Source organism: Halomonas sp. BN3-1, assembly GCF_003056325.1.
Lineage (GTDB): Bacteria > Pseudomonadota > Gammaproteobacteria > Pseudomonadales > Halomonadaceae > Halomonas > Halomonas litopenaei.
Genome location: NZ_PYVV01000010.1, coordinates 1 through 200710, shown reverse-complemented (window position 1 = coordinate 200710; position 200710 = coordinate 1). Strand labels below are relative to the sequence as shown.

Sequence of the window (200710 nt, the reverse complement as noted above, 5' to 3'; positions counted from 1 at the left end):
CATGGCAACGGCGGTGTCCGTAGGCTGACGTTTTGGCGAATATCAGCTTACTCGGATTTACCGCCGTTTCTCTATCCTGCCTGTCCTCACGCGCCTTGCCCGTTTCACGCTAATCTGCGATGAACCCGAAAAAAGCCGCCCCCTGCTCGAGAAGGCGCAGAAGGAGATGGGCATGATCCCGGCCCTGTATAGCGTGATGGCCGAAGCGCCGGGCGTGCTGGAGGCCTACCAGCGACTGCATGAGCTGTTTCTCGCCTCGAGTTTCGATGCCGCCGAGAAGACGGTGGTTTGGCAGGCGATCAACGTCGAGCATGATTGCGAGTACTGTGTGGCCGTGCACACGGCGGTGGCCGGCATGATGAAGGTGGACCCCGCCATCACCCAGGCGCTGCGCGATCAGCAGCCGCTGGAAGATGATCGTCTGGAGCTGCTGCGCCAGACCACGCTGGCCATCGTGCGTGATCGCGGACGTCCGGATCCGGCCGTGGTGGAGCACTTCCTCGAGGCGGGCTTCACCCGCCAGCAGCTGCTGGATATCGTGCTGGGGGTGAGCCAGAAGATTCTGTCGAACTACGTGAATCACCTGGCGGACACGCCCATCGACGACGCCTTCAAGCGCCACGCCTGGACGAAGGGGGTTGCAGGTACCGACGCGGCGGCCTGATCGAGGGGGCCTTCACCGGCGACGTGGTGGCGGGCAGCCAAGTGGCAGACTGCTGTTTGCATAGGCCGTAGGTAACAACGACCGCCGCTGGAAAAGGCCAGGGGTAACAACGGGTATTGGCAAGAGCCGCTAATGGTAAAAACGAATAGTGGCAAGAGCCGATACGCCCAAGAGCCGATAGCAGAAGCACCAAGGGCGCCCGCTGGGCGCCCTTGGCATATCTGGCCGGTGTCAGAGACCGCCGGGCTATTTACCGCCTGGCTGTTGATGGCTGGCGACACCCAGACAGCAGCGTCGGTCGCTCGCTTTAGACCTCAGGCGCTGGCGTGAAGGTCGGCGGCGCCGACACCATAGAGATCAAAGGCCAGTTCACGTCCGGTGGTGGTGAGCACCAGCCGCCCCTGGCTATTGTGGGCCACCAGCGCCTGGCGCAATAGGCGGCGCAGACGCGAGGCCTGGGACCGTGAGCGGGTCAGAGAATCGAGCCGCTCGGCGCTGAGCCCGCGACTGGGCTGGGTGATCGCCTCCAGCACCTCGCCATCGCGGTAGAGATCCTCGATGAAGGCGGTGAGGTCGATGCGCTGGGCGGTGTCGTTGTGATCAGCGGTGAGGGCCATGGTCCCATCCCGAATAAGAAGATGGGACCAGTATACGACAATCGTCGAATTAGACCAAAGTCTATAAGTGCGTCGGCCAGGATCTCAGCCGTTGACCTGACCCAGCATCAAGAACTCCAGCAGCGCCTTCTGGGCGTGCAGGCGGTTGCCGGCTTCCTGCCAGACGACCGCGCGGGGATCGTCGAGCAGGGTCTCGCTGATCTCCTCACCGCGGTGGGCCGGCAGGCAATGCAGGAACAGCACGTCCTTGGCGGCGGCGTCGAGCATCGCTTCGGTGACCTGGAAACCGGCAAAGTCCGCCTCGCGACGAGCCTGCTCTTCCTCCTGGCCCATGGAGGCCCAGACGTCGGTGGTGACGAGGTCGGCGCCGGCCACGGCGGTCATCGGGTCGCGCTCGATCACCACCCGATCACCGGCGGCGGCCAGGATATCCTCGCGGGGGTCGTAGCCCTCGGGGCAGCAGATACGCAGCTTGAAGTCGAACTGGCGAGCGGCGTTGATCCAGGAGTGGCACATGTTGTTGCCGTCGCCGATCCACACCGCGGTGCGGCCCTTGACGCTGCCGCGCAGCTCGGTCCAGGTCATGACATCGGCCAGCAGCTGGCACGGATGGTAGTCGTCGGTCAGGGCGTTGATCACCGGCACGTCACTGGCGGCGGCGAATTCCTCGAGACCCCGGTGGGAAAAGGTGCGGATCATCACCGCATCGACCATCTCCGAGAGCACCCGCGCGGTGTCACCGATGGGCTCGCCGCGCCCAAGCTGGGTGTCGCGCGGTGACAGAAACAGGGCGTGCCCGCCAAACTGGGCCATGGCGGTCTCGAAGGACACCCGGGTACGGGTCGAGGATTTCTCGAAGATCATCGCCAGGGTGCGGTTGGTGAACGGCGTGTAGGTGGGGCCGTGGGCCTTGAGGCCGTTCTTGATGGTGATGGCGCGCTGGATGAGGTAGCGCAGTTCATCCTGGCTCAGGTCCAGTAGGGTCAGGAAGTGGCGGGTGGCCATGGCATCTCTCCAACGAGGTAAAAAACGACCATCCTAGCCAGCCCCGAGGGGATGCGCAACGCGCCGCCGGGCCGTACAATGCGGCCATGCAAAGGCCGAGTGTGGCCATCGGGTATTGCCTCCTGCGAGGTAGTCCGCCGGGGCCGCATTGAAAATGGGGCGGGATGCCCCCATTGTCCCGGTCTGCGTCACTTAGCAAGGGCGAGCAAGCCAAGCCCGTTTCAACGAGGAGCCGTGATGAGTACCACCGTCGAGAATATTCAGCGCCAGATCAGCGAAAATCCCATCCTGATCTACATGAAGGGGTCTCCGCAGCTGCCGCAGTGCGGCTTCTCCGCCCAGACCGTGCAGGCGCTGATGGCCTGTGGCGAGCGCTTTGCCTTCGTCAACGTGCTGGACAACCCCGACATCCGCGCGGAGCTGCCCAAGGTGGCCAACTGGCCGACCTTCCCGCAGCTGTGGGTGGAAGGCGAGCTGGTCGGCGGCTGCGACATCGTCGTCGAGATGCACAACAACGGCGAACTCGAGCCGCTGGTCAAGCAGGCCGCCGAGCGTGCCCGTCAGAACGAGGAAGGCGCTGCAGACTAAAGAGCGCTGTTGGTGGCCGTGCGCCCGCCAGGCCAACGCCTTTCCATAAGGCGTTGTCCGGTGGGACCGCGTCGACCGGCTGCCGCGAAAGCTTCGCACCTGCGATAAAGGCCCCGATGGTCATCGACCATCGGGGCCTTTATCGTCTTGAGACTTTGGCGGCCGAAGGGGATCAATCCTCCTCCATGCCTTGCTCCTGCTGGGCCAGCCGCCATCCTCCCAGGTCCTTGTAGCGATTGACCATGGCGCAGAACAGCTCGGCGGTGCGCTCGGTGTCGTAGCGGGCCGAGTGCGCGGCGTTGTTGTCGAACTCGATACCGGCGGCGCGACAGGCTCGGGCGAGCACGGTCTGGCCGTAGACCAGGCCGGCAAGTGAGGCGGTGTCGAAGCTCGAGAAGGGGTGGAAGGGATTGCGCTTGATCTCGCAGCGATTGACCGCGGCGTTGAGAAAGCCGTGGTCGAAGGCGGCGTTATGACCCACCAGGATGGCTCTGGTACAGCCGTGGGCCTTGATCGCCTTGCGCACCGGTCGAAATATCTCGCCAAGCGCCTCGGACTCGCTGACCGCCACCTGCTTGCGCAGCGGGTCATCGAGGCGGATGCCGGTGAAATCCAGCGCTGCCTGCTCCACATTGGCACCGGCAAAGGGTTCGATGTGGTAGGCGAAGGTGGCGTCGGGCAACAGGTTGCCCTCCGGGTCCATGGTCAGGGTGACGGCGGCGATCTCCAGCAGGGCGTCGGATTCCGGGTTGAAGCCGCCGGTCTCGATATCCACCACCACCGGCAGAAAACTGCGAAAACGTTGCGCCATGAGTTCGCGGGCGATCAGCTCGCTCATGCACCTCTCCTTAGTCGGGCCGTGTGGGGTCAGGGGGCCTGCTATTGGCAGGCCGAAACGGCGAAAGTCTAGCAGTTTGGGGCAGCGGCGTCCCGTGGCCGGTATTCGGCACCCCAGATGCACGCTATAATCGGCGCTCTTCGGGCGTTATTCGCGCCGCGAATGCGTTGGTCACACCATGGTTGGTTACAAGAAGGAGCCCCTAGCATGTCCGATGTAAAGAAGGTCGTGCTCGCCTATTCCGGCGGACTGGACACATCCGTCATCGTCAAGTGGTTGCAGGAAACGTACGACTGCGAGGTGGTGACCTTCACCGCTGACATCGGTCAGGGCGAGGAAGTCGAGCCTGCCCGTGCCAAGGCCGAGGCCCTGGGCGTCAAGGAAATCTACATCGAGGACCTGCGCGAAGAATTCGTGCGCGACTACGTCTATCCGATGTTCCGCGCCAACACCATCTACGAGGGCGAGTACCTGCTGGGCACCTCCATCGCCCGTCCGCTGATCGCCCGCCGCCTGATCGAGATCGCCAACCAGACCGGTGCCGACGCGATTTCTCACGGCGCCACCGGCAAGGGCAACGATCAGGTGCGTTTCGAGCTTGGCGGCTATGCGCTCAAGCCCGGCGTCAAGGTGATCGCCCCGTGGCGCGAGTGGGACCTCAACTCCCGCGAGAAGCTGATGGCCTACTGCCAGCAGCACGATATTCCGGTGGACTTCAGCAAGAAGAAGAAGTCGCCGTACTCCATGGACGCCAACCTGCTGCATATCTCCTACGAGGGCGGCATCCTCGAGGATCCCTGGGCCGAGGCCGAGGAAGACATGTGGCGCTGGAGCGTGTCGCCGGAGGCCGCTCCCGATACCCCGACCTACGTCGAGCTGACCTTCGACAAGGGTGACATCGTGGCCATCGACGGCGAGCCGATGAAGCCCCACGAGGTGCTCGAGAAGCTCAACAAGCTGGGTGGCGACAATGGTATCGGCCGTCTCGACATCGTCGAGAACCGCTACGTCGGCATGAAGTCCCGCGGCTGCTACGAAACGCCCGGGGGCACCATCATGCTGCGTGCTCACCGCGCCATCGAGTCGCTGACACTCGACCGCGAAGAGGCCCACCTGAAAGACGAGCTGATGCCGAAGTACGCCGAGGTGATCTACAACGGCTACTGGTGGAGCCCCGAGCGCCGCATGCTGCAGGCGGCCATCGACGAGACCCAGAAGAACGTCTCCGGTGTGGTGCGCATGAAGCTCTACAAGGGCAACGCCATCGTCGCCGGTCGCCGCTCCGACGAGTCGCTGTTCGACGAGTCCATCGCCACCTTCGAGGATGACCAGGGCGCCTACGATCAGAAGGACGCCGAAGGCTTCATCAAGCTCAACGCCCTGCGTCTGCGCATCGCTGCCGGCAAGGGTCGTCGTCAGGACTGAGTGGTAACGTCGCGCGACAGGCCAAAGGAGTTCCCATGCTGAAGCAACTGTTCGGAGCGCTGTTCAAGGGGGACGGCAAGTCGTCGTCCCGGGCCGCGCCCGAGGCCGAAGCGGTCGAGTACCGTGGTTACCTGATCATCTCGCAACCCGAGGAACAGGGCGGTCAGTTCCGCGTCAGCGGTGTCATCCGCAAGCCCATCGAGGGCGGCGAGACGCTGGAGCATCGGTTCGAGCGATCCGACCTGGTGCCGGGGCGGGAAGCCTGTGACGCCCTGATGCGGCAGAAGGCCGAACGCTACATCGATGAAGTCGGCGACGAGATGTTCGAACCGCGCTGATTGCTCACCACGACAACGGCGCCCTCCGGGGCGCCGTTTGTGTCTGTGGGGCGGTTGTTTCAGGCAGGTCGCCGCCGCACCCGTCAGCCCAATCAATACGCCCCGGCCCATGCCGGGGAGAGCCGCACCTCAGGCCATTGCCTGTCTCAGGGAAAGACCCGGCTCAAGGCATGACTCGTTCCAAGGAGAGTCCCATGATCGTCGTGCACCATCTGGAAAATTCGCGTTCACTGCGTATCGTCTGGCTGCTGGAAGAGCTGGGCGTGGACTACGAGATCCGCCAGTACGCCAGAGATCCGAAGACCATGCTGGCACCCGCCGCACTCAAGCAGGTGCACCCGCTGGGCAAGTCCCCGGTAATCACCGATGAAGACGCAGGTAGCCGCGTGGTGGCTGAGAGCGGCGCCATCATCGACTACCTGCTCAGGCGCTTCGATACCGAGCATCGACTGTGGCCGGAGCCGTCAAGCGCCGACACCACCGACTTCGTGTTCTGGATGCACCACGCCGAGGCCTCGGCCATGCCGCCACTGGTCATGAATCTGGTGTTCAGCCGACTCGGCAAACCGCCGGTGCCGGCACTGATGCGGCCCCTGGGCCGGCTCTTTGCCGAGGGCGTGCGCAAGCAGTATCTGGGGCCGGAGATCCTCCGTCTGATGGACTTCTGGGAGCACAGCCTGGAAGGGCGAGAATGGTTCGCGGGCGAGCGCTTCAGTGCCGCCGACATACAGATGAGCTTCCCGCTGCTGGCGCTGGAAGGTCGTGGCCAGCTCGGCGACCACCCGCAGCTTGGCGCCTTTGTCGAGCGCTGTCGCCAACGGCCCGGCTATGTCCGCGCCGTCGAACGGGGAGGCGAACTGTCGCTGTAACCTGGTGCGGAAGGCCGCTCGCGCATCGCCTGGCAGAAAGGATCCTGTGGGAATGGCCGAAGGACCGTCTGGGAAGGGCCTTGCACGAGGAGCGTGACAGTAGGCGCGTGCACGAGGGGTGTGCTACCAAGCGCCTTGCCTGACAAGGCATTGCGCCTGCTCCGTTGCTCGGCATTCGCTGGATCGAATATTCATGTCGGCAAGTTATGAGCATGAAAATTATTATTCATTGCAAGCATATTGAGTTTGCTGCTCCGAGCGGGATAATGGGCGTCAACACCCACCTAGGAGGTCAAGATCATGCTGAGGTCCCTGACATTTGCCGGTGCCTTGCTGGTGGCAGGCTCCGCCCAGGCGCTTGAGGTCGATCCGCTGGTCAGCCCCGCCTGGCTGAGCGAGCATCTGGACAACGACAATCTGGTGGTGCTGGACATTCGCTCCAGCATCGACAATGGCGGCGATCGCTCGAGCTTCGAAGACGCCCATATCCCGGGCAGCCTGTACTCGAGCTATACCGAAGACGGCTGGCGCGAGAGTCGTGACGGCGTCACCGGGGTGATGCCGCCGGTGTCGAGTCTACAGCGGTTGATCGGTGGGCTCGGTATCGACAACGACGATACCGTGGTGCTGGTGCCGGCGGGCACGGGTGCCACCGACTTCGGCAGTGCGGCACGGGTCTACTGGACCTTCAAGGTACTCAGCCATGACCAGGTGGCGATCCTTGACGGTGGCTTTGCGGGCTGGAAAGAACAGGGGCTGGAGGTCGCCAGTGGCCCCGTCGAATATCCCGACCCGGTGCGCTTCGAGGGCGAACTGGACGAGTCACTGCTGGCCACCACCGAAGAGGTCGAGGCCGCACGGGAGTCCCAGGGGCAGCTGGTCGACGCTCGCCCCGAGGATTACTTCAAGGGGGACAATCAGTCGCCGGCGGCGGCGGCTCCTGGCACCATCCCGGGTGCCTTGAACCTGCCTCACCAGAGCCTGCTGGCCAACGATGGCGGCGCCTGGCGTCTGGACACCGCCCAGGTGACCTCGCGGATACAGGCGGCCGAGCTGGACGCCAGCGCCAAGACCGTAGCCTTCTGCAACACCGGCCACTGGGCCGCCACCGACTGGTTCGTGCTCAGCGAAATCGCCGGCTTCGACAATGTGGCCCTGTATGACGGCTCCATGGCCGAGTGGACCCAGGACGAGTCACGCCCGTTGGCGGTGGCCAAGCAGGGACTGGGCAAGGTGCTCGACGCCCTGGGCCTTGGCGACGACTGATCGCCCTGAGGCTCCGGTTGCCCTGAGGCTCCGGTTGGCTCCTTGTTAAAGCGTCGATTTCGCGCAATTGCTGCGCCTTTGCTACGTTGTCGTTGCCTCGCTTCTGCGTCCGTGCCGGACCTGTTGCTGGATGGCAGGGTTTGACGCTATCGCCACGCCGCCGACCCCGGGTCGCCGGCGTGGCCCTCTCATCACGAGTAGATCACTACCATGACACAGACTTCCGCTGCGGCCCCCGTCCAGGGCCGCCTTCCTGTCGATCGTTTCGTCGTCGGCGTGGCCCTGGCCGGGATGCTGATCCTGGGCGGGCTGGTGTGGCTCGAGACCGCTCCTTTCCTGGTGGCGCTGTTCGGCGTCGGTATCGCGCTGGGGATGGCGCTCTACCATGGGGCCTTTGGCTTTACCGCCGGCTGGCGCAATCTGGTCACCAAGCGTCGCGGCGCCGGCATGCGTGCCCAGTTGATCCTGTTTGCACTGACCTCTGCGCTGATGATTCCGCTGCTCGGCAGCGGTGAGCCCGGCATGGTGGGGGCGGTGGCGCCCATCGGCACCTCGCTGGTGGTGGGCTCCTTCGTGTTCGGCCTGGGCATGCAGTTGGGTGGAGGCTGTGGCTCGGGCACGCTGTTTACCGTCGGCGCCGGCAACCTGCGCATGCTGGTGACACTTGCGTTCTTCATCATCGGTGCGGTGGTCGGTTCGATCCACCTGCCGTGGTGGCTCGACCTGCCGAGCCTGGACCCGATCAGCCTGATCGACAGTGTCGGGGTCATCGGAGCCATCGCGGTACAGTGGGCGGGGCTGGCGCTGGTGATGCTGTGGGTCAATCGCGCAGAACGCCGCGCCCATGGTTCGCTGGAACGTTCCGAGCTGCGCCTGGCACCTGCCGAAGGCGGGGTGCTGCGCACCCTGGTGCAGGGACGCTGGCCCTTCGTCTGGGCAATCCTGGTGCTGGCGATCGGCAACACCCTGACCCTGGCCATCGGCGGGGCGCCCTGGGGCATCACCTTCGCCTTCAATCTTTGGGGCGCCAAGGCGTTGCAGGCCATCGGCGTGGACATGAGTCAGTTCGAGTTCTGGACCTGGGACTACCCGGCCATGGCGCTGGCCGATTCGGTGCTGGTGAACATCACCTCGGTGATGAACTTCGGTCTGCTGCTGGGTGCCATGCTGGCGGCGGGTCTGGCCAATCGCTTCAATGAAGCCAGTCGCAAGCCCATCGAGGGACGTCAGTTCCTGGCGGCGGTCATCGGCGGCCTGCTGCTGGGCTACGGTGCCCGCCTGGGCTTCGGCTGCAATATCGGCGCGCTGTTTTCGGGACTGGCCTCGGGCAGCCTGCACGCCTGGGTGTGGTTCGCCTGCGCCTTCGTCGGTTCGCTGGTGGGGATTCGCCTGCGCCCCTGGTTCCGGCTGCCCAACTGATCGACCGACCCACTGATCCATTGTTCAAGGTGATTCCCATGAAAGCCGCCTATCATCGAAGCCGCGTCATCGGTCTGTTGCTGGCGATTCTGGTATTGATCATGGCCGACCACCTGGCCAGTCCCACCTTCGCCTTCAACATGGGCGACGGCCACGCTCGGACCTCGCTGAACCAGCGTGACGCCAGCGCCTGTGCGCCCTGTGGGGCGCCGTGCCCGTCCACTCGCCAATAGGGCTTGCATGAAAAGCGCCTGCGCTCGGTAATACAGCGTTAAAAATCGGATTAAAATGCTCATTTACGGCTTGTAAACTGCGCTTTCTCACCGATTTTTGCCTTGTCTAACCATCGCTCGCCGACTTTTCGTAGAAATCCTGGAATTATGCCTGCGCTCGGTGACGGTTCTCGGTCCAGGCCCTGTGGGCTCACCCTAGTGTGAAGGCATTGGCGATAAAAGAGGCGCCCCTGCCATGGCAGGGGCGCCTCTTGTGGTCGTCAGTCTGACGGGGAGACGATCATTCTCGTGGGTCCTGTTCGCGGCGGGGGATCTTCGGACCCAGCGGCCCGAGCCACAGCCAGACCTGAAGCACTACCAGGATCGGTAACAGCCAGGTCGGCGCGCCCACCGTCCACACCAGCACCTGGTGGATCATGAAGGCGGTCAGGCCGCCGAGCAGGCCAAGCACCGGGAACATCAGAGGCCGCTCGGAGCCCGGGCGGCCACTAAGCCGGAACAGCGAGCCGGTGAAGGCGCCGAAGCTCACGGCCATGGCCAGCGGAATCCAGAGTTGCTGTAGCACTTCCTGCATCGTTAACCGCTCATGTTGAGACTTGGGCCCTCAGGCTAACGCGTCTGGCCGCCGGCTGCGCTTGAACTTTGGCGTAATTCGCCTGGCTTTCGGCTTTCGGCTTCCGGCGCTGCATCCTTTGTGATGGGCGCTTTCGCCTGTGGTGCTGGGGGCCAGGACGGGCGAAAACCGTCGCTGGGTGCAGTCGCGGCCCATGCAAGGTCTAGATGTCGGTCTTGTCCTTGAACTCGCACAGATCCTCGATGACACAGCTGCCGCAGCGTGGCTTGCGCGCCACGCAGGTATAGCGGCCATGGAGGATCAACCAGTGGTGGGCGTCCTGGCGAAATTCGCGGGGCACGTGGCGCACCAGCCTTTCCTCGACCTCCACCACGTTCTTGCCCTTGGCGATGCCGGTGCGGTTGGAGACCCGGAAGATGTGAGTGTCCACGGCGATGGTGGGCTGGCCGAAGGCGGTGTTGAGTATCACGTTGGCGGTCTTGCGTCCGACCCCGGGCAGGGCCTCCAGCGCCGGACGGGTGGCCGGTACCTCGCCACCATGGCGCTCGATCAGCAGATGGCAGGTCTTCATCAGGTTTTCGGCCTTGGTGTTGAAAAGGCCGATGGTCTTGATGTGTTCCTTGAGCGCGTCGATCCCGATATCGATGATCGCCTGGGGTGTGTTGGCCACCGGGAACAGGCGAGCGGTGGCCTTGTTGACGCCGACGTCGGTGGCCTGCGCCGACAACAGTACCGCGGCCAGCAGTTCAAACGGTGTGCTCCAGTTGAGCTCGGTGGTCGGCTCGGGATTGTGGGCCCGCAGGCGGGTAAAGATCTCGTGGCGTTTGGCAGCGTTCATGCTCGTCTCTTTGGTTGGCAAGCCAGGGGCTGAATCGACAGCGGGCCAGTCCGGGCGGATCTTCAGCGCACGACCCCGGTAACCCGCACTCGGCGTTCGTCCCTGGGCGTCCGGGTCGGCGCCGGGCGGCGGCGCTTCACGGCGTCGTCGATGGCGTTCTTGGCGGCGATCAGCAGCCCGGTGACCAGAAAGGCCCCCGGCGGCAGCACCAGAAACAGCATGCCGCCATCACCCGGCAGGTGCAGTGTCCAGTCACCGGCTGCGTCGCCCAGCAGCAGGTCCATGCCGGCGAACAGGGTGCCTTGCCCCAGCAGTTCGCGGATACCCCCGATCAACACCAGCACCAGAGAGAAGCCGAGGCCGTTCGTCAGGGCGTCGAACAGCGCCGGCTTGAGCGGTTGGCGGGAGGCAAAGGCCTCGACCCGAGCCAGGATGGCGCAATTGGTGACGATCAGCGGCAGGAAGATGCCGAGCACCTGGTAGAGCTCGTAGGCCAGCGCCGCCATGGCCAGTTCGACGCAGGTCACGAAGGCAGCGATGATCAACACAAAGGCCGGCAGGCGTACCTCCGGGCGTACCTGGTGGCGCAGCGCCGAGGCCGAGGCGCTGGCACCGAGCATCACCCCCAGGGTGGCGATCCCGAGCCCCAGGCCATTGACCACACTGCCGGTGACGGCCAGTAGCGGACACAGGCCGAGCAACTGGACCAGGGCGGGATTGTTGCTCCACAGCCCCTTGATGGCGATGTCGCGAGCGTCGCTGCGGGTCATGGGATGGGCTCCTGGTTACTGGCGTCTGGCGTATCACGCGGCGACCCGGCAGCCAGCACCGCTTCGTTCACCGCCCGGATGACGGCGCGAGAGGTGATGGTGGCACCGGTCAGGGCTTCGATGGCGCCCTGCGGGGCCAGGTCCAGCTGGCGGCGCGCGAGGCCTTCGAACTGATCGATCCAGGGGCCCTTGCGGCGCTCGATGGCGTCGCCGAGCCCCGGCGTCTCGTGGTGATCGACGACGCGCACTGCCGTGACACGCCGCTGCGGTGTCAGTGCCACCAGCACCTCGACGGGGCCTGCGTAGCCGAGCGCTGACGAGGGTTGCAGGGTGGCGAGCAGCGTGTCGCTTTGGTCCAGCGCCTGCCAGCCTTGGTCACCGGCCGGCGCCGGCACCAGCCTGGCGGTGCCCTGAGGCGCCAGGCTTTGCAGCAGGGCGTCCTGATGGGCCTGGCGATTGGCCTCGATACGCCCCTCGCTGAGCGCCTGGGTCAGGCTGACCGCACCCAGGGTCACCAGGGCGAACAGGGCAAGTTTCACGGCCAGTGTTCGCGGAGCCGAAGTGTTGCTATCAGGGGTATTCATCAGCGCAGTTTATCAGTGCTTTCCAAGTGAGGCGGTCGTCCATCAGCGCTCTTGACCAAGGCGGGTCGCTGGCTAGCCGCCATCGTTGTGCCTCCGGCTGGCTCGAGCATTCGATGGCCGGTCGGGCACCAGCTGGTCGAGCAGGGGGGCGGCGAGGTTCATCAGCAGCACGGCGAAGGCCACGGCGTCGGGGTAGCCGCCGTAGGCACGGATGATCATCGTCAGGGCGCCGATGCCGGCACCATAAGCCAGGCGTGCACGACGACCGCTGGCGGCGCTGACAGGGTCGGTGACGATAAAGAAGGCGCCGAACATGGCCGCGCCCCCGAGCAGGTGGAAGCCGACTCCGCCGCTGGCCGACAGTTGATCGAACAGCCAGGCGAGCAAGGTCATGGAGGCGAGCATGGACAGCGGCAGGCGCCAGTCGATCAGCCGGCGATAGAGCAGGTAAAGACCTCCGGCCAGCCAGGCCACGGCGACGTTGCGCCAGGCCTCCAGCGCCGCTGGTGCCACTAGCTCGGCGAGGCTGGCGTCTGCGGCGCGATAGCGGTAGGCGTCCAGCGGTGTGGCACCGCTCAGCGCATCCAGTGCGGCTGCTGGGTGCTGGCCCAGCCAGCGTGCCAGCCAGGTCGAGGGCTCGACGGCGTCGGGGCCGAATAGCCCCGAGGGTGCGGGCCACAGGCTCATCTGGGTGGGGAAGGACACCAGCAGCAGGGCGTAGCCCACCATGGCGGGGTTGAACAGATTCTGGCCGAGCCCACCGTAAAGGTGCTTGGCCACCGCCACGGCGGCAAGCGAGCCGATCAGGATCAGCCACAGGCTGGTGCCCGCCGGCAGCGCCGCACCCAGCAGTACCCCGGTCAACAGGGCGCTGCCATCAGCGATGGTCGGCGAGACGGGCCGCCGACGCGCCACCAGCATCATCGCCTCGATCAGCACACAGCAGGCCGCTGCGGTGATGACGTTGGTGACGACGCCAAGGCCGAAGAACCAGCTCTGGGTGATGAGTCCGGGCAGGCAGGCCAGCGTCACCCGACGCATCAAGGTAGCGCTGTCGTGTCCGCGGCGAGCGCTGTCTGCGCTGGTGTGGCGGTGAAGGTGGCTCATGGCCGGGTTTCCTCCTGACGGGCGGCCTTGAGCCGAGCATCGGCGGCGGCGAGATGCTGTCTGGCGGTATCCAGCTGAGTCTCGAGGTCGGCGAGGACATCCGCCGATTGCTGCTGCTGGGCGGCGCGCTCCAGCGCCTTCTCAGCCTTGCGTGCCGCGGCCTTGGCGGCTGCCTGGGCGATGCGCAGGCCACGCACGTCCGCGACGTTGGCGGTTGCTTTGGTGTCGGCTGAACTATCCTTGGCGCTGCTTGCGTCGCGCTGCTGGCCGCGCCGGGCGGCGGCCTGACGACGGGCCTGGCGACGGGCTTCGCGCTCGGCCGCCTCGCGCTGCTCGCGGGCCTGGCGTGCCTCGAAGCGGTGGCGGGCCTGGTCGGCCCGGGCGCTCTCGGCGCGCGCGGTGCGCAGGCGCTGCTTGGCCTCGCCGAAGCCGTTGGCCAGCGGCAGATGGCTGGGGCAGACGTAGTCGCAGGCGCCGCACTCGATGCAGTCGAACAGGCCGTTGGCCTCGGCCTTGTGGTCTTCGCCTGCCTGGGCGTGCCACCACAGCTGTTGAGGGGCAAGGCCCGCCGGGCAGGCCGGCTGGCAGTCGCCGCAACGGATGCAGGGGCGTGCGGGGGGCGGCGTCGGCAGTTCAGCCGCGTCAGCGGCGATCAGGCCGTTGGTGGTCTGGGTGATGGGTTGGTCAAGCGATTCGATCGCCTGGCCCATCATCGGACCACCTTCGATCACCCGCGACAATCTGGCGCGATCGAGGCCGGCGTCCTGCAGCAGGTGTTCGATGGCGGTGCCCAGGCGCGCGGTGGCATTGCCGGGGCGTGCCAGTGCTCGGCCCGCCAGGGTCAGGGTGCGCTCGATCATCGGCTTGCCGAGCGCCACCGCGTCGTGGATGGCCGCCAGGGTCCCGGGATTGTGACACAGCACGCCGGCGTCCACCGGCAGCTGGTCCGAGGCGAGACGGCGGCCAAGTAGGCGCTCGATCAGCTGGCGCTCGCCGCCGCTGGGGTAGCGGGTGGGGATCACCTCGAGTCGTGCCGGGCAGGGCAGCTCGCCTAGCCGGGCCTGCACGGCGCTGGCCGCCTCGGGCTTGTCGTCTTCGATGCCGATGACAATAGAGCCGGCCCCGGTGGCATGGGCCACCATCGCTGCACCGAGCAGCACCCGGTCGGTGTGCTGGCGCAGTGTCTGGTCATCGGCGCTCAGGTAGGGTTCGCACTCGGCGGCGTTGACCACCAGGGTATCGATGCCCGCCTGGCGTGCCGCGCGGACCTTGAGATGGGCCGGAAATCCGCCGCCGCCCATGCCGGCGATGCCGGCGTCGGCAATCCGTTGGATGATCTCGCCGGGGGCCGCGCCTTGCCAGTCGAGCGGCGGCAGCCAGTGGTGCTGTGAAGCGCCGTCTGACTCGATCACCACGGCAGGTCGGTGTTGTCCGTCGGGGGCCGACTCGTCGTGCATGAACAGCGCGCTGACGTGGCCCGAGATGGTGGCGTGCACCGGCAGTGCCAGGTGGCCGACGGCGCGTGCCACTGGCTCGCCGGCACGCACGTACTGGCCTGGCTTGACGATAGGCTGGACCTCTCGCCACGGCTGGTCGCGGCCATCTTCTAGCCACAATGTCACCCTGGCCGGTAGCGGCGGCGTGCGTATGCCCAGGTCACGGGTCTGCGATTTGCGGGTAGGGGGCAGCACGCCGCCGGCGGGCCGGGTGCCCGCCGACAGTGATCGCCAGAGTCGCTCAAGTACTGCCATGAAGCGTCTCCGTGGTGCGGTCGCTGGCGATGATGCCGGCGGTCCAGCGGGGTTGTGGCTCTCTTGGCAGCATGTCGATGCAGTCCACCGGACAGGGGGCGATACACAGATCGCAGCCGGTGCATTCGTGTGCGATGACCGTGTGCATCATCTTCGAGGCGCCGAGGATGGCGTCTACCGGGCAGGCCTGGATGCACTTGGTGCAGCCGATGCATTCATCTTCCCGAATAAAGGCCACCCGGGGGGTATCGTCGGCGTCGCCGTCGAGCGCCAGGGGTTCCCGACCAAGCAGTTCGGCCAACTCAAGGATGGTTGCCTCGCCGCCCGGTGGACAGCGATTGATGGCCTCTCCCTGCTCGACGGCTTCGGCGTAGGGCCGACAGCCGGGATAGCCACACTGGCCACATTGGGTCTGGGGCAAAAGGGCGTCGATCTGCTCCACCAGGCCATCCTCGCCGTCCTTGAAGCGACGGTTCAGCCAGCCCAGCAGACCGCCGCAGACACCGATCAGTGCGACCATCAGGACCACGCCGACAAGACTCGTCAGGCTCATGGAGAGCCCCCGGTGGCAAGTCCGGTGAAGCCCATGAAGGCCAGCGACATCAGGCTGGCGGTGATCATGGCGATGGCTGCACCGCGAAACGGGCGCGGTACATCGGCGCCCGCCAGGCGTTCGCGCATGGCCGCCAGCAGGATCAATACCAGCGAGAAGCCAAGGGCGGCGCTGAATCCGTACAGCAGCGCATCGAAGAAGCCGCCGTCGCGACCCAGGCTCAACAGTGCCACGCCCAGCACCGCGCAGTTGGTGGTAATCAACGGCAGGAAGATGCCAAGCACCCGATGCAGCAGGGGGCTCAGATGGCGGACCATGACCTCGGTGGCCTGGACTACCACGGCGATCACCACGATAAAGGCGATGGTGCGCAGGTACTCAAGATCCAGCGGCACCAGCAGATAGCGGTGCAGCAGGTGACTGGCCGCCGATGACAGGGTCAGCACGAAGGTGGTGGCAAGGGACATGCCCAGCGCCGATTCCAGCTTCGAGGACACTCCCAGGAAAGGGCATAACCCGAGAAACTGCACCAGCACGAAGTTGTTGACCAGGGCGGTACTGACGAGGACGAGAAGAACGTCGGTCATGGAATGCACGAGATAACGGCCGGCGGGCAGGGCCCGCCGGCGCATGGGCGTGATGGAACCCCTTAGCTGACCCGCTGGCCGGGTTCTGCGCCACTGTGGGGTTCGAGCAGATAGATGCCGTCGTCGTTGCCAGCCGCCAGCACCATGCCTTCGGAAACACCAAAGCGCATCTTGCGCGGTGCCAGGTTGGCCACCATGACGGTCAGCTTGCCTTCGAGAGCCTCTGGTGAATAGGCGCGACGGATGCCGGCGAAGACCTGACGGCTTTCGCCGCCGAGATCCAGCGACAGCTTGAGCAGCTTGTCGGCCCCTTCGACGTATTCCGCCTTGGCGATGCGGGCGATACGCAGGTCCACCTTGGCGAAGTCGTCGAAGCTGATCTCGTCGGCGATCGGCGTCTCGGCCAGTGGTCCCTTGGGCGTTTCCTTGAGCTTCTGTTCTTCCACCAGATCCTCCTTCGATGCTTCGATCATGGCATCGATACGATCGTTCTCGACCCGGGTCATCAGCGGCTTGAACTTGTTGACGGGGTGATCGCCCAGCCAGGTCTCGCGGCTGTTCCAGTCGAGGGTGTCGAGATTCATGAACAGTCTGGCCTGTTCGGCCATGGCCGGTACCACCGGGGCCAGGTAGACCATCAGCTGACGGAACAGGTTGATTCCCATGGAGCAGATGTCGAGCACTTCCTGCTCGCGGCCTGCCTCCTTGGCCAGCACCCAGGGCGCCTGGTCGGCGATGTAGCTGTTGGCCTCGTCGGCCAGCTCCATCACCTTGCGCATGGCGCGGCCGAACTCCCGCTGTTCATAGTAGTCGGCGATCTCGTCACCGGCGGCGATGAAGCGCGCCAGCATGTCCGGCTCGGCGCAGTGAGCCGACAGCTGGCCACCTCCGAGCTTCTTGACGAATCCGGCGCAGCGGCTGGCGATGTTGACCACCTTGCCCACCAGGTCGGCATTGACCCTGAGCGCGAAGTCCTCGAGGTTCAGGTCGAGGTCATCGACCCGGGAGGTGAGCTTGGCGGCGAAGTAGTAGCGCAGGTACTCGGGATTGAGATGCTCGGCGTAGGTCGCGGCCTTGATGAAGGTGCCGCGTGACTTGGACATCTTGGCGCCGTTGACCGTGACGAAGCCGTGGCAGTTGACTGCGGTGGGGGTGCGCATCTCGGCCCCGTGCAGCATCGCCGGCCAGAACAGGGCGTGGAAGTAGACGATGTCCTTGCCGATGAAATGGTAGACCTCGGCCTTTGAATCGCGCTCCCAGTAGCTGTCGAAGTCCAGCCCCTCACGCTCGCACAGGTTCTTGAAGCTCGCCAGGTAGCCGATCGGAGCGTCCAGCCAGACATAGAAGTACTTGCCTGGCGCGTCAGGAATCTCGAAGCCGAAGTAGGGCGCGTCGCGGCTGATGTCCCACTCGTTGAAGCCGGACTCGAACCATTCCATCAGCTTGTTGCGGATCTGTGGCTGGACATGGTCGTCCTTGATCCAGGCACTGAGGAAGTCGGCGAAGTCAGGCAGCTTGAAGAAGTAGTGGGTTGAGCTGCGGACTTCCGGGGTGGCGCCGGAGATCGCCGATACCGGATCGATCAACTCGGCAGGGGTATAGGTGGCACCGCAGGCCTCGCAGTTGTCGCCGTACTGATCCGCGGTGTGGCACTTGGGACAGGTGCCCTTGATGAAACGATCGGCCAGGAACAGACCCTTGACCGGATCGTACATCTGCTCGATGTCACGGCTGGCGATGTGCCCCTTGTCGCGCAGGCGCTTATAGATAAGCTCGCTGAAGTGGCGGTTTTCCTCGGAGTGGGTCGAGTGGTAGTTGTCGAAGGCCACGCCGAAACGGGCGAAGTCCTGCTGGTGTTCGCGGGATACGCGGTCGATCAGCGCCTCGGAGGTGATGCCCTCCTGCTCGGCACGCAGCATGATCGCGGTGCCGTGGGCGTCATCGGCGCAGACGTAGTGGCACTGGTGGCCGCGACTCTTCTGGAACCGCACCCAGATATCCGTCTGGATGTACTCCAGCAGGTGGCCCAGGTGAATGGCGCCGTTGGCGTAGGGCAAGGCGCTGGTGACCAGAATCTGGCGCTTGTCGGGTGCGGTGATGGACATGATGTGACGTGATATCCCGTTGAAAATCAGGCGACGATTGTAGCTAGGATCGAGGTCGTGTGCATCCGCTATCGTGCTTGGACGCAGCCATGAAAAAGCCGTTGCGCAGACGGTGCATTGTCAGGAGGACGCCACCAGCAGGCCGACATGCTCAAGGCCTCGGTCCTTGAGGTGCAGCGCCTGGAGGCGGCTCATGACACCCTGGTCACAATAGAGGAGATAGCGGGTGTCGGGATCAAGCGCATCGCTGCGGGTCGCCAGTTCATAGAAGGGAATATGATCGACGGGGCAGGCGAGTGGCCCAAGCGGACGGCGCTCGACGTCGTCCGGGGGCCGCACATCGATGACCCGGGTCGCCGTTCGGGCGAACTCGTGGAGCCCTCCAAAGGAGACTTCTGCCAGGGGCTCCTCGGAGGGTGCGCTGACGCCTTTGGATACTGGCGCATCGACAGGCTGGCGAGTGGCGCTGGCCAGGGCGCGATCCAGCAGGTCGGCCGGTAGCCTGGCCTCTGCCACCTGAAGTTCCTTCAGCGACGCCTTGACCCTGGGGCGGCTGGACATCCCGCCGCAATACTCGGGCATTCGGCTCGACGCCTCCGCGGTAGCGATCCGGTGGGCCTCATCGATGATGGTCTGCTTGTCATCGGTCAGCAGCGGTCGCAGCACCGGCAGGTGGCTGGCGCGGTCGATCAGGCCGAGATTGGTCAATGTCTGGCTCGATACCTGGGCGATCGCCTCTCCTGTCACCAGGGCGGGGATGCGCGCGCGTTGCGCGACTCTTGCGGCGGCCTCGATCATCAAGCGCTTCAGCACCAGCGACACCAGGCCATCAGGTACCTCGCGACGCAGTGTCTCCACCACTTCCTCGAAGGGAACGATGATGAAGTTGGCCTTATGGGAGGCGCTGTATCGTTGCCACAGGTCTCGGGTCAGCGCCTTGACCGCGCTTTCCTGTTCCTGACCGCCAAGACGAAAGAGGACAAACTGACACTTGATGCCGCGCCTGAGCATCCGATAGGCCGCCACCGGAGAGTCATAACCCCCGGACATCAGTACCAGTGCCTCTCCCTGGGTGCCCAGTGGAAAGCCACCGAGGCCCGGCCCAAGGTCGACTTCCTCGATCAAGGTGTCGCCATCGATGCGCAGTGGCACCACTACCTCCGGGGTGCTCAGGTCGACCCTGGCATCAGCAGCATGGGCGAGCAGCGCTGCGCCCAAGGCGCGTTCCACCTCCACCGAGCCGAAGTCGTGTTGCCCCTTGCGCTTGACCTTGACCTTGAAGCGCTTGCCTTCGAGCTCCACCGCTCGTTCGCGTGCCAGTTGTTCGATGCTGCTACGCCAGTCCCCAAGCGGCCTGTTGCGGGTCCTGGCCACGCGCTGAACGCCCGGTATCCGGGTCATGCTCGCTTCAAGTGCCTGACGATCCTTGCCAGGCAGGTCTCGCGGAAGTCTTACGACCAGATGGTCCCATTGGGCAACGACCTTGGTCTTGGGCTCCTGGCGCCTGAGTGCATTGCGCAGATTGGTGGCCAGGCAGCGACCCATGTGACGTCTCACCGAGGCGGACTTGGTGGCGATGTCGGCAGAAAGGGAAAGACGATATTCCATGGTGTGAAAGCCGGGACTACGATGTAAGAATAGTAACGTTGATCTAGATCAAGTTTGATTGAGATCTTCAAGATTCCGCCGACGGCAGGTTGGGCGATCGGCGGGGGAAGGAGGAAGGAGAAAAAAGTCCGTCAGTACAGCGCTTTTTCTTCCTGAACGACCTCTTTGAGCAGCTCCAGGAAGAGCCGATCGGCTTCGGAGTGCTCCTCGGCGCTGTCAGGGATGTGAATGCTGGTGGTGTCCGAGATTTCGTTGGCAATGTCGGCCATGACGCCACTATCGCTTCCACTTTCCAGATGACGGCGGGCGATCTCGAGAGAGGTCTCCAGGACCTTGGGGTCCTGTAGCAACTTCTTGATAAAGCCGGTCAATTCGTTGATGACACGGGTTTTTTGAATTTCGGATGAGGCCATCGGTGACTCCTTGGCTAGGCGCTTGATCCAAGGGGTTACGATAGCATGTTTGTGGACTGCTACGGGACAGCTTTGCCGTAGAACGATGTTGATGGCTCTGTCAAGTGGTGCCTTGCCAGATCAGGATGGCACTGAATGACGAGATGTTACCGAATGTGTTCAAGTGTGAGAGTATTGTAGTTGTAGTTGGATGGGATATTAGCAGCGTTGGGGAAGCGCTCGACAATCGGCGCTACAGGGAAACTGCTCGCCCATCCTGGGGATGATGAGAATGGTAGCGCCGAAGCAGCACGGCTGGTCCTGCAGAATCCGGGGTTGTTGGGCTAGTTCGTTGGTACTAGATTCAACTGTACTGGCTGCGGCCATTGATAATTAAGGGAACACGAATGAAAACGATCTGCCGAGAAGCTCGCTCTTCCATGGTGCGGCCGCTGGTAAGTGCCATCGCATTGGCCTCTACGTCAATGCTGATGGGGTCAGGAGTCATGGCCCAGGACGCGCAGGCATTGCCGCCTGGCACGACATCGCCGGGGGCGGCGACCCTGCGTGACGTCGTGGAGCAGACCATCAATACCAATCCTGAGGTGCTGGCGGCCTGGAACGGCTTCCAGGCGGCGGGCCACGATGAGCGGGTGGCCTTTGGAGGCTATCTGCCTCAGATTGACGTCAATGCAGGCGTTGGTCTCGAGGATCGTCAGAACGATCAACAGGGCAGCTACGACACCGACTATGTCGAGGTGACGCTGAACCAGATGATCTATGACGGCTTCGCTACCGCCAGCGAGGTCGAGCGTCTGAGCCGGGCAGAACTGGTACGCTACTACGAGCTGCTGGGGGCGAGTCAGGACGCGGCGTTGGACGCAACTAATGCCTATCTTGATGTTCAGCGCTACCGTCGCCTGGTGGGCCTGGCCCAGGACAACTATCAGAAGCATCTGGAGGTCTATCAGCAGATCGAGGCCCGCGCGCTGGCGGGTGCCGGTCGTCGCGTGGACCTGGAGCAGATCAGCGGTCGTCTGGCGCTGGCTGAGTCGAATCTGATCACCGAAGCGTCCAATCTGCACGATGTCTCTGCGCGCTTCCAGCGCCTGGTGGGTGAACTGCCGCCGGAAGCTCTGGCGCCAGCGCCGACCTTCGCCGAGCAACTGCCCACCGACGTGGCCCAGGCATTGCAGTTTGCCTACGAGGGTAACCCGGACTTCCATGCCGCCATCGAGAACATCGAGGCCGCCCGCGCCGAGCGTGAAGGCACCAAGTCGCCCTTCCATCCCAGGCTTGACCTGGTGGGCCGCAGTGGTACCTACAAGGGCAGTGATACCGACGGTGACTTCATCTCCGACAATGATCATGAAGACCGTCACAGCATCGAGCTGGTAGGTAGCCTCAATCTGTATCGCGGCGGCAGCGACCTGGCGTCGTTCCGCGCCGCCAGTGATCGCGTCGAGCAGGCGGTCAATCTGCGTGACAAGGCATGCGTCGACATCCGTCAGACCACCACCATCGCCTACAACGACACCCGTCGTCTGCGCGACCAGCTGGAATACCTGAACGAGCACCGTCAGACGACCGATCGCGTGCGCGGAGCCTACAAGCAGCAGTTCGATATCGGTCAGCGTTCGCTGCTCGACCTGTTGGATATCGAGAATGAGTACTTCGAGGCGAGTCGTGCCTATGTGAACGCGCAGTATGACGTCGCTCTGGCCGACGCGCGCACCCTGCGTGCCACCGGTAGCCTGCTGGAGGTGCTGGAGGTGCGCAAGGATGGGCTGCCGACCCTCGCCGAGCTGGACAGCAACGGTGTGTCGATTACGCCGGATATCGTCTGTCCGGCGGTAGGCCCGCGGTCCTACAGCATCGAGGAGCTCACCGGCTCCACACGGGCTCCGGACGTCGTCATGCCTGCGGACGCTCTGTTCGAGATCAACAGCTACGTGCTGAGCGCGAGCGCCAAGCAGGAGCTGAGTGCGTTGGCCGACCGTATCCGTGGTCGCAACGACCTGGTCCGGGTGTTCATCGCTGGCCATGCGGATATCTCGGGTACCGATGCCATCAACGATCCACTGTCGCGTAATCGAGCGGCAGCGGTGGGGCAGTACCTGGTCAGCCAGGGCGTCAATGCTTCACTGATTGAAACCCGGGGCTATGGCTCGCATCGGCCTGTTCAGTCCAATGACACCGTCGAAGGTCGTCGCCAGAACCGTCGAGTGGAGATCACACTTGAACGCAGCGGCGAGAATCTGGACATGGGGGCATTGCCGGGTTCCGCCGGTGATGACAGTGTGTCGCTTGCCTGGGCGCGAGGGCAGGATCGCCGCAGCCTGGAGGGCTAGAAGCTCAGTGGAGGATAGCGCCCTCCTCTAGTGGGGGCGCCATTTCCCGGGATGTGAATGCAACTGCCACGTTCTGGTCCTTGCATTGCAGCAAAGGGAGCCGTGACGACAGCAGGGATGACAGGCCGGGTCGCACGGAAAGGACGTTCTGGTACAGCCATCGGCCGACAGAGAGGTTTACGTGGACGATTCACGAGTTGCGGACGAAGCAGAATTTACAACACCTGAAACGCAGGAGCAGGATGAAGACAGAGGCCCGGTCAAGGATGAATTGCTGGAAGTGCTGCTGTCGATTGCTCACTATCACGAGCATGATGTCAGTGCGGATTCCCTGACTGCGGGCCTGCCGCTGGAAGATGGCGCACTGACGCCAGGGATATTTCCCCGGGCGTCGGAACGTGCCGGGCTGACGGCGCGACTCGTCAAGAGTCGCCTCGTTCAGTTGAACCCTGCGCTATTTCCTGTCGTGCTGTTGCTGGAGCCGGGGCGCGCCTGCGCCTTGCTGGATATCGACGTCAAGGCGCGTACCGCGCAGGTGATTTACCCGGAATTGGGGCAAGCGTCGGTAGAAATCTCCCTGGACGAGCTTCATGAACGTTACAGCGGGACAGCGATCTATACGCGTCCGCGGTTCCGTTTCGACGCCCGGTCAAAGGATGTCAACGAGAAGCGCTCTGGGCATTGGTTCTGGAGCGTGATCAAGGAAAACAGACGCCTTTATCGTGACGTTATACTGGGCTCCGTCGCCATCAATATCTTCGCTCTGGCGATGCCCCTGTTCGTTCTCAATGTCTATGACCGCGTGGTGCCGAATCACGCCACCGAGACGCTGTGGGTGTTGTCCATCGGTGCCCTGATCGTCCTGGCATTCGACTTGACGCTCAGGTTGATGCGTTCAAGCTTTGTCGATCTTGCGGCCAGTCGTGCTGACGTCAAGCTCTCGTCGCGTATCATGTCTCGCGTCATGGGGATGCGGATGGAGGCCAAGCCTGCCTCGACCGGTTCCTTTGTCTCGATGCTGCAATCCTTCGAGTCGGTTCGGAGCTTTATCGGCTCCGCCACCGTGATCGCCATGGTGGACCTGCCGTTCGTTCTGATGTTCATCGCCATCATTGGCCTGATAGGTCCCGCGCTGGTGATTCCTATCGTGGTTGGCGTGCTGTTTATCTTGCTCTACGCCCTCGGTGCCCAGGGGAAACTGCACGACTTGTCGGAAACCACCCTGAAGGTAGGGGCGCAGCGTAACGCCACCCTGGTGGAATCGGTCTCCCAGCTCGAGACGGTCAAGACGCTGCGGGGCGAGAGCCGAGTTCAGGGGCAATGGGAGCAGGCCAGCGCCTTTCTCTCGCGCACCGGGGCCCAGTTGAAGTTCCTCGGAACCTCGGTCACCAGTATCGCCCAGTGGACCCAGAATACCGTCGGTATCTGCGTCATCCTTATCGGCGTCTATCTGATCATCGACGGCAATCTTTCCCAGGGCGGGCTGATCGCTGCCTACATGCTGTCGTCTCGTGCGCTGGCACCGGTCAGCCAGGCAGCCGCACTGCTGGCTCAGTACCATCAATCGGCCACGGCCCTTGAGTCTCTTGATCGAGTGATGGACATGCCGGTGGAGCGAGAGGAAAAGAGCTACATCGATCGTCCCGCCGTCAAGGGACTGGTGAAGTTTGACAAGGTCACCTTCCGCTACCCCCAGGCCGAGAATGACAGTCTCCGCGACGTCTCTCTGTCGATAGCACCAGGCCAGAAGGTGGCACTGCTGGGACGAGTTGGCTGTGGCAAGACCACGTTGCAGAAGTTGTTGCTCGGTCTGTACCAGCCAACGTCGGGAGCGGTGCTGATCGACGATGTGGACATTCGTCAGTTCGACCCCCTGCAGTTGAGGCGACATATCGGCTATGTACCTCAGGACGTTCGCCTGTTTTACGGCTCATTGAAGGACAACATCATCGCCGGTGCCGGCAGCGAAGGGGGGGATGACGATCTGCTGCTCAAGGCCATCCGAATCAGTGGACTCGATGGACTCGTCAGCACACACCCCCAGGGCGTCGAACTGCAGGTAGGCGAAGGCGGACAGATGCTCTCGGGCGGTCAGAAGCAGGCGGTAGCGATCGCGCGTGCCATCGTGCACGATCCGGCGATCTTGTTGCTGGATGAGCCGACCAGCGCCATGGACCATGCCAGCGAGGAGGCCTTCAAGCGCAACCTCAAGGACTACGCTGGCGGCAAGACGATGGTGGTGGTGACTCACCGCACGTCCCTGCTGTCGCTGGTAGATCGTATCGTGGTCATCGACTCCGGCAAGGTGGTCGCAGATGGTGAGCGTGACAGCGTCATGGATGCGCTGCGCAAAGGCCAGATCGGGAGGGCCAGCTGATGTCCAGCAAGAGTGCTGAACAGAAGGGATTCGAAGGCGTCGGTCGCGTATCACGTAAAGGTGGCAAAGTCTTCCGTCCCTTTATCGACCGGTTGTTTGCGCGCCGTGTCAGCGCATCCCATCTCAACAGAGACTGGGCGAGTGATGCTGACTGGGCGCGAATGCAGCAGGATCCGCTGCGCGCCAGGCTGATGCTGTACATGGTCGTGGTAGCGATCATCTGCGTGATCGTCTGGGCCTGCTTTGCGCCGATCGATGAGGTGACACGAGGCAGCGGCAGGGTCATACCCTCCAGCCAGCTTCAGCGGGTGCAAAGCTTCGATGGAGGCGTGGTTCAGGAGATTCGCGTCAGCGAAGGTGACTTCGTTTCCACCGGTGATCTGCTGATGCGCATCGACCCGACGCGTTTTCTGTCGAATTTCAACGAGAACCGGGCGAAGGCGGAAACCCTTCAGGCCAAGGCCGAGCGGTTGAGGGCGTTGGCGACCGGATCGGACTTCTCTCCATCGGAGGCATTGATCGAGCAGGCGCCGAATATCGTCTCCCGCGAGCGCGAGCTGTATCACAGCAGTCTGGAAACGCTGGAAGAGCAGAAGCAGATATTGCAGGAACGACTGGAGCAGCGTCGGGCAGAGCTCAACGAGGCAACTGCGCGTCGCAACGCAGCCAGTCGTGAGCTGAATCTGGCTAGCCAGGAACTCAACATGACGCGCCCGCTGTTGTCCAGTGGCGCGGTCTCCGAGGTCGAAGTGCTGCGCTTGCAGCGTGAGGTCTCCAGGGCGAGTGGTGAGCGCAATCAAGCGACGGCTCAGGTGTCGCGGCTGGAGTCAGCGATTCAGGAGGCGCTGGGCGAGCTTCGCGAGGTCGATGCAAAGGCACGCAATGAGTGGCGTCAGGAGCTGTCGGCGACCCTGGGTGAACTGTCGGCCCTGGACGAGTCCAGCGAGGGGCTCCAGGACAGAGTGCGTCTCTCCGAGATCCGCTCGCCGGTCGATGGTGTCGTTCAGCGTCTGGCGATCAATACGATCGGCGGGGTGGCGCAACCCGGTCAGGAGGTGGTCGATATCGTACCGACCGACGACGCCTTGGTGGTCGAGGCCAAGATCGCGCCGCAGGACATCGCGTTTCTACGCCCGGGCCTGCCTGCGACCATCAAGTTGACGGCTTATGACTTCTCCATCTATGGCGGGCTGGATGCCCAGTTGGAGCACATTAGTGCAGACACCACCACCGATGAAGAGGGCAACACCTACTATCGGGTTCGTGTGCGAACCGAAGACAGCGCGGAAGCCGAAGCGGTGGATGTCATTCCGGGCATGACCGCTCAGGTTGATATCCTGACCGGCAAGCGAACAGTGATGCAGTTCCTGCTGAAACCGGTGCTGCGTGCCTGGGGTAACGCGATGGGAGAGCGGTGATGACCCGATACCTGGTCTATCAAGGAAGTAGCGAGGTGCCGCGGTGGGACGACGCTTTCAGTGATCTGGAGGTGGTTGCTCCGCACAGCGTCATCGACCACGCCGTCAAGGGGGATCTCGCCTGGGTGGTGGTAGAAGCCGGCGACTGGACGGGATTGTGCACGCGTTTGACCAGCAAGGGAGTGCTGGTGTCGGTGCTGTCCTTCAATCCGCATTCAGCAGAGGCCTACCAAGCCTTCACCGCTGGCGCCAGGGGCTATGTCCACGCACTTTCGACCCCCGAAGTGCTACGTCAGGTCGATGTCGTGGTGAGGCACCGGGGTATCTGGCTCTGGCCCGAGTTGATGGATAGCCTGGTGGGCGGCGTCTTCAAGGCCATGGGAGGGGCGCCTGCCGTGCACCACGACATGCTGGAAGGTTTGACCGAGCGCGAGAAGGATGTTGCGCTGGCTGTCGCGGAGGGCCAAAGCAACAAGCTGGTGGCACGAGAGCTCGGTATTACCGAGCGAACCGTCAAGGCCCATCTCGGGGCAGTCTTCCGCAAGTTGGGGGTCAAGGATCGGATGCAGTTGATCCTGCGCCTCTCCAGGGATCGTTGACGGCGAAAGAAGTGGTCAATACCGCGCGACAGTTTGAAGGGGGCTTTCTGCCCCCTTTTTCTGTGGTAGAACGGTTGATCTGATGTCGTCCAGTGCAGGCGTCTCGGTCTCTGCACCTTCTCCGAAAATAGAGCCCTGGAATAGTGTCGTTACTTTTCGGTCTTGGAAAGTCGTTGGTTGAAGTAAGAGATTATCTTTATATTTTGCAATAAACACTTCTTAACTGTGCTTTTGTGGGTTGTTCCGATGGGGAACTCTCCCACTTGACCTACTAGACAGTATCGCCCGCACGGGGCCGTCCCTATTTTCTGTGGAAACCCAATAAGCAGAAAACACGGGGCTAAACCCATGAATATCATTGCTACCGCAGGAAGTGTGTGGATTGTCGACCAGGCAGGCGAACATCGGGTGGCCAGGCCCGGCGACGTGCTGCAGCCAGGGCAGCGTCTTGTCGCCGGAGATGATGGGCGGGTGGTTGTCTCGTCAAGTTCCGGACAGGTACCCCTGGTGCTCGAATCAGGCGAGATAATGGATATGCCGATGGGTCAAGGCGACGCCCAATCGCTTCCGTCCGATGAGTTGCTTCTTGCGCAGAATGCACCGGCCGAGTTGATTCAGGCTTCACTGCTGGAAGACGAGCAGTTGGATGAGGTGCTCGAAGTGCTGGAATCGGGCCGGGACCTCTTCGATGTGTTCGAGGACCCTGACGCGGGTCCCGGTGCTGGCCCCGGCAACGACAATGGGCATTCTTTCGTCCGTCTTTTGCGTATTCTCGAGCAGGTTTCTCCACTCGCTTTCGAGTACGGCCTGGACTCGGCCGATGGTCAGGAACCCCGGCTATTCCTGGGGGATATCGTCGATGGTGACAACCCCGGCGAGGAGGAAGGCGAAGAGGGAGAGGACAACGATGTCAGCCTTGGTGGGCTGGAAGGTGGTCCAGATGGCTCCGGTATCGCCCCTGAAGGCGGTGATCTTCCGGGGGGGCTGGAAGGCGCTGAGCTGGTGGTGCGTGAGTCGGGACTGGCCCAGGGAAGTCAGCCGTCAACAGACGCCTTGCAGCAGTCCAGCAGCTTCAACTTCGACACTCCCGACGGCCTAGGCACGCTGACGTTGGGAGGGACGCTCTCCTTGACGCTGGCGGACCTTCAGGCCCTGGAGGGGACTCCCAGGTCCCTCGATACGCCCCATGGCATCCTCTGGCTGGATGGTTTTCAGGGTGATGCCACAGGCGGGGCCGTGCTTTACCACTTTGAGCTGACCAATACCGTCGACAATGACGAGACGCAGGGGGCGACCGATGGCGGCTTCCTGGAGCAGATCGAAGTGACGGTGACGGATGTCGATGGTGACGGCCGCACTGCCAGCCTGGATGTGCTGATTCTCGACGACGTTCCCGGCATCGAGCTGGGCGGTCCCGCCGAGGTGGGGGAAGGCAATACCATCGAGGGGAGCTGGAGCGCCGTCGATGGTGCCGATGGTGTCGCTAGCCTCGTTGTGTCGGTCGCTGGCATCGATGAGTCCTTTGCGCTGGGACAGGAGATCGTGCTCGAGGAAGGACGGTTGATCGTGGAGGCAGATGGAAGTTGGTCGTTCACCGCTGCCGTCGGACTCGATCAGGGCACATTTCCGTCGGTGGAGTTCAGTCTGGTACAGACCGACGGGGACGGTGATCAAACCGATGCTCTCCAGCGTATCGAGATCTTCGACGCAACAGTCCCGACCACGCCCACCGACGGAGGCGATCCGGATGCGGCGCCTGCCGAGGTGGTGCTCGACGAGGACGGCCTGGATGGCGGCAACCCCGGCGGTGATGGCGATGTCGCTGGTGAGGCCACGGTGATCACGGGTGTGCTCGGCTACGACTTCGGCGATGACGGGCCGGCAGCCAGCGGTGCCTTCGCCTGGTCACTGGCGGGCCTGCCGGCGTTGAGCTCCAGCGGTGAGGTGCTGAATTTCGCCCTGTCGGGGGATGGCCTGAGCCTGGTGGCGGCCACGGCAGCGGGCGACGAGGCGCTGCGCATCACCCTGACAGACCTTGCCAGCGGTGCCTTCGAGGTGAGCCTGCTGCGTCCGCTCGACCATCCGGAAAATTCCACCGAGGACGAACTGGCCATGTCGGTCGGCTATACCGTCGCCGATATTGACGGTAGCGAGGCATCCGGCCAGCTCGACATTCGCATCGACGATGATACCCCGGTGGCGTCGGTGACCATGGGGAACACCCTGATCGACGCCAACGCCAGCTCAGGTGTTATCCAGGTGGCCGAGGGCGCCACCGTCGAAGGCAACTGGTCTCTGAGCCCCGGCGCGGATGGACTCTCCGTCATCGACGTGCTGATCAATGGGGCGCCCCTGAGCTTTTCCAGTCTGCCTGGCAGTGACGAGCAGACCACGTTGACCCTGGCGCAGGGCGACCTGACCCTGAGAGGCGACGGTAGCTGGTCCTTTACGGCAGCCAGCGGGCTCGACAACGGTACGCCGCAGAGCGTCGATGTCGTGCTTCGCGTGACAGATGGTGACGGTGACGTCGTCGAACTGGATATCAGTGGCGAGATCCTGGACGCATCGGGTCCCACCACGCCCACCGACGGAGGCGATCCGGATGCGGCGCCTGCCGAGGTAGTGCTCGATGAGGACGGCCTGGATGGCGGCAACCTCGGCGGTGATGGCGATGTCGCTGGTGAGGCCACGGTGATCACCGGTGTGCTCGGCTACGACTTCGGCGACGACGGGCCGGCAGCCAGCGGCGCCTTCGCCTGGTCCCTGGCGGGCCTGCCGGCGTTGAGCTCCAACGGTGAGGCGCTGAGTTACGCCCTGTCGGGTGATGGCCTGAGCCTGGTGGCGGCCACGGCAGCGGGCGAAGAGGCGCTGCGTATCACACTGACAGACCTTGCCAGCGGCGCCTTCGAGGTGAGCCTGCTGCGTCCGCTCGACCATCCGGAAAATTCGACCGAGGATGATCTGGCCATGTCGGTCGGCTATACCGTTGCCGATATTGACGGTAGCGAGGCATCCGGCCAGCTCGACATTCGCATCGATGATGATACCCCGGTGGCGTCTGTGACCACGGGGGACACCCTGATCGACGCCAACGCCAGCTCAGGCGTTATCCAGGTGGTCGAGGGCGCCACCGTCGAAGGCACCTGGTCTCTGAGCCCCGGCGCGGATGGACTCTCCGTCATCGACGTACTGATCAATGGGGCGCCCCTGAGCTTCACCAGTCTGCCTGGCAGTGACGAGCAGACCACGTTGACCCTGGCGCAGGGCGACCTGACCCTGAGAGGCGACGGCAGCTGGTCCTTTACGGCAGCCAGCGGGCTCGACAACGGTACGCCGCAGAACGTCGATGTCGTGCTTCGCGTGACCGATGATGATGGTGACGTCGTCGAACTGGATATCAGTGGCGAGATCCTGGACGCCTCGGGTCCCACCACGCCCACCGACGGAGGCGATCCGGATGCGGCGCCTGCCGAGGTGGTGCTCGACGAGGACGGCCTGGATGGCGGCAACCCCGGCGGTGATGGCGATGTCGCTGGTGAGGCCACGGTGATCACCGGTGTGCTCGGCTACGACTTCGGCGATGACGGGCCGGCAGCCAGCGGTGCCTTCGCCTGGTCACTGGCGGGCCTGCCTGCGTTGAGCTCCAACGGTGAGACGCTGAGTTACGCCGTGTCGGATGATGGCCTGAGCCTGGTGGCGGCCACGGCAGCGGGCGACGAGGCGCTGCGCATCACGCTGACAGACCTTGCCAGCGGCGCCTTCGAGGTTAGCCTGCTGCGTCCGCTCGACCATCCGGAAAATTCCACCGAGGACGATCTGGCCATGTCGGTCGGCTATACCGTTTCCGATGTTGACGGTAGCGAGGCAGCTGGCCAGCTCGACATTCGCATCGATGATGATGCGCCGGAGGGCATCGTCTCGGAAGCTTTACTGCTTGAAAATGGCAGCACTGGTGATCTGGTGCTGCCGGGCGGGTACGGCGCGGATGGGCAAGGGGCGCCTATCCGCTTCGACGGTGCGCTGGATGGGGCGCCGGTGGAAGACGTCAATGGCAACGTCATCATGTTGGATGGCGGACCACTGTCCTGGAGGCTGGCCGACAATGGGGTCGAGCTGGATGCGGTAACGGCGACCGGGCAGGCAGGCTTCAGCGTGGTGCTGGATGAATCGGGCAATCAGGCCCGTCTGGTCGTCGAGGAAGGTGAGCTGTCTGTCTTCACTCGGCTTGATGGTGACATCGTGGCGACCGCCATTTCGGAGAGCGCGACCCAGGGTGTGCTGGATGTCTCCGAGAGCGATCTAGATGTGCAGCTGGTGTTCTCTGCGGTGGCCGGCGTTGCGACTGCCGGAGGGACGCTCACTGTCGGTCCGGGTCTGATTGAGGATGGAGACCAGCTGCGTGTCGATATGGTCGCGGGGGCCGAGGAAACCGGCGGTGTGGTGTCGTGGGACTCTCACGTGCGCGTCGGCGAGTTTCTCCAGAGTGTCGAGATCGCTGGCGCTGATAATGCGCGAGCCACCCTTGTGCTCAGCGCCCGGGCCTACTCGTCGCAGCAGGGGGAAGACGCGCCTCTGCCGCTGTCGGCCGGGGACCTGCGCATTCTCGATCAACGGGGCGTAGATGTGACCTCGGAAGTGCAGATCGATGTCATCGATGGGGATCTCAGGGTCGAAGGCTTGCAGGATGGCTGGTCCTTTGTCATCAACAGCGCCGAGGGCATCCAGGCCATCATCATCGAAGGCGGGAACGGTGAACCCTTTGGCCTTGGCAGCGTCGGCATCGTCAGTGGTGCTGCTCCAGGAGACGCAGAGGTGCTGCTGCCACTCGAGGCTGCTGATGGCGATGGTGACAAGGCGCCGGGTGACCTTTCCCTGGTTCTGGCAGGCCCGGGCGAATTCGTGGTCAGCAACAATGCCAACAATGCTATCACCACGGGTGGGGGCGACGACGTTGTCATTGCGGACAAGGGCGGAGCAACGATTATCATCGACCCTGCGGGCAACTATAACCTCTCTTTCATCCTCGACTCGTCGGTCAGCATGAATGCGGAGGTCGATACCGCCAGGCCGGATGGAACGGGTAACTATACCCGCCTTGAACTGCTCAAGGCGGCGATGTTGCGACAGCTCGAGACCCTGGCAGACTTCGAAGGTACCTTGAACCTCCAGCTGATCGATTTCGATGGCGTAGCGCGAAATCCTGTCGTGTTCGAAGACTTCAGTAGTGCTGACCTGGCTGCGGCCAGGGCCTATATCCTCGGTATGGAAGCCAAAGGGTCCACCAACTTCGATGCAGGCTTCGTTGCCAGCAGTGAATTCCTTACCCGCATGGCGGACATCAACAGCTTCGAGTCGACGGCGGTCTTTGTCACCGACGGGCTACCGACAATCTGGCTGGATGAGGATGGCAAGCTGGTGATCCCGGATCCGCTGGAGCCCGGTTCTCTTGCGGCGGTGGAGGAGTCGGTGGCGTCCTTCGAAGCGCTGTTGGAAGTGGCCGATTCGGTCCACGGGATCGGCATAGGGGAAGATAGTCTGGTCGACTACATTCGCCATTTTGACAATACCGACATCCTGGCGAGTGACGTCGAGACGGTGTTGGAAGACGGCAATACCTACACAGGTAGTGCCGGTGAGATCAACGTGGTCAACACCGAGGAAGATCTGAATCTTGCTCTTGATACGGGGTCAAGTACCTCGGATCTAGAACCCTTGGGCAGTGACCAGGTATTTGCAGGGGCGGGGGATGATCTTGTATTCGGAGACACGGTCAACTCCGATGATCTCGAGTGGGTTAATGGCGATTCCGGGGAGGAGTTTTCATCGGGAGAGCACAATGGTCTAGGCTATGAAGGCCTCTATGAGTTTCTGAAGTGGTCTCCCGATTTTGGCAATGGCACAGCGCCAACGGCTGATGAAGTCAAGGCGTATGTTCTGGCCAACGTAGATTCACTGATGAATCTGGAGCGCCAGGACGGTGGTATCGATGAGCTATATGGTGAAGAGGGCGATGATGTCCTGATAGGCGGGGCAGGGCAGGATGTGCTCGTGGGTGGTGAAGGGGATGATGTGCTGTGGGGAGGCCTAGATAGTGATCAATTTGTATGGGATGCAGCAGACGCCGAGGCGCCTTCTGTTGATCGTATAGAGGACTTCACTCTCGGAACCACCGATCAAGCTGACAAGCTCGATCTGAGCGGTCTGTTGATCGATGGCGCTGCGTCGGACCTGTCCAGCTATCTGGTGGCTGTCGACGAAGGCGAGGATATCCTTCTGAAGATCAAGACCGATGGCGGAATCGACGCGTCCGGGAACAACGCTGACCTGACCATCGAGCTGGGTGGTCTCAGGGCTGCTGGAAGTGGTGAGCAGGTACTGCAGCAGATGATTGATGATGGGCAATTGATTGTCGACTGAAGTCACATTCTTGCAAATGGGCCTGGCGATGCCGGGCCTTTTTTATGTGCGCTATTTGAAAGGTAAACACTCTTGCCAAGCTCGGTTTCCGATGGCTACCGGTAATGGATGCGACGAGTGCCGATAGCGAAGGTCGTAGGCAGTATCACCCAATGGTGGGTTTTTTTGGAATGATGGTTGTATTTTGTTTTGCTGATTCGATGGTTTTTTCTCTTTTTATGTAAAGATTGTCCTTGAGTACAGTGTGTGTGACCCCTTGCCTTACATATTTTGTGTTGTATGGATGCAAACATGTCAGGTAAAGGGAAAGTATCATGGAAGATGCCGTAATTGTCGCCGTTTCCGGGGACGTTTGGATTAAAGACGCCGATGGAAACCTGACGGTAGCCGAGGTAGGGGATCGCCTTGAGGAAGGGTGTGTTCTGGTAACAGGGCCGACGGGAATGGCTCGAATAGATTGGGGAAAAGAGGGGGAGTTGCTCCTCGTCGATGCAAATCAGAAGTTGAGCATACCCTTTGGTCAGGGGGATGGGAGTGATTTTCAGTCGGGCGAGCCACTCGAAGGGGAAAGGCTCGATCATCTTCTGCAGGCGCTTGATGGAGGTGGTTCGAACGATGCAGATATTTTTCCCCAGTCCGGTTCTCCGGGAGGCGTGGGTGATGGTAACGAAGGGCATGAATTCGTTCGACTTCTGAGGATTGTGGAAGAAATTACGCCACTCAAGTATCAGTTCGGCCCGCTGCCCCCCGATGAGGTGCTACCCCGGGCGGGGGGAGCCAATAGTCATGATGGAGATCTGCAAGACGACCGTCTGGCGGGCGCCCCCGATGACATCCCGACCACGCCGGACAGTGACGGCGATCCGGCGACGCTGACGCCCCAGGGCCTGCTCGACGAGGACGGCCTGCCCAAGGGGATCGCCGGCGGACCCGGCGACGCCCCGGGCACCGAGGTGGTGATCACCGGCTGTCTCGACTACGACTTCGGCGATGATGGCCCTGCGGCCAGCGGCGCCTTCAGCTGGACCACCGAGGGTCTGCCGATCCTGACCAGCCAGGGTGAGATGATCAGCTGGACGGTATCCGACGACGGCCTGACCCTGAGCGGGGTGGACGAATCCGGTGAGCCGGTGCTGACGGTCACGGTGACCGACCCGGCCAGCGGCGAGTACGAAGCCGAGCTGCACCAGGGATTGGATCACTCGGACCCGACCACCGAAGACGACATCGTGCTGACGCTGGGCTACGAGGTCACCGACGGTGACGGCGACACGGCCAAGGGCAGCCTGGTGCTGACCGTGGACGATGATATGCCGACGGTGACCATCGAGGGCCCCGAGGCACGCAACGAGGACGGCAGTCTGAGCGGCACCTGGGTCCAGGATGGCGGTGGTGACGAGCAGGCCGAGATTGTGGTGACCCTGCCCGGCGATGACACCAAATACCCGCTGGACACGCCGATTGACACCGATGGCGGCACCCTGGTGGTCAAGCCGGACAATACCTGGACCTTTACCCCTGATGAGCCGGGCGACGGCTCGCCCGCCAAGGTGCCTGGTTTCGAGATCACCATCACCGACGGTGATGGCGACAGCACCACCGCGAGCTATCCGCCAGCCACCGATGACACCCCGACCACGCCGGACAGTGACGGCGATCCGGCGACGCTGACGCCCCAGGGTCTGCTCGACGAGGACGGCCTGCCCAAGGGGATCGCCGGCGGACCCGGCGACGCCCCGGGCACCGAGGTGGTGATCACCGGCTGTCTCGATTACGACTTCGGCGATGATGGCCCTGCGGCCAGCGGCGCCTTCAGCTGGACCACCGAGGGTCTGCCGGTGCTGACCAGCCAGGGTGAGACGGTCAGCTGGACGGTATCCGACGACGGCCTGACCCTGAGCGGGGTGGACGAATCCGGTGAGCCGGTGCTGACGGTCTCGGTGACCGACCCGGCCAACGGCGAGTACGAAGCCGAGCTGCATCAGGGACTGGATCACTCGGACCCGACCACCGAGGACGACATCGTGCTGACGCTGGGCTACGAGGTCACCGACGGCGACGGCGACACGGCCAAGGGCAGCCTGGTGCTGACCGTGGACGATGATATGCCCACGGTGACCATCGAGGGCCCCGAGGCACCCAACGAGGACGGCAGTCTGAGCGGTACCTGGGTCCAGGACGGCGGTGGTGACGAGCAGGCCGAGATTGTGGTGACCCTGCCCGGTGATGACACCGAATACCCGCTGGACACGCCGATCGACACCGATGGCGGCACCCTGGTGGTCAAGCCGGACAATACCTGGACCTTTACCCCTGATGAACCGGGCGACGGCTCGCCCGCCAAGGTGCCGGGTTTCGAGATCACCATCACCGACGGCGATGGCGACAGCACCACCGCGAGCTATCCGCCAGCCCCCGATGACATCCCGACCACGCCGGACAGTGACGGCGATCCGGCGACGCTGGCGCCCCAGGGCCTGCTCGACGAGGACGGCCTGCCCAAGGGGATCGCCGGCGGACCCGGCGACGCCCCGGGTACCGAGGTGGTGATCACCGGCTGTCTCGACTACGACTTCGGCGATGATGGCCCTGCGGCCAGCGGCGCCTTCAGCTGGACCACCGAGGGTCTGCCGATCCTGACCAGCCAGGGTGAGATGATCAGCTGGACGGTATCCGACGACGGCCTGACCCTGAGCGGGGTGGACGAATCCGGTGAGCCGGTGCTGACGGTCACGGTGACCGACCCGGCCAGCGGCGAGTACGAAGCCGAGCTGCATCAGGGACTGGATCACTCGGACCCGATCACCGAGGACGACATCGTGCTGACGCTGGGCTACGAGGTCACCGACGGCGACGGCGACACGGCCAAGGGCAGCCTGGTGCTGACCGTGGACGATGATATGCCCACGGTGACCATCGAGGGCCCCGAGGCACCCAACGAGGACGGCAGTCTGAGCGGCACCTGGGTCCAGGACGGCGGTGGTGACGAGCAGGCCGAGATTGTGGTGACCCTGCCCGGCGATGACACCGAATACCCGCTGGACACGCCGATTGACACCGATGGCGGCACCCTGGTGGTCAAGCCGGACAATACCTGGACCTTTACCCCTGATGAGCCGGGCGACGGCTCGCCCGCCAAGCCGCCGGGTTTCGAGATCACCATCACCGATGGTGATGGCGACAGCACCACCGCGAGCTATCCGCCAGCCACCGATGACACCCCGACCACGCCGGACAGTGACGGCGATCCGGCGACGCTGACGCCCCAGGGCCTGCTCGACGAGGATGGCCTGCCCAAGGGGATCGCCGGCGGACCCGGCGACGCCCCGGGTACCGAGGTGGTGATCACCGGCTGTCTCGACTACGACTTCGGCGATGATGGCCCTGCGGCCAGTGGCGCCTTCAGCTGGACCACCGACGGTCTGCCGATCCTGACCAGCCAGGGTGAGATGATCAGCTGGACGGTATCCGACGACGGCCTGACCCTGAGCGGGGTGGACGAATCCGGTGAGCCGGTGCTGACGGTCACGGTGACCGACCCGGCCAACGGCGAGTACGAAGCCGAGCTGCATCAGGGACTGGATCACTCGGACCCGACCACCGAAGACGACATCGTGCTGACGCTGGGCTACGAGGTCACCGACGGCGACGGCGACACGGCCAAGGGCAGCCTGGTGCTGACCGTCGACGATGATCGTCCTGTCATCGAAGCCACTGTCGATGATGATGCGGCAAGCATGGTCGAGGGCGGTACTCAAGGAGGAAGCTGGAGCGGCGGAGTCGGCGCAGACGAGGGCAACGTCGTGATAAGAATACCCGGCGTCACCGATGCCTTTGCGCTGGGAGAGGAGATAGCCACCGGCACTGGTACCCTGGTGGTTGCACCGGACGGTACCTGGAGTTTCACGGCAAAGGAGGGACTTGACCAGTCGCAGGATCCCTGTCTGGAGTTCACGATCGAAGGTATCGATAGTGAGGGCGATTCAGCCAGGAGCAGCATAAAGGTTGTGATCACGGACGGCGCTGGACCCGCAACGCCAGACTCGGACGGGGATCCCTCCACTGAGTCGGTATCCGTCGCCGTCAACGAAGATGGGTTGCCCACGGGCAATGCGGGTGGGGAAGGGGATCTGGAGAGCTCCAGTGACAGCGCGAGCGCCAACCTCGGGTTTGATTATGGGGCTGATGGAGCTGCCGAGCAGGGTGCTTTCCGCTGGGAGCTCGACGGGCTGCCTGAGTTGACCAGCCGAGACTCTCCAGTCGAGTTTGTGGTGAGTTCAGACGGCTATACCGTGATGGGCAATGATGCTGATGGCGAGCGCGTCTTGACCATTAATCTGGCGGATGCCGAAACCGGTGATGTGGTGGTCTACCTGAGCAAGGATGTGGACCACCCGGAGGGCGGCCAGGAAAATGATCTGGCGCTCGAGTTGGGCTACACCATTACCGACAAGGACGGCTCGACGGCGAGCGGGACGCTTGAGGTGGTGATCAATGACGATACGCCAACCATCACCGGCATCGATCCGGAGAGCTTCATGGCTGCGATGGGAGGGGCAACTCGAGCAGCCGCGCTACCGCTGTTGGCGGAAGAGGATGAGCTGGCCTGGAACCTGGGAGAGCCCGCTTCCAGCGCTGACATCTCCCACGCCACTGCGGTCGATGCCTCGGGCAACATGCTGGATCTAAGAGAGTTGCTCGAAGACATCGATGATCTGGAAGGTGGTGAAAAGGTCCTGGCCATCGCAGATGGCGACGACACCGTGGTCCACGTAAAGCTCGATGGAGGGCTCTTGCAGGACGGCAGCAATGCGGATGTTCAGGTGACTCTGACGGGGGTGTCCATGGACGGAAGCAGTGACGACTTTCTGGTCAAGTTGCTGGAGAGCTCACAGTCGGATATCGAGTGAGCGAGTGCCAGCGCGCCCGGCTATAGCCGGGCGTGCTGGCAGGATGACGGCAGTGCTTTCTGGCGAGACAGGAATGTCAGGCCGGCTGCTGTCGGTCAACCGCAGGTTGCGGTGACGCCAGTCGTTGCACCATAGCCGTCACCATGCGGCTGGAGTGATCCGCCGCCTGCTCGAGGAATTCTTCGAAGGACAGGTGGTTGTCACCTTGCCCGGCGATATCGGACAAGGCGCGAATCACCACGAAGGGGCAACCGTAGAGATGGCAGGTCTGGGCAATCGCGGCCGCCTCCATTTCTGCCGCCAGCATGGTGGGAAAGCGGGTGCGGGTGCGAGAGACAAGATCGGGGCACGCCATGAAGACGTCGCCGGTTGCGATCAGGCCCTCGACCACCTTGACCTCAGCCATGCCTTCGACGCAGTCCCGTGCCACCCGAACCAGGCGTTCATCCGGGAGATAGGCCGCCGGCATATTGGGCACCTGGCCATGTTCGTAGCCGAATACCACCGCGTCGACATCGTGGTGGCGCACCTCGCTGGACACTACCATGTCGCCGATCGACAGTCCTTCGCCGAACCCGCCTGCGGAACCCGTGTTGATGATCGCCTCGGGCTGGTAGTTGTCCAGCAGCAGCGTCGCCCCGATGGCGGCGTTGACCTTGCCGATCCCGGATTGCAGCAGTACGACCTCGACCCCATGCAGGCGGCCGATGTAGAAGGTGGAGCCGACGTGGGTGCGGGTCCTGACGTCTTCCAGCTGGGCCGCCAGTTGGGCGACTTCCTGCGCCATGGCTCCGATGATGCCAATGCGTTTCATGCGATTCCTCTTGAGGTGGAGCCTCGGCTCAGGCGAAGACCTGGTGCCACTCGTCACGCTTGGCCAGCAGGCCTTTTGCCAGCTCCTGGGCGCCTTCCAGGCTGTGGGATGCGGCCCAGCCACACTGCATCTCGTTGCAGGCAGGGACTTCGGTCGCTGACAGCACGTCGTTGAGCGTACCCTCGATCAGTGCCAGCACGTCGTCGTAGTCGTCGTGGTTGATCATGGCGATATAGAAGCCGGTCTGGCAGCCCATGGGGCTGATATCGACAACCTTGTCCGAGTGGTTGCGCGACAGCTCGGCCATCAGGTGCTCCAGGGAGTGCAGGGCAGGCATCTCCATGTGCTCCTTGTTGGGCTGGCAAATCCGCAAGTCATACTTGTGGATGCGATCGCCGTTGGCGCCGGTCTTGATATCCGCGAGACGCACATAGGGGGCGCGAACCTTGGTGTGGTCGAGGTTGAAGCTCTCGACATTCATCTTCTTGTCGCTCATGGAGTGTCTCCGTGATCCGGTGTTGGATGGGCGCGATGCTACGTCAATTGAGTCCATCACGCATGGATGTCGCAAGTGCAGGTTCAGGCGTCTGGAGTTTCGCGATGCTGGCCGTCATGAATGTCGGCGGCCATCAAGGTGTTTTCCAGCAGGCTGGCTACCGTCATCGGGCCAACGCCACCCGGTACCGGTGTGATGTGACCTGCACGTCGGGCAGCCTCGTCGAAGTCGACGTCGCCCACCAGGCGTCCATCTTCCTGTCGATTGATGCCCACATCGATGACGATCGCGCCGTCACGTACCCATTCGCCTTTCACCAGTCCTGGTTTTCCGACCGCGACCACCAGCAGTTCCGCCTTGCGGACCTGGGCCTCGAGGTCGCGGGTAAAGCGGTGGCAGACGGTGGTCGTGCAGCCCGCCAGCATCAATTCCAGTGCCATCGGCCGTCCTACGATATTGGAGGCACCGACCACCGTGGCGTCGAGGCCTCGCACCGCCAGACCTGAGTGATGCAGCAGCGTCATCACGCCCTTGGGGGTGCAGGGGCGCAGCAGCGGCAGACGTTGGGCCAGCCGTCCCAGGTTGTAGGGATGGAAGCCGTCCACGTCCTTGCTTGGCAGAATGCGCTCGAGGATAGGGCGAGCGTCCAGGTGGTCGGGCAGCGGAAGTTGAACCAGAATGCCATCGATGGATGAGTCGGCGTTGAGCTGGTCGACCAGGGCTTCAAGCTCTGCCTGTGAAGTGGAAGCGGGCAGGGCGTGTTGAACAGATGAAATACCCGCCTGCTCGCAGGCGCGATGCTTGTTGCGTACATAGACGTGGGAGGCGGGGTCTTCACCGACCAGCACCACAGCAAGCCCCGGGATGCGTTCTCCGGCATCGATCCGCGCCTGTACCTGACGGGCGACCTGCTGGCGTACTGTGGCGGCAATGGACTTGCCATCGATGAGCTGGGCGGTCATGGGGTTCCCTCGGTCAGAAGTGGGTGTGCTGGATGAAATTGGCGGCCACGGATTTTCGCACGCTCCGCCATCCAGGCAAAGCTTGAGCCCGAATGACAACAGGAATGTCTCGGTAGCCTGTTGACTTGGCGGGAAAGTTCCGTAGAATACGCAGCGCTTGCAGAGACTGCTTCGGCGGTTTGCATGGCCGAGCGGCTGGCCGGCGGGGTGTAGCGCAGTCTGGTAGCGCGCCTGCTTTGGGAGCAGGATGTCGGGGGTTCGAATCCCTCCACCCCGACCACAACAGCTTGTTGGAGAAGAAGTTTTTCTCGAAAAGCGGGTTGTGGTGAAGAGTTCGGTTCTGTAGAATGCGCCTATAGCTCAACCGGATAGAGCAACGGCCTTCTAAGCCGTAGGTTGCAGGTTCGAGTCCTGCTGGGCGCGCCAGTGAAGTATGCTGGTGGCTGCTTTTGACAGGCTCGGGCAAAGGTTGTAGCGGTATTGTCCTGATATGGTGGATGTAGCTCAGTGGTAGAGCCCCGGATTGTGGCTCCGGTGGTCGTGGGTTCGATCCCCATCATCCACCCCATTCAGGCGATGCAAGTGTGGTCAAGCCCGAACGTGGGTTCGGTAGCTGACAGGTTGTGGTGGATGTAGCTCAGTGGTAGAGCCCCGGATTGTGGCTCCGGTGGTCGTGGGTTCGATCCCCATCATCCACCCCATCAACCTGATTCCTTCCCCGAGTTTCTTTCTTGAACAAGTCGTTGTCGAATCTGAAGCTGGCAGGCCAAGTTGCTTGTCCGGCGTTTTGTCGTGCCTGTGTTTCGCCCTCGGCGGCGGTCGTGTCGTCATTCGGTGGCCACGAATTTTCCAATAGCCCCTTGTAAAAGACATGCCAGGCCCCATGTTGTGGGCGTTGGCGCTTGCCAGTGCCCGGCGGGATTCTTAGAATCTCCCCTTTGACGTTTTCAATTTTTCAGTACGCCCCCAGTCGGTAGAGGATTATTCATGCAAGTTTCCGTCGATACGACCTCCCAGATCGAACGCCGCATCAACGTCCAGGTGCCGGCCGCCGAGATCGACGAGGCCGTCGCCGCCCGTCTCAAGGATGCCGCCAAGAACGTTCGTCTCGACGGTTTCCGCAAGGGCAAGGTGCCGATGTCGGTCATCCGCCAGCGCTATGGTGCTGATGTGCGCAACGAGGTGGTGGGCGAGGTCATGCGTGAGCGCTATGTTCGCGCCATTACCGATGAGAAGCTCAATCCGGCCGGCTACCCGCAGATCGAAGCCACCGTCAACGAGACCGGCAAGGACCTGGAGTTCACGGCCACCCTCGAGGTCTATCCTGAGTTCGAGCTGGCGACCATCGAAGGCGCCGAGGTCGAGCGTCCGGTGGTTGAAGTGACCGATGCCGACGTCGACGAGATGATCGAGACGCTGCGCAAGCAGAACGCTGCCTGGGAAGAGGTCGAGCGTGCTGCAGAGCAGGGCGATCAGGTCAATATCGACTTCCAGGGCTTCCTGGGTGACGAGCCGTTCGAAGGCGGCAGCGCAGAGAGCCACGATCTGGTGCTGGGTTCCGGCAGCTTCATCCCGGGCTTCGAGGATCAGCTCGAAGGTGCCAAGGCGGGTGAGGACAAAGTCATCAGCGTGACCTTCCCCGAGGACTACCAGGCAGAGCAGCTGGCCGGCCAGGAAGCGACCTTCAAGGTCAAGGTCAACGCGGTCAAGGGCCAGGCGCTGCCGGAAGTCGATGCGGAATTCATCGAGAAATTCGGTGTCGAAGGTGGTGACGTCGAGGCATTCCGCGCCGAGGTCAAGAAGAACATGAGCCGCGAGGCTGACCAGGCGGTCGAGAATCGCGTCAAGCAGCAGGTGCTCGAGGCCCTCAAGCAGGCCAACGAGATCCCCGTTCCCGAGTCGCTGGTCCAGCAGGAGGTCGATGGCCTCAAGCGTCAGGCGGCGCAGCAGTTTGGTCTGGGCGAGGACTTCGACGTCAGCCAGTTGCCCAACGAGCTGTTTACCGAACAGGCCAAGAGCCGCGTTCAGGTCGGTCTGCTGCTGGCTGAGGTGATCAAGGTCAACGAGCTGGATGCTTCCGACGACGAGATCAAGGCAAAGGTCGAGGAGCTTGCACAGCAGTATCAGGAGCCCGAGCAGGTCGTCGAGTACTATATGGGCAACGAGCAGATGAAGACCCAGGTCAAGTCTGCACTGCTGGAAGAAAAGGCCGTCGACGCTTTGCTCGATCAGGCCAATGTGAAGGACGTGGAAATGTCCTACCAGCAGGCCCTGGCTGCCGCGCAGCAGCAGCCGGGCGACGAGGCGGAGGAAGGCGAGGACGCTTGAGGCGCCTCTCCTGGCCGGCCCCGTCGGGCCGGCTTCGTCGTTTTGTCACGCAAGGAAACAAGGACATCTCCTCATGAACACCGAGTTCGATATCAACGCTGCCGGCGGCCTTGTGCCCATGGTGGTCGAGCAGAGCGCCCGCGGCGAGCGTGCCTACGACATCTACTCCCGGCTGTTGAAGGAGCGGGTGATCTTCCTGGTGGGGCCGGTCGAAGACTATATGGCCAACCTGCTGGTCGCCCAGCTGTTGTTCCTGGAGTCCGAGAACCCGGACAAGGACATCCACCTTTACATCAATTCGCCCGGCGGTTCGGTGACGGCGGGGATGTCCATCTACGACACCATGCAGTTCATCAAGCCTGACGTCTCGACCGTCTGTATCGGTCAGGCGGCGAGCATGGGAGCCCTGCTGCTGGCCGGTGGTGCCGCTGGCAAGCGCTATTGCCTGCCCAACTCGCGGATGATGATCCACCAGCCGCTGGGTGGCTATCAGGGGCAGGCCTCGGACATCGAGATTCACACCCGTGAAATTTTGGGCATCCGCGAGCGACTGAACCAGATCCTGGCGCACCACACCGGCCAGGATATCGAGACCATCGCCAAGGATACCGATCGCGACAACTTCATGAACGGCGCCCAGGCCGCGGAGTATGGCCTGATCGACGCAGTGCTGGATAAGCGCCCGGCATCCTGATAGCGTGATAGCTCGCGCGATGACTACGTGATTACCGGTGGCCCCTGGGGCCACCGCTGCCAGAGAGGTACGCGAATGGCCGACGGCAAAGGCAAGGACGACAACGGCAAGCTTCTGTATTGTTCGTTCTGTGGCAAGAACCAGAACGAAGTACGCAAGCTGATCGCCGGTCCGTCCGTTTATATCTGCGATGAGTGTGTCGATCTCTGCAACGACATCATTCGCGAAGAAGTTCTCGATGCCGATGCCGAGAGCGACGAGGAGCGTCTGCCCGTTCCGCGCGAAATTCGACACACTCTCGACGACTACGTGATCGGTCAGGACCGCGCCAAGACGGTGCTGTCGGTGGCCGTGTACAACCACTACAAGCGTCTGCGTCACAGTGGCAAGGATGAGGTCGAGCTCGGCAAGTCGAACATCCTGCTGATCGGGCCCACCGGTAGCGGCAAGACTCTGCTGGCGGAGACCCTGGCGCGGTTGCTCAATGTTCCCTTCACCATCGCCGATGCCACCACGCTGACCGAAGCGGGCTACGTCGGCGAGGATGTCGAGAACATCATCCAGAAGCTGCTGCAGAAGTGCGACTACGACGTGGACAAGGCCGAGCGTGGCATTGTCTACATCGACGAGATCGACAAGATCTCGCGCAAGTCGGACAATCCGTCGATCACCCGGGACGTTTCCGGCGAGGGCGTGCAGCAGGCGCTGTTGAAGCTGATCGAGGGCACCACGGCCTCGGTGCCTCCGCAAGGTGGTCGCAAGCATCCGCAGCAGGAGTTTCTGCAGGTCGATACCGGCAATATCCTGTTTATCGTCGGCGGTGCCTTCGCCGGCCTCGACAAGGTTATCCGGGATCGTGCCGAGACCGGTGGCATTGGCTTCAATGCCGAGGTCAAGAGCAAGGATGAGACCAAGGGTGTCGGCGATCTGCTGCTGGACGTGGAACCCGAGGATCTGGTCAAGTTCGGCCTGATTCCCGAGTTCGTCGGACGTCTGCCGGTCATCGCAACCTTGACCGAGCTGACCGAAGACGCGCTGATTCAGATCCTGACCGAGCCGAAGAACTCGCTGGTCAAGCAGTACGCTCGGTTGTTCGACATGGAAGGCGTCGAGCTGGACTTCCGCGAGGATGCCCTGCGCGCGGTGGCTCACAAGGCAATGGCACGCAAGACCGGCGCCCGTGGCCTGCGTTCGATCCTCGAGTCGGTGCTGCTCGACACCATGTACGAGATTCCCTCTCTCGAGGGCGTCAGCAAGGTGGTTATCGACGCCTCTGTCATCGGTGGGGAGAGTGATCCCCTGCTGATCTACAGTCAGGCCAGCGACGCTGAGGAAGACACTCGCGTGGACGGCACCGACGGCTAGTCCGTCAGCGCTTCCCGCGACGCCGTCAAAAGGGGCCGCAGACGCGGCCCCTTTGTCTGCCGGAGCCTTCGATGGCGATTCGGCTAGGCGTTTCCCCTTGCAATGCCTCGGGGCTGCCCCCATCCCCTTAGGTTTCACCCGCTAAGTTTGAGGAACGTCTGCGATGCAGCAGAACGCCGAACAGACTATGAGTCTGCCCCTTTTGCCACTGCGTGACGTGGTGGTATACCCGCAGATGGTCATCCCCTTGTTTGTCGGCAGAGAGAAGTCGATTCAAGCGCTGGAAGCCGCCATGGCGGATGACAAGCGGGTCTTGCTGGTCGCCCAGCGTGAGGCGAGCAAGGATGATCCCGATGACGAGGATCTGTTCGCCATCGGCACGGTAGCCGAGATCATGCAGCTGCTGAAACTCCCGGACGGTACCGTCAAGGTACTGATCGAGGGGGAGTCTCGCGCCGATATCGGTGAGATCTCGGTAGCCGAAGAGGGTTACTCCACGGCCCAGGTGATACTGCGTTCCAGCGAGCCGCTGAGCGAGCGTGAGCAGGAGTCGTTGGTGCGGGTGCTGCTCAACCAGTTCGAGCAGTACGTCAAGATGTCGAAGAAGGTGCCCAACGAGGTACTGAATTCGCTGTCCGGGATCGAGGATCCCAGCCGCCTGGTGGATACGATCTGTGCCCATCTGTCGCTGAAGATCGGCGACAAGCAGGAATTGCTCGAGATGGATCGGGTCCGCGATCGTATCGAGCACCTGATGGCGCTGATCGAAGCCGAGATCGACCTGCTGCAGGTAGAGAAGCGCATTCGCTCCAGGGTCAAGGACCAGATGGAGAAGTCCCAGCGCGAGTACTACCTCAACGAGCAGATGAAGGCCATCCAGAAGGAGATGGGCGAGCTCGAGAACGCGCCAAACGAGGCAGACAAGTACGAGCAGGCCATCAAGGACTCCGGGATGCCCAAGGAGGCCGCCGACAAGGCCAACCAGGAGCTCGGCAAGTTGCGCATGATGTCACCTTCCTCGGCGGAGGCGACGGTGGTGCGCTCTTACCTCGACTGGCTGGTGTCGGTACCGTGGAAAAAACGTACCCGGGTCAAGCACGATCTGATCAATGCCCAGAAGGTGCTCGACGAGGACCACTATGGACTGGATGAGGTCAAGGAGCGCATCCTCGAGTATCTGGCCGTGCACAAGCGGGTCAAGAAGCTCAAGGGGCCGGTGCTGTGTCTGGTGGGGCCTCCCGGCGTCGGCAAGACCTCGCTGGGCAAGTCCATCGCCCGGGCGACCAATCGCAAGTATGTGCGTCTGGCCCTCGGCGGCGTGCGTGATGAATCGGAAATCCGTGGGCATCGCCGGACCTATATCGGCTCTCTGCCCGGAAAGCCGATCCAGCGCATGGCCAAGGCGGGGGTGAAGAACCCGTTGTTCCTGCTTGACGAGGTCGACAAGGTCGGCATGGATCATCGTGGAGATCCTGCGTCTGCGCTGCTTGAGGTGCTGGACCCCGAACAGAACAACACCTTCAGTGACCACTACCTGGAGCTGGACTACGATCTGTCGGAAACCCTGTTCATCTGTACCGCCAACTCGATGAATATTCCGGGGCCGCTGCTGGACCGCATGGAGGTGATACGCCTCCCGGGGTACACCGAGGATGAGAAGCTGGCCATCGCCACGCGCTATCTGGTGCCCAAGCAGCTGGCCGCCAACGGCTTCAAGGAAGATGAGCTGAGCTTTGGTGAGGATGCGCTGCTGGAGCTGATTCGCTACTACACCCGCGAAGCCGGCGTTCGCGAGCTCGAGCGGCAGATTGCCAAGGTCAGTCGCAAGGTGTTGCGTGAGCGGCTCGAGAAGGAGGGCAAGGAAGGCGCCCTTGGCTCACAGACGCTGGCGGCCGAGGATATCGAAGCCTACGCTGGCGTGCGGCGTTACAGCTACGGTCTGGCCGACCAGCAGGACCAGGTCGGTCGTGTGACCGGACTCGCCTGGACCTCGGTGGGAGGTGAGTTGCTCAATATCGAGTCGGTGGTGACGCCTGGCAAGGGGCGTCTCAACAAGACCGGTTCACTGGGTGACGTCATGAAGGAGTCGGTGAGTGCCGCCCAGACGGTGGTGCGGGCCCGCGCCGAGGCCCTGGGGATCGATCCCGAGCGGTTCGAGAAGGAAGACCTGCATATCCACGTGCCGGAGGGAGCCACCCCCAAGGACGGCCCCAGCGCGGGTATCGCCATGGTGACCGCCATGGTCTCGGCATTCTGCAACCGTCCTGTGCGTTGCGACGTCGCGATGACCGGTGAAGTCAACCTGAGAGGCGAAGTCATGCCGATCGGTGGGCTCAAGGAGAAATTGCTGGCGGCCAGGCGCGGTGGTATAAAGACGGTGCTAATACCCGAGGAGAACCGTCGCGATCTCAAGGAGGTCCCTGAAAATATCAAGGATGCTCTGACGATCCATCCGGTTCGCTGGATTGATGAAGTGCTCGAGCTCGCTCTGTCACAAAAGGTGGATCAAAAAACCGACGATTCACTGTCGACAGAGTCGTCTGCGACACACTCAATGGTCAGCACACACTAGTGACGTTTTTTCCATGATCTTGGGTGTAGAATGCCGAGTTCATGCGGATTGGCAAGGAAGGTTGCTTGACAGGTCTTTTGCAGCATTGCTATAAATTATCGCCATGCTGCGATCGAGCCTGTCGGCAAGAAGTATCGCCGTTTCGAATTTTTTTCTGTAATAGTCAAGGGGTGAAGTGTGAACAAGTCCGAGCTGATTGATGCCATTGCCGCGTCTGCCGATATTCCGAAGGCCGCCGCTTCTCGCGCGCTGGATGCTATGGTGGAATCCGTGACCGAGAGCCTGAAGCAGGGCGACAGCGTTTCACTGGTTGGCTTTGGTACCTTCTCCGTCAAGGAGCGCGCTGCACGTACCGGCCGCAACCCGCAGACCGGTCAGCCGATCGAAATCAGTGCCGCCAAGGTGCCGAGCTTCAAGGCCGGCAAGGCTCTGAAGGATTCCGTCAACTAAGACGCGTGGTCTCGGCGGCACGTCGAGCATCGTCACGTTGACACGAGTCTGGCGGCCACCGCCTACGCCGGACTCGCCAAGGGCGCATCGCTATCGCGGTGCGCCTTTTTCATGAGTTTGGGGGAGGTCGCGCCAGGCCCTCGGGTGCGTATACTGGTGCGCGACGAATCCCCATCCTTTCGCAGAGGCATGCATGCTGCAGAGTATTCGCGACCGATCCCAGAGCTGGATCGCAAAGATCATCATTGGTGCCGTGATCGTCACCATGGCACTGTTTGGCGTGGAGTCGTTGATTGGTCTATTCGGACAATCCGGCGATGAGGTCGCCACGGTCAATGGTGAGCCCATCAATCGCCAGCAGGTCGAACTGAATGTCCAGCGCGCCATGCGCTCCAACCAGGTGCCAGCCGACCAGGAGCGCGCGCTTCGCGGCGAAGTGCTTGAAGGCTTGATCAGTGACCGCTTGATGATCGATTACGCCAAGAACGGCGGACTAGCGGTTTCGGACAATCAACTCGACCAGTTGATCGTCAGTCGCCCGGAGTTTCAGAATGCCGATGGCCAGTTCGACCAGGAGCTCTTCCGCAGCCGTCTTTCCAGTGTCGGCTATACGCCATTGTCCTTCCGCGAGCAGCTTAGTCGTGACGTCATGCGCGGCCACATCCAGCAAGGCCTGATCGCCAGCGACTTCACCTTGCCAGGCGAACGCGAGCGGCTTGCCGAGTTGCAGCGCCAGACGCGTAGTTTCCGCTACCACCGACTGACCGAGGCGGACCTTGAGGCGCCTGTCGAGGTGTCTCAGGCGGAAATGACAGCCTACTACAACGAGCATCAGCAGGAATTCCTGCGGCCGGAGCAGGTCAAACTCGGTTACATCGTGCTCGATCAGGAGGCCATGGCCGCCGATATCGAGGTGAGCGAGGAGGACCTGCGCGAAGCCTGGGAAGCCCAGGCGGAGAACGCCGATCGTCAGATATCACATATCATGGTGACCTTCGGCGACGAGCGCAGCAGAGACGAGGCCGAGGCCCGTATCGACGCCATCAAGGCGCGACTGGCCGATGGCGACGCGTTCGACGATCTGGCGGCCGAGTTCTCCGATGACACATCCACCAGCGACGATGGTGGCGATCTTGGGGTGATCACCCGGGGTATCTTCGGCGAGGCCTTTGAAGAGGCCGCCTTTGCCCTCGACGAGGGCCAGGTCTCCGAGGCGGTCGAGACCGACAACGGACTGCACCTGATCAAGGTGACCGAGATCGATCGTGCGGACTTTGCCTCCGAGCGTGACCGTCTGCGTGATCAGCTTGCTCAGGCACAGGTGCGTGACGCCTTCAATGACAAGGCCCAGCAGTTGATCGACGAGAGCTTCGCTGCCGACGATCTTCAGAGTGTGGCTGACGACCTTGGACTCGAGCGTCAGACCAGTGATTGGGTCGGTCGTGAAGGCGCTGAAGGCGTACTGGCCGAACCTGGCGTGATGGATCAGGCCTTCAGCGATGAGGTGCTTGGAGAGGGCTTCAACAGCGAGGTCATCGAGCTGGATGGTTCACGGCGTCTGGTGCTGCGGGTACTCGATCACCGCGACGCGGCGACGCTCCCACTGGAGCAGGTGAAGGACCAGGTCGAAGCGGCGGTGCGTCAAGCCAAGACCCGCGACGCCTTGATCGAGCTTGCTGAAGAGCGAGTGTCGCAGCTGCAGGGGGGCCAGTCTCTGGACATCGATTGGCAGCGTGCTGACAACATCAGCCGTCAGGACGCGCCCAGCGTACCCGATGCAGTGCTGACCACCGCGTTCAAGCTGCCGCATCCTGAAGAGGGCCAGGTGGTTTACGGCCGGGCGGTCGATGGCGCCGATGTCAGTCTAATTGCCCTGGAGAGCATTGGCCAGGGTGAGGGTAACCAGCAGATGGAGCAGTTTGTCGCCAGCATGGCCGAGCGGCTGCGTGCCCAGGCGGTGCTGGATGGCCTGTTGACCCATCTACGCGATACCGGCGAGATCGAGCGTTACTAGCCAACTCGTCTAGCCAGCGCGGAGAGGGGCCGCACGCGTGTCGCGGTCCCCCTGCTGTCGAAAAGGAGCGCCATCTGGCGCTCCTTTTCGTTGGCGCCGGCCTGTGAAGTCCTGTTGGAACGATTGTTGGAGCGATGTTTCGGGTATTGCGTGCCTGCTCGATGGTTCTTTTTATACCGTTATCTTTGCGTTCTAGTGAAGCACATACGGCGTTCAGGGTATAGCGTCGCACAAGGCCTCTGCATAGGCTGTTTATATTTATACCGTTATCTTGTTGGTCGTCATCTGCTGCCAATCTTCTAGCCCGGAGCCAAGAACCGTCATGCAACCACTGGCCAGCATCCCCACCCATGTCATCACCGGATTTCTCGGCAGCGGCAAGAGCCAGTTGATCCGCCATTGGATCGATCGCAAACCCGTTGGTGAGCGGTGGGCAATCCTGATCAATGAATTTGGTCAGGTGGGCATCGACCAAGCGATAGTCGGGGAGCGCGACGACGTAACCGTGCAGGGGGTGCCAGGAGGGTGTCTCTGTTGTCAGGTGGCGACGGTCTTCCGCTCGGTGCTGGTGCAGTTGCTGCGCCGCGAACGGCCAGATCGATTGCTGATCGAGCCCTCCGGGCTCGGCCACCCGGCCGGCCTGCTGGAGGTGCTGGGGGGCGGCGATCTTGCCCAGGTGCTGGATCTCCGCCAGGTCATCACTGTGCTCGATGCACGCCGTCTCGATGATCCCAGAGTCACGAACCACTCTACCTTTGTCGATCAGTTGGCAGTGGCCGAGGGATGGGTGCTGTCCATGCAGGACCTGCTCGAGGACGAGCATCGCCAAGGGGTCGAGCGATGGCGCCAGGAGAGTGGCTTGGCACCATCCTGGATGGTCGAAAGCGGCGCGAAAGGGTTGCCGATCAGGCATCTGCTCGACTCCCCGGCGCGAGGCCGTCAGAACGCTCGTCGCGATGCTCAGAGTCTGCTGCTGCGTCGGCCTTCGCTGCATGCCGAAGCATTCGACTCTCCGCCTAGTACGTCGGAGGCCCCGGCGCCCATCGCCGGTGGAGCAGCAAGACAGAACGGTCACGGCCTGGGCTATCGCTCCGCCAGCTGGCATTGGCACCGCGAGGAGTGTTTCGATCTCGCAGCGCTGGAGCAGTGGTGGAAGCAACTGCCATCTGGCGTGCGGGTGAAAGGGGTCATGCGAACCGGCCGGGGCTGGCGTACCTTCCCGCTTCCGTCCGTTCCCGGCAACGAGGCTCAGGCGTCCTGGCGCAAGGATTCGCGGCTCGAGATGATCTGGCCAGAGGATATGGAACTCGATATCGATGGCCTGGAGCAGGCGCTGGAGCGGTGTCGACGTCGGCCGTCGGGAGAGGAGGGGCCGGACGCCTGAGCGTCCGGCGTGTCATCGGCGCCCGAAGGCCCGGGGCGGGCAGGGCGTCGATAAAGGCTGCGTCAGAAGGAAAAGCGGTTGAGTGATGGGGCCTCGCCGTCTTCGATGCGCACCTCCCAGCCCTGATCGTGGGCCCAGTCGCCGACCACGATACGTTGCGCCGACACGGGCTCGCCCTGAGGGCTGGTAAGGCTCAAGTCATGCACGGCGGGACGATGGGTATGACCGTGAATCAGCCTGCTAACCCCGTGGGTCTGCATCACGTCGACGACTTCCTCGGGGGTGACGTCCATGATGTCAGCGGCTTTGGTGCTGTTGGCCTCGCCGGACTGCTGACGCAGCTGGCTGGCCAAGGCCAGACGCTCCGGGATCGGCATGGCAAGGACTCCTGCCTGCCACTGCGGGTCACGGGCCTTGGCGCGAAACGCCATGTAGGCTTCATCGCTGGTGCACAGGCTGTCTCCGTGCATCACCAGGGTAGGCTCACCGCCAAGGTCAAGTCGTTGTGGTTCGTCGAGCAGGGTGGCGCCGGCCCGCTGGGCGAAGCTTTCGCCCAGCAGGAAGTCCCGGTTGCCGTGCATCAGGAAAAGTCGCATGCCGGCGTCGCTGGCAGCCTTGAGGCGTTCGGCCACCTGGCAGGCCAGTGCCGCGTGGCCAGACGGATCCGCGGCGCCGAGGTCCATCAGGTCATCGCCGATCCAGGCGTCGAAGATGTCACCGATCAGGTAAAGATCGGTGCCTTCGGCGGTGTTGCGCTCGAGGTAGTCGAAGAATCCCTGGGTGATCTGCGGCGCCTCGGGATGCAGGTGCAGGTCAGCGATCAACAGAGTGGTCATGGTGTTCATGGTCTCCTGAACGCAGCACGCCCGCAGCGCGGGCGTGCTCGGTGGAAAGACAGGAGGATCAGGCGTCGTCCTTGACGTAGGCGCGCTGGATGATCACGTCCTCGGCAGGCACGTCGGCGTGCATGCCGCGTCGGGTGGTGGCCACGTCCTTGATCCGGTTGACCACGTCCATGCCGTCGACCACACGACCGAAGACACAGTAGCCCCAGCCCTGCATGTTCTTGCCGGTATGATTGAGGAAGTCGTTGTCGGCCACATTGATGAAGAACTGGGCGGTGGCGGAGTGAGGGTCCTGGGTCCGCGCCATGGCCAGGGTGCCGGTGGCGTTCTTGAGGCCGTTGTCCGCTTCGTTCTCGATAGGGTCACGAGTGGGCTTCTGCTCGAAGTTGCTGTCGAACCCGCCGCCCTGGACCATGAAGCCGTCGATCACGCGATGGAAAAGGGTGCCATCGTAGAAGCCATCGCGGACGTACTGCTCGAAGTTGGCCGCGGTCTTTGGCGCCTCTTCATGGTTGAGTTCGATCGAGATGTCGCCAAAATTGGTCTGCAGAATGATCATGGAGTGGTCCTGTAGCGTTTACAGCGCCTCTTGGCGCCTTTCTCGTTCTCGGCCCGGCTTGGCGCCGGGCCCTGGCGTGACGCTATAATAGCCGTTTTGCTTCGCAGCGCGAAGCCGGGGGCGGATCTGTGCCCTTCAAAGCCCTTACTTCACCAGAGGTTGATTCATCAACATGACCACCGAGACCAGCAACGCGCCGAATTTCATTCGCAATCAGATTCGCGAGGAAATCGAGGCCGGACGGTCACAGAAGATCGTGACGCGATTCCCCCCCGAGCCGAATGGCTTTTTGCACATCGGGCACGCCAAGTCGATCTGTCTCAACTTCGGACTCGCGGAGCAGTTCGGTGGTGACTGCCATCTTCGCTTCGATGACACCAATCCCGCCAAGGAAGAGCAGGCCTACATCGACGCCATCAAGGAAGACGTGCACTGGCTGGGCTTCCAGTGGGCGGGCGACATTCGTTTCGCCTCCGACTACTTCGACCAGCTCTACGCCTGGGCGCAGCATCTGGTGAAGGAAGGCAAGGCCTATGTCGATGATCTGTCTCCGGACGAGATTCGCGAATACCGCGGTACCCTGACCGAAGCCGGTCGCCCCAGTCCCTACCGCGACCGCAGCGCAGAGGAGAACCTCGATCTGCTCGAGCGCATGCGCCAGGGGGAATTTGCCGAAGGCGAAAAGGTGCTGCGCGCGAAGATCGACATGGCCTCGCCCAACATCAACCTGCGCGACCCGATCCTGTATCGCATTCGGCATGCCAGCCACCACCAGACCGGCGACAAGTGGAAGATCTATCCGTCCTACGACTTCACCCACGGGCAGTCTGACGCCATCGAAGGGATTACCCACTCGGTCTGCACCCTGGAGTTCGAGGACCACAGGCCGCTCTACGAATGGTTTCTCGAGCAGCTGCCGGTGCCGGCCAAGCCCCGGCAGATCGAGTTTGCGCGCCTGAATCTGAACTATACCCTGACCTCCAAGCGCAAGCTCAAGCTGCTGGTCGACAACGGCATCGTCGATGGCTGGGATGATCCGCGCATGCCTACCATCTCCGGGATGCGTCGGCGCGGTTATACACCGGCGTCGATTCGCAAGTTCTGCGAGATGATCGGTGTGACCCGGGCCGACGGCGGTCTGGTGGACATTGCCATGTTGACCCATGCCATCCGCTCCGACCTCGAGGACAATGCACCTCGTGCCATGTGCGTGCTGAAGCCGCTCAAGGTGGTATTGACCAATGTCGACGCCGACCACGAAGAGGTCTACGAGGTGGCGGGACACCCGGCCCGTGACGACATGCCGGTGCGCCGTATCCCCTTTACCCGAGAGCTGTGGATCGACCGCGACGATTTCATGGAAGAGCCGCCGAAGAAGTTCTTCCGTCTGGCCCCGGGCAAGGAAGTTCGCCTGCGCAACAGCTACGTGATCCGTTGCGACGAGGTGATCAAGGACGAGGCGGGCGAGATCCAGGAGCTGCGCTGCAGTGTGGACTTCGACACCCTGGGCAAGAACCCGGAAGGGCGCAAGGTGAAAGGGGTCATCCACTGGGTCAGTGCCAGCCACGGGGTGCCGATCGAGGTGCGGCTCTACGACAATCTGTTCCTGGTCGAGCAGCCGGACAAGGACAAGGACGCCGATTTCCTCGAGCACCTGAACCCCGAGTCGCTGGTGACCGTCCAGGGTGTCGGCGAGCCGAGCCTGGCCGATGCCGGTAGCGAGGATCGCTACCAGTTCGAGCGTGTCGGCTACTTCTGTGCCGACCGCTACGCCAGCCGCCCCGATCACCTGGTGTTCAATCGCACGGTCGGTCTCAAGGACACCTGGGCCAAGATGCAGAAGAAGGGCTGACATGCAGATCTACAACACGCTGAGCCGCACCAAGGAAGAGTTCACGCCCATCGAGCCGGGCAAGGTACGCATGTACGTCTGTGGCATGACGGTGTATGACTTCTGCCACCTGGGACATGCCCGGGTCATGGTCGCCTTCGATGTCATCAGCCGCTATCTGCGCCATCGTGGCTATGACGTCACCTACGTGCGCAACATCACCGATATCGACGACAAGATCCTGCGTCGCGCCGAAGAGAACGGCGAGAGCATCGGTGAACTGACCGAGCGCATGATCGACGCCATGCACGAGGATGAAGGTCGGCTGTTTGTCCAGCGTCCGGACCAGGAGCCCAGGGCCACCGGCCACGTGGCCGAGATCATCGCCATGATCGAGGTGCTGATCGCCAAGGGCTTTGCCTACGCGCCGGGTAACGGCGATGTCTACTATCGCGTGCGCAAGTTCGAAGGCTACGGCAAGCTCAATAATCGTAACCTCGACGATATGCGCTCCGGCGCCCGCGTCGAGGTCGACGAGCACAAGGAAGATCCGCTGGACTTCGTGCTGTGGAAGGGCGCCAAGCCGGGTGAGGCCAGCTGGGCCTCTCCCTGGGGCGAGGGGCGTCCGGGTTGGCATATCGAATGTTCGGCAATGTCCACCTGCTGCCTGGGCAACACCTTCGACATCCACGGTGGAGGTCCGGACCTGACCTTCCCGCACCACGAGAACGAGATCGCCCAGAGCGAGGCGGCCACAGGCGAGCGCTACGTCAATACCTGGATGCACGCCGGAGCGGTGCGGGTCGACAGCGAAAAGATGTCGAAGTCCCTGGGCAACTTCTTCACCATTCGCGAGGTGCTGGAGCACCACGATCCAGAGGTGGTGCGGTATCTGCTGGTGGCAAGCCACTATCGCAGTGCCATCAACTACGCCCCGGAGGCGCTTGGCGAGGCACGCAAGTCACTCGAGCGCTTCTACACCGCGCTTGATGGCGTCGCGCTGCCGGCGGAAATCGAAGTGGGGCCGGGCGACTACGCCGCCCGCTTCAGCGCCGCCATGGACGATGACTTCAACACGCCGGAGGCCCTGTCGGTGCTGTTCGAACTGGTACGCGAGCTCAATCGTGCGCGCAAGGAAGGCAGCGATGACGTTCCTGCCCTGGCGCTCGAGCTCAAGCGTCTGGGCAGTATCCTGGGCTTGTTGACCCAGGAGCCGGCCGCCTTCCTCAAGGGTGGTTCGGTAGCGCTGTCCGAAGACGAGATCAATGCGCGTATCGCGGCGCGGGCGGAGGCCAAGAAGGCCAGGCAGTTCGCCGAAGCGGACCGCATCCGCGACGAGCTCGCCGCCCTGGGGATCGTGCTCAAGGACTCCCGCGAAGGTACCACCTGGGTGGTCGACAAGGGCTGAGTTCAGCCCGTAGTCGCCTGTCGCTTGTGCACCGCACGGGGCGGCAGGGGGACCTGTCGGGGCCAGTCGTCGCCGACCACGAAGATGCGCCGTCCGCATGCCGCGGGCGGCGCATTTTTCATGTCCTGGGTGGCAGGCTCATCGGCATCCTGGCCAAGGACCCATGAGCCATCCAGCGGCGGGTCCAGTGCCTCTCGCTCGAAGCGCAGGGGGTCCTCGGTCAGCATCACCTGTACCGGTGTCGCATAGGTGGCGAAATGTGCCGCCAGCGCCCGTGTCAGGTCGTCACGGCTGCTCCAGTGTCGCGGTTGTGGCGGGGCCAGCCAATGGGGTTTCGCCAGGCAGGTACCGAAGCGCATGTTCTCGAACTGTCGGCACAGGGCCGACCAGTCGCGCCAGTGACACCAGAGCCCCTGTAGCGCCGAATCCGGCACGCCGCGGGGTAGCGCCATGGGACAGTGCCAGGGTTGAAACAACACCCCGGGCATCGCCAGGTGGGCCTCGATTCCGTGTTGCAGTGACGCCAGGGGAGCCTCTTTGATCGTGTTGGCGGGGCTGTCATTCAGGCCCAGAAGCAAAAGCTCTCGGGCGCGCTGGCTCTGCAGCAGGGGCAGTTGATGATGCAACAGATGGCTGACCTTCAGCGCCAGGCTGTCCAGCCCCCCGGGGCCTATCCAGCGACAGGTATCGCCCGAGTCCCCCGGACCGCAGGGGAGGCCGAGAAAGAACTTGATCGCCACTTCCAGGTGTTGAAGGCGCCCATCGGCGTTGCGGTAGAGCAGGTCCAGTTCGCCCAGGGTCCGCTTTTCTTCTCGAATAGGCACATTGTGAGCCAGCAACTCGGTAGCCGGTGCCGTAGAGAGCAAAAATTGCCAAAGAAACTCGTGATATTGTCCAAGCCGGGTGGTGGCGGTGCGCCCCACCATCGCCTCAAGTGCGCTCGGGTCGGCGTCGATGGCCGCCAGATAGGCGTGTCGGTGCTCCGGCTCGCCCAGCCCGAGCTGGGTCAGACTCGGACGCCCGGGCCAGTCGGTGTCGATCAGGTCGGGAGCCGTCATCAGCCATGCCAGATCACGCACCATGGGATGGTTGGGTACTGCGCCGAGCTGGACGGCGGTGGTTGCGCCTTGGCATGAGGTCATGATGGACTCACGTTGGTGAAACGTTCAGCAGGCTTGGCCTTGCCTCCTTATACTCAGCATACACACACAAGGAATTGGGTGAGATATATGAAACGTCCCCTGGTGTTAGCCGTGATGGTCGCCTCTGCCCTGGCGGGGCAGGTTCAAGCACAGGACCCGCTGGTGGTGTCCTCCAAGATCGATACCGAGGGCTCCGTGCTGGGTCAGATGATCCTGCAGCGCCTGGAAGCGGCAGGGCTCGAGGTCGAGGATCGGCTTCAGCTTGGCGGCACCAGCATCGTGCGCGAGGCCTTGATCAACGGCGAGATCGATATCTATCCGGAATACACCGGCAACGGTGCCTTCTTCCACGACATGACCGACAGCCCGGTGTGGCATGACGCGGACAAGGCCTATGAAACGGTGAAGAGCAAGGACGCCGAGCAGGGGCTGGTATGGCTCGAGCCGGCCTCGGCCAACAATACCTACGCCATCAGCGTGCGCGGAGATGTCGCCCGTGACAACGGGCTCGAGACCCTCGAGGACATGGCTGACTTCATCAACCAGGGGGGCGAATACAAGCTCGCGGCCAGTACCGATTTCGTCGAGTCCGCCTTTGCCTTGCCGGCGTTCGAGGAGGCTTACGGCTTCTCTCTGGACGATGACGACCTGCTGGTACTCTCCGGGGGCAACACCGCCGCGACCATGCGCGCCGCGGCCCAGCAGACCAGCGGCGTGAATTCTGCGATGACCTACGGCACCGATGGTGGCCTGCAGGCGCTGGACCTCACCGTGATGACCGACACCAAGGGTGTTCAGCCGGTCTATCAGCCGGCTCCCGTCGTGCGCAAGGAGGTGCTCGAGGCTCACCCCGAGATCGAAGAGGCTCTGGCGCCGGTGTTCCAGTCGCTGGATCTGGAGACCCTGCAGCGTCTCAACGGTGACGTGGCGGTGAACGGTCTGGACCCGGCGAAGGTGGCCGCCGACTACCTGTCGACTCTCGAGGACTGAGCCATCGGTCTCTTGAGTGCAGTGAACGGTGAGCGCGGCAATACGGTATTGCTGACTCTGATGCTGGTGGGGCTCGGTGCCTGGTGGGCCTTGCCTGTGGTCAGCGTCGCACCGAATCGTATTGTGCCCGGCGAGGCTCTCTACGCCTGGGAGGTGGCCGGGCCCGCCATGGCGCTGCTGGCCAGCCTGCCCATGGGCCTTGCGGCATTGTCGGCGCGTAGCGCTGACCCCGGCTGGCGCTCGCTTGGGCTGGTGCTGCTGGCTCTGGCAGGCTTGCCGCTGTGGCTGGTGTTGGCGGTGCACCAGCTTATCGATCCTGAGCTGCCCCAGGCGCGGCTCGGGATCGGTTCAGGCATCTGGTGTGCGCTGTTTGTGCTGATGTTGGCGCTTTTGGACCTGCGGACTCGACAGCGGCTGTCGACCGGGGTGTCCTGGCTCTTGATGCTGACTCCGCTGGCGCTGCTCGCCGTCTGCCTGCCGCTGGGGCTGAATCGTCTGGCGTTGTGGCAGGAGTACCAGGGCCGTGCCGATGACTTCTGGCTGGCCATCGGCGAGCACCTGCTGCTGGTCACTACCACCGTCGGCGTCAGTCTGGTCCTCGGCGCCGGCATCGCGCTGCTGATGCGGCGCTATCCCGGAGCGCAACGGGGCGCCTTCGCGGTACTCAATTTCCTGCAGACGATCCCCAGTCTGGCCTTGTTCGGCTTGTTGCTCGGACCGCTGGCCTGGCTTGCCAATCGCTACCCCTGGCTCGATTCGCTTGGCATCAGCGGCATCGGTTGGGCGCCGGCGCTATTGGCCCTGGTGGCCTACAGCCTGTTGCCGATGGTCAGAAACACCTTTGTTGCCCTGGAGGGCGTTTCCCCCGGTGTGATCGAGGCGGCGCGCGGCATGGGCATGAGTCGGTTGCAGATCTTCTTTCAGGTGCGCCTGCCACTGGCGGTGCCGGTACTGCTGGAAGGGGTTCGCATCACCACGGTGCAGGCCATCGGCCTGACCGCGGTGGCGGCCCTGATCGGCGCCGGTGGGCTCGGGCGTTTCATCTTTCAAGGGCTGGGTCAGGCCGCCATGGATCTGGTGCTGTTGGGGGCCTTGCCCATTCTGGTGATGGCAATACTCGCCGATGCGGTACTCGGCAACCTGTCGAGGCGACTGGGGAGAGGAGAGGCCGCATGATCGAATTGATCAATATCAGCAAGCGTTTCGGGTCGACCACTGCGGTGGACAGCATTTCGCTGAAGGTGGAGAGCGGGGAGTTCTGCTGCCTGGTGGGGACCTCCGGCTGCGGCAAGTCCACCACCCTGAGGATGATCAACCGGCTGATCGAACACAGCGATGGCGAGATCCATATCGACCAGCAGCCCATTCGCAGCTTCAGGGAAGAGACGCTGAGGCGCCGGATCGGCTACGCCATCCAGAGCACCGGTCTGTTCCCCCACTGGACCGTGGCGCGCAACATCGGCCTGGTGCCGCGACTGCTCAAGTGGCCAAAGGCCAGGATCGACGCACGGGTCGAGGAGCTGATGGCCTTGCTGGGGCTGTCGATGGACGAATTTGCCGGCAAGTACCCCGACCAGTTGTCCGGGGGGCAGGCGCAGCGGGTCGGGGTCGCCCGCGCCCTGGCGGCGGACCCGGATATCCTCCTGATGGACGAGCCGTTTGGCGCCCTGGACCCGATCACCCGCGAGAGCCTGCAACTGGAGCTGCGTGATCTTCAGGCGCGGCTGGGCAAGACCATCGTATTCGTGACCCACGACATGGACGAGGCCCTGACCCTGGCTGACCGGCTGGTGGTGATGCACGAAGGGCAGATCATGCAGCAGGGGCATCCATTGAGCGTGCTGAGAGACCCCGCCAACGATTTCGTCGCCTCGTTGCTGGGGGGCGAGGATCGCGGCCTCAAGGAGGCAGCGCTACTGCCGGTCAGCGAGCGCATGATGCCTCTGGGCACCGGTGGCGTGGCGCGCGAGCGGATCGACCAGGGCGCCTCGCTCAGGGAGGCGCTGTCGGTGATGCTATGGCGCCGGGTCGAGCGCCTGGCGGTGGTCGATGACGATGATATTCCGATCGGCGAACTGAGCTTTCGTCGGCTGGTGGGAGCCCGGGGCCATGACTGAGCACTGGGCCAGCCGCTGGCGGGTTCCTGTCATCTGGGGGCTGTTGCTGCTGGCGGGTTGTCTGTTGATGGGGCAGCTGGAAGCGCTGTTTCGCTGGGTCGAGCCCGATAGCCGTGACGTGATCTTCTCGCGGGTGGACTTTCTGGTGTTGTTGGGACGCCATCTGCTGGTGGTCAGCGTTGCCGCCGTGCTGGCTACCTTGATCGGGGTGGGCGGCGCCATCGCCGTCACCCGTCCGGGAGGACGCGATTTTCTGCCGCTGGTCGCCCAGGTGGCATCGCTGGGACAGACGTTTCCTCCGGTGGCGGTACTGGCGCTGGCGGTGCCGGTGCTGGGTTTCGGCACCCTGCCCATCGTGGTGGCATTGCTGCTCTATGGTCTGCTGCCCATCGTGCGTAACACTCTCGCCGGGATCGAGGGTATCGATCCCTCGGTGCGGGAGGCCGCCCGTGGCATGGGCATGACCAGTGGCCAGATCCTGCGCCAGGTGGAATTGCCGCTGGCGGCACCGGTGATCCTGGCCGGTATTCGCACCTCGGTGACGATCAACATCGCCACCGCCGCCCTGGGTGCTACCGTTGGTTCAAGCAACCTGGGCGACCCGATCATCTCCGGTATCGTCAATGGCAACACCGCCTACATCGTCCAGGGCGCGGTGCTGATTGCACTGCTGGCGCTGACGGTGGACAGCGTGTTCGCGCGCCTGGCTCCTGCTCGCCGGGCCTGATGGCGTCGACCGGGTCTGAACACCGAGACCTGGTCCGCTTTCCCTTTCCTGATCCCCGTATCCGCGAAGCCCCCGTGCAGAGAGGGGGGGCTTCGTGGTGGCCTGCGTCTCTCCCACCAGCCAGTCTCCCCGTCACGGTGGCCCGGTTCGGGCGTCTCATGGTGCTCGCCGCAAAGCGGTCCATCGAGGCAATTCGAGACGAATTTTCGACCAAAGTCGCGGCTAGGCAGGCGTCTCAGTTTACGTTAACGTCAAGCCAGTGCGTTGGTCCCGCCACGGGCAATCCCCTGGCAAGGGGCGGGAATAAAGACAACACTGCCCTCAAAAGGGGCAAAGGAACAGCACGATGACGATGACCGCACAGACCCACCGCCCGGACTTTCTGTCCGGCGACGAATACAGCATTCCTACCTATGCGGTGCTATCCCAGGACGGCACCCTCCATGACGGCGCCGAAGGGCCGGATCTCGAGCGCGACAAGGCGCTGAGAATCTACCACGCCATGGTGGCCACCCGGGTGCTGGACGAGCGCATGATGGCGGCGCAGCGTCAGGGACGCCTGAGCTTCTACATGCAGTGCACCGGCGAGGAAGCGGCGGTCATCGGCAGCGCCGCCGCCCTGGACGACGCCGACATGATCATGGCTCAGTACCGAGAGCAGGGCGCCTTGGCCTATCGCGGCTTCAGCTTCGACGAGTTCATGAACCAGCTGTTCGGCAATGAACTTGACTACGGCAAGGGCCGGCAGATGCCGATCCACTACGGGTCGCGCAAGCTGCACTACATGACCATTTCATCGCCGCTGGCGACACAGATTCCCCAGGCCACGGGCTATGCCTATGGCCAGAAGCTGGCGGGAGAGGGCCTCTGCACCATCGTCTACTTTGGCGAGGGCGCTGCCTCCGAGGGTGACTTCCATGCGGCGCTCAACATGGCGGCGGTACACGAAGCGCCGGTGATCTTCTTCTGTCGCAACAATGGCTATGCCATTTCCACGCCGTCGGTGGAGCAGTTTGCCGCGGATGGCGTGGCGCCCAGGGCGCTGGGATATCGCATGCACGTGATCCGCGTCGACGGCAACGACGTGCTGGCGGTCTACCGGGCCACCGAAAAGGCGCGGCGTCTGGCGGTGGAGGAGAACAAGCCCGTACTGATCGAGGCCATGACCTACCGTCTGGCGGCCCACAGCTCTTCCGATGACCCCTCGGGCTATCGTTCGCGCAAGGAAGAGGACGCCTGGCGGGCCAAGGACCCGATCCGGCGCATGCAGCTGTGGCTCGAGGCCCAGGGCTGGTGGAGCGAAGACGAGGAAAAGGCGTTGCAGGACGAACTGCGTCGCGAGGTGCTGGGAACCATGAAACGGGCCGAGAAGCGCCCACCTCCGGCGATCGATACCATGGTCACCGACGTCTATGCCGACGTGACGCCTGCGCTGCAGCATCAGCTCGATGCTCTCAAGCAGCATGTTCGTCGATACCCGGAGGCCTATCCGCGTGGTGCCAGGTCGCTGGACCCGGCGTTGAGCCATCGCGATGCCGACCAGGGAGGGGACTGAGATGCCGACCATCAATATGCTGCAGGCCATCAACCAGGCGCTGGACATCGCCATGGCCGAAGACGACAAGGTGCTGTGCTTCGGTGAGGACGTCGGGGGCTTCGGTGGCGTCTTCCGTGCGACCAGTCACCTTCAGGAAAAGTACGGCAAGGCGCGCTGCTTCAACACGCCATTGGTGGAGCAGGGCATCATCGGCTTCGCCAATGGGCTGGCGGCCCAGGGATCGGTGCCGGTGGCGGAGATCCAGTTCGCCGACTACATCTTTCCGGCCTTCGACCAGATCGTGAACGAGACCGCCAAGTTTCGCTACCGCTCCGGCGATCTGTTCAACGTCGGCGGGTTGACCATCCGCGCGCCCTACGGCGGTGGTATCTCCGGTGGCCTCTATCACTCCCAGTCGCCCGAGGCCTATTTCGCCCACACCCCGGGTCTCAAGATCGTGGTGCCGCGCAACCCCTACGAGGCCAAGGGCCTGTTGCTGGCCGCCATTCGTGACCCTGATCCCGTGCTGTTCTTCGAGCCGAAGCGCCTCTATCGCGCCTCCACTGGCGAGGTCCCGGAAGAGGATTACCAGCTCCCACTGGGAGAAGCCGAGGTGACCAAGGAAGGGGCCGATATCACGCTGCTGGGCTGGGGAGCTCAGATGGAGGTGATCGATCGGGCGGTGGAGATGGCAGAAAAGGACGGGGTGTCCTGCGAAGTGATCGATCTGCGCAGCATCCTGCCCTGGGACGAGGATACCGTCGTCGAGTCGGTGCTGAAGACAGGCCGCCTGGTCATCACCCACGAGGCGCCCCGTACAGGGGGCTTCGCCGGAGAAATCGCCGCTGCCATTCAGGAGCGCTGCTTTCTTTACCTGGAGTCGCCGATCCAACGGGTGACCGGCATCGATACACCTTTTCCGCTGACGCTGGAGAAGGAGTATCTGCCCGACCATCTGAAGATCTACGAGGCCATCAAGACCTCACTCCACTACTGAGACGGCGCCGGGAGCCAAGACATGACAGAGTTCAAGCTGCCTGACATCGGCGAGGGCATCGTCGAGTGTGAGGTGATGGAATGGAAGATTGCCGAGGGTGATACCATCGCCGAAGACCAGCCTGTGGTCGAGGTGATGACGGACAAGGCGCTGGTGGAAATCACCGCCCCGGAAGCCGGCGTCGTTACCAGGCTGCACGTGGCCAAGGGTGAAATGGCGCGAGTCCATGCGCCCTTGTTTGCCTATCGTGGCGAGCATCAGGGCGGCGATGGGCAGGGCGGAGAGGCCCAGGCAGAAAGCGAAGACAACACGCCGGTGCAGGCGGAGAGCGCCGCAGAGGCGCCTGTCCAGGAGCCGGCAGAGCCAGTAGAACCGCCGTCGAGCTCCAGCGAAAAGGGCGGTGCGGGGCGACGGGTAGACTTTATTCTGCCCGATATCGGTGAGGGCATCGTCGAGTGCGAGATCGTCGAATGGCACGTGGCCCAGGGTGACGAGATCAGCGAAGACCAGCGACTGGTCGATGTCATGACCGACAAGGCCATGGTCGAGATCACTGCGCCGGAGGACGGGGTCGTCGCCGAGCTGTATGTGGCCAAGGGCGAGATGGCCAAGGTCCATGCGCCGCTGTTTGCCTATCAGGTGGCGGGTGCCGCCGCTGGTGAAGCGCCGGCGGTCGAGGAGGCGTCGCCCCCGACCCCGACCCCAAAGAGTGACTCTCCCGTGCACAAGGCTGCGTCCGAGGGGGGCAAGGGCCCCTACGGCCGCATCCCGGCGAGCCCGGCGGTACGTCGACTGATCCGAGAACACCAGCTGCGACTCGAGGACATTCCCGGCAGCGGTCGCCAGGGCCGCGTGTTGAAGGAAGACGTGCTGAACTTTCTCGATGGCGCTCGACACAGCGGTGCCGCTTCCGCGGCCGATTCCGGGTCCGATTCCGGGTCCGATTCCGGGGCCGAGTCAGCAGGGGCGGGCTCTCCCGCCGGCACCGATGCAACAGCCCGCGACGAAGGAGAGGTGCGAGTGGAACCGCTGCGCGGGGTCCGGGCGGCCATGGCGCGCCAGATGGTGGCGGCAGCCAGCAGCGTGCCGCACTTCCAGTACGGTGAAGAGATCGACGTCACCGACCTGCTGGCCTTGCGCGGCCGGCTCAAGCCCCAGGCCGAAGCCAGGGACGTCAAGCTCACCCTGATGCCGTTTTTCATCAAGGCGCTGGCGCTGGCGATCGATGAACATCCCCTGGTCAATGCGCGTCTCAATGACGAGGCCACCGAAATCCACTATCCGCCCCACTGCAACGTGGGCATGGCGGTGGACGGCAAGGCCGGCTTGATGGTGCCCAATATCAAGGGCTGTGAGCGCCTGAGCCTGCTTGAGATCGCCGCCGAGGTGCAGCGCCTGACCGAGGCCGCGCGCGAAGGGCGGGTGGCTGCCAGCGACCTCAAGGGAGGCACGATCAGTATTTCCAACATCGGTGCCCTCGGCGGGACCTATGCCGCCCCCATCATCAATATCCCCGAGTCGGCGATCGTGGCCATCGGCAAGACCCAGTGGCTGCCACGCTTCGATGAGGCAGGGCAGGTCGTGCGGCGGGGCATCATGACGGTGACCTGGGCCGGTGATCATCGCTTGCTGGATGGCGGCACCATCGCGCGTTTCTGCAATGCCTGGAAAGGCTACCTCGAGGACCCTGAAAGCATGCTGCTTCACCTGTCCTGAACGATTGTGACGGCGTGCGCCCGAGGCGCCGCCGTGGCATCGTGTATCGGTGGAGGATACCGCCATGCCCCAGGCCCCGTTGCAGCAGTTCTACATCCCGGAAGATCAGTCGATCTACCTGCTCAGCCAGGACGACGCGCGCAAGCTCAAGGAGTGGGTCGCGCTGTGTCGTACCCAGCTCGAGCAGCTGGGCTATCGGCGCATCGAGCTGGTCGGCAAGGGCGCCTACGGTTTCGTGTTTGCCGGGGTCAGTCCCGACCAGCGCCATCACGTCTTCAAGTTCAGCCGGGTCACGTTGCCGCAGCACCTGCAGGATCGCCTCGAGGAAGAGGCCTTCATGCTCGAGCAGGTGGTGCATCCCCGTGTGCCGGCGCTGGTCGCCTATCAACGCGTGCGCCACCAGGCGATTCTGGTGATGGAGCGGGCCCCGGGGCTCAATCTGGAAGAGGTATCGCTGCGTCAGGGTCGGCTGTCACCACGGCTGGTGGTGCGTATCGCCACCCAACTGGCCGATATCCTGCGTGAGCTGAGGCGTGAAACCACCCCCGCCGGCGCCCCGAGAAAGCCGGTGGTCCATGGCGACATCAAACCGTCGAATCTGGTGTTTGACGCCCGCGACGAAACGGTGGCGCTGATCGACTGGGGGTCGTCGGTATTTGCACAGCTCGACGCACGGCTGCAGTTCGTCACCGCCAACGTGATGGAGCTGATGTCCGACAATCTGCAGCAGACCAATGCCAGGCTCGGGGACGTCTATTTCATCGGCGAGGACCAGCTTGGGGGCGCGCTGTCATCACCGCGCTTCGACGAGCAGGGTGTCGCCGGGACCCTCTACGCGCTGGCCTCGGCGCAGTCCTGCCGTTTTGGACATCGCGCCATCCCCGCCACCTCGCTGGGTCTGCCGATGGAGTTTGCCAGGACCCTGGACGGGATGCTCGATCCCGACCCCGAGGTGCGGTTGAGGGCCGGCGACCACTTCATTACCGAAATGCCGCGCCTGGGACGGTTGGTGATGCTCGATCTGCCGCGGCCCCAGGAAGTGGCACAGGTGCCGGTGTGGAGCCGCGCGCTGAGTCGCGAGATCGATACCGTGGTGTACAGCTCGCGCAAGGCATTTCTGAGGGAAGAGGGCGTGGAGGAGACGCTCAATGACGTCAACGATGTTCAGCTGGATCGCTACTATCGCAACTTCATGCAGGGCATGGGGGAGACCGAAAAGGCCTTTCTGGCCGCCGTCAGCCGGCTGGGCAAGTACCCGGTGGTCGGGGGGCTGGCGGTGCGCTGGGAGGCCGATGGCGTCTATATCGACTCGTCATTGAATCTGCACGATGCAGGGCTCAAGCGAGCCTTCGTGGCGGCGGTCAACAACATGGTGACCCTGGCGCGGGCGATCCATCGGCGGGGCATCTTCAAGAGCTGCCTGTTCAATGCCCGCGATACCCTGCACCTGGAGCGTACCAGTCCGGATCACCCCTTCGTGGTCGATCCGTCGCTGAAACTGTCCTATGAGGTCAGCGCGGTGCCGGAACTGGAGGATCGCTCCCGTCTGCACAGCTATTTTGAGGACGGTCCCGACCCTGAGGAATTGCTGGTCCTGCCGGAGGCGATCATCACCTCGTTGCAGGCGCTCAATGATATCCACCACACCGGCATGATCATCTTCGAGGTGCTGCCGTCGCATCTCAAGATTCACCACCACTATCGGCTGCTCGACCCTTCAAGGGAGCAGGAATTCCATGACTGTCTCGAGGACATCGTCGATGCGGTGAAGCTGATCGAGGGACTAGGTATCTCAGGCTTCATGAAGATGCCTTACAAGGACACGCGGTTCTTTCCCCACGTGGCACGCCAGCCGGAACGCTACTATCCTCGCGATCCCAGAGCGGCGCTGGCAAGAGCGATGTCCGAGCAGCCGGTCGGGGGGGAGTCAGAAGCGCTGCGAGAAGGTCTGCACCAGGCGCAGCGCTAGACAGCCGTTCGACGCGCTCTCGCTGTTGACCCTCCCCGCGCGCTGTTCCCCTTTCGATGATGGCGGGAGGGGGCGGCGAGTCGTCAGGCGCCGAGCCCGCTTTCGCGCAGCAGTTGATCGATGGAGCGCTCCGCACGCTGGCTGCCGGCGCCCTCGTGGGCCAGCTCGGCTTCGAGGATTTCGGCGCCTTCGCTGACCAGACGTTCGATCAGTGCAGCCTTCGACAGGCCGGTCTTTTCGGCCAGGAAATCCAGGCGTGCCTCCAGGTCCCGCGAGAATCTGAGTAGATGGGGCATGGTATTCCTCCGGTGGCAACGCGTACGGCTATCAGATTTATGAAAAGTCTAGGTGTTACGGGTGACAGTCCGGTGACAATCCCGGGCCCTGTCTAGACGGTGCCCGCGCCCATCGAGGTTCAGGACCAGGCACGGTGCACTTTCAAGTGTGCAGCTATCCGTCTGGCGCTGTCGCTCTCCCTTGGGGAGTAGCTCACTGCGCGCCGAGGCGGGAGTGTGGCCCTTCTTTGAGCGCAGGTGAGCGCAGGCCAACTGCCTTGCTCAAGCGTAAGCGCCGTCATGGTGACTCAATCCAGGCCGCGCCGGGCCATCACTTCGGTGATGATCGGTACCGGCGTCATCAGATGGTCACGCATCATGCGCCGGGCCTTGCCGGCGTCCCGACTCAATACCGCCTCGGTCAGTGCCGCATGTTCGTCACGCTTGACCGCCAGGGCCTCGCTGGAAAACACCGTCTCGCGAAGCCACAGGTGACGGTAGCGCTCGACCTGGTCGAACAGGGTGTCGCGCACCTGCATCAGATGAGGCGAGTTGCAACCGGCCACGATGGCACTGTGGTAGGCCTTGTGGCGACTGTCCCAGATATCGAGCAGCTCCTCGGAGGAGCTGACGCTTTCGACCTTGGCCAGGGTGTGCGCGGTAGCGATGATATCGGCTTCCCAGCGATCGTCACCGCGTTGGATGGCCAACTCCAGCATCAGCCCCTCGAGCTGGGCGCGGGCATCGTACAGATCCTCGAGCTCCGCCAGCGACATGGGGGCCACCCGATAACCGCGTTGACTGATGGCTACCACCAGGCGGTCGGCAACCAGCTGGGACAGGGCTTCGCGCAGCGGCCCCACGCCCAGGTCGTAGCGTTCTTTCAGCCTTGCCATCAACAGCTTTTCGCCCGGGGCGAAGACACCACGAATGATGTCCTGCTTGAGCCAGCGGTAAGCGCTGATGGCGAGGTTCTGCTTGGGTGAGTCTTCCATCTCGTGGCCCGTCCATGAATCACCGGGCCATCTTACCGCAATGCCGACAATGTCGATATTCTCCTAAGGCATCGGTCGGCACCCAGATGTGTCGATGGCAGCAGGTCCGGCTTTCCTATCTGCGGCAACGATGGCACGAGGCGGGCCCTTCGACCCGCAAGAGCGACGCGGCTCCGGCCTCGCCTGGTGGTTGTCGGGCAGCTACCGAGCAGATACCGGGCATCGTCCGGCGAGGCGAGTCGGGTGGATCAGTCCCGGGTGCGTCGAAGCTCCGTCCAGGCGGCATAGGTACTCAGGAACACGCGGCCGGTCAATTCATCGAGAAAGTCGGAATGCTTCAGCCGGTCCATCACCGGCCCCTTGACCTCGGCCAGGTGTAGGGTGACGCGAGAGTCCTTCAGACGGGCATTGATCGCGTCCAGGCTTTCCAGCGCCGAGGCGTCGATCAGATTCACTGCAGAGCAGATAAGTACCACGTCGCTCAGCTCGGGGCGCTGGGCCACCAGTGTATAGAGGGTGTCTTCGAGATAGCGGGCGTTGGCGAAATAGAGGCTTTCGTCGACCCGGAACAGGGCGAGATGGCTGACGGTCTCGACTTGATGCCGGGTGATCGAGCGGAAGTGCTCACTGCCAGGGATGCGACCGACGATGGCGCTGTGGGGGCGACTGGTACGGTACAGGAAAAGCGCAATCGAGAGACCTACCCCGGCGATGATGCCGGCTTCGACGCCCTCCACCAGCGTCAGCAGCATGGTCACCGCCAGGGCCGAGAAGTCGCTGCGGGAGTAGCGCCAGGTCTGGCGAATCAGCGGGATATCCACCAGCGTCAGTATGGCCACGGTGATGGTGGCGGCGAGGGTGGCGATCGGAAGATGTTCCAGCAGGGGAGTGAGCGCCAGGGTCACCACACCGATACCGATGGCGGCAAACAGACCGGCCATGGGGGTGCGTGCACCAGACTGCTGATTGATCACGGTGCGCGACAGTCCGCCGGTGACTGGCATGCCGGCGGTGACAGCAGCGGCCAGGTTGGCGCCGCCGAGTCCGATCAACTCCTGATTGGGGGAGACGCGCTCGCGGCGCTTTGCGGCCAGCATCTGGGCCATCGAGATGGACTCGACAAAGCCCACCACACTGATCAATAGCGCCGGCACCAGCAGCGCGTGCCACAGGCCCAGCTCGAATGTCGGCAGACCGAAGGCTGGCAGGCCGGCGGGGATCTGCCCCACGGTCGCAACCCCCCTGGAGGCAAGATCCCATCGCCAGCTTATCAGCGTGGTGATGACCACCGCCGCCACGGGACCTGCGCGTACCAGCATGCTGGCAGGCCCCCTGGGCAGGCCCAGTGCCGTCAGAGCGTGTTGCCCATAGCGGCGGGTCGCCCACAGGAAAAGCAGGGTCGAGGCGCCCATCGCCAGGGTCGTCAGGTTAGTCTGGTCGAGGTGGGATAGCTGGCTGTAGATCAGTGCCAGGGCGGTATAGCCACCGGCCTCGATGCCCAGCAGGTGAGATAGCTGACTGATGGCGATCAGCAGTCCCGAGGCCGAGAGAAAGCCACCGATGACCGGGTGGCTGAGAAAGTTGGCGAAAAAGCCCAGGCGCAGCATGCCCATGGCGGTCAGCATCAGTCCCGACAGCAGTGCCAGCACCAGCGCCGCCTCGACGTACGCGGCGCTACCGGGAGTGGCCACCTTGGTCAGAGCGGCGCCAGTCATCAGAGCGATGATCGCCACCGGGCCCACCGCCAGCGACCGGCTGGTGCCCAGCATGGCGTAGACCACCGCCGGTAGCAGACTGGCATAGAGTCCGACCACGGCAGGCAGACCCGCCAGAATGGCGTAGGCCAGCGACTGGGGGATCACCATGACGGTGACGATGATACCCGCCAGCAGATCGCCCCCCAGCAGACGCGGCGTATAGTGTGGCAACCAGGCAAGAATCGGGAGGTAACGCTTGATCATGGAAATACCGACGTCCTAGTCAGGGTATTGGGGGGCCTGGCGCAGGCGCTTGCCGAGAAACCTCTAGCCTAGCCGAAAGCGGTGAGCGAGTAGAGTCTTGTCAGCGCAGGCTCCTGGTGCGCTGCATGAAATTCAGGTCCAGATGACGTTTCAGACGGCTGGCCAGTCGTCCGCCCCACCAGGCGTTTCCGTAGAGCGCCAGGGCTTCGCCGTGGCCGAGATTGACGATGGACAAGGCCCGCGCAGGCGGGCGGTAAGAGGCCAGTGGCGCCTGCGGGTCCAGCGATGCGACCAGGTTCCGGGCCAGTACGGGGCCCTGACGAACCCCGTGGACGCCCAGCCGTGGCAAGGGATGGTCGATCAGTGCAGCACAGTCTCCGCTGGCAAAGACGCCGTCGGTCCCCTGGACCTTCAGCGACGGGTCGATGGCGATGCCGCGACCATCGATCGTCGGCAGGCCGAACCTCTCGAGTCCTCGCGGAGGACCCAGCCCAGTGGCGTCGACGATGTCAGACGCCGGCAGCTGTCGGTCATGGTGGCTGTCGACGACAAGGATTCCGCGACGCTCCAGGGCTGCCAACAGGTAGCGTCGGGCTCGCACGGGCGCTTCTGGCAAGGGGCCCGAGCCGCGATGTCGCAGGCGAATGGTCAGAGCACCAGCGGCGACCTGGTGGCGGCGGCCGAGCGCTTCGATGGCGCAGGCGATCTCGACCCCGCTGGCGCCGGCACCGAGAATCTCGACACTCACCGACTCTCGGCACTGAAACCGACGCTCGAGGCTGCGCCGCAGGCGCACCAGATGGGGGATGGGCTTGATCTGCCAGTGTGTCTGCTTGTCGCCTGGTAGCGAGGCTGCGCTATCGCCGCTGGCGGCATCATCGCTCGATCGCAACACAGGAGCAGAGCCCAGATTCAGCCCCAGTCGATCAAACGCCAGAGAAGTCCCGTTGGACAGCAGCGCCTGGCGCACGTCGGTGCTCAGCGCACAAAGACGCGCCCTGACCAGTGCAACCCCTCGCCCATGACAGAGCGTCGCAGGATCGATCCTGTCGGTCGCAGGTGAATGGTCGCCGGCCAGCACGCCGCTGGCCAGGCCCGAGTACCAGAAGGCGCCGGGGTCGACCAGGGTGACATCGAAGCGCGACAGCAAGGAGCTCTGGTGCAGTAGATGCAGGTGGGCGTGGCCTGCCCCGATCAGCAGCAGCCGTGGCTTGCTGCCGATAGCGGTAGGGCGGGATCGCGCGGTGGTCGAGGACATGGGCGGCCGTCATCCTGAAAGCGAGTAGCGATCATCCCGGCTGACATGCGCGAGGTCAAAGACGGTGCGCGCTGGACCTAACCCTATCTTCATTCCATCGCTACCTCCAAAGGGAGCGCGAGGGGAACATCGGTGGCTTCTAGGCTTCATCTACGGGGCGAGACAGCACTTGATCGAACGTCGCCAGCAGACGCTCCCGTGGGAGCCTTACTCATGCACATCCTGCTCGGGCCGTGCCCTCTCCCGTGGTTGAGGTCACTGCTACTGGTGAGACTCAGGAGACTTGTGCCGACCACCCTTGGCCTGGTGGCCATGGTCGCTTCTGCGATGCTATCGGGTGATGAACTGGACGAGTCGCAGGGTGCTTCACTGACACTGTTGACCTCTTACCACCAGGGGTACCGGTGGAATGACGATGTGGTCAGCAGTGTCGAGGCGCGTTTTCGTCACGAAGCCAGCGCAGACCGACAACTGCTGGTGGAGTATGTCGATGCGCTGCGACTGGCGCGGCCGCTGGCCCATGAGGCCCTGCTCCAGCGATTGACCGCCAGCACCTTGAATGAAAGCGGCAGTCTGATCATTGCCGATGACCCCGCCATGGCCTTCTATCTGGAGTATCGTGACGAGCTCCCCTGGCCGCGCAAGGTGGTGGCACTGGGACTCAATGATGACCGCTTCAGGGAACAGGCCCAGGCGCTTGGAGTGAAACTGCTCAAGTCCTACCCGGTCATGGCGCAGTCGCTCAATATGCTGGTGGAAACCTTTGGCTCACCGGTGCCTTTGATGCTGCTGGCCGAAGACTCCGAACACGCCTTCAATGTCGTCGATGACATGGTGGAGGTGATCGGCAGTGTCGCCGATGTGACCCTGGTCGATGTGGTCACTGGCTGGACCCCGGAAGAGGTGATCGAGCGATTGTCCCGAAGCCCGCCGGGTACTCGACTGTACATGCAAGGGGGGCAGGACTCCGGTTGGTCCGAAGGGGCGGGAAGTACCGCCCATCGACTGGAAGCGCTGGCCGCCCAGGGCTATCCGGTGTTCTGCCATTTCGAATTCCAGATGGCGATAGGCTGTGCCGGCGGGGCGATTCTCGATGTCGACTTCCTTGCCCACGCCGCCGTGGAACTGGCGCTGACGCCAGCCTTTGACCTGGTACCGGCCAGTTCCTCGGTGATGGCCCAGCGTCACCTGATCGATGCCCGCTGGTACCGTCTGTTCGAAGGCCATGACAACCTCCCGTTCCAGTGGATCGGCGTTCGCGGACGGCTGGAGCAGGTCGCGCGGGAGTATCGTCAGGCGTTGTACGGGGTGTCGGTGGTGGCGGTTGGCTCGCTGCTGGGCGTGGGGGCCTTGCTGGTGGCGCGCAACAGGTCACGACGTCTTCGTCGCAAGTTGATGGTCGATCAGCGCTTTGGTCTGCCTACCAGGCTGGCGTTGGTAAGCGACTATCGAGGCAGTCGATGCGAGGAGGTGGAGTGGCTGTTTGTGCTGGTCTCACCCGAACTCAGGAGCTATCGCAGGCGCTTTGGCAGCGGCAGTCTCGAGGGTCTTCTACGGATCAGTATCGATGTCTTCAAGGCACATCTGCCCAAGGGCTGGCGGCTGTATCTGGGGGGCGAAGAGCAGCTGATCGGCATGGTCCCTGCCCAGGCCCACGGGCCCGACGTGGAATCCCAGCTCGATAGCTACCTGGCCCTGGTGGGGCAGTTTCAGCAACGCGACAGCGCACGGGTCCTGCGCTGGCATGCCAGTGTGGTGGTGGTGCCCGGACACTCCACGGACCTGAACAACTGTCTGGCTTCGCTGGAAGAGGGGGTGCAGCGGCTGGAAAGCGAAGGTTGGGTACGTCCGGTGCTCAGGGTGACCGCGGCGGGTCCCTATCACGAGACTCAGCTGCGTTGGCTGTGTCGGCAGGTCAGTCTGCTGATCGAGAATCCCGGCAATCAATGGCGTCTGGTGGCCCAACCCAAGATGGCGCCCTCGAGCAGAACCCTGGTCGGCGCCGAGGTGTTGATCCGCTGGTGTCATCCCGACGCGGGCAATATTCCGCCACCGGAGTTTCTTCCGGTCATTCTGATGCTCGGCCTGGCGGAGCGTTTCGATCGTTGGGTGATCGGCCGCACCCTCGACTGGCTGATGGAACTGCGAGGCGCGGCCTGGCTCGGTACCGTCTCGGTCAATGTCCACCTTTCGACGCTCGTGGCCGATGACTTCCCCGATTTCATGGTGACCGAACTGGCGCGACGTCGGCTGCCTCCACGCTGCCTGGCACTCGAACTGGTGGAGCACGAGCATGTCGATGACGTCGAGCGGGTTCAGCGACAGATGAGGCGGCTCCACGAACGCGGTATTGGCGTCGCCCTGGACGACTTCGGTAGCGGCTACACGGCCTTCAACCTGCTTCAGCGCCTGCCCTTGGCGGCGATCAAGCTGGATTATTCATTACTTCACGCCGCGCGGCGTTTCGATCAGGCGCGTCAGGCTTATGCGGCGCTGGTGGGACTCTGCCATCGCATGGAACTGACGGTGGTGGCGGAAGGCGTCGAGACCGTCGAGGACGCAAGTTGGCTGATCACCCTGGGGGTCCAGGAAGGGCAGGGCTACTTCTTTGCGCCACCGATGGAGCTGGAGGATCTGGTCGCGGTCTATGGCGAGAAGCCAGCGGGCCCGATGCCGACGACGGTACTGCGTCAGGTGGGCACTCGGCGCTGCTGACGCAGGCTCGACCAGGAGTAGAGCGCCAGCGCGATCCAGATCAGCACGAAGGTAGTAAGCTGCTCGACCGCCAGGGGCTCATTGAACACCCACAACGCAATCAGAAACTGCAGTGTCGGATTGATGTACATCAGAAATCCCAGAGTACCGAGGGTCAGCCGGCGCGCAGCGCCGGCAAAGGCCAGCAGCGGCAGGGCCGTCAGCACCCCGGACGCCATCAGCAGCGCGGCGCTGTAGGGGGCGGTGAAGAATAGCGCCCCGTCGAAGTGGCTGGCCGGAAGCTGTTGTATCAGCAGCAGCGCCAGTGGAAGGAGCAGCAGCGTTTCGATGAACAGGCCCGACAGCCCGTCTAGCGCAAGCTGCTTGCGCAGCAGTCCGTAAGTGCCGAAGGACACCGCCAGGCACAAGCTCAGCCAGGGCAAGGTGCCCAACTGGAATAGCTGCAGCACGATGGCACCGAGGGCAAGGCCAATGGCCAGGCGCTGCGTCGGCGCGACGCGTTCCTTGAGCACCACCACGCCCAGCGCCACGTTGACCAGCGGTGTCATGAAATAGCCCAGGCTCGCCTGCAGCACCCGGTGAGTCTCTACCGAGTAGATATAAAGGCCCCAGTTGGCACCGATGAGCAGAGCGCAGGCGAGCGCCGGCAGCAGTTGTCGAGGTGCCTGGCGAATATTGGCGATGACCGACCAGCGCTTGAGCAGACTGATGACCAGTGCCAGAAACAGGCACGACCAGATGACACGATGGGCGAGTATCTCGAGTGCACCTACGCCGTCGAACAATGCGAAGAAAAGGGGGAATCCACCCCAGGTGCCATAAGCCAGCAGCGCAAAGGCGACGCCCTGGGCCGAGGGTGTGGAGAGTCCTTTCATGCCGCGAATTCCCGTTCAGAGTTGGTGCCGAAGTTGGTGTCGACGTTGGTATCGATGTTGATAGCGAAGGTTGAGCTGATCGCCGCGTCGCGTCAGGCCGGATGACGGTGGAGTTTTCCGGGGCCTGGGGCATTCGACCGTTGCCACCTGCTGCGACAAGGCGCTGTGTCGTTTAGGCTAGGGGGACGACGTCAATTGATGAGACTACCATGACACAGCTGCGTACGACGCTTGTCCAGTGCAACCTTCACTGGGAAGATCCCGAGTCCAACTGCCGGATGCTGGAGGACAGCCTGGCGGACCTGGGCGCCAACGATACCGACCTGATCGTGCTGCCGGAAATGTTCGCCACCGGGTTCACCATGAACTCACGCGAGATGGCCCAGCCCATGGCGGACAGCAGCGTGGTGGCATGGCTTGTGGATCAGGCTCGCCAACGAGGCTGCGTGGTTACCGGCAGCGTTGCCATCGAGGAGCAGGGCGAGTACTTCAACCGCCTGGTCTGGGCGCGACCGGACGGCGACATCAGCTGGTATGACAAGCGCCATCTCTTCCGCATGGCAGGCGAGCATGAACGCTACGACATGGGTCGTGAGCGCGTGATCGTCGAGCTCAATGGCTTCCGCATCCTGCTGAGCGTCTGCTACGACCTGCGCTTTCCGGTATGGCTGCGTCAACGCCAGAACCCATCGACCCACTTTGAATATGACGCCCTTCTATGTGTTGCCAACTGGCCGTCGCCGAGGCGCCATCCCTGGCGCACGCTGCTGCAGGCGCGTGCCATCGAGAACCTGGCCCCGGTGATCGGTGTCAACCGCGTCGGTGAGGACGCCAAGGGCCTCGCCTACTCGGGTGACTCCATGTTGATCGATGCCAAGGGTGAGGCGCTGATCGACGAGGCGCGTGATGAGCCCTTTATCAAGACCGGTGTGCTCGACCGCGACGAATTGGCGGCATTCCGGGAGAAGTTCCCGGCATGGCAGGATGCCGACGCCTTTCAACTCGCCGATGACGAGGCCAACTGATGCGTCTGGACCGCTTTCTCAGCGAGACCACCGACCTGACGCGCAGCCTGGCCAAGCGGGCCCTGGTGCGCGGGGAGGTAACGGTCAACGGCGAGCTTGAAAAGAAGGCTGCGCGACATGTGGCGAGTGATGACGAGGTGCGCTGGGAGGGACGACTTCTTGAGCTGGTTGGACTTCGTTACATCATGCTGCACAAGCCCGTCGGGGTGGAGTGTACGGCCAGACGGGGACTCTACCCGCGGGCGGTTGACCTGATCGATCTGCCCAAGGCCGAGCGTCTGCAGCCGGTAGGGCGACTGGACGTCGACACCACTGGCTTGCTGTTGTTGAGCGACGATGGCCAGTGGTCCCACCGCATCACCTCGCCTCGCCATCGCAGCGCCAAGATATACCAGGCACTGCTGGCACGGGACCTGGACGACCCTGACGAGGCCGTCGCACGTTTTGCCGAGGGCATCATGCTGGAGGGCGAGGAGACCCCGACGCGTCCCGCTACCCTGACCTGTCACGGGCCGAGGGAGGTCGAACTCGCCATCGTCGAAGGGCGTTATCATCAGGTCCGTCGCATGTTCGCCGCCATCGGCAACCATGTCGAAACGCTGCATCGCCACACGATCGGCCCCTTGACCCTGGATGCGTCACTCGAACCCGGCCAATGGCGCGAATTGACAGCCGAGGAACGCGAGCTGTTTTAAAAGCGCGGGGCCGGGTGCTGGTGTGAGAGCGCTGGTTTGGATCGCAGCAGCGGGCGCTGGATTGACTGCGTGGGGCCGGGCGCTGTAGCGAGAGCGCTTCAGGCCCCTCCAGGCGGCTTCCCCGGCCTTCTAGTCGTTCTCGTGAGGCGTGGCGAGTGCGATGCGAGCCCGCCCTGCGTGCTTGGCCCGATATAGGGCGCTGTCTGCCATCGCCAGCAGGCAGCTCGGATCGTCGCTGGTGGCCGGGAAGCTGGCGATGCCGCAGGATACCGATACCGTACCCAGGCTCTGGCCCTCGTGGCGGAAGCTCGCGCTGGCCAGGGCGTGGCACATGCGCTGCATGCGATGGTGAGCGTCGTCGGCCTCGGCGCCGGGCAGCAGCACGACGAACTCCTCTCCACCAAAGCGACAGACCACGTCGATGTCACGAAAGCTGTTGGCCAGCATTCTGCCAACCCCTTCAAGCACCGTGTCACCCGCCGCATGACCATAGCGGTCATTGAATTTCTTGAAGTGGTCGATGTCCAGGATGACCACCGCCAAGGGGCTCTTCTTGCGCAACGAAATAGCCGTCTCGTGGGCAAAAAGCTCATCGAAGTAGCGACGATTGTGCAGTCCGGTCAGATCATCGCGATAGGATAGCGCCGATAGTTCTTCCTGCAGGGCGATGCTCGACAATACCAGGGCCAGGCGGCTGACGCCGAGTTCGATGAAGCTGCGGGTGCGATCCCAGTACTGCGGGCGCTTGACCAGTGGCCCGTCGGGCACGACGCAGATCACGCCCAGTCGGCGGTGCTGGCGATCCGGGCCGGTCAAGTCCAACGGAAAGATCCAGTGAGGCAGGTTGTCGGCAGGGGAAGGTGCCGAAGGGTCCGAGGGCGGCCTCCTGGTGGAGATCGTGAGCAGGTCGTCCAGGGCGGGCAGGCTTTCTTCCGTGCGCGTTCGAAGCGGCGGAATCGCGGTGGTGTCCAGCCAAGCCGGGGGGCGATAGGTGGTGGGCCAGAACAGTTCCAGCGTCATGTTGTCCGGCTGATCCTGAGGCCGGTAGAAGGCGCCCTGCATCGGTTCCAGTATCTCCGGCATGGCCCGCTGGGTCAGGCATAGCGCTTCCTCGAGGCTGGTGCATGCCTGCAGCGTGTCGATCAGACTGGCCAGTCGCTGGGTCTTGTGGTGTTCGGTGGCCAGCACCAGGGCACGTTGTCTCTCCTGTTCTGCGAGGCTTTCCAGTTGTCGGGTGCGCTCGGCCACCTCTTGCTCCAGGTGATCGTTGAGTCGCTGCAACTGGCGTTGGGAGCGAGCATAGTGGCGTGTCGAGATGACGATCATGGCGACGATGAAGGCCAGGGCACCAAGGTGAACCGGTACACTGATCCAGCCCACCAGGCCGTGGGCCACCAGCATGTCGGTGATGGCGATGGCAGCAAAGATGGCGTAGCTCGCGACGATCAGGCGTTGGTCGCTGTCGAACTCTCGTCGATAGCGAAACAGCCAGCGTGCCATATAGGCCAGCGCCCCGAGCAGTATCAGGTCGAACAAAGGAAAGGTCGGAGGAAGCGATACCACGTCCAGCATCGCCAGCGCCGGGGCGATGATGGCGTAGGCCAGCAAGCCTAGCCACAGACGTCGCATGCCCTGTCGCGGGATCTGCGGAAACCAGTGCTCGAGGATCAGCGCCATGGCCACCGGCAACGAAAAATAGGCAATGGCGGCGACATAGTCCCACGCCAAGGGCGCGAACACGATCAATTGGCTGGCGTCGCTCTCGGCCAGCACCATCAAACCGACGGCCAGCGAGAAGAGCCCGAGGCTACCCAGCCGCCAGCGTTCGGGCTGGGTCAGGATCAACACGAGCGCCAGGGCTGCGACGATCAGGCAGGCAAGCGCGATCACTAGTTCGCCCTTGGTGGCCTCGAGAATCGAGGGCAGTATCCGTGACTGTTCCATGATCACGACCTTGCCCCAAAGCCCGATGTCCTTGTAGGACGACTTCAAGCGCAGGTACAGGGTCTTGCCCTGGGTGGGCGAGGGCAGCTCGATGGCGTGCCAGGTCCAGCCGGCGAAGGCCCCGGCGTCCGGTCCTTCGAGCTGACCGTGGCGATAGACGTGTTGCCCATCGACGTAGGCTTCGGCGACCAGGTTGAGGCTTGAGACGAACAGCGCCGGCTGAAGCCAGTCACCGGCGGGCAACTCCCGACGCAGCCAGAGGCTGTCGCGACCGTCACGACCCGGGGGATTGCCGATGCCCTCCAGGGACTTCCATTCCCCTTCAGCGGCGGTGAGCCACTCAAGCTCTCCGTCAGGAGTGCGGGGCGAGTCCCCCCAACGATATTGCCAGTCATCATTCAACGCGAGCTCGCCAGCCAGTACCTGACTGCCGGGCAGCCAGAGCAGGGCGAGTACAAGAAGCGTGATGCAGCGGAACATGGCGAGACCTATGGACGGTAACCCGGCCAGTATAGAACGAGGTGGCAATAACAACATTCGACGGCATAGTCGAAAGAATAAACGTTTGAGGCCTGGACGGCCCCAGTCCCGGCATGAACCGCCATGGAGCGCATTTGGCTGCAACCGCGCTCAGATGCCATGCCTTCTACCGCCCCCCTGTCGGGACACCTCTTGTCAGCCTTGCTTCATCTCTGGGGCTCAAGCCCCGCCGCCTTGACCAGAGCCCTGGTGTAGGGATCGGCCGGCCGGGAAAGTACGTCCATGCAGGCCCCCTGTTCGATCAGACGGCCTTCCTTCAGCACCATCACCCTGTGGGCCATGGCGCGCACCACCGCCAGGTCGTGGCTGATGAACAGATAGCTCAGTCCGCGCCGTGCCTGGAGGTCCCTGAGCAGGGCGATCAGTTGTTTCTGCACTGTCCTGTCCAGTGCCGAGGTCGGTTCATCGAGTACGATCAGGCGCGGCTCGAGGATGATCGCTCGGGCCACCGCGATGCGTTGGCGCTGACCGCCGGAGAACTCGTGGGGATAGCGTTGGGCGACGTGTTCCGGGAGCTCCACCTCACGCAAGGTCGCACGGACCCGAGCGCTGACTTCCTGCTCGGAAAGCTCAGGCTGATGATAGCGAAGTCCCTCGCTGATGATATCCGCCACCGGCATTCGCGGAGAGAGAGAGCCGTAGGGATCCTGGAACACGATCTGCAGATTTCTGCGCTGCTGGCGCAGTGCCTTGCCCGATAGCTGATCCAGCCTGGCGCCGGCGAAGTCGATGACCCCCTTGGCCTGGTTCAGGCGCAGCAGAGCGGAGGCCAGGGTGGTCTTGCCGGAACCCGATTCGCCGACCACGCCCAGGGTCTCGCTGGCGGCGATGTGCAAGTCCAGCGGGGCCAGCGCTTCGAAGCCGGGCTGGGGACGCTGGAACAGGCGTCGGCGCCGTTCGAAGGTGACGCTTAGCTGGCGGGCCTCGATCAGGGTCGGGGCATCGCCACAGGGGGTCGGGACACCTTCCGGCTCGGCGTCCAGCAACTCCCGCGCGTGGGCGCTCTGGGGGGATTGGAAGACCCGCTCGACGGTCCCGGTTTCCTGGTGCTCGCCATGACGCATGACACACACGCGATCGGCGTGTCGACGCACCAGATTCAGGTCGTGGGTGATGAACAGCATGCCCATGCCGTGCTGATCACGCAGCTCGGCCAGCAGGGCGAGTACCTCCTGCTGTACGGTCACGTCCAGGGCGGTGGTGGGTTCATCGGCCACCAGCAGCTCAGGCTGGTTGGCGATGGCCATGGCGATCATTACCCGCTGACGCTGCCCGCCGGAAAGCTGGTGGGGCCAGGCATCGAGCAGTTCCTCGGCTCGCGGCAGTTTTACCTGTTCCAGCAGTTCGCGGCAGCGGTGGCGAGCCCCGCGGCCTCGCAGGCCCTGATGCAGGCGCAGGGTCTCCGCCAGCTGTCGTCCGATGGTGTGCAGCGGATTGAGCGAGGTCATCGGCTCCTGAAACACGAAACCGACGCGGTTGCCGAGCAGCCCCTGCCATTTGCGCGGCGTCAGCCGCGACAGGTCGGTGTCGCCGAGCCATCTACCGCCTTTGATCGTGGCGTTGGGCGGCAGCAGGTTGAGCGCGCCAAGCGCGGTGACCGACTTGCCGGACCCCGACTCACCCACCAGCGCCAGGGTCTCTCCGCGCCTGACGTCCAGCGACAGTTCCTTGACCACGGTGGTGTCGCCAAAGCCGATCGACAGCCGATCCAGCGACAGCAGGGTGTCATTGTTCATGCGCGGGGCTTCCTTGCGGTGTCGTGTTGCCGCTGGCGCTTTGGGTGTGGCGCGGATCGAAGGCGTCGCGGATCCCCTCGCCGATGAACACCAGCAGCGACAGCATGACCGCCAGGGTCATGAAGGCGGTAATCCCAAGCCATGGCGCCTGGAGGTTGTTCTTGCCCTGGGCCACCAGCTCGCCCAAGGAAGGCGAACCTGGCGGCAGCCCGAACCCGAGAAAATCCAGCGCCGTGAGGGTGGTGATGGCGCCGGTGAAGAGGAAGGGTATGAAGGTCAGGGTCGCCACCATGGCGTTGGGCAGCACATGGCGCCACATGATCAGATGCGACGGCAGCCCCATGGCCTTGGCCGCCCGTACATACTCCAGATTGCGCGCACGCAGAAACTCGGCACGCACGATATCCACCAGTCCGAGCCAGGAAAACAGCAGCATGATCCCGAGCAGCCACCACAGATTGGGTTCCACCAGGCTGGCCAGGATGATCAGCAGGAACAGCACCGGCAAACCCGACCATATCTCGGTCAGGCGCTGGCCGATCAGGTCGACCTTGCCGCCGAAATAGCCCTGCACCCCGCCGGCCAGCACCCCCAGCACCAGCGACCCGGCGGTCAGCACCAGAGCAAAGATCACCGAGAGGCGAAAGCCGTAGATCACCCGCGCCAGCACGTCACGACCCTGGTCATCGGTACCCAGCCAGTGGCGGCCATCCGGGGGTGACGGCGCAGGGTGGTCGAGATACTCGTCCAGGGTGTCGTAGGAGAACGGAATCGGCGCCCACAGCATCCAGCCATCCGACTCGATGGCGTTGCGGGTAAAGTCATCGTGATAGTCCGCCGCGGTCGGCAGAAAGCCGTCGAAGACGGTATCCGGATAGTCGACCAGCATCGGGAAGTACCATTGCTGCTGATACTGCACCAGCAGTGGCTTGTCATTGGCGATGAGTTCGGCCCCCAGGCTGAGCACGAACAGAAGGCCGAAGGCCCACAGTGACCACCAGGCACGGCGCTGGTGGCGAAAGACGGCGAGGCGACGGCGGGTGATGGGAGAAGGGCTAGGCACGATCAGGATTCCCGTGTCTCGAAGTCGATGCGCGGATCCACCCAGACGTACGTCAGGTCGGATACCAGTTTGAGTATCAGGCCGATCAGGGTGTAGAGGTAGAGGGTGCCGAAGATCACCGGATAGTCACGCTGCATGACCGCCTCGAAGCCGAGCAGGCCCAGCCCGTTGAGCGAGAAGATCACCTCGATCAACAGCGAGCCGGTGAAGAAGATCCCGATCAGCGCCGACGGCATCCCGGCAATGATGATCAGCATGGCGTTGCGGAAGACGTGGCCATAGAGCACCCGCCTGTCGCTGGCACCCTTGGCCCGGGCGGTCAGCACGTACTGGCGGTGGATCTCGTCGAGAAAGCTGTTCTTGGTCAGCATGGTCAGGGTGGCGAAGCTGCCGATGGCCGAGGCGCTGACCGGCAGCACGATATGCCACAGGTAGTCCTTGACCTTGCCCCAGGCGCTGAGCTCGGAAAAGTCCGGTGACGTCAGCCCTCGCAGCGGGAAGACGTCGAAGTAGCTGCCGCCGGCGAACAGCACGATCAGCAGGATAGCGAACAGGAAGCCGGGAATGGCGTAGCCGACGATGACCAGGCCGGAGGTCCAGACATCGAAGGCGGAGCCGTGTCTCAGGGCCTTGCGTACACCCAACGGGATCGACACCAGATACACCAGCAGGGTGGTCCACAGACCTAGCGAGATCGACACCGGAAGTCGCTCGAACATCAGGGTGGTGACCGCCTCGCCGCGAAAGAAACTCTCGCCGAAGTCGAAGGTGGCGTAGTCCACCATCATGTCGACAAAGCGTTCATGGGCCGGCTTGTCGAAGCCGAACTGCTGCTCGAGCTGGGTGATGAACTGCTCGGGGATCCCGCGGCTGCCGCGAGACTCGCCGCTATCGATGGTCTCGCCGCCACCGCCCTGCAGGCGCGTGCTGGCCTCGCTGGAAAAGCCCTCGAAACGTGCCAGCAACTGGTCGATGGGCCCGCCCGGCGCGGCCTGGACGATGATGAAGTTGAGCAGCATGATGCCCAGCAGGGTCGGGATCATCAGCAGCAGACGGCGCAGTACGTAGGCACCCACGGCATTTCCTTGAGGATTGGGTTTGCCAAGGCGAAGCGTCGTTTCGCACGACGCTTCGCACCACCAGAAACATTTTCTGTATCAGGGCCGCCGGCGTGGTCGGGCCTGCCGTTCGGGCTGGACACGTGCGCCTGCCCTCTGAATCTTTGACCTTCTTACCACAGCACGGCGCCCTTGGGCTGCCGTTGAATCAACGGCTACGCTGACGATCCTCGATGACCGCCTCGCGTTCAGGGTCTACCCACCAGGCGCTCAGGTCCAGCGTGTACTCGGGGAAGGGCTCCTGCCAGGCAAACTTGTCCCACACCGCGATGCGGTGGGCGGCCAGATGGAACTGCGGGACCACGTAGAAGCCCCAGCGCAGCACTCTGTCCAGCGCCTGGGCGGCGGTGTCCAGTGCCTGGCGCGAGTCGGCGGCGATCAGGCGATCGACCAGCGCGTCGATGACGGGATCCTGAAGGCCGATCAGATTCCGGCTTTGGGGGCGTTCGGCATACTCGCTGCCCCAGAACTCACGCTGTTCATTGCCGGGACTCAAGGACTGCGGAAAGCTGCCCACCACCATGTCGAAGTCGAAGCTGCGCAGACGATTGAGGTACTGATTGACGTCGACGATACGGATATTGCCCTGCACCCCCAGTCGGGCCAGCCTTCGCAGCAGCGGTTGGGCGATGCGCTCGAACTGGGTGCTGTAAAGCAGGATCTCGACGTGCAGGGGCTCGCCATTCTCGGGGTCGATCATTACCCCGTCACGGGCCTCGTAGCCGGCCTCACGCAGGAGTTCCAGGGCCTCCCTCAGGCGTGGACGCATCTCCTGGGGCTGCTGCATCGGCAGTGGCTCGCTGAAGAGGCGCTCCGGCAGCTGGTCGCGGAAGGGCTCGAGCAGTGCCAGCTCGTCTTCGGACGGCAGGCCGGTGGCTTCCATCTCGGAATTCTCGAAGTAGCTGTCGGTGCGCGCATAGGCGTCGTAGAACAGGTTTCTGTTCAGCCAGGGGAAGTCAAAGGCAAGAGTGATCGCCTCGCGCACGCGGCGATCCTGAAACTTGGCCTTGCGCAGGTTCATGACGTAGGCCTGCATGCCAGCGGGCTGGCCGTCATGGACCTGAAGCTGCCTGACGAAGCCCTGCTCGCGCGCCGGGAAGTCGTAGGCCGTGGCCCAGTTGCTCGCGGAATTCTCGAGGCGGAAGTCGAGATTGCCGGCCTTGAAGGCCTCCAGTGCCACCGTCTGGTCGCGATAGTAGTCGTAGATCAGCCGTCCGATATTGTGGCGGCCGACGTTGACCGGTACCTCGCTACCCCAGTAGTCGTCGACGCGCTCGTAGACGATGCGGCGGCCCGGATCGACCTCGGCGATCCGGTAGGGGCCGGAGCCGAGCAGCGAATCGCGGGTCACCGCCTCGAAGTCGCGATCACGCCAGTAGTGCTCAGGCAGGATCGGCATCTGGCCCAGGATCAGCGGCAGTTCGCGGCTTTCGCTGTCACCCAGATCGAAGTGCACGGTGTCGCTGTCGATGGCGGTGACGCTGTCGACATCGCTGTAGTAGGCGCGGTAGAAGGGCTGCCCCTTGGTGGTCAGCGTCTCGAAGCTGAATACCACGTCCTGGGCGTCCACGGGTTCGCCGTCATGGAAGCGCGCTTCGGGGCGCAGGTCGAACTCGACCCAGCGCCGTTCGGGGTCCAGGCGGATACCCTCGGCCAGGAGCCCATACATGGTGAAGGGCTCTCCCGGGTTCGATTCGAGCAGGGTGTCGTAGATCTGTGTAAGGCCAGAGGCTGGCGTGCCACGAACAATAAAGGGATTGGTCGAATCGAAGCTGCCCTGGGCGGCGCGAATCAAATCACCGCCCGATGGAGCATCAGGATTGGCATGGGGAAAGTGGCGAAAGTCAGCCGGCAGGGCCGGCTCACCATAGAGCGGAAGGGCGTGCACGGTGGGCACGCTGGAAACGTCTGCGGCCTCGCTGGCGGTCGCCAGCAGGGCGCCCAGCAGGCAGGCGCCAATTGCCACCTGTCGCATGGCGGTGGAGTCCTTGTCCTGAGGGGCGCCACCGTGGCGCCCGCTTTACCGACCGGAAAGTGTCAGTTGCTGACCGGGTTGAAGAGCCTGCGGGTTGTCGATGCCATTCCAGCGTGCCAGGTCCCGAGGCGAGATGGAATGAAGCATGGCGATGCGGTTCAAGGTGTCTCCGCTCTCGACGACATGGGTCTCGCCGGAGGCGCTGGCCACTACGATCTGTCCCAGGTTGCTCAAGGCATTGCGCAGGGTGGCGGCGCTCTCTGCCGGCACCAGAATCTGACGGGTGTGACGCGGGTTGACGTTGCGCGACTTGAGTCCGGGGTTCAGTTCGCTCAGCTCGTGGGTGGTCACTCCGGCCAGAGCGGCTGCCTTGTTCAACGAGATCGGTGCGGTGACCGAGACCTTGGCAAAGGCCGCCGAGCCGCTGATCTCCGGAAGGTTGACGCCATAGCGCTCGGGATCATTGATGATCCGCGAGATGGCCATCAGCTTCGGCACGTACGCCATGGTCTCCGAGGGCAGGTTGAGATCCCAGTAGTCGCCGGCGAGTCCGCGAGCCTGTGCCGCACGGCGGGCATTGTTGACGGTGCCGGCGCCGGCGTTGTATGCCGCGAGTGACAACTGAAGGTCGCCCTCGTACCACTGATCCGCCTGCATCTCGATGTAGTCCAGGGCGGCGCGGGTGGAGGCCACGACATCATTGCGGCCATCCCAGGCACCATTGCGCTTGAGGCCGAGGGCGTCACCGGTACGCGGCATGATCTGCCACAGTCCGACGGCGCCAAAGTGGCTACGTGCCTTGGGATCGAAGGAGCTCTCGACGAAGGGGATCAGCGCGATCTCGCCCGGCAGACCACGTGATTCGACCTGCTGGGTGATCCAGGCGAGCCAGGGGCGGGCGCGCTCGGTGATCTCCGCCACGTTATGGGGGCTGTCCTGGTAGTAGTCGATCCATTCCTGCACGCGGGCATTGACCGGCTGGTCCTGCCACTGGAAATCCGCCCGCAGACTCGTCCACGCATCCTGCGGCTCGAGTTCCAGGGCATCCCAGAAGTGGCGAGTCAGGTGTTGATGCGAAGGCGCGGCGCTTGCGTCAGCGCTGGTTCCGCCATATGGCATGGCGCCACCGGGGGGGAGTGGCGAGGCCTGGGATGTATAGGCACCGGCCATCAACGAGCCAAGGAGGGCCAGACTGCTGGCCGCGCCAAGAAGTCGTCTACGGGTCGTGTGAAATGTCATGCGTACAGAAACTCCTGGCCCGCGATGCTTATCGCGGGCGTCCTGTGGGACGATGGTTCAGGACGCCGAGCCGTTCAGAAGGAATCCTTCCAGGCTCTTAGCGTGGCAAAGGTGGCGTCCGTGCTATCGGTCGACCCATGGGCTGAGGCAGCGCGCTTGACATCTTCATCATCGCAACGAAGGAAGGGATTGATGCGGCGCTCACGTTCCATCGTTGTAGGCAGCGTGGGTCGGTCCAGATCTCGTGCCTTCTGACATTCGTCGAAGGCGGTGGCAACGTCGGGGTTGCCGGGGTTGGCCGCCTTCGCAAAAGCGAGGTTGGCCAATGTATATTCGTGCGCGGAGAATACCAGGGTATCCGCCGGCAGGGAATTCAGTCGGTCGAGGGACCCCTTCATCTGCTCCGGGGTACCTTCGAACAGGCGTCCGCAGCCACCGCTGAACAGGGTGTCCCCACAGAACAGCAGCGGCGGGATACCAGCGGTAAAGAAGGCCAGATGGTCCAGGGTATGCCCAGGCACCGCCATCACCTCGAACAGGCGGCCCATGACGCGAAACTCGTCACCGTCACGCACGATCTCGTCGATGCCTGCGATCTCGGGGTTATCCGGCCCGATCACCCGGGGCGAATAGCGCTGGATCAGTTCGGCAACGCCGCCGGTGTGGTCATGGTGGTGATGGGTCAGCAGGATGCAGCCCAGGCTCAGCCCTTCACGTTCGAGAAAGCGCAGAACAGGCTCGGCGTCACCGGGATCCACGACGCAGACCTCTTGACTCGAATCCTGGCGCAGCAGCCAGATATAGTTGTCGCTAAAGGCTGGAATCGGTGTCACGCTTAACATGGTCGGCAGGGTCCTCGGAGCGAGCCTTGAGCGGGCAGCATCTAGCTGGGCGGCCGGCGCAGACTTCAGTAAACTTCGTTTTTTCGCCTTGCAAAATCAGACACTTTGGAGGCACAGGTCGACTATGTCAAATGCGTCGGAGCCGATGGAGCTCGCGTGCCTGGTGCGGCACGCTCGACGCTATTGGTCCAGTGACAGCGGATGCGCCGTGCGGCGTTCCGAACGAGCCTGCCTGGGTCCGCTGGCCGAACGTTGGTGCGGCCAGCACGGTCTTGAAATGTCACTGGCCGAGCCACTGGCCGACATGAGCGCGGTGCGCCACTGGATACGGTGGTCTCCGACCAGGGAGCTGGCGGAAAGTTCCAGCACGCTGGTTTGCCGTCCTGAGCGCTTGGCACTGCCCGACGGAGCGATGGACGTGGTGGTGCTCAATCACTTGCTGGAGGTGGTGTCCCACCCCCACCAGCTTCTGCAGGAGGCCGCCCGGGTGGTCTCGCCGCAGGGGCGACTGGTGCTGCTCGGCTGGTCCCCGCTGTCATCGTCGGGCTTGATGAGGGTTCGGCCTCGCCGCCGGCGGCAGCTGCCGGGGCAGGGCGTATGGCGAACGCCGCGGACGATGAAGGACTGGCTTCAGTTTGTCGACTTCGAGATCGAGCGGGTAGACTACTGCCGATTTCGCCTGCCGGGGCTCGCCGGTGGCAATGGCATGCTGGAGACCCTTGGCCGGCGCCACAACCTGCCCCTGGGCGATTGTTATATCATCCAGGCTCGCTGCCGCTCGCAGCTGGCCTGTACCCAGGGAAAACGCCCACTGTTCGGCTTGCCGGTCGGTAACACCGCACTCGGCACCACCAGGCTCGAGCCCAGTGTGCGGCAGACCCCCAAGCAGAAGAAGGTAGCAATGCGTTGACCACTCCCGATTCACTCCCTGTCGTGACCATTTACACCGACGGGGGTTGCCGCGGCAATCCCGGACCCGGCGGCTGGGGAGCGCTGCTGGAAAGCGGGGATCACCGCAAGTCGCTCAAGGGCGCCGAGCGTGATACCACCAACAACCGAATGGAGCTGACCGCCGCGATCATGGCGCTGAAGACGCTCAAGCGCGAGTGTCACGTGGATCTCTGGACCGATTCGGAGTATCTGCGCAAGGGCATCACCGAATGGATCCATGGCTGGATCAAGCGTGGCTGGAAGACGGCTTCCAGGCAGCCGGTGAAGAACGCCGATCTGTGGCGCGAGCTGCATGACCAGACACGCCGACACCAGGTCAGCTGGCATTGGGTCAAGGGGCACAGCGGCCACCCTGGAAACGAGGCCGCCGACGCCCTGGTCAACGAGGCCATCGACGAGTTGCTGGAAGGCGCCTGACGCCGTCGGCCCACACCCCACAGCCCATCCGACTTCAGGGACCCAGAATGCGACAGATTGTACTGGATACCGAGACCACCGGTATCGAGACGCGCGACGGCCACCGTCTCATCGAGATCGGCGCCGTGGAGATGATAAACCGGCGTCTGACCGGAAATTCCTACCATCAATACATCAACCCCGAGCGTGAGATCGATGCCGAGGCGATCGGTGTCCACGGCATCACCAACGAGCGGGTCGCCAATGAGCCGGTGTTCGCCGAGGTGGCGGCCGACTTCTGGGAGTTTATTCGCGGGGCCGAGCTGGTCATCCATAACGCGCCCTTCGATGTCGGCTTCATCGACCACGAATTCAAGCTGTTGAAGGCCACCCACCCCGAGCTATATGCAGGGCCCGTCAAGGATCACTGTCGTATCCTCGATACCCTGACCATGGCACGGGGACTGCACCCGGGGCAGCGCAACAGCCTCGACGCCCTCTGCAAGCGCTACGATATCGACAATGGTCACCGCGTGCTGCACGGGGCCTTGCTCGATGCCGAGATCCTGGCAGACGTCTATCTGGCGATGACCGGTGGGCAGACCGCCCTGACCCTGGATGCGGGCAACGACAGCGACCAGCAGGCGGCGGTGCCCGGCGAGCTTTCGGTGCGTCGGCTGTCATTGGAGCCGGGGCGGCTGAGTGTGGTACGCCCGACAGAGCAGGAGATGGCTGCCCATCTGGCCAAGCTCGACAAGGTGCGTGGCAAGGCAGGTGAGTGTCGCTGGGACGACCTGGACCCTGTCTACGCCGGCCCCGGCAGCGTCACGCAGGACGGTGTCTGATGCTGCATCGGGAGCTGCCAAGAGGTGTCGAGTCGGGGCGTATCATTCGCCTGTCGAAGGGCTGTATGGCGCCTGGCCTGGACAATACGCCGCTGGGGCCGGTCGAGCCCTGGGATAAGCGTGTTCAGCCGTTGTGCTGGTGGTCGGATGAGCCGGTGGGGCTGCGTCTTGAAGATAGCCCAGGCGCCGACTGGCCAGACGGCCGTAGCTGGCTGTCGAGGTTGCCCGAGTCATGGTACGGGCTGGTGTCAACGGCGCTGCAGGTGGGTGCCTGGATGGGCAATCACCGGTTTTGCGGACGTTGCGGCAGCCAAGCGAGGCGTCTGGAACACGAGTTTGCGATGCACTGCGACAATTGCGGCCATCGCAACTACCCGCGCATCTCGCCCTGTATCATCACCCTGGTGACCCACGGGGAGTCGCTGTTGCTGGCTCGTAGCCCGCGTTTTCCACCCGGACGCTATTCCACCCTGGCAGGATTCATCGAACCGGGAGAGTCGGCGGAGCAGGCGGTGCATCGCGAGGTCCACGAGGAGGTCGGTCTGAAGCTGGGGCGGCTGCGTTATATTCGCAGTCAGGCCTGGCCTTTTCCCCACTCCCTGATGCTGGGCTATCTGGTCGAGGCGGCAAGCCGACGCATCGTGATCGACGGCCACGAGATCGAAGACGCCGCCTGGTTCTCGCCACGGCAGCTACCGCAGTTGCCGCCGCTTTATTCGATCTCGCGGGAATTGATCGAGTTGCACCTGTCTGAGGTGCGTGACGGTCGGTCCTGACGGGCAGTCGCCGGGAGGAGCCACTGCCCATTTGAGCATCACTTCTCGGGAAACAGCTCGGTCAGGCGGGTCGCCAGCATGATATTGCCGGTCGCCTTGAGCTTGCCGGTCATGAAGGCTGTCATGCCGTTGATATCACCGGTCATGATGCCCTTGAGGGTGTCGCTGCTCATACTCAGGCTTACAGAGGGGTCGTCGTGCTCGCCCTGCTGGATGTCCAGTGCGCCATCGTCGATGACGACATAGTGATCCTCGGTATCGCTGAAATGGAACTGGAAGATCTCGTGCATGCCCCGGGCAGCGTCGGGATTGAAGCGAGAGCGTAGCGTATCGAGTGTCTGTGACATGAGAATTCCTTGCAGTTGTGTGAGTCGCTGTCAGGCAGCGTATTTCAAACGAATGTTTCAATCAAGGCCGGGCGCCGTTCAGGGCCTATGACCGTCAAGGTCCAGGTCTTTGCAGAATTGTGCCGGCTGACAGGGAGAGAGCGATGGAAGACTGGCTGGGTGAGATCCTGACCTTTTTTGTTCAGCTACTGCTGGTGGCAGGGGTCGTGCTGTTGGCGCTGATCGTGCTTGCCCGGGCCAAGGGTGGCGGCAGTGTACCCAGGGAGCAACTCAGGATCGAGGACCTGGGTCAGCGTCAGCGTCAGTGGCGTGAGCGTTTGATACACGCCAGGACAGGCACAGAAAAGCGGTCTCGCCTGCGCTGGCCGTGGCGTCGGGATACCAAGCCCAGGCAGGACGAAGGCGTGGCATCGAGCGCCACCACCTGGGTGATCGATTTTCATGGAAACCTCAAGGCCAGCGGCGTGGACCGCCTGGCTCGCGAAGTGTCCTTGCTGCTTGGTGTGGCTAAGGAAGGGGACGAGGTGGTCATTCGGCTGGAGAGCCCCGGAGGCCTGGTCCACACCTATGGGCAGGGTGCGGCGGAACTGCACCGGCTCACCGAGGGGGGCCTCAAGACGACGGTCTGCGTGGACAAGGTAGCGGCCAGCGGCGGCTACCTGATGGCGTGCAACGCACAACGCATCCTGGTGGCCCCGTTTGCGGTAATCGGCTCCATCGGGGTGGTGGCCCAGATCCCGAATGTCCACCGCCTGCTCAAGCGCCATGACGTCGATGTGGAGCTGGTGACCGCCGGGCGCTACAAGCGCACGCTCACCGTGCTGGGCGAAAACACCGAGGAAGGCAGAGACAAGCTGCAGGCGGACCTCGACGCCATCCATGCCAAGTTCAAGGACTACGTCGACCAGCGCCGCTCCGGCGTGGATATCGACGCTGTGTCCACCGGCGAGGTCTGGTACGGAGAAGAGGCCGTGTCCAGAGGGTTGGCGGATGAGGTCACCACCAGCGAGGCTTATCTCAGCAAGGCGATGGAACGTGGCAAGGTGCTGAGCCTGAGGCTTGCGGCTGTGCCATCACTGGCCGAGCGTCTTGGTTTTTCCGCCTCTGGCATGATCGAGCAGGCGCTCAATCGGGTGGAAGAGCGTGTCGATGCGTCCGGCTGGGAGCATCGGTAGGCGAAGCGCGCGTCGCGGTTCGTAACATTGGGTCGCAATATTGGATCGCAATACTGCCTGACCTGAGCCGCCCCAGCTCCGCCTGTCCAAGTCGTTCTGTCCATCGAGCGAGCCCGACGCCCTCCAGCGAGGGCTATCGGGTGCGAAGCGCCTGACCCAAGTCTGTGGTCGCGCTTCAGTCGTCGTTGGCTGCGTTCATCTTGACGATGGCGGCGATCATGATGCTCGCGCTGTCGCCTTGCAGCGAGTAGTAGATGGTCTGGGAGGAGCGCCGAGTACTGACCAGCTCGGCTCGCCTGAGGATGGCAAGGTGCTGGGATAGGGCCGACTGGCTCAGGCTCAGGCGTTGATTGAGCTCTGTCACGGACAGCTCGTTGCCTTCAAGTAGACACAGGATTCTTAGGCGATTGTCGTTGGCGATGGCTTTCAGCAGGCCGCTCGCTCTGTCTACCACGGCATCTCCACCCTCAAGCAGGCGGCCGGCAACACGTTGTGAGCTGTTCATCAGCACTCTCCCTTGCAGCGGTGACTGACACGAATTTCACCCGTTGGACGTCGTGGCGCTAGGCGCCACCCGAGATGGACGGCAATAGGGATCGAGGTGTTGTGCATGGATGGCTTGTCATCCTCATCGAAGAGATCCGCTAGTCGGATTCGGCGTATCCGGCTCCACGGAATAGTGTTGGTCCGGGGCGCAGGACTCCTTTCATTTGGTCGCCGATGAAAGCCGAAGCCTTTCTTTCCGTTAGTGATTAAGAAACTTCTCAATAATAGCGCATTGTTGAAGTAAACGCGTCTTAAACGCGTGTTTGTGACCGTTTCGGCAGAATTAGATAATGAGTTTTTCAAAATGTGTCCGTCGCGTTGTTTCTTGTATTTGTATTTAGCAGACTGACAATATTGTGCAATATCAGGTTTCTCTAGGTATCCTGTATGGCACATCTGGTGCCTGGATCTGCAGTTATCTGATTTTGTCCGTCTACGCCGGGTGGCCTGTGGGTAAAGGGGAAGGGGGCGAGCAAGGGAGTGCTGGCAAGGCGCAGGCTTGTCTCGTATAATTTCTGCCGCCAAATTTGCACCCCACGCGGTGGCGCGAGACTTTTCGCCATAGGCTCGAAATCTTGCGCCATCCAGAGGTATCGCAGCCAGGCGTGCCTGTAGCCGTATTGTGGTTGTTCCCAGGGTTCCCTCACCCCTTGCGAAAAAGGAATCATGATGTTCACTCTGTCCTTCGAACAGCGCCGTCGTCTGCTGGCGTTGATGGTCGTTTTCCATATCGTCGTTATCGCCGCCAGCAACTACCTGGTCCAGTTGCCGTTTACGGTGTTTGGCTTGCACACGACCTGGGGCGCTTTCAGCTTTCCCTTCATCTTCCTGGCCACCGATCTGACGGTACGCCTGTTCGGCAAGGGGCCGGCGCGCGCTATCGTGATGCGCGTGATGCTGCCCGCGCTGGTGGTGTCGTACGTTGTCTCGGTGGTCTTCCCGCAGGGCGGCTTCGCTGGCCTTGCCGCGTTCGATGGTTTCGATCTGTTCGTCGCCCGGATCGCACTGGCCAGTTTCATGGCCTACCTGCTCGGACAATTGCTCGACGTGCAGGTCTTCGACCGGCTCAGGCGACTCAAGCACTGGTGGGTGGCGCCGGCGGCGTCGACCCTGGTCGGTAATCTGGTCGATACCGTGGCGTTCTTCTCCATCGCCTTCGAGGCTGGCCCTGACCCGTTCATGGCGCAGCATTGGCCAGAAATCGCAGCGGTCGACTACGCCATCAAACTTGCGATCAGTCTGGCCTTTTTCCTGCCCCTGTACGGTGTGCTGCTGCGTTATCTGAGCCAGCGACTGGTGGCGGTGACCGGCAGTCAGGACGTCTGGCCGGAGCAGGTCGCTCGGGGAGAGGGGCGCTGATAAGGGCCTCGATCCCCGGCGGTTGAGCCTGCTGGGCCGGTGTTACGATCTGGTTCCGATCTAGCCCCGCCCTGGTTTGCTCTGGCTGTGCTTGCTGCCTGGCTCCGCGCCCCGCCTGGCACGTTCAGTACTATGCTGGTGTCGTGAAGCACGACGTTCTACCGGCTCTCTACCAACCTTCGATCGCTCAAAGGAGTGCAGCTATGACGGTTTCCCTGGAATATACGGACAGTGGTGGTCAGGGAGAGCCATTGGTCATCGTTCATGGCCTGCTGGGTAGCGCCGACAACTGGCGCTCCCATGTCAAACAGTGGTCGGGCGAGCGCCGTGTGATCGCCCTGGATCTTCGCAATCATGGCCGTTCTCCCCATGCCGAGGGTATGGACTATGCCCAGATGGCCGAGGACGTGGCAGCGGTGATGGACCGCTGCGGCGTCACCAGAGGGCACCTGCTTGGCCACTCCATGGGCGGCAAGGTGGTGATGACCCTGGCCAGGCTGCATCCTGAGCTGGTGGCGTCGCTGATCGTTGCCGATATCGCGCCGGTCGCCTATGAACACCGTCACGATAGCGTCTTCAGCGCACTGCGGCGTGTCGAGCAGGGCGAGCCCACCGACCGGCGAGAGGCCGATGCCTTGATGGCTGAGGTGATCGACGACAAGCCCACCCGCATGTTTCTGGCTACCAATCTGGTGCGCGGCGACGATCGCGTACTTCGATTGCGGGTCAATCTCGATGCGATCGAAGCCGGCTACGGGCAGATCATGGCACCCCCGGGTGGCGAAGGAAGCATCGATGTGCCGACGCTGGTGTTGCGCGGTAGTCGCTCCGACTACGTCGCCGATGACCTGCTTGAGTCGCTGCGCGCCGTCCTGCCCAGGGCCGAAGTCAAGACCCTGGACGCTGGTCACTGGCTTCACACCGAGCGGGCGCAGGAGTTTCAGGAGCAAGTGGCCGAGTTTCTGGCCTCTCTGGACGACTAGCCAGTGCAATCAAGGCGCCGGTGATTGGCCGGGGTCCTGGTCCAGGTGCCGCTGATTAGCCGGGGTCCTTGCCCAGGCGCCGGTGATTGGCCGGGGTCCATGCCCAGGCGCCAGTGATGAGCCGGGGTCCATGCCTAGGCGTCTGTGGTTTAGCCGGGGTCCATGCCCAGGCGTCTGTGGTTTAGCCGGGGTGCTTGCCCAGGCGTCTGTGGTTTAGCCGGGGTCCTTGCCTAGGCGTCTGTGGTTTAGCCGGGGCGCCGCTGATTAGTCGGGGTCCTTGCCCAGGCGTCTGTGGTTTAGCCGGGGTCCTTGCCCAGGCGCGAGATCGGGGTCAAGCGTTCGACGATCTGCTGGTCATGTAGATAGCGCTCCAGGCGACGATAGCGGCCGTGGTCCATGGCGCCGGGGCGCAGGCTGAGTCGGCGCCTGATGTCGGGCCAGGCCTCGGCATTGGCGGGGCTGTCCATGGTCGGCTCGAGTCGAGTCATGATCTCCCAGCTCGCGGCGGGATGGTCGATGATCCAGCGCGTGGCGTCTTCCAGTGCGTCGACGAAGGCGCGAATGGCGTCCTTCTGTGCCTGAAAGTGGTCCTGGTTGGCCACGACGACCAGGCCGTCGTGCACCGGGATACCCAGTGTCTCGGTCGGCATGGCGCGGGTAGCGATGCCGAGGTCGGCGAGCTCTCGCGGCAGGGACAGTGCCGCGCCGCCGATGAAGGCATCGATCCAGCCTTCGTTCATCGCGCGTATCACGCTGAAGTGCACGTCCTTGGCCTCGACATGGGACAGGTTCAACCCTTCGTGTTGAAGGATGGCCCTGAGCAAGACGTCTTGTCCCGAGCGCTGCGCGTAGCCGATCCGGTGATCGATCAGTCCCAGCACCGAGTCGATGTCCGCATCTTCGCGTACCAGCAGCGCCGACAGTGGCAATTCGCTCAAGGTGGCTACCCTGATGATGGGGCGCCCCTGGTCCACCAGTCGATGCAGGGTCAGCTGGTCGGTCAGTGCCAGATCCGCCTGGGATGCCGCCACCAGCTTGGCAGGCACGTCGGGATCGGCGGGAGTCTGCAGCACGACGTTCAGTCCGCGCCGCGAGAACAGCCCCCTCTCTTGAGCCACCAGCAAGGCAGCGTGCTGCGGCCCGGGTGACCATTCCAGCACTAGAGTCAGCTCGGTGACCGGCGGCGGCGCGATCGGGTCGGCAGGAGCCGCCGTGGCCGACGGTGCCACCGGCATCGCGGGCGTGTCGATACCGGGTCCACCAGGCAATCCACGGTAGCGCTCGAGGATATCGCGCACCACCGTTGCTTCGGCGCTTGTGGGGGGCGTTCCGTCGACCTGCTCGGAAGAAGTCTCGACCTGTTGCTCCTGGGCGAGGGGCGGCGCTGTCTGTTGCTGCGCTGCGGCTTCAGCGGGCGCCTCCGGCTCGGCCAGGGCAGGGGACAACGCGCCGAGGCTTGCCAGCAGCAAGCTCAAGCCCGCAAGCCGGATTAGCCAGTGTTGCCTGGGCGACGACTTGGGCATCAACAATCTCCATGGGTCAGGCATTCGTACCAGCGCGCTAGTGTATCCAAGGGCGAGCTTCGTTCACCAGCGGCATCCATCAACATCTTGGTAATTCGAAGTGCCCTCGATGAATCACGTTACACTCGACAGATCGCGGCGTGGGGCCGGGCGTGAGACAATCATGATGAACGTTGCAAGGGATGCGCATGGATTCGATCAATAGTCTCTTTCTTCTGTGTGGAACGCTGATTGCGCTGAGTGTGCTGGCCAGTCGGCTTTCCGCTCTGGCCGGTGTGCCACTGCTGGTGCTGTTCCTGATACTCGGCATGCTGGCGGGTGAAGACGGCCTGCTGGGTATCGACTTCGACAACTACTCGCTGGCCTTTGTCATCGGCCATCTCGCCCTGGCGATGATCCTGCTGGATGGTGGCCTGCGGACACGGCTCAAGACCTTTCGTGTCGGTTTCAAACCCGCCCTGGGGCTCGCTACCGTCGGGGTCTTCATCACCAGCGGTCTGGTCGGTCTGCTGGCGATGTGGGTCTTCGATCTATCGTTGCTGCAGGGCCTGCTGGTCGGGGCCATCGTCGGTTCTACCGACGCTGCGGCGGTCTTCTCGATGCTCAGTGGCAGAGGGCTCAACCTCAATGAACGGGTCGGCGCCACCCTGGAAATCGAGTCCGGCACCAACGATCCCATGGCGATCTTTCTCACCCTGGTGCTGGTCGAGGCGCTGGTGGGGGACCTCGGTGGCCCCCTGGACATGCTGCTGTTCTTCGTTCAACAGTTCGCCATGGCCATCGCCATCGGGCTTGGCGCGGGCTGGCTGATCGGTCGCTTGCTGCGCTATGTGGATCTTGCGCCGGGCCTTTACTCGCTGCTGGCCCTGGCGTTGGGGTTCTGTGTCTTTGGCTTGACCAGTGCCCTGGGGGGCAGTGGCTTCCTGGCGATTTATCTGGCCGGATTGATGATCGGCAATCAACCGGGGCGGCACCTCAACTTCATCTTGCCGGTGCATGACGGACTGGCCTGGCTAAGTCAGATCGGGCTATTTCTGGTGCTTGGCTTGCTGGTGACACCTTCGGCACTACTGGAAGTGCTGTTACCAGCTTCGATCGTGGCCCTTGCGCTGATCTTCGTGGCGCGTCCGTTGGCGGTGGTGGTGACGCTCAAGCCGTTTTTCCATTTCCGCTGGCGCGAGGTGGGATTCATTTCCTGGGTGGGGCTTCGCGGTGCCGTGCCCATCGTGCTGGCGATCTTTCCTGTCATCGGTGGCGTCGAGCAAGCCGGCCTCTACTTCAATGTGGCCTTCGCGGTGGTGTTGCTGTCGCTGTTGATTCAGGGCGGAAGCTTGCCCTGGATGGCTCGCCGCATGAAGGTCATGGTGCCGGACAGTGCCACTCCCAATCATCGGGGGCCACTTGGCATCCTGCCTGAAAACGACTTCGAGATGTTCGTCTACAAGGTCGAAAATGCCGATCTCGAGGACATCCCGATCCGGCTGCTGCGCTTTCCCTCAGGTGCCTTGATCTCTGCCCTGTTCCGCCAGCACGTGATGCTGCACCCCAAGGGCAGTACACAGTTGCGCATCGACGACATCATCTGTGTCATCGGCAAGAGCGACGATCTGCCAGCATTGAACCGGCTGTTCAACGGCGATGCCAAGCATCGCCAGCAGCGCGCCTTCTTCGGCACCTTCACCCTGGATGCAGACGCCAGGATGGGCGATGTGGCCGATGCCTATGCGTTGACCCTGAGCCCCGGCGAGGCCTCGCTGACACTGGGTGAATTCATGGGACTACGCTTGGGCGGGCATCCGGTGGTAGGCGACGACGTCGACTGGCATGGCATCCACTGGGTGGTGAGCGAGATGGAAGGCAACCATATCACCCGTGTGGGTCTGCGCCTCTACTGAGGCGCAGCGTTCCAGTATCGGAAAGAATCGAGCGGAAAGCATCGAGCGGAAATAACCGGGCGGAAATTATCGAGCGGGGTCTGTCGAGAAAGCCCCTTGCCAAGATGCCCTGGAAGAGCCCGTCAGGGCACCAGCAACTTGAACTGCAGCGAAAATTGGTCTTCAGGCACGGCGTAGTCGTCGGCGAAGTTGTGCTCATACAGACCACTGATCTGCAGCGGGGAGTCTCCCAGCTTTACCAGTTTGCTGAGTCGGCCCCCCACGGGCAGACTGCTCCAGTCGCTGTGCTCCCAGTCGTAGGTGATGTTCATCTCCGAAGTGCCCACTGACCAGCCCTGGCCGAGCCCGAGATTGATGATGGGCTGCAGGATGCTCAGGTTGACGTCCTCGCGATCGTCCTCACCGGCGACACTGAAGATGTTCTGGTTGAAGGCGCCATACAGGAAGGAGCCTCGCGAGGCCGCAAACCCGACCGCTGGACCCAGACCCCACTGTTCGGCGCCACGATGCTCGCCGCCGGTCGGCAGAAGGGCGACCACACCAAAGCCAGAACGACCCCAGGAGTGTTCGAAGGTGGTGAGGTCGAACACCGTAGAATCGCTCAGGCCGGTGGAACCGCCAGGATCCTCGGTCAGTGAGGGCACCGTCAGACGAAAGATGTGCTGGTGGCCCGCCAGCCGGTAGGGCAGCGCCGTTCTGAACTGGACGATGTTCTGTGAATCATTGGTGCCGTGGATTTCCGGGCTCCAGGAATTCTGTAGCTGGAAGTTCATCAGTGGCGCAGTGGGGTCGGAGGCGGCCTGTCCGAGTTCCTGCTCGGCCAGGACGCCGGGGCTGATCGCCAGTGTGCCGATCAGCAGCGCGGCACCAACGGATCTGCTGGCTAACGGAACGTTCACCCTCAGGCCATTCTGTTCGCAGAGCTCGCCGCCCCGAATCCTGACTCTTCCCTGATGCATCCCGACATTCCCCCAGCCGATGAGAGAGCCCCTGCAACGCGGGCTCGATTGCTATTTCGGCATAGTGTAGTCGGTCTTGCATGTAATATGCGCTTTTGTGCTGATCTGCCGGCGGTTAGATCGGCAGGGGCCTTGTTGCCAACCGTCCCCCGGACAAACCTGTCCCAGGATTTACCAGGCCCCCTGGTCGATCATGGCATTGGCGACGCGCCTGAATCCCGCAATGTTGGCGCCCAGCACCAGGTTGTGGGGCTCGCCGAATTCCTCTGCGGTGGACGCACAGCAGCGATGGATATTGGCCATGATCGCCTGGAGGTGGGCATCGACCTTCTCCAGCGGCCAGATCTGCATGCTGGCGTTCTGCGCCATTTCCAGTTGACTGGTGGATACGCCGCCGGCGTTGGCCGCCTTGCCGGGGGCGTAGGCGATGCGGGCCTCCAGCAGACGGTCCACCGCCAACGGCAGGGTCGGCAGGTTGGCCCCCTCGCATAGACACTCGAGCCCATTGGCGAGCATCGCCTCGGCGTCGGCCAGGGTGACCTCGCCCTGGGTCGCGCAGGGAAAGGCGACCTGGCCAGGGATGCGCCAGACGGCGTGGCCGTCGGCGGGGTAGTCGTCCAGCGCAATGAAGCGGGCCCGGGGGTGATCCTTCAGGTAGCCTTCAAGCGAGACGCGCTCGACCTCCTTCAAGCGCTTGAGAGCCTCCAGATCGATGCCGTCCGGGTCGTGGAGGCAGCCACCGGAATCGCTGCAGGTGACCGGCAGGGCATCCAGCTGATGGAGCTTCTCGATGGTATAGATGGCGACATTGCCTGCACCGGAGACCAGGCAGGTCTTGCCGCGTAGTTCTTCACCCCGGGCTGCCAGCATGTGCTGGGCAAAGTAGGCGGCGCCGTAGCCGGTGGCCTCCTTGCGGCCCAGCGATCCGCCCCAGTCCAGCCCCTTGCCGGTAATCACCCCTTCGTGACGTCGCGTCAGTCGCTTGTACTGGCCATAGAGGTAGCCGATCTCTCTGGCGCCGACGCCGATATCGCCCGCAGGGACATCCACGGTGGGCCCAAGATGATCCACCAGTTGGGTCATGAACGCCTGGCAGAAGCGCATGATTTCCCCGTCGGAGCGTCCGCGTGGATCGAAGTTGGCGCCACCCTTGGCGCCGCCAAGCGCGAGCCCGGTCAGAGCGTTCTTGAAGATCTGCTCGAACCCGAGAAACTTGATGATGCTGGCGTTGACGCTGGGGTGAAAGCGAAGGCCCCCCTTGTAGGGGCCGAGAGCCGAGTTGAACTGGACACGATACCCCTTGTTGACCTGGATCTTGCCGTTGTCGTCGGTCCAGCAGACGCGAAACATCAGCTGGCGCTCGGGCTCCACCAGTCGCTCGATGATGGCGTGCTCGAGGTAGCGGGCGTCTGACTCGAGCAGGGGCCTCAGGGACGCCAGGATCTTCTCTGCAGCGGCATAGAACTCCGCCTGGGCGGGACTGGTGGCTTTCAGCCCTTCCAGAGTGTTGTGCAGGTAATCCACGGCCGCGTCTCCTTTCTTGAGGCTTCCTTCGGCGTTGTGCCGTCGCTGGCTCGTTCACTATAGGAGTGGGGCGGCTGGTCAGACAGCAGGATGCGCTTTATGGCGAATTCCAGATGCGTCTGACGTCGGCCGTAGTCAAACACCGTGACAAACGGCATCATTCAGACGATAGGGCGATGGTCGCCCAGCAGCTTTTCATGAAAAGGTCAGGCTCGATGAAACGATCCTATTTTCCCGTGGTACTGACGCTATTGCTGGCCGTCGGGCTGGGGGGCTGCGACGAGACACCCACCGGGCGTAGCCAACTTGCCTTGGTGCCTGGCTTCGTGATGAGCGACATGGGGGGTGACGCCTTTGAGCAGATGCGAAGCCAGCTACCGCTTTCCACCGATGCCGCCATCAAGGCCGAGGTTCAATGTGTCAGCGACGCCTTGATCAAGTCGGCGCGGCTTGTCTACCCCAAGGTCGAGATGCCTGACGACTGGCAGGTGGTCGTGTTCGACAATCCCTCGCCAAATGCCTTTGCCTTGCCGGGAGGGCGCATTGGCGTGCACTCGGGGCTGTTGCAGGTCGCTCAGACGCCTGCCCAGCTGGCCGCGGTGGTCGGTCACGAGATCGCCCATGTGCTCGCCGACCACGGCAACGAGCGATTGACCCAGCAGTTGGGCATCAAGGCCGTGCTGCTGGTGGTAGGACTGATGAGCGAGGGCGACGTGGGGCAGGAACCCTTGCTCCAGGCGCTGGGCATCGGCAGCCAGCTCGGCATCGCCTTGCCGTTCAGCCGTGCCCATGAGTCCGAAGCCGACGTGATGGGGCTGGCCATCATGGCGCGCGCCGGATTCGATCCCGGCGAGAGCGTCGCCCTCTGGCGCAATATGGCATCGGTTGGCGGTGATCAACCGCCGGAGATCCTGTCCACCCATCCGGGGCATCAGTCACGTATCGAAGGGTTGCGTGCCGAGATGGTGCAGGCCAAGGAGGTTTACAGAGGCGTTTCGCCCAGCCGCTGCTAGGGCTTGTCTGAAAAGTGCCTGCGCTCGGTAATACGGCGTTAAAAATCGGATCAACATGCTCATTTACACCCCGTAAACTGCGCTTTCTCACCGATTTTTGCCTTGTCTAACCTTCGCTCGTCGACTTTTCGGACAGCGCCTAGGGCTTGTGCGAAAAGTGCCTGCGCTCGCTAATACGGCGTTAAAAATCAGATCAACAGGTGGGTCAGACGTTGGTGGGCGTTCGACCGAGCTTGTCTTCAAAGGCCAGGGCCGCGGCGGCGGCCCTGGCTTCGTCCTGTCCATCGTGGCGAGAGACCACCCGCCGTGAGGCGTTGGGAGAGGAATCCGAAAATGCCACCACCGCCCAGCGAGTGCGCTTCATCGTTCTTGTCTGATAACTCTCCACACGATAATGCTTCATGTCCATCCATCTCGGCATAGTTCACGGGTATGACCCTGATTGCCGACGTAAAGTTCGAAAGCCTCACCAATTAGAGCAGCTCGATCGTAAAGGCTTCTATCTTGCCGCCAAAGGCGAAAGGGCGTCGCTCTGCGTAGTGGCGTGAGACGGAGGAGCCCAGATCGCGGCCCACGTCGAAGGTCTCGCTGGCGCTGAAGGCCAGGGGAACCGTCGCGGGCACCTGACCTTCCGCCGCGGTTTGCCCATCCACCTCGATCGTCACCTGCGCCGCTTTCCCGGGCACCGGGATCCGGGTGGTGATGACGATGTCGTGGCTGCCCGGGGCCAGGGCGGCTGTGTGAATGCGGGTATTCTCCATCAGCAGCATATTGTACTCGTAGGTCAGCCTGCCCTGATCAAGATAGACGCTAAGCCCGCCGCCGGCACCTCCGATGGCATACAGCACGCCCTCGGCATCGCCCTGGCCGGTGTCGATACGCAGGCTGGCCCGGGTGCTCTGGCGACCAACGCCGGGGGCCGAAAATTCCGGCATGCGTTGAGTTGTTTGGGTAAAGGTCCAGTGATCGTAGCGCGTCTTGACCCGGTCCTCGGGGTGGACGCGAAGCCAGTTGCCCGCACCGGTGGGGAAGGCCTTGTTGTCCTCGGCGATATCCATGAAGCGTTGTTTCATCATGGCCAGTCGCTCAGGCTGAGCGTGGGCCAGATCTCTGGCCTGGGAAAAATCGCTTCGCAGGTCGTAGAGTTCCCACACATCTTCGGCGGAATCCCAGTCGGCGATCCGCTGTGCCGCGCTGGAGGTATCCCAGGGAACCAGCGGGCCAAAGGTACCGGCAAAGTAGCCATCCAGGTAGAGCCCTCGACTGCCGTTATTGTCGAAGAACTGGTGGTGCTTGCGTCCGGGGGCATCGGCGTCGTCGAAGGTGTAGGCCAGGCTGATACCGTCCATCGGCATCTGCGGGTAGCCGTTGACGACGTCCGGCAGCGGGATGTCCAGAATGTCGTAGAGGGTAGGGGCAATATCCACCACGTGGTGGAACTGGTGACGTACCTGCTCATCCGGTGCGATATGGCCGGGCCAGGAGATGACCATGGGGTTGCGGGTCCCGCCGAAATAGGCACCGAGCAGCTTGGTGCCCTTGAAGGGTGTGCTGCCCGCCCAGGCCCAGCCGGCGTGGTACATGTTTTCGGTCTGGGGGCTGCCGAGAACGTCGAGGCCGCCCATGCGATCCAGTACCTCCAGCTGCTGGGCGACACTGCTGCCGATATTGTTCTGGGCCAGCAGTTCGCTGATCGAGCCGTGCTGGCCTTCGGCACTGGAGCCATTGTCGCCGACGATGTAGATGACCAGGGTATTGTCTCTAAGCCCCATTTCCGCCATGCCCTCGAGCAGTCGCTCGACCTGGCTGTCGGTGTGCTCCACGAAGCCGGCGTAGATTTCCATCAGGCGAGTCTGGAAGTCGCGCTGGCTCTCGGGAATCTCGTCCCACCCTTGCAGGCTGTCGTTGCGTGGCGTGAGTGCTGTGCCCGGCGGAATGATGCCCATCTCGAGCTGTCGCTGGTGGGTGCGCACGCGGTAGGCATCCCAGCCATCGTCGAACTGGCCGTCGTAGCGATCGGCCCATTGCGGTGCAACGTGATGGGGGCCGTGGGCCCCACCCGGCGCCCAGTACATGAAAAACGGCTTGTCCGGATCGAAGGCCCGGTAGTCGGCGAGCCACGCGAGCGCCTGGTCGGTCAGGTCCTCGGTCAGGTGGTAGTCGGGATCGTCTTCGGGGGGCTCGACATGCAGGGTGTCCACGGTCAGTCGTGGCTCCCACTGAGACGTCTCGCCCCCCAGAAAGCCGTAGAAGTGCTCGAAACCATAGCCGGTGGGCCAGCGATCCTTGGGGCCGATCGCTGTCGTCTCGACCGCCGGGGTGTTGTGCCACTTGCCGAAGGCGGCGGTGTGGTAGCCGTACTGCTTGAGCACCTCGGCCATGGTGGCGGCATTCTTCGGAATCACGCCGGTATAGCCGTCGAAGGCCACCGCCCGTTCGGCAATGGTACCGGAGCCCACCCGGGTATGATTGCGACCGGTCAGCAGGGACGCCCGCGTGGGAGAACAGATGGACGTGGTATGAAAGCCGGTGTACTCGATGCCTTCATCGGCCAGGCGCGACAGCGCTGGCATCCTGATCTCGCCACCGAAGACCTCGGACACCCCGAAGCCCACATCGTCCAGCATGACGATCAGAACATTGGGGGCGTCTTCCGGCAGGTGGGACGGCTCGTCCGGCCACTGCATGGTGGCGTCCTGGAGGCGAGGTGGTACATCGCTCGGCATGGGGGCGGGGGCGAAGGGTAATAACGCTCCGTCCGTCTCGGGCCGACCGGTCTCGGGCAGGCTTGCCCCAACCGGGCCCGATACGGGAGAGAGCAGCACCAGGCCGGCGAGGACGCCGACCATGACTTGCATGGACCTTTGCATGGACCTCTGCATGACACACCTTCCTCGATAGCGGATTGCTGCGCATGGAAACGCTGGCTCGACGGGCGTGTCCCTGGCGACAATCGTTGCTGTGTTTCGGTAGCGACTCGTTCAGAAATCGTTGAGCGCCTATCACAGCAGGCCGAGCTATCGGCTGCGATAACACTGAGGGGAGATGACGCGACGTTATCTGGGGTGACTGACCCCTGTCAGGATTGCCGCATGGTCCTGGCAGGGGCATGACTCATGCCTGGCATAGCGTATGTTGCCGCTGTGCGTCTTGGGTCAGCCCCGCTCTTCTTTATGACTGTGTCCAAGACCAGCGGTCGGCTCATCTCGTGGGTCTTCTCCAGCCAAGTATTCAGGGTCCTCCAGTGGCTCGCCCGCTTTGTTCTGCAGCTGCAGATCGTAGGCGGACTGGAGGCCCGGTGGATCTTCCACCTCTTCATCGCCCACCTGATGAATATGGCCTGGGTACAAGGGCGACAGCAGGGCAACAAGAATGCCGATTGACGCGAAAATGGCGAACCCCTCGGCATAGCTGAAGACATTGAGCAGAGCGCCGATGACAGGCGAGCCGGTGGCCTGGCCAAGCGACACGGCCATGAAAGGCAGCACCGGCCCCATCGCCAGGCGTCCGGGCAGCAGGCGAATGCCGGTCATCAGGTAAAGACCCGTCAAGCTCATGTAGGCGAGGCCAAAGACCAGAGCGGAGAATGCCGCCAGCACGGGTTGGGCGGGGCTGGCGGCAAGCAATGCCAGGCTTGCCGCCAGCATGGTCAGCATCAAGGCCTGGGTGATGGGCGGATTGTTGCGGTCGGCCAGATCCGCCACCACCGCACCGCCGAGACCGGCGATGCCGACGGCGAGCCACAGCCACCCCGTGGCGCTTGGCGACAGACCGCCAAGCGTCACCACCAGGTCCGGAGCAAAGATCCAGTAGGCGGCCGAGATGAAGCCCATCGCGTAGGAAAACAGGGTGAGCCTCACGAGCCGTGACCACGGCAGTTCACGCAATGCAGGTGGGTCGGCGGCGTTGGAAGGCGTGATGCGCGACACCGAGGGTAGGTACAGCCAGGTAGCGCACACGCCGATGACCGTCAGCAGGGCGAAGGACAGATAGGCCAGTCGCCAGGCGTCGGCCATGAACAGTACCGTTGGTACGGCGACGATCACGCCGATACTGGTTCCCGCATTCATGACCGAACTGACACGAGCATGCAGTGAGCGTCTCACCAGCGCCTGCATCCCGGCGGTGAGTGCGGGCATCATCAGGCCGGTACAGATGCCGCAGGCGAACACCCCGATGCTGAGCATGGTCGCATCGGCCGCTCGGCTGATCAGTGCCAGGCCGACGATACCGAAAAGCCCGGACAGTACCGCTGCGTAGCGGGCGCCAAGACGATCGGTGGCGTAAGGCGCCACCGCCGTGGACAGCAGGAAGCTGATGAGGGGAAGGGCGCCGATGATGCCGATGGCATCAGGCGTCAGCGACAGCTCATCGCGAATCTGGGGGACAAACAGGCCGAAGGCAAAACGGGCGAGTCCGTAGCTGATGGCGACCAGGGCCGCGCCGAAAATCGCAAAACCGGTGCTGGAAAGAGACCTCATGCTAGCTCCTCCGACATGCACGTTGCGCCACCTGAAGTGCTCTGGCGCCTTGATGCATCGTGTCTGGTTCGTCCCTGTCGTGCTGCCTGGAGCAACAGATGCAAGCAGGGTGCACGATTTGCGGCGTTGTCGCCAATCCATCAACGACAATCGGTGACCTTTTCACGACAACCGGTGAACAGACCTTGCTGCTGGGGCTGGTGTGCAGAACCAGATGTGCAGTCACTGGTGTGAAGAACCATGGCGGGGCAGCGCCTCGAGACCGTCGAAGGATTGGCGTGCCGAAAGGCAGGGAGCTGTTGAAGGAAGAGGGAAGAGGGAAAAAACGAAGAAGGGGATCAGTCTGTCGACTGATCCCCTTCTGGATTCGAGGTGGCGGAGGGACAGGGATTCGAACCCTGGAAGGGCGTTAACCCTTGCCGGTTTTCAAGACCTACCCGAGCTACTGACACACCACACAACCTATTGACGCAGAAGGGAAATCACGCCGAGCGCACTGTGACCAACCCCCTGCCCAATTGACAGAATTACCCCTCTGGTCACACTGATTGCCCCCTCTCGCACACAATCCGGTCACACCGGATATCTCTCCTTGAGGCACTCGCAGATCCCTCCCGCCTCGACTACTATCCCCGCATGAGCATGCCAATGGGCGAAGATGGAGCCTTTGAGACCGGATGATAACCAAGAACGACGTTATTGCGGTTCTATTCGTAAGCACAACTCTATCTTTAGGGCTGTATCTGAGCGCAAGAAGCGACATCCAAGATCTTGAGCAAGCGGGGCAGCGAATGTTCCAGCTGCTGTCCGAAGATCAGAAAAAAGAGCTACTTGATCAGTGGGAGACCCGTCAGTCCTTATTCGGCAACTACTGATGTCAAAGCAACATGGGGATCAGAAACTCAGTACCTGGGTGCTAATTTCCGAGTATTTTTATCTATAGGTCCTGTATTTTTCCAATGTCATGCGCATATATTATTTACATAAATAATGCTTTGTTCTATTACTGATTATAAAAGATCTTGAGGAGTGATTATGAAAAGATTGCAAGTGTTTTTTCTGGCTCTCACTTTTTTGTCTGAGGCTGCAAGCGCGGGGGATGTTGATGACTACAATCAATGTCTACTTGAAAACATACCTGAAATCCGGACGGCCGATGCTATTGATTTAATACTTGATGTCTGCGCTGTTAAAGAAGGCGTGAGTTATTATGAATGGGGGCGTGTTGTCCGGCGCATTAATGATAATTCATCAGAAGACTCCTCTGATCTTCCCTAGATAAGCTGAGTGCCTTCTGGTTCTTTTGTTTTGCAGGACTATACGGTACTCACCATAGAGGACAGGGAGACGCGGCGTTAATTGCCGAGCCTAGGCCATCCCCGCGATAGATTTTGATATTCCCAAAGAGGTTTTGTGTGAGTGGAGCGCCATCCGTGGCGCCTCCCCGGCCAGCGCTACATGGCTTCCTTCGCCAATCGATACTCCAGGTTGAAGTAGTCAACCTCCGCGTCCATCACTTCTTCCAACTCCTTCAGCTTCTCCTGGCGCTCTACCGCAGTCAGCGACTTGTCGTCTTCGATGATATCGCGAACTTCTCGCAGGGCGCTCAGGTTCTCATCGACGTCCTTGGCCAGATCGAACAACTCGATCATCGGCCCATACTCGACGTAAAAGTCTTCGACCTCGTCCAGAGGAAGATTATCGAACTCTTTGGCGTACTGGCCGACCTCATCGCGGCGTTCGTAGAAGCTCTGGATGTCGCCATACTCGCTGACGTTGCTGGCAAAGCGGCCGGCGAACGGTACGCGGTAACGCTCGACGTCCTCGCCAGTGGTCAGACGATGAACGAAGTCGCCGGTCTTCTCGGCGAAGCCCCAGGCGCCGCCACCATAGAAGTTGACTATGTGCTGCAGCACTTCGGGGCTGATGTCTACAGCACCGCTGCGATATTCACTCCCATTAGATGCTTCATTCAAGAATTTAGTAATGCTTTGATAGACTTCAGGATTTGACCGAAAAGCGAGGGCGCTATCCGGCTTCGGCGTGCCGAACGGCAGATTATCCTTGTAGACCGGGCGGCCGGCGAAGTCCTCGTTTACCCCAATTTGCACGAGTGATCTGAACAAGGTCGGCGTGACGTTCTTGAGCGTGGCGTTGGTAGCCTCCTCGGAGCCCTCAAGCCCAATTGGTGAGAAGCTGCCAAGGATGGCTAGGACGGTATCTAATCCAGATTGAATAGCCGGCTTGTCGCCTCGAAGAGTCGCCTCTGCCTGGGTGCCCAGCACCGAGAAGACGTTGTAGCCGTAGGGCAGCGGGATCTTCACGTAGTCCTTGTCGCCAGTCATGAAGATCAGGTTCCGTTCCTTCTCGTAAGCCGGGATCTTGTCCCAGAACAGTTCACCGTCGTCGTCCTCCTCAGAGAGCGAGCGGTTGACCATCGCCAGCAAGAACGAGCCGGCCGCCATCGCCAGGGCGGTGCGTTGCGCCGTATTCATTCGGGCCCAGACGTTGGAGCGGCTGGTGTCCTCATCCACTTCGCGCAGACCGCCCATGGTCCGAGCGAAGTTTCGGCTACCCTGGACGCTGGCATTGAAGAACATGTAGAAGGCGTTGAACATTGAGCCGAGCTCGCCCCGGCGGTTGAAGTTTACTGTCATGTTCTTCGCCAGGCTGGCCGCCTTCTTGCGGCTGACACCGGCGCGTCGGGCATTGACGTATGCCGACAGGCGTGACGCGTTCTCCACTGCGCCGTTGATATTTTCGACGAAGTCGGCGGTCTTCTTCCGGAACACTAGCGCCGAGCCAATGGTGCCGCCGCGCGCACGACGCATCATGGAGGCGATCTCCTTGGCCTGACCCTGGATGTCCTTCATGTCGAAGTACCCGGTCTTGGCGCCGTCCTCCATGAACTCCTGGAAGTACCGGTCCCACTGGCGAGACTTCGGGGTCTTGCCCTGGCGGCTGGAGAGGCCACGGTAAGCCGCTGCCATGGCAGGGCGCAGATCGCGCATGGTCTGACGGACAATGCGCTTGCCACGGATCTTGCCGTCTGCCTTGCTCTGCTCGGCCTGGAGATTGAGCAGGGCGGTCTGCACGTCACGAGCGAAGTTCGTCAGCATGAATTCAGGGTTGTAGCTGGTGACCAGGCTGGCCATCAGTCGAGTCACGGCGCCCATGGCGTTCACGATCATCCCGTTCTTCTCCGGGCCGACGTTGCGCATGGCGTTCATCAGGCGCTCGTCCTTGATCTTGATGTAGAACGTGCGGCCCGCCTTCTTGGTCTTGAAGTAGCGCTCGTCACCCTCCATAGCGATCGGACGCTCTCGCGCCTCGACTTTGTCACGACCAGTGGCAGGATCTGTCACGGTGACGCGGACGCGCTGGGTGTCGGGGTTGTCGTTGGTATACACCTGCCACAGGTCGGGATTCGGATTGTCGGTCACCAGCGAGAGGAGGGCGTTGCCAACCTCATTCTTGCGCCGACGGATGATTGCCTGGGTGGTATCGACGATCGCCTGAGTGGACGGTGAGTCAGCGCGTGACAGGCGACCCAGGGCGGTCTTGGACTCCTTGCCCTTGATCTCGAATCCGCGGCCAGTGCGCGGTCGACCAGGGTCAGCCTTGTCATCTTCAGCGAAGCCCTTCAGCGGCACGTAGTAGCGATAGCTTGCCTCCCAAGCGTCGAGGGTTTCATCCGTCTCCAGGCCACCCTCTCGGATCGCCTCGCGCTGCGTGCGGAGCATGTCGTCGACGATGCCTGCCAGGCGCTCGAACTCGTCGCGCTTGGGCCCACTGTTGATACGATCTAGGATATCCAGGGCATCTTGCGTCTTCATGCCTGAGCCGCCGTCAGAGTAGCGAGGATCACCAGGGTTGCGCTCAGCGATGCGAGCATTGCGCTCCGGCGCGTGGCGGGCATAGAGGTACTCGTCAAGCGCCTCCTGGCTGATTCCGGACTGCGCCATCCCTTCCGCCAGGCGCTCAACATACCGCTCTCGGATCTGGCGAAGGTCGTGTTCGGCCTTGCCGTGGAAGAGCTCTTCAGCCAGGTAGACGTCGTTGTCTTGGGTGACACGACCGCCATGCTTGGTGATCGCCTCCTGGAGCTTGTTCAGCGGGCGCATCTTGTCGGTCAGGACACGAAGCGCTTTACCCACCAGGGCTTCGTCGGGCAGCGAGAAGTTGGTGCTATCGTTGTCGCTGTAGGCGCCAACAGGACTGGGCGACGGCGCCATGGCGTAGCGCTGGGCCTGATTGACAATGTCATCTGGCGTGAGTACGCTTTTGTCAAAGCCTCGAGATGGAGCTCCCTCACCTGGCAATTGGAGCCGGGAGGACTGGAGCCACTCGGGGCTTTTCCTTGTATTGACGTACCGCACCCGTCCTTCCTCGATACCCCTCTCCACGAATCGTTGCGCACCGTCCTTGCCATAGACACTGGCGACTCGGTTGACGTGAATGTATTGCTGACGTTTGCTGAGGTGGATCGGCACCAGTACCGCCTTGCCTTTTGCGTCAACGGCATTAACCAGCACCACCAGAGCATCCTGACTTGTTCGAGAGTCGAGGATCGCCACCGGATCATGAAGCAGCTCTGGCAATCGCTGAATCGTCTCCATCGAGACATGATGCTTGGCGCTGGTGGCCTTGTTCACAACGTCACGAGTGATCGATATGGGCAGGTCAGGCGCCCCGAGGCTCGCCAGTACCGGCGGCGTGCGCCCCATCCGAATCGGAGACACCTTAGAATGCTTGCTGCTCATCGCCTTGTTCAGGTCACGGCGATAGGTTTCAGCCTCATGTCGGATGGGAGTGAGAAGCGGGTTTTCTGTTTTCCGCTTGCTGTAGCGCGTGATCGTGCGCTTAGCCTGCGCAAAATTACGTTCGGCCTGTTGGCGGCGAAGATGGTCTCGCGATTTTTCGCCCAGCGCCAACACGTCACCATAGGTCCAGGCGATGCTGGGGAATAGACGGCGCAGTAGCTCGCGGAGCTTAGCAACCGCACGTTGCCACGCTTTGGGGCGGTATCCTTTCTCCAGTAGATGGGCCACCATCTCTTCGCCGATGGTGATGCGGTCCTCACGCTTCGCCGGATCGAGAAAAGGATAGTCACGACTCACTTCTTCCAGAGCCTCGCGTCCACGCCTACTCTTTGGCAGGGAGTGGTAGAGCGAGAGCATAGAGGGTGCGAGCTCTTCTCCGAGTACAGCGCGGATTCCCTTGTGACCGACTGCCTCGTGCACGGCGGTTTGCACGCCTTCCTTTATGCTTCCGACGTTGTCAGCGATGACGTATAAATCACCACCAATGTACATACCGCGAACATCAGCTGGGTCGATGCCACGTAGCGCCATACCGACCAAGGCTGACGGCGGCAGTTCTTGCGTCGCCTGGATCACTCGGGTGTCAGACAGTTCTTTGACGCCTTCAAGCGCTGCAGCGATGTCTTTGGCTTGAGTGATGGCGGGCCCATTAGTGGCGGCCGTGGCGCGCGCATTGGCGGGCCCCGGGGCGCCAGCCATTTCCAAACCGTTGTAGACCACCACAACTTCGCTGTCTGGCACGTCTTGGGTCTCGGCAGGAGAAGTGTCTCTGCGCTCGATCTCCGACATACCCTGACGAGCCTGCACGTTTCGCGCCTCAGTCTCGCCGTAGAGGCGTTGGTAATAGCGATAGGCGCCGCGCTCATTGCCTTCGCTGAGCTTCTTGCGGAGCTCGTTGAGCCCAATCTCATCAGCGCGCTGCTGAATGCGTTGCTGAACCTGATCTGAAGTGAGTTCCCCGGCCTTGTATTGTTCCAACACCTCTCGAGCAAAGTCACCAGATTCGTGGGTCAGCTCTTGAATCTTGTTGCGAAGCCACTGTTCCCGGCGGGGTGGTAGTCGATAGCTCTCCGGACTGCCACCGGATGCAAAGCCCTCGAGATGTTGGATGCCGTGCTGGACCTCGTGGAGTAGCGTGCTGAATTGCTCCATCGGATCAAGTTCAGCATTCAGCGTGATCTCTCGGCGCTTCGGTGCGTAGCGACCACGCTTACGCCCCATGCCTATGACCGACACTACGGTTACATCTCGCAGCGTGGGATAGGCGGCAAACAGCCGAGGGTGATCGACCACCTCTTCCAGTGACTTAGTCCACTGGGTTCCTGCTGACTTATCTACGAAGGGCAGGAAGCGTGCATCACTGTCGTCGATTTCAAAGCGCCACTTGCCGTCTACGCCCTCAAACCATCCGGTCTCCTGGCGTATGGCCTCAGAGTCTTGGCCGTTCTCAAGCATGCGCTGTGCGCGCTCGAGAGTATGAAGATCAGCATTACTGGCGCGCGAACCAGCAAAGGAAAACAGAGGATTCTGGCCCCGGGATACAGCCTGATCGGCGGGAAGATCGCTGCCGGACAGGATGAAATCGTCAACGTCGCGGTCGGCCTGGGCACGCTCCTGCTCCTGGCGGCGAGCATCGGTATCGGCTTGCTCTGCCTGTTGCTGAGCCTGCTCGCGGTCGGCTAGATCTTGCTCGTCGTAGGTGGTGAGCAGGGGAGAACCATCTACTTCGGATTCTTGCTGGTCTGTTTCAGACCCTGCGGCAGCTTCAGCTTGTCTCCCTCCGGCAACGCCTCGTTGGCGTCGTTTAGCGCCTGACGGAACATCCCCTTGAGGTGATCGTTTTTCGGGGCGCGCAACTGAATCTTCGTTCTGGAAGGCGGCATTGAAGACGTCCTCGTTGGTAGTGGTGTCCTCGAATAGGGCGACGTTGCGCTCATTCTCGGCACGGGAACGGACTGCGTGTCCAGTATGACGCATCGCTTCGGACAGTGCTCGGCGACTGCGCAGATTGGCCTGTATGGCAGATGCCAGAAACGCTGTTGTCTCTGGCACCGGATCACTGAATGCGTCCCCCTGACGTGTCAGCTCGATGACACTAACACCATCGTGACGAGCCTGGCGGACAATGCGAACTGCGTCGACAATGGTGCTGATGGCATCTTCGGCCTCCTTGCTGCCAGTCTCTCTAGCGATAGCCAGGTCAGGAGCTGCAGTCTGAAGCGCTGCAGCCAGGTTGCGCATTTGGTCGCTCTGCTCCGTGACCATTTCCACCATATCGGCGTCATTGAAAGCCTTGGCGAAGACGGCACGCTGCATTCGGCTTCCCAGCTCCGGACTGGCCTGGCCACTTCGTGTCGTGTAACGCGCAGCTTCGTTATTGCCCATCCTCTGCACGAACACGCGCTGAAAGTCGCGGTTGCTAGCCGCAAGCGGATCGCCTGATTGATCCGGTGCCCACGTCTGTAAGTCTCCGTTGTTGAGACTGTCAGCGTCGGCCAGTGCTTGCTCGTAAGCTGTCATTCCTGCCACTTGGCTTTCGTTGGCACGGCGCGCGAAATCGGCCCGGTCAACATCGCTGACACGCTCGCGCACCAATACCGGCTGGGCCATCTTGTCTACGGCTGTTGGGTCGATGCCATACTCCGGCGCACCGAAGCGAATGAAGTCGCGGTAGGCATCGGCTCGTTCGCTGCCCTGCTGATACGCGTAGGAAATCGCCATGACGCGACCATTGCCCGACTCTACAACACCGTCAGGGCCAATAATTGGCGCACCCGTACTGGCGTCTCGACTACTGCTTAGCCGCTCAGGATTGAGGCGAGCGGCGATGTTGCGCACCTGGACTTGGCTGTTGGCATTGGTTCGGTCTCGGGGCTGCAGTTCAGCGGGATAGTTGGGGTTTACACGACCATCAGGCGAGTTGGACGGTTGCAACTCAGCGGCATCTATAACGCGAAAGCGGGTGTTCACCGGGGTGTTGTCCGGCAGGTACACGGTTTCGCTTCGCCCTCGCGTCCTCTCCGACTCCGCAGCGCCTGCCTCTCCATTTTGATCGAGCGCGCCTTCGGTGTCGCCAGCGCGGTCTGAACCCGTGTTCGCCTGAGTGCCCATGCCGGCGCTGTCGCGATTAACCACCTCGCCGACTGGCAGGGTGGTGTCGGCGTCGCGGATCCACTCCTTGAACTGCTGCGGCGTGAGCTCAGTGACGGCGCCAATGCCGTTCCAGTCCTTGGGGTAGTTGCCCTGGTAGCCTCGACGGGCCTCGGCTTCGTCGCGGAAGCCCATCATCACTTTGTGCTCGTCGAAGTTGCCGTCTCGGTCGACCTGGTCGACGACGTAGACCTTCGGACTGTCCAGGTTCTCGCCGATGAAGACATCGATGTTGTCACCATCAGCGCCCTTGGTGCCCTTGATGTCGCCATAGTGGTGCGCCAGGGTAGATTCCCAGGCTGTGCCGTCCGCGTCTTTGCCGCGCCGAGTGGAACCACGCGGGTTCTCGATGGCAATGTCGACGCCGTTGAAGTTCACGCGACCCTTGCGGTAGTTGCCAGCCTCGGCCTGCGCCGGCGTCGGATTGACGTCGGTCTCCTGAGCGGCACGGTCGAGCTGATCCTGGACGTAGCGAGGATCGCTGGAGGACGGCATGTCCAGGCCAGTGTTGGCGTTGCCGCGACGCTGGGTGGGGCCTTCGCCGTAAACGATGCCGGCGTCACCCAGCAGGGGCTGATCGGATTGCGCCCGAGCCTGGAGATCCTGGTCAGCCTGGCGCCGCGCCGCTGCCTGGCGCTGGAGCTCTTCGTCGCGGCGAACCTTCCTGGCGGGAGCCTCGTATTCGGTGCGGTCGACGGCCGGCCCTTCGGCGTAGATGACATCCTCGGGGGCGTTTAGGCGACGCCCGTCCATACCAAGGAGCCCGACAGGGCGGTCGGTTTCATACTCGCCAGTGGCGCGGGCAGGGCTCTCGGTGGTGCCAGAGCGACCCATGTCGCGACGCAGATTGCTTGTCTGGCGATCAGCCTGGCCAAGCAGGCGCTCTGCTTCGTCCGTGCGCCCAGCCTCGAATGCCTGGCGCGCGCGGCGCAGCAGCTGGTCAGCAGCGCGGGTGCGAGTCTCTGCCTGGTAGCCAGAGCGTCGAGCGGCACGACCCAGGTCGGCCAGCCCGTCCTGGGCGATCTGGAGCCGGTTGCCGATATCGGACTGGGCGCGATTGACGGTCGGCTTAACCTCCGGGGCTTCGGCCTGGGAGGCCTCCGGCTCTGCCTGTGGGTCTGCTTGGGTTTCCGCCTGAGCCTCGGTCTGGGCCTGGGGTCCGCCACGCATCATGTCCAGCGCAGACTGCAGGCGATCTGCCGCCTGGCTGGACAGGGACCGGGCTGCCTCCATCGATTCTTGGCTGCCGGACTGAGCGGCCAGCGTCTCCTGCTCGAAGGCCTCGCCAGCAACACGGCGGGCCTGCTCGAGCTCAATCACCGCTTCGTCCATGCCGAGCTCTTCAGCGCGCGTGCGGAGCTCCTTGTATGCGTCGCCATCGATCAGGCTGTCCCGCCGCTCGCGGCCGTCGTCGTCCAGGTCGCGACGGTTCGACCGCAGAAGATCCAGGTCGCTGGTGACACGATCGACGACGTCGGCATCAGCGACGTCGGGCGCGGATTCTGGCGCGGCCTCAGCTTGAGGGGTAGCCCCAGGCGCCTCGTCTTGAGGCAGGGCTGGGCGACCACCCCCTGCGAGACCAAGCCCGCCACCCATGACGCCACCGATCGCGGCGCCGCCTGCCATGGCATTGGGCACGTCGTCGAAGGTGCCGACTGAGTCATCCACAACGCCGAGCGCGCGGTTCTTGGCGATCTGCTGTCCACCTTCCTGCGGAGCCTCTTCAAGCAAACCCTCGGCGACCCCACCTCGAAGCATGGCGGCAACCCTGCCGGAGCCGCCCTCAGTGAGCAGCTTGGCCAGAAACCGGTCGCCAGCGCCACCAAAGGCGCCGGTGATCGCGCCGGCCACCATGAAGGTCTGGCTCTGGAGATCCTCAGTGATCGTCTTTTTCGCTTCGTCGAAGGTCTTGCCCTCGAGCATCAGCATCTGAATGGCATCGGATTCGCGAAGCATCTCGTCCGGCATCGACTCGATGGCTTCCTGCACATCACGCGACGCAGCAGCACCGCCCAGGGCGCCCTCCGATAGCGCGCCGGCAGCGGTGGCCGTCCTTGCCGCAGAGGCCGCCGCCTGGGCACGGGTAGCCCCTCGGGCGAGACGGTAGCCATAGGCAGCCTTGGCCAGCAGGGTGGACGGCGCCATGGTCGCCGCCATCTCAGGCAGGGATTCGGTGATGCCCGCGAAGTAGGTGCGCGGATCCTTCCAGGCCGGGCCGAGCTGGTAGTTGCCGTCCTCGTCCTCGGTGATGAACTCCTTCTGCTGGGCAGCCCGGGTGGCATCGGTGATCTGGCTCTCGTTGTCCTCAATGCGGTCGGAGAGAAGATCCTCGCTCGGCTTACCGTTTAAGAACTCGTCAACGCGGTCTAGTGCATTGACCACGTTCTCGCCAAGCACCTGGCGCGTTGCCTCTCGGAAGTTGAGCGCCATCTTGTCTGCGCCAATCGCCAGAAGGTTCCCGGCGTCGGTAAGCAGGTTGCTGTCAGCGTTCGCCTTGGATACATCGATGTTGACGCCGGTGTCCTGCTGCGGGTTCTGCACCCCCTCAGCCTTCCAGGCAGCCTCCCAGGCAGCGTTTCTCTCCTCCTCTGAGGCGTTGGGCATAGCGAGGCCGGACGGCCGCTGCTGGCCGCCCTGTGGCCGCTGCGGCTGACCCTGATGTTGGGGCTCGGCAGGGCGTTGCTCCTCGGGCATGGCGAGCCCACCTTGGCCGCCGATATCGCCAGCGGTCTGGGAATAGAACTTCTCGCGGACCTCGCCGCGTAGCGCCTCAGGCGTCGCCGGCTCGACCACCTTCGAGAAGAACTGATCTCTTACCTGCTGGCGAACCTCGGGGGTTGCCTGCTGGAAGGATTCGTCTGCGGCGATATCAGACCATTTGGGGGAGGCGTTTTGGCTAGCGGCGTTCACACGCGGCTCCTTTTTGATCAGAGGAACTTGCTAAGGATATCGTCTGCCGTGGCTGGCGATTCCTCGCTGGCGGCCTGTGGGCTTTCCTGGCCGGGCCCGGTGGGCTGGGGTGATCCCTGTTGCGCTGAACTGGATGAGCTGCCAAGCAGTGTAGAGGCGACATTATCCCGCCGCGCGCGCAGCTGTTTCCGCTCCGCCTCAAGTGCCTGGCGATCTTCGTCGGACATCTGCGAGAGCGCCACACGATCCCCAAGGGTGTCGCTTATCTCTTCAAGGCGCCCCTCGATGTACTGGATCTCGTCCTGGCCGCGCTCATAGCCATCGCCGCTGCGATTCTTGAGCATCTCCCAGGCAGTCGCCTTGTCAGGGGCGATGCCATTGGCAACCAGGTAGTCGATGTCTTTCTGGGTGGCAGTGGGGCGGCTGTAGTAGGACGAGCCGCTACTGCGAGGGCGGCGGCCCAACAGGCTGCGCATCTCGCCGGTCCTGGTGTTGCGCTGGAAGACGGATCCGTCCGGCCCTTCGACCTGCTCCCAGGATTCGCTCGGTTCGCCGCGCAGCACCTGTAGAAGCCTGCTCGCTTGCTCCTGGGCTTGGGGCGTGGAGAAGGCCTTGCGCAGAGCGCCAATCCCCTGGGTGGCCTCAATCAGCCGGCCGACTGGCACGTTCATGACGATGTCGTCATCGCCACCAGGCTCGCGACCCTGGGTCATCGGCGCCCGGTAGGCCTGGCCATCCTCGCCCACCACCTCGAGCTCGAAGTTCAGGCTCTCACCATCAGGACCAGGGATAGCGGCCACGATGCGCTTCCGACCGCCACCACCCTTATTGATGTCGGCAGCGAAAAGCTGGTTGAGCGCCTCGATGCTTTCGGGCTGGCTCAGGCTCGCCGGGTTGCTCGGATCCATCACCGCCTGCGCCTGGGCCAGTGCCGCGTCGCTTGCGGGGTCAAAGGCTGCATGAAACCTCGGGTATTTTTGCAGGACGGCTAGCTCGTCCTCAGACACGTCCATGCCCTGGGCGATCTTGCCCAGCGTGAACTGGATGGTCTGCAGATCCTTGGCCTCTTCGCGCTCTTTGCCGGCTGCCTCAGCCTGATCCTTCTGCCACTGGAATCGCTCTTCGGCACGACGGTCCTGCTGGTCCGCGCGCTGCTGCTGGTCCTTGCGAGCCTGGTGGCGGTCCATCACTTCGAAGCCGCGAAGGAAGCCGTCACTGAAGCCGCGTGTATCAAGTCCTGCCATGACAGCCTCCTTACATCAGTTCGCCGGAGAGGTAGCCGACGCCGGCACCGATCAGCGCGCCCCAGGGGCCGCCATAGGTTGCGCCTACGGCAGCGCCGGTGGCGGTAGCGCTCATCGTCTGCGTCTTCTTGGCTTGCTCTTGCTGATCCTCGAGGGCAGCAGCCTGGCGCTGCTGATTGGAGATGTCTTGAAGGCCTTGCATGGCCTCGCCCTCAAGCTGGCCTCGAAGGCCGAGTAGTCCGTATGACATGGTGAGTCACCTCCCGGTGAGTCGTTATCGGGGATCAGTTGTTCAGCACCTGATCGGGTACGTTGGACAGGCCCAGGCCGCCGGCCAGGATGGCGCTCTGGCGATCCTGCGCGGAGATGCGGGCCTGGTTGCCGGCGGTGACGGTATCCGCCACGCGCGCCAGATTCGACATGCGATCGTTGGCGGCCTTCTGCGCGGCCGTCTGATCGACGCCATACGCCTGGCGGCGCTGTTCTTCGGACTGCTCGGCCACGTCGTAGGCGAGGCCCATGGCGTTCTGTGCGTTCTCGGCGGCCTGGCCAGCGGCCTGAGGGTCGTCGGCGATGTCCGCCAGCGCGGAGATGTAGGGAGCGAAGCGGTTGCGCCAGTCGTCCCACTGGGCGCGGTTGATCTGGCCCAGTAGTTCGGACGCACCCTGGTCGCCTCGGAAGGCCTGGGTAGGGCTGACGGTGATCTGCGAGGTTTCACTGTCCGGCACAGACACCGACGCCAGTCTGGTCGTGAAGTCGACAGCCATTGGCTAGCTCCTGGTTATCCGTAGAGATCGAGGCCCACGCCAGGCTCGTAGCCGGGCGTTGCTGTGCCGCCGGTGGGGGCGCTGTTGGCGTTCATGCCGTAGGAGGTCGCAGCCCCCGCCGCCTGGCCGAGAAGTTGCAGGTTGGCACTTCGGCGGTTGAACTCGTTCACCGACTCGTTGCGCGCGTCAGCGGCCGCCTGATCGGCAAGGCCTGCCAGGCCGTTCTGCGCCTGAGTGGCTTCGCCCTGACCCATGGCGATGATGTTCTGGTAGCCCTTGATCTGCTCGCTCTCCTGGGAGAACTGAGCGCGACCCAGGGTCTCTCCGCCGGTGCTGGCAGAATCGAGCGCCAGGCCGTGCGCCTCGGCCTGGAAGCGGCCACTGCTCGGGTCGATGCCGGCGCGTGTCAGAGTGTCCGTCGCCTGCTGATTGAGCCCGCTCTCCGCCTGCTGCTGACCCTGCATGGCGCGGCCAGCAATGTAGCTCATCGAGCCAGGGCTGGTGAGCTCGCCCACGCTTTCCATGTAGGCGTCCTCGAGCGGCGCCAGTTCTTGCTGCGCGAAATTCCACTTCTCGGCAGCCACCGCCGCCAGCTGCCGCTGCTCGGGGGTATCTTCAATGTCATTGCCGCCATCGGCACCAGTGCTCATGCGCGGTCTCCATTCAATGCGTAGGAAGAGTCAAGATCCGTGATGTACTCGGACAGGGTGTCCTCGTGGACATGGCGGCGGATCTCGACCGCCACCTGGTTCATCCATTGCTCTCCGCCCACGAGATAGGCCATCTGGCACAGCACGCCGGCAAGCTGGTCGCGCAGGACGAATGCGAGGTGGCGGCCGTGAGCATCGCCATCACGCTCCAGGGCGACACTGACGCGCCAGTCAGACAGCGCGCTGGCCAGAAGCGGGCGCAGGTATATCTCGTTGGCACGATAAAAGGGGTTGGCGGGGAGCTCGACAATGATCATCCAGAACGCCGAGATCACGTCGCCATCGGACACCGGGCGATCCTTGTCGATCAGATCGTCCAGTGTCTGGGATACCCGGGATATGGTCTTGAAGGCAGCAATAGCCGCCGTGTCCTCGCGGAGGACATAGCGCAGGAACTGATGTTCGTCGGGGCGTGGCATGGCGCACCTCACGGTGGGCGAATTGCCGACCATTGTAGCAGATGGCTACTTCAGCCCTGACAGGGCCCGCTGCATCTCGCGCACAGTGCCCGCCTTGCGTATTTCCGACTTCGCCGCGATTCGGGCGGCCTCAGCCTGAGCCTCCGCCTGATCTGCTTCTCGACGGGCATCCAGGACAGCGTCGATGACCTGCTGCAGCGGCACCCCGAGAGCCTCCGCCTCGGCGTGAAGGAAGGGGCCGCCTCCGGCCAGAGCCTCCTGGTACTTCTGTTCTCGCCTGGCGCGCACAGTAGGCTCGACACCTCCCTGGGCGGCGACACGATCCACCTCCGCCAGGTAGTGCTCTCGCGCGCGCTCAATGTCGGGGAACTTGCGGATGGTGGCCCTATTCATCGATCGCGACCTCCTCGATCCAGGTCTGATATTCGGCGCCGGCATCGATGATGACGAAGCCATAGCTGGGCAGCTCGGTGTCGAACACCACGCCATCATCGTCTGCGACCAGTTCTGTGCCGTGGGCATTGACCACCGATCCCGCCGGGATGTTGGTGATGGTCATCTCCATGTTGGCCACCTGGACATTCGGCTCCAGTGCCCGGCGGGGGAGGATCTGCGCGCTCTCGACATCAACGTAGTGGGTGTCGTCAGCCACCACGCCGACCTCAAAGCACAAGACGGCTGCCTCGCCGTCGCCAACCTGAAGGCCTACCTGATCGGTAGGGCAGTTGATAACTCGATCAATCCGACCGGTGACCTCGTCGTAGACCGCATAGTCGTAAGTGTCGTGGCTCATCTCAATGTACCCATCATGGTCAGGCTGCGGTTGCGGTGTCCGATCTGGGATCGGGGCGTGCCGAAGCCATCCTCTGCCGGGTTATTGGCTCGGATCTGCACCGAGATGGACCGGGATCCGCTTGCCCCGCCCAGCTTGAACGTGGTCGAAAAGGGCGTCCTGGCGTTGGCCTCTGCCGCCTCGGGGTAATAGAGATATTGAGAGCCGCCGACCAGCACGCGGATGTCCACCGAAGAGGGGTGATCCATGTAAGCGCCGATCACCAGGCCAGCCGAGAACGTCACGATGACCGGCTGCCCCTCGGAGTTGATACTGCCGCTGATCATGGTGTACCAGCGCTTGTCCGGGATGCTGCTGTGGACGGTCAGGCCGGTGCTGACCACCGACACCGGAATGATGACGGCATTGCCCTTGATCTGCAGCGTATCGACGTAGGCGTCTGCCGTGGATATCTGGTTGCCCCAGATCAGCGTCGAGCCCGGCCGGGTCCACTGGTTTACGCGAGTGTTCGCCGCGTTGCCGTTGTTTGCACGGTCGCGAACTGTTGATGCCGTTGTTCCTGCCACCCTTGCAGTGTCGTAGGCAGTGTTTGAGGAGGTCTTGTCAGCGTCAGAGGGCGGCTTTGACCCACCGATAACGCTGTAGTCGATGTCGACTCCGCCTCCGAACTCCGCGTAACCGTTCGGATGCAGAATCCACCCTGACTGCCCTGGCACGTAGTTGTTCGACTGCGCGATGCCGTAGAACGTCGCCGCCTCGGCCACGCTCAGGTTATCGGCGTCGATCGCGTCGGCGCGAATCAGGCCGGAGACGGCGGTGATCGGCGTGCCGTCGTTCTTATCGATCTTTCCGATCGTGATCTGGCCCAGCTGCCCCTCCTGGATCGAGCCATCGCGGATGATGGCGGTATCCAGCACCACGGTCGGCTCGCCGTTGACGGTGGCCACCACCAGCGGGTAGACCCACTCCTCCTCGTTGGCACCGAAGCGAACCGCGAACCGGTTGGCGTGGAGGATCAGCGTCTCGTCAGGGCTGCCGATGTCAGACGGCTCATCGGCCAGGTTCTCCGCCAGGGTCTCCAGCAGCACCTGGACATCGATCAACGGCGCTGCATAGGTGCCGCCGCCATCGTTGGGCGGGCCCTCGACGCCAGCGGTGGAGGTGAAGGTGATCCAGTAGTAGTAACCAACCGGCATGCCTACCAGCACGTCGTTGCGGACGATGTCGCTGTAGAGCATGCCCGAGTCACGGCCGACCAGCTCAGCGTTGGCGAAATTATCGTCGACGCTCCGGTAGATATTCGTATAGGCGTGGTTGCCGTAGGCGTCTCCGGGATTGTCCCAGGTCAGCGTCACCATGCCGTAGAAGCCACCCACCGCGTGGAAGCCGGTAGGCGCCGGCGGCACGGCCATGTCCGGCACCGGGATGTTGTCGCCGGGGATCAGGCTGCCAGGCTGCCCCGGGCGAGCACCGTTGCGCAGCGCGGCCAGGCCACTGTCGATCAGGTCGCGATAGGTGAGCTTCTGGTCAAGGGGGTTGCCGCGCACCCCCTCGCCAGTCTCGATGATCTCTGTCATGGCCGAGATCAGGGGCCTGAGCTCGCTCGGCACCTTGGGGGATACCGGCGGCAACGTCTTGCGACGATTGGTGGTCATGGGCACCTCACGGTGAGCCGGTCTAAACGATCTCTGACGGGGTGGTGGCCACCTGGACGGAAGCAACGTCGACGCTGCCCTCGAGCTCCACCTCCCAGTCGCGGGAGAGAGTATACCCAGGGGGAAGGCGGAAGAGGCCCGCGTCATCCACCTGGATGTCAGCGGCAAGCTCGCCGTCAGCGTAGAGGCGCAGGGTTACCGGGTAGTCATAGGCGATCACCTTGGCGCAGGAAAACGACCCGGCGCCAGGCGGCACCTCGTGGATCCTCGAGCGCCAGGTGTAGGTCATCGGGGATCCCTGGCCCCAAGCTTTCACGTCGTTGCCTTGGGTGACGTAGAGCGTGTCGCCAGCGATGTCGTAGTAGCCGGCATCGGCCTCGATGTCGAAGAACTCGAATCCCTGGCCAGGCGTGAACACGAAGCAGCCGCCATCGTAGAAGGCGACATAGCGCTCCTCGTAGCGGTAGGCGTGGATGGTTTCCGGGCCCAGGGCACGCCACTGGTCGCGTGTCATCGAGTCCAGAGTGATCACCCGGGCGTCAGAGCCACCCACCGCCACCAGGCCGTCGTTGCCGGCATAGATGGCATAGTCGCCCATGTCGACCATCGATCGCTTGGAGAGGCAGGGCTGATCGACGTCGAGCTCCATCGGCGCCATGGCGGCAGGGGAGGAGCCCGTCACCAGGATCGGTTTTCCGTTGGTCCCCACGACCAGGCCGGCGGCAGTACTGGAGAGCGCCACGATGTCGCTGCTGAGGCCGAGCTGGTAGCCCACCGGCCAGGCGTGCGGCAGGTAGGCCTCGGAGAAGCACAGCGTGTTCTCGAAGAAGCCGGCGAAGATGCCGCCAGGGAGCGCCGTCAGCCCACGCATGCGGTCGTCAGGACGGTCCCACTCGACAGACGGGATCACCAGGCCGAGCTGGTCGCTGGCGATGGTGTCGGTGTAGGTGCTGGTCGAGGCGGAGACGTCGTCCACGAACTGGAACGAGCCGCCGGACTCGATCCGATAGATCCGCTTGGTGACGATGTTCTGTGCTCCGCTGGGAAGCCCCGGCAGCGCGAGCACGATGCCGCCGCCAGCAGGCGCTCCGTCCACCTGGTCCCAGCGCAGCTCGGTGTTGCTCGCAGGACTGGGCGCGCTCTCCTCGCCGTAGTTCGTGATCAGGGTCACCACGTAGGCGGTCTCGAGCGCGGTGGCCGGGTAGTCGCCAACAGAAGGGCGGCCAGACTGCGGCGTGGCGATAGGCGTGCCGGTAGGCGCCGGGACGCCCATGCGATAGCTGGTGCTGGGGTAGGGCTCCTGCCCGCTGGTCACCAGATCGATGCCACCCATCTTGGGGGCGCCGTCACCGGTCCAGTAGACCCGGTTCCAGCTGTCGTCTGCCAGCGGCGATCGCTCGATGTCGACGTCCTTGCCATTCCCCCACACGAACCAGAAGCCGTCGCCACCGTTGCCGTTCGGGTATCGGTAGAGCGTCGAGGGCTGCGACACCGGAGGAAGGCCAGAGACTTGCCCAAGCCCTTTCTCTGCGCTGAGACGGCCGCGCCGGAGGAAGGTGTTGCGGGAGACCTGGCCGTTGTTCTCCGGGAGGAGCCGGCCGTCCAGGAGCGGCACTTCGCCGCGAAACGCAGAGTGAGTGAGCTTCACAGCTGACTCCTTGAGGTAGGGTTATTCCCAGGTGATGGCGTCGAGCTCTTCCTGGCTGGCGGCATTCCTGGCCTGCTCTTTCAGCGCCCAAGAGATCGGGTACTGATCGGCCTTGTGCTTGAAGGCAGCCCGAGCCACCGCCACCATCTCTGTCGGCGTGAGCAGGTACTCGTTGTTGGACTGTACCCGGAACGTCATCACCGGATCCGTCACGCCCGCCTCAATCAGATGGTTCGCCTCGCTTTCGAGGCCCATCAGGTTCTCGCGGTCCTCGGCACGGGTCTGCACCACTTCCTGCACACCTTCGAGCTCGTAGGGCATACCGGCATCCACTGCCTCAATACGCCACTGTTCGATCTCGGCAATCTTGCGCTGCTTGGCTTCCTCAAGAAGTTCTTCGGCAGTCGGTGCCGGCACCCAGTTCACTGCACCCATTAGATGGTCACCTCGCGTTCAGTCTTGGCCAGTTCGTATTCTGCCAGGCGTTCCAAGAACGCCTCGTCAGTTTCGTCCTCGCCCTGCACTGGGGCATTGCCATACCAGCCCAACAGCGTGACGGTCAGTTCACCGTCAGCCTTGACGGCCTTGATCAACGGGTTCGGCTCCAAGACGGTCTCGAAGTCGCTGGCAGACCCATCAGGCATGCCGGTGAAGTCAAAGGAGTCCTCGACTCCGTTAACGGTAGCGTGTAGGACATCACCCTCAGCCCAGTAGCTGTAGGCGGTGCCTGTGCTGTTCTGTGGTGTAAGAACGGCTTTCATAACTTCCCCTTATTTCCATCGGCCAATGGCAAACGCCCGGAAGAATCCCCCCGAGAAGCTGCCGCTGTGTGGGCTCATCGCATACATACTCATCTTAACCTTAGATCCAGTGTCATCGGACACAAACCATGTCATGGAGCCCGTCTTTCGGAATTCAAAACTTGCATAGGGGACGGTGTGAAAAGCTGAGGGGAACGTCCAGTCAATGCTGAACTGGGATCTAAATAAGCTGCCCAAATCTAAGTCTGTGGTTATATCTCTAGATCCTGTAAATACACAGATCAGCGTGCCGTCAGCGAGTTTCAAAAAACTGCCGTTAGTGTTGTACCCAACCTCGAATATCCCACCACCCGGGATACCTCCAGTGTCGTAAACGCTAGAAACAATGGAGTTTGACGTGTAAATCAATCTCCATTCGTCCCAGCTAAACGATACCCCGTTTCCTGTCCTTACCGCCATCTTCCCTGAGCCAGCGGCAGTGGCCACCTGGGTAACGTACGTCCCGCCGTGACGGGATACGACAACGGTCCCCCCCTCCCCCGCAAACCAAGGGGGTGGGGTTCCTTCGCTACCCGAGAAACTGAAAATACCTGCGGTTTTCAGTCCGTCGATGTTGAGAGAGTCTACTGTCCACCCTTCAGCAATCCCTAGACCAAAGGCTCCAACCTCCATGAGGTTGTTGGAAGTTGTGCCTACGTCCCGACTCGCCGCAGTACCCGCATCCGAGATAGTGCTCAGCGGCTGGGTGCCGGTATGGTTCGAGCGCTGTACAGCGTGTGCCTGAGCCTCGCTGGCCTTGGTGTCGGCATGGCTCTTGGCTGCCGACTCAGCACTGGCTGCTGAACCAGCAGGATCTGCACCTACCTGTGCCGGCGTGTGGGCCCCGCTCTTTGCCTCGTGGGCGGAGACTTCACTACTGGCCGTACCGGCTGGGTCAGCCCCTGCCTGGCCTGGCGTGACGTTGTGGGGGTCGTCTGTGCGATCCCCGTGCTCTGCGAGCTGTCTGCTTGAAGACATGGGTTACTCCTGCGTCTCGATCTTGCGAACCGTCCAGCCGGTGTTACCGGAGACGTCTACGCCCTGCACGATCTCGTAGTCGTTTACGCCTGCCATGCCTGTAGGGATGACGTAGCAGATGCTGGGGTCATAGTCAGCGGCGTCGATGATGGGCGACTCTCGCCAGTGGGCTTTGCGGCCTGGGTATTGCCCGGCTATTACCGCTTGGGTGAGGGTCACGTAAAGCTCTCCATCGACCCGCTCAACCCCTCGAATAACCGAGACCCCTGACGGAAGACCTTCTGATCCTTCGAAAACCCCGCCAGTAGGGAACCCAGCTAGGTCGTACTCCTCTCGATGATCGCCTTCATATGCAACAACCTTGTTCTCGGAGAAGGCGTATTGATCAGCGCTTTGAGTAGTTGCCAAAAACTTGATCTTCATCTTCGCTTATCCTTGGTTACTTCCAACGCCCATGTCCCGAAAAGAAAAGACGGCCATCGATAGCAAATTCTGTCAATGCCGACCCTGTTCCGTCGAATAGGTAGAAGTGATGGCTCTGTCCGTCCACTCCATATTCAGTAGGTTGATAATTTCTTACCTGGGTGTTAGCAGTAGTCTCAGACTCAGCGGCCACTAAAGCACGTGAAACAAGACTAATGGGGTAGGTCCAAATCACCGACCCGGAGGCAGACGTTACTCTTCCCTCTGGCTCCATGCCTCGAATTAAGGCCGTCCCGTCAGAAAACTTTGCCCACTCGCCATCGCTATTGCTATCCGACTCGACAATGGAAGCTCCATTGACCGTGGGCATTGTGTCAAAATTATTAGCCCCCGATAGCCGCGCATACCGTGCATCAGCCTGAGAGGTCTTGGGAACGTCATCCGCACCTGTACCCACATTGGCTGCCGCCGCCGTCCCGGCATCCGAGATAGTGCTCAGCGGCTGGGTGCCGGTGTGCGTACTACGATCCCTAAGATCGGCTGCGTGGGCTCCGTCTACGAGATCGGCGTTCAGGCCGGTACCTGCCCCATCTACTGTCAGCAGCTTCGCCAGCACATCCGCTGCGTTGTAAGTTGAGGCATCCAGCTTCTGGCCCAGGGCGTTGGTCATGGTGGTGGCGAAGTTGGGGTCATCGCCCAAGGCCTGAGCCAACTCGTTCAAGGTGTCCAGAGCGCCAGGAGCTGCCGCCACCAGAGACGCAATCTCCATGTCGGTGTAGGACTTGGCATTGGCTTCTGCCTGGGCAGCAGCACCGGCAGGATCGAAGTCCTCGACGTCCTTCTGGGCCGCCGTGCCAATGAAGGTGGCCTGGGTCACCGCACCCCAACGAATCAGGGTGATCACGTCTGTGGCTTTGGTCACTGGCTGAGCCAGGGTGACACTGGTGCCGTTGTCGGCAGTGAAGTCATCACTGGCGAGCTGCACACCGTTGTACAGCACCTGGAGCAGGCCTACGTCGTAGTCCAGGGTGAAGCTGTCATTACCTGCCTGGTTCCGATACTCGTGCACATCGTAGACGCCCTCGACCACCGTGGTGGCATTCCGCCAACCCGCTGAGGTCCAGATTTTCAAGGCACCTTCGGTGGTGTCGAAATACAGGTCACCCACCTCCGGCGCATTGCCGGTAGGGCTTACTGCCGGCGGAGTGGCATAGTCGCCGTAGTAACGATCCAAGAAGGCATTCAGGTGCTCCTGGGCGCTGTTCTCGGACTGGGCAGCGTTGGTCTCGGACGCGGCAGCATCGGAGGCTGAGTTGGCGGCATCGTCGGCTCGGCCATCCGTAAAAGCGGCCTGGCTGTTGACGTGAGCCACCTGGCTGTCGATGTAGTCGACCCGGCCGTCAACGTGATCGACCTGGCCGTCGATATAGGTGCGATCGGCGGCTGTCGCCTGGGCGTCCTCGGCAGCCGAGACCTCACTCGCCTTGGCCTCCGCCGCGCTGGCCCTTGCCTCTTCCGCGTAAATCGGTGAATTGATATCGACCGACGTCTCGATGATCGTGACCTCTTCGGTCACTTCGATGATGGCCTGACCTTCAACTTTACTGCTCACCGGGTAACCTCCTGACTTAGCTTCATCCGGCCCTCAACGAGCCGGAAAATCTCTCCCGAGGACACCGTCACCTCGATGTCGTAGACCCCGGTGAGGAAGTCGTACTCGGCGGTTGTTTCGCCGGGGATGTCGATGGCGAATGCGCCGTTCTCGGCGTCCTCAATGACGATCAGCCCGTTGTCGGTCGAGGCCTCCATCAGCACCTGATCGTCAGGCTTGGCGTAACGGATCTGCATCCGAATCTCTGCACCGGCTAGGTTGACGGGCTCCTGGAGCGGGCCGGTCTTCCACACAAAGCTCCTGCGGTAGGTCGCCCCCTGCAGGATGACGATGTCCAGCTCTCCTGGATAAACCATGGCGACCTCAGATAAATCGGCGGGCCTTCACCCGGGCGGTGCCTCGGGCGTGGCCGTGGTTGACGTATTGGCGGGCAGAGAACACGCCTGACATGAAGCGCTGGTCGTGGTGGGCCGCCAGGTTCGGGTTGGCCCAGGCCTGCGGCATCATCAGCAGCCGATAGCGCGCGCCGTGCTCGATGACCTCGCCCCAGCGGTCGACGACGTCGTCCGGGGGCATCTTGTCGTGCTCAGGGCGGCAGGCGAGCTCACCGAAGATCAGGCTCTGCTTGGGCTTCTGCTGGAACACGATCAGCGCCGCCTCAGGCTGCTCCCAGCCTTCGCCTGCGAGCGTCTTCCGGCCATCGATGGTCAGGTATCGGATCCGCAAGGGCTCGCCGTCAGCAGCGGCGATCTGCGGGTAGTCGGTATTGGCAGCCACCACCACCGGCTCTCGCCTCTGCACCCAGACGTCTGCCTCAGTGCACAGGCGCCTGGCAGCCCGTGAGATGGCCTCTCGGATCGTTGCCCGGGGAGCCGGGATATCCATCAGGATCTCGTCGATCAGGTCATCCGTTCGCATTCTGCTCGCTCTCCGGTGTGACCAGGACATCGCCACGGCCCTTGCCCTGGACGGCGTTCATGAAGGCCTGGTAGTGGCTGCCGCTGCGCGCCGAGTTGGCCTGGCCTTCCGCGTCCTTGGCGAAGGCGCGGTAGAGCACGTAGTCGACCAGCGCGGTGGCATAGCGCTCGCTGACCAGCAGGGGGTCTGTACTGATCGCCGACAGGTCGTCGGTGGTGTGAGCGCCAGGGGACTGAACCACCAGCATGTCGATCTCGACGCCGCCCTCAGCAGGCGGGTACACCCAGAACACATCGGGCTTGCGCACGTCCTCCATGAACAGCTCGATGTCCTCGGTAGGGCGCTCGCTGCGCCAGGTGGGCCGCAGACGGTCCAGGCCGTCCCGATCGATGTTGCGGACAGCTCGACCCCTGGGGTTGCTGATCACGTCCATCAGGCGCAGGGCGGAGGCGGGCAGCTGCTGCCGCGCCCCCTCCACGAGCTCGTGCGTCACGATCTCGGAGTGAGCGTCGGGCCGTTCCACCGCGATGGCGGTATAGGCCTCGTTCAGCCAGTCGATCAGCTCGCTATCCGTCCAGCGGATACCGGTGCCGCGCTCCTGGAGAATGGCCTTGGCCCGAGCGATGACGGTGCCGACACTCGAGGCCATGGGTTAGACCTCTTTCATGTGTTTGACTTTCGCCAGAGCGGCTGTGTAGGCGACCACTCGGCCGTTCTTGGTGTTCTTGAGCAGGCGGGTCTCACCCTTGCCCTTGGGCTTGGCCGGGGATGGCTCAGGCTTGGCTTCAGCGGCTGGCTCGGCAGCTTGCGGCTCTTCGTCCGCGCCCTCGGTAGCCAGCTCCTCGAGCGCAGCACGGATGGTCTCGATGCCCTTGCGCTTATCGACGTCGGTGCCCAGGTGCTCTTTACCGATGGCTTCAAGCTCGTCCTTGGTCTCGGCGTCTTCGATCATCTTCAGCAGATCCATGAGGATCCTCCTTCGGTGTCAGGGGGATGGAAAAGCGCCGCCCCCTCGGAGGAAGGGGCGGCGTCGGCCTTACGCCTTCTCGGCGTAGAGGTGGCCGAAGGCGTCCGGGTCGATGACATCGAAGCCGAACACGTTCAGACCACGGACCAGTTCACCGAAGTCGCTGGGGTTGGCCAGGTTCTCCATCTTGGTCATCTGGGAGGCGAAGGTCAGAGCCTTCTTGTGACCGAAGATGATGTTGGTGGCCTGGCGACCGGTGGTGCCATCAACGACCTTGGAGGCGTTGTTGCTGACGTAGACCATGAAGCGGTCCAGCATGCCCACCTTGCCATTGCGGTAGACCGAGGTGTCGTCACCCATGGCGCTAGCGTCACGGAGATCGGACTTCTTCAGCATGCCGTTGGCCCAGGCCGGCAGGACGATGTAGCGGTTCTCGTCCGGCACGTTCTGCTCGTCGAGCACAGAGCCGCAATCCACGATCACGTCGAGGATGTTGGTTTTGTCGACGGCCACCGGCGCACCGGCCTCGCCCATGTTGTAGCCACCGGACTCGGCGCCGGCAGTGGCACCAGCGTTCTCGGCAGCGGCATCAGCATAGGACTCACCGAGGATCACCTTATCGATGGCGATCTTCATCTGCTGGCCGGCATCGTCGGACCAGTTGTCCATCAGCTGGATGTCAGCCTGGTACGCGTCCACGTCGTTCACCTCGAAGGCGAAGTATTTGGCGCGATCGATCTGCAGTTCGACCTTGTCGCTGGTCGGCTTCTCATAGTTGAGGCCGCCACCGATCTCGTAGTCGTTGATGGTGATGGACGGAGTGGTGCGGATCTGCACCGTGTCGCCCTGGTTCTTGATCTCTCCCTCGTAGTCAGTGTTGGAGATTTCAGCGAACACAGTGCGCTGGTACAGCTTTTCGATCATCTTTCCAGACCAGACCTCCGGGATAAAACCGGAGGAGGAAGAGCTGGAGTAGTCAGGGTGCTGAGCACCACGAGTCGGACCTGCCATGGTGAATTACCTCTTTTGTCGCCTCACGGCGAGGAATCGGAAACCGCCAGGGGTCAGCCGGTAACCCGGCCTTCCGCCTGTGCGGCGAAAATGTCGGCTTCGAGCTCCTCGGCCTTCTTGCCTTTCACGCGACCGGACGTCTTGTCACGGTAGAACTGCCGGATCTCTGCCCGCGTCCACTGCTTCTGCCCACTTCCCTGCGGTGCATCGCTGGTACGGGTGGAGTGAGGGGTCACCTCGTCATCCGGGATCTCGCGCTGCTTGGTCTTGCCGGATCGCTCTTTGTAGAGCTTGAAGACCTCCGCCACCCCATAGGCGTCATTGCGCTTTTGCGCAGACGACAGGCTCTGCTGGTACTGCTCGCCGGTCTGGGGATCGAAGCCCGCCAGGAAGCTGAGGAAGCCGGGATCCTGGTTCACCTGCTTGAAGTCGGGCACCAGCCGCTCCAGGTCGACCCAGAAGCGGGCCTGAGCATCCACCTGGCGGTCTTCCTCGATGGAGGAGAGACGCTGGTTGAGCTGCTCGAGCTCTTCGGGAGTCTTCGCTGTAGTGCTGCCTGCCTGGCTCTGGATGAGGGCCACCAGGTCATCGACCATCTCGTCACCGTAGGTCTCGCGCATGCGATTCAGGTCCAGGTTGCCGTTACCATCGGTAGGCTCTGGTCCCGCCTGTTTCGCTTTGGCGAGCTCGGTGTCCTTGTCGGAGAGCTGTTTCTCCAGCGCGCGCACCTTCTGATGCAGCTCCGGCACCTCGCGGTTGTACTTGCCCTGAATGACGTCATGCCGGTGCTTCCAGTACGCAGCGTCCTGGTCGCGGGGCGTCTCGTCCTTCGGGGGTTCTTCCTGCTTGGTGGGGGAGGGTTGCTTCTCGGCGGCTGCCTGTTGCTCAGCGTCAGGCTTACCGGATTGCTCCTTGGCCTCTACGTCCTCGCGGGAGTCGTCCTCAGGACGGTCTTCCTGCTTCGGCTTGTAGTGGTCAGCAGCAGCGGCGGCTTGGCGTTGAACACTCTTGGGTAGGGACATCTTCTGCTCCTGTGGCGCCTCACGGCGCGACGTGTGAGCCGGACTATCGCCGGGGTTCACGATCTGGGTTGCGGGTTCTCCCTCTGCCTGCAGTGCAGCGGAGAGCGCTTCCCACGACAAAGGTCACTGGGTGAGTCAGAGACCTTTGCGGTGGGGCCGGGTCACCCCCGGCCACGCGTCAATTGTATCGAGTCCTGATCACCTCGGAGGACCGGTCGAGCCTCTCGATCAGGTGCCGGAGCTCTTTGGCCCGGCCCTGGGCCTTAGATATTTCCGAGCCCTCGGGTATCTGCTCCAGGGAATCGCGGCACTCCGCCAGGCGCTCCTCCAGGTATGCGCGCAGCACCTTGCCCTCCGGGGAGGCTGCCAGGCGCGCCATGGCCTTCCAGCTGCGCTCGTCCATTGCCATCGGTTGCTCCTTGTGCTTGGTTCAGCAGGGACATGATCTCCATCAGCAGCTTCTGCGCCTCGAGGGGCGCCATCGCCTGACTGATCTGGGTGTCCGACTGGGTCTGCGCGGTCTCCGCCTGGGTGTGCTGGGCGTCGGCCTGGGTCTTGGCCACGTCGGCCCCGTACTTCTGGGCCTTGCCCTGGCGCTCTGCGATCTCCGCCTGGAGCTTGGCCATGGACAGCTGCTGCTGCACCTTGGCCTGCTCGGCCTGCTGGGCGGCCTGGCGCTCCATCTCTTCCTTGGTGGGAACGATGCCCGGCATGTCCAGGCGCTCGGCGATGGTGTCCAGCAGCCGGCGGCGAGCCTCCCGGCCGAGAATGCTCATGTCGAGCTCGTTGCCGGTGAGCTGCAGGAACTGGCTGCGCAGCTGGTTGGTCTGCTCGCGCATCAGCATGGCGCTGGATCCGCGCGCGACCACAGCGACGTCGCCCTTGATCGAGTTGTCGCTGCTGTACTGCATGTTGTGCAGCCAGAGCGCCTCGATGGCCATACGGATCACGCCACGGTCGATGTGGCGAATGGCGTCCTTGATGCCCTTGTTTGCCGACTCCATCAGCATGGACAGGCCGCTGGCGGTCTCGCCGGCACCGCCCACACCCTCGTTCCCGTATATGTAGCGGGGGATGTTGGTGGCGTCGTCGGCCTTGCGCTCGAAAGTGTCGTAGACCGTCAGCAGCTCGCCGGCGTTCGAGTTCGGCTGGAAGAAGCGGATGGCGGGGTTGTTGCTCGCCAGGGCGCCTTCCTTGGTGCGCCAGACCTTCCACGGGTAGATGTCGCTCGGATCTTCGGTCGCCTCCAGGCGGTCCTCGTAGACCTCGACCTGGGGCCCGGAGGAGATCGCAAGGTTGTTTACCAGGCCTCGCGCGGTCGCGTTGCAGACGTCTTGCACGTCGGCCATGAGCTCGGGGATGGCGGTGCCCCAGAACGAGCCAGGGACGCCCTGGAACGAGGCCCCGTTGATCGGGCGGCGCTCCAGAGGGTCGCGGTTGATCTTGGCCCGAATCACGTAGTTGCCGATCAGGATCGCCTCGACCTCGTACTCGGCCAGCGGGTCGGGGACGTCGTCAGGGTTGACGCCCCACTGCAGCAGGGTGGTGCCCTGGGCGCCGCCGTAGTAGATCAAGCCGTCGATCGTGCCGCCGGGGTTACTCCACTGGTGCTCTTTGCCCTCGAGCTCCTCGCGCTCGCCGTCGTTCCAGATCCAGTCGCGCAGACCGCCCTGGCCATACTCGCGGAGCACGGTGCGGATGCTGTCGTCACTGTAGCCGGCCACTCCCAGCATCTCGTTGAGCTGGCCCCGGGTGAACCTGGCGCGCTCGATCAGGTAAGCGCCGTCCTGAGTGGTGGTCGAGTCCGGTGACGGGTAGATGTCGAACGGGGAGACCCGGACGAACTGGGGCTGGATCTCGCTCACCTTGATGGGCTGCCAGCCTTCACGCCATGCGAGTGTCGGCTTGCGGACCAGCACCGGGCCCCGGACGAACGCGGAGGGGAAGGTGACGAAGTCATCGATGAAGGCCTCCAGGGCCTCGTCCCAGCCGCCCTCGGCGAGCTGGTCGTCGATCACCACCTCGTGGCGCTCTGCCGCCTTCTCGGCCGCCTCCTGGGCGGCCTGGCGGATCTGTTCCTTGGCCTGCTCCATGAGCTGCGCCATGTCCACCTGCTGGCCCTGCTGCTGGAGCTCGAGGGCCTGCTGGCGGATCTGGCCGATCATCGGCTTGAGGTAGGCGTCAGGCACCTCGGCCACCGGTGTCGGCGAGAGGCCCCAAGGCTTCTCGTTCACCGGCATCAGGATGTCGCGGATCCAGGCAGCGGCTGCGCGGCACTTGGTGGCCGTCAGCATCATGTAAATCTCGGAGCCGCCTTCCTTGCGGATGTTGGCCAACTTGCTCGGGTCGTAGACCCCTTTGCGACGGCGGAGGCAGTCCAGGAGGCGGTAGTCGATGTCGCGCCTGGCGGCCTTGGCGTCCTCCCAGGAACGGCGGATATGCGAGGCCAGGGAGCTCTCGACGAGCATGCGTCGACGCTCCTCCTGCTCCTGCATCTCGGCCTCGATCTCCTGCTGCCGCAGGTCAGAGGCTGACTGGTAGTGAAGAAGGCCTAGACCTGCCATCAGTTAGCCCCCTGCGTCAGCGCCTTGTAGATGGCCGCATCCACTGCCTTACGGTCGCGACGGCGACGCATCATGTTGCGACGCATCGGCCCAAGCTGGTTGAAGAGGTTGCGCAGATATTCCGCTGGATCTTCAAGGAGTTCGAGTAGTTTTACAGTGAAGGTGACGCCGAGATCGCCCTCCACGTCGAAGGCGATGCGGATGCCAGGCTCGGGGTGGGAAACCTTCTCCTGGATCACGATGGTGTCGATCTGGACATGGCCGACATCTGGACGGTGGCGCTTCGACGGCACCGGGATGCCATGGCGGGTGAGCTCCTCGGCAATCTGCCGACCGTAGTCGCGCATCGTCGCCACCACCTGATCGTGGCTCATGCCTGTCAGGCGATAGGCGGTGCGCCCTGCTCGGGCGACATCTCGCTGGGTGTGCTGCTGTGGTTGCATGGTGCCTCCCGGCAGGATGTTATGTGTGGGCGCCCCAGCCACCGCGCTCTCGGCGGGCAGGGCGGCTGGCCGGCAATTGCGTGAGCTTGAACAGCGGGGCGCGTGCCAGCGTCTCGAAGGCCTTGGCGCCGTGAGAGGCCCAGTCGTGCCGAGGCCTGTCCTTGTAGACGCCGCGCTTCTCGTCCCATTCCTTGCGGTAATTATCCAGGCATTTGACCCCTTGCTCGCACGCCTCCTCGTCGAACCAACACATCGGCAGGAAGTTGCGCACGGCCTGGATGCCCTCGGCCTGGTTGGAGATCCTGCTCACGATCTCGAAGCGGATGCCGAACTCCTTGGCCTTGTCGGCGCGGCTCATGCCGGTGCCGAGCTCTCGGACTGCCAGGTCGTGGGGGCCGAAGTGCCCGCCATACCGGTAGCCTTTCTTGTTCAGGATGTCGGCGTAGTACTCGATGCCTTCCCCCTCGCCCTCGAGGTAGTCCACCAGGTGGACCTCCCGGCCGACGACCTGGGCAAACCAGATGCACATCGTGTCGTTCATGCCCAGATCCCAGGCGGTATAGACCGGCAGGCTCGGGTTGACGTGGACCTGGCTGGTGATGCGCTTGTCCTTGCGGGCGTCGCGCATCTGGGTGGCGTAGTAGGCGCCCTCGATCGACTGGGCGAATGCCTCGTCCGGGGTGGACGGGTACTCCCGCTGCATGTCGTCTTGGAGCTTCTCCGCCTTCTTGGCGTACCAGGCCTGCTGGCCGGGGGTGGTCGGGATCCCATGCTTGTGCTCGAGATCCTCGAAGTACTCGCGCAGCCGCTGGGGGATCGGCACCCCCTCCGGGTCCATGGTGTAGCTGGGCTCGCCCCACCAGGGGAAGAAGTGGAACTGGAAATCGAGCTCGGTCAGTGGGCGACCTTCGTCCTGCAGGTTGCGCGCGGACTGGCAGTAGTCGAAGAAGTAGCCCTCGCGGCCCTCGGCGGTCGACTCCAGGGTGATGACGTTGCCAATGCCCACCGCCTCGAAGGCGCCGGTGACGATCTCCTGAGCCTTGTGCGGGAACTGTTTGCAGATTTTCCCGAACTCGGAGACGTGCAAGCGCTGCAGGGTGCCGCCACGGTAGGAGGTCGAGACCTTGATGCTCGAGCCGTTGGTGAACGTGTAGCTGCCTGATCCACCCTTGTCGCTCTTGGCCCTGGGGATCGCGAAGCCGAGCGCCGTCTTGCAGATCCGGCGCCATGACGGGTCGATGTTCTCGAAGGCGAAAACGATCTTGTTCTGGAAGATGTCCTGGGCGTCTTCCAGCTTGTGGCAGATACAGCCAGCGCTGAAGTTGTCCCGGAACAGGCAGTCGTCCAGGGCGTCGATCATCTCGAACGTCGTGAAGCCGAGCTGGCGGGCTTTCAGGATGATGTTGAGGACGTGGTCATTGATGTACCGCTCACGCTGGGCGTGGTTCGGGCGGAATCGGACCTTGCGGCCCTTCTTGTCCTTGATGTGGTACAGCGACGCTAGGCGGAACCATTTCAGTGACATGGCCTCGCGTAGATCCGCAGGATCGGTCAGCCGTCCTTTGGCGTGCGCCCGGAGATAGGCCTCGGCGCGCTTGACCTCTTTCTCGCGATCAGTCCTGGTCATCGTCCGCAGGCGCCACGCTCCGCATCATCTGCTCGAACGTCTGCTCTTCGTCGTCATCGTCGTCGTCGAGACCGTAGGCCAAGCGCTCATGTTTCAGCAGGCGATCCAGGGCCTGGGTGCCGTGGCCCATAGCCTTGCCGAAGTACTCCAGGGGCTGGTCGATCTCCACCAGGTTGCCGTTGCGGTCGAGGGTGGTGACCTTGTCGGCCGCCATCTGGTTGCCCAGCAGGGTGGCGTAGCGCTCCTCGAGCTCACGCCAGCGCTGCAGGCGGACGCGGTGACCGTGGACGACACCGGCATTCTCCTGGGCGGCCAGTTCGACAATGGCCTCGTCGCTGGAGGGATCCAGGCCATCCAGGTGGGCATCGTCCATGCGGCGGGAGATTTTCTCCCGGGTGCGCTGGCGGACCTTCTCGGTCAGATCCTGGGCCCAGTTGCGCTTCTTGGCGCGGGTACTGATGGTCGAGGGGTGAGGCCCGTACCGGCGGGAAAGTTCCTGGAGGGACAAGCGACCGGTGCGATATTCGCGCTCGATCGCCTCCCAGTCATAGCGTTGTCTTGGCATATGCGTCGCGGTGCCCTCACGGGCAGCGCCTCCATAAAAAGATGCCCGGGCGTCTCTCGACGTGCCGGGCGGGGGTCGGGCGGCGTCTCTCGACGTGGCCCTACCGCGTACCGTTGCGCGGTGCGGAGATGACGATCACCCCCTTATGCCTCACGGCTGCGGAATCGTTGCTGCTTTGCAGTTGCGACACTCGGATTATACCGCCGGTGCCACAGTGTCGACGGGCGGGCAGGCTGTTTTAGGCCGAAGATGGTGGCCCAGGACCTTCTCTGATTTTGAGGAACAACCAGCCGCCAGAAATGTCTCAATGGACTGGTCTCGGTAGTCACGGATGTTGGTGCTGAAGCATTTTGGGGTCAGGCCTCCTCCCCAAGAAATCTGTGCGCGGCCCGCTCCACTCGCGTAGGTCAATCAGGAATCGTTGATAGATCGCTAATTGGGCTGTTGCCACCAACTCCTCCTGAGAATATCCTGCGGCCGCTTTAGTCAACCATCAGGAGTAGCAGAGGTGAACAAGTATGTGGTCGAGAGCTACCTGACCCCCAAGCGTCGTCAGTTGAGATGGGCAGTGGTCAGGCTTACTCGGCATTTCAGCGAAGAAAGCAGGGAAGTAGTGTCGCGTCATGCGCGTGAGGCAGATGCTCGCGCCGAAGCGGCCGCTTTATCGTTCAATCCACGTCCTGCCACCTAAGCTATCCTAAGAGTTACTCTTTCGGTTGCTATGAGGTTCCCAAATGCCCGCCAGATTTCAGGTTCGCTCAGTGCTTACCGACCCGGACAGCGCAAAGGTCGACTATTGGCAGGTGGTAGACACACACCTGAACGACGACGTAATTGCCTCCTATCACGATTGTGAGGCTGCTGAACGAGAAGCTGATAAGCGCAACCGCGATAGCGAGTCTGACTGAGCGCTACAATTGCTCACCTCGTTTTAATCTCGTCCATGAACGAGCGGGGTGCCTGGGTTTGCTGGCGTTGCCTGCTACCGAGGAAGAACCCCATCACGCTGCTGACCAGGCCTGCGGCAATACCCGTCACCGCGATGTCGGCATACCGCTCGCCGGTGGGCGTCAGCTCAATGAACGTCACCGCGCCGATGTAGCCGAACACTGCAACGATCACCAGGGTGCCGAGCAGGTACACGAAATTCTTGGCCAGCCAGCCGGCGTTGTCGGCCTGGAGCGTGGCGACCTGCATCGCCCGGGCGTCCTGGCGGTCGTTCAGGTAGAGGCGAGTCAGTTCGATGTCGAGCTCGCGGAGCCTGGTCTTGGCCGCCTCGGGGTCAGCCTGCACCTGGTCCACTACCGCCTGCGGCGCAGCCTCAGTACCCAGTGCGTCAGCGACGCGCTTACCCAGAGCACTACCGACCAGAGCACCAGCGCCAGGTACAACGGCATTGCCAGCCGCTGCGCCTGCAACCTGAGCCATGCCCGGGGCTGCCTCCTTGAGCGCCTGGCCCACGCTCGGGGCGATCTCCGAGAGGAATCCACCTACATCACTCCAGTTCATTCGCTGTTCTCCAGGATGATGGCGGCGCTGCCGGTCCAGTCCGGGCTGGCGACCATCTCCTGGGTCGCCCGGCACTGCTGCAGCTCCTGCTCCAGCTGAGTCACCCGGCGGCGAAGATTCCAGGCATGGCCCTTTTCGTCGTCGAGCGCCTCGCTCTTGTCGATGGCCTCTGCCTCGAAGCCGCCAGCCTTGGCCTGCTCCTCGGAGAGTGAGTAGGTCAGCCCATACACGGCTGCCCGATAGGCGGCCACCGTGTCGACGTACTCCTCGCGGATCGCTGCCTTGTCGAACGTCTGCGCGACACCGAAGGCGGCGGCCAGGCAGAACGACCACAAGAATCCACGGTAAAGGCGCCTGTATCGCCTGACCTGGGCGTTGATCGCCTTGTACTCGTTCTGAGTCATTTCTTGTCACCCTTGACGCCCAGCAGGCGGTCGATTCGTGTCTCCAGTTTCACCATGCCGACGTAGCCAATGCCGGCACCAATGCCGGCGGCCCAGGACGGGTCGGCACCAAGGGTGATTGAGATCGGCACCATGCCGTAGCTGGCAAGTCCCACCATCGGAACCTCCAACCACTTGCGCGGCGGACGGGGCGGCAGGGAGCCGAGGATCTTCAGTCCCGCCATGGTCATTGCGGCAATCGCGGCGCTTACGGGGGGCTCAGCAGTGAACTCCCGGAAGGACAGCCAGGCCGTCAGAAGCAGGTCTGGCATGGCGCACCTCTCAGCTCGCAGATCGCCGATCTGACCTCGCCAGAGCGTTGATGAGGGGGAGGAACGAGAGCATGGTCAGCGAGACCAGGGCCCGCCACACGGCGAACCTCGTATCGCCCTCGAGGGGCATGGTGTAGTCGGTCAGTCGCAGCGCGATCAGCGCAGCGCAGATACCCAGCACCAATTCGACAGCGAACCTGGCGCTGGCGTCCTTCATTGATCGCAGCGCCGTGACGCACCGATAGACGATGTAGGCCCCCAGCGGGATGTGCGCACCACCGAGAACCTCTGCCAGAACCTCGCTCATACAGCCGACTCCTTGACCACGCGGTCGTACCAGGTGGCGTCGTCGTGGGCGAAGGTGCCGCCGACCTCGACGTAGGCCCGGGCCAGCTTCTCCATCGAGTTCTCGTGCTGGCCATAGCCGGCACCAGGGAGAGACGCCCAGATATTGCGGCAGCGGTCTACCGCCTGGGTGAACTCACCAGCCTGGACGAGCGGCAGGGCGCGCTGCTCTTTGATCTGCTGGATGGCATAGCGGTCCTGGCTCTCGGGCCCGAAGTCGGGCAGGCCGAGCTGGTCGCGGTAGTGGGGCCAGTAACGGGAGAGGATCTGGTAGCGACCGGCTGCGGTCGACCAGAGGCCTGGGCGGTACTCCACGGCGTGACCACGCGGCAGCGGGTGCGTGCTGTAGTCATCGAACAGGGACATCCGGCTTGGCAGGGATCCGACCAGGACGTCATAGCCGTCGTCAGACATGGCGAGCATGGAATCGCCTATCTCGGACACGGCCAGCATATCTAGGAAGGCGCAGACGTTTAGTCCGCCCGCCTGGTCGGGGGAAATGCGGGGCATGGTAACCTCCAGCGCCATCACGGCGTGAGAGAAGAGGAACGCCGGGTGTCCCGGTCAAGGTAAAGCTCCGGCGGTTTTATCCGGCAGGGCCTTGGAAAGATAGCTTCATCAGGTCACGACTCATGACGCCGGGAAAGCGACACGATGAAATCGTACTCAGCAATATAGGGTGTGTTTATTACCTCTCTGATGATCATTGGCTCACCAAAAAAGGACATCTTGTCGCAAACTTTGGGATCATCCTCGACGTAGGCAGAGCGTGGGAATTGGCCATCGACCTTGCTTGCCAGAGCAATAACCTTTTTCACCATGTCTCCATCAGATCATTAACTGTTGGAATGGATGCGCCGGCACGCCATTCAAGATAATCGTTACCTGGTAGCACGGCCTTACGAAGACGCCCCGGCTCATGAGCCGGGGCGCAGTTCTCGATGCTGAATATAGCCTAGGGGAAACTGATGCAGATGGCAAGAGCGTTAACGCCTCTTTCTGCTATACGCCTTATATGATTCCGTCTCCCCATCTATAAATTCAACATTGTAGATTCTCCTATCCAACATTTCTAAAAAGTCAACTTCAAACCCTTCCTTAGGTCTGATGACTTCATCGTCGTCAACTTCTATTTCAATGTTAGAACTGCCTGCATAGTATATGATTTTAGACTTCTCGATATCGTGTATATCCTCACGTTGAGAAACAGCGAAAACCAGCCTTGCTGCTCTCTTGTACTTTGTCACGACATCGTAAATAGTGTCGAAGTTTACGAATGCTAGCGAATCGCTTAAACTTGAAATTTTCTCAAGTGCTTTTCTGGTAACTTCTTCATCAGGCAGAACCATCGACTCAAATACACGAGGGCGTAGGATGTAGGCAACACCATTAATGCAAATAAAATCGAAGTCGTTGTCTAGTTTGAAAAATTCATCATTGACAACCTCAATCGAATCATCAATAAATCTTACGATTCTGTTTTTGTTTTTCAGTAGAGACTTGAAGTAGGAGGCTCTTCTAATACAGGACGCTTGGTTTCCGTGTGTGTCTGTAAAATCAACCCTGTAATACTGTATTTTTTCCTTGGGTATGTCTGCTAGAAAGATGTTGTCTTTTGGGGTTTCATCAAATATTGCTCCGACGAGAGGGTACTCGGAAACGTTGACTTTGAACCTGTCTTTTTCTCCGTATTTTTCTGAAATCTCGAACTCTAATGTTGAGTCGATAGGGTCTGGGAACTCGGTTAGCGTCGCCTGAAGGCATTCTCTTAAAAGCCTTTTTACGTCCTTGTCAGTAGATACCTTGTATAACTCTTCTACTTTTTTTCCATCAGTGTCATAATCTTCTGTTTTGATGGAAAACGTGATGTTTCTCATGCTGTTAAGGTCTAGGTTCATTTTTACCCCGCGTCTAAGAAGAAAAAATTGCTTACTCTTATTGGATATGTTGTACCACTATTCAAAGTTTCTTTTCTGCTTAATAGTGCGACCCTTTCTCCCTCCTTTGTCGTTACCGTATAAACTTTGTATCCAGCCATTGCAAAAAATATGTTGGCGTAATACAGCCTTAGATGTATGAATAAAAATATCACTAGCATGAAAACTAAAGAAAAGAGCAAAACGCTACGCGGCGAGTCCAGATCTGATTGAAAAAGAGGAACCAAGACTGCGAATAGGTATACAAGCAAATGATCCCTGCTATCCTCAATTTTGCATATATTTAGAGGTGAAGAGTCTTGGTTTCTCTTAGCCACCTCCATTCTACGAAAAACAAGTGATGTTGAAATGGCTATGACTAGTAAGCATGAAGTTATCAGCCATAAATCGGAGATTAGCTCTGACCCTTTGGCCATTATTAATATAAATAGCGGCGACAAACTGCTAACTGCCATCGAAAATCGAAGAAAAAGAAAAGGCTCTCTTGGCTTTCTAACCATTGGTCAGTCCTCTTTCACTACGCAGCTTTTAGCGCCAGCCTGCTTATCGGGAAAAGCGCGTGAGACTCCCATTGATCAAGTTCAAAGAGTGCCACAACCCATACCGCTCTCCAAGTAACCCTATCATCTCTAGTCCAAAATCTCACATCGAGGCTTTCCCCTTTCTCTTCTTTCAGCCAAGCCCGTATCGATCGCGGCGTTGGCAGGCCGGCGCGGCGGTATGGCCAGGTTGTCTCACTGTGGTGGTAGAGGGCCGCCGCGCAGAGATGCCGAAGCGTCTCAAGATGCTTTGCGGTAGGCCTACCCTTGCCTTGACCAGGAAATCGAACGCCATCGGACATGAGCTTCCGGTACAGGGCTAACTCAACCGTCTCACGGTCTCCATTCAGCTCTTGACGCGTAAACGGGCCAAAGCAATATCGGGCAAGGGCCGCCAGATGCGGCGGCAGTGATTCAACCGCACTGATCACCGCTCCAGCTTCCAGGCCATGGACAATCCGCCAGCTCTGATCTCGGGCAGTCTCCTGAATCTCCGCTCCCATCCTGGCACGCTCAATGGCTGCGGACATAATTGAGTCACGGCTCGTGCGGTATGCGTCAAACACCATCTGCCTGGCGGTGGCGTATCTCATGTGGCGCTCCGAAAGTGTTGCAATTTGTCTCGTTTTTTGATCGTCAGACGATGCCAATGACTTCCCTTGCCTCGACGATGGTCAGGCTGCCGGTGGCATATGCTCCGGTATCGATGTAGATGACGTTCCCGAGCATGGCAGGCAGGTCCACGGGCGTATGGCCAACGACGACGTAGTCGATACCGCCGACCTTCTGATCCGACATCTCGGTCACCCTGGTGCGGGACCACACCGCCTTGTCGATGTCCTCGTCGCTCCAGTGATCCCCAGGCTCGGCATGCACCAGGCCGATCGTCTTGCCGTAGAGGGTCTCGATGGTGCGCTTGACGGGCAGATGCTCGAGGGCGGACTCCATCAGCAGGCGGAGCTCGAAGGCGTTGTGGTCGTACATCCAGTTCCCGCCGTTCGCGAACCAGAGATCCTGGCCTCGCCCCTCGATCAGCGCAGACGCCGCCATCATCTCGTGGTTGCCCAGCACCGCGTGGAACCAGGGCTCGAACACCAGGCTGAGGCAGTTCTTTGACTCAGAGCCCCGGTCGATCAGATCCCCCACTGAGAACAGGCGATCGATGTTCTTGTCGAAGGCCACCTGGTCGAGCTGGTCCTGCAGGAGCTCCCACTGGCCATGGATGTCGCCAACGAAGAAGTCGCGGCCGCTGGTGTTCGCTTTGTGGGTCACGTTGTACTGGGGCGTCATCACTGCTTCCTCGGCTTGTTCACGTACCGGGAGTCCCGGGGCTTGTCGTTGTGCTTGTCACTCATGCCGGCACGATCTCCACCGTGACGCCATTGGGGCCGCCTGGCTGGTGGATGGCTGGCTTGATGCAGAAGTCCGCGACGAATTTCGGCTTGTCGTCCTCCAGGACGCCGGCACACACCAGGCCGTCTTCGATCAACTTGGCGGTGTAGGAATAGTTCCCGGTGTCACGGATCGAGGAGAGCTTGTCGTGCTGAGGGCGGAAGATCAGGCTCACCCGCTCTTGGAGGACGCCCAGGCCGGCGTGCTGGACAGCATTGGCAACGTAGAGCCTGGCCGAGTCTTTGTCGGCCTTGCGGTGGCGCCAGTGCTTGCCGGCGTAGATGTCGTTGGTGCTGGGCCCCATGAAGGGGATGAACAGGGTCAACACTGGGCGACCTCCTCAAACTCGCCGTGAGCCTTGTATCTCGTTGCAAGTCATAGCGCTCGGATCCTCCCGTTGATGGCGAGCTCTTCGATGGTGGCCAGGATGGCCGTGTCCATCTCTTCGCGACGTTCGGCGAGCGTCATGTGCTTACCGTTGTCGATGGCGTGGTGGCAGGCCGGGCAGAGCGCGGCAACGAGGCAGTCGCTGGCCTTCATGCTGGTGCCCTTGCCCTGATTGCGGTGGGCGGCCTGGATACCGTGTGCGCCGCAGCGCACACAGTTATCGATGGTGTGGACGGCTGCCAGCCAGTCCGCAGAGCGAAAGGGCTGCAGGCGAGGGCGGAGCATCATGCGGTCTCCTCCTGGGGCATCAGGTCCACCATCCGCTCGACCTGCTCCGGCGTGCATTGCGGCCAGTAGGTCTCGGCGATGTACCGGCAGAGGTTGCGGGCGAGCTGATAGAACTCGGCCTGATCCATGCAGTCGTAAGCGATCGACTTCGGCTGGCGGCTCACGAGCTCTCCCATGCCAGGCACCGGGGTGCGCGTCTCGTCGCAGCCGTGGCCGCTGTTCATCTGGAGCTGCTTGATCGCCTCGTGGGCGGTGCAGTCGCGGTAGCCGTCGATGTTCTCGCGCACCAGCGTGCCCAGGGCATGCACCAGACGGTGGAATCCGTCATTCCTGGGCTTGGTAAGATCGCTACGCAGCTGCTGGCCTACGCGGATCTTGCGCTCTCGGAGGATCGACCTGTCGGCGGCGGACGCCGGCACCATGGCGGCAACGGTCTCGCCGGTGGCGGGGTCGATCAGTTTCTTGACGGTCAGGTAGACCGGCTGTCGCTTTGCCTTGGCTGCCATCAGGCTTTGCCCTCCATCAGGTCGACCATGTCCGGGGCGCCCTCGACGATGCCGCGACTACGCCCCTTGCCCAGGAGTTCACGCCCCACCAGGCGTAGCTGGCCGACGCGGGACAGCTCCCAGCACCGGCAGTACACGCTGGCGAGTTTGATGCCGGTGATCTCGCTGATCCGGTGCCGAGTCATCGGGCCGAACCAGCGCAGGGCGGCCAGGATTTTGCTCTCGTGGTCACGAAGACCGGCCTTGGCGGCCATGGCCTGGTAGGCCTCACGCACACTGCTCACGGGCAACCCTCCTCAAGATGTCCTGGATCTGGCGACTGGTGCGCGGCACCTTGCCAATCTGGCACCCACGGCACACTTTCAGGCGCACCGTGTGACCACCCTCGTATGCCGTCATCTGGCTCTCGGCCACCCAGTGGGTTCCCTGGGCGCAGTAGGCAATGCCGTACCCTCTGCGCAGACTCATGCGTCACCTCCCTCGGCTAGGGCGGCCACGATCTCGAGGTAGTCGTCGGCGATGACATGCTCGGTGGACAGCCACCGGTCGATGGTGCTCTTGGAAACTTTCAGGATGTCAGCCATGCCATGGCGGGTGCCGGCCTTGCTGTAGGCCTTGCGAGCCAGGCGGCGACGAGTCTCGATCTCGCCCTCGGGACACTTCTCGATGGGCAGCGTCGACCGCAGGCGGTGCTCGTTGGCACGGCTCGGCTTTCGCTTGACGGGAGTCTTTTTCGCGCGAGTCAGACCAGGGAAGAACTCCACGGGTGAGCGGTCCCCACGCTCGAAGTCGGTGATTTTCATTGGGCAACCTTTTTGAGAAACAGCGTGCGCTTCATGCATCGTGAGTTGCGATCCATCTGGCGCTGACGCCAGGCGAAGTACGACGACGGGTTGATCTCCTTGCGCATGACTCTTGAAACCCAGTCCGGATGGACCCTGGTCTCGTACTGCCTGGAGAGCTCTTCGGCGATCTCACGCTGCGTGCTGTCCAGCAGCATCATGTCGATGATGTCGTCGATCATGTGCTGGCGGTGGGCCTGGCGGCCCGCCTTTCGGCCCTTGGTGATGCCCAGGTAAGCGGCTTTCGAACGGATGGCACGGTCTGTCTTGGGCGGCCCCGGCAGCTCCTTGCGGATCCGGGAGACCGGCCATCCCTCCTTGCCGTAGCGCTTGGCGAGGAAGTCGAGCGCCTCGCGAGACCAGAACGATTCTCGATGGCCCGCGCCTGGCAACTGCCGTCCCACTGAAGTTCCCATGCCTATGCCGCCCCCTGGTCTTTGCTCTTCATGTGCTCGATGACGCCAGCCAGGCTGTCGGTGGTAATCCTCTGTACCGCCGTACCGTTAGCCACTCCCTGGCGGCCGCCCTCCATGACTCGCAAGGCACGCTGCTGGTCACCGATGACGGCGATGTCTTTCCCTGGCAGGCTGCCCCGAGTGTGCTGGCCGATCAGTGTGTTCTGCTGGGTAGCAGCGCCGGCCAGGAACGCGGGCCAGGAGTCTGGGCGGTGCACGGCATAGGCACGGTACTGCGCCTCAAAGCGCTGTCGGAGCCACACCATGTCCTTCTCGCTTTCGATCATGGCCACCTTGGTCCAGCCTCCTATGCGCTCGATGGCGGCATGGATCAGCGGATCGTCGAAGCACACATCGCGGTAGTGGCCAACGCTCCGAATAGCTCGCTCGACTTTGGCCCAGGCCTGCAAGGTTCGGCTCTGGCTATCACCCCGAGCGAACTTGATCACATCGCCAGGCTTCGGCGGGAATTGGCCAGTGTCCGGGCTCTGGATGTGCAGTGTCAGGGCCCGCCGGATCTCACTCAGATCGAGTTGCTCGAGGGCGCGGAACACCAGTTCGATGGTTCCCGGTGTGACGCTGCGGTTGTAGATCTCCTGCGCCTGGCTCCACACCTCGGCGAAGGCCTCAAAGTCGTGTTCAGTCATCACCAATACCCTCCCTCGGCGTCGAGCAGGTCGCCCACGTCTCCGGGACTGGCCTGTCGGCGTGCTACGGCTTCACGGATGGCCTGCTGGTTGGCGGCGTGAAGCCGCTCGGCTTGATTCATCTCGCTCCCAGGGCGTTGCTGGGTGCTGAGCCGGCGAGCCAGCCAGTCAGCCTTGACGCCCTGCCAGCCAGCGAGCACAGCCTCGTCCAGCGCTTGATCAGCCGTCAGCCCGGGGATGTTTTCGGCGGCGCGGATGGCTTCGTCGACGTTCAGGTTCAGTGCGCGCTGGGTCAGCGGTTTCTTGAGCGCCTTGCGGTGCTCGATGAACCCCTGGACTGCCTCGACAGATACCTCGGCGGGCAGATTGCTCAGGTCGAGCCTGCTCGGCTGAGTTTTTGGCTTCTGGTGAGTCGTCTCCGGCTGCGGTCCGACCGGATCGGAATTCAGGTTGGTTTCGTCCGACGTTCCTTCCCCCTCGACCGAAGGGAGAGGGGGTATGTCTTTACTGTCTTTATATGTCGGGCGGTTATCACCCGACTGAGTGGGGCGGTTATCACCCGACTGGGGCGTTTCTTCCTCGGATTCCCGAGTAGGGCGGTTCTCACCCGACTCGATATCCTTCCTCTTGACTCGACGCTGCGCCCCCCGGGGCTTCTCCCACTGGCTGTAGTCTTTGTTCAGGCTGATCGGAGAGCGACTGCCGGCCCTAACCAAGATGTGTCGACGAACGAGCTCGGCAACGATAGACCCGCAGTCACTGCTGTCCAGGCCTGTCCATTTGGCAAACGTTTTCCCAGTGATCCGAGCTTCTTTCTTCTGATACCCGTAGGTCAGGCGAATGACGGCATCAACGACGGCACGCTCATTTCCCGTCATTCTCGACCGGGCAAGCGCCTGATGCAGCTCGTTGGCGATGCGAACAAACCCATCCTCCACTTGCGGACTCCTGCCAGCCCTATCAGGGCCTGGCGATTGGCCGTCATCACGACGGTCGGGGAACTGGATAATCTCTGCTGTATCGGTCATAATGCACCTTGCCTTGTTGGAAAAGCCCGGGATTGGTTTGGTCGCCTTCCGGGCTTTTTTGCGTCTGGTCTTAGGCCTACTGGGGCCTCGTAAATCGATGGCCGGATTTACGCGCGGCCACCCTCCATCACCATGAGCTCAGGCACCCGACGCCGAAGGGCGTACAGCTGCCCTTGAACGTCGTTTAAGCAAGCCTCAAGCACTACATCCTCTACGCTCATGCGCCGGGCAGCTGCTTCAGCCTGGGCGGCCTCCTGAGACTCGGGCGACATGCGTGCAAACACCCGCGTCAGTGAATCGCGACTGATCATCGCGGACTCCTTGGCCCTATCAGGCCGACTGAGATTGATTAATACTGTTGGAAGAGAGCTGACGTTCGGCCATCTCGGCCAGGAGGCATTCGAGCTCCTGCAGTTCTTCCGGCGGGGGTGCCTCTCCGTTGGCCAGCCTGGCGAGGAGGGCTTCGCGACGCTGACGCATAACGTCGAGCCCGAGCATCGTTGCCTCATGCACCAGCGGGGCTAGCCGGCCCCCGTGGCGCATAGCGGCCTCTGCCTGGATTAGCTCAAACTCGTCATCGGTGAAGCGAGGCTTGACGAGATGCTGAAGATGTTCGCCTTCGGGCTTACAGCGACGATCACTGAGGTGTGAAAGCATGGATACAGTTCCTTCTTCTGAACCAGAGATGTCGCGGCCTTCGCAGGCAGGCGGATGGGATTGGTTAGGCGACGCACCGGCTCCGCTGTCCGATCAGCCGCTTTTCGAAGGCGGAGACGACAGAGCCATCCTTGGCAACCACGACATACACGTCAGAACTAGAGCGGATCATTTGAGAAATACGGCTCTGGGTGACGCCGATCTGACGAGCCGCTTGCTCTTGGGTGCGGTCGTTCAGGAACTCAGCCAGCGGGATCTCATTCATGTTGGCTACCTGCCTAAAAAGCTATGCCATGAATAGTAGCAGCGCTCATTTTTATGAGCAACAAAAAATAAGCTCAGGTGTTTGCGAATCCATTAGCGCTACTTCTAAATACGCAGGTATGAACTCATCAAATCGTTCCCCACTGACCCCTGAGCAGCTTGATGAAGCCAAGCGTCTGAAGGAGGTCTATAACCAGCGGAAGGCTGAAGCGAAGGCGCGAGGTGACAAGCTGACTCAGGACGAGGTAGCCGCTCGCTGTAACTGGGGCGGGCAGAGCGCAGTAAGCCAGTACCTGAACGGCAAGATCGCTCTCAACCTTGACGCTCTGCTGAAGCTGTCGCGCGCACTCGATTTTGAGCCGTCTGCTGTGAGCCCTCGTCTGGGCAAATTCATGCCGTCGCCGAGTCAGCAAAACGTCGAAGAGGTGCAGGCCCCGCCCCAAATCTACCGGTACCCTGTGGTTAGCTGGGTAGTAGCTGGGAGCTGGGCTGAGGCAGTCGAGCCGTTTGAACCGGGATGCGCGGAAGAGTACATGGAGACGACCTACCACGCGCCGGACGGCGGGGCCTTCTGGCTTAAAGTTCGAGGCGATTCAATGACAGCAGCTGTCGGCACTAGCGTCCCAGAAGGGTCGTGGATATTGGTGGACACCTCTTTAGATGCTCGCCCTGGCGATCTGGTTGTGGCCAAGCTGACAGATAGCCAAGAGGCAACATTCAAGCGCCTGGTAGAAGATGGCGGGCGCCGCTACCTCAAGCCTTTGAATCCGGCCTACCCAATTATCGAGATCAACGGCAACTGCACCCTGGTTGGCGTTGTGAAAAAGGCCATGCAAGACCTCTAGCGCGAATTCATCCAGTTCAACCCGCCCAAGTGGCGGGTTTTTTATTGCCTAAACATCAGCAGGTTGGCACAAAATGAGCAGTCCTTGCGCAAAAACATTAGCAGGACTGTTGACCATAAAAATGAGTGCTGCTAATTTTAAAGCATGGACAGGGCAGCAGCCCACCACAGGCCACCTGGCCACGCTCTTTAACAATACAGCCCCGAGGAACGCCGTAGCGGTGATGAGCCGCGACAGCCGGACACGGGTATCCAATGCAGGCCCAGTGGAGAGATAACGCCTGCCGCGAGAAATCGCTTTCGAATAACGCCGGCCCACCAGGGCGTCATCTGGTGGGCATCGAAGATGGCTCTATGGGCCAACGGTAGGCCGCCTGCTTTGGGCAGGAGCCAGGCAAGGCACCAGGGTAGCTCCTTTGGTGCATCCTGGGGCGAGTGCACGCGTTGTCCTGGTTCAAGTCCAGGTAGAGCCATCTTCGATGCGGTGCAAGCGCCGACTAGCTAAGTCGGAAGTGCTGGTGACACCACGGGATAGGCCAAAAGTCCCCGTGCCGCTGGAGGCATCCGGCCATCGCATCAATGAATAACCAGGGGAGGGGATTGAGATGGGCATGACCATGACCGACCCGGTGGCCGACCTCGACGACGACCCCAGGGTTGTCGAAATGGCCAGGCTGATTGCTACCGGAGACATCGACCGGAATACGGATGCCAGCCATGTCTGGGATTTGTGCGGTGAGAAGGTGGGCGACGAGGATCTTGTCTGCCGGATCTGCGCCGCGTATCACAACGGCCGGCATGACGAGGCTGCTGGTCTCGGTGCTCGAATTGCCGAGCTGGTCTTCGAGTCGGCCGCCGAGCTGATTGAAGACAAGACATAAGGCCTGCCGCCTGGGCCTCAACAGGCGGCATCGGAAAGGGCTCAGCAAGAAGCTGCAGAGCACTTCCCGATGCGTCCTGCATCGTTCCCTGCAATTCCCTGCGTATTCGCCCGGCCCCCCCTGCCGGGCTCTTTTTTTGGGAGATCGCATGGCTACTCGATACATCATCCGCGAGACGCCTGAAGGGCGGCCCGTGGTTCCCCGAGTTGATCTCGGACTTCACACCAGTAGGAGGGCCGCCAAGGCAGCTGCCGCGCGGCTCTCCACCCCAACAGACATCTACCCCGTGAGGAGGTCTCATGCACCGCGCAAGCAAGCTGGTACAGGCTGAGCTGCGGGCCCAGAACAGGGCTCGCGGAAAAATCATTTCATCCCCGGCCAGGCCGGTCATTGGATGCCGAGCGGCAGAGCCGAAGGATCCGGTCAACCAGGCTAGGTGTGCCGAATTCCACGCCCGGTGGAACAACCAGAAGGAGCCCCTCCTGCAAATCTGGAGGGCCCGGTGAATCTGTTCTTTCTCGTCGACTGGCTGCCGGTCGACCACACCCAGCGCGAAGCGGCCATGGTGGTCTGCTTCACCTTCCTGATCCTGTCCGTCCTCATCCTAGCGCTAGCCATGATCGTTGTTCGAGAGTTCATCGATATCTCCGACGAGCTGAACGAACTGGAGGAAGAGCAGGGCGACAAGAGGAACGACCCATGAATCTCGACAACCTAAACGATCTTGCTGAACGCATCAGCAATGAGCTCGACCTTTACACCTCGGTTTGCGTCATCCGCCACCGGCGATTCGAGGGGCGCCCAGGAACGATCAATGTCGAGCTCTCCGTGATGGATCATCGCAATGACAACAAGGTTCGCTGGTTCCAGAAGCCGGCCGCTGAGATAGAGCTGCTTGAACAGGAGGTTCGGAAGTGGCTGGCCGAGCGCGTCGGGGTGGCAGCGTGAACGCCCCGGTCAAATGGCCCAGCACCAAGGGCCCCGCAGAGCCGATAGACCACCTGATGGCTGACGACGAGGGAGCTGCCAGGGAGTTCGTTGACTGGCTCATCAAGCACAAGAGCGACGAGCTCGCCTACACCATCATCGATTGCTTGAGGCACCCGCTGATCAGCGCCGCCGCCAAGCAATGGAACGAGGAGACGAAGCAATGCGACACCTGATCATCATCCTGGCGACGGCCGCCGTTCTCGCTGGCTGCAGCGCCAAGGGCATCGACACCGAATATAGCCACCAGCACGGCTATGACGCGATGCGCAGCATGATCCACAGCTCCAGCTCCGCGCGCAACGGCATCGACTAGGAGGTCGGCATGGGCGACATGGGAGAGTACTTCCGCGACCACCGGGAACACCACCGGATTCGACGGGAGAGGAACCTGGAGAACGCCGACCCTTCCGGGTGGACGCAGCACACCGAGTACCACTGGTCTCGAGAACTCAATGGAAGCCGGCTCGATTACTGGCCGAGCAGGAGGCGCTTTCGCTACCAGGGAAGGACGCACACCGGAGACGTCGAGGGGTTCATCAGGAATCGCGAGCAGAAATGAAAAGACCCCAGGCGACGGGCATCGATCTGGGGCCGAGGACAGAAGCACCACACAACTATCCACGCATGGAGAGTACACCATGTCAGAGCAGACTGAAAATCAGCAAAGCGCACACCTGGCGCTCTGGGAGAGGGTCAAGACGACACCTCCCTCCGCCACCAAAAACGCCAACATCAATGGCCAGAAGATCACCTCGATCGACACCATGCACCTCATCCACCTGGCGACCGCTCAGTTCGGCCCCATGGGGATTGGCTGGGGCTACGAGATCGAGGACGAGCGCATCGACGAGGGCGCCCCGATCTTCAGCCCCAAGGGCGAGTCCATCATCGGCCACGAGCTGACACACACCATCAAGCTGTCCCTTTGGTACAAGTGGGGCGGCGAGAAGGGCCAGGTCTCGCAGTTTGGCCACACTCGGTACGTCTACAAGACCTCCAAGGGAACCTTCATGACCGATAACGAGGCCCCGAAGAAGAGCCTCTCCGACGCCATGAAGAAATGCCTGTCCCTACTGGGCTTCGCCGCTGACGTCTTCACCGGCCTGTTTGACGACAACACATACGTCCAGGCGCGCCGCACCGAGGAGAGCATCAGCAGGGCGGATGACGCCGAGGCCGAGATCCAGAAGTACCGCGATGAGTTTACGGACTGGGTCAACCGCCACCGCGAGATGCTCCGCAACAAGATCCCCTACAAGCGCAGCATCAAGCTTGCACTGGATCAGGCACTGGCGCGGCTTCCAGACAAGGCGTCGCTGGCCAGGGTGGAACACGGCAGGGCTGCCCAGCAGCTGAGAGATGCCGCCCAGGAAGGGTTCGATCGACTCGATCGCCAGCGCCAGGAAGCCCAGCAGGACCAACATTCCGAACAAGTAGAGGAGCAGGAAAATGTCTGAACTCAAAGCCATCTCTGTCCCCCAGGCGGGGGACATCACCAAGCTCTCCGATATCGACGCCAAGCTGGCGGAGCTGCGCGAGACCTACGCCGTCGTGCCCGACTTCGACACCAAGGAGGGATACGAGGAGGGCAAGAAAGCGATCGGCGAACTGACCTCCCTGCGCACCGGCACTGACAAGGCGCGCCTGGCTATCACCAAACCTCACCGAGACTTCGTCAAACAGGTGAACGACTTTTCAAGCTCCCTGGTAAAGGAAGTCGAGACCATCGAGAAGCCTTTCCGTGATGCCAAGAAAGAGGTCGACGAGCGCAAGGAGCGCGAGAAGGAAGAGCGCATCGCCAAGCTGCGCGACCGCCTGAACAAGGAGGTCACCGCGCTGCTGGACACCGCCGAGGGTCTGGATTCTGACGGCATCGCCGGCCTGGTCGGCATGGCCGAGGAGATCGACATCTCGAACTACTTCGATATCACGAAGGAAGCCGAGGACGAGAAAGCCCGCGTCATCCACCGGCTGCGCGAGATGCACAGCACAGTGCTGAAGGACGAGATGCTGTCCGCAGAGCGCGAGGAGCTGCGCCGCGAGCGTGAGGAGCTCGAGAGGCTGCGCGCCCAGGTTGCGGCTCAGCCTGAGCCAGCAGCAGCGCCTAAGCCTGTCGCTGAGCCGACCCTCGAGCCGGCGCCTGCCGAGCAGATCGAAGCAATGCCGTATGACGAGGCCCTCGAGGATCTCGCGGCCGCCGGCCTGGGGTACACCGAGGCGGTCGCCGTTCTTGACGCCATCACCAGCGGCAAGGTCCGCCACATCAAAGCCTGGCTCAACTAAGGGAGGCGAGAAACGCCATGAGCAAACTGATAGAGCAAGACCTCCACCGCGTTATGCTTCGCCTTCCGAAGGACGTGATCGAACTGATGAAGCGGCACGGCCTGATGCTGGGCGGCGGATTCATCCGGGAGATCGTGGCTGGCCTTCCGCCGAACGATATCGACCTTCTCGGCCCTACCGTGGATCGGCTCAAGCTGGCGGCAACCGAGCTGTACCACAGCCGCAACAAGCAGGCCCGGGTGCTGGAGACGAAAAACGCCATTACCCACGTCGCCCCGCCTCGGACCACCGTCCAGTTCATCACACGGTGGAACTTTGACGACCCGGCGATGCTCATGAAGTCCTTCGACTTCACGGTCTGCCAGGCCGTCGTCTACTGGGTTCCCTGCGAGGGTTCGGATGCCGGTGGCTATTGGGATTCGCTGGTGTCCGACCGGTTCTATGCGGACCTGGCGTCACGCCGCCTGACTTACACCTCGCCGAATCGTCACGAAGATGCCGGGGGCTCGATGCTGAGGATGCGCAAGTTCCTGGGACGGGGGTATCACATCGATGCGGACAGCCTGGCAGGGATCATGGCGCGCATGACAGTGAAGATGACCGACCACAGCAACTTCGACTCGATCAGGAATGACGAGGAGGGGCAGGCGCAAGTGCTTCGCGGCCTGCTTCGGGAGGTCGACCCCCTGCTTGTTATCGACGGCATAGAGCCAGTCGACGTTGAGCATGAAGGACTGCCGTCGTAGCCGGCAGAAAGAAAACGAGAGAAGGAGAGTGCAATGGCACGCGGCGTCAACAAGGTAATCCTTATCGGCAACCTCGGGCAGGATCCCGAGGTTCGGTACACCCAGAGCGGCTCGCCTGTGGCCAATCTGAGCGTGGCCACCAGCGAGGTCTGGAAGGACAGGCAATCCGGCCAGAAGCAAGAGAAGACCGAATGGCATCGAGTGATCCTGTTCAATCAGCCGGCTGAGATCGTCCAGCAGTACGCCCGCAAGGGCTCGAAAATCTACATCGAGGGACGACTGCAGACGCGCAAGTGGCAGGATCAGAACGGCCAGGACCGCTACGTCACTGAGGTCATCGGTCGCGACATCCAGCTGCTTGACGGACCTCCGGGGCAGCAAGGCGGCGGATACCCTCAGCAGGGTGGCCAGCAGCGTCAGCAGGGCGCATATCAGCAGCAAGGCGGGCAGCAGCAGGGCCGCCCGATGACAGGCCCTGATGGCCGACCGGACACGGCGCAGCGCAACGAGGCACCGGCCAACCGGGCGGGTCAGTTTGGTGCGCCGGATCCAGGGAGCTTTGACGACTTCGACGACGAGATCCCCTTCTAGCCAGACGACAGCAGCACGACAGCGCGCCCAATTCGGGCGCGTTTTTGTTTGAGGACATGACCATGGCAGACGCCAACGATCGCGATGCGTTCCACGAGCAACTGATCGAACGCATTGAGCAGCTCGAGGAAGAAAAGCAGGCGCTGCTCGACCAGCTCGAAACCTACCAACAGAAGGAAGCCGAAGATGCTGTTTAAGTCCCTGTGCCTATACAAAGCCCACTGCGAGCCGCCGGCCGACACGGAAGCCCTGGAAGAGGCCGTCTCCTCCCAAGTCATTCGTCCCCTGGGCGGATCCGAGGCCCGCCGCATTGGATGGACGCCGCCGGCTGGACGCGGCACCAGCCTATTCTGTGTCCGACCTCCTGGCCACATCATCCTGTCAGCCCTGCGCCAGGAGCGGATCCTGCCGGCCTCCGTCGTGCGAGAAGAGGTCGAGAGCCGGGTCGAGGAGCTCGAGAGCAGCGAGGCACGCAAGCTTCGTCGCCAGGAACGCATCGCCATCAAGGAGCAGGTCTACGAGGAGCTGCTACCGAGGGCCTTCATCAAGACCGCGCGCATCGACCTCTGGTGGGACATCCAGCGAGGCGTGGTCGGCATCAATGCCACGAGCCGGTCCTCTGCCGAGCAGGTGCTGGACCTGCTGCGCGAGACCCTGGGCAGCCTGAAGGTCACGCCGCTTGCCACGCAGACCCTTCCGATGCGGGCTATGACGACCTGGCTCAGCGATCCCGGAAGTCGGGCGGAAGACATGGTGATCGGCGACCAGGTCGAGCTCAAGGCCAAGGGCGACGACGGCGTCATCCGCTGCCGCTACCTGGACCTGGACACCGACGAGATCCAGCAGCACCTGGATGCCGGCCGGCAAGTGAGTCGCCTGGCAGTAGCCATCGACGGCCAGGTGTCGTTCGTGATCGAGTCCGACCTCCATCTGAAGTCCATCCGGTTCGACGACCAGTTGATCGAGGATGATCGCCAGGAACTGGAAGACGACTCCGAGGCGGCGCGCTTTGAAGCCGACGCCATCCTGATGACCCAGACGCTGCAGCACGCTGTCGATCGCCTGGTGGACTGGATGGGCGGGACGACCAGTCCTGACAAGGCATCGTGATGCGAATGATCTACCTCTTCTGCGGCTTCCTCCTGGGAGCCGTCACCGTCTCTGCGGCCAAGAGCCTGGCCGTAGTGGTCCCCGCCATCATCGGCCTCGCCGTTGTCGCCGGGTACATCCTCCGCAAGCGAAAAAGGAACGCATAACCGTGACAAAGCACCACATGATCATCGCCATCTCCGCCGCCCTGTCCTCTGTGCCGGCGCTGGCCGACGACATCACCATCACCACCGGGTATGTCGGCGGCAGCTACCACAACGTGCTGGGCAACAACCTGGGGCAGATCCTGGGCGAGCGCGGCCATGACGTCACCCTGCAGGAGTCGGCCGGCAGTATCGAGAACATCGAGCGCGTTGCCTCCGGCGATGCCCAGCTCGGCTTCGCCCAGGCCGACGCGGTGGCTTTCTGGTCTGATCGCAACGCCGGCGCCAACGTGCAGATCATCGGAAGCCTTGGAAGCGAATGCGTCTATATCGCCGCTGGCGAGCACTCCGGCATCGACGATGAGGATGACCTGGAGGAAGGCGTGAAGATCGCCGTGGGCGACCAGGGCAGCGGATCGGCGGTGTCCTGGCAGTACCTGCAGCAGCTGGAAGACGACTACCAGGAGACCTCGACCTATTTCCGGGGCGGCGTCCTGGCGATGTCTCAGGTAAAAGGCGGACAGTTGGATGCGTTTCTCTGGGTAACCAGCCCGGAGAACCTCGATCACAAGTACCTGCGCGCGGCACTGGCTGATGGATCAGGCATGAAGCTGATCGATGTCGATGACTACTCGCTCAACGAGGAGCTGTCGAATGGCGAGCAGGTCTACGAGTTCCGCGACGTGGTGGTCAAAGAGGGCACCTTCAGCGACACCGAGGTCGAGGTTCCCTGCACGTCGGTTCTGGTGATCGCCCGCGAGACTGCCAGCAGCACAGTGCTGGAGGACGTGGCCACCGCAGTGATGATGAACAGCAACCGCATTCAGGGGAAGTAGCGGTGCGGATGCTGTTGTCCATCTCGAGAATGCTCTCGACCACAGCCGCCCTATGGGGCGGCTTTTCTATCCCTCGCCACCAGGCGCACCCGAAACCCAGATACGGCAGCGTGAAGCGTCACCAACGCCGCGCCATGAAGTGCGCTGCTCGTCGTCGCGCGAAGCGCCTGGGGCACCACTAGACATCAAGGAGACGGTATGGCCGACACGCTAACCCATAACGACACGCGAGGCGCTAAGCGCCTGGCCTCACTCTGCCACATCCAATCGCTTCGCGCTGGTTGGTGGCACAACCCCGAGACCCTCGAGCCTCTGGATCTCACGCCTGAGCGTTTTGCCCAGAAGCTGTGCCTGATTCACTCCGAGATCAGCGAGGCAATGGAAGGTCATCGCAAGGGCCTGGCGGACGACAAGCTGCCTCACCGTGAAATGGTCGAAGTCGAGCTGGCAGATGCAGTGATACGCATCTTCGATCTCGCCGGCCGCGCCGGGATGGACGTCGTCGAGGCCATGGTCGAGAAGCTGGAGTACAACGCCCAGCGAGAGGATCACAAGCTTGCCAATCGCGTAGCCGAGGGCGGCAAGAAGTACTGAGGACGATGCCATAAGCAGGGCCCTGGTGAAGGTGGCGCGTTGCAAGGTGATGGCCCAAGACATCTCGTGATGGCATTTGGCGACGTGACGGCGCTGAATCATAGCTGAGCAGAGGCAAGGGCACTGTCCCTCATTCCATTCTCGCGGTAGAATCCACGCCAAATTATGGAGTACCTATGGCAAATTCGTTCGTTACACCTTTGCGCTATCCTGGTGGCAAAGGCCGGCTCGGCGCATGGCTATCCGAAATAATTCATAGTAACGGTTTAAGTGCCGGCACCTACGCTGAGCCCTATGCGGGAGGCGCTGGCGCTGCAATGTATTTGTTAATACATGGGCACATAGATAAAGTAGAGATAAATGACGTTGATCCTGTGATCTATGCTTTTTGGTGGTCTGTGATTAATGATACAGAAAGATTTGTAGATTTGATTCTACGAACACCTGTCACTATCGACGAGTGGAAAAAACAGAAAAAAATACTACTGCGAGAAGATATAGAAGATAAAACGTCGCTAGGTTTCGCTGCATTTTTTCTTAACAGGACTAATCGTTCTGGAATTATCAGAGGTGGCGTGATCGGGGGGCAGAATCAAGCTGGAAACTATAAATTAGATGCACGTTACAACCCTGAGGGTTTGGTGACGAGAGTAATGAATATTGCAGAAAGAAAGCAGTCTATAAAAATTAGCAACCTTGATGCATTAGACTTTGTTGAACGGCTGGCAACAAGAAATGATGTGCTTATATATCTAGACCCACCATATTACAAAAAAGGAGGGCAGCTATATAGGAACTCCTACACGCATTCAGATCATGTAAAGGTGGCGGATGTTGTCAAGAACATAAGATCACCTTGGATTGTAACCTATGACAATTGCTGTGAAATCACGAGCATATACGACTGGGCTAATTCTTTTGAATTCTCTCTGTATTATTCAACCCATATTAAAAGACCCGTAGGGAAAGAGGTCTGCTTTTATGACAACATAAGGATAGAAAAAGATTTGTATTTGAAGCGCTAGCCTCGTAACTTTTATTACGAGGCCGGCTTTGAAAATTATGTTAGAGATTATTTAGGTCAGTAGTTAATCTCTTGTGGACATCTAAGTAAACTTTCTTAAGAGTCTTAGTGAGCTCTTCATTAAACATACTTACGTCAGCAGGGTTTCTGGATATCCAAAGACAAAACGGGTTAGTGCTCTGTTTTTTTAACAGAGCTTGAATAGTATCAGTTTTATACAGTTCTTTGAAATCTTCCCTAATCGGCCTCCCTGTTTTGCATGACTCTATCTTGCTGGCTAAATCTATCTCATTGTTGTCTTCGTCAAAAGCTATATTCAATCTTCGGATGAGCTTTCTTGCAATCTGTGTAAAAGCATCTTTAGTGAACAATAGTTCATTCTTCCAATAGTCATCATCTTTAGGCAGCTCCATTAGTACTTTGAATACGAGCTGGTCGGGAGGGTAGCCACCAGGCAGTGACAAGCAGTTTTTATATTTCGCGACATTGGGGACATCGCCGTCAAAAACAACGATACTGTTTTTCGAAAATTCCTCGACCTTTTCCTTTATAAAAGCTCGATAGGCTTCGCTGCTAAGCTTTACGGTTTTTTTCAACGACAAATGTGATCTCACATCTCGCTTTCTTACGAGTTTGTCAAAAAAATCTGATGCTTCACGATCTTCGAAATAGACATTTATTTTTTTCCTTGACTTACTATTATGTGAAGAAAGCGCTCTGCTTTCCATGTCAGCAAGAATAAAATCCCATCCCCAGTTTGGCTTAGCAGCTACTTTTCCATACGCATTTGTTAGGTAAATTGTTTTGAAATTTTTTTGATCTCTATCTGAATAATATTTTACTGCATCTATCATGGTTGGCGAGTGCGACGTCATTACCACCTGAAGTGAAAGTGTTTTAGAGAACTCAGATAAGATTCTAATCAAATTCTTCTGTGCTGCTGGAAATAATCCAGCATCTGCCTCATCGATTAGTAGCAGCCCACCATGGTAGTTGGGATAATTCTCGCTGAGCTGTTTGAATGACAGCAACGCTAATACTAGTTGCCCAACGTTATCTTCTCCTACTGATACTGAGTCCTGGTCGTAGTCGTTTCCGTGGGCTACCGCTGATCTTAAGTCACCGTCGGTTGCTGTGGCTTTAACAATATCGCCTTTATTCAAGATGTCGCTGCAAAGCTCCTTAAACAAGCCATCGTTTGAGTTTAGGTAGTCGATATTTCGCTTTGAATATTCGACTCTTTGGCTAATCGGTATAAGTCTTGAAAGGCTAAGATAAATAACCGGATGAGTAACGTTTCTACTTGTATTGCCTGAGCCATGCGCAGCCGGAATATTCTTTCTTAAAACAGGCCGAGCTTTGCTTCTGTCGCTGGAGTCAGTAAGGCCAAGCTTAAGTCCATTTATCTCTCTTCTAAACGCCCCATCATGAACTGTGATGTCGATATCCATATTACCTGGTTTATCGTACTCACTAGAAAATCTGAAATGTTCTTTGAAAGCAGACTTGAAAGCTCTGTCGTTTAAGTTCTTATAATCTAGAACCTCGACAGGCGACTTAGAGTAATCCTTAGAAAAACTAAAAATCTGGGCTGCTATTCCCAGAATTGTCGATTTTGACGTTCCGTTCTTCCCGCATATCAGTGTAATGCGATCAGCAAAATCAATATCGATGTCGCTTAACCCCCGAAATATATTTATGTGGAAGCTTTTTAATCGGGTGACATTTTCTTTCTTTAGTGCCATTAAACCAGTTCCCTTGAATTTCGATATAAGGATGTAAGCTATAAAATATTATAATTTTTTAGTTAGATCTATTTAATTTCTACCACATTATTTAATATTTTGCTTGTTGAAGAGTGGGTTTGATTATTGAGTGCTTGAGTAGGATGTTAACTATTATTTTTTCTAGATCTTGCCAATGGATGAGTTTCCTAGGTATGACGATCTGGACACACAACACCACTTTTTTGCTATGAGCGCAAGCCAAAAGGGCGCCGCAGTGTGAACGAACATTGGCAAACGAGTGAGAGGAGAGGAGAGCGATAGAGGATGAGTGTGCACACAACTGTATGTGATCGAGAGCATATGAGGCAGGCAAAGACAGGAAAGCAACCATAGGAAGACATATGGATACAATCTTGGTAAGCGCCAAGAAGGCTGCGCAGCTGCTGGGTGTCAGTCTTCGCACTGTTTACCGGATGCTCGACGACCACGAACTGACCCCGGTCCCCGTCCGGGGGAGGAAGATGGTTCGAATGCGCGAGATCCGGGAGAAATTTGACGTAAAGGCCGAGCCTGCCGATGATCAAGAGGCGCTCGGCGTGAGCTCCGGCAGGAGGAACTCATGCCTCACAAAAGGAAGGGGTCACCGTACTGGTGGGTCCATCTCAGACCGCCGGGAGGCGGTCAGCCAGTTAGAAGGTCTACTGGCACGGCGGACCTGAAGGAAGCCAAGGCACTCGAGGGGAAGTGGAAGGCGGAGATGTTTCGCCAGGACGCCTGGGGCGAGGCCCCGGAGCGAACCTTCGCCCAGGTGGCCGTCGAGTATCTGACGGCCAACCAGGACGCCAGAAGCTTCGGCGACATGCAGCGGCGTGTCGCCAAGCTCTATGACTTCTTCGGTGCCGAGAGGTCGATGGATAACCTGTCGGGGCAGGATGTCCGAGACTTCATCAGCTGGCGGCGGCAGCCGGATCCCAAGACAGGGAAGACTGTGGCACCGGCAACGATCAATCGAGAGCTCGATGTTCTGAGCGCGATGATCAACCACGCTGTCGTCCAGCTCGAGTGGCAACTACCCAACCCTGTGAAGGGTCGATCCCTGAAAGAACCGAAGGGCGTGGTGCGTTGGATCACAAAGGCCGAGGCGGCCAGGCTGATCGAGTGCGCCGAAACCCTGAAGGATGGCGAGCGGGTGGCCAGTTTCATCACCTTGGCGCTGCATACCGGGTGCCGGATGAATGAACTGCTCAAACTGACCTGGCGCCGCGTCGACTGGCAGGGGCGGATGATTCGCCTGGAGCCGGAAGACAACAAGACTGCCGCGAGGCGGACTGTTCCCTTGAACGATGTCGCGATACAGGCGCTCCGGCGCCGAGCCGAGTCGGTGGCGACCTACTGTCCCGACAGCCCCTGGGTATTCGCGAAGCGCAATGGGGAGCGCTGGACTGCGCCGTGGGGCGGATTCCGATCGGCCTGCAACAAGGCTGGCATCGAGAACTTCAGGATCCACGACATGCGCCACACTTGCGCGAGCTGGATGGTATCCGAAGGGGTGCCGCTGGCAGACGTCAAGGAGGTGCTCGGGCATTCCACCGTCGTGATGACGGAGAAGTACGCCCACCTTGCTCCGCATAGGGCGAGGAGCGCGGTCACCACCCTGTCGGGTGAAGGCTGGTCACAATCTGGTCACAACGACAGACCGATGAATAATATCGAGTCGATGATCGGGAGAAGGAGAAGAGCGTAAGCTCTTGAATAGAAAGGTAAAGTGGCGGAGGGACAGGGATTCGAACCCTGGAAGGGCGTTAACCCTTGCCGGTTTTCAAGACCGGTGCATTCAACCGCTCTGCCATCCCTCCGGCTCACGGCGGTGTACTTTACCAGCTTTTCTCCCCACGTCAACACTTGTGTGCGATCAATGTCTTACGCGATAGAGCGACACCCCTCCCTGATGCCTTCAAGGGAGCTGTTGCAATAGGGTGACTGCGCAAAAATTGTGCAGCTAAGCAATTTTTTGTCGCCGATAGGAAACAGTGTTCGCGCCGCCCATGGCGGGCCCATGGGCCAGTCTGATCGCTTGAATGGCGTTGAAACCCCGTCGCCAGGCGGCTTGCGTCGGGAACTTGCTGGGGGCATGCTGTGTCGAATGCATGTCAACCAACAGGGAGCTCTGGATACATGGCTTATCAAGAGTCACAGGTGAATCGTCAGACCCAGACGCAGGTCGCTGCGACGAACAAGGTTCTGCGCAACACCTACGGCTTGCTGGCGATGACACTACTGTTCTCTGCCATCACCGCAGGGGCCGCCGTGGCCCTCGGTGTACAGCAGATGAACATTCTGGTGTTCTTCATCGGCGCCTACGGCCTGATGTTCCTGGTCCACAAGACCGCCAACTCGGCCCTCGGCCTGCTGGCGACCTTTGCCTTCACTGGCTTCATGGGCTTCACCCTCGGCCCGATCCTGAGCGCCTATCTGACGCTGTCCAACGGTCCCGAGCTGATCATGACCGCACTGGGCATGACCGGCCTGACCTTCTTTGGTCTGTCAGCGGTGGCGTTGATCACTCGCAAGGACTTCAGCTTCCTGGCGAACTTCATGATGGCTGGCGCCATCGTGCTGATCCTGGCCATGGTGGCGGCGTTGATCTTCAACATTCCGTCGCTGTCGCTGATGGTATCGGCTGGCTTCGTGCTGTTCTCCTCCGCGGCGATCCTGTACCAGACCAGCGAGATCGTGCACCGTGCCGGCGAGACCAACTACATCCTCGCCACCATCACTCTCTATGTGTCGATCTACAACCTGTTCATCAGCCTGCTGTCGCTGCTGGGCGTGGTAAGCCAGGACTGATCGTCGCAAGACGTTCTGGCACAACTGTCGTACACTGTCGGCCCCGCCTTGGCGGGGCCGACGTGTTTTTGATGACCCGCTTTGTTCAACTCCCGACGTTGGCGGGAGCCAAGGGAATACCATGCGTTATGCCATCCTGCTGCTGGGTGCCCCCTACAGCCATCAGGCCGCACACAGCGCGCTGCGCTTCGCCCGTGCGGTGATCGCCCGCGGTCACCACCTGGAGGCCGTCTTCTTCTATCGCGATGGCGTTCACAACGCCGCGCGCCTGGCATCGCCGCCCCAGGACGAGCCTCATCTGGTCGACGGCTGGACCACGCTGAACCAGGAGCATGGCGTGCGTCTCGAGGTGTGCATCGCCGCCGCACTGCGCCGAGGCATCGTCGACGCCGACGAGGCGGCCAGGCACGGCAAGCAAGGCCACAGCGTCCAGGCGCCGTTCGAGCTGACCGGCCTCGGCCAGCTGGTGGACCTGGGCCTCGAGTGTGACAGGCTGGTAACCTTTGGTGCCTGAACAACACCGAGCTGCTGCCGACTGCCGCCAGGCAATGGGTCCCGAGCAGGGCAACGCTGAACCGAGAAGAGTGAAAGGTCGATGATTGAGGAACCCAACGACGATTCGGGGGATCTGCTGGTGATTCTTCGTCATGGCCCCCATGGCACCAGCTACCTGAAAGAAGGTCTCGACACGGCGCTGGTGGCCGCCGCCTTCGGACGCCGGGTATCCCTGTTGTTCCTGGCCAGTGGCGTGGCGGCACTGGTGCCGGGGCAGGGCGCCGGCCCGCTGGGGCAGAAGGGCACCCAGCCGACGCTGGCCATGCTCGAGATGTACGACATCGACCGGCTGTTCGTGGATGGGGCAGGACTTGCCGAGTTGGGCGTGGCGCCCGAGACGCTGACGCCGGATGCCATTGTCATCGAGGGTGACGCCATTGCCGCCCTGATGGCGGAGCACGCATTGGTGCTGACCTTCTGAATCGGCGTCACAGACGACTCCAGACCGCGTCTCTGTCGGGGCTCGCTCCCGCCAGGTTTTACCCATCGACGTCAGCCACTGGACTCACCCACGACCACTACCAGGAATCGGGATGATACTGCACACCCTCAATCGTTCACCGCTGGAGTCGACGGTCTATCGGCAGGCGCTACGGGCGTTGGCAGAAGACGACAAGCTGTTATTGATCGAAGACGCCGTGCTTGGCGCTCTGCCGGCCCAGCAGGCGCTGTGGTCGTCTCTGCCCGGTCGTCTACTGGCGCTGGCCGAAGATCTCGAGGCGCGCGGCTTGAGCGAACACTGTGCCACCGGCATCGAAGTCGTCGACGTGGACGGTTTTGTCAGGCTCACCGAAGAGGCCGATAAAGTGGTCAGCTGGTACTGAGGTAACACGATGGCAAGCACTGAAACTGCACGAACCCTGGAACTCGGCCAGGCCTCCGTCCCCCTGGACCCGGAAGGCTATCTGATCAATCTCGATGACTGGAGTCCCGCCGTCGCCGAGGCGCTGGCGGCGGAAGAGGGCATCACCCTCGGCGACGAACACTGGCAGGTGATCGACGTCCTGCGAGACTTCTATGCGCGCTTCGAGCAGGCTCCGGCCATGCGCCCGCTGGTCAAGGCGGTGGGCCAGGCGCTGGGCAAGGACAAGGGGAGCTCGCTGTACCTGATGAAGCTGTTCCCCGGCAGCCCCCCCAAGCTGGGCGCCCGTTTGGCGGGCCTGCCCAAACCAACCAACTGCCTGTAGACGTGCGGCGTTGAACTTTCTCGCCCACGCCTGGCTCGCCCGTGCCGGTGACGACGACTTTCTGCTCGGCAACCTGATCGCCGACGGCGTCAAGGGGCGCGATCTCGGCCAGTGGCCCGAAGGCGTCGCAGCAGGCATACAGCATCACCGGCGGGTGGACGCCTTCGTCGATCGTCATCCCTCGGTACTTGCCGCTCGACGTCGGGCACCTGCGGCGAGTCGTCGTGTGGCCGGTATTGCCCTGGATCTGATGTGGGACCACTTTCTCGCTCGGGATCTGGCTACCAGCGACCCACACGAGCGCGAGGTCGTGATCGAGCGATGCTATCGACTGTTCGAGTACCACGGCGCACCGCAGCGGCTGGCCACCATGGTGCCGGTACTGGTGCGTGAGGACTGGCTGCGTCGCTACGCCAGCCTCGCCTTCACCTGCCGTGCCATCGCCGGCATTGGCTCACGCCTGTCCGGGCCCAACCGACTGGCCGAACTGGTGCCGCATCTGCGCGATGACTATCGTCAACTGGACGACGACTTCGCGACCCTGTGGCGCGATACCCGCGCGGAACTCGAGACCTCGGGTTCCTAGGGCTCTAACCTTCGCTCGTCGACTTTTCGGACCGCGCCTAGCGACTACCGCGCTGCTTCAGCGGACCGCTACCAGGTCCGCAGCCACAGGCATTCCACCTTGTCGCCCGGCGCTATCTCGCAATGGGGCGGGATCACCGCCAGGGCGTCGGCATCAATGCAGGATGACAGTACCCCGGAATTCTGGTCGGAAAACGCCAGGGCGCTGACGCCCTGTGGGCCGAAGGCGAGGCGCACCCGCATGTAGTGCTGGCGCGGACCGGTGGAGGTGGCAAAGTCGCTGCGGGCCCATAGCCGCGGTAGCTCCGCCATGGATTCACAGCCCTGCAGGGCACCCAGCAGCGGGCGCAAGAATAGCCAGGCACCGACATAGCTGGACACCGGATTGCCGGGCAAGCCGACAAACCGCACCGGCGTGCCGCCAGGTCCTTCCATCTGACCCAGGGCCAGCGGCTTGCCGGGACGAATGGCCAGGCGCCACAGGTTCAGCGTGCCCAGTGTCTCCAGCGCCGCCTTGACGTGATCTTCCTCACCGACGCTGACGCCGCCGGTGGAGACCACCAGGTCCGCTACCTCGGCGGCCTCCTTCAGACAGGCGCGGGTACCCTCCGGGCTATCCGGTACGCTGCGCGTGAGCACTATTTCGGCGCCGAAGCGCTCCAGCAGGCTCTTGAGCATGGGGCGGTTGGAGTTGTAGATCTGGCCAGCTGCCAGGGGCTTGCCCGGATCGATGATCTCGTCGCCGGTGGACAGCAAGGCCACCCTGGGTCGGCGGTGGACGTCCACTTCGACGATACCCTGGCCTGCCAGGTGGCCAAGTGCGGCGGCGTCGAGCCGAGTGCCGGCGTCCAGCAGCGGGGCGCCTGCGCGTACGTCGCGGCCCCGCCGGCGCACGTTGTCGCCCGCCGGGATGTCGGCGGGAATGACGGCCTCATCACCCTCGCGCTGGACCTTCTCCTGCATCACCACACAGTCGGCGCCTTCGGGCAGCTGGCCACCGGTAAAGATGCGGGCACAGCGGCCGCGCTCCAGTCGCTCGCCCGGGGCCCCGGCGGCCACTCGCAGGGCCACCGGCAGGCGTTGTCCGGCGTCTTCATGGTGCAGGGCGTAACCGTCCATGGCGCTATTGTCGAACGGCGGTACATCCAGGGCCGCCACGACCGGGGCTGCCAGCACACGGCCTTCGGCCTGTTCGCAGGGCTGGCGCTCCACCGGCAGCGGCGCGACGCCATCGAGCAGGGTGGCCAGGGCGTCCTCCATGGGCGCCAGTGACGCTGCGTGGCTAGACGTCATGCTGCCCCCGCTCCGGTATCACCAGATTGGCGAAGTTGCAGGGCCGGTGACGGCTGTCGAGCTGCTCGGCAAGGATGCCGTCCCAGGCGGTGCGGCAAGCGCCGGTGGAGCCCGGCAGGCAGAACACCACGGTGTGATTGGCCATGCCTCCCAGGCAGCGGCTTTGCACGGTGGAGCTGCCGATTTCCTGATAGGACAGCTGGCGGAACAGCTCGCCGAAGCCCTCGATGCGCTTGTCGAGCAGGGCCGATACCGCCTCCGGGGTGGAATCCCGTCCGGTGAAGCCGGTACCGCCGGTGGTCAGGATCACCTGCACTTCGGGGTCGGCGATCCAGCCTGACACCACCGCACGGATACGATAGATGTCATCGATCACGATCTGCTTGTCGGCGAGCTGGTGGCCGGCGGCCTCGAGCCGCTGCACCAGCGCCTGACCGCTGCGATCGGTGTCTTCGGTGCGGGTGTCGGAGACGGTCAGTACCGCCACCTTCAACCCGATCATGGTGTCCTGACTCACTGGCGTCACTCCTTGTCACCGGTACGCTGCTGCTTGGCCTGCTGGCGAGCCTCGAAGGCCGCCATCTGTTCGGGGGTGGCCTTGGCCTGATACCTGTCCTTCCATTCGCTGTAGGGCATGCCGTAGACGTGTTCACGGGCGCTTTCGTAGTCGAGCGTCTCACCGCGCTCTTCGGCGGCGGCGACCAGCCACTTGGACAGGCAGTTGCGGCAGAAGTCCGCCAGAATCATCAAATCGATGTTCTGCACATCCTTGTTGTCGTCAAGGTGGCGAAGCAGGCGGCGGAAGGCGGCCGCCTCGAGTTCGGTGCGAGTGGCCTCATCGAGGTGCTGCATGGGGGACTCCAGTAACAGAAAACGATCAGTCGGGCGACTGTCCCACGATGGTAACGCAAGACCGTCACAAGAACAGCGGCAAAAGAATGCCGCCCCGAGTGAGCCCGGGGCGGCGAGAGGGATAGCGGTCACCGTGGGTGGGGCTGCGCTCAGGAGGGGCTGGGTGATTCCGGTTTGGTATCGTCGGTGGCCTCCACGTCAGCCGGCGCCTCGGCCTGATCCTTGACCTCTTCGTACCACAGGTTGTGGTGCTGCTTGGCCCAGCTTTCGTCGACGTAGCCGGTGGTCATGCCCTCGAGCGCACCCTCGGTCCCCAGGGTGCCGATATAGATGTGACCGAAGGAGACGGCGGTAAGCGCGAGGGCACCCACCGCATGGATGATGTTGGCCCACTGCATGGTGTCCCGGCTCTGGTCGAAGTTCGGGAAATCCAGTACCAGGCCACTGACGAAGACAACCATGCCGGCCGTGGCCAACAGCCAGAACCAGGCCTTCTCGCCTCCGTTGGCAAAGCCGGCGTCTGGATGCTTGTCGCCGACCATGCCGCCGCCTTGCTTGAACCACTCGATATCGTGGGCCTTGATCCAGTTGTGCTTGAGAAAGCGCAACAGCACGAAGATCAGCAGCAGACCGAAGAACGGACCGATGTAGTTGTGCAGGAACTTTGTGCCGCTGATCATCGCAGCCCAGAAGGCGTCGCCAAACACTGGCTTGAACACGAACTTGCCGTAGAGAATGTTGAGGCCCGTCAGCGCCAGGATGATGAACAGCGTCGCCAGGGTCCAGTGCAGCGCCCGGCTGAGTACCGACCAGCGCAACAGCTTACGCCCGGTGCGTGGCTCCTCGAGGCGGCTGCGACCGACGATCAGATAGAAGATGGTGATCATCACCAGCATGCCGCCCACGGCGATCAGCCCGAAGGGCGAGACCCACTTGTTGCGCCATTGGCGCCAGCTCTCGCCGCTCTGGTTGATCAGGCTGTAGGTCGAATCGTGGCGGGTATCGATAAAGGACTCGCCATCCTTCACCTGGCGCCAGGTATCGGCGTCGGCGCTGGGTACGGCGGTGGCGATCTCGGCATTGGGGTCGGCACCCATGGCGGGAGCGGCGCAGGCCAGCAACAACAGCAGCAGTGCTGGCAGCACCAGCCCCAGGGCTCCACCCGGTCGAGGCAAGGCATCACGAAGGTTCATGGGGCCTCCTCACTGGTTACGTGTGGCGTCGTAGGCCATGGCGTCGATCGCCGAGGGCGAGCCATTGCCGATATCCGACCAGGCGCCATCCTTGTGACCACGGCGCACCACCCGCTCGCGGAAGATGTCGGCAACGGTCTGGGCATCGCCTGCCAGCAGCGCCTTGGTCGAGCACATTTCGGCGCACAGCGGCAGCTTGCCCTCGGCGATGCGGTTGGCGCCGTATTTCTCGTACTCTTCTTCGGGGCTGTCGGCGGGGCCGCCGGCGCAGAAGGTGCACTTGTCCATCTTGCCGCGCTCGCCGAAGGCGTCCTGCTGGGGAAACTGCGGCGCGCCGAAGGGGCAGGCGTACAGGCAGTAACCGCAGCCGATGCACAGATCCTTGTCGTGCAGCACGATGCCGTCGTCTGTCTTGTAGAAGCAGTCGGTGGGGCAGACCGCCATGCAGGGTGCGTCATCGCAGTGCATGCAGGCCACCGAGATGGACACCTCGGACGGCTCGCCGTCGTTCAGGGTGACCACCCGGCGGCGCTGGATGCCCCACTCGACCTCGTTGGCGTTCTTGCAGGCGGTGACGCAACCATTGCACTCGATGCAGCGCTCGGCGTCACACATGAATTTCATCTGGGCCATGTCGAAACTCCTGTTGGTTCGGTGACGTCGGTGTCTAGCTGGCGAGTTCGATGCGACACAGGGTGCACTTGGTTTCCTGCATCTGGGTCACCGAGTCGTAGCCGTAGGTGGTGGCGGTGTTGACCGCCTCACCGATCACGTAGGGCGTGGTGCCATCCGGATAGCGGTCGGCCAGGCTTTCGCCCTGGAACATGCCGCCGAAGTGGAAGGGCATGAACACCACTTCCCGCGCTACCCGAGGCGTCACCATGGCCTTGACCTTGATACGGCCGCCTTCGGCGCCTTCCACCCACACCATGTTGCCGTCCTTGACCCCCAGGTCGTTGGCCAGGGCAGGGTTGATCTCGACGAACATCTCCTGCTGCAGCTCGGCCAGCCATGACATGGAGCGCGTTTCCTCGCCGCCGCCTTCGTACTCGACCAGGCGGCCAGAAGTCATGATGATCGGGTACTTCTTGCTGGCATCATTCTGCTGAATGCTCTGGTACAGCGTCGGCAGGCGGTAGTGCGAGGCGACGTCATCCCAGGTGGGGTAGTCCTCGACCAGATCCCGGCGTGAGGTATAGAGCGGCTCGCGGTGCTTGGGAATCGGGTCGGGGAAGGTCCAGACGTTGCAGCGCGCCTTGGCGTTGCCGAAAGGTGAGCACTCATGGGCGATGGCAACGCGCTGGATGCCGCCGGACAGGTCGGTCTTCCAGTTCTTGCCTTCCGCCGCGGCCTTTTCTTCGTCGGTCAGTTCATCCCACCAGCCCAGGTCCTTGAGCATCTGGGCGCTGAACTCGGGGTAGCCGTCCTCGAGATCGGAACCGGCGCTGAACGAGTTGTCGGCGAGAATCGGGGTGCCTTCGTGCTCGATGCCAAAACGCGCACGGAAGGTCAGGCCGCCCTGGGATACCGGTTTGCTGGTGTCGTACAGAATGGGGGTGCCGGGGTGATTGAGCTCCGCGGTACCCCAGCAGGGCCATGGCAGGCCGTAGTAATCGCCGTCGGCCGGGCCGCCTTCGGCACGCAGATCGCGGAAGCTGAAGGTATGCCAGTTCTGCTGGTGGGTCTTGAGCCGCTCGGGGCTCTGCCCGGTGTAACCCACGGTCCACATGCCGCGGTTGAACTCCCGGGTGATGTCCTCGATCAGCGGCTCCTCGCCGTTGATCTGAATGTTCTTGAACAGCTCGTCGGCAAATCCGAGGCGCTGGCTCAGCAGGTACATGATGCTGTGGTCGGGCTTGGCCTCGAAGGCCGGCTCCACCACCCGGTCACGCCACTGCAGAGAGCGATTGGTGGCGGTGACGCTGCCGTAGGTCTCGAACTGGGTGGCCGCCGGCAGAAGATAGACGCCATCGCTGCGATCGTGCATGACCCCGGCGACGGTGGGATAGGGGTCGACGATGACCATCATCTCGAGCTTCTGCATCGCTTTCTGCATTTCGGTGCCGCGGGTCTGGGAGTTGACCGCATGGCCCCAGTAGAACATCGCCTTCAGGCTGGTGCGCTGGGAGATGTCCTGGTCTTCCTCGAGGACGCCATCGATCCAGCGCGATACCGTGATGCCGCTGGAGTGCATGGGGTAGCCGTCGGCGTACTCGGTCTGATCGAAGCGGCTCTTGAGCCATTCGTAATCGAGGTCCCAGATCTGCGCCCAGTGCTTCCAGGCGGCTTCCGACAGACCGTAATAGCCGGGTAGCGAATGCGACATCAGGCCGAGATCGGTCGCCCCCTGGACATTGTCGTGCCCCCGGAAGATGTTGGCGCCGCCGCCTGACTTGCCGATATTGCCCAGCGCCAGTTCGAGGATGCAGTAGGCCCGGGTGTTGTTGTTGCCGGTGGTGTGCTGGGTGCCGCCCATGCACCAGACGATGCAGCCGGGACGGTTTTCCGCCAGCCGCCTGGCGGTGTCGTACATGGCGGCTTCCGGCACCCCGGTGATGCGCTCCACTTCACTCGGCGGGAAGTTGGCGACCTCGTTGCGGACCTCGTCCATGGCGTAGACGCGCTGGTCGATGTACTGCTGGTCTTCCCAGCCGTTCTCGAAGATGTGCCAGAGCAGGCCCCAGATGAAGGCCACGTCGGAACCCGGCCGGATCCGCACGTAGTGGTCGGCCTTGGCCGCCGTGCGGGTGAAGCGCGGATCGACGACGATGATTTCGGCCTGGCTGCGCTCCTTGGCCAGCAGGATGTGCTGCATGGCCACCGGGTGCGCTTCGCTGGGGTTGGAGCCGATGAACATGATCGAGCGGCTGTTCTGGAGGTCGTTGAGCGAGTTGGTCATCGCTCCGTAGCCCCAGGTATTGGCGACGCCCGCCACGGTGGTGGAGTGGCAGATGCGCGCCTGGTGGTCGGTATTGTTGGTACCGGCCAGCGCCGCGAACTTGCGCATCAGGTAGGCCTGTTCGTTGCTGAACTTGGCCGAGCCGAGCCAGTAGACACTGTCCGGGCCATGCTGCTCGGTCAGTTCCAGCACCTTGGCACCGATTTCGTCGATGGCCTGGTCCCAGGACAGACGTTGCCACTCGCCCCCGACCAGCTTCATCGGGTACTTGAGGCGGCGGGTGGAGTGACCGTGCTGGCGTAGTGAAGCGCCCTTGGCGCAGTGGGCACCGCGATTGATCGGGTGATCGAAGGCCGGTTCCTGGTGAGTCCAGACCCCTTCCTGGACCTCGGCGTAGACGCCACAGCCCACCGAACAGTGGGAGCAGATGGTGCGGCGGGTTTCCACCGGAGCATCGCTGTAGGGCGTCTTCTCGACCGCCTCGGCGCGTTGCATCATCGGTGAGCCGAACAGTCCAAGACCGGCGACACCGCTGGTCGCCGCGCCACTGCGCTTGAGGAACTGGCGCCGGGAAATGCCGAGACCGGAGACCTTGGGTGTGGTGGAGGTACGTGTCAGTCGCATGGCAGGCTCTCCTTGTTGTCAGTCGCGCAGGGATGCGTAGAAGGCACGTACGTGTTCTGTCTCGCGGTAACCGGCGCTGTCATCGGGTTTCTCGGTGGCGGTCGTGGCGCTGTCATCGCGCGCCACAGCAACCGAGGCCTGGCCGACCACCACCGCGGCACCGGCGGCCACGGTGCCGCCCCCCAGGGCCTTGAGAAGACGACGGCGTTGAGTGTTGGGCGTTGTGCTCATGCTCATTCTCATTCTCCTGCTCCAAGGGCCTGGCCTCGGTCCTCGTGGACGCTGGTGCCGGGCACAGGGGTTCCAAGGGTAGTGTTGTCGATCAGGATGGCGCTCTCGCGCTGGAAAAACAGCGTCGCCAGTTCACCCAGCGCCGCATAGAAGGGGGTGTCGACCCGGGCAAGATCGTGCATGCAGCGGTTGGCCCAGGGTGCCAGGTGGCGATGGAAGAAGCTGCCGGCTCGCTGATCGTTCTGGCCGATCAGCATCGCCATGACCTCGCACATTGCCGCCAGATGATCTTCCGGCTCCGAGACGTCGGCAGAGCGCTGGATGCCCAGCGTCTTGAGATCCCGGCGCAGTGCGACCAGTGATGCTTCCATCAGGCCGCCTTCGCGGTAGTAGGAGGCGTAGGGCAGCACGTCGCCCTGGATGACCCCGATCAGATGACGAAAGTGGGCACGCTCCAGGCGTTCGACGTCGCTGTCGGCAGCAGCGGTGGCCAGCCGACTCCAGGCCTGGCTCAAACGAATGTCGTCCGGCTCTCCCTCGAGGCCGGCAAGCCACTGGCGAAGGGCTTCGCTGGGGGGCTCGCGCAGCAGTGCCGCCAGCAGGGCGTAGATGTCGGCCCTCAGATCGGCTTCTTCGGTGCGGGAGTCAGGAATGTCGTGCGTGGTCATAGCTTGAGCTGGGCCTCCGGATTGGTCGCCATCTCGTGCCATACGTCCTTGACCCGGCAGTCCTGACACATTTCCAGCCGACGTGCCTGGTCACCACTGAAGTACGCATGGTTGGCCAGTTTCTGCTGGATGGCGGCGATGGTGCGGGCGTTGGCGAAGGCGCTGCCACAGACGATGCAGTGAAAGGGTGCGTCTTCGTGGCACACTCGCCACTGGCTGCGTTCCGCGCTGGCGAGGAAGCCGGGAGACAGGCGGATGGCGGATTCTGGACAGCTCTTGCTGCACAGGCCGCACTGGACGCAGTCTGCTTCGCGAAAGTCGAGGCGCGGGGTGTCACCTCCGGCGCCGAGCGCGCCGGTCGGGCAGCTGGCAACACAGCCCATGCACAGAGTGCAGGCATCGGCATTGACCTCGATGCCCCCGAATGGGCTGCCCGGAGGCATCGGGTGCCGCTCGCCGTCCACATGGCCAGTGGTGGCCAGATGGTCCAGTACCAGGGTGAGACGCTCGCGCTTGCCGGGCGCTTCTGCGCCATCTGTTGCCCCTGTATTGCCGGTTCGCCCGCCGGCCATTTGTACCGTGGCCGACGGGGTGTCCTTGTCGCTCCCGAACGCTTGAGCCTGTTCCAGGGAGCGCAGCTGGGGCGTCAGACCCGCATGGCGAGGCAGGGCGAGCGAGCTTTCCTGCTCCTCGTCGCTGAACCACTGCAGTCGGCCGGGATCATGCCCCAGCGCCTCGAGGATCGCTCTGCCCTGGGCCAGCTGATCCTCCAGGTGAGCGACCAGCCTGTCCGGCATGTCGGAGTAGGCCTGGATGCGCACTTCGCAGGCGCCGGCGGCAATGGCCGACAGCCAATGGTCGACGCCGGCAGAACCCAGATCTTCCAGCGCCACATCGATGACGTGGCCGGCCGCGTCGGGTTGCAGGTGCTGGGCGTGATCGGCCTGAACGAAGCGCAGCACCGCCGACTGGCCGCCGGCGGCGTGGTAGTGGTCGAGCCAGGCGAGCAGGGTGTCCTGCTGACGCAGGCTATGCGGTTGGCGGAATTCGATGGCCCCGGTGGGGCAGGCGCTGGTACAGCTACCGACCCCCTGACACAGGTAGGGATCGATCTCGATGCGGGCATCGATGCGTCCGGGGACGCTCTTGATGGCGTCGGCGGGACACACTTCCAGACAGCGGGTACAGCCACCGAAGCCACGAGTGGAGTGGGCGCAGCGATCGGCGTGGACCTCGAAGTAGCGGGGCTTTTCGAATTCACCGATATAGTCGCCGAGGCCGTCGATCAGTGTCGTGCGCGCTTCACCGGCGACCGGGGCATGAAAATAGCCGGGAGGTGGCAGTTCCAGGGGCAGGCGCGGTGTCGGTGTCAGATCCAGCACCAGGTCATGGTGTTCTCGGCCCAGCAGTGCCCGGGCAAGCTCGATGGGGCCCTCATGGCCGTCGAGCCAGGCGCTGAAGTGGCCAAGGTAGCCTTCCAGGTGCAGCCGTCCGAGTTGGGAGGCGAGTAGCGGCTGGAGCTGCACATCGGCAGCCTCGGCACGCTGCAACAGAGCATCATCCGGCACATCGGTCACCACCAGCGTGATACTGGCAAGCCCTTGTTCAAGCCCTCGTGCACGCTCCAGCACTTCCAGCAGGGACGCGCTGTCGCCAATCGCCAGTAGATGGCCATGGCTTTGGTAACCCACCGTTGCTGCGACGAGATTGAGCGGCCAGGAGACGGCGCCAAGGGCTCGCTCACGGGCCTGCCGGTTGACCTCGGTGTCCACCGGCACGGTTGCGATTTTCTGGTTCATGCTGACTCACGGTCGAAAACTTTGTGTTCGTTATGATTTTTTTCTTATGTGTCATCCCCAAGTGTGAGCGCTCTACATCAAATGCGCCAACACTCCTTGGTCGAAGGCGGTAAGCACCGCTATGACGAGGTGGGACCAGGCCCCTCGGGATCTTCCTCGCTGGCAGCCAGCGCCCGGCCAGCGGCTGGCGCTGCACGGCCTGCCTTGGCGGATGCGGAGGTGTGGCTGACACCTCGTTCGCCAGCTTGTGTCATGGCCTCCGACGTTGTGGCGTTGGCTTGCGACTGTGACTGTGACGGTGATGGCGTCGTGGTGGTATCGGCGACGTCCTCGTCGCTAGCGCCGTCTCCCTGATCGCTGTGCCCTGGCGGGGTGTCTGGCAGGGCGTCTGGCGGGGTGTCTGAAAGAGCGTCTGGCGTTTCGCCCGCTGAGTCGGCGACGCTATCTTCCGCGGTCTCCTCGTCATCGACGTTATCCCACCACCGGCGCAGGCGCTGGGCGGTCTCGCTGGGCAAGGGGGTCAGCTTGGCGCGAAAGTCATCATCATAGTCATCCAGCCCGTCGCGCAGGTTGTAGCGTTCACCGCGAAACAGCTGGCGCAGGGCGCGTTTCTTGAGCGCCCGGTCCACGCCCGAGGCGAGGTATGCCCGAATATCGCTGCCGGGCGCCAGCGACTCGGGAGGCGGTAGCTCGACGTCCGCATCAGAGGTCGCGTCCGCGGGTGGTGCGCCGTCGTGCGCATCGTGCTCGGGCGCGGCAGCGGTATCGACCTCGGAGTGGCACGGTTCGGCATCGCTGCTGGCAATTGGGGCGGCGGGGGCTCGCTGCGTGTCGAGAGCACCATCACTGGCGGCGGTGGCGTCAGGGGGGGCGCCGTCAACTACCGACGGGTCCTTGAGCTTTCTGCGGGACCACTGTGACAGGCGACTCATGGGGTGTTCTCCCGGGCACGTCCGGCACCCTTGCGCTTTTTCTTGCGTCCCTCGATCGGCGCCTCGCCATGGGCCACCAGATAGGCCTCTATCCAGGCCTGGATCGCCAGTGGCATCTCTGTGGCGAGCACTCGGTGTTCTCCGTCCATCCAATTGGCCGCGACGTCCTGGCTGGCGGTGATGGCATCGATGTGGGGCTCTCCGTCGCTGTGTCCGGCGCGGATAAACAGACGTGGGGCAGCGGCCTGAAGGTTGAACCGATAAGCCGCCCGCTCGGTCAGGCTGAGCACCAGCGTCACGACGCTGGGCCCCTGATCGCCAGGCTCCAGACGCTCGACTGCCCAGCTGCGCTGGCGAAAGCCCTTGATTACCTTGTCCTGTGGCGTGATCGTCACACTGAGTGGCCGGCGATTGGCTAGCCTCGTCATGGCGTAATGTCCTTGGCAATGGCAGGATGCGGTCAGTCATGCCGTCGAACCTGATCCGTGGTTCCGACTGCTTTTATCGGCCGACTCGTGTCAGCAAGTAGTATTAGCAAAGCAGTTTCCGCATCACGCCGTCAATTCGACGTTATCCGGCCACCTCAGCGCTTATTGTCCGATGGGAAGGTCTATCGGAAAGGTTTGTAGGGAATGTTTATCGGGGATCGAGATGTCGACCATACAACGTAGTCACGCCCTGTTGCCGCCCACCATCGAGATCGACGTCGTCGATGAGTTCGGCGAGTCGCACCGTCAGGCTATCGCCGCGGAGCGCTCGCTGACGGTGTACCTCAACCGGCGGGAGATCGTCACCCTGATGTCGCTGGGAGCGGACCCGGAGGCGTTGGTGGTGGGCTATTTGCGCAATCAGGGGTTGATTACGCAGCGCGAAGACCTCGAGGCGGTGATGGTCGACTGGGAAGTCGAGGCTGCGGCGGTGGTCACTCGCCATTCGCCGGAGGATCTGGAGCAACGGCTAGGCCAGCGCACCGTTACCACCGGCTGCGGTCAGGGCACGGTATTCGGCCGCCTGCTCGATGCGGTGCCACAGACCCGGCTGTCCCAGGCCAGGGTGAGTCAGTCGGTGATCTATCGGCTGCTCGACAACCTGGGAGACTACAACGAGACCTACCGCAGCGCGGGGGCGGTCCATGGCTGTGCGTTATGTCGCCAGACCGAGGTGCTCGACTTTGTCGAAGACGTGGGCCGGCATAATGCGGTGGACACCCTGGCTGGCCGAGAGTGGCTCGACGACCTGCCGCTCGGCCAGGCGGACATCTTCTATACCACCGGACGGCTGACGTCTGAGATGGTGCTCAAGGTGGCCCAGATGGGTATCTCGGTGCTGGTGTCGCGCTCAGGCGTTACCCAGAAGGGCGTGGAGCTGGCCCGGCGCTTCGGCGTGCTGCTGATCGCTCGGGCCAAGGGGCGCAGGCTCCAGATTGTCCATGGGCGCGAGCGCTTCGACTTCGACGCACAGCCGGCCCGGCGTCCCGGAGATATCAAGCGCCGGCAGACGAAAGACTAGGTGTGATCGGAGGCTTTCCAGACGTTGTCGCTCAGGTGTTCTCGCGACGGGTACAGACCGACAGTACGGTGGCGTCCTCTTCACTCACCGAAACTAGCGCGTGTCCCATGTCGCTGTCGAAGTAGATGCTGTCGCCTGCAACCAGGCGCAGCGGCTCGTAGAATTCCGAGTACAGCAGAATCTCGCCGTCCAGCACCATCAGGAATTCCTCGCCATCATGGCGCACCCACTCGGAAAATTCCTCGAAGTGTCTGGCGCGCACGATGGTCTTGAACGGGATCATGCGCTTTTGTGCCAGCTCGCAGCTGAGCAGCTCGTGTTCGTAGGTTGGGGTAGGGTGGCGCTGGCCTTCGCCGCGGCGCGTCATGTCTCGCCTGCCCATGGTGCGGGTCTGCTGCCTGGGGGGTGACAGCAGTTGGGGCAGGTCGATGTCGAGGCCGCCGATCAGCTTCTGCACAGCGGTAAAGGTCGGCGAGATCTGATCGTTCTCGATCTTCGACAGGGTCGAGCGCGCGAGACCGGTCTTCTGGCTGACGTCCTCCAGGGTCCACTGGTTGGCCAGACGAATCTCCTTGAGCCGCTCCCCCAGACGAAGGGGTTCGACGAAGGCCTTGCGGCCGGAGGCGATCTTGAGCGCCGCCTCCTGATCGGTGTGTTGCGCCATGTCGTGTTCACAATAGGAAACCAGGTTTCCTCTAGGCTACCACAGCGTCGCCACTCCCTGCCTGTGTCTCGGCGGGCATTCGACCCGGGTTTTCTATCTGGACTATCTGCCCCGGCCTGCTATTGGAGGCCTGGCAGCCGAGTCCACCATGAGGCAGTTCGGCGCGTCGATATCTCCCGGACATGTTTCCCGGCATCGGGAAACACAGGCCGACGGAAGGGGCTGGGGCAGGGCAAAGCAAGGACAAGGGCAAGGGCAAGGGGTAAGCCAAGCCACCAGGTGGAAGGCGATTCGCCATGACGGCTCCAGTCGCCGTCGTCAGGGCTGGTAGGCCAACCCCAGCAGGGCCCGCAGATGGGCTTCCACCGAACGTCCCAGCGCCGCCAGGTCATAGCCCCCTTCCAGCACAGAGACGACGCGGCCCTCGGCATGTCGCCGGGCAATATCGAGGATACCCTGGGTGATCCAGTGGTAGTCCTCGTCGGCGAGACACAACTCTGCCATGGGGTCGTCGCGATGGGCGTCGAAGCCCGCCGAGATCAGTATCAGCTCAGGGCGGAAGTCTTCAAGAGCGGGCCACCAGTCACGCTCGATGGCCGCGCGAAAACCAGCGCTTTCGGTGCCGGCGGGCAGCGGCGTGTGGGCCACGTTGGGGTAAGGGGTATCCAGATAGCGCCAGGGGTAGAAGGGATACTGGAAGCTGGTGCAGACCATCACCTCGGGGTCATTCTTGAAGATGTCGATGGTGCCGTTGCACTGGTGGACATCGAAGTCGAGGATGGCGATGCGCCGCGCTCCGTGGACGGCGCGGGCGTGGGCCGCGCCGACGGCAACATTGTTGTAGAAGCAGAAGCCCATGGCCTCCTGGGCCTCGGCGTGGTGACCGGGAGGCCTGACCGCACAGAAGACATTGTCGGCCTGACCGCGGAACACCTGATCGACCCCCTTGACCACAGCGCCGGCGGCCAGACGTGCGGCCTGCAGGCTGTCGCTGTTCATCAGGGTATCGGCGTCGATCGAGGCGTGCCCCTCCTGGGGCGAAGCCTGCTCCAGCCGAGTGAGGTGCGCCTCGGGATGCACGCGCTGCAACTGCTCTTCAGTGGCCTCCCGAGCGTCTGCCTGCATCGCGTGTTGCAGCACGCCAGAGCGCATCAGTTGCGCCCTGATGGCATCGAGTCTCAAGGGACTCTCGGGATGATCCGGCCCCATGTCATGACGCTGGCAGTACGGGTGACTGAGAAAGGCTGTGATCATCGATATCTCCGACTGGTCTGGCGCCACCTTAGGAGTAATACGAACCCCGAGACAGTGGCAAATGGTCGAAGCGTGATGCCAAGGATGCCTTGTTCCTGGTCAAGCTAGCGCTGGACGTGGTTGTGGGGTAGCGCCACACTCCGGCACTATTTCCATAACGTTCAAGTGCGCAAGTGCGCACAATTCGCCGCCAGGGTGTCGGCTACCCGTCGCCTGAGGAGATCACCTGTGAGCACCCAGTTTCTTCGTCGCTTTTTCGATCCCGCCTCGATCGCCGTGGTGGGTGCCTCCGAGAAGCCAGAGTCCACGGGTGGGCAGGTCATTCGCAATCTGCTTGACGGCGGCTACGGCGGCAAGCTGTGGGCGGTCAACCCCAAGGGGTACGCCAGCGTCCACGGGGTCGAGTGCGTCGCTCGAACCTCTCAACTTCCCGAGGTGGTGGACCTGGCGATCCTGTGTTCGCCGGTCTCGACCCTGCCGAAACTGTTGAGCCGGCTGGGTGAACGCGGGGTGCGCGCGGCCCTGGTACTGTCCGGTGGCAGTCAGCTCGAACAGGACGAAGGCGGCAAGTCGTCGATCCGCCAGCGCATGCTCGATGCGGCCCGGTCCTCCGGCATTCGAATACTGGGGCCGGAGTGCATGGGCTTGATCGTGCCGGGACGACGGCTCAATGCGTCCTACTCCAGTCATACGGTGCCCAGGGGCAAGGTGGCGTATCTGGGGCAGTCGGGCATGCTGGCCAACGCCATGATCGACTGGGCGGCCGGGCGCGGGATCGGCTTTTCTCACCTGCTGACGCTGGGGGAAAGCGTCGATGTCATGCTTCCCGACCTGATCGACTACATCAATCAGAACTCGCCCACCCAGGCGATCCTGTTGCACCTTGAGCGAGTGCACGACGCCCAGCACTTCATGACCGCCGTGCGTGATGCGTCGCGCAATCGGCTGGTACTGGCAATCAAGAGTGGCAGGACCAGCCAAGCCGACCTCAGCGGCCTGCCACCGACACCGGGCGTCACCCACCGTGATCGGGTCTTCGATGCCGCCTTCGCGCGTGCGGGCGTGGTAAGGGTCAACGATTCTGATGAGCTGTATGACGCACTGGAGACACTGTCACGGATGCGCCCACTCAAGGGCGACCGTCTGGCGATCGTATCCAACGGGCTGGGACCGGCCATGCTGGCCATCGACAAGTTGATCAACGCCGGAGGTCGTCTGGCCGAATTCGAGGAGGCTACCCAGGCGTCGCTGCGCGAGCGAGACCTCGATATCAGCAAGCCCGGCGAAAACCCGGTGGATCTCGGGGGCTACGCCACCCCGGAACGCTTCGTCGCAGCGTTGGAGATCGTCGCCGCCGACCCCAATGTGGACGCCGTGCTGGTGGTCCATGCTCCGACACGTCTGGCGCCTTCCAAGGCGACCGCCGAGGCGCTGATCCGTGAACGCAAGCGCTTTCGGCGTAACTTGTTGACCAGCTGGATGGGCTTCGAACAGGCGATCGGCGCTCGTCACCTGTGTCACGAAGCGGGTGTACCCACCTATCTGTCGCCGGAGAAGGCGGTGAAGGCCTTCATGCACATGGTCGACTATCAGCGGGTCCAGTCGTTATTGCAGCAGACGCCCCCGAGCCTGCCGTTTTCAACCTCGGCCGAGGTGCGAGAGCGCTGCCACCGGCTGATCGACGAGGTCCTCGCCGATGGTCGCGAGAGCCTGACCCATAGCGAGACCGCCCAGGTGCTCAAGGCTTACGGCCTGCCGGTGGCGGAGAGTCGCTATCCCGACGGTGCCCAGGCCGCCGAGGAGGCCGCCCGGGAGCTGACGGGCCCCTTCGCGATCAAGATCGTGCACGACGGCAACAGTCGGCCATTTCGTTACCGGCGACATCCTCACAAGCTGTCGGCGGGGCTGGTCCAGGATCTGGCCAGACCCGGCGACGTGGCCGAGGCGGTGGATCGCCTCAGCGAGAAGGTCTCCGAGAAATTTCCCGGCTTTCGCGTGCGAGAGTTCTGCCTCCAGCCCATGCAACGCGGCAAGCATTCGATGCAGCTGTGCGCGGGCATCACCCGGGACCCGGTCTTCGGACCACTGATTCTATTCGGCATCGGCGGCTACAAGGTCAATATTCTGGCGGATCGACAGGTCTCTCTGCCGCCCTTGAACATGACGCTGGCCGCGGACATGGTGTCTCGTACCCACGCCGCGCGGCTGATTCGTGAGCACTCGAGTGATCCACAGCGCGATGAACAAAGGCTGTGCCAACTACTGGTCACCCTGTCGCAGATGGCCACCGACCTGCCTCGGCTGCGTGGTCTCGAGATCAACCCGCTGCTGCTCAATCGCGACGGCATGGTGGCGGTGGACTTCGCCATGGACCTCGGTTCTCCTGCACGCTTCGCGATCATGCCCTATCCCGAAGAACTGAGGGAGTGGGTCAAGCTCAGAAACGGCTGGGACGTCGAGTTCAGGCCCATTCGGGCTGAAGATGCCCCTCTGATTACCGACTTCCACGGGCAGTTGTCCGAGGAGAGCATCCGCTTTCGCTACTTCCACAACAAGACCGATTTAAGCCAGGGCGATCTGTCGCGCCTGGCCCATATCAACTACGACCGACAGATGGCGTTTATCGCCGAGCGCCTTTGCGAAGACGGCAGCAAGGAGATGCTGGGGGTGGTTCGGGTCTGGAACGATCCCGACAATATCCGAACCGAGTTTTCGATCATCATCCGCGATGACCTTCAGGGGCTCGGTATCGGCAGTCGTCTGATGGAAAAGATGATCCGCTACTGCAAGGGGGTCGGCACCCTGGAGATGGTCGGCAAGATCATGATCGACAACCACCCCATGCGCGCACTGATGAAGCACCTCGGGTTCCGACAAAGCTTCAACATGGAGGAGCAGGTGGTGGACGCAGTGCTGCGCCTCAACGAGCCGGGTAACGATTGGCAGCGCCACCGCCTGGAACGGCCGATGGAGTAGCAGGTCGGCGTTCGATTCCAGGACCGCCGGCCTGGCCTCCCGCCTGTGCTTGCAAGGCGGGAGCCGGTCGGATGATTCGTTCAGGGTGCCAGCCGCACCACTTCCCAGTGGCCATCGCGGCGGCCGTAGCGAACCCGGTCATGCAGGCGACTGGGCTGTCCTTGCCAGAACTCGATCATTTCGGGGACGACGCGGTAGCCGCCCCAGTGCACCGGTCGCGGGATATCCTGGCCTTCGTAGGCCTTCTCGAAGCGCCGCTGGCGCTGCTCGATCCAGTCGCGATCGGGGATGACCACGCTCTGGGTGGCGATCCAGGCCCCGAGCTGACTGCCGCGGGGACGGCTTGCAAAATACTCGTCCGACTCCTGCTCGGCGACCTGCTCGGTGCGTCCCTCGATGCGCACCTGGCGCGCCAGCTTGGGCCACCAGAAGGTCAGGGCCGCATGGGGGACGTTGGCCAGTTCGCTACCCTTGTGGCTGTGATAGTTGGTGTAGAAGACCATCCCGTTTTGATCGAACCCCTTGAGCAGCACCACCCGCGCGTGGGGCAGGCCCTGGCTGTCCACGGTCGACAGGGTCATGGCATTGGCATCCTGGGGGTCGGTATCCAGGGCTAGGGCGAACCACTCATCGAACATGGTGAAGGGATCCTTGGGTACCTGGCCTTCGTCCAGGCTGCCGCCTTCATAGTCACGTCGAATGTCCGCAATATCACGGGTCATCGGTATCTCCGGTGGAATCAGACAAAAAAAGGACGGCCACTAGGGGTACCGTCGTCCAATTGATAAATCATCGCACCTTGTGTCCGAGATGTCGCCCCGCGTCGCCGGGAACACCACCGTCATCGTCGCGAGTCATGATGAATGTCAGCTGCTACAGCTTTAGCAAGTACCGCTTTGGCAAGGCGCCACCACAGGGAGTGGCTATCTTGAGTATATCGTCACTGGCGCCAGGCGTGGTGCCTTTATCAGCGAGGGGGAGCGACCATGCCATCTGTCGAGTCAACGTCAGCCGCCGAGCACCGGCCGTCAGGGCGTAGCCGGCGTGTCTGGAGCCTGGCCATCCGGCTATTCCACTGGGGACTGGTGGCCTGCGTTGTACTCTCATTTCTGACCATGAAGGTGGAGACCGACCTGTTCGACTTTCCGCAGAACGTGCACGCCAGGGCTGGGCTGATAGCGCTTGGGCTTTTGCTGTTTCGCTGGGGGTGGGCACTGGTCGGCGATTACCACGCGCGCATCGGCTCCTGGCTGCGATCTCCCTCGGTAACGCTGTCCTATGCCAGAGACCTGATGAAGCGACGTGCCGATATCTTTGCCGGTCACAATCCGCTGGGGGGCTGGGCGGTGCTGGCGATGCTGACGAGCCTGACGATTCAGGCGCTGACGGGGCTCTTTGTCACCGATGACATCTTCTTCGAGGCGCCGCTGCATACCCTGGTGCCAGCAGCAGTCAGCGACACGGCTCTGTGGATTCATCACCTCAACGCGAATGTGCTGCTGGCGCTGATCGTGCTTCACCTGGGGGCTCTGCTAGCCCATCGCTGCCTCGGCGAGCGACTGGTAGGCGTCATGTTCAGCGGCCGAAAGACGCTGCCGCGGGGTGCGCACTGGGCCGAGACGGACACAGAGACCCACCAACAACCAGAGCAACAGTCAGATCAAGAGCTAGATCGGGCGTCAGATCAGCAGCAGGGGCGACGTGGAAGCAGCGGCAAAGGGGTAGAGCCTGGCCGCTCGGCCCTGATGGTACGAGCGGCGCTGCTGGCCCTGTTCAGTACGGGGTGTGTGATGTGGCTGTGGGGGCGCTTGTGAAGCGGCGAAGGGTCACTCGGCGCGGAAGTTGTCGTGACACCCCTTGCAGGTATTGCCGACGGTGGCTACCTGCTTGAACAGCGCATCCTGGTCACCACCATCGGCCATCTCGGCGAGTTTTGCGGTTTCCTCGATCAGGGTGTGGTAGCGCTGGTCGAAGTCTTCGTAGTCATCGGCGATGTCCGCCAGGGCATCGGTCTCGACGCCATGGTCGTCTCCCTGCAGTGAGCCCTTGACGAAACCTTCCCAGGGTAGCGGCGCCACGGCGGCGAGGCGACGCGCCTTCTCGAGAAACAGTTCGGCGTCGAAGTCGCGCTTGCCCTGGGCCATCGCGCCCAGCGGGCCGATCTGCCAGGCCATCACGCCCAGCGCGTCCTGACGGTATTCGATGGCGTCTTCGATCTCGACGCTGGCATCGGGGAGTTCCTCGGCGAGTGCACAGGCGCTGGCCAACGTTAGTCCAAGTCCGGTCACGAGGGCATGCAACGGGGTCACGGTCATTGTCCTTACTCCTTGCCTGGCGACATGGGCCGGGCGTTGTCGAGGATGGCGTCGCGAATGCAACGACATCCTCAAGATAGCAAGGAGAGCGGCTGCCGCCAGAAGGGCATGACGGTCGGCCTGAACAAGAGCTATGAATTGCCCTGGTGCTGTCGCATCTGACGAGAGCGAAAGCGTGCGTAGCCCATGCAGCCGGTAAACAGCACCAGCGCCACCAGCGCCTCTGCCACGCCACGCAGACCGAGTCCCGGCAGGGTGGCGATCATCACCCCCTGGGCGAAGTAGAGCAGACTGACGAAGGCCAGCCAGGCATGACCCCGTGGACGGCGGGTCAGGATGGATGGCAGAAACAGCACAAGAGGCAGCACAAAGGCGATCATCGGGCCGAAACGATTGCCGTCGGCTTCCACCGCGATACCGCGGTACACCATCATTGCCAGCAGCAGGCCAAAGCCGACCAGCACCAGCTGGCGCGACTGCCGGGTCAGGCGGTCAAGCCCGCGGCGCTGTTCTACCCCCTCAAGCCAGGCTCTCATGAGGCCCCCTTGCGGGCGTCAGCCAGAGCGAGCGTCAGCCGCGCCAGGCGCGCGCCCTGGGCGAAGGCCAGCTCGCGCTCGTGTTCATCCAGCGGGCGATCGCTGCGAACGCCAGCCAGGTGGCTGACGCCGTAGGGAGTACCGCCACCCTGGGTGCGGGTCAGGGCCGTCTCGCTGTAGGGCAGCCCGGCGTAGACCATGCCATGGTGGAGCAGCGGCATCAGCATCGTCACCAGCGTCGTCTCCTGGCCGCCGTGCAGGCTCGAGGTGGAGGTGAAGGCGGTGGCGGGCTTGTCGATCAGCGCTCCTGACAGCCACAGCTCGCTGGTGCCGTCGAGAAAGTGCTTGAGAGGAGCCGCCATGTTGCCGAAGCGTGTGGGGCTGCCGAGCGCCAGGCCACTGGCGTTGCGAAGATCGTCGAGGTCAGCGTAGATAGCGCCTTCGGCAGGAATTTCCGGGTCCACCGCTTCACAGGTCGGCGACACCGGAGCCACGGTACGCAGGCGAGCATCGACGCCGGCGACAGACTCGACACCGGCGGCGATGCGCTCGGCCAGCGCCCGGGTGGCGCCCTGGCGGGAGTAGTAGAGGACCAGAACGTAGGGCAGATCCGACATGCACTTTCCTTATGGCAAGAGCCTATGGGTTGACGAAAGCCCGAGGCAACGGGCGAAGAGGCTGGCTGGCCTCAACTCTCCAGCAGTGACGTGATGCCCTCGGGCGGGCGGCCGATTACCGCTCGCTCGCCGTTGTCGAGAATCGGGCGCTGGAGGATCCGAGGATGGGCCAGGATGGCAGCCACCACCTGGGATTCATCTTCACGGTCGGCCCCCAGGCTCTTCCATTCAGTCTCGTTGGTGCGCACCAGGTCACTGAGCTTGCCGTCCAGTCGGGCGATCAGGCCACGCAATTCCTCACCGTCCAGGGGATCGTCGAGGTAGCGGCGGACCTGGACCTCGGCGCCGGCCTGCTCCAGCAGGGCAAGGGCTTCGCGGGACTTCGAACAGCGAGGATTATGCAATAGCGTGAGTGCGGCCATGACAGCTCCGGTCGAGTGGGAATCGGCAGCTATTGTAGATCGCCGGCGCGACCGGCCACAACGACGCGCCGCAAAGGCAGGTCATTGCTCGAGAAGGCGATAGGCCCAGACCTCATCGCCGCGAGCGAGGGTTAGCCTGACGCGTTCGTAGCGCACGCCCAGACGCTCGTAGCGGTCCAGTTCGGCCAGGGTCTCGCTATCCACCGCCAGTAGCTGTCCGGCCACCTGGTTGTCACGATCAACCTCCAGGTCGAGCCCCTCTCGGCGATACCCCGGGAGCAGTGCGGGCGTCGACTCGAGTCTTTCTCCGGTCACCAGCCAGCGCACCCAGGGGGAGCGCAGGGTGCCGTAGACAAAGACTGGGTGGGGGCCGTCAGCGGACTGCTCCATGGCGGCCGGAGGCGTATAGCCATAGGGGCTCTGGTAGGTGTACCAGAACCAGCCGTAAAGGCCGATGATCAGTGCGCCAACAAGACAGAGCAGGCGGGCAAGCCAGAGCGTCAGGGTGTTCATGGGGGGCCAATGACAAATGAGCTGTGTGTGCCGGAAATCGAAAGGCGGCGTGTCTCGCTTGACTAGCCTCTCACCAGGCGGCCGGCTTGTCGAACCGAGGTTTCCCTCTATCGGCGGCGGTCCCGGCCTTGCTAGGATAAAGATTCCCGCCAAGACGAGGAGGTGCCCCATGAGCGAATTTCTCCGCGCCGAGTCTTTTGATGGTGCCCATGATGATGTGGACTTCAAGGCCATGATGGGGGACGTCCAACCACTGCGCCAGGCCAACAATCGCGCCGATGCCGGCCGTCGCCGAGGCGCGCCAACCGAATCACAGATGGCCAGGCGCCGTCATGCCCTGAGTGGAGACGACGGGCTTGACGGGCTCAGTGACGACTTCGTCGATCTGGTGCCTCCCTTCGATCCGCTGGAATACCGCCGTGATGGCATTCAGACCGGGGTGGTCGAGCGCCTGCGGCAGGGCGGGTATCCGGTGCAGGCCAGTCTTCACCTGCTGCGGCGCCCGTTGCATGAATGCCGGGGGAGTCTGCCCCAGTTCATCCGCGACGCCTACGCGGCCGATCTGCGCTCGGTGTTGATCGTCCATGGACGCAGCCGCGATATCGATGGCGCCGCCAATGTGCTGCGCTCCTGTCTGGCCAAGTGGCTACCCGCCCTCGACGAGGTCCAGGCGTTCGTGTCTGCTCAGGAGGCTGACGGTGGACTCGGCGCCACCTGGGTGATGCTCAGGAAGAGCGAGCGTGCCCGCGCGGCGAACCGTGAACGCCAGCAGAAGCGTCGCGGATAGACCTGGCGAAGCCTGTTGCGGCTTCCCGGCCGCTTTCCTGCATCGATCCTCTTGTTACTCCTTTCCACCCGGCGCCATCCTGCAGATGGCGCCGTATCGCTTGCGTGGCCTCGCCAAGGACGCCATCGAGACAATCGGCATCAAGTTGGAACAGTCTGCACTGGCTGCCGCGACTAGGGTTCCTATAGCGCGATAGTGGCAAGCAATGCGCTGGCAGGGTCACGGCAAGGTGGGGAGCGACTTGATGAGTCATCCACTGCCGGTGCAGTGGCCTTACGACGTCATTCAGTTGGCAGGGGGCTACATGATCATCGCGGAACTTCACGACCACTGGCAGTGGTTCAAGCATCACTCGATACCTACCTTGGGGCACCGCTACTGGCACTGCGATGAGCTGATGCCATTGCTGCGCCGGCTGGACCGGGCGAACCGGCGGATTCAGGACTTCGGCCCAGTATTCACCGATCATGACCAGCAAAAGCTGGATCGTCTGCGTGATCGGGCCATGGCACTTGTCGAGCAGGCGAGTGAAACGGCGACAAGGTGTCAGCAGCGGCTGGCGCTGGGCGACCAGGGGAGCTCTCGACCGCTTGACGAACAAGAGCGGGCCTTGCTGCTGTCTTTCTACATGCTTCACGTCATCGAGCCTCTGGAGGATGCCCGGGCCCATCTGCTCGAAGAGCTTGGCTAGTCGACCTCTGGCATCGGGGGCGGAGACGACAGACAAGGACGTTGATGTCGCCAGACATCAGAGCAGCAACTGACGCTCGCACCACTCTCGGTGCCAGTCCTGGGGGCTGGCACCGTATTGACGCTTGAAGGCACGGGTGAAGCTGGCGGCGTTCAGGTAGCCACAGTGGTACGACAGCTGATCGATGCTGGGCGGATGGCGGGTCTTGAGCCTGGCCCTTGCCTGTTCCAGCCGGGTTCGCCTGAGGGTCTCGGCCACGCTCTCTGGATGGGCCGCAAAGGCGCGGTAGAGCCCGGCACGGGAGCAGCCAAGAGCGTGAGCGATGCGAGCGACGTCCAGGCCCGGTTCACTGGCATGCAGTTCGATATAGCGGCAGGCGGCCTTCAGCAGGCTTTGGCGCTGGGTCGCCTCCCACTCGAGCGACAGCGGCCCTTTCAACTGCGCCAGCGCTACCAGGCTCATGTCGCGAGCGGTATCCAGTGCGCAGGCCAAGTCCTCGCCGGCGAGGGCCTCTTGCTCCTTGATGACGCCAAGCAGATGGGTCGTGAGCAACCGGGTCATGGCGTTGTCGGGAAGGCTGAAGGGGCTCGACTCGGCCCGCGTCAGCGCATCAGGCGCCCTGGCCTTGACCTGGGGTCGGGGAATCATCAGGTACAGCATCGAGTGCTGCATGGCGAGGCTGGACAGGGGCTGGAGGCTATCCAGCACCACCAGACCACTCTGGCTGGTGACACGATGTCGCTGGCCGTCGGCTTGCTGTAGGCGTGCATCCCCCGCGAGCGTCAGGCTGACCAGCACAAAGTCGCTATTGTCCTGGGCGAAGTGGGCGCTGGTGTCATCGTTGGTGCACCAGCCAAGGACCGTGCCCTCGGTGCTTGAAGCGTTGATCAGGTTGGCACGATAGTCGCCGGCATGGCGGCCCTGGGGAAGGTCGAGCGCTATGGAGGGATGCAGACTGCGCCAGTAGTCAAAGCGTAACTCTGGTGCAACCACCATCGTCGAGTGACGCTGAAAGGCCGCCAGGGGGGATGGCGCTTCGCTGGACATAAGGAGCCTGAACAAGGTCTGGGGTGCGTGATCATCATCTGTTGCGCGTTCGAGCAGCGGCGCTTGTTCAGCATAGATCACTACGCCAACTGGTTCGGCGGCCAGTGGCGAGCTACCTCCAATGCCTGAGAAAAAGATGAGATTGACTCGTCTCTCAGGATTATTGGCTTACATATTGTGCATGAATGGGCATGGACTGGCATGAAGCGCGGCACATCGATATCCCATCTGCTGGTGCCCCTTCCACCAGACACGACAATGCCGCGATTCCTGCTGGCGCCAGCCTGTCACCACTGGGGCGATGGCGCCGGAGATCGCGGCATTGTTGATGGTGATGCTTCCTGCTTGCCTGGCAGGAGGTCGGTCGAACCAGGCAAGCTGTCCAACCCGGATAGGGTCAGGCGACGGCGGTCTCCCGCTGGCGTTCACGCGCCTCGCGCTGACGGCGCAGGAACATCGGCTCCGGGTTGTCGACGGACACCTGGTAGTGGCGCGAGAACACCGTGAGCGAGGCCAGGGCGTCTTCCACGACCTGGTCTTCGCGCAGCGAAAAGGCGTCGAAGCCACAGCGCGCCATATAGGACAACTGGTCGATCAGCACATCGCCCACGGCACGGATCTCGCCCTTGAAACCGTGACGCTCCCTGAGTACCCGGGCCAGCGAATAGCCGCGGCCGTCGGTAAACTTGGGAAAGTCGATGGCGATCAGCGGCGCGTCTCTGAGTGCGGCGACGGTGTCCTCATCGAGCTGGGTGTCGCTGGGCAGCCAGGGCGCCAGATCGTCGCGACGCTCGGCGGCCAGCCAGACGTCCAGGCGGACGATGGTCATGGGCTTGACGGGGGTTGCACCCTCGTCATCGACGTCAGACTGGAGCACCCAGGCGTCTTCCACCAGGCGGCGTTCCTTGATCAGCGGGCGTTGCGACGTCTGCTCAGGCATAAACGTGCTCCTTGAAGGGTTTCAGACCGATGCGGCGATAGGTGTCAATAAAGGTTTCGTCGGCTTCGCGGGCGCCAACATACACCTGCAGCACCTTGTCGATGACCTCCGGCACATCTTCGCGGAAGAAGGAGGGGCCGAGGATCTTGCCCAGCGAGGATTCGTTGCCCTGACTGCCGCCGAGGGAGATCTGGTAATACTCCTCGCCTTTCTTGTCCACGCCGAGAATGCCGATGTGGCCGACGTGGTGATGACCGCAGGCGTTCATGCAGCCGGAAATGTTGAGATCCAGCGGGCCAAGGTCGTAGAGGAAGTCGAGGCTGTCGAAGCGCTCCTGGATCGCCTGGGCCACCGGAATGGACTTGGCGTTGGCCAGGGCGCAGTAGTCGCCGCCAGGGCAGCAGATAAGGTCCGCCAGGGTGCCCACGGTGGGGTTGGCCAGGCGCAGCTCCTCGAGCTTGTGCCACAGTTCCTCGATACGGTCGACGGCCACGTCGGACAGCACCAGATTCTGTTCGTGGGTCACCCGCAGCTCGCCGAAGCTGTACTCGTCGGCCAGGTCGGCGATCTGGGCCATCTGTTCGGAGGTAACGTCACCCGGTGAATGACCGCTGCGCTTGAGCGACAGGGTAACGGCCTTGTAGCCCGGTACCTTGTGGTCGGTGACGTTGTTGGTGACAAAGCGGGCGAAGGCCCGGTTGTCACGACGCAACGCCTCGAAGGCCTCGATGGCGGCGTCATCCACCTTGCGACGGGGCGGATCGACGAAGTGCGCCGCCATGTCGTCGATGGCCTGCTGATTGAGGGTCTGGGCGCCGTCCTTGAGGTGGGCCCATTCTTCCTCGACGCGCCGCCGCATCTCGTCGATGCCGAGTGCCTTGGTCAGGATCTTGATGCGCGCCTTGAACTTGTTGTCGCGGCGACCGAACTGGTTGTAGACCCGCAGCACTGCCTCGAGGTAGGTCAGCAGGTGCTGCCAGGGCAGGTCCTCGCAGATGGTCTCGCCGATCATCGGAGTACGGCCGAGACCGCCACCGACCAGCACCTTCACGCGGACGTCGCCGGCGTCGTTGCGCCACAGACGCAGACCGATGTCGTGGACCTGAATGGCGGCACGATCCTCGGCGGCGCCGGTCACGGCGATCTTGAACTTGCGCGGCAGGTAGTAGAACTCCGGGTGGAAGGTCGACCACTGACGAATCAGCTCACACCAGGGACGCGGATCCACTTCTTCATCGGCGGCGATGCCGGCGAACTGGTCGGTGGTGGTGTTGCGGATATCGTTGCCGCTGGTCTGGATCGAGTGCATCTGCACGCTGGCGAGCTGTGCCAGCATTTCGGGCACGTCCTCGAGCTTCGGCCAGTTCAACTGAAGGTTGGTACGGGTGGTGAAGTGGCCGTAGCCGCGGTCATAGCGGGCGGCCAGCTCACCGAGCTTGCGCAGCTGGTAGGAGGCCAGCATGCCATAGGGGATGGCGATGCGAAGCATGGGCGCGTAACGCTGTACGTACAGACCGTTCTGCACCCGGATCGGGAGGAATTCTTCCTCGCTGATCTTGCCTTCGAGGTAGCGACGCATCTGGTCGCGGAATTGTGCGACGCGTTCGTCGACCAGGGTCTGATCATGGTTGTCGTAGCGATACATTCAGCGCGTTCCTGCAGCCAGGGAATGACGGGACGTTGCGGGTTACTCTACCTGCACGCCATTATGCTATAAAAGAATAAATAGTCATAGTTTGTGTGCAAAAGGTAATTAAAAGGTGTTGATAGGCGTCGTGCGGGGCGCTACACCTTCAGACTCTGCCAGCGGCGGCGTTGCCAGATCACCGCAAAGCACAGCGAGTTGAGCGCGCGGTAGCCTAGCTGACACCACCAGATGCCGGCCAGGCCGAAGCCTTCATGCACGCCGAACCACCAGGCCAGCGGCAGGAAGACCAGCCACTGACCGGTCAAGGTCATTTGCATCACCGTACGGTTGGCGCCGGCGCCGAGCAATGCCTGGGTGAACACCAGGGCGGCGGCGTCGAGCACGATCATCAGCGCGGTCAGGCGCAGCGGATCGACGCCCAGGGCGATCAGTTCGGGGTCATGCAGAAACAGGCCCAGCACGGCTTCCGGCATCAATGCCATGGGCAGGGACAGGGCAGCGAGCAGCAACCAGGCCATGTGCACCACCTCCCAGCCCCAGCGGTGGGCCCTTTCCGGCGACTCGCGCCCCAGCGCCTCGCCGACCAGGCTCATCGCCGCCATGCCCAGGCCCACGCCGGGCAGAATCAGCAACAGCGATAAGTTGACCAGCACATGGCCCACCGCCACGCTGGCGGTGTCGACCTGGCCGAGGATCCAGAACAGCACGGCGTAGCCGGCGGCGAACCAGAGCTGCTGAAAGGAGTGCGGCGTGGCCAGCTTCAGGGTGGTGGCCATGGTGCTGCCGCCGAGTCGCCAAGGCGAATGACACGGCCTGTGACGAGTGCCGCGATGGCCAGGCGTATGGCTCAACCAGGCCCAGATGGCGACACCGGCAAACAGCGACAGGCTGCTGCCGAGCCCGGCACCGCTGACGCCCATGGCGGGCAGGCCCCAGTAGCCGAAGATCAGGCCGATGCTGGCCAGCAGGTTGACCAGATGCATTACCAGCATGATCCGAAGGTACAGGCCGGTCTGCTGGATGCCGTTCCAGTAGCCTCGGTAGCAGAAGATCATCGCCACCGGCAGCAGCGCGATCAGACGCCAGCGAAAGTAGTCCACCGCCATCGACGTCACCCGCGGATCGTCGTTGAGCCAGGCCATGATCGGACCGGCCTGCCACAGACACAGGGCCATCAACGGCAGGCCGATCATGACGGCCAGGGTAAGTCCCGCCGCCAGCGGCTCCCCACGTGGATCGTGGCGCAGCTCGACGCCAGGCTCGGCGGCCGCCGAGGCAACGGGCGTCTGATGGCGTTCGCCATGGCGCCGCGCCACCTGGGCCTGAACCCCCGACGACAGCCCGAACAGGCAGGCGGTGACCATGAACATGGCGTAGCCGCCGATGCCGGCGGCGGCCAGCTCGGTCTCGCCGAGCCGGCCCACCAGGGCGGCATCGACCAGGTTCATCAGGCTCTGGCTCAACATGCCGGCCATGATCGGCAGCGCCAGGCGCAGGATCAGACGCCAGCGCGTCAGGTCGGGCAGCAGGGCCTGTTGTTGCAGGGAACGCATCAGGCGTCGTAGGACAGTACCGGCGACAGCCAGCGTTCCATGACGTCCAGCTCCATGCCCTTGCGACTGGCCAGGGCCTCGACCTGATCCCGGGTGATCTTGCCGGTGGCAAAGTACTTCGACTGCGGGTGGGAGAAGTACCAGCCGGACACCGCCGCCGCCGGCCACATGGCAAAGCTCTCGGTCAGTTCGAGCCCGGTGCTGGCCTCGGCGTCGAGCATGCGGAACAGCGTCGCCTTCTCGGTGTGGTCAGGGCAGGCGGGGTAGCCAGGGGCAGGGCGGATGCCCTGGTACTTCTCGGCAATCAACGCCTCGTTGTCGAGCTGTTCCTCGGGTACGTAGGCCCAGAACTCCTTGCGCACCCGTTCATGGATCAGTTCGGCGAAGGCCTCGGCAAGGCGATCGGCCAGCGCCTGCACCATGATGGCGTTGTAGTCGTCGCCCTTGGCCTTGTAGGCCGCAGACAGCTCCTCGACGCCGTGACCGGCGGTGACCGCGAAGCCACCGATCCAGTCCGGCTTGCCGCTGTCCTTCGGGGCGATGAAGTCGGCCAGGCTGTAGCAGACTCCCTCTCGGTTCTTGGTGGTCTGCTGGCGAATATGGTGCAGACGCTCGATCACCTCGCCGCGGGTCTCGTCGGAATAGACTTCGATGACGTCGTCATCGACGCTGTTGGCGGGCCACAGGCCAATGACCCCGCGCGCCTGAATCAGGCTTTCGTCGATCAACTTGCGCAGCATCACCTGGGCCTCGTCGAACAGTTGGCGTGCGGCTTCGCCGACCACCTTGTCGTCGAGGATCTTCGGATACTTGCCGACCAGCTCCCAGCTCATGAAGAAGGGCGTCCAGTCGATACGATCGACCAGTTCGTTGAGGTCGTAGTCCTCGAACACCTTGAGACCGGTAAAGGTCGGCGCCGGCGGGGTATATCCCTGCCAGTCCAGCGCCGGCTTGCGCGCCCGGGCATCGGCGTAGGACAGGTCGGCGGCCTTGGGGCGGCGCTTGGCGTTGCGCTCGCGGACCTTGACGTACTCTTCCCGGATCTCGTTGACGTAGGCCTCTTTCAGCCCCGGTGACAGCAGCTTGCCGGCCACGCCCACGGCACGCGAGGCGTCGGTCACATAGATCACCGGCTGTTCGTACTGGGGTTCGATCTTGACCGCGGTGTGCGCCTTGGAGGTTGTGGCGCCGCCGATCAGCAGCGGCAGCTCGAAGCCCTGGCGCTGCATCTCCTTGGCCACGTGGACCATCTCGTCAAGCGAGGGGGTGATCAGTCCCGACAGGCCGATGATGTCAGCGTTCTCTTCCCGGGCGGTCTTGAGGATCTTGTCGGCGGGCACCATCACGCCGAGGTCGATCACCTCGTAGTTGTTGCACTGGAGCACCACGCCGACGATGTTCTTGCCGATGTCGTGGACGTCGCCCTTGACCGTGGCCATGACGATCTTGCCCTTGGCCTGGGTGTCTTCGCTCTTTTCCGCCTCGATGTAGGGGATCAGGTAGGCCACCGCCTGCTTCATCACCCGCGCCGACTTGACCACCTGGGGCAGGAACATCTTGCCGGCACCGAACAGGTCGCCGACCACGTTCATGCCGTCCATCAGCGGCCCCTCGATCACCTCGATGGGGCGAGTCGCGCGCTGGCGGGCCAGTTCGGTGTCATCCTCGATGTAGGCGGTGATGCCCTTGACCAGAGCATGCTCGATGCGCTTCTCGACCTCCCAGCTACGCCACTCGAGGTCCTCCTTCTTCTCACCGCCGGAGCCGTCGCCCTTGTACTTGTCGGCGATATCGAGCAGCCGCTCGGTGCTGTCATCACGGCGATTGAGCACCACATCCTCGACGGCTTCGCGCAGCTCTTCCGGCAGGTCGTCATAGACCGCCAGCTGGCCGGCGTTGACGATGCCCATGGTGAGCCCTGCGCGAATCGCGTGGTAGAGAAATACCGAGTGGATCGCCTCGCGCACCGGATTGTTGCCGCGAAACGAGAAGGACACGTTGGAAACGCCGCCCGACACCATGGCGTGCGGCAGGTGTTCGCGAATCCAGCGGGTGGCCTCGATGAAGTCCACCGCGTAGTTGTTGTGTTCGTCGATGCCGGTGGCGATGGCAAAGATGTTGGGGTCGAAGATGATGTCTTCGGCGGGGAAGCCGATATCGTCCACCAGCACCCGGTAGGCGCGCTGGCAGATTTCGGTCTTGCGCGCGAAGGTGTCCGCCTGGCCGGACTCGTCGAACGCCATCACCACCACGGCGGCGCCATGACGGCGGCATTCGGTGGCCTGGTGGCGGAAGGCCTCTTCGCCTTCCTTGAGCGAGATCGAGTTGACCACCGCCTTGCCCTGGATGCACTTGAGGCCGGCCTCGATGATCTCCCACTTGGAGGAGTCGACCATGATCGGCACCCGAGCGATGTCCGGCTCACCGGCGATCAGATTGAGAAAGCGCACCATGGCTTCCTGGGACTCGAGCATCCCCTCGTCCATGTTGATGTCGATCACCTGGGCGCCGTTCTCGACCTGCTCGAGCGCTACCTCCAAGGCGGTGGTGTAGTCCTCTTCCTTGATCAGTCGCTTGAAGCGAGCCGAGCCTGTGACGTTGGTACGCTCACCGACGTTGACGAACAGCGAATCGTGCTCGATGTTGAACGGCTCCAGGCCAGACAGACGGCAGGCTCTGCTGCGGTCCGGAATCTGGCGCGGGGGCAGGTCCTTGATCGCGCGGTGGATGGCGGCGATATGCTCGGGGGTGGAACCACAGCAGCCACCGATGATGTTGACCAGGCCACTGCGCGCGAATTCGGCGACGATCTCGGCCATCTCCTCGGGGGTCTGGTCGTACTCGCCGAACTCGTTGGGCAGGCCCGCGTTGGGGTGAGCCGAGACGAAGGTGTCGGCCTTGGTCGACAGCTCCTCGACGTAGGGGCGTAGCTCCTCTGCGCCGAGGGCACAGTTGAGGCCCACGGTCAGCGGCTGGGCGTGGCGCACCGAATTCCAGAAGGCCTCGGTGGTCTGGCCCGACAGGGTGCGCCCGGAGGCGTCGGTAATGGTGCCGGAGATCATTACCGGCAGGCGCTCGCCGGTCTCGTCGAAGATCTCTTCGAGGGCGTAGATCGCCGCCTTGGCGTTCAGGGTGTCGAAGATGGTCTCGATCATGATCAGATCGGAGCCGCCTTCGATCAGTGCCAGGGCTGCCTCGCGGTAGTTGTCACGCAGGGCATCGAAGGTCACGTTGCGCTTGGCCGGGTCATTGACGTCCGGCGACAGCGAGGCGGTACGCGAGGTCGGTCCAAGCACGCCGGCCACGTAGCGGGGCACCCCGGTCTCTTCGCCGACGTCGTCGCATACCTGGCGGGCCAGCCGAGCGGCTTCGCGATTGAGCTCCGGGACCAGCTCCTCCATGCCGTAGTCCGACTGTGACAGGCGGGTGGAGTTGAAGGTATTGGTCTCGAGGATGTCGGCACCGGCCAGCAGATAGTCGCGATGGATGCGCGCCACCAGGTCCGGGCAGGTCAGGGCCAGCAGATCGTTGTTGCCCTTGAGGTCCGACGGCCAGTCCTTGAAGCGCTCGCCGCGAAAGTCTTCCTCGCTCAAGGCCGCATTCTGCAACATCGTGCCCATGCCGCCATCCAGCATCAGAATGCGGTCTTTCAGGCTATCGATGAGGCGGGCTGTCTGAGGGGTCGGTGCTGCTACGGCCATGGGCGGGTGTGTCTCCAGCTAGACGCTTGTCAGGTCGACGAACGATAAAATTTTTATGGGCCAGCGCTTGTGTCCACGCGGCAGGACCCCCATGTGCATGCCGGAATACACGGCGATGTCTCGGGAGTCGGTCGAAGGGGCCATATGGTACCAAAGCACCGGGCCTGGCGGCAGGGGCAGTGCGCCTGCGAAGGCGGAAACCAAAATCCGAGTAAAATACTCGGGATTGAGTCTGACGCAGGTGTCGCTTACCATGGTCCTGACCAAACCCGCGGGGCCACAGCGCCCGCTGTCAGGCGGGGCGAACTAGCGAGAGACCCATGAGCGAGAATATCCAGATCACCGACAGCGCACAGGACTACCTGGCGGAGCTGCTCGAGAAGCAGAACGTCGAAGGTATCGCGGTGCGGATCTTCATCACCCAGCCGGGCACGCCCTACGCCGAGACCTGCCTGGCGTACTGCCGGCCGGGCGAGGAAGAGCCCAGCGACGAGCGCCTGGAGCTTTCCAAGATCGCCGTCTATCTCGACGCCAACAGCATTCCGTTCCTGGAAGAGGCGGTGGTCGACTTCAATGCCGACCGCATGGGCGGCCAGCTGACCATCAAGGCGCCCAACGCCAAGATGCCCAAGGTCAACGCCGATAGCCCGCTCGAGGATCGCATCAACTACATCCTCTACAGCGAGATCAACCCGGGCCTGGCGGCCCACGGTGGCGAGATCAAGCTGATGCAGCTGACCGACGACCAGGTGGCAGTGCTGGCCTTCGGCGGCGGCTGTCAGGGCTGCGCCGCGGTGGACCTGACCCTCAAGGAAGGCGTCGAGAAGACGCTGATGGAGCGCATCCCGGAACTCGCCGGCATCCGCGACGTCACCGACCACACCGACACCACCAACGCCTACTACCGTTGACGTTCAACCGCGCCGACTGGCGCACTGAGGTTCCGCCCTCAGGATTAAAGGTGAATCAACAACGCCGCTCCATGGAGCGGCGTTGTTGTGTTTGGGCAAACCATTAGGGGTAGGGGGCGCGCGAGACTGGTTGGGGAGCGACAGGCCCCCTGTCGAGCCGGTGTAGGCGATCAGCCATCCACCGAAGTCATAGCGGAACTGCCGGCGGTCGCTGTTCTGGTTGGTCAGCGCCGAGAGTCGCAGCAGGCAGTCGTAGTGGTAGCTCGAATATAAATAATAAGAGCTGGACCATGGGGGCACGGCGTTCGGTCGGCTCGCCCTTGCCGCTTGTCGTTGTGAAGAGTCGATAGTGCTGGTTGGTAGGGGCGTGACCTCCCGAAACTTTATATGGCGAACTCCACATCCAGCGTCGAAGAGCCGGATGTTTTCTGCATCCAAGAGTTTGAGAAAGCCACTTACCCTGAATACATGGATTCAATCATTATTCTAAGATGTTTGCTTCCAGGTTCTTCTCCCCATGACTCCATTAGCTCTGAAGATAATTTGTCGCAATGTGCTATTACATCTTTTCCAGAAACTTTATTCCCACACAAAGTTGAAGCACCACCAAATATGTTAGAGATTTCATCGACTAGAGCACCAAATTGTCCTATATATTTAGAGTCTAATGTTGCCAGTGGGTATTCAAGTTCAATTTTGTCGATCGGATCTTGTGCGTCCACAAGTTTTCCGGAAAGAAAAAGCTTTAGCTGTATGATTGTTTCAGATTGCCACGCAGGGGCTTTCTCTTTCCGATAAAAACTATAAGTGTCATAATTTAAGTTTGCTCCGGCGGTCTTAAGGAGTCTGTTTGACTCACCAGGGGAGTACACCCTAGGTAAGTCAATAATTACGGACACTGTCTGATGAAATTCATCGTTATTATTCATAGGATTCCTTTTGTGGTAGGTACTGTATGCCTGAATGCATCAACCGCACCATGCCGAGCTGCCCTGGTGACGGCGCACTTCGCGATGCAGGTCGTCGCGCTCGAAGGCCATCAGCTGGCGCTGGTCCAGGGTCATGGCGTGGACATGGCCGGAGCCATAGCGCAGCCAGGCCTGGGTCTGGCCGTCGGGCAGGGTGGTGGTCTCGCGGTTGCCCAGGGCGTCGTGGGTGTGGCGGGTGACGCTGGAGTAGTCACCGCCGTTGGGCAGCTGATGACGCTGCACCTCGGCGATCAGGTTGTCGGCGGTGTCGAAGTGAAAGCGCGTCTCGCTGTGGCGGCTGGCCCTTGCCGCCTGTCGTTAGATAGAGCCAATAGCGGGTGCGTTAGTCGGTAGGGGGGGGGGTTATGAGCTCTCGATATTTTCCCGGTTGCATTCCACATCCAGCTACGAAGAGCCCTATTTAGTTGCAGAAGATGGGGTTTGTTGGCCGTTTGATAATATACGAGACATTGCAATTAATAATTGCTGTCATGCATAGTTAAATGATGTGTTCTCATTGTCACGAACGGTTTTTGTGGGTTTTTTTCTAAATCTGTTTCCACAAATATTAGACTTCCCCCAATAGATACAATTAATAGTCCATCTTCTTCAATTGCTACCACCTCCCCAGTTAGCTCAATACTATCTTTTCCTTCCTTTATTTTTGGTTGTTTTGAGTTTGCACCAAGTATTGTTGATCCCCACCAGAGTTTCTCGTCAATATCTATCTCAACATCATAATTCTCGTTTTTTATTGGCATATTTCCCAGCCATATAGCCTTCCCTCTTCCTAAGGGGCTGGCAAAGTTAACAAAAGTATTTTTATTGAGTACTTTGATCTCTTCGATTTTTACATTCATCGCGATGTCTTTCTCTGTGGAACCCTAATAACAGTGTTATCTACATTCATAACATTGTTTTCTGTATCCAGCGACCAGATTTCTTCGTGATAATGATGTTTGGTGGAGGAACTATTCATTTCATGGGAACCGTAACGGATACTGCGAGCACCATCTGAAGATACGATTCTATCGCGGTCGGGAGCACCCGTTCGAGGATGAATATCAGTGTGAGGTCCCGGACCCAAAAATTCGTCCCATCGGTCTGTTGCGTCCTCTGGTTTGACAGGTTTATTACTGTAGGTCTCATTGTGGTAACCCCGCCGAGGAACCCCCGAATCAGGACAGTTACACCCATTGTCCCTACTCAACCCCAGCGGATCCACCCATCCTGTCGGATTGGGGGCGTACATGTACAGGTTTTCGCCGCCGGCCAGGCCGATGGGGTCCTGGGTGGTGAAGCGTCCCGTCTCTGGATCATAGTACCGATGGCGGTTGTAGTGCAGCCCGGTTTCTTCATCCAGGTACTGACCCTGGAAGCGCAGCGGATTGTCGGTGGTGCTGGGGTTGCCGTGGCCGTCACTGGCCTGGGTGAGCTTGCCCCAGGCGCGGTAGTGGCCGACCCAGGCGAGCTTGCCGCTGGACTTACCGTCGCATTCTGCCAGCTCCATCGGGG

Annotated in this window: 189 protein-coding genes and 6 tRNA genes; 80 read left to right on the top strand and 115 right to left on the bottom strand. The window is 62.3% G+C overall.

Features of this window, described 5'->3' with window-relative positions; genetic code table 11:
• Positions 1–172: 172 nt before the first annotated feature.
• Positions 173–664, top strand: a complete 492-nt coding sequence (locus C9F12_RS15130) for a carboxymuconolactone decarboxylase family protein (protein ID WP_345840316.1) — start codon at positions 173–175, stop codon at positions 662–664.
• A gap of 314 nt (positions 665–978) precedes the next feature.
• On the opposite strand, the gene C9F12_RS15125 is transcribed toward C9F12_RS15130, so the two are convergent.
• Entirely contained in the window at positions 979–1281 is a 303-nt protein-coding gene (locus C9F12_RS15125) for a hypothetical protein (RefSeq protein WP_045994794.1), read from the bottom strand.
• 84 nt (positions 1282–1365) lie between these two features.
• On the bottom strand, positions 1366–2286 hold the full coding sequence (gene argF / locus C9F12_RS15120; protein ID WP_108449421.1) for an ornithine carbamoyltransferase: 921 nt from the start codon (positions 2284–2286) through the stop codon (positions 1366–1368).
• A 237-nt stretch (positions 2287–2523) separates the two neighbouring features.
• On the opposite strand from argF, the gene grxD reads away from it, so the two are divergent.
• Positions 2524–2874: a Grx4 family monothiol glutaredoxin gene (gene grxD / locus C9F12_RS15115; RefSeq protein WP_045994792.1), complete on the top strand. Its 351-nt coding sequence runs from the start codon at positions 2524–2526 to the stop codon at positions 2872–2874.
• Between the two features lie 172 nt (positions 2875–3046).
• Here grxD and rnt read toward each other — a convergent pair whose 3' ends face one another.
• Complete coding sequence (gene rnt / locus C9F12_RS15110) at positions 3047–3712, bottom strand: ribonuclease T (protein WP_045994791.1); 666 nt, start codon at positions 3710–3712, stop codon at positions 3047–3049.
• Positions 3713–3919: 207 nt separating this feature from the next.
• Here rnt and C9F12_RS15105 point away from each other — a divergent pair, with 207 nt between their 5' ends.
• The 6 genes from C9F12_RS15105 to C9F12_RS15080 all read left to right on the top strand — a co-directional run bounded on the left by C9F12_RS15105 (position 3920) and on the right by C9F12_RS15080 (position 9262).
• The gene (locus tag C9F12_RS15105; RefSeq protein WP_045994790.1) at positions 3920–5137 is read left to right on the top strand and encodes an argininosuccinate synthase; all 1218 of its coding nucleotides are present in this window, start codon (positions 3920–3922) and stop codon (positions 5135–5137) included.
• Between the two features lie 35 nt (positions 5138–5172).
• Positions 5173–5475 (top strand): HlyU family transcriptional regulator, encoded by a 303-nt coding sequence (locus C9F12_RS15100; protein ID WP_045994789.1) that lies wholly within the window; start codon positions 5173–5175, stop codon positions 5473–5475.
• Positions 5476–5669: 194 nt separating this feature from the next.
• Entirely contained in the window at positions 5670–6344 is a 675-nt protein-coding gene (locus C9F12_RS15095) for a glutathione S-transferase (RefSeq protein WP_108449420.1), read from the top strand.
• A gap of 300 nt (positions 6345–6644) precedes the next feature.
• Positions 6645–7610, top strand: a complete 966-nt coding sequence (locus C9F12_RS15090) for a sulfurtransferase (RefSeq protein WP_108449419.1) — start codon at positions 6645–6647, stop codon at positions 7608–7610.
• Positions 7611–7820: 210 nt separating this feature from the next.
• Positions 7821–9029: a YeeE/YedE family protein gene (locus tag C9F12_RS15085; RefSeq protein ID WP_108449418.1), complete on the top strand. Its 1209-nt coding sequence runs from the start codon at positions 7821–7823 to the stop codon at positions 9027–9029.
• 38 nt (positions 9030–9067) lie between these two features.
• Complete coding sequence (locus C9F12_RS15080) at positions 9068–9262, top strand: hypothetical protein (protein WP_045994785.1); 195 nt, start codon at positions 9068–9070, stop codon at positions 9260–9262.
• Between the two features lie 280 nt (positions 9263–9542).
• Here the strand turns inward: C9F12_RS15080 and C9F12_RS15075 are convergent, their stop codons facing one another.
• The 11 genes from C9F12_RS15075 to C9F12_RS15025 form a co-directional block, all read right to left on the bottom strand.
• Positions 9543–9836 (bottom strand): hypothetical protein, encoded by a 294-nt coding sequence (locus C9F12_RS15075; RefSeq protein ID WP_045994784.1) that lies wholly within the window; start codon positions 9834–9836, stop codon positions 9543–9545.
• A gap of 202 nt (positions 9837–10038) precedes the next feature.
• Complete coding sequence (nth, locus tag C9F12_RS15070) at positions 10039–10674, bottom strand: endonuclease III (RefSeq protein WP_108133358.1); 636 nt, start codon at positions 10672–10674, stop codon at positions 10039–10041.
• A 62-nt stretch (positions 10675–10736) separates the two neighbouring features.
• Positions 10737–11444, bottom strand: coding sequence for an electron transport complex subunit E (locus tag C9F12_RS15065; RefSeq protein ID WP_108449417.1), 708 nt, complete (start codon positions 11442–11444; stop codon positions 10737–10739).
• Positions 11441–11983, bottom strand: coding sequence for an RnfABCDGE type electron transport complex subunit G (locus tag C9F12_RS15060; protein ID WP_162816501.1), 543 nt, complete (start codon positions 11981–11983; stop codon positions 11441–11443). The genes C9F12_RS15065 and C9F12_RS15060 overlap by 4 nt, the downstream gene beginning before the upstream one ends.
• Before the next feature lie 117 nt (positions 11984–12100).
• Entirely contained in the window at positions 12101–13135 is a 1035-nt protein-coding gene (locus tag C9F12_RS15055; protein WP_108449415.1) for an RnfABCDGE type electron transport complex subunit D, read from the bottom strand.
• Positions 13132–14886 carry an electron transport complex subunit RsxC gene (gene rsxC, locus C9F12_RS15050; protein WP_108449414.1) on the bottom strand — a complete coding sequence of 585 codons (1755 nt, stop codon included), beginning with the start codon at positions 14884–14886 and terminating at the stop codon, positions 13132–13134. Before rsxC ends, C9F12_RS15055 begins: the two co-directional genes overlap by 4 nt.
• A complete protein-coding gene (rsxB, locus tag C9F12_RS15045; protein ID WP_108133363.1) occupies positions 14873–15439 on the bottom strand; it encodes an electron transport complex subunit RsxB in 567 nt (188 codons plus the stop codon). Before rsxB ends, rsxC begins: the two co-directional genes overlap by 14 nt.
• Positions 15436–16026 (bottom strand): electron transport complex subunit RsxA, encoded by a 591-nt coding sequence (rsxA, locus tag C9F12_RS15040; RefSeq protein ID WP_045994778.1) that lies wholly within the window; start codon positions 16024–16026, stop codon positions 15436–15438. Before rsxA ends, rsxB begins: the two co-directional genes overlap by 4 nt.
• A 62-nt stretch (positions 16027–16088) precedes the next feature.
• Positions 16089–18131, bottom strand: a complete 2043-nt coding sequence (gene metG, locus C9F12_RS15035; RefSeq protein WP_108449413.1) for a methionine--tRNA ligase — start codon at positions 18129–18131, stop codon at positions 16089–16091.
• 120 nt (positions 18132–18251) lie between these two features.
• The gene (gene thiI / locus C9F12_RS15030; protein ID WP_108449412.1) at positions 18252–19739 is read right to left on the bottom strand and encodes a tRNA uracil 4-sulfurtransferase ThiI; all 1488 of its coding nucleotides are present in this window, start codon (positions 19737–19739) and stop codon (positions 18252–18254) included.
• A 131-nt stretch (positions 19740–19870) separates the two neighbouring features.
• Entirely contained in the window at positions 19871–20152 is a 282-nt protein-coding gene (locus C9F12_RS15025) for a hypothetical protein (protein ID WP_045994775.1), read from the bottom strand.
• 485 nt (positions 20153–20637) lie between these two features.
• On the opposite strand from C9F12_RS15025, the gene C9F12_RS15020 reads away from it, so the two are divergent.
• From C9F12_RS15020 to C9F12_RS15000, 5 genes are all read left to right on the top strand, one after another.
• Positions 20638–22482, top strand: coding sequence for a TolC family outer membrane protein (locus C9F12_RS15020; protein ID WP_240184261.1), 1845 nt, complete (start codon positions 20638–20640; stop codon positions 22480–22482).
• A gap of 271 nt (positions 22483–22753) precedes the next feature.
• Complete coding sequence (locus C9F12_RS15015; protein ID WP_108449410.1) at positions 22754–24859, top strand: type I secretion system permease/ATPase; 2106 nt, start codon at positions 22754–22756, stop codon at positions 24857–24859.
• Positions 24859–26277 carry an HlyD family type I secretion periplasmic adaptor subunit gene (locus C9F12_RS15010; RefSeq protein ID WP_108449409.1) on the top strand — a complete coding sequence of 473 codons (1419 nt, stop codon included), beginning with the start codon at positions 24859–24861 and terminating at the stop codon, positions 26275–26277. The genes C9F12_RS15015 and C9F12_RS15010 overlap by 1 nt, the downstream gene beginning before the upstream one ends.
• On the top strand, positions 26277–26876 hold the full coding sequence (locus tag C9F12_RS15005; RefSeq protein WP_108449408.1) for a response regulator transcription factor: 600 nt from the start codon (positions 26277–26279) through the stop codon (positions 26874–26876). The genes C9F12_RS15010 and C9F12_RS15005 overlap by 1 nt, the downstream gene beginning before the upstream one ends.
• Positions 26877–27224: 348 nt before the next feature.
• Positions 27225–33293, top strand: a complete 6069-nt coding sequence (locus C9F12_RS15000) for a retention module-containing protein (RefSeq protein ID WP_162816500.1) — start codon at positions 27225–27227, stop codon at positions 33291–33293.
• Between the two features lie 95 nt (positions 33294–33388).
• Here the strand turns inward: C9F12_RS15000 and C9F12_RS22620 are convergent, their stop codons facing one another.
• Entirely contained in the window at positions 33389–33970 is a 582-nt protein-coding gene (locus C9F12_RS22620) for a hypothetical protein (RefSeq protein WP_162816499.1), read from the bottom strand.
• A gap of 24 nt (positions 33971–33994) precedes the next feature.
• Here C9F12_RS22620 and C9F12_RS14990 point away from each other — a divergent pair, with 24 nt between their 5' ends.
• The gene (locus tag C9F12_RS14990) at positions 33995–38203 is read left to right on the top strand and encodes a hypothetical protein (RefSeq protein ID WP_108449405.1); all 4209 of its coding nucleotides are present in this window, start codon (positions 33995–33997) and stop codon (positions 38201–38203) included.
• Positions 38204–38279: 76 nt separating this feature from the next.
• On the opposite strand, the gene mtnN is transcribed toward C9F12_RS14990, so the two are convergent.
• The 3 genes from mtnN to folD form a co-directional block, all read right to left on the bottom strand.
• Positions 38280–39017 carry a 5'-methylthioadenosine/S-adenosylhomocysteine nucleosidase gene (gene mtnN / locus C9F12_RS14985; RefSeq protein ID WP_108449404.1) on the bottom strand — a complete coding sequence of 246 codons (738 nt, stop codon included), beginning with the start codon at positions 39015–39017 and terminating at the stop codon, positions 38280–38282.
• Positions 39018–39045: 28 nt separating this feature from the next.
• The gene (locus tag C9F12_RS14980; RefSeq protein WP_108133369.1) at positions 39046–39513 is read right to left on the bottom strand and encodes an S-ribosylhomocysteine lyase; all 468 of its coding nucleotides are present in this window, start codon (positions 39511–39513) and stop codon (positions 39046–39048) included.
• Positions 39514–39596: 83 nt separating this feature from the next.
• Complete coding sequence (folD, locus tag C9F12_RS14975; protein WP_108449403.1) at positions 39597–40475, bottom strand: bifunctional methylenetetrahydrofolate dehydrogenase/methenyltetrahydrofolate cyclohydrolase FolD; 879 nt, start codon at positions 40473–40475, stop codon at positions 39597–39599.
• 203 nt (positions 40476–40678) lie between these two features.
• Between folD and C9F12_RS14970 the strand changes: the two genes are divergently transcribed.
• The 11 genes from C9F12_RS14970 (at position 40679) to C9F12_RS14920 (ending at position 51282) form a co-directional block, all read left to right on the top strand.
• A tRNA-Pro gene (locus C9F12_RS14970) sits at positions 40679–40755 on the top strand.
• A 69-nt stretch (positions 40756–40824) separates the two neighbouring features.
• A tRNA-Arg gene (locus tag C9F12_RS14965) sits at positions 40825–40901 on the top strand.
• A 67-nt stretch (positions 40902–40968) separates the two neighbouring features.
• Positions 40969–41043 (top strand) — tRNA-His (locus C9F12_RS14960).
• A gap of 58 nt (positions 41044–41101) precedes the next feature.
• Positions 41102–41176 (top strand) — tRNA-His (locus tag C9F12_RS14955).
• A gap of 286 nt (positions 41177–41462) precedes the next feature.
• Positions 41463–42803 (top strand): trigger factor, encoded by a 1341-nt coding sequence (tig, locus tag C9F12_RS14950; protein WP_045993753.1) that lies wholly within the window; start codon positions 41463–41465, stop codon positions 42801–42803.
• 73 nt (positions 42804–42876) lie between these two features.
• Positions 42877–43497 carry an ATP-dependent Clp endopeptidase proteolytic subunit ClpP gene (gene clpP, locus C9F12_RS14945; protein ID WP_045993752.1) on the top strand — a complete coding sequence of 207 codons (621 nt, stop codon included), beginning with the start codon at positions 42877–42879 and terminating at the stop codon, positions 43495–43497.
• Between the two features lie 75 nt (positions 43498–43572).
• Positions 43573–44862, top strand: a complete 1290-nt coding sequence (gene clpX / locus C9F12_RS14940) for an ATP-dependent Clp protease ATP-binding subunit ClpX (protein WP_045993751.1) — start codon at positions 43573–43575, stop codon at positions 44860–44862.
• A gap of 163 nt (positions 44863–45025) precedes the next feature.
• On the top strand, positions 45026–47434 hold the full coding sequence (gene lon / locus C9F12_RS14935; protein ID WP_045993750.1) for an endopeptidase La: 2409 nt from the start codon (positions 45026–45028) through the stop codon (positions 47432–47434).
• Positions 47435–47611: 177 nt separating this feature from the next.
• Positions 47612–47884 carry a nucleoid-associated protein HU-beta gene (gene hupB / locus C9F12_RS14930; protein ID WP_045993749.1) on the top strand — a complete coding sequence of 91 codons (273 nt, stop codon included), beginning with the start codon at positions 47612–47614 and terminating at the stop codon, positions 47882–47884.
• A gap of 193 nt (positions 47885–48077) precedes the next feature.
• Positions 48078–49898 carry a SurA N-terminal domain-containing protein gene (locus C9F12_RS14925; RefSeq protein WP_108449402.1) on the top strand — a complete coding sequence of 607 codons (1821 nt, stop codon included), beginning with the start codon at positions 48078–48080 and terminating at the stop codon, positions 49896–49898.
• 322 nt (positions 49899–50220) lie between these two features.
• Positions 50221–51282, top strand: a complete 1062-nt coding sequence (locus tag C9F12_RS14920; RefSeq protein WP_108449401.1) for a GTP-binding protein — start codon at positions 50221–50223, stop codon at positions 51280–51282.
• 62 nt (positions 51283–51344) lie between these two features.
• Here C9F12_RS14920 and C9F12_RS14915 read toward each other — a convergent pair whose 3' ends face one another.
• Together C9F12_RS14915 and C9F12_RS14910 are read right to left on the bottom strand one after the other, a co-directional pair.
• Positions 51345–52127, bottom strand: coding sequence for a UDP-2,3-diacylglucosamine diphosphatase (locus tag C9F12_RS14915; protein ID WP_345840315.1), 783 nt, complete (start codon positions 52125–52127; stop codon positions 51345–51347).
• A gap of 58 nt (positions 52128–52185) precedes the next feature.
• Positions 52186–52686 (bottom strand): peptidylprolyl isomerase, encoded by a 501-nt coding sequence (locus C9F12_RS14910; protein WP_045993746.1) that lies wholly within the window; start codon positions 52684–52686, stop codon positions 52186–52188.
• Positions 52687–52858: 172 nt separating this feature from the next.
• Here C9F12_RS14910 and C9F12_RS14905 point away from each other — a divergent pair, with 172 nt between their 5' ends.
• Both C9F12_RS14905 and cysS read left to right on the top strand, forming a co-directional pair.
• A complete protein-coding gene (locus C9F12_RS14905) occupies positions 52859–54538 on the top strand; it encodes a glutamine--tRNA ligase/YqeY domain fusion protein (protein ID WP_108449400.1) in 1680 nt (559 codons plus the stop codon).
• Between the two features lies 1 nt (position 54539).
• The gene (gene cysS, locus C9F12_RS14900) at positions 54540–55925 is read left to right on the top strand and encodes a cysteine--tRNA ligase (protein ID WP_108449399.1); all 1386 of its coding nucleotides are present in this window, start codon (positions 54540–54542) and stop codon (positions 55923–55925) included.
• 2 nt (positions 55926–55927) lie between these two features.
• Here the strand turns inward: cysS and C9F12_RS14895 are convergent, their stop codons facing one another.
• Positions 55928–57067, bottom strand: coding sequence for a DUF1853 family protein (locus C9F12_RS14895; RefSeq protein WP_108449398.1), 1140 nt, complete (start codon positions 57065–57067; stop codon positions 55928–55930).
• Positions 57068–57154: 87 nt separating this feature from the next.
• Here C9F12_RS14895 and C9F12_RS14890 point away from each other — a divergent pair, with 87 nt between their 5' ends.
• From C9F12_RS14890 to C9F12_RS14855, 8 genes are all read left to right on the top strand, one after another.
• Positions 57155–58057 (top strand): ABC transporter substrate-binding protein, encoded by a 903-nt coding sequence (locus tag C9F12_RS14890; RefSeq protein WP_045993742.1) that lies wholly within the window; start codon positions 57155–57157, stop codon positions 58055–58057.
• Positions 58058–58078: 21 nt separating this feature from the next.
• Positions 58079–59233: an ABC transporter permease gene (locus C9F12_RS14885; RefSeq protein ID WP_345840317.1), complete on the top strand. Its 1155-nt coding sequence runs from the start codon at positions 58079–58081 to the stop codon at positions 59231–59233.
• Positions 59230–60174, top strand: a complete 945-nt coding sequence (locus C9F12_RS14880; RefSeq protein WP_045993740.1) for an ABC transporter ATP-binding protein — start codon at positions 59230–59232, stop codon at positions 60172–60174. The genes C9F12_RS14885 and C9F12_RS14880 overlap by 4 nt, the downstream gene beginning before the upstream one ends.
• A complete protein-coding gene (locus C9F12_RS14875; protein ID WP_045993739.1) occupies positions 60167–60901 on the top strand; it encodes an ABC transporter permease in 735 nt (244 codons plus the stop codon). Before C9F12_RS14880 ends, C9F12_RS14875 begins: the two co-directional genes overlap by 8 nt.
• A gap of 352 nt (positions 60902–61253) precedes the next feature.
• Complete coding sequence (locus tag C9F12_RS14870; protein ID WP_108449428.1) at positions 61254–62456, top strand: thiamine pyrophosphate-dependent dehydrogenase E1 component subunit alpha; 1203 nt, start codon at positions 61254–61256, stop codon at positions 62454–62456.
• A gap of 1 nt (position 62457) precedes the next feature.
• Complete coding sequence (locus tag C9F12_RS14865; protein ID WP_108449397.1) at positions 62458–63435, top strand: transketolase C-terminal domain-containing protein; 978 nt, start codon at positions 62458–62460, stop codon at positions 63433–63435.
• A gap of 21 nt (positions 63436–63456) precedes the next feature.
• On the top strand, positions 63457–65151 hold the full coding sequence (locus tag C9F12_RS14860) for a dihydrolipoyllysine-residue acetyltransferase (RefSeq protein ID WP_108449396.1): 1695 nt from the start codon (positions 63457–63459) through the stop codon (positions 65149–65151).
• A gap of 64 nt (positions 65152–65215) precedes the next feature.
• Entirely contained in the window at positions 65216–67120 is a 1905-nt protein-coding gene (locus C9F12_RS14855; protein ID WP_108449395.1) for a protein kinase, read from the top strand.
• A gap of 83 nt (positions 67121–67203) precedes the next feature.
• On the opposite strand, the gene C9F12_RS14850 is transcribed toward C9F12_RS14855, so the two are convergent.
• The 4 genes from C9F12_RS14850 to C9F12_RS14835 all read right to left on the bottom strand — a co-directional run bounded on the left by C9F12_RS14850 (position 67204) and on the right by C9F12_RS14835 (position 71609).
• Positions 67204–67416 (bottom strand): ribbon-helix-helix protein, CopG family, encoded by a 213-nt coding sequence (locus C9F12_RS14850; RefSeq protein WP_108449394.1) that lies wholly within the window; start codon positions 67414–67416, stop codon positions 67204–67206.
• 287 nt (positions 67417–67703) lie between these two features.
• Positions 67704–68390: a DNA-binding transcriptional regulator CsiR gene (gene csiR / locus C9F12_RS14845; RefSeq protein WP_108449393.1), complete on the bottom strand. Its 687-nt coding sequence runs from the start codon at positions 68388–68390 to the stop codon at positions 67704–67706.
• 248 nt (positions 68391–68638) lie between these two features.
• Positions 68639–70351 carry a sulfate permease gene (gene sulP / locus C9F12_RS14840; protein WP_108449392.1) on the bottom strand — a complete coding sequence of 571 codons (1713 nt, stop codon included), beginning with the start codon at positions 70349–70351 and terminating at the stop codon, positions 68639–68641.
• A gap of 100 nt (positions 70352–70451) precedes the next feature.
• Positions 70452–71609: an FAD-dependent oxidoreductase gene (locus C9F12_RS14835; RefSeq protein WP_108449391.1), complete on the bottom strand. Its 1158-nt coding sequence runs from the start codon at positions 71607–71609 to the stop codon at positions 70452–70454.
• Between the two features lie 285 nt (positions 71610–71894).
• Between C9F12_RS14835 and C9F12_RS14830 the strand changes: the two genes are divergently transcribed.
• Positions 71895–74324 (top strand): EAL domain-containing protein, encoded by a 2430-nt coding sequence (locus C9F12_RS14830; RefSeq protein WP_162816498.1) that lies wholly within the window; start codon positions 71895–71897, stop codon positions 74322–74324.
• Here C9F12_RS14830 and rarD read toward each other — a convergent pair.
• Complete coding sequence (gene rarD / locus C9F12_RS14825) at positions 74300–75199, bottom strand: EamA family transporter RarD (protein ID WP_108449389.1); 900 nt, start codon at positions 75197–75199, stop codon at positions 74300–74302. The genes C9F12_RS14830 and rarD overlap by 25 nt on opposite strands.
• A 209-nt stretch (positions 75200–75408) precedes the next feature.
• Between rarD and C9F12_RS14820 the strand changes: the two genes are divergently transcribed.
• Positions 75409–76224 (top strand): amidohydrolase, encoded by an 816-nt coding sequence (locus tag C9F12_RS14820; protein WP_108449388.1) that lies wholly within the window; start codon positions 75409–75411, stop codon positions 76222–76224.
• On the top strand, positions 76224–76919 hold the full coding sequence (locus tag C9F12_RS14815; protein WP_045993727.1) for a pseudouridine synthase: 696 nt from the start codon (positions 76224–76226) through the stop codon (positions 76917–76919). The genes C9F12_RS14820 and C9F12_RS14815 overlap by 1 nt, the downstream gene beginning before the upstream one ends.
• Positions 76920–77048: 129 nt before the next feature.
• On the opposite strand, the gene C9F12_RS14810 is transcribed toward C9F12_RS14815, so the two are convergent.
• The 7 genes from C9F12_RS14810 to gloB all read right to left on the bottom strand — a co-directional run bounded on the left by C9F12_RS14810 (position 77049) and on the right by gloB (position 87376).
• Positions 77049–79343: a GGDEF domain-containing protein gene (locus C9F12_RS14810; protein WP_162816497.1), complete on the bottom strand. Its 2295-nt coding sequence runs from the start codon at positions 79341–79343 to the stop codon at positions 77049–77051.
• Between the two features lie 206 nt (positions 79344–79549).
• Positions 79550–81139, bottom strand: coding sequence for a dipeptide ABC transporter ATP-binding protein (locus C9F12_RS14805; protein ID WP_108449386.1), 1590 nt, complete (start codon positions 81137–81139; stop codon positions 79550–79552).
• A complete protein-coding gene (locus tag C9F12_RS14800) occupies positions 81129–82202 on the bottom strand; it encodes an ABC transporter permease (protein ID WP_240184260.1) in 1074 nt (357 codons plus the stop codon). Before C9F12_RS14800 ends, C9F12_RS14805 begins: the two co-directional genes overlap by 11 nt.
• Positions 82203–82204: 2 nt before the next feature.
• The gene (locus C9F12_RS14795) at positions 82205–83278 is read right to left on the bottom strand and encodes a microcin C ABC transporter permease YejB (protein ID WP_108449384.1); all 1074 of its coding nucleotides are present in this window, start codon (positions 83276–83278) and stop codon (positions 82205–82207) included.
• A 190-nt stretch (positions 83279–83468) separates the two neighbouring features.
• A complete protein-coding gene (locus tag C9F12_RS14790; RefSeq protein ID WP_108449383.1) occupies positions 83469–85295 on the bottom strand; it encodes an extracellular solute-binding protein in 1827 nt (608 codons plus the stop codon).
• Between the two features lie 45 nt (positions 85296–85340).
• On the bottom strand, positions 85341–86414 hold the full coding sequence (locus C9F12_RS14785) for a transglycosylase SLT domain-containing protein (protein ID WP_345840314.1): 1074 nt from the start codon (positions 86412–86414) through the stop codon (positions 85341–85343).
• 194 nt (positions 86415–86608) lie between these two features.
• Positions 86609–87376, bottom strand: a complete 768-nt coding sequence (gloB, locus tag C9F12_RS14780) for a hydroxyacylglutathione hydrolase (RefSeq protein WP_108449381.1) — start codon at positions 87374–87376, stop codon at positions 86609–86611.
• Between the two features lie 208 nt (positions 87377–87584).
• On the opposite strand from gloB, the gene C9F12_RS14775 reads away from it, so the two are divergent.
• From C9F12_RS14775 to nudC, 4 genes are read left to right on the top strand one after another with little or no spacing between them, the layout of a single operon-like run.
• A complete protein-coding gene (locus C9F12_RS14775) occupies positions 87585–88286 on the top strand; it encodes a methyltransferase domain-containing protein (protein ID WP_231498691.1) in 702 nt (233 codons plus the stop codon).
• A 23-nt stretch (positions 88287–88309) separates the two neighbouring features.
• Positions 88310–88744, top strand: a complete 435-nt coding sequence (rnhA, locus tag C9F12_RS14770; protein WP_240184259.1) for a ribonuclease HI — start codon at positions 88310–88312, stop codon at positions 88742–88744.
• Between the two features lie 47 nt (positions 88745–88791).
• Entirely contained in the window at positions 88792–89568 is a 777-nt protein-coding gene (gene dnaQ / locus C9F12_RS14765; RefSeq protein WP_108449379.1) for a DNA polymerase III subunit epsilon, read from the top strand.
• Positions 89568–90344, top strand: a complete 777-nt coding sequence (gene nudC / locus C9F12_RS14760) for an NAD(+) diphosphatase (protein WP_108449378.1) — start codon at positions 89568–89570, stop codon at positions 90342–90344. The genes dnaQ and nudC overlap by 1 nt, the downstream gene beginning before the upstream one ends.
• Positions 90345–90382: 38 nt before the next feature.
• Here the strand turns inward: nudC and C9F12_RS14755 are convergent, their stop codons facing one another.
• Entirely contained in the window at positions 90383–90691 is a 309-nt protein-coding gene (locus C9F12_RS14755) for an SCP2 sterol-binding domain-containing protein (protein WP_108449377.1), read from the bottom strand.
• A gap of 143 nt (positions 90692–90834) precedes the next feature.
• Between C9F12_RS14755 and sohB the strand changes: the two genes are divergently transcribed.
• Positions 90835–91866, top strand: coding sequence for a protease SohB (gene sohB, locus C9F12_RS14750; RefSeq protein ID WP_108449376.1), 1032 nt, complete (start codon positions 90835–90837; stop codon positions 91864–91866).
• A gap of 175 nt (positions 91867–92041) precedes the next feature.
• Here the strand turns inward: sohB and C9F12_RS14745 are convergent, their stop codons facing one another.
• Positions 92042–92371 carry a metalloregulator ArsR/SmtB family transcription factor gene (locus C9F12_RS14745; RefSeq protein ID WP_045993715.1) on the bottom strand — a complete coding sequence of 110 codons (330 nt, stop codon included), beginning with the start codon at positions 92369–92371 and terminating at the stop codon, positions 92042–92044.
• A 710-nt stretch (positions 92372–93081) separates the two neighbouring features.
• On the opposite strand from C9F12_RS14745, the gene C9F12_RS14740 reads away from it, so the two are divergent.
• Positions 93082–93771, top strand: a complete 690-nt coding sequence (locus C9F12_RS14740; protein ID WP_045993714.1) for a 7-cyano-7-deazaguanine/7-aminomethyl-7-deazaguanine transporter — start codon at positions 93082–93084, stop codon at positions 93769–93771.
• A gap of 203 nt (positions 93772–93974) precedes the next feature.
• Positions 93975–94754: an alpha/beta fold hydrolase gene (locus C9F12_RS14735; RefSeq protein ID WP_108449375.1), complete on the top strand. Its 780-nt coding sequence runs from the start codon at positions 93975–93977 to the stop codon at positions 94752–94754.
• Between the two features lie 296 nt (positions 94755–95050).
• On the opposite strand, the gene C9F12_RS14730 is transcribed toward C9F12_RS14735, so the two are convergent.
• Complete coding sequence (locus C9F12_RS14730; protein WP_162816496.1) at positions 95051–96277, bottom strand: ABC transporter substrate-binding protein; 1227 nt, start codon at positions 96275–96277, stop codon at positions 95051–95053.
• Between the two features lie 188 nt (positions 96278–96465).
• Between C9F12_RS14730 and C9F12_RS14725 the strand changes: the two genes are divergently transcribed.
• The gene (locus C9F12_RS14725) at positions 96466–98172 is read left to right on the top strand and encodes a potassium/proton antiporter (protein WP_108449373.1); all 1707 of its coding nucleotides are present in this window, start codon (positions 96466–96468) and stop codon (positions 98170–98172) included.
• A gap of 122 nt (positions 98173–98294) precedes the next feature.
• Here the strand turns inward: C9F12_RS14725 and C9F12_RS14720 are convergent, their stop codons facing one another.
• The gene (locus C9F12_RS14720) at positions 98295–99071 is read right to left on the bottom strand and encodes a hypothetical protein (protein WP_162816495.1); all 777 of its coding nucleotides are present in this window, start codon (positions 99069–99071) and stop codon (positions 98295–98297) included.
• Between the two features lie 231 nt (positions 99072–99302).
• Positions 99303–100655 carry an NADP-specific glutamate dehydrogenase gene (gene gdhA / locus C9F12_RS14715; RefSeq protein ID WP_045993711.1) on the bottom strand — a complete coding sequence of 451 codons (1353 nt, stop codon included), beginning with the start codon at positions 100653–100655 and terminating at the stop codon, positions 99303–99305.
• A gap of 215 nt (positions 100656–100870) precedes the next feature.
• Here gdhA and C9F12_RS14710 point away from each other — a divergent pair, with 215 nt between their 5' ends.
• Positions 100871–101668, top strand: a complete 798-nt coding sequence (locus C9F12_RS14710; protein ID WP_045993710.1) for a M48 family metallopeptidase — start codon at positions 100871–100873, stop codon at positions 101666–101668.
• A 205-nt stretch (positions 101669–101873) separates the two neighbouring features.
• On the opposite strand, the gene C9F12_RS22615 is transcribed toward C9F12_RS14710, so the two are convergent.
• From C9F12_RS22615 to C9F12_RS14700, 3 genes are all read right to left on the bottom strand, one after another.
• Positions 101874–102071: a hypothetical protein gene (locus C9F12_RS22615; RefSeq protein ID WP_124804775.1), complete on the bottom strand. Its 198-nt coding sequence runs from the start codon at positions 102069–102071 to the stop codon at positions 101874–101876.
• A 70-nt stretch (positions 102072–102141) separates the two neighbouring features.
• Positions 102142–104526, bottom strand: a complete 2385-nt coding sequence (locus C9F12_RS14705; RefSeq protein ID WP_205254703.1) for an arylsulfatase — start codon at positions 104524–104526, stop codon at positions 102142–102144.
• A 297-nt stretch (positions 104527–104823) separates the two neighbouring features.
• Positions 104824–106149, bottom strand: coding sequence for an MFS transporter (locus tag C9F12_RS14700; RefSeq protein WP_108449371.1), 1326 nt, complete (start codon positions 106147–106149; stop codon positions 104824–104826).
• Positions 106150–106826: 677 nt separating this feature from the next.
• On the opposite strand from C9F12_RS14700, the gene C9F12_RS14695 reads away from it, so the two are divergent.
• Together C9F12_RS14695 and C9F12_RS22610 are read left to right on the top strand one after the other, a co-directional pair.
• Complete coding sequence (locus C9F12_RS14695; protein WP_108449370.1) at positions 106827–107024, top strand: hypothetical protein; 198 nt, start codon at positions 106827–106829, stop codon at positions 107022–107024.
• Between the two features lie 160 nt (positions 107025–107184).
• Positions 107185–107427, top strand: a complete 243-nt coding sequence (locus tag C9F12_RS22610) for a hypothetical protein (protein WP_162816494.1) — start codon at positions 107185–107187, stop codon at positions 107425–107427.
• A 176-nt stretch (positions 107428–107603) separates the two neighbouring features.
• Here C9F12_RS22610 and C9F12_RS14690 read toward each other — a convergent pair whose 3' ends face one another.
• The 44 genes from C9F12_RS14690 to C9F12_RS14465 form a co-directional block, all read right to left on the bottom strand.
• The gene (locus C9F12_RS14690) at positions 107604–117032 is read right to left on the bottom strand and encodes an LPD38 domain-containing protein (RefSeq protein ID WP_108449369.1); all 9429 of its coding nucleotides are present in this window, start codon (positions 117030–117032) and stop codon (positions 107604–107606) included.
• Between the two features lie 17 nt (positions 117033–117049).
• Positions 117050–118219, bottom strand: coding sequence for a hypothetical protein (locus C9F12_RS14685; protein WP_162816493.1), 1170 nt, complete (start codon positions 118217–118219; stop codon positions 117050–117052).
• Positions 118220–118286: 67 nt separating this feature from the next.
• The gene (locus tag C9F12_RS14680; RefSeq protein ID WP_108449367.1) at positions 118287–118526 is read right to left on the bottom strand and encodes a bacteriocin; all 240 of its coding nucleotides are present in this window, start codon (positions 118524–118526) and stop codon (positions 118287–118289) included.
• A gap of 34 nt (positions 118527–118560) precedes the next feature.
• Positions 118561–119043, bottom strand: a complete 483-nt coding sequence (locus tag C9F12_RS14675; RefSeq protein WP_108449366.1) for a hypothetical protein — start codon at positions 119041–119043, stop codon at positions 118561–118563.
• Positions 119044–119057: 14 nt separating this feature from the next.
• Positions 119058–119693 carry a hypothetical protein gene (locus C9F12_RS14670; RefSeq protein ID WP_108449365.1) on the bottom strand — a complete coding sequence of 212 codons (636 nt, stop codon included), beginning with the start codon at positions 119691–119693 and terminating at the stop codon, positions 119058–119060.
• Positions 119690–120172 carry a hypothetical protein gene (locus C9F12_RS14665; protein ID WP_108449364.1) on the bottom strand — a complete coding sequence of 161 codons (483 nt, stop codon included), beginning with the start codon at positions 120170–120172 and terminating at the stop codon, positions 119690–119692. Before C9F12_RS14665 ends, C9F12_RS14670 begins: the two co-directional genes overlap by 4 nt.
• A gap of 45 nt (positions 120173–120217) precedes the next feature.
• Entirely contained in the window at positions 120218–120565 is a 348-nt protein-coding gene (locus C9F12_RS14660; protein ID WP_108449363.1) for a hypothetical protein, read from the bottom strand.
• Positions 120558–120965, bottom strand: coding sequence for a hypothetical protein (locus C9F12_RS14655; RefSeq protein ID WP_108449362.1), 408 nt, complete (start codon positions 120963–120965; stop codon positions 120558–120560). Before C9F12_RS14655 ends, C9F12_RS14660 begins: the two co-directional genes overlap by 8 nt.
• Entirely contained in the window at positions 120962–122620 is a 1659-nt protein-coding gene (locus C9F12_RS14650; RefSeq protein ID WP_108449361.1) for a hypothetical protein, read from the bottom strand. Before C9F12_RS14650 ends, C9F12_RS14655 begins: the two co-directional genes overlap by 4 nt.
• 22 nt (positions 122621–122642) lie before the next feature.
• On the bottom strand, positions 122643–124268 hold the full coding sequence (locus C9F12_RS14645) for a hypothetical protein (RefSeq protein ID WP_108449360.1): 1626 nt from the start codon (positions 124266–124268) through the stop codon (positions 122643–122645).
• Positions 124269–124289: 21 nt separating this feature from the next.
• Entirely contained in the window at positions 124290–124703 is a 414-nt protein-coding gene (locus C9F12_RS14640; protein WP_108449359.1) for a DUF4376 domain-containing protein, read from the bottom strand.
• Positions 124703–125029: a hypothetical protein gene (locus tag C9F12_RS14635; protein ID WP_108449358.1), complete on the bottom strand. Its 327-nt coding sequence runs from the start codon at positions 125027–125029 to the stop codon at positions 124703–124705. Before C9F12_RS14635 ends, C9F12_RS14640 begins: the two co-directional genes overlap by 1 nt.
• Before the next feature lie 9 nt (positions 125030–125038).
• Positions 125039–126046: a pyocin knob domain-containing protein gene (locus C9F12_RS14630; protein ID WP_108449357.1), complete on the bottom strand. Its 1008-nt coding sequence runs from the start codon at positions 126044–126046 to the stop codon at positions 125039–125041.
• A gap of 3 nt (positions 126047–126049) precedes the next feature.
• Complete coding sequence (locus tag C9F12_RS14625) at positions 126050–126469, bottom strand: hypothetical protein (protein ID WP_108449356.1); 420 nt, start codon at positions 126467–126469, stop codon at positions 126050–126052.
• A 16-nt stretch (positions 126470–126485) separates the two neighbouring features.
• Positions 126486–128081 (bottom strand): hypothetical protein, encoded by a 1596-nt coding sequence (locus C9F12_RS22820; RefSeq protein ID WP_205254702.1) that lies wholly within the window; start codon positions 128079–128081, stop codon positions 126486–126488.
• Positions 128078–128437: a hypothetical protein gene (locus C9F12_RS14615; RefSeq protein ID WP_108449355.1), complete on the bottom strand. Its 360-nt coding sequence runs from the start codon at positions 128435–128437 to the stop codon at positions 128078–128080. Before C9F12_RS14615 ends, C9F12_RS22820 begins: the two co-directional genes overlap by 4 nt.
• A gap of 7 nt (positions 128438–128444) precedes the next feature.
• Complete coding sequence (locus C9F12_RS14610) at positions 128445–128999, bottom strand: hypothetical protein (protein WP_108449354.1); 555 nt, start codon at positions 128997–128999, stop codon at positions 128445–128447.
• Entirely contained in the window at positions 128986–129648 is a 663-nt protein-coding gene (locus C9F12_RS14605) for a DUF6682 family protein (protein ID WP_108449353.1), read from the bottom strand. Before C9F12_RS14605 ends, C9F12_RS14610 begins: the two co-directional genes overlap by 14 nt.
• 3 nt (positions 129649–129651) lie before the next feature.
• A complete protein-coding gene (locus C9F12_RS14600) occupies positions 129652–129966 on the bottom strand; it encodes a hypothetical protein (RefSeq protein ID WP_108449352.1) in 315 nt (104 codons plus the stop codon).
• Between the two features lie 69 nt (positions 129967–130035).
• Entirely contained in the window at positions 130036–130977 is a 942-nt protein-coding gene (locus C9F12_RS14595) for a P22 phage major capsid protein family protein (RefSeq protein WP_108449351.1), read from the bottom strand.
• A 53-nt stretch (positions 130978–131030) separates the two neighbouring features.
• Positions 131031–131999: a hypothetical protein gene (locus C9F12_RS14590; RefSeq protein ID WP_108449350.1), complete on the bottom strand. Its 969-nt coding sequence runs from the start codon at positions 131997–131999 to the stop codon at positions 131031–131033.
• 263 nt (positions 132000–132262) lie between these two features.
• Positions 132263–134563 carry a hypothetical protein gene (locus C9F12_RS14585; RefSeq protein ID WP_108449349.1) on the bottom strand — a complete coding sequence of 767 codons (2301 nt, stop codon included), beginning with the start codon at positions 134561–134563 and terminating at the stop codon, positions 132263–132265.
• Positions 134563–135006, bottom strand: coding sequence for a hypothetical protein (locus tag C9F12_RS14580; RefSeq protein WP_108449348.1), 444 nt, complete (start codon positions 135004–135006; stop codon positions 134563–134565). The genes C9F12_RS14585 and C9F12_RS14580 overlap by 1 nt, the downstream gene beginning before the upstream one ends.
• Positions 135007–135025: 19 nt before the next feature.
• A complete protein-coding gene (locus C9F12_RS14575; protein WP_108449347.1) occupies positions 135026–136633 on the bottom strand; it encodes a terminase in 1608 nt (535 codons plus the stop codon).
• Positions 136620–137198: a hypothetical protein gene (locus C9F12_RS14570; protein ID WP_108449346.1), complete on the bottom strand. Its 579-nt coding sequence runs from the start codon at positions 137196–137198 to the stop codon at positions 136620–136622. The genes C9F12_RS14575 and C9F12_RS14570 overlap by 14 nt, the downstream gene beginning before the upstream one ends.
• A gap of 921 nt (positions 137199–138119) precedes the next feature.
• A complete protein-coding gene (locus C9F12_RS14565) occupies positions 138120–138707 on the bottom strand; it encodes a hypothetical protein (RefSeq protein WP_205254701.1) in 588 nt (195 codons plus the stop codon).
• Positions 138704–139111 (bottom strand): hypothetical protein, encoded by a 408-nt coding sequence (locus C9F12_RS14560; protein WP_108449345.1) that lies wholly within the window; start codon positions 139109–139111, stop codon positions 138704–138706. The genes C9F12_RS14565 and C9F12_RS14560 overlap by 4 nt, the downstream gene beginning before the upstream one ends.
• Positions 139108–139422: a phage holin family protein gene (locus C9F12_RS14555; RefSeq protein WP_108449344.1), complete on the bottom strand. Its 315-nt coding sequence runs from the start codon at positions 139420–139422 to the stop codon at positions 139108–139110. Before C9F12_RS14555 ends, C9F12_RS14560 begins: the two co-directional genes overlap by 4 nt.
• A 10-nt stretch (positions 139423–139432) precedes the next feature.
• Complete coding sequence (locus C9F12_RS14550; RefSeq protein WP_108449343.1) at positions 139433–139729, bottom strand: hypothetical protein; 297 nt, start codon at positions 139727–139729, stop codon at positions 139433–139435.
• Entirely contained in the window at positions 139726–140277 is a 552-nt protein-coding gene (locus tag C9F12_RS14545) for a glycoside hydrolase family 104 protein (protein WP_108449342.1), read from the bottom strand. The genes C9F12_RS14550 and C9F12_RS14545 overlap by 4 nt, the downstream gene beginning before the upstream one ends.
• Before the next feature lie 113 nt (positions 140278–140390).
• A complete protein-coding gene (locus C9F12_RS14540; RefSeq protein ID WP_162816492.1) occupies positions 140391–140585 on the bottom strand; it encodes a hypothetical protein in 195 nt (64 codons plus the stop codon).
• A gap of 168 nt (positions 140586–140753) precedes the next feature.
• Positions 140754–141665: a Kiwa anti-phage protein KwaB-like domain-containing protein gene (locus tag C9F12_RS14535; RefSeq protein ID WP_108449340.1), complete on the bottom strand. Its 912-nt coding sequence runs from the start codon at positions 141663–141665 to the stop codon at positions 140754–140756.
• Positions 141666–142879: 1214 nt separating this feature from the next.
• Positions 142880–143533, bottom strand: coding sequence for a metallophosphoesterase (locus C9F12_RS14525; RefSeq protein ID WP_108449338.1), 654 nt, complete (start codon positions 143531–143533; stop codon positions 142880–142882).
• A gap of 61 nt (positions 143534–143594) precedes the next feature.
• A complete protein-coding gene (locus C9F12_RS14520; protein ID WP_108449337.1) occupies positions 143595–143963 on the bottom strand; it encodes a hypothetical protein in 369 nt (122 codons plus the stop codon).
• 47 nt (positions 143964–144010) lie between these two features.
• Positions 144011–144310, bottom strand: a complete 300-nt coding sequence (locus tag C9F12_RS14515; RefSeq protein ID WP_108449336.1) for a hypothetical protein — start codon at positions 144308–144310, stop codon at positions 144011–144013.
• Positions 144307–144816, bottom strand: coding sequence for a hypothetical protein (locus C9F12_RS14510; protein WP_108449335.1), 510 nt, complete (start codon positions 144814–144816; stop codon positions 144307–144309). Before C9F12_RS14510 ends, C9F12_RS14515 begins: the two co-directional genes overlap by 4 nt.
• Complete coding sequence (locus C9F12_RS14505) at positions 144816–145100, bottom strand: hypothetical protein (protein ID WP_108449334.1); 285 nt, start codon at positions 145098–145100, stop codon at positions 144816–144818. Before C9F12_RS14505 ends, C9F12_RS14510 begins: the two co-directional genes overlap by 1 nt.
• A complete protein-coding gene (locus C9F12_RS14500) occupies positions 145084–145284 on the bottom strand; it encodes a hypothetical protein (protein WP_108449333.1) in 201 nt (66 codons plus the stop codon). Before C9F12_RS14500 ends, C9F12_RS14505 begins: the two co-directional genes overlap by 17 nt.
• Complete coding sequence (locus C9F12_RS14495; RefSeq protein ID WP_108449332.1) at positions 145281–145619, bottom strand: hypothetical protein; 339 nt, start codon at positions 145617–145619, stop codon at positions 145281–145283. Before C9F12_RS14495 ends, C9F12_RS14500 begins: the two co-directional genes overlap by 4 nt.
• Positions 145616–146074: a hypothetical protein gene (locus tag C9F12_RS14490; protein WP_162816491.1), complete on the bottom strand. Its 459-nt coding sequence runs from the start codon at positions 146072–146074 to the stop codon at positions 145616–145618. The genes C9F12_RS14495 and C9F12_RS14490 overlap by 4 nt, the downstream gene beginning before the upstream one ends.
• Before the next feature lie 2 nt (positions 146075–146076).
• The gene (locus C9F12_RS14485) at positions 146077–146760 is read right to left on the bottom strand and encodes a DUF6475 domain-containing protein (RefSeq protein WP_108449330.1); all 684 of its coding nucleotides are present in this window, start codon (positions 146758–146760) and stop codon (positions 146077–146079) included.
• Positions 146760–147788, bottom strand: coding sequence for a replication protein (locus C9F12_RS14480; protein ID WP_108449329.1), 1029 nt, complete (start codon positions 147786–147788; stop codon positions 146760–146762). The genes C9F12_RS14485 and C9F12_RS14480 overlap by 1 nt, the downstream gene beginning before the upstream one ends.
• A 330-nt stretch (positions 147789–148118) precedes the next feature.
• On the bottom strand, positions 148119–148445 hold the full coding sequence (locus tag C9F12_RS14470) for a hypothetical protein (RefSeq protein ID WP_108449327.1): 327 nt from the start codon (positions 148443–148445) through the stop codon (positions 148119–148121).
• A gap of 64 nt (positions 148446–148509) precedes the next feature.
• Complete coding sequence (locus tag C9F12_RS14465; RefSeq protein WP_108449326.1) at positions 148510–148710, bottom strand: Cro/CI family transcriptional regulator; 201 nt, start codon at positions 148708–148710, stop codon at positions 148510–148512.
• Between C9F12_RS14465 and C9F12_RS14460 the strand changes: the two genes are divergently transcribed.
• The 17 genes from C9F12_RS14460 to C9F12_RS14390 all read left to right on the top strand — a co-directional run bounded on the left by C9F12_RS14460 (position 148709) and on the right by C9F12_RS14390 (position 158752).
• The gene (locus C9F12_RS14460) at positions 148709–149554 is read left to right on the top strand and encodes a LexA family transcriptional regulator (RefSeq protein WP_205254700.1); all 846 of its coding nucleotides are present in this window, start codon (positions 148709–148711) and stop codon (positions 149552–149554) included. The two genes, C9F12_RS14465 and C9F12_RS14460, sit on opposite strands and share 2 nt — an antisense overlap.
• A 347-nt stretch (positions 149555–149901) precedes the next feature.
• Positions 149902–150026, top strand: a tRNA-OTHER gene (locus tag C9F12_RS22605).
• Positions 150027–150164: 138 nt separating this feature from the next.
• A complete protein-coding gene (locus C9F12_RS14455) occupies positions 150165–150434 on the top strand; it encodes a hypothetical protein (protein ID WP_162816490.1) in 270 nt (89 codons plus the stop codon).
• A 502-nt stretch (positions 150435–150936) separates the two neighbouring features.
• Positions 150937–151137 (top strand): hypothetical protein, encoded by a 201-nt coding sequence (locus tag C9F12_RS14445; RefSeq protein ID WP_108449323.1) that lies wholly within the window; start codon positions 150937–150939, stop codon positions 151135–151137.
• Positions 151134–151382 carry a hypothetical protein gene (locus C9F12_RS14440; protein WP_108449322.1) on the top strand — a complete coding sequence of 83 codons (249 nt, stop codon included), beginning with the start codon at positions 151134–151136 and terminating at the stop codon, positions 151380–151382. Before C9F12_RS14445 ends, C9F12_RS14440 begins: the two co-directional genes overlap by 4 nt.
• Entirely contained in the window at positions 151379–151597 is a 219-nt protein-coding gene (locus C9F12_RS14435) for a hypothetical protein (protein WP_162816489.1), read from the top strand. The genes C9F12_RS14440 and C9F12_RS14435 overlap by 4 nt, the downstream gene beginning before the upstream one ends.
• Complete coding sequence (locus C9F12_RS22600; protein WP_162816488.1) at positions 151585–151737, top strand: hypothetical protein; 153 nt, start codon at positions 151585–151587, stop codon at positions 151735–151737. The genes C9F12_RS14435 and C9F12_RS22600 overlap by 13 nt, the downstream gene beginning before the upstream one ends.
• A 9-nt stretch (positions 151738–151746) precedes the next feature.
• Positions 151747–151983: a hypothetical protein gene (locus tag C9F12_RS14430; RefSeq protein WP_108449320.1), complete on the top strand. Its 237-nt coding sequence runs from the start codon at positions 151747–151749 to the stop codon at positions 151981–151983.
• A 79-nt stretch (positions 151984–152062) separates the two neighbouring features.
• A complete protein-coding gene (locus tag C9F12_RS14425) occupies positions 152063–152881 on the top strand; it encodes a hypothetical protein (protein ID WP_108449319.1) in 819 nt (272 codons plus the stop codon).
• Positions 152874–153707, top strand: a complete 834-nt coding sequence (locus C9F12_RS14420; protein WP_108449318.1) for a hypothetical protein — start codon at positions 152874–152876, stop codon at positions 153705–153707. The genes C9F12_RS14425 and C9F12_RS14420 overlap by 8 nt, the downstream gene beginning before the upstream one ends.
• A gap of 17 nt (positions 153708–153724) precedes the next feature.
• Entirely contained in the window at positions 153725–154453 is a 729-nt protein-coding gene (locus C9F12_RS14415) for a hypothetical protein (protein WP_108449317.1), read from the top strand.
• Positions 154454–154486: 33 nt separating this feature from the next.
• Entirely contained in the window at positions 154487–155044 is a 558-nt protein-coding gene (locus C9F12_RS14410) for a single-stranded DNA-binding protein (protein ID WP_108449316.1), read from the top strand.
• A 62-nt stretch (positions 155045–155106) separates the two neighbouring features.
• Positions 155107–155241 carry a hypothetical protein gene (locus tag C9F12_RS23055; RefSeq protein WP_261392224.1) on the top strand — a complete coding sequence of 45 codons (135 nt, stop codon included), beginning with the start codon at positions 155107–155109 and terminating at the stop codon, positions 155239–155241.
• The gene (locus tag C9F12_RS14405) at positions 155231–156154 is read left to right on the top strand and encodes a recombination-associated protein RdgC (RefSeq protein WP_108449315.1); all 924 of its coding nucleotides are present in this window, start codon (positions 155231–155233) and stop codon (positions 156152–156154) included. Before C9F12_RS23055 ends, C9F12_RS14405 begins: the two co-directional genes overlap by 11 nt.
• 148 nt (positions 156155–156302) lie before the next feature.
• The gene (locus C9F12_RS14400; RefSeq protein ID WP_162816487.1) at positions 156303–157133 is read left to right on the top strand and encodes a TAXI family TRAP transporter solute-binding subunit; all 831 of its coding nucleotides are present in this window, start codon (positions 156303–156305) and stop codon (positions 157131–157133) included.
• 198 nt (positions 157134–157331) lie between these two features.
• Positions 157332–157727, top strand: coding sequence for a hypothetical protein (locus C9F12_RS14395; RefSeq protein ID WP_108449313.1), 396 nt, complete (start codon positions 157332–157334; stop codon positions 157725–157727).
• A 176-nt stretch (positions 157728–157903) separates the two neighbouring features.
• A complete protein-coding gene (locus C9F12_RS14390; RefSeq protein ID WP_108449312.1) occupies positions 157904–158752 on the top strand; it encodes a DNA adenine methylase in 849 nt (282 codons plus the stop codon).
• Positions 158753–158792: 40 nt separating this feature from the next.
• Here C9F12_RS14390 and C9F12_RS14385 read toward each other — a convergent pair whose 3' ends face one another.
• Entirely contained in the window at positions 158793–160496 is a 1704-nt protein-coding gene (locus C9F12_RS14385) for an AAA family ATPase (RefSeq protein WP_108449311.1), read from the bottom strand.
• A 383-nt stretch (positions 160497–160879) separates the two neighbouring features.
• On the opposite strand from C9F12_RS14385, the gene C9F12_RS14380 reads away from it, so the two are divergent.
• Positions 160880–161197 carry a helix-turn-helix domain-containing protein gene (locus C9F12_RS14380; RefSeq protein WP_108449310.1) on the top strand — a complete coding sequence of 106 codons (318 nt, stop codon included), beginning with the start codon at positions 160880–160882 and terminating at the stop codon, positions 161195–161197.
• 38 nt (positions 161198–161235) lie between these two features.
• Entirely contained in the window at positions 161236–162222 is a 987-nt protein-coding gene (locus C9F12_RS14375) for a site-specific integrase (protein ID WP_108449309.1), read from the top strand.
• A 22-nt stretch (positions 162223–162244) separates the two neighbouring features.
• Here C9F12_RS14375 and C9F12_RS14370 read toward each other — a convergent pair.
• Positions 162245–162334: transfer RNA gene (locus tag C9F12_RS14370), tRNA-Ser, on the bottom strand.
• A gap of 319 nt (positions 162335–162653) precedes the next feature.
• On the opposite strand from C9F12_RS14370, the gene C9F12_RS14365 reads away from it, so the two are divergent.
• From C9F12_RS14365 to C9F12_RS14340, 6 genes are all read left to right on the top strand, one after another.
• Complete coding sequence (locus C9F12_RS14365; RefSeq protein WP_045991749.1) at positions 162654–163325, top strand: Bax inhibitor-1/YccA family protein; 672 nt, start codon at positions 162654–162656, stop codon at positions 163323–163325.
• Positions 163326–163446: 121 nt separating this feature from the next.
• Positions 163447–163839 carry a sulfurtransferase complex subunit TusD gene (gene tusD, locus C9F12_RS14360; RefSeq protein ID WP_045991750.1) on the top strand — a complete coding sequence of 131 codons (393 nt, stop codon included), beginning with the start codon at positions 163447–163449 and terminating at the stop codon, positions 163837–163839.
• A gap of 81 nt (positions 163840–163920) precedes the next feature.
• Positions 163921–164301, top strand: coding sequence for a DsrE family protein (locus C9F12_RS14355; protein WP_108449308.1), 381 nt, complete (start codon positions 163921–163923; stop codon positions 164299–164301).
• A 112-nt stretch (positions 164302–164413) separates the two neighbouring features.
• Positions 164414–164704: a sulfurtransferase complex subunit TusB gene (gene tusB, locus C9F12_RS14350; protein ID WP_108449307.1), complete on the top strand. Its 291-nt coding sequence runs from the start codon at positions 164414–164416 to the stop codon at positions 164702–164704.
• A gap of 9 nt (positions 164705–164713) precedes the next feature.
• Positions 164714–165067 carry a TusE/DsrC/DsvC family sulfur relay protein gene (locus C9F12_RS14345; protein WP_108449306.1) on the top strand — a complete coding sequence of 118 codons (354 nt, stop codon included), beginning with the start codon at positions 164714–164716 and terminating at the stop codon, positions 165065–165067.
• A gap of 10 nt (positions 165068–165077) precedes the next feature.
• A complete protein-coding gene (locus C9F12_RS14340; protein ID WP_108449305.1) occupies positions 165078–165653 on the top strand; it encodes an ACP phosphodiesterase in 576 nt (191 codons plus the stop codon).
• A 68-nt stretch (positions 165654–165721) separates the two neighbouring features.
• Here C9F12_RS14340 and glp read toward each other — a convergent pair whose 3' ends face one another.
• The 11 genes from glp to C9F12_RS14285 form a co-directional block, all read right to left on the bottom strand.
• Positions 165722–166945, bottom strand: a complete 1224-nt coding sequence (gene glp / locus C9F12_RS14335; protein ID WP_108449304.1) for a gephyrin-like molybdotransferase Glp — start codon at positions 166943–166945, stop codon at positions 165722–165724.
• Positions 166935–167447 carry a molybdenum cofactor biosynthesis protein B gene (gene moaB, locus C9F12_RS14330; RefSeq protein ID WP_108133422.1) on the bottom strand — a complete coding sequence of 171 codons (513 nt, stop codon included), beginning with the start codon at positions 167445–167447 and terminating at the stop codon, positions 166935–166937. The genes glp and moaB overlap by 11 nt, the downstream gene beginning before the upstream one ends.
• Before the next feature lie 20 nt (positions 167448–167467).
• A complete protein-coding gene (locus tag C9F12_RS14325) occupies positions 167468–167797 on the bottom strand; it encodes a DUF1244 domain-containing protein (RefSeq protein ID WP_045992216.1) in 330 nt (109 codons plus the stop codon).
• Positions 167798–167946: 149 nt separating this feature from the next.
• A complete protein-coding gene (locus tag C9F12_RS14320) occupies positions 167947–168990 on the bottom strand; it encodes a formate dehydrogenase subunit gamma (RefSeq protein ID WP_108449303.1) in 1044 nt (347 codons plus the stop codon).
• 9 nt (positions 168991–168999) lie between these two features.
• Positions 169000–169623, bottom strand: a complete 624-nt coding sequence (gene fdh3B, locus C9F12_RS14315; protein WP_045992214.1) for a formate dehydrogenase FDH3 subunit beta — start codon at positions 169621–169623, stop codon at positions 169000–169002.
• Positions 169624–169657: 34 nt separating this feature from the next.
• Positions 169658–172513, bottom strand: a complete 2856-nt coding sequence (locus C9F12_RS14310) for a formate dehydrogenase subunit alpha (RefSeq protein ID WP_108449302.1) — start codon at positions 172511–172513, stop codon at positions 169658–169660.
• An 18-nt stretch (positions 172514–172531) separates the two neighbouring features.
• Positions 172532–172750 (bottom strand): twin-arginine translocation pathway signal, encoded by a 219-nt coding sequence (locus tag C9F12_RS14305; protein WP_240184258.1) that lies wholly within the window; start codon positions 172748–172750, stop codon positions 172532–172534.
• Between the two features lie 2 nt (positions 172751–172752).
• Entirely contained in the window at positions 172753–173412 is a 660-nt protein-coding gene (locus C9F12_RS14300) for a molecular chaperone TorD family protein (RefSeq protein ID WP_108449301.1), read from the bottom strand.
• Complete coding sequence (locus C9F12_RS14295; RefSeq protein ID WP_108449300.1) at positions 173409–175211, bottom strand: 4Fe-4S binding protein; 1803 nt, start codon at positions 175209–175211, stop codon at positions 173409–173411. Before C9F12_RS14295 ends, C9F12_RS14300 begins: the two co-directional genes overlap by 4 nt.
• 119 nt (positions 175212–175330) lie before the next feature.
• The gene (locus C9F12_RS14290; RefSeq protein ID WP_108449299.1) at positions 175331–176143 is read right to left on the bottom strand and encodes a DUF3306 domain-containing protein; all 813 of its coding nucleotides are present in this window, start codon (positions 176141–176143) and stop codon (positions 175331–175333) included.
• Positions 176140–176571, bottom strand: coding sequence for a DUF3305 domain-containing protein (locus C9F12_RS14285; protein WP_045992209.1), 432 nt, complete (start codon positions 176569–176571; stop codon positions 176140–176142). The genes C9F12_RS14290 and C9F12_RS14285 overlap by 4 nt, the downstream gene beginning before the upstream one ends.
• A gap of 223 nt (positions 176572–176794) precedes the next feature.
• Between C9F12_RS14285 and C9F12_RS14280 the strand changes: the two genes are divergently transcribed.
• Complete coding sequence (locus C9F12_RS14280; protein WP_045992208.1) at positions 176795–177652, top strand: formate dehydrogenase accessory sulfurtransferase FdhD; 858 nt, start codon at positions 176795–176797, stop codon at positions 177650–177652.
• 31 nt (positions 177653–177683) lie between these two features.
• Here C9F12_RS14280 and C9F12_RS14275 read toward each other — a convergent pair whose 3' ends face one another.
• Both C9F12_RS14275 and C9F12_RS14270 read right to left on the bottom strand, forming a co-directional pair.
• Positions 177684–178316 (bottom strand): XRE family transcriptional regulator, encoded by a 633-nt coding sequence (locus tag C9F12_RS14275; protein ID WP_045992207.1) that lies wholly within the window; start codon positions 178314–178316, stop codon positions 177684–177686.
• Positions 178317–178634: 318 nt separating this feature from the next.
• Positions 178635–179570 (bottom strand): histone deacetylase family protein, encoded by a 936-nt coding sequence (locus tag C9F12_RS14270; RefSeq protein ID WP_108449298.1) that lies wholly within the window; start codon positions 179568–179570, stop codon positions 178635–178637.
• A gap of 228 nt (positions 179571–179798) precedes the next feature.
• Here C9F12_RS14270 and C9F12_RS14265 point away from each other — a divergent pair, with 228 nt between their 5' ends.
• Positions 179799–182546, top strand: coding sequence for a bifunctional acetate--CoA ligase family protein/GNAT family N-acetyltransferase (locus tag C9F12_RS14265; protein WP_108449297.1), 2748 nt, complete (start codon positions 179799–179801; stop codon positions 182544–182546).
• An 80-nt stretch (positions 182547–182626) separates the two neighbouring features.
• On the opposite strand, the gene pdxH is transcribed toward C9F12_RS14265, so the two are convergent.
• On the bottom strand, positions 182627–183268 hold the full coding sequence (gene pdxH / locus C9F12_RS14260; protein WP_108133409.1) for a pyridoxamine 5'-phosphate oxidase: 642 nt from the start codon (positions 183266–183268) through the stop codon (positions 182627–182629).
• A gap of 264 nt (positions 183269–183532) precedes the next feature.
• On the opposite strand from pdxH, the gene C9F12_RS14255 reads away from it, so the two are divergent.
• Positions 183533–184360 carry a cytochrome b/b6 domain-containing protein gene (locus C9F12_RS14255; RefSeq protein ID WP_108449296.1) on the top strand — a complete coding sequence of 276 codons (828 nt, stop codon included), beginning with the start codon at positions 183533–183535 and terminating at the stop codon, positions 184358–184360.
• A gap of 12 nt (positions 184361–184372) precedes the next feature.
• On the opposite strand, the gene C9F12_RS14250 is transcribed toward C9F12_RS14255, so the two are convergent.
• From C9F12_RS14250 to C9F12_RS14230, 5 genes are all read right to left on the bottom strand, one after another.
• Positions 184373–184861 carry a cytochrome c gene (locus C9F12_RS14250; RefSeq protein WP_045992202.1) on the bottom strand — a complete coding sequence of 163 codons (489 nt, stop codon included), beginning with the start codon at positions 184859–184861 and terminating at the stop codon, positions 184373–184375.
• A 131-nt stretch (positions 184862–184992) separates the two neighbouring features.
• The gene (locus C9F12_RS14245; RefSeq protein ID WP_045992201.1) at positions 184993–185397 is read right to left on the bottom strand and encodes a DUF2069 domain-containing protein; all 405 of its coding nucleotides are present in this window, start codon (positions 185395–185397) and stop codon (positions 184993–184995) included.
• Positions 185394–186014: an NAD(P)H:quinone oxidoreductase gene (gene wrbA, locus C9F12_RS14240; protein WP_045992200.1), complete on the bottom strand. Its 621-nt coding sequence runs from the start codon at positions 186012–186014 to the stop codon at positions 185394–185396. Before wrbA ends, C9F12_RS14245 begins: the two co-directional genes overlap by 4 nt.
• Positions 186015–186085: 71 nt before the next feature.
• Positions 186086–186436, bottom strand: coding sequence for an arsenate reductase family protein (locus tag C9F12_RS14235; protein ID WP_108449295.1), 351 nt, complete (start codon positions 186434–186436; stop codon positions 186086–186088).
• Positions 186437–186517: 81 nt separating this feature from the next.
• Complete coding sequence (locus C9F12_RS14230) at positions 186518–186949, bottom strand: gamma-glutamylcyclotransferase family protein (RefSeq protein WP_108449294.1); 432 nt, start codon at positions 186947–186949, stop codon at positions 186518–186520.
• Positions 186950–187118: 169 nt separating this feature from the next.
• Between C9F12_RS14230 and smrA the strand changes: the two genes are divergently transcribed.
• Together smrA and C9F12_RS14220 are read left to right on the top strand one after the other, a co-directional pair.
• Positions 187119–187736, top strand: coding sequence for a DNA endonuclease SmrA (gene smrA / locus C9F12_RS14225; RefSeq protein ID WP_108449293.1), 618 nt, complete (start codon positions 187119–187121; stop codon positions 187734–187736).
• 244 nt (positions 187737–187980) lie between these two features.
• On the top strand, positions 187981–188427 hold the full coding sequence (locus C9F12_RS14220) for a hypothetical protein (RefSeq protein WP_157033037.1): 447 nt from the start codon (positions 187981–187983) through the stop codon (positions 188425–188427).
• A gap of 57 nt (positions 188428–188484) precedes the next feature.
• On the opposite strand, the gene C9F12_RS14215 is transcribed toward C9F12_RS14220, so the two are convergent.
• From C9F12_RS14215 to metH, 5 genes are all read right to left on the bottom strand, one after another.
• Positions 188485–189474 carry an AraC family transcriptional regulator gene (locus tag C9F12_RS14215; protein ID WP_108449292.1) on the bottom strand — a complete coding sequence of 330 codons (990 nt, stop codon included), beginning with the start codon at positions 189472–189474 and terminating at the stop codon, positions 188485–188487.
• Between the two features lie 397 nt (positions 189475–189871).
• Entirely contained in the window at positions 189872–190414 is a 543-nt protein-coding gene (locus tag C9F12_RS14210; RefSeq protein ID WP_108449291.1) for a DUF934 domain-containing protein, read from the bottom strand.
• Entirely contained in the window at positions 190407–192059 is a 1653-nt protein-coding gene (locus C9F12_RS14205) for a nitrite/sulfite reductase (protein WP_045992193.1), read from the bottom strand. Before C9F12_RS14205 ends, C9F12_RS14210 begins: the two co-directional genes overlap by 8 nt.
• A 140-nt stretch (positions 192060–192199) precedes the next feature.
• Positions 192200–193615 (bottom strand): MATE family efflux transporter, encoded by a 1416-nt coding sequence (locus C9F12_RS14200; RefSeq protein ID WP_205254699.1) that lies wholly within the window; start codon positions 193613–193615, stop codon positions 192200–192202.
• Positions 193615–197316: a methionine synthase gene (gene metH / locus C9F12_RS14195; RefSeq protein ID WP_045992191.1), complete on the bottom strand. Its 3702-nt coding sequence runs from the start codon at positions 197314–197316 to the stop codon at positions 193615–193617. The genes C9F12_RS14200 and metH overlap by 1 nt, the downstream gene beginning before the upstream one ends.
• A 320-nt stretch (positions 197317–197636) precedes the next feature.
• Here metH and nfuA point away from each other — a divergent pair, with 320 nt between their 5' ends.
• Positions 197637–198227 carry a Fe-S biogenesis protein NfuA gene (gene nfuA / locus C9F12_RS14185; RefSeq protein WP_045992189.1) on the top strand — a complete coding sequence of 197 codons (591 nt, stop codon included), beginning with the start codon at positions 197637–197639 and terminating at the stop codon, positions 198225–198227.
• Between the two features lie 455 nt (positions 198228–198682).
• Here nfuA and C9F12_RS22595 read toward each other — a convergent pair whose 3' ends face one another.
• The 4 genes from C9F12_RS22595 to C9F12_RS23050 all read right to left on the bottom strand — a co-directional run.
• Positions 198683–199156 carry a hypothetical protein gene (locus C9F12_RS22595; protein WP_162816486.1) on the bottom strand — a complete coding sequence of 158 codons (474 nt, stop codon included), beginning with the start codon at positions 199154–199156 and terminating at the stop codon, positions 198683–198685.
• 39 nt (positions 199157–199195) lie between these two features.
• Positions 199196–199438 (bottom strand): hypothetical protein, encoded by a 243-nt coding sequence (locus tag C9F12_RS14180; RefSeq protein WP_108449289.1) that lies wholly within the window; start codon positions 199436–199438, stop codon positions 199196–199198.
• A 233-nt stretch (positions 199439–199671) separates the two neighbouring features.
• Positions 199672–200055 carry a hypothetical protein gene (locus tag C9F12_RS22590; RefSeq protein ID WP_157033035.1) on the bottom strand — a complete coding sequence of 128 codons (384 nt, stop codon included), beginning with the start codon at positions 200053–200055 and terminating at the stop codon, positions 199672–199674.
• Positions 200052–200710 (bottom strand): RHS repeat-associated core domain-containing protein (locus tag C9F12_RS23050; RefSeq protein ID WP_275886760.1); only part of this gene is annotated, 659 nt, incomplete at its 5' end. The genes C9F12_RS23050 and C9F12_RS22590, both read right to left, overlap by 4 nt.

Coding starts and splice junctions, on each gene's coding strand:
- nudC (WP_108449378.1), top strand. CDS start 89,568: ATGCTGCATCGGGAGCTGCCAAGAGGTGTCGAGTCGGGGCGTATCATT.
- C9F12_RS14535 (WP_108449340.1), bottom strand. CDS start 141,665: ATGAACCTAGACCTTAACAGCATGAGAAACATCACGTTTTCCATCAAA.
- pdxH (WP_108133409.1), bottom strand. CDS start 183,268: ATGACCCGTGATATTGCGGACATTCGACGTGACTATGAAGGCGGCAGC.
- rsxB (WP_108133363.1), bottom strand. CDS start 15,439: ATGAGCCTGACGAGTCTTGTCGGCGTGGTCCTGATGGTCGCACTGATC.
- C9F12_RS14980 (WP_108133369.1), bottom strand. CDS start 39,513: ATGAGCGACAAGAAGATGAATGTCGAGAGCTTCAACCTCGACCACACC.
- C9F12_RS14375 (WP_108449309.1), top strand. CDS start 161,236: ATGTTTCGCCAGGACGCCTGGGGCGAGGCCCCGGAGCGAACCTTCGCC.
- C9F12_RS14810 (WP_162816497.1), bottom strand. CDS start 79,343: ATGTTCCGCTGCATCACGCTTCTTGTACTCGCCCTGCTCTGGCTGCCC.
- C9F12_RS14615 (WP_108449355.1), bottom strand. CDS start 128,437: ATGGTTTATCCAGGAGAGCTGGACATCGTCATCCTGCAGGGGGCGACC.
- C9F12_RS14300 (WP_108449301.1), bottom strand. CDS start 173,412: ATGACCACGCACGACATTCCTGACTCCCGCACCGAAGAAGCCGATCTG.
- C9F12_RS14425 (WP_108449319.1), top strand. CDS start 152,063: ATGTCAGAGCAGACTGAAAATCAGCAAAGCGCACACCTGGCGCTCTGG.
- C9F12_RS14665 (WP_108449364.1), bottom strand. CDS start 120,172: ATGCCACGCCCCGACGAACATCAGTTCCTGCGCTATGTCCTCCGCGAG.
- C9F12_RS14320 (WP_108449303.1), bottom strand. CDS start 168,990: ATGAACCTTCGTGATGCCTTGCCTCGACCGGGTGGAGCCCTGGGGCTG.
- C9F12_RS14325 (WP_045992216.1), bottom strand. CDS start 167,797: ATGCAGCACCTCGATGAGGCCACTCGCACCGAACTCGAGGCGGCCGCC.
- C9F12_RS14870 (WP_108449428.1), top strand. CDS start 61,254: ATGACCGCACAGACCCACCGCCCGGACTTTCTGTCCGGCGACGAATAC.
- C9F12_RS14355 (WP_108449308.1), top strand. CDS start 163,921: ATGATTGAGGAACCCAACGACGATTCGGGGGATCTGCTGGTGATTCTT.
- sohB (WP_108449376.1), top strand. CDS start 90,835: ATGGAAGACTGGCTGGGTGAGATCCTGACCTTTTTTGTTCAGCTACTG.
- gloB (WP_108449381.1), bottom strand. CDS start 87,376: ATGTTAAGCGTGACACCGATTCCAGCCTTTAGCGACAACTATATCTGG.
- C9F12_RS15055 (WP_108449415.1), bottom strand. CDS start 13,135: ATGAGCCACCTTCACCGCCACACCAGCGCAGACAGCGCTCGCCGCGGA.
- C9F12_RS14700 (WP_108449371.1), bottom strand. CDS start 106,149: ATGAGGTCTCTTTCCAGCACCGGTTTTGCGATTTTCGGCGCGGCCCTG.
- C9F12_RS14905 (WP_108449400.1), top strand. CDS start 52,859: ATGACCACCGAGACCAGCAACGCGCCGAATTTCATTCGCAATCAGATT.
- clpX (WP_045993751.1), top strand. CDS start 43,573: ATGGCCGACGGCAAAGGCAAGGACGACAACGGCAAGCTTCTGTATTGT.
- C9F12_RS14635 (WP_108449358.1), bottom strand. CDS start 125,029: ATGAAAGCCGTTCTTACACCACAGAACAGCACAGGCACCGCCTACAGC.
- C9F12_RS14230 (WP_108449294.1), bottom strand. CDS start 186,949: ATGAACACCCTGACGCTCTGGCTTGCCCGCCTGCTCTGTCTTGTTGGC.
- C9F12_RS14250 (WP_045992202.1), bottom strand. CDS start 184,861: ATGACCGTGACCCCGTTGCATGCCCTCGTGACCGGACTTGGACTAACG.
- C9F12_RS14670 (WP_108449365.1), bottom strand. CDS start 119,693: ATGAGCACTGGTGCCGATGGCGGCAATGACATTGAAGATACCCCCGAG.
- C9F12_RS14680 (WP_108449367.1), bottom strand. CDS start 118,526: ATGTCATACGGACTACTCGGCCTTCGAGGCCAGCTTGAGGGCGAGGCC.
- C9F12_RS15090 (WP_108449419.1), top strand. CDS start 6,645: ATGCTGAGGTCCCTGACATTTGCCGGTGCCTTGCTGGTGGCAGGCTCC.
- C9F12_RS14675 (WP_108449366.1), bottom strand. CDS start 119,043: ATGGCTGTCGACTTCACGACCAGACTGGCGTCGGTGTCTGTGCCGGAC.
- C9F12_RS14430 (WP_108449320.1), top strand. CDS start 151,747: ATGGGCGACATGGGAGAGTACTTCCGCGACCACCGGGAACACCACCGG.
- rnt (WP_045994791.1), bottom strand. CDS start 3,712: ATGAGCGAGCTGATCGCCCGCGAACTCATGGCGCAACGTTTTCGCAGT.
- C9F12_RS15000 (WP_162816500.1), top strand. CDS start 27,225: ATGAATATCATTGCTACCGCAGGAAGTGTGTGGATTGTCGACCAGGCA.
- C9F12_RS14465 (WP_108449326.1), bottom strand. CDS start 148,710: ATGAATGAGATCCCGCTGGCTGAGTTCCTGAACGACCGCACCCAAGAG.
- C9F12_RS14245 (WP_045992201.1), bottom strand. CDS start 185,397: ATGAGAGCCTGGCTTGAGGGGGTAGAACAGCGCCGCGGGCTTGACCGC.
- C9F12_RS14550 (WP_108449343.1), bottom strand. CDS start 139,729: ATGAGCGAGGTTCTGGCAGAGGTTCTCGGTGGTGCGCACATCCCGCTG.
- C9F12_RS14305 (WP_240184258.1), bottom strand. CDS start 172,750: ATGAGCATGAGCACAACGCCCAACACTCAACGCCGTCGTCTTCTCAAG.
- C9F12_RS14555 (WP_108449344.1), bottom strand. CDS start 139,422: ATGCCAGACCTGCTTCTGACGGCCTGGCTGTCCTTCCGGGAGTTCACT.
- C9F12_RS23055 (WP_261392224.1), top strand. CDS start 155,107: ATGGCAGACGCCAACGATCGCGATGCGTTCCACGAGCAACTGATCGAA.
- C9F12_RS14525 (WP_108449338.1), bottom strand. CDS start 143,533: ATGACGCCCCAGTACAACGTGACCCACAAAGCGAACACCAGCGGCCGC.
- C9F12_RS14745 (WP_045993715.1), bottom strand. CDS start 92,371: ATGAACAGCTCACAACGTGTTGCCGGCCGCCTGCTTGAGGGTGGAGAT.
- thiI (WP_108449412.1), bottom strand. CDS start 19,739: ATGGAATATCGTCTTTCCCTTTCTGCCGACATCGCCACCAAGTCCGCC.
- C9F12_RS14640 (WP_108449359.1), bottom strand. CDS start 124,703: ATGGGTGCAGTGAACTGGGTGCCGGCACCGACTGCCGAAGAACTTCTT.
- C9F12_RS15130 (WP_345840316.1), top strand. CDS start 173: ATGATCCCGGCCCTGTATAGCGTGATGGCCGAAGCGCCGGGCGTGCTG.
- C9F12_RS14545 (WP_108449342.1), bottom strand. CDS start 140,277: ATGCCCCGCATTTCCCCCGACCAGGCGGGCGGACTAAACGTCTGCGCC.
- C9F12_RS14455 (WP_162816490.1), top strand. CDS start 150,165: ATGACCATGACCGACCCGGTGGCCGACCTCGACGACGACCCCAGGGTT.
- C9F12_RS14710 (WP_045993710.1), top strand. CDS start 100,871: ATGAAACGATCCTATTTTCCCGTGGTACTGACGCTATTGCTGGCCGTC.
- C9F12_RS14415 (WP_108449317.1), top strand. CDS start 153,725: ATGAGCAAACTGATAGAGCAAGACCTCCACCGCGTTATGCTTCGCCTT.
- C9F12_RS14735 (WP_108449375.1), top strand. CDS start 93,975: ATGACGGTTTCCCTGGAATATACGGACAGTGGTGGTCAGGGAGAGCCA.
- C9F12_RS14605 (WP_108449353.1), bottom strand. CDS start 129,648: ATGGCCTCGAGTGTCGGCACCGTCATCGCTCGGGCCAAGGCCATTCTC.
- C9F12_RS14580 (WP_108449348.1), bottom strand. CDS start 135,006: ATGCAACCACAGCAGCACACCCAGCGAGATGTCGCCCGAGCAGGGCGC.
- dnaQ (WP_108449379.1), top strand. CDS start 88,792: ATGCGACAGATTGTACTGGATACCGAGACCACCGGTATCGAGACGCGC.
- C9F12_RS15085 (WP_108449418.1), top strand. CDS start 7,821: ATGACACAGACTTCCGCTGCGGCCCCCGTCCAGGGCCGCCTTCCTGTC.
- nth (WP_108133358.1), bottom strand. CDS start 10,674: ATGAACGCTGCCAAACGCCACGAGATCTTTACCCGCCTGCGGGCCCAC.
- C9F12_RS14480 (WP_108449329.1), bottom strand. CDS start 147,788: ATGACCGATACAGCAGAGATTATCCAGTTCCCCGACCGTCGTGATGAC.
- C9F12_RS14835 (WP_108449391.1), bottom strand. CDS start 71,609: ATGTCCTCGACCACCGCGCGATCCCGCCCTACCGCTATCGGCAGCAAG.
- C9F12_RS14380 (WP_108449310.1), top strand. CDS start 160,880: ATGGATACAATCTTGGTAAGCGCCAAGAAGGCTGCGCAGCTGCTGGGT.
- C9F12_RS14365 (WP_045991749.1), top strand. CDS start 162,654: ATGGCTTATCAAGAGTCACAGGTGAATCGTCAGACCCAGACGCAGGTC.
- C9F12_RS14600 (WP_108449352.1), bottom strand. CDS start 129,966: ATGGATCTGCTGAAGATGATCGAAGACGCCGAGACCAAGGACGAGCTT.
- C9F12_RS14895 (WP_108449398.1), bottom strand. CDS start 57,067: ATGACCTCATGCCAAGGCGCAACCACCGCCGTCCAGCTCGGCGCAGTA.
- C9F12_RS14815 (WP_045993727.1), top strand. CDS start 76,224: ATGCGTCTGGACCGCTTTCTCAGCGAGACCACCGACCTGACGCGCAGC.
- C9F12_RS14585 (WP_108449349.1), bottom strand. CDS start 134,563: ATGGCAGGTCTAGGCCTTCTTCACTACCAGTCAGCCTCTGACCTGCGG.
- C9F12_RS15010 (WP_108449409.1), top strand. CDS start 24,859: ATGTCCAGCAAGAGTGCTGAACAGAAGGGATTCGAAGGCGTCGGTCGC.
- C9F12_RS14575 (WP_108449347.1), bottom strand. CDS start 136,633: ATGACCAGGACTGATCGCGAGAAAGAGGTCAAGCGCGCCGAGGCCTAT.
- rarD (WP_108449389.1), bottom strand. CDS start 75,199: ATGAAAGGACTCTCCACACCCTCGGCCCAGGGCGTCGCCTTTGCGCTG.
- C9F12_RS14595 (WP_108449351.1), bottom strand. CDS start 130,977: ATGGCAGGTCCGACTCGTGGTGCTCAGCACCCTGACTACTCCAGCTCT.
- C9F12_RS14405 (WP_108449315.1), top strand. CDS start 155,231: ATGCTGTTTAAGTCCCTGTGCCTATACAAAGCCCACTGCGAGCCGCCG.
- C9F12_RS14915 (WP_345840315.1), bottom strand. CDS start 52,127: ATGAACACCATGACCACTCTGTTGATCGCTGACCTGCACCTGCATCCC.
- fdh3B (WP_045992214.1), bottom strand. CDS start 169,623: ATGGCCCAGATGAAATTCATGTGTGACGCCGAGCGCTGCATCGAGTGC.
- C9F12_RS14470 (WP_108449327.1), bottom strand. CDS start 148,445: ATGCTTTCACACCTCAGTGATCGTCGCTGTAAGCCCGAAGGCGAACAT.
- C9F12_RS14410 (WP_108449316.1), top strand. CDS start 154,487: ATGGCACGCGGCGTCAACAAGGTAATCCTTATCGGCAACCTCGGGCAG.
- metG (WP_108449413.1), bottom strand. CDS start 18,131: ATGTCCATCACCGCACCCGACAAGCGCCAGATTCTGGTCACCAGCGCC.
- C9F12_RS14560 (WP_108449345.1), bottom strand. CDS start 139,111: ATGACTCAGAACGAGTACAAGGCGATCAACGCCCAGGTCAGGCGATAC.
- C9F12_RS14345 (WP_108449306.1), top strand. CDS start 164,714: ATGGCAAGCACTGAAACTGCACGAACCCTGGAACTCGGCCAGGCCTCC.
- C9F12_RS14855 (WP_108449395.1), top strand. CDS start 65,216: ATGCCCCAGGCCCCGTTGCAGCAGTTCTACATCCCGGAAGATCAGTCG.
- C9F12_RS14440 (WP_108449322.1), top strand. CDS start 151,134: ATGAATCTCGACAACCTAAACGATCTTGCTGAACGCATCAGCAATGAG.
- C9F12_RS14865 (WP_108449397.1), top strand. CDS start 62,458: ATGCCGACCATCAATATGCTGCAGGCCATCAACCAGGCGCTGGACATC.
- tusD (WP_045991750.1), top strand. CDS start 163,447: ATGCGTTATGCCATCCTGCTGCTGGGTGCCCCCTACAGCCATCAGGCC.
- C9F12_RS14270 (WP_108449298.1), bottom strand. CDS start 179,570: ATGATCACAGCCTTTCTCAGTCACCCGTACTGCCAGCGTCATGACATG.
- C9F12_RS14420 (WP_108449318.1), top strand. CDS start 152,874: ATGTCTGAACTCAAAGCCATCTCTGTCCCCCAGGCGGGGGACATCACC.
- C9F12_RS14660 (WP_108449363.1), bottom strand. CDS start 120,565: ATGAATAGGGCCACCATCCGCAAGTTCCCCGACATTGAGCGCGCGCGA.
- C9F12_RS14570 (WP_108449346.1), bottom strand. CDS start 137,198: ATGCCAAGACAACGCTATGACTGGGAGGCGATCGAGCGCGAATATCGC.
- C9F12_RS14785 (WP_345840314.1), bottom strand. CDS start 86,414: ATGCCATATGGCGGAACCAGCGCTGACGCAAGCGCCGCGCCTTCGCAT.
- C9F12_RS15075 (WP_045994784.1), bottom strand. CDS start 9,836: ATGCAGGAAGTGCTACAGCAACTCTGGATTCCGCTGGCCATGGCCGTG.
- C9F12_RS14655 (WP_108449362.1), bottom strand. CDS start 120,965: ATGAGCCACGACACTTACGACTATGCGGTCTACGACGAGGTCACCGGT.
- C9F12_RS14280 (WP_045992208.1), top strand. CDS start 176,795: ATGTCGACCATACAACGTAGTCACGCCCTGTTGCCGCCCACCATCGAG.
- C9F12_RS14215 (WP_108449292.1), bottom strand. CDS start 189,474: ATGTCCAGCGAAGCGCCATCCCCCCTGGCGGCCTTTCAGCGTCACTCG.
- C9F12_RS14925 (WP_108449402.1), top strand. CDS start 48,078: ATGCTGCAGAGTATTCGCGACCGATCCCAGAGCTGGATCGCAAAGATC.
- C9F12_RS14390 (WP_108449312.1), top strand. CDS start 157,904: ATGGCAAATTCGTTCGTTACACCTTTGCGCTATCCTGGTGGCAAAGGC.
- C9F12_RS14510 (WP_108449335.1), bottom strand. CDS start 144,816: ATGGCAGCCAAGGCAAAGCGACAGCCGGTCTACCTGACCGTCAAGAAA.
- C9F12_RS14485 (WP_108449330.1), bottom strand. CDS start 146,760: ATGACTGAACACGACTTTGAGGCCTTCGCCGAGGTGTGGAGCCAGGCG.
- C9F12_RS15080 (WP_045994785.1), top strand. CDS start 9,068: ATGAAAGCCGCCTATCATCGAAGCCGCGTCATCGGTCTGTTGCTGGCG.
- C9F12_RS14790 (WP_108449383.1), bottom strand. CDS start 85,295: ATGCGACAGGTGGCAATTGGCGCCTGCCTGCTGGGCGCCCTGCTGGCG.
- C9F12_RS14920 (WP_108449401.1), top strand. CDS start 50,221: ATGCAACCACTGGCCAGCATCCCCACCCATGTCATCACCGGATTTCTC.
- C9F12_RS14275 (WP_045992207.1), bottom strand. CDS start 178,316: ATGGCGCAACACACCGATCAGGAGGCGGCGCTCAAGATCGCCTCCGGC.
- C9F12_RS14285 (WP_045992209.1), bottom strand. CDS start 176,571: ATGACGAGGCTAGCCAATCGCCGGCCACTCAGTGTGACGATCACGCCA.
- C9F12_RS14210 (WP_108449291.1), bottom strand. CDS start 190,414: ATGCCTGAGCAGACGTCGCAACGCCCGCTGATCAAGGAACGCCGCCTG.
- C9F12_RS22615 (WP_124804775.1), bottom strand. CDS start 102,071: ATGAAGCATTATCGTGTGGAGAGTTATCAGACAAGAACGATGAAGCGC.
- C9F12_RS14725 (WP_108449373.1), top strand. CDS start 96,466: ATGGATTCGATCAATAGTCTCTTTCTTCTGTGTGGAACGCTGATTGCG.
- C9F12_RS14705 (WP_205254703.1), bottom strand. CDS start 104,526: ATGCAAGTCATGGTCGGCGTCCTCGCCGGCCTGGTGCTGCTCTCTCCC.
- C9F12_RS14740 (WP_045993714.1), top strand. CDS start 93,082: ATGTTCACTCTGTCCTTCGAACAGCGCCGTCGTCTGCTGGCGTTGATG.
- C9F12_RS15065 (WP_108449417.1), bottom strand. CDS start 11,444: ATGACCCGCAGCGACGCTCGCGACATCGCCATCAAGGGGCTGTGGAGC.
- C9F12_RS14235 (WP_108449295.1), bottom strand. CDS start 186,436: ATGGCCGCACTCACGCTATTGCATAATCCTCGCTGTTCGAAGTCCCGC.
- smrA (WP_108449293.1), top strand. CDS start 187,119: ATGAGCGAATTTCTCCGCGCCGAGTCTTTTGATGGTGCCCATGATGAT.
- C9F12_RS14910 (WP_045993746.1), bottom strand. CDS start 52,686: ATGATCATTCTGCAGACCAATTTTGGCGACATCTCGATCGAACTCAAC.
- C9F12_RS14880 (WP_045993740.1), top strand. CDS start 59,230: ATGATCGAATTGATCAATATCAGCAAGCGTTTCGGGTCGACCACTGCG.
- C9F12_RS15125 (WP_045994794.1), bottom strand. CDS start 1,281: ATGGCCCTCACCGCTGATCACAACGACACCGCCCAGCGCATCGACCTC.
- C9F12_RS14310 (WP_108449302.1), bottom strand. CDS start 172,513: ATGCGACTGACACGTACCTCCACCACACCCAAGGTCTCCGGTCTCGGC.
- C9F12_RS15095 (WP_108449420.1), top strand. CDS start 5,670: ATGATCGTCGTGCACCATCTGGAAAATTCGCGTTCACTGCGTATCGTC.
- C9F12_RS15025 (WP_045994775.1), bottom strand. CDS start 20,152: ATGGCCTCATCCGAAATTCAAAAAACCCGTGTCATCAACGAATTGACC.
- C9F12_RS14730 (WP_162816496.1), bottom strand. CDS start 96,277: ATGCCCAAGTCGTCGCCCAGGCAACACTGGCTAATCCGGCTTGCGGGC.
- C9F12_RS14495 (WP_108449332.1), bottom strand. CDS start 145,619: ATGAAAATCACCGACTTCGAGCGTGGGGACCGCTCACCCGTGGAGTTC.
- C9F12_RS14875 (WP_045993739.1), top strand. CDS start 60,167: ATGACTGAGCACTGGGCCAGCCGCTGGCGGGTTCCTGTCATCTGGGGG.
- metH (WP_045992191.1), bottom strand. CDS start 197,316: ATGGCCGTAGCAGCACCGACCCCTCAGACAGCCCGCCTCATCGATAGC.
- C9F12_RS14460 (WP_205254700.1), top strand. CDS start 148,709: ATGTTGGCTACCTGCCTAAAAAGCTATGCCATGAATAGTAGCAGCGCT.
- C9F12_RS14685 (WP_162816493.1), bottom strand. CDS start 118,219: ATGGACCGCCACCAGGCTCGCAAGGACCAGCAGCAGCGCGCGGACCAG.
- C9F12_RS15100 (WP_045994789.1), top strand. CDS start 5,173: ATGCTGAAGCAACTGTTCGGAGCGCTGTTCAAGGGGGACGGCAAGTCG.
- tusB (WP_108449307.1), top strand. CDS start 164,414: ATGATACTGCACACCCTCAATCGTTCACCGCTGGAGTCGACGGTCTAT.
- C9F12_RS14565 (WP_205254701.1), bottom strand. CDS start 138,707: ATGAACTGGAGTGATGTAGGTGGATTCCTCTCGGAGATCGCCCCGAGC.
- moaB (WP_108133422.1), bottom strand. CDS start 167,447: ATGATCGGGTTGAAGGTGGCGGTACTGACCGTCTCCGACACCCGCACC.
- mtnN (WP_108449404.1), bottom strand. CDS start 39,017: ATGAAACGCATTGGCATCATCGGAGCCATGGCGCAGGAAGTCGCCCAA.
- lon (WP_045993750.1), top strand. CDS start 45,026: ATGCAGCAGAACGCCGAACAGACTATGAGTCTGCCCCTTTTGCCACTG.
- rsxC (WP_108449414.1), bottom strand. CDS start 14,886: ATGGCAGTACTTGAGCGACTCTGGCGATCACTGTCGGCGGGCACCCGG.
- C9F12_RS22590 (WP_157033035.1), bottom strand. CDS start 200,055: ATGAATGTAAAAATCGAAGAGATCAAAGTACTCAATAAAAATACTTTT.
- C9F12_RS22595 (WP_162816486.1), bottom strand. CDS start 199,156: ATGAATAATAACGATGAATTTCATCAGACAGTGTCCGTAATTATTGAC.
- C9F12_RS14295 (WP_108449300.1), bottom strand. CDS start 175,211: ATGAACCAGAAAATCGCAACCGTGCCGGTGGACACCGAGGTCAACCGG.
- glp (WP_108449304.1), bottom strand. CDS start 166,945: ATGACGTCTAGCCACGCAGCGTCACTGGCGCCCATGGAGGACGCCCTG.
- C9F12_RS14500 (WP_108449333.1), bottom strand. CDS start 145,284: ATGAGTCTGCGCAGAGGGTACGGCATTGCCTACTGCGCCCAGGGAACC.
- C9F12_RS14220 (WP_157033037.1), top strand. CDS start 187,981: ATGAGTCATCCACTGCCGGTGCAGTGGCCTTACGACGTCATTCAGTTG.
- C9F12_RS14490 (WP_162816491.1), bottom strand. CDS start 146,074: ATGGGAACTTCAGTGGGACGGCAGTTGCCAGGCGCGGGCCATCGAGAA.
- C9F12_RS15105 (WP_045994790.1), top strand. CDS start 3,920: ATGTCCGATGTAAAGAAGGTCGTGCTCGCCTATTCCGGCGGACTGGAC.
- C9F12_RS14395 (WP_108449313.1), top strand. CDS start 157,332: ATGGCCGACACGCTAACCCATAACGACACGCGAGGCGCTAAGCGCCTG.
- C9F12_RS14755 (WP_108449377.1), bottom strand. CDS start 90,691: ATGTCACAGACACTCGATACGCTACGCTCTCGCTTCAATCCCGACGCT.
- C9F12_RS15020 (WP_240184261.1), top strand. CDS start 20,638: ATGGCCCAGGACGCGCAGGCATTGCCGCCTGGCACGACATCGCCGGGG.
- C9F12_RS14205 (WP_045992193.1), bottom strand. CDS start 192,059: ATGTATCGCTACGACAACCATGATCAGACCCTGGTCGACGAACGCGTC.
- C9F12_RS14255 (WP_108449296.1), top strand. CDS start 183,533: ATGCCATCTGTCGAGTCAACGTCAGCCGCCGAGCACCGGCCGTCAGGG.
- argF (WP_108449421.1), bottom strand. CDS start 2,286: ATGGCCACCCGCCACTTCCTGACCCTACTGGACCTGAGCCAGGATGAA.
- C9F12_RS14695 (WP_108449370.1), top strand. CDS start 106,827: ATGATAACCAAGAACGACGTTATTGCGGTTCTATTCGTAAGCACAACT.
- wrbA (WP_045992200.1), bottom strand. CDS start 186,014: ATGTCGGATCTGCCCTACGTTCTGGTCCTCTACTACTCCCGCCAGGGC.
- nfuA (WP_045992189.1), top strand. CDS start 197,637: ATGAGCGAGAATATCCAGATCACCGACAGCGCACAGGACTACCTGGCG.
- C9F12_RS14290 (WP_108449299.1), bottom strand. CDS start 176,143: ATGAGTCGCCTGTCACAGTGGTCCCGCAGAAAGCTCAAGGACCCGTCG.
- C9F12_RS14890 (WP_045993742.1), top strand. CDS start 57,155: ATGAAACGTCCCCTGGTGTTAGCCGTGATGGTCGCCTCTGCCCTGGCG.
- C9F12_RS22600 (WP_162816488.1), top strand. CDS start 151,585: ATGCGACACCTGATCATCATCCTGGCGACGGCCGCCGTTCTCGCTGGC.
- C9F12_RS14590 (WP_108449350.1), bottom strand. CDS start 131,999: ATGTCCCTACCCAAGAGTGTTCAACGCCAAGCCGCCGCTGCTGCTGAC.
- C9F12_RS14850 (WP_108449394.1), bottom strand. CDS start 67,416: ATGCCCCATCTACTCAGATTCTCGCGGGACCTGGAGGCACGCCTGGAT.
- folD (WP_108449403.1), bottom strand. CDS start 40,475: ATGACCGCCCAGCTCATCGATGGCAAGTCCATTGCCGCCACAGTACGC.
- C9F12_RS14820 (WP_108449388.1), top strand. CDS start 75,409: ATGACACAGCTGCGTACGACGCTTGTCCAGTGCAACCTTCACTGGGAA.
- C9F12_RS15005 (WP_108449408.1), top strand. CDS start 26,277: ATGACCCGATACCTGGTCTATCAAGGAAGTAGCGAGGTGCCGCGGTGG.
- tig (WP_045993753.1), top strand. CDS start 41,463: ATGCAAGTTTCCGTCGATACGACCTCCCAGATCGAACGCCGCATCAAC.
- C9F12_RS14515 (WP_108449336.1), bottom strand. CDS start 144,310: ATGATGCTCCGCCCTCGCCTGCAGCCCTTTCGCTCTGCGGACTGGCTG.
- C9F12_RS14860 (WP_108449396.1), top strand. CDS start 63,457: ATGACAGAGTTCAAGCTGCCTGACATCGGCGAGGGCATCGTCGAGTGT.
- clpP (WP_045993752.1), top strand. CDS start 42,877: ATGAACACCGAGTTCGATATCAACGCTGCCGGCGGCCTTGTGCCCATG.
- C9F12_RS14610 (WP_108449354.1), bottom strand. CDS start 128,999: ATGCGAACGGATGACCTGATCGACGAGATCCTGATGGATATCCCGGCT.
- C9F12_RS22620 (WP_162816499.1), bottom strand. CDS start 33,970: ATGCCCTTCGTTACCATCACCCACGCCTCCCGGAGAACCGGACTGGGG.
- C9F12_RS14630 (WP_108449357.1), bottom strand. CDS start 126,046: ATGTCTTCAAGCAGACAGCTCGCAGAGCACGGGGATCGCACAGACGAC.
- rsxA (WP_045994778.1), bottom strand. CDS start 16,026: ATGACCGACGTTCTTCTCGTCCTCGTCAGTACCGCCCTGGTCAACAAC.
- grxD (WP_045994792.1), top strand. CDS start 2,524: ATGAGTACCACCGTCGAGAATATTCAGCGCCAGATCAGCGAAAATCCC.
- C9F12_RS14650 (WP_108449361.1), bottom strand. CDS start 122,620: ATGACCACCAATCGTCGCAAGACGTTGCCGCCGGTATCCCCCAAGGTG.
- C9F12_RS14625 (WP_108449356.1), bottom strand. CDS start 126,469: ATGAAGATCAAGTTTTTGGCAACTACTCAAAGCGCTGATCAATACGCC.
- C9F12_RS14385 (WP_108449311.1), bottom strand. CDS start 160,496: ATGGCACTAAAGAAAGAAAATGTCACCCGATTAAAAAGCTTCCACATA.
- sulP (WP_108449392.1), bottom strand. CDS start 70,351: ATGATCAAGCGTTACCTCCCGATTCTTGCCTGGTTGCCACACTATACG.
- C9F12_RS22610 (WP_162816494.1), top strand. CDS start 107,185: ATGAAAAGATTGCAAGTGTTTTTTCTGGCTCTCACTTTTTTGTCTGAG.
- csiR (WP_108449393.1), bottom strand. CDS start 68,390: ATGGAAGACTCACCCAAGCAGAACCTCGCCATCAGCGCTTACCGCTGG.
- C9F12_RS14200 (WP_205254699.1), bottom strand. CDS start 193,615: ATGCGTTCCCTGCAACAACAGGCCCTGCTGCCCGACCTGACGCGCTGG.
- cysS (WP_108449399.1), top strand. CDS start 54,540: ATGCAGATCTACAACACGCTGAGCCGCACCAAGGAAGAGTTCACGCCC.
- C9F12_RS14805 (WP_108449386.1), bottom strand. CDS start 81,139: ATGAACAATGACACCCTGCTGTCGCTGGATCGGCTGTCGATCGGCTTT.